Below are 219,118 nucleotides of genomic sequence, written 5' to 3'. Positions count from 1 at the left end.
TAGTGCAGCGCGTGCAGCGTGGCACCCGTGGGGCTGGGCACCCAGGCGGTGTTGGCACCGGCCTTGGGGTGGGCGATCTTCTGCTTGAGCATCTCGGCCATCAGGTCGGGCATGGCCCACATGCCCTTGCCGATCTGCGCCTTGCCGCGCAGGCCACAGGAGAGGCCCACGAGCACGTTGTTCTTCTCGTACGACTGGATCCAGGCGCTGGTCTTCATGTCGCCCTTGCGCACCATGGGGCCAGCGTGCATGGCGGTGTGCATCTCGTCGCCCGTGCGGTCGAGGAAGCCAGTATTGATGAACGCCACGCGGCTCGATGCAGCGGCGATGCAGGCCTTGAGGTTGACGGAGGTGCGACGCTCCTCGTCCATGATGCCCAGCTTGACGGTGCTGTCGGGCAGGCCCAGCAGCTTCTCGACGCGGCCGAACAGCTCGGCGGCAAAACCCACTTCGGCGGGGCCGTGCATCTTGGGCTTGACGATGTAGACGCTGCCCTTGCGGCTGTTGCGGATGCCGTTGGCGCCGTGGCCTTGCAGGTCGTGCAGGGCAATCGCCGTGGTCACCACCGCATCCATGATGCCTTCGGGGATTTCGCGCGCGACACCTTGCGCGTCGGTCCAGAGGATGGCCGGGTTCGTCATCAGGTGGCCCACATTGCGCAGGAACATCAGCGAGCGGCCATGCAGGCGCACTTCGCCGCCTTGGGGGCCCGTGTAGATGCGATCAGGGTTCAGCCCGCGCGTGAAGGTCTTGCCGCCCTTGGCGACCTGCTCGGTCAGCGTGGCCTGGATGATGCCCAGCCAGTTGCTGTAGCCCAGCACCTTGTCTTCGGCGTCCACGGCGGCCACGGAGTCTTCCAGGTCCAGGATGGTGGAGAGGGCTGCTTCGAGCACCAGGTCGCTCACGCCCGCGGCATCGGACTGGCCGATGGGCGTGCTGCGGTCGATCTGGATATCGAGGTGCAGGCCGTTGTGCTGCAGCAGCACCGACGACGGCGCGGCGGCATTGCCCTGGTAGCCCTTGAACTGCGACGCGTCCTTCAGGCTTGTGGTGCTGCCGTTGGCCAGTGAAACCACCAGCTGGCCGCCTTCCACCTTGTAGCCCGTCGAATCCTTGTGCGAGCCCGAGGCCAGGGGCGCTGTGTCGTCCAGCACCTGGCGCGCAAACGCAATCACCTTGGCGCCGCGCACGGGGTTGTAGCCCTTGCCTTTTTCGGCTCCGCCTTCTTCGCTGATGGCGTCCGTGCCATACAGCGCGTCATACAGGCTGCCCCAGCGCGCGTTGGCGGCGTTCAGCGCATAGCGTGCGTTCAGGATGGGCACCACCAGCTGCGGGCCGGCCTGGGTCGCCAGCTCGTCGTCCACGTTGGCGGTGGTGGCCTTCACGTCGGCAGGCTGGGGCACCAGGTAGCCGATCTTTTCCAGAAAGCTGCGGTAAGCCACCATGTCCTTGATGGGGCCGGGGTTGGCCTTGTGCCAGGTGTCCAGCTCGGTCTGCAGGCGGTCGCGCTCGGCCAGCAGGGCGATGTTGCGCGGGGCCAGGTCGGACACGATGGCGTCAAAACCTTTCCAGAAGGCGGCGGCGTCCACCCCCGTGCCGGGCAGCACCTTGTCTTCGACAAAGCGGTACAGGGAGGTGGCCACTTGCAGGCCGTGGACTTGGGTGCGTTCGGTCATGGGGTGCCTCAAGAAGAGTGGTGAAAACGGAGATCAATGAAAAACGGTGCCCGCAACAGCAAGCCATGGACAGACTGTATTGCAAATGTTTGCCCACATAAATACGCTGAAAATCTCTAAACCAGTGACTTTTACGCAAAACTGAGCGTGGTCCGTAGTCACCCTGAATGGTGCTTTGGCCCGTTACCCACTACGCTGCGCGCACAACAAACCCACCGGGAGACAAACCCATGCAGGCACCCCTGGACGCCAGCGCGCTCAACGCGGCCCACAAGAACAAGATCGTGAGCGCCGCCGATGCCGTGCAGCTCATCCACGACGGTGACACCGTGGCCACGGGCGGCTTCGTGGGCATCGGCTTTGCCGAGAGCATTGCGGTGGCGCTGGCCCAGCGCTGGGAAGCGACACAGACGCCGCGTGACCTCACGTTGGTCTACGCCGCAGGCCAGGGCGACGGCAAGCAGCGCGGCCTCAACCACCTGGGCCACGCGGGCCTGCTCAAACGCGTGATCGGCGGGCACTGGAGCCTGGTGCCCCGCATCCAGAAGCTGGCGGTGGACAACCAGATCGAGGCCTGGAACCTGCCGCAGGGCGTGATCACGCACCTGTTCCGCGACATCGCTGCGGGCAAGCCCGGCACGCTCACGCGCGTGGGCCTCGACACCTTTGTGGACCCGCGCCACGGCGGCGGCAAGCTCAATGCGCGCACCACCGAAGACCTGGTGCGCATCCTGCCCATCGACGGGCAAGACTATCTGTTCTACAAGGCCTTCCCGATCCACGTGGGCATCATCCGCGCGAGCACGGCCGACGCTGACGGCAACCTCACCATGGAGCGCGAGGCGCTCACGCTCGAAGCCCTGGCGATTGCCATGGCCGCGCGCAACTCGGGCGGCGTGGTCATCGCGCAGGTCGAGCGCATTGCCGAGCGCGGCACGCTCAACCCCCGGCAGGTCAAGGTGCCCGGCGTGCTGGTGGACGCCGTGGTGCTGGCCACCGAGCCCGCGCACCACCACCAGACCTTTGCCGAGCCCTACAGCGCTGCGTTTGCGGGCGAACTGCGTGTGCCCATGGACACGCTGGAGGCGATGCCGCTGACCGAGCGCAAGATCATCGCCCGCCGCGCGGCGCTGGAGCTGCGCCCGCACCAGGTGGTCAACCTGGGCATCGGCATGCCCGAGGGCGTGGCCAACGTGGCGGCCGAAGAGCGCATCATCGACCTGGTCACGCTCACAGCCGAGCCCGGCGTGATCGGCGGTATCCCCGCCGGCGGGCTGAACTTTGGCGCGGCGGTGAACCCGCAGGCCATCATCGACCAGCCCAACCAGTTCGACTTTTATGACGGCGGTGGCCTCGATATCGCCATCCTGGGCCTGGCGCAGGCCGACCAGCACGGCAACCTCAACTTGAGCAAGTTCGGGCCCCGCCTGGCGGGTGCGGGCGGCTTCATCAACATCAGCCAGAACGCCAAGACCGTGGTGTTTGTCGGCACCTTCACGGCGGGAGCATTGCAGGTCGAGACGGTGGACGGCCACCTGCACATCCTGCACGAAGGCGGCGCGCGCAAGCTGGTGCGCGAGGTCGAGCACCGCACCTTCAGCGGGGCCGAGGCGCTGCGGCGCGGCCAGCGCGTGCTGTATGTGACGGAGCGCTGCGTGTTCCGCCTGGTGCCCTCGGGCGAGGCGGATGGTGGCGGTGCGCTGGAGCTGATCGAGCTGGCCCCCGGCATCGACCTGCACCGCGACGTGCTGGCCCACATGGCGTTCACGCCGCGCATCAGCCCTGGCCTGCAGACCATGGACCTGCGCCTGTTCGAGCCCGGCCCGCTGGGCCTGCGCGAGCAACTGCTCAACCGCCCGCTGGTGCAGCGCTTTGAGCTGGACGCCGCGCGCCAGCTGCTGCACATCGACTTCTCGGGCCTGCAGATCAACACCGCCAGCACCATCGACGCCATCGAGCAGGAGGTGCGCCGCCTGCTCGCCCCGCTCGCCGCACAGGGCGAGCGCGTGGGCGTGATCGTGAACTACGACCACTTCACCATCGCTCCCGACCTGGCCGACGCCTACACCGCCATGGTCCACGGCCTCACGCGCGACCTTTACACCGAGGTCAAACGCTATGGCACCGTGGGGTTCCTCAAGTCGCGCCTGGTGTGACGTGCGGGGGTTGCTGGTTCACTATCATTTGTGTAGCTGCTCAGGCATGTTGTACTAGCGCATGCGGCCTGTTTGGCTTCAAAACCGATCACAGGCCATACCTGAGTCTGCCACCAGGCCCTTCGCCGCTTTATCTCCATAATCAGCGCCCATGGACAAACTGAAGGCCTTCGAATCGTTTGTGTCGGTGGCAACACGCGGTAGCCTCACCGCTGCGGCCAAGGCCGAGGGCGTGGCCCCGGCCATCATGGGCCGGCGGCTCGATGCGCTGGAAGAACACCTGGGCGTGAAGCTGCTGGTGCGCACCACGCGCCGCATCAGCCTCACGCATGAGGGCAGTGCGTTTCTGGAAGACTGCCAGCGCCTGCTGTCCGATGTGGCCAATGCCGAGGCCAGCGTGTCCGAAGGGGGCGTCAAGGCCACGGGCCATTTGCGCATCACCGCGCCCGCCGGTTTTGGCCGCCGCCATGTGGCGCCGCTGGTGCCACGTTTTCGCACCGCTCACCCGGACGTGACCATCTCGCTCAACCTCAGTGACCGCGTGGTGGACCTGGCGGGCGAGGGCTATGACTGCGCCGTGCGCGTGGGCGACCTGCCCGACTCGTCGCTGGTCAGCGTGCGCATCGCCGACAACCGCCGCCTGTGCGTGGCCACACCCGCCTACCTGCAGCGCCACGGCACGCCGCGCCACCCCAGCGAGCTGGTGCAGCACGACTGCCTCACGCTGTCGAGCGAGGCCTCGCAAACACGCGGCTGGGCGTTCCGCATGCCGGTCGAGGGCGGTGGCACCGAGGTCATCCACCTCAAGCCTGGCGGTCCGCTCGATTGCTCGGACGGGCAGGTGCTGCACGACTGGTGCCTGGCGGGCTACGGCATCGCCTGGCGCAGCACCTGGGAGGTCGAGGCCGAGATCGCCGCCGGCCGCCTGGTGGAGGTGCTGCACGATTTTGCGGCGCCGCCCAACGGCATCTATGTGGTGTTCCCGCAGCGCAAGCACATGCCGCTGCGGGTGCGGCTGTGGATCGAGCACCTCAAGCACCAGTACGCACAGCCCACGTTCTGGAAAGGCCCGCAGGCCGGCGGCTGACGGCCCCCGTGGCAGACTGCACACACTCCATGTCCACCGCGCCCACCCTCCTCGTCGCTGACGACCACCCGCTGTTCCGTGCGGCTGTGCTGCACGTGCTGCGCGAGCGGCTGCCCCAGTTCCGCACGCTCGAGGCCGCCAGCGCCGCCACGCTGGGCCAGGCGCTGCAGGACCACCCCGAGGTCGAGCTGGTGCTGCTGGACCTGAGCATGCCTGGCACACGCGGCTTCTCGGCCCTGCTGCATGTGCGCGGCGAATACCCCGAGCTGCCCGTGGTCATCATCTCGTCCAACGACCACCCCCGCGTCATCCGCCGTGCCCAGCAGTTTGGTGCGGCAGGCTTCATCCCCAAGTCCGCGCCCGCCGACGCCATGGGCGACGCCATCCAGGCCGTGCTGGACGGCGGCAGCTGGTTCCCGCCCATGGCGGCCGAGCGCTCCGAGGCCGATGCGGAGCTGGCCGCGCGGCTGGCGCAGCTCACGCCCCAGCAGTTCCGCGTGCTGCTCTGCCTGGCCGATGGGCTGCTCAACAAACAGATCGCGGCCGCGCTGGGGCTGGCCGAGAACACGGTGAAGGTGCATGTCACCGCCATTCTGAAAAAGCTGGAGTGCTACAGCCGCACGCAGGCGGCGGTGCTGGTGAAGAGCCTGGAGACAGAGTCCACTGCGTGAGCGGCCGGGCGTGTCTGCGCCAAGTGCGTGGCGCAGATCCGAATCGATGGCGTGCTACAGCGGAAGGAACGTGTACACGGAGTCGAACGGGTAGCTGCCGTTGGTGCGCTCCGAATGGACGTGCAAGCCGTCCTCCTTCAGCACGCCGTTCATCTTGAACGCGCCAAACGAGGCTTTGAGCCGTGCGCTGAACGCGTTGTCGCCAGGTTTGTAGGTGCCTTTGACGATGAAGGAGTCGCCAGTGCCAAAGCTCTCCATCGCAGCGCGGGCCTGGAAGCGGCCCCCGGTGCTTTGCCAGAAGATCTTTCCGTCGGCCGTGAAGCACAGGTAGGTCCAGCCCTTCTCCCGCTTCGTCTCGTACACGCCGTCAAAGCGCACGCCAGATGGGCACTGGACGGGGGCGCCGGGTTCCGGGGGGGTTAACGCAAGCGTTCGGGCTTCGCTGCCATCGGCGAGGTACAGCACATGGCCTTCTGGGTCGAAGATGTGTACGCCATGTTCCTGGGCCATGGCGCGCAGCTGCTGCAGCCGGTCGGTGTTGAACTCGCGCAGCTCGAACGCCATGGCGAGCACCGGCCCTGTGGGTGGGTTGTTGTCAAAGCCTTCGTACCAGATGGCGCTTTCGGCGCCGTCTGTCGGCCAGGCTTGCAATAGATGCTCAAAGAAGGCCGCGATGCGCGCAGTGGGGGCCTTTTTGCTGTCCTGCCATTTCTCCACAAAGTCTGCCGCCGCGTCTGCGCTTTTGGCACGCGGTGCATCCATCGCATACAGAATCGCTTCGCTCATCTTTCCGTCCTCCGCTTCGGTGTGGGGGGGGGGCCGCCCTGCAGTGTCTGCGTGGCGCGGGCGGCACCTCGGGTGTTTTGGTGGCAATGTACTTTACGAGAGCCTGCGCTGCTTCGGTCGGTGCAATGGTGTTTCCGCCTGCCTGTCTGCACGCGACAGGGTTTACTTTCTATTGCTTTCCCCCAGCCGCAGCAGTGTCTGGCTCATCAGCGCCCGCAACGCCGGGGAGCGCACTGGCTTGGCCAGAAAGCCCCAGCCGCGCTCGGCCGCCTGGCGGCGCAGGGTGGCGTCACGTTCGGCGGTGACCAGGATCACAGCGGGTGTCTGGCCCCAGCGCTGGCACAGCTGCGCGAACACTTCGGGGCCGTGGAGGCCCGCCCCCAGGTGAACGTCCAGCAGCACCAGCTGCGGTGCCTGGCCGGGCTGGGCGGCTGCCAGGGCCTCGGGTGCGCCAGCGGCCAGCGGCACCGTGCAGCCCCAGCGCTGCAGCAGGGCCTGCGTGGCAGCGCAGGTGGGGCCGTCGTCGTCAATGACCCAAGCGCTGCTGCCTTGCAGGGGTGCGTCGTCACTGGGCTGTAGTGTGGTGGCGGGGGGCGCAGCCTGCTGTGCGGCGGCGGGGTTGCCCAGCGGCACACACACCCAGAACACGCTGCCGCGCCCCAGTTGCGAGCGCAGGCCAATTTCGTGGCCCAGCAGGCGGCCCAGGCGTTCGACGATGGCCAGGCCCAGGCCTGCGCCCCGGTCGTCGGCGCGGCCTTCGTCCAGGCGGCGGAATTCTTCAAAGATCTCGCGTTGTAATGCCTCGGGGATGCCGGGGCCCTGGTCGTGCACCTCGATGCGCAGGTGGTCGCCCATCCTGCGGCAGCCCACCACAATGCGCCCGCGTCGGCTGTAGCGGATGGCGTTGGAGACAAAGTTCTGCAGGATGCGGCGCAGCAGGTTTTCATCGGTGCGCACTACGGCGCGTGTGGGCACGCAGCGCAGCTTTAACCCCTGGCTTTCGGCCAGCACGCCGAAGTTGTGGCCCAGCACCTGCAAGAGCGGGCCCAGCGCCACGTCGTGGATGTGCACGTCGAACTGGCCCGATTCCATGCGCGAGATGTCGAGCAGGCTGTTGAGGATGGCGTCCTGCGCGGTCAGGGCGCCGTCGATGCTGTCCACCGCGTGCCGTTCGGCATCGCCCGGCAGATGGCTGCGCAAGAGCGAGGTGAACATGCGCGCGGCGTTCAGGGGCTGCAGCAGGTCGTGCACAGCGGCGGCCACAAAGCGGGTTTTGGAGCGGTTGGCCTGCTCGGCCTCGCGCCGCGCAGCGTCCAGGTCGCGGGTGCGGTCGGCCACGCGTTGCTCCAGTGCGTCGGCCAGCGATCGCAGCTCGCGTGCGGCGTTCTTGTAGCTGGTGATGTCGGCGTAGCTGGTCACAAAACCGCCCTCGGGCAGCGGGTTGCCCCGGATCTCCAGCACCGTGCCGTCGTCCTTGGCGCTTTCGTGCAGGTGGGGGGTGCCGCTGCGCAGGTGCGCCAGGCGGCGTTCGATGGCTTCTTCCACCGGGCCCGGGCCCAGCAGGCCCCGGCGCGCGTTGTGGCGCATCAGGTCTTCAATGGGGCGGCCCACCTGCATCAGGTCGGCGGGGTAGCGGAACAGCTGCACATAGCGCGAGTTCCACGCCACCAGCTTCAGGTCGGCGTCGATGATGACCACGCCCTGGGGCAGGTGTTCCAGGCTGCGGGAGAGGCCCGTGTCCGTTTGTTGCGCGGCTTGCTGCGCGGCCTGCACGATGCCGTCCTGCGCGGTGCGCAGCTCCTGCGCGTGCTGTTGTAGCACGGTCTCCAGCTCCTGGCGGCTGCGCTGGCGCAGGCGGGCCAGGCGCTGGCGCTGCCGCACAAACAGCACCAGCAGCGACAGAGCCAGCCAGCCGCCGCCCCCGGCTGCGGCCGCCCAGCGGCTGTCGGCAATGCTGCTGTGGGTGGTGTGCACCAGGTGCAGTTGCCAGGGCGTGCCGGGGAGGGGCTGGGTCAGCCACAGCATGCGGCCGGGCGGGGCGGGCATGTCCGCGGACGGTTGCACGCGCACCAGCCGCCCGCCGTTGTCCAGGCGGTCGTCCACGCGCACGTCGAGCGGGCGCAGCGGCTGGTCGGAATATTGCCGCGTGGCGTTCAGCTCGCGGCGCTCCTCGTCGTCCAGCGGCTCCAGCAGGCGGTAGCGCCATGCGTCCTGGCTGGCGAGAAAGACCACGCCATGCGCGTCCGACGCGAGCACGATGTCGGGTGTCTGCAGCCATTCGCGCTCCAGCTCCTGCAGCGCAATCTTGATGGCCACCAGCCCCAGGATGTGGCCGCGGTCGTCACGGATGGCCTGCGACAGGAAGTAGCCCGGCTCGCCCGTGGTCACGCCAATGCCGTAGAAGCTGCCGCGCCCCTGGGCCAGCGCCTGCTGCACATAGGGGCGAAAGCTGTAGTCCACGCCCACGTTGCTGGTGGCCGTGCGCCAGTTGCTGGCGGCCACGGCCAGGCCGTCGCGATTGAGCAGGGTGAGGGTGGAGGACTGGCTGGCGCCGTTGGCCTGCTCCAGCTTGCGGTTGAGCTGCGCTACCTCGTCGGTGCTCAGGGTGCGGCGCAGGGCGTCCTGCAACTGCGCGTCCAGGGCCAGCACCTCGGGCAGGGTGCGGTAGCGGTCGATGCGCTGGGCCAGCGTCTGCCCGTACAGGGCCAGCTGGCGCTGCACGCTCTCGCTTTCGTCCAGCAAGGACCGGTGCCAGGCCCACTGGCCGGCCGCGAACATGCTGGCCACCGTGCCTGCTAGCAGGATGAGCAGCGTCCAGAACTGGCGAAGGCGGGGCGTGGGCATGGGAATCCAGCGAGGTGGTTGTGCGGCATCAAGGCCAATTGGGTGCGGGTGGGAGTGTGCTGCACCAGGCTGGGGACTAAGTAGTTACCCTGATTTGGTGCACGCTTTCTCCTATGAAGCCGCTCTCGACTAATACCAATAGGTTATCGGCTGAAACAAAGTGCAGCGGTACAAACGGCACCCTTGAAGCGCGCCGGAGGCACCCCGGTGGTGCAGACCCGTGACCCCAGGAGACCCGTTCCATGCACAACCATTCCGCTCCCGCAGCCTCGACCTTGAAGCTGCCTTTTTATCGGCAACTGTACTTCCAGGTGGTGTTCGCCATCGTGCTGGGCGTGCTGCTGGGCCATTTCGAGCCGTCCTACGGCGAGGCGCTCAAGCCGCTGGGTGACGCGTTCATCAAGCTGGTCAAGATGATCATCGCCCCGGTGATCTTTCTGACCATCGTGACCGGCATCGCGGGCATGTCGCAGCTCTCCACCGTGGGCCGCGTGTTCGGCAAGGCCATGGCGTACTTTCTGTTCTTCTCCACGCTGGCCCTGGTGGTGGGCCTGGTGGTGGCCAACGTGGTGCAGCCCGGCGCGGGCATGAACATCAACGTGGCCGACCTGGACCAGACGGCGGTGAAGGGCTACGTGGCGAAGTCGCACGAGATGACGCTCACGGGCTTTGCCATGGACATCATCCCCAAGACGCTGGTGAGCCCGTTTGTGGGCGACAACATCCTGCAGGTGCTGCTGGTGGCCGTGCTGTTCGGCATTGGCCTGGCCATGGTGGGTGAGGCAGGCCGCCCGGTGCTGAACTTTCTGGACGCGCTGACGACGCCTGTGTTCAAGGTGGTGGGCATCGTGATGAAGGCCGCGCCTCTGGGTGCGTTTGGTGCCATGGCGTTCACCATTGGCAAGTTTGGCCTGGGCTCGCTGGTCAACCTGGCGTGGCTGGTGGGCTCGTTCTATGTCACCTCGCTGCTGTTTGTGGTGGTGATCCTGGGCTTTGTGGCGCGCCTGTGTGGCTTCTCGGTGTTCAAGCTGATCCGCTACCTCAAGGCTGAGCTGATGCTGGTGCTGGGCACGTCTTCGTCGGAATCCGCCCTGCCGTCGCTGATGGAAAAGATGGAAAAGGCGGGTTGCAGCAAATCGGTGGTGGGTCTTGTGGTGCCCACGGGCTACTCGTTCAACCTGGACGGCACCAACATCTACATGACGCTGGCCGCGCTGTTCATCGCCCAGGCGACCAACACCGAGTTGACGCTTGGCCACCAAGTGGCGCTGCTGCTCGTCGCCATGCTGTCGTCCAAGGGCGCGGCGGGCGTGACGGGCGCGGGCTTCATCACCTTGGCCGCCACCCTGGCCGTGGTGCCCGAAGTGCCCGTGGCCGGCATGGCGTTGATTCTGGGCGTGGACCGTTTCATGAGCGAATGCCGCTCGCTGACCAACTTCATCGGCAACGCCGTGGCCACGGTGGTCGTCTCCCGCTGGGAGAACGCGCTGGACCAGGACCGCCTGGACGCGGCGATGAACGGCCATCCGCTGCCGCTTGCAGTGTCTGCGGCCTCGGCCCCCGTGGTGTCGGCGGATGTGCCTGTGGCGACGGTGGCGCGCACCGTGGCTTGATGGCGGGTACTTGCTGAATCAGCGCTGCCAGCGGCGCGGGCTTTCGGGCCCGCGCCGCTTCTTTTTGGAGCGGTCAGGCCCGCGCCATCGCGCACAATGGTGGCCCTGCCGGATGGCACTGCGAGCGCTTGGCGCGGCGCAGTGGCCTCGGGCGCTACAAGGAATCCGCACCATGACCCTCGAAGCTATCCTGGCCGCCTTTCACCTTCTGGCCATCCTGACCTTTGTGGTTTTTCTGTCCAGCCAGGCGGCGCTGTGCCGTATCGAGTGGCTCAACGCCGCCGTGGTCGAGCGCCTGGCCCGGCTGGATGTGATCTACGGTGTGGCCGGTGCGGTCATGATTGGGAGCGGCGTGGCCCGGTTGATCTGGGGCGTGAAGGGCGCTTCTTGGTACCTGTCGCAGCCCCTTTTTCACATCAAGATCACCCTGGTGCTGGCCATGGTCCTGCTGTCGTTTGTGCCCTCGGCCGCGTTCCGCCGCTGGCGCCAGAACCTGCGCAGCACCGGTGCGCTGCCGCCCGCCGCAGAGATCGCGCGGGTCCGCCGCCTGGTGATGATCCAGTCGCATGTGCTGCCCGTGGTGGCTGTGATTGCGGTGTTCTGGGCGCGCGGCTGGTAAGCGCAAATACCCCCCAATAAAAAAAGCCCGCCCGGCTTGATGCCGGCGGGCTTTTCTTTGTCTGAGCCGGTGGCGCTGCACCGGGTATGAACTTACTTCACTTCTTCAGGCAATCGCTCATGAAGGCCTTGCGCTCGTCGCCCTTGAGGGTCTTGGCCTTGGCATCGGCGTTGCAGGTTTTCATCTTGTCTTGCTGGGTGGCGGGTTTGTTGCTCAGACAGGTCTTCATGAAGGCTTTGCGCTCGTCGCCCTTCATGTCTCCAGCGTCCTTGTTGCAGGTCGCCATCTTCGATTGCTGTTTGGTAGGGGCCTTGGCGTCTTCGGCGGCGTGGGCACCAAAGCCCAGTGTCAGCGCCAGGCCGAGTGCAGTCAGGGAAAGAAGCTTTTTCATGGAATCTCCTGGTGTGAATGCGTTATGGGGGGTCCCGGTGGCATTGCACCATAGAACATGGCGTGCGACAACGCGCACAAGTCATGACAACCTTGTACGGGGCTTGGAGGCCGCTGCCGCGTGAAAGGCTTTCAGTGCCGTCTGGATTTGCCGGGGGTCGTGCGCCAGCCCGCCGAGGGCAAACACCACATCACCCCGTTGCTGCCAGCGTTTGAGTGTCTTGATGATCACGCCCAGCGCAGAGTCCTTGTGGCCGGGTCGCAACTTGACCAGGATCACGCCTTCGTAGTCGTCCAGGTGCACTCGTTCCATGGCTTCCCAGGGCACGGTGTGCGGGTCGTCCTGGCGCAGATCGGTGATGCCGGTGGCATCAATGACAATTGCAGGGTCTTGCTCCCGGTAGGCCTCCAGAGCGGACCGGCCCAGGGTTCCGCCCACACAGAAGGAGACGAACGCGGCACACAGAAAGAGGATCGTGAGCAGCCGGTCGTTCGATGCCAAAGCCCCATAGAGCGAGAACGCCAGGCATATCGCCATCAGCAGCACAAAAGGCACCTGAAACACCATAGTCCAGCGGCGCCGGTAGAGCAGGATGGGTTGGGGCGGCATGTGCAATCTCCCGTTGAAAGGGCACAGCGACTTATTGTGCCTTTGGCTGCGGGACGCTACCCCGGCGGTTCGTCTGGCGCCCCGCCGCTGGCGGGCCCGTAAAATCCGCCGATGCTCACAGCCAAAAATGAATTGCTCGCTGCGCTCGCGGCCGAGCTGGAAAACCTGTCCCCCGGCGCTGGCGCCAAGGCAGCCTTTGAATCTCCCAAGGTGGCGGCCCATGGCGACTTCGCCTGCACTGCGGCCATGCAGCTGGCCAAGCCGCTCAAGCTCAACCCGCGTGCACTGGGCGAGCAGCTCAAGGCCGCGCTCGAAGCCACGCCTGCTTTTCAACGCTGGGTGTCCGCCATTGAAATCGCAGGCCCGGGTTTTTTGAACATCCGCCTGCAACCTGCCGCCAAGCAACAAGTGGTGCGTGAGGTGCTGACAGCCGGTGAACGCTTCGGTTACCAAGCCAGCAACGGCCAGCAGGTGCTGGTCGAGTTCGTGTCGGCCAACCCCACGGGCCCGCTGCACGTGGGCCACGGCCGCCAGGCCGCGCTGGGCGATGCGATTTGCAATCTGTTCAGCACCCAGGGCTGGAAGGTGCACCGCGAGTTCTATTACAACGACGCGGGCGTGCAGATCGACACCCTGACCAAAAGCACGCAGCTGCGCGCCAAAGGCTTTAAGCCCGGCGACGAGTGCTGGCCCACCGACAGCGACAACCCGCTGGCCAAGAACTTCTACAACGGCGACTACATCGCCGACATTGCCGAGGCCTTCAAGGCCAAGGCCACCGTGAAGGCCGATGACCGCGAGTTCACCGCCAATGGCGACGTGGACGACTATGACAACATCCGCCAATTTGCGGTGGCCTACCTGCGCAATGAGCAGGACAAGGACCTGCAGGCCTTCAACCTCCAGTTCGACGAGTACTACCTGGAGTCCAGCCTGTACACCAGCGGCCGCGTCGAGGCCACGGTGAACAAGCTCATCGCCAACGGCAAGACCTACGAGCAGGACGGCGCGCTGTGGCTCAAGAGCACGGACTACGGCGACGACAAGGACCGCGTCATGCGCAAGCAGGACGGCACCTACACCTACTTCGTGCCCGACGTGGCCTACCACATTGCCAAGTGGGAGCGTGGCTTCACCAAGGTCGTCAACATCCAGGGCACAGACCACCACGGCACCATTGCACGCGTGCGCGCCGGCCTGCAGGCGGCCGATGTGGGCATCCCCAAGGGCTACCCCGACTACGTGCTGCACACCATGGTGCGCGTGGTCAAGGGCGGCGAAGAGGTCAAGATCAGCAAGCGCGCGGGCAGCTACGTCACGCTGCGCGACCTGATCGAATGGACCAGCAAGGACGCCGTGCGCTTCTTCCTGCTCTCGCGCAAGCCCGACACCGAATACACCTTCGACGTCGACCTGGCCGTGCAGCAGAACAACGACAACCCGGTGTACTACGTGCAGTACGCGCATGCGCGCATCTGCTCGGTGCTGACCGCCTGGGGCGGCGATGTGGCGTCCCTGCGCGACGCCGATCTGGCTCCGCTCGACGGCCCGCAGGCCCAGGCGCTGATGCTGCAGCTGGCCAAGTACCCGGCCATGCTGACGGCCGCCACCGAGGGCGAGGCGCCGCACGACGTCACCTTCTACCTGCGCGACCTGGCCGCCAGCTACCACAGCTATTACGATGCCGAGCGCATCCTCGTGGACGACGAGGCTGTGAAGAAGGCGCGCCTGGCGCTGGTCGCTGCCACCGCCCAGGTATTGCACAATGGCCTGGCGGTGCTGGGCGTGTCGGCCCCGGCCAGAATGTAAGCAGTTACTACCAATATGAAAAAGCAACAGACGGGCGGGACCATTGTCGGCTTCATCGTCGGGGTCATCGTGGGCCTGGGCGCGGCGCTGGCCGTGGCCGTGTACGTGACCAAGGTGCCGGTGCCGTTCCTGAACAAGGGCAACGGCCGAGGCGCAGACATGGACGCTGCGGAGTCCCAGAAGAACAAGAACTGGGACCCGAACTCGCCGCTGTATGGCAAGAACCCGGCCCGCCCTGCGGCGCCTCCGGTGGCCGCAGCTGCGTCAGCTCCTGCATCGGCACCGGCGCCTGAGGTGCGCGCCGCCGCATCGGCCGCCAAGCCTGCCGCGAGCAAGCCAGACGCGAAAGCCGAGGCCAAGGCAGAGAGCAAGCCGGGCGCAGACCCGCTGGGCGATCTGGCCGTGGCCAAGGCAGCCGCCAAGGGCAGCGTGGACCCGTTTGACTACTTTGTGCAGGCTGGTGCCTTCCGCACCCAGGCCGACGCCGACGCCCAGCGCGCCAAGCTGGCCATGCTGGGCTGGGAGGCCCGCGTGAGCGAGCGTGAGCAAAATGGCCGGGCGGTGTTCCGGGTGCGCATCGGCCCCTTCACCAAGCGGGACGATGCCGAGGTGCTCAAAGAGAAACTCGACGGCGCCGGGCTGGAATCGGCGCTCGTGCGCGTGCAGCGCTGAAGCGCTTGCAAAAGCGGCGCCACCGCCAGGGCTGAACTTTTTGTAAAGGGATGTCTCACATCCCGCATACCTGAACCAGGAGAGTCTTTGTCATGAAACGCCGTGAGTTTTCTTTGTCCGCCGCCTCGGCGGTTGCCGCTTCTGCCCTGACGCTGCCAGTGGCCAACCCCGCCATGGCGCAAGCCCGCCAGTTCAAGGAGGGCAAGGACTTCAAGCGGCTGGACAAGCCCGTCGCTCCCGATGCCCCCGCCGGCAAGGTCGATGTGATCGAGTTCTTCTGGTACAGCTGCCCCCACTGCAACGCCTTCGAGCCCACGCTGGACGCCTGGGTGAAGGCCGCGCCCAAGGACCTCTCCATCCGCCGCGTGCCCGTGGCGTTCAACGCCAGCTTCGTGCCCCAGCAAAAGCTGTTCTATACGCTTGAAGGCATGGGCAAGCTCGAAGCCCTGCATGCCAAGGTCTTCCGCGCCATCCACGTGGAAAAGGCCAAGCTCGCCAAGGACGACGAAATCCTGGCCTGGGTGACCCAGCAGGGCGTGGACGTGGCCAAGTTCAAGGAGGTCTACGGCTCCTTCAGCGTCGCCAACCAGGTGCGTCGCGCCTCGCAGCTGCAGGATTCGTACGGTGTCGAAGGCGTGCCATCCATGGGCGTGGCGGGCAAGTACTACACCGACGGCACGATGGCCGGCAGCATGCAGACCGTGCTGCAGGTGGTTGAATACCTGGCCGCCACGGCGCGCAAAGCCTGACGAGTGGCCGACCCTGTCGGCAAGCTGTCCCAAAGGCCCGCGGATGCGGGCTTTTTTTCGGGGTAGGTACCATCGGGTGGCTACAATCATTGCAAGATTCGTGCCCTATGACCCACCGCCTACTCCCCCTCCTTGTGCTCGCAGCCCTGACCGGCCTTGCGGGTATGGCACATGCCGAAAAGGCAGACCGTGCCAAGCCCATGAACATCGAGGCCGACGCCCTGCGGCACGATGAACTCAAGCAGACCAGCGTGTTCTCGGGCCGCGTGGTGATGACCAAGGGCACCATCGTGCTGCGCGGCGCGCGGCTGGATGTGCGCCAGGACGCCGACGGCTACCAGTACGGCGTGGTCACGGCCGAGGCAGGCAAACGGGCGTTCTTCCGCCAAAAGCGCGACACCGTGGCCGGAGCGCCGGATGAGTTCATCGAAGGCGAAAGCGAAGTCATCGAATACGACGGCAAGGCCGACAACGTGCGCTTCATCACCCGCGCCGAACTGCGCCGCTACCGTGGGTCGGTGCTGAACGATGAGATCACCGGCGCCGTGATCGTTTACAACAACCTCACCGACGTGTTCACCGTCGATGGCCAGAAGGCGCCTGCGTCTTCGGCTGCGGCCGGCGACGCCCCCACGTCTGGCGGCCGCGTGCGCGCCGTGCTGGCACCCAAGGACCCGCCGCCCGGTACGGCAGCCCCCGCCAAGGCGCCCGAGTCGCCCGCACCGGCGCTGCGCCCCAGCAACACCCTTGGCGGCGGCGCCAAGTGAGCGGGCCCGTGGTGAGTACTGGTCCCGAGACCCCGGCGACCCCTGCGAACAGCCGCCTGGGGCCCGATTCGCACTCGGGCAGCCGCCTGGAGGTGCAGCACCTGGCCAAGTCCTATGGCAGCCGCAAGGTCGTTAAGGACGTGTCCCTGGAGGTGCAAAAAGGCGAAGTCGTGGGCCTGCTGGGCCCTAATGGCGCGGGCAAGACCACATCGTTCTACATGATCGTGGGCCTGGTGCGCAGCGATGCGGGTGACATCCGCATCGACGGCCAGTCCGTGGCCCACATGCCCATCCATCGCCGGTCGCGCCTGGGGCTGTCGTACCTGCCGCAAGAAGCCTCCATCTTCCGCAAGCTCACCGTCGAAGAAAACGTGCGCGCCGTGCTGGAACTGCAGCGCGCCGATGACGGCCAGCCGCTGTCGCGCGATGCCATCGAAGAGCGCCTGACGGCCCTGCTGCAAGAGCTGCGCGTGGACCACCTGCGGGCTTCACCTGCACTGGCGCTGTCTGGCGGCGAGCGCCGCCGCGTCGAGATTGCGCGTGCCCTGGCCACCCAGCCGCGTTTCATCCTGCTGGACGAGCCCTTTGCGGGCATCGACCCCATCGCCGTGATCGAGATCCAGCGCATCATTGGCTTCTTGAAGGCGCGCGGCATCGGCGTGCTCATCACCGACCACAACGTGCGCGAGACCCTGGGCATTTGCGACCACGCCTTCATCATCAGCGACGGCCGTGTGCTGGCGCAGGGTACGCCGTCCGAGATCGTGGACAACGCCGAAGTACGCCGCGTGTACCTGGGCGAGCATTTCCGCATGTGATGAAGCCTGGACTGTCGCTGCGCGTCTCGCAGCACCTTGCATTGACCCCTCAGCTCCAGCAGTCCATCCGACTGCTGCAGTTGTCCACGCTCGAACTCTCGCAGGAAGTCGAGCAGATGCTCGACGAAAACCCGTTCCTCGAACGCAATGCGGACGAAGCCCCGCGCGAGGAATTTGGCCTGGAAGCCGCCGACACGCCCGCCCAGGCCGACGACTACAGCGCAGATGATGCTATGTTTTCAGGAGCTTCTGGCGCAAGCAGCACTAGCGCTGACAGCCAAAACGACACTGAAATCTCCGGGGGGGGCTCGGACGAGCCCGACTGGAGCGGCGACGGCACCGTCGAGATGGCGCCCAACGATGCCGAGTGGGGCGGCGACGCCCCGGCGCGCACCCGCAACGACGCCGAAGGCGACGAGGCCGATGCCACCGAGCTGGCCCGATCGCACGAGTCGCTGACGGCCTTTTTGCACCGCCAGGCGCTGTCGCTGCGCCTGTCCGAAGTGGACACGGCCGCGCTGCGTTTTCTCATCGAATCGCTGAACGACGACGGCTACCTCGAAGAGCCGCTGGAAGAGCTGGCCATCAGCCTCGCCGGGCCCGACGACCTAGAACAGATCGAAGAACTGGTGCACCGCTTCACGGTGGCCCAGCGCCTGCTGCAAAGCCTGGAGCCTGTGGGCGTGGGCGCGCGCAACCTGTCCGAATGCCTGACGCTGCAGCTCACGGCGCTGGCGGCCGACGAAGATAGCGACGCCGACCCCGAGACCGTGCAGACCGCTTTGCGCATCTGCCAGCAGCCGCTGGAGATGCTGGCCCGCCGCGACATCCGCCGCCTGACGCAGCTGTGCAGCGAAGGCGGCGTGGCTGGAGAAGAGCGCACCCGCGCTGCCATGGCACTCATCGCCCGCCTGGAACCACGCCCGGGCCGCAAGTTTGCCGACGTGGAGCGCAACATCATCGTGCCCGACGTCATCGTGCGCAAAGCTGGTCGCGCCAATGGCAGCGGCCAGCAGAACTTCATCGTGCAGCTCAACCCCGACGTGATGCCCCGCCTGCGCGTGCATGACATCTACGCAGGCGCCCTGCGCGGCCACAAGGGCGGCGAAGGCCACCAGGGCATGCAGCAGCGCCTGCAGGAGGCGCGCTGGTTCATCAAGAACATCCAGCAGCGCTTTGACACCATCCTGCGCGTCTCGCGCGCCATCGTCGAGCGGCAAAAGAACTTCTTCACCCACGGCGAGCTAGCCATGCGCCCGCTGGTGCTGCGCGACATTGCCGACGAACTGGGCCTGCACGAGTCCACCATCAGCCGCGTCACCACCGCCAAGTACATGGCCACGCCGATTGGCACCTACGAGCTGAAGTACTTCTTTGGCTCCGGCCTGGGTACCGAAACGGGCGGCAATGCATCGAGCACGGCGGTGCGCGCACTGATCAAGCAGTTCGTGTCGGCGGAGAACCCGGCCAAGCCGCTGTCCGACAGCCAGATCGCCGAGATGCTCAAGGAGCAGGGCATCGAATGCGCGCGCCGCACCGTGGCCAAGTACCGCGAGGCGCTCAAGATCGCGCCGGCGAATTTGCGCAAGGCGTTGTAGCCGCCTCGGCAGCTGGCGCACGGCGCGTCTGCGATGCCGTACCTTTTCTGTTGTTTCCGTATTACCTACCGCAGCCCACCATGGCCCGCATCGTCTTTGACCTTCCCGCGTACTTTGGCTTTGCCACCGAGCTGCAGATCTACATCAGCCACGTGAACCAGGGCGGGCATCTGGACAACGCGCAGCTGCTCACCCTGGTGTCCGAAGCACGCGTGCGTTTCTTCCAGTCGCTGGGCTACCCCGAGGCCGATGTGGGCGGCCTGTCCATCGTGGTCGGCGACATCGTGGCGCAGTACAAGTCCGAAGGTTTCCACGGCGAGACCATGCGGGTGGAGATGGCGCCGGCAGACTTCAATCGCTACGGCTTTGATCTCGTCTTCTGCATGACCGAAAAGGCCTCGGGCCGTGAAGTGGCGCGCGGCAAGATCGGCATCGTCTTCATCGGCAAGGCCAGCCGCAAGGTCGCCCCCATCCCGGACTCAATCCGCCAGCTGCTGCTGGCCCGCGCGGGGGAGCCCGGTTCCCCCGCAGTGCCCGAGCGCGTATCCTCCCCATCGACATGAACCAACTCCAACTTTTTCTCCCTTGCGCCGCGGGCGTCGAGGGCTTTCTGGCCGACGAGGTGCATGGCATCACGGGCCTTACGGGGCAAGACCTGCTGGTGGGCCGGGGTGGCGTGCTCTTGCGCGCCTCGTGGCGCCAGGCCATGCAGCTCAACCTGCACAGCCGCTTGGCCCAGCGCGTACTGGTGCAATTGGCCCACCGCCCGTACCGGTCTGAGAACGACCTCTACAACATGGCCAGCGATGTGGCCTGGGAGATCTGGTTCACCACGCGCCAGACCTTCAAGGTCGAAGTGACGGCCCAGCACAGCCCGCTGCAGAGCCTGAACTTTGCGGCCCTCAAGGTGAAAGACGCCGTGGCCGACCGCTTCCGCCACAAGAGCGGCGTGCGCCCCGATGTGAACACCCAGTGGCCCGACGTGCGCATCCACCTGCACCTGACCACCGACGAAGCCACGCTCTACATCGACACCTCGGGCGAGCCGTTGTTCAAGCGCGGCTGGCGCGAGGACAAGGGCGACGCGCCGCTCAAGGAAACCCTGGCTGCCGCCATGATCGCCGCCAGCGGGTGGGACCCGCACGGCGACAACCCCCAGCCCCTGTACGACCCTTGCTGCGGCAGCGGCACCATCGTGGTCGAGGCCGCGCAGATCGCCTGCCGCATCCCCGCAGGCATGCTGCGGCGCTTTGCGTTTGAAAAGCTGCTGCCGTTCCAGGCACATGTCTGGGGTGCTATCAAAAACGAAGCTGAAGGCGCAATATGTACTAGCGCTGTACCCATATTTGGCAGTGATGTGGCCTTCCGTATGGTTGATTTTGCGCAGCGCAACGCCGAGCGCGCGGGCGTGGCCCAGGCCGTGCAGCTGCGCGGGGGCGACGCCCTTCAGCGCATGCCGCCCTGCGACCAGCCCGGCGTGATGCTGCTCAATCCACCCTATGGCGAGCGCATTGCTGCAGCCGGTACCGCCGGCCGCAACGCCAGCGAGCGCGCCGCCGACCGCGCCCAGGGCCTGGCTGTGGGCCGCGAAGAGGCGCAGACCGAAGACGGCGGCGAGTTCTTCAGCCAGCTGGCCACGCACTGGAAGAAGAACTACAGCGGCTGGACGGCCTGGATGCTCACGCCCGACCTGAAACTGCCCGGCAAGATGCGCCTGAAGGAATCGCGCCGCGTGCCCATGTGGAACGGCCCCATCGAATGCCGCATGTTCCGCTTCGACATGATCAAGGGCGCCGTGCGCGACCGGGCCGCCAAGGCCGCCCCCAACGGCGGCCCGCGCCATGAAGGTTGAACTGCGCCTGCCCGCCGAGGCGCCAGCGAACGAGCCCGCGCGCCCCGTGGTGGTGGACACCAACGTCGCGCTCGACCTGCTGATCTTCAGCGACCCGCGCACCGCCCCCCTGCGCACGCTGCTGGCCCAGGGACGCCTGGCCTGGATCGCCACCCAAGTCATGCGCGACGAGCTAGAGCGTGTGCTGGCCTACCCGCACATCGTTGAGCGCATGAACTACTACCGCGTGGATGCCTCGCAGGTGCTGGCGGCGTTCGATGCGCAGGCGCGCCTGGTGGAGATCGCTGCCAAGGTGGCCTATGTGTGCAAGGACGCGGACGACCAGAAGTTCATCGACCTGGCGGCGGCGCACCGGGCGATCTTGCTGAGCAAGGACAAGGCGGTGATCTGTATGCGCAAGCGGCTGGTGAACCTGGGGGCGGATGTGGCGACGGAAGTCGTACTGGGTGTCGATGTGGTATGCGCATAAAATCTGCGCATATGCTCTGCTGGAGACACCGCCATGCTTCGTTTTGACAACGCCCCCAAGAAGTCCACCAACCTGTCGCTCAACAGCAAGGTGCTGGAAGCCGCACGCGATATGGGCATGAACATCTCCCAAACCGTGGACGAACTGCTCGCTGCCGAAGTCCAGCGCCGCTACTGGGAGCGCTGGAACGCCACCAACCAAGAGGCCATTGCAGCCTACAACGCGCGCATCGAGAGCGAAGGCCTGCCGCTGGCCCAGTACAGGAGCTTCTGAGCGATGGCGCGGTTTGACGTTTATCGGCACCCCGACGCCAAACAGCGTGTCACCACGCCCTTTCTGCTGGATGTGCAAAACGAGTACATCAGCGGTTTGCAGACACGCGTAGTGCTGCCGTTGCGCAGCGCCGAGCGTGTGGCGATTCCGCTCCGTGACCTCAATCCCGCGCTGGAGGTGGAAGGCGTTGCAGTCATTCTGGACGCGGCAGCCATCGGTGCTGTGCCCCTGTCCATGTTGAAGAGCCCCGTCGGTAATCTCCGCGCTCAGGCCGATCTGATCGTCAGCGCTCTGGACGCACTGTTCGGCGCCTATTGACGCTCAGTCGTTCAATCAGGCCAGCAAGTCATACGCGGCTCGCACCCGCTGCAAATCCCGCCCCAGCTTGCGATTCGTGGGCAGATGCCGCATCCACCCCATCCGCCGGACACTGGTGGCCAGCACCGCCCGCATCTCCGCGCTCCCCTGCGCCACCCACGCCGCCCAGCGCGCGCGCCCCTCGGTCAGCTTGCCGCTGGTGTGCAGGTAGATCGCGGTGGAGTGCGCGTAACACAGCGCATCGCGCACGTGGCACACCGCCAGGGGCAGCACGGCGGCGGGGTCGTCTTCAAAGTCGATGCAGGCCACCTCGCCATCAGGGCAGCGCACCAGGTTGCGCGCAAAGGCCTGGCTCAGGCAGGTGCCTTGGCGGTGCACATGGGCCAAGGTATCCAGCCCCTGCTGCCACAGGGCCAGCACGCTGGTGGTGTCGCCCGCCTGCACGGCGTGGTCGATCTCGTTGCCCAGCGAATGGATTTCTTCACCCGTGTGGCCCAGGTGGCGCATGGCGAAGCCATGGGTGGATGCGGCCAGCACCACAGGCACGCGGATGCCGCGCGCGGCCAGGTCGCGCAGGCGCTGCACTTCGGTGGCGATGGCCGCAGGGCCGCCGGGGTTGGGCACGGGGCGCAGGGCGTCCAGCCTCAGCAGGGCGGCCAGCACGGCCATGGCGCGGTAGCGGCCCGTGCCGTGGGGCGCGCCTGCGCGCTTGATCCAGATCTGTTCGTCGCCCAGCACATGGGCCATCACGTTGTGCGGCTGGGTGGCGAGTTGCTGCTGCAAAAAGGCGGCGTAGTCGGGGGCGACGGTGGTGCTGTCCATCGGCAAAGTCATACGGGGGCATCCCCAGCCACTGCGGCGGCGGTGCCGACGGCGGCGGCCTGCGCCAGCTCGACATGGTGGGGCACAGAGGGCTCCAGCGCAGGCTCGCTGGCCTGGAAGCTGTGGGCATTGGCCAGCGGCCAGTACAGGCGAAATACGTTGTGCTGCGCATCCAGCGGGCCCAGCAGCGCGCCAGGTTGCATGCGGGTAATCAGGTTGGACAGCAGGCGCACCTCGGTGTCGCTGATGCGGCGCACGATGTGGTGGGCCGTGATGTCCTTGGGGTGGCGCAGCCCGGCGGCCTGCACCAGCTCTTGCAGCGCGTGCAAGGTGCTGCGGTGGAACTGCGCCACGCGCGTGGCCTTGTCGGGCACCACCAGGGCCTGCTGGCGCAGCGGGTCTTGTGTGGTCACGCCGGTGGGGCAGTGGCCGGTGTGGCAGCTTTGCGCCTGGATGCAGCCCAGCGCCATCATGAAGCCGCGCCCCGCGTTGCACCAGTCGGCGCCCAGCGCCATCATGCGCGCGATGTCGAAAGCGCTGATGACCTTGCCCGCACAGCCGATGCGCACACGGTCGCGCAGGTTCACGCCCACCAACGTGTTGTGCACCAAGAGCAGGCCCTCTTGCAGCGGCGCGCCCACGTGGTCGCTGAACTCCACGGGCGCCGCCCCCGTGCCGCCCTCGGCGCCATCGACCACGATGAAGTCGGGCGTGATGCCCGTGACCAGCATGGCCTTGACGATGGCGAACCACTCCCAAGGGTGGCCCAGGCAGAACTTGAAGCCCGTGGGCTTGCCGCCCGAAAGCGTGCGCAGTTTGGCGATGAACTGCATCATCTCGACCGGCGTGCGGAAGGCGCTGTGGCTGGCGGGCGAAATGCAGGCCTCGCCCTCTTTCACGCCGCGTGCGGCCGCGATCTCGGCCGTGACCTTGGCGCCGGGCAGCACGCCGCCGTGGCCGGGCTTGGCGCCCTGGCTGAGCTTCAGCTCGATCATCTTGACCTGCGGGTCGTTGGCATTGGCCGCAAAACGTTCTTCGCTGAAGGTGCCGTCGGGGTTGCGGCAGCCAAAGTAGCCCGAGCCAATCTCCCAGATCAGGTCACCACCATGCACCCTGTGGTGCTGGCTGATGCTGCCCTCGCCCGTGTCGTGTGCAAAGCCGCCTTTCTTCGCGCCCTGGTTGAGCGCCAGGATGGCATTCGCCGACAGCGCGCCAAAGCTCATGGCCGAGATGTTGAAAACGCTGGCATGGTAGGGCTGGGTGCAGGGCGACACCGACTGCGAAGGCGCATCGGGGCTACCGCCGATCCACACGCGGAAGTCGTGCGACGGCAGCTGCGTGGGCGCGAGCGAGTGGTTCACCCATTCGTAGCCCTGCGCGCCTACGTCCAGGTGGGTGCCAAAGGGGCGGTTGTCCGGGTCGCCCTTGGCGCGCTGATACACCAGCGAGCGCTGCGCGCGCGAAAACGGTGCGGCCTCGCTGTCGCTCTCGATGAAATACTGGCGCACCTCGGGCCGCACATATTCGAGCATGAAGCGGATGTGGCCGATGACCGGGTAGTTGCGCAAAATGGCGTGGCGCGTCTGCTGCAGGTCGTACACGCCCAGGGCTACCAGCGCCGCAAACACCAGCACCACGGGCAGGCCCACGCCAAACGCCACCAGCGCAAACAGAGACAGCAGCAGCCCGAACACGCACAGCGCAAAGGCCGTGTAGCGCACCGGGTACAGGGAGTTCAGTTGGTGGATCATGGGGGTCCTGGCTCTGGGCGGTGGCGCGGGAGGGCTACACTGACCGCCTTTTTATCGGGTTGCCATGTTGCGCGCGGCTCTTTTTTCACGCCCTGGCCTTGCCTGGGCCGCCTTGCATCTGCCGCTGACGAGCGCCACAGCACAAGGCCAGCGCATCATAAAAGTAAAACATCGCTTTACTGCCCCCGCTTTCTCGCTTGACGACCGGAGCCTCCCATGACCGAACCCACATCGCCCACTCCCGCTCACGACGACCTCGACGCCTCCGCTGCGCCCGCTGCCGCACTGGGCCCCGACGAGCTGGAGGAGATGGACAACATCCTCGACGACCTGCGCGCGCGCGGCGAGGAAATCCCGCAGTGGGAGTTCTGCGACGGCTTCATGACCGCGCTGATCTGCAGCCGCCGCCCCATCGGCCCGGCCGAATACCTGCCCATGCTGCTGGGCGATGGTGCCGAACTGGATGTGGCCGAGGGCGAGCCGCTGCCCCTGCTGCCCGCGTTTGCCGACGCTGCCCAGCAAGCCCGCTTCATGGACCTGTGGATGCGCCGCTGGAACGAGATCGTGGCCCAGCTCGACACCGACGTGAAGACGCTGGACGACGACCGCACCTTCCAGCCCGAAGCCATGGACATGCGCGGCGCGGTGGCCAGCCTGACTGACGAACAGCGCGCCGAGATGGGCGACGACCAGGAGATTCCATCCTTCGGCCAAGTGTGGGCGCTGGGCTTCATGTTTGCGGTGGAAAACTGGCCTGAAGACTGGGCCGCCCCGCGCGACAAGGAAGCCGCCAAGTGGCTGGACGATGCGCTGGAGCGCATCGTGGCCCTGACCGAAGACGACACCGGCAAACCCGAAGTCTGCATGTACGACGAAGACGGCCCACCCAGCACCAGCCAGGCGCGCGTGGAAGCGTTTGGCGAAGCCATCTGGGCCGTGTACGACCTGCGCCAGCTATGGAAGAGCATGGGCCCGCGCGTGGAGACGGTGCGCAAGGCGCCCGAGCCCGGGCGCAACGACCCTTGCCACTGCGGCAGCGGCAAGAAGTACAAGAAGTGCCACGGGGCTTGAGGTGGTCAGGGGCTACTGATTTCGGTGCGATATTTAAGGCTGGTGGTGGCCTGGGTTCGTCGGGCGCCATGATGAAGCCAAGCTGCAAATCAGTGTCCAGCATGCAACCCCCATCCAACTCATCCTTTAGGCATTTGTTGAGCAGACGTCCCGGAACCCCTGACCTTGCATCGTCGCTCATGTCAAACGCTTGGCACCAATATCACTAGGTTCTATGGCTAACCGCAAGAAGCTAAACGAAGCGACGCAGTTCCGAAGTGGTTTATCGGAGTGCTCGCAGGTGTTGTATGTGCTTTGCACTCGCGAGAGACTTTGATCAAAAGGCTGGGCAGCTTGCGCATCTCGACCAAGATCGCTCAAACGATGCCCAGACCAATCTTGCTTGGCTTTGCCTGCCCCACCACGACGAATACGACAGCCGGACGAGTCAGAGCAAAGGCTACACGGAAGCCGAAGTTAAACGCTACCGTGACCTCTTGTACGCGGAGGTTGATCGGTGGAGACAGTCGCAACCGCACGTCGAATCGCCAGAATTGTTTCGTTTCAAGCAAAAGCTACTTGAATCCAACACTGGTCTCTTCTTCTTCGCTGCATATGCAGGCAGGCATCCTATGGCGCGCAAGCGTCTTTTGGATGAAGTGACTGATTCTGACTTCAAAGCTCAATTGGCTGACGCATGGGCTTTCATCGATAGTCAATCTGCGTCTGCCCCTCTGCTCACGCGGGAGCAGTTGATGGCTCAGTACATTGGAACAACCGAAGACGGTTCAAAGGATCTGATGATCCTCTTAGGACTTTCTGCTCAGGCAATCTCGGCTATGAGTGAAGAACACCGGAACAAAGCACTCTTTGCCTTACAGAGCGACACCATCAGATCGGCACTAATGCTGCTTCACAAGATTCGAACGGATCGCGCATCCAGTCACAAGGATGGTTTTTAAGCCTCTTGTCAAAGAGGATACAGTAGACTACCTGCCTTTCACCTTCCGCATTTCCTGACCGAGAGCTGCACTTGGGGTCTGCTACGCTGTCAGCCGCGACCCCAAAGCAGCCAAGGCGCAGCGCCATTCACCCCTGCGCCAGAAACTTCTTCAGATTCCCCGCCGCCGTGCTGCGCACCTTGCGCTTGAGCGAGGGCGACCAGCCCAGCAGCAGCCCCGGTGCGCCCAATGCCTGCCGCGCCCAGCGCCAGAAGTTGAAGCGGTCGCGGTGCGTGGCGATCAGCCCCTCGGGCGTGAAGGTGAAGGTGCCGTCGATGATGTTGTGCACCTTGCGCCCCGTGGCGCTGAAGAGGTAGTGCGCCTCCCAGTGGGCCTTGCCCCCCTGCGCATCGGCGTCGATGCCGCTGAACTCCAGCTTCCAGTGCTCGGCGGCGCCGGGCTTTTTTGTTGCAGTGCACAGCATGCGCCACATGCCGGCCACCTGCTCGCGGCCTTTCAGGGAAAAGGCTTCGTCGTCAAACGTGGCGTCGGGGGCGTAGCAGGCGGCCATGGTGGCGTGGTCCAGTTGCGCAAACGCGGTGTAGAAGCGTTGCAGGGTCTGGGCGTTGGGGTGCATGGGTTCTCCTCCTCAAGGGCGCCCATGCTACACCGGGGCCAGCGCGCTGCCTGCCCCCTGCGGGACCGACGCGGCGACGTGCTTTCAGCTGGTGCGCAGCCCGCCAATGCGCCGCCGCTGGGTGTCGTCCAGGGCGTCCAGCACCTGGATGCCGTGCGCATACCCTTGCTGCACGATCTGCTCGAACCGGTTCCACTGCAGCATGCCCACGCGGTCCATGGGCGGGTTGAAGTACAGGTCGGTGAGCTGCTGCGACTGGCGCTGCCGCGACATGCTGTACAGGATGGTGACCTGCATGAGGTAGCTGGCCAGCGATGGCAGCTTGTAGCGGCGCTGGGCGCGCGGCCGCAGCTTGTCGCGCAACAGGGCCCAGCTGCTGGGGATGTCGTCCAGCTCGATGCGGCGCGGTTTGCGGAAGTTCAGGTCCACGCCAATCACCGTGCCCACGCCGCGCATGCTGCTGCGCATCACGTCCACGGGAAAGTTGTTGAACGTACCGCCGTCGCACAGCAGGTCGCCCTCGTGCACCACCGGAGGCAGCGCGCCAGGAATGGAGATGCTGGCCAGCAGCGACTTCACCAGGCCGCCCCGGCGCACCACCTGTTCACTGGCGCGCGAGTAGTTGGTGGCCACGCAGTAGTAGTTCTTCCACAGGTCCTCGACCTGCGCCGGAAAGCCCACCAGCTGGCCCACTGCGTCGTGCAGGATGTGGCGCAGGCGGCGGCCCTTGATGAGCGACATCAGCGGCAGCAGGCTCCAGTCGCCCGTGGGGTTGGTGCGGAACGCCTCGCGGGCGTTGTCCATCACCGTGGTCAGGGGCTGGTCGGACGCCACATACGCGGCCATCACCGAGCCGATGCTGGTGCCGCCCACGCGGTCGATCTCCACGCCTTCTTCCTGCAGCGCGCGGTAGATGCCCAGGTGCGCAAACCCGCGCGCGCCGCCACCGGCCAGCACCAGGCCCACGGCGGTGCGGCTCTGGATGCGGGCCAGGCGCGCCATGTCGCGGTCGAGGGCAGGGCGCACGTGCACGTGGTCGGCCACGGGGCGGCGGTCCAGCCATTGCTGGGTGCCGCGCGGGCACTGGGTGCCTTCCGGGTGCAGCAGCACCAAAATCTCGGCGGCCTCGGCCAGGGGCGCGCGGCGCAGCAGGCAGTTTTCTTCAATCGGGTGGATGGCGGGCTCGGCCTGTGCGTCGGCCAGCAGCAGCAACTCGTCGCAGTGGCGGCTCACGCGGCGCGTCCAGGGCGTGGGCTCCGGGTCTGCCAGCAGCAGCACGAAGTCATTGCGCGCCTCGATCTCGTCGAGCAGCATGGCGATGCGCCGGTTGGCCGTGGCGTCGGCACCTTCACGCTGGGCAATGCCGGGTTCGTGCAATTCGGCATCCACGGTGGTCGAGTCCACCACCCGCACGCGGCCCACCGTGCCGAGGTGGCGCGCCAGGCGCTGGCCAAAGGCCTGCAGGTCCACGCCGCTGCTCACGGGCAGCAGGCCCATGGCCACAGGGCGCTCCTGCGCGGCCGTGTGGGCGGCGGTGCCTGACTGCAGGCGCTGGATGATCTGGCGTGTGAGGGCAATCGACACCTGGGCGCTGCTGGCCAGCAGGGTCTTGAACACGTCCTTGGTCAGGCGCACCAGCACCGAGTCGCGCACGGCGACCACGGTGGCGGCGCGGGGTGCGTCGGTGAACAGGCTGATCTCGCCAATCACCTGGCCCCGGCCCATGTCGGCGACGCGGCGCTGTGTGCCGCTGGGGCCGTCGTCACTGCGCACATACGCGCGCAGGCGGCCGCTGACGGTGAGGTACATCGATTCGCCGGGCTCGCCCTGGGTCATTAGCGTGCTGCCGCCAGGCACCTCCACCCATTCCAGCTGGGCGCGCAGCAGCTCCAGCGCTTCGGGCTCGATGCCTGGCAGAAAGTTGCGCAGGTGCTCGGTGAGCAGTTGGTTCTGGGTCGCGGTAAAGGGAGGCATGGTCACGCAATCGGCAAGGCACAGTGAAGGCGCTGCGAAAGGTGATGGCTGGCCAGCCACCGGTGCTGGCCAAGTGTTCCGCAGCGTGCGAAGCGGCGGATTCTAGGAACGCGAAGGCCCCTGTGCGCACTGCACGGAGCATGGCGCCTGCGCAGCGCGTGAACAAATGCACGGCAGGCCCTTTCGATTGCCCCTTCGGGCCGAATGGGACCGGGCCGTCAGCGCATGAAGCTGCGAAGTGCCTCGGCGGTTTCGCCGGGCAATTGTTCAGGAATGAAGTGCCCCGCCGGCACGGCCTGGCCCGTGACCACGCCTGCACACTGCGCCTGCCACAGCGCCAGCGGATCAAACAGCCGGTGCACAACACCGTGCGCGCCCCAGATCACCAGGGTGTCGCAGGCGATTTTCTCGCCGCGCGTGCGGCTGTCGCGGTCATGGTCCAGGTCGATGCCTGCGCTGGCGCGGTAGTCCTCGCAGGCGGTGTGGATGGCTTCGGGTGTGCAAAAGCAGCGCTCATAGTCGGCCAGGGCCTGGGGCTCGATGTGGGCCAGGCCTGCGCTGCCCCAGCCTCCCAGCTTGGCGTGCAGGTAGGCGCGCGCGTTGCCGCCGATCATGGTCTCGGGCAACGGCGCGGGCTGGATCAGGTGGAACCAGTGGTAGTAAGCGCGCGCAAACTCCATGTCGGTGCGTGCGTACATGTCGAGCGTGGGCGCGATGTCGATCACGCACAGCTTCCTCACGCGCGCGGCGTGGTCCAGCGCCAGGCGGTGGGCCACGCGGCCGCCCCGGTCATGGCCGCACAGGTAGAACCGGTCGTGGCCCAGCGTGGTCATCACCTCGGCCATGTCCTGCGCCTGGGTGCGTTTGCTGTAGTTGCTGTGGTCGGGCAGGCCGGGCGCGTGGGATGAGTCGCCATAGCCGCGCAGGTCCGGCAGCACCAGACAGTAGTCGCGCGCCAGCTGCTGCGCCACGCGGTGCCACAGCGCATGCGTTTGTGGAAAGCCGTGCAGCAACAGCAGCGGGGGCGCGCCCACGGTGCCGCCGGTGCGCACAAAGATCTCCGCGCCCGAGGTGGTGATGCGCTGGGTGGCAAAGCCGTCAAACCAGGAGGGTGTCGCTGTCATGGCCGTATGGTGTGGCAAGGGGCGGGGGAAGCCCTGTCTTGTGGACGACAGCAGCGCTGCCCATGCCGGGGCCTGGGACCTTGCCAGCGAGGTCAGGCAGGCAGCAAGCTCAGCAGCCGCTTCAGCGCGTACCGCAGCGTGGCGGTGCGGACGGCGGCGCGGTCCCCGGCGAAGTGCTGCATTTCGCTGTGGGTTTCGCCGCCCACGCACCAGGCAAACCACACGGTGCCCACCGGCTTAGCCTCGGTGCCGCCTGTGGGGCCCGCGACGCCCGTCACGGCCAGGCTGACCTGCGCGCGCGAGTGGGCAAGGGCGCCGTCGGCCATGGCACGCGCTACGGGCTCGCTCACCGCACCGTGCTGATCGATCAGGCCGGGGGGCACGCCCAGCATCTCGGCCTTGGCCTCGTTGGAGTAGGTCACAAAGCCGCGCTCAAACCACTGGCTGGAGCCCGACAGGTCGGTGCAGGCGGCGGCGATCATGCCGCCAGTGCAGCTCTCGGCAGTGGCCAGTAGGTGGCGGCGGGCCAGCAAACGCAGCGATATTTGCGTCAAATTGGCCTCAAGCGCTTGTAATTCTTGCGCTAGTAGCTCACTTTTTGATAGTGATGTGGGTGCCATCAGAACCTCCACAGTGCAATGACCAGCAAGGTACAGAAGGCTGCCACAAAGTCGTCCCACAAGATACCCCAGCCCCCGCGCCAGCCAAAGCCTTTGAACAGGCCGTCGGCCCAGCCCACCGGGCCGGGTTTGGCGGCATCAAAAAAGCGGAACAGCCCAAACGCCACCACCTGCCCCCACAGCCCCATGGGCATCGCCAGCCACAGCACCAGCCAGAAGGCCACCACCTCGTCCCATACGATGCTGCCGGGGTCGGCCACGCGCATGTGGCGTGCCGTGGTGGTGCAGGCCCACCAGCCCACCACGGTGCTGATCGCGATCAGCAGGCCCATCTGCCGCGGGTTCAGCCACTGCTGCAGCACCAGGTAGGCCAGCCAGGCCCACAGCGTGCCCACGGTGCCCGGTGCCTTGGGGGCCAGGCCGGCACCAAAGCCCAGCGCCATGAAGTGGGCCGGGTGGGACAGCATGAAGCGCACGCTGGGGCGCAGGGGGGCAAGGCTGGGCTGGGGCTCGGAAACGGTCATGGCGCGGAAGAAAAAGGGTCAGGCGCTGGCGGCGCTGGCGGCATTGGTGGCACTGCCGTCTGCCCCGGCGGGCAGGCGCACCAGCAGCACGGGCACGGGGGCGGTGCGGGCAATCTGCTCGGCATCGCTGCCCATCAGCACGCGGGCCAGGCCGCGGCGCCCGTGGGTGCCCAGCACGATCAGGTCGGCGCCCCAGGCCTGGGCGTGTTTCACCACCAGATCAGCCACCCGGGCGTCGAGGTTTTCGATCAGCACGGTGTCCACCGGCACGCCGCTTTGCGCCACGCGCTCCTGGGTGCGGTGCAGCAAGGCCTCGCCGGCCTGGCGCAGGCGGGGCAGCACTTCCTGGCTGTAAACCTCGGGCCGCTCAAAACCGCTGATGTGGGCCAACGGGTCCATCACGTTCAGCAGGCGAATGCGCCCGCCCGTGGCCTGGGCCAGGCCCGTGGCTTCGTTCACGGCGTGGTCGGCGGTGGGGCTGCCGTCAACGGCAACGAGGAGGTGTTGGTAACTCATGGCGGCGGGCTCCTGGGGGCTCGGTGGCGCCTTGGCGGGCGCTGCGACGGATTGTGACCGACCCGCTGTTGCGCGGGGCGTTCAGAGGGCCAGTCACCGTGTTTCCAAGGTCACTGGCGTTCGATCAGTTCCACGTCCTTGGGGTAACGGATGGTGTGCTCGGCGCTGAACTGCGCGGTGGCCCCTGCGGCCACTGGCTGCTGCCAGGCCACGGTGCCGGGCGTGCGGTTCCAGGCCGTGTCTGCCGGCTGGGGCTGGTAGCGCGATTCGACCTCGATCTTTTCATTGCGCGAGACCGGTGCGGCATGCAGCACCTGCAGCGTGACGGCCGTCTTGTGGCGGTTCTCCACGCTGTAGGCCCGGCGCGTCTTGCGCTCCACGCGCGAGCCGGTAAACCCGCTGCTGCCCGTCAGGTCCTGCACAGGCTCGGCCCGCACGGTGACCAGTTCATCGCGGCCAAACGACAGGCTGGTGCTGCCGGCCGGGGCGCCCGCGCTGGGCGCGCCAAAGTCGATGCGGCCGTTGCCCACAAAGGCGCCGTCGCGGTACAGGCCCGCTGCACCCGCAGGCCACACGCCGGGCGGCTGGGCAATCTGCGCGACCAGATAGGCCGCTTCTTCCATGGCGGGTGCCGTGCGCGTGATCAGCGTGGCGGGGGCGCTGTAGTTGCCCAGTGCAAGCGTCACGCGCTGGCCGCTGGAAGGCACGGTGATGCGCTGGGGCACGGCGAACTCGGTGGCAAACCCCTTGTCGAGGGCGCTGACGTCAAACGTGGGCATGGCCTCTTCGGCGGCATTGCGGGACCGGGACAGCGACGCAACGGTTGGTGCGGGCGCTGGTGCCATCGCCATGGCGGGTGCGGGCGAACCCTGGGGCGGGGGCGCCACGTTCAGCCACCAGGGGCGCGGCAGTTGTCCTTGTGTGGCGCGCCCGGGCTGGCCCGTCGACAAAGTCAGCTGCACGTTGCCCCAGTCTTCACCACTGTTCTGCGCCACCAAGGCCTGGCGCTCGATCAGCACCGTGGATTTGTTGGCATCGAGCGTCGCCCGGTAGCTGGGCTGCCAGCCGGGGCCGCGCACCTGGTAGGACAGGCGCAGTTCGGCCTCGCGCTCGGCGGCCAGGTTGATGGTGACCGACACCACCCGCGCACGCTGGCTGGCCACGCGGTCGCGCTCGGCCACCAGGGGTTTGAGGGCCAGTTCCAATGCCTCCTGCTTGCGCTGGAGCTGGTGCGCGCGTGCAGCGCTGTCCTGCCCGGACTTGCGCAGCACCTCGGCGGTGGCGGTGATCTGTGCGGGCGTTGGGGTGGCGGCACGGGGGGCGGTGCTGGCAGGCGCTGGCGCCTCCGATCCCGCGCCGGTTTGGGCCACGCTGCGCAGGTAGCCATCCACCAGCTGCAGGGCCGAGGCCTCGGCCTTCACCCCGGCGATCTGGTCCTCCAGCTCGCGGATGCGGCCGTCCAGCGGACTGGCGCAGCCTGCCGCCATATCGCGGTCTTCGGTGAGCACATTGAACTCGCCCACGCGCACGGCGGGGTCGGCGTTGATCTGCAGGCTTTGCACATCCAGCGATGCGGGCAGGCAGGCCAGCGTGAGGCTGCGGGCGCCAGCGGCCACCTTGGCCACACGCTCCACCGTGGCGCTGCCAGGGTAGATGGTGACGCGGGCGATGCGGGAGGTGTCTTGGGCTTGGGCAGGAAAGGTCGCCAGAAGAAACAGTGCCAGACTGGCCAACGCGGGGCGGGTCACGGCAGAGGGGATGGGCATGAGCGGCTCCTGAGATGCGCAGAGTGCACGGATGCTAGCAGCCGCACGTACTGCTGCCATTGGGGATGAGGCCTGTCTCTTGCCCGGCTGGCACGAGGGCGCGACGTCCCAAGGATTGCCCAACGTCCTGTAACCATTTTCTGCAGGGCAATCTGCCGTGTGATGTGCCTTGGCGTTTAAAAATGCCGGCGCGGGCGTGGAGCCCGCTCACTCCTTTCTAGCCTTTGTTGGAGACACCGCGTGCAGGATACCCAGGACAAGAGTGCCTTTGATTCCGCCATTCGAGCGCTGGAGTTCGAGATTGCCAACGCCGGCACCCACCTGACGATCGATGCCGCAGCGCGGCAGTCCTATGCGATGCAGATACAGGCCATGGCGAACGAACTGCGGGGCCAGGTGGCCAGCGGGCGCATGACATGGGCGCAAGCCGCGCAGCAGGCCCAAGAGGCGCGCAACGCGATCATGGAAGTCATCCGCGGGCGCAGCACCCCGGTAGGCCGCGCCATGGCGGAGCGACTCAAGCGGGAGGGCAAAACGCTCAATGAACTGATTGCACGCAAGACGCAGCAACTGCATGGCGTGTCCGCCGACTTCAACCGGCTGTCGGCTACGCAGAAGAATGCGGTGTACGCGGAGATCGTCAAGTCCGCAGGCACCTCCAATCCCCGGGTGACGGCCACCATGCGCAACCTTTCGCGCGCGGGGCGCGGTCTGCTGGTGGTGTCCATCGCTATCTCGGTGTACTCCGTCGCCAATGCCGAAGATAAAGCCAGTGCTGCGCGCCGCGAACTGGCGGTAACGGGCGCAGGCATTGGCGGTGGTATTGCAGGCGGTGCGGTGGCGGGCCTGGCATGTGGCCCGGGAGCTCCAGTGTGTGTCACTGTGGGAGCTTTTGTAGGCGGCGCTTTGGCTGCGTTTGGCGTGGACTTCTTCTGGTAGTGGGGGGCTTTTCACATGCAGATCGTGTCTCCCGCAGACCTCTCGGTGCTACGCGTCCGTACACCCGATGAAGACGCTCCACCCCAGTGCGAGATCCTGCGAAACGGCCGGGCGTCCGGATGCCTGGTGCCGGGCGCTGTGCTGGAGATGGCCGCTCAGTGGCAGTCGTTTTACCTGTTGTTCACCACCGACGACACGCCGTTTGAAGAGCTGCTGCACATCCACCTGCTGGACGCTGATTTGCGCTTGCTGGATTCCGCGACGCTGGGCGGCATCTACGCGACGGGATCGTTCTCGCCGCTCGAGTCGGCTGAGCTGGACACATTCCGCTTCCGGTTCATCGGCGACACTGACTGGAGCGTTCAGGTACTCCCCGAGCCGGGCTTTCGTATTCCGCTGTGGTCGGAGCCCACAGGCGTGAGCCGCCCTGTAGGTTTCACCCGGCATTTCATCGTGCGTGGGCAGCCGCAGCCTGAGCACACCTGACACGGCCTCTACAGCACCAAGGGCACCTCTGCCGCCAGAAAGTCATACACCGCCCTGATCTTGCGGCTGGTGCGTATCTCGCGGTGCACTGTCAGCCAGATGGGCAGATCAGGCAGCGGCAACTGGGGCAGCACCGCCACCACGTTCGGGTCGGTGCGGGCCATGTAGTTGCCCACAAAGCCGATGCCCAGCCCTGCGCGCACGGCCTCCCAGTAGGCCATGAGGTCGTCGGTGCGGAACGCGAAGTGCTGGCGTTCCACCGGGTAGCCCATGGCGGCAAAGCCTTGTTGGATGTCTTCGTGCCGGTCATTGCCCACCAGCTCGTGCTGCAGCAGGTCGGGCGGCTGGCGGGGTGTGCCCTTGCGGCGCAGGTAGTCGCGGTGGGCGTAGGCGCCCAGCGTCACGGCGCCGATGCGCTTGGCCACCAGGCTGGCCTGGTTGGGGCGCACCATGCGCAGCGCAATGTCGGCCTCGCGCCGCAGCAGGTTGGTGACCTGGTTGCTGGCTACCAGCTCCACCTGCACCTCGGGCAGCGCCTGGCGCATGCGCGCCAGCACGGGCGGCAGCAGCACACAGGCCACGGGCTGGCTGGCGGTGATGCGCACGGTGCCGGTCACGCCTTCCTCGGCGCCCGACACGCTGCGGGCCAGCTGGTGGGCACCCATCTCCATGGCACGGGCCGACTCGGCCAGCCGCAGCGCCGTGGCCGTGGGCAGCAGGCCACGCCCGGTGCGTTCGAACAGCACCACGCCCAGCTGCGACTCCAGCTCGGCAATGTGGCGGCCGATGGTGGGTTGGCTGGCGTTGAGTGCGCGTGCCGCGCCCAGCAGGCTGCCCTGGTCGAGCGCGGCCAGGAAGGACTGCACGAGGCTCCAGTCAAAGGTCTGGTTCATGGCGATAGCGTGCCTGCGAAAGGGCCACAGCGGGGTGGTTGATGGTATTCATATTTGCATTGCTGGTATGAATGCTTAGCCAATTGTGTAACGGTGCCTGCGTTTTCACAATCGCTCTATCCCTTATGAATGGAGCCCTGGCATGACCCCTCAACCCTTGCGTCCCACCGCTGGCGAACAGCCGCCTACCGTGTTGATCCTGGGCGCTCGCGGCCGCCTGGGCCTGGCTGCCACCCGTGCGTTTGCACAGGCAGGCTGGCAGGTGCTGGCCCAGGTGCGGCCCGGCGCGCAGCGCGCCACCTTGCCTGCCATCGCCGGGGTGTGGTGGATGCCGGTGGCGGTCGACGACACCGCCGCGCTGGCTGCTCAGGCGCAAGGGGCGCAGGTGGTGGTGCATGCGCTCAACCCCGCCTACACCCACAAGGCCTGGCGCGAAGAGGCCCCCGCATTGATGGAGGCGGCCATTGCCGTCAGCCGCCAGCTGCGCGCCACGCTGATGCTGCCGGGCAACGTCTACACCTTTGGCGAATCCATGCCGCCCGTGCTGCGCGAAGACACGCCCCAGGCCGCCACCGGTTTCAAGGGCCGCATGCGGGTGCAGCTGGAGCAGCGCCTGCAGGCCACCACGCAAGCGGGCGAGATGCGCGCCGTGGTGCTGCGCGCCGGGGACTTTTTTGGCAGCGGCACCGGCAGCTGGATCGACCAGGCCATCGCCAAGGACCTGCCCCGGGGCCGCATCACCTGGCCCGGCCCGCTGGACGTGGCCACGCCCTGGGCGTACCTGCCCGACCTGGCCCGCACGCTGGTGCGCGTGGCGCAGGAGCGGCACCGGCTGGCCGCCTTCGAGTGCCTGCACTTCGCGGGCCACCACGTCACCGCGCAGCAGTGGCTGCGCAGCTTCACGGCCATTGCGGCGGAGCTGGGCTGGCTGCCTGCAACCGGCGCGCTGCGGGTGGGGCAGTTGCCTTGGCTCTTGCTCCGCGTGATGGGGCTGGTGGCACCCACGTTCGCTGCGTTGGCGGACATGCGCTATCTGTGGCGCACGCCGCACCGGCTGGACAACACCCGCCTGCGCACCCTGATCGGCGACGAACCCCACACCCCGTTTGACCAGGCCGTGCGCCAGGCGCTCGCAGATTTGGGGCTCGTTGCCAGCCACCAGCCCCGTGCCGCGCTGGCCGGGTCCCACCCACTCTGACCCTTTGGAGCACTCCCATGAACCGTCGCAACTTCATCCGCCTGGCCGGTGGCGGCACCATCGCCGCTGCCACGGCAGGCTCGCTGGCTGCCTGTGGCGCACTGGGCTCGCACTATCCCGCCGAGGCGGTGGAGGCCTGGAACGGCCCGGTGGGCGAGACCGACTTGCGCCGCCGCGCCGTGGCTTACGCCATCACCGCGCCCAACCCGCACAACCTGCAGCCCTGGCTGGTGGACCTGCGCGAGCAGGGCGTGATCACCCTGCGCACCGACCGCGAGCGCGTGCTGCCCCACACCGATCCGCTGGGCCGCCAGATCCTCATCGGCCACGGCGCGTTTCTGGAACTGCTGGTAATGGCGCTGGCCCAGCAGGGCGTGGCCAGCCAGGTGCAGCTGTGGCCGCAGGGCGAGCTGCCCACGGCGCTGAAAGACTGGGACGAGCGCCCGGTGGCGCGCATCACGCTGCAGCCCGGCGGCCAGCCTGACCCGCTGTTTGCCCAGGTGCTGTTGCGCCGCACGCCCAAGACCGATTTCGACACCACCCGCCCGGTGGCGCCCGAACTGCTGGCCCGCCTGCTGGCCAGCGCCCCAGCCTCCGGGCAGACCGCATTGCGCGTGGGCGGCACCGTGGCGGCCGAGCAGTTGCCCGCATTGCGCACGCTGTGCTGGGAGTCTGCCCAGGTCGAGCTGCTCACGCCGCGCACCATGATGGAAAGCATCCACCTCACGCGCGTGGGCCCGGCGGAGATCCTGCAGCACCGTGACGGCATCTCGATCAACTCGCCCTTTGTGCGCGCCGTGGCCGCGCTGGGCCTGTTCGATCGCACCCAGCCCCCGGCCGAAGGCAGCGCCGCCTACAAAAGCGCGATGGGACGCTTTGAGGGTCACAGTCGCACGGCCATGGGGTTTGTGTGGATCACCAGCCCCAACACGCGCAGCGACCAGGTCCAGGCCGGGCGTGCCTATGTGCGCCTGCAGCTGCAGGCCACCGCGCTGGGCGTGGGCATGCACCCCATGAGCCAGGCCCTGCAGGAGTTTGCCGAGATGGCGCCGCACTACGAACGGGTGCACCAGCTGGTGCTGGGCCAGCCCGCGCCGCGCACGCCGCACGATGCCACGGTGCAGATGTTCTGCCGCATGGGCTACGCACCCGACCCGGCGCCCGCCACGCCGCGCAGGCCGCTCGCGAAATTTGTACAGGTGTGACCGCGTGCAAGAGCACTGCAAAACTTGCGCTGTATCAGCGATGCTCAGTGAGTGTTCTGCAGGACTGCCAACTTCATCCGCAGGAGCGTACGCACGCGAAGCCATGCAGCGGTGCTTGTGACAGCCTGCAGTCGACAAGAGCCCGTATCATCGCGGCGCCATGTCGCCTCCCGCCCAGCCTCTCCCATCCACCGCTTTCGCCACCACCCAGTCGTCGGGCGAGGATCGCTTTGAAGCCTGGCGCAGTGGGATCTCTGTGCTTTTCGATGTGGCTCCGCTGACGCAGAGCGCACCGCTGGAGGATTTTCAGGCGCGGGTCGAGGCCGTGCACTTAGGCCAGTTGCTGCTGGGTGATTTGCGGTTTGGGGCACAGCGCTTCGCGCGCAACCAGGCCCGTGCTGCGCAGGACGGACTGGACCACTACCTGGTGCAGTGGTACCGCGATGGGGGCTTCATCGGCCAGCACAGTGACCAGGACGATTTGCGTGTGCGCGCGGGTGATGTCGTGGTGTTTGACATGGCCCGAATCCAGCAAACCGTTGCCCAGGGGTCGCACGTGCTGTCGCTGATCGTGCCGCGCGCGCTGGGCGACGAGGCCTTCGCAGGCGGTGCCAATCCCCATGGCACGGTGCTTCGGTCAGACAGCATCTTTGGCGGTCTGTTGGCGGACCATCTCAACGCGCTGCACCGGCGCCTGCCCTCCATCGGCATGGACCAGGCTGACGACGTGGTGCGGGCCACTACGCACATGCTGGCGGCATGCATACGACCCAGCCAGCGCACGCTGGCAGAGGCCCGCGCAGAGGTGCATGCCGTCACGCTAGAGCGCATACAGCGCCACATTGGCCGACATCTGGGCGACCCGCTCGCTCCCGAGGCGCTGTGTCGCACCTTCGGTATTTCGCGCCACCGCCTCTATCAGCTGTTTGAGCCTCTGGGGGGCGTGGCGCGCTACGTGCAGCAGCGTCGCCTCCAGCGTGCATTCCAGATGTTGTCCAACCCGGCGTATCGGCATCTGCGCGTGTCTGACGTAGCCACCCGACTTGGTTTCACGAGCGAAGCGCACTTTAGCCGTACCTTCCGCCATACTTTTGGCCACACACCCAGCGACGTGCGGGCTGCGGCCGACTCCGCACGCAGCCATGGCCAGGCGCCGACCATGCCCAGTGCTGCGTCGGTCGAGTACGCGGACTGGTTGCTCGGTCTCTGACAGACTGCAGGCGACCTGCCGGGTCTGATCGTTCAGCAGCTCGGCACCTTGAGAAGCGCCGCGGCTCCTCTCCCATCGAATCTCTGAGGCGCCTCCGAGCGGGAGCGGGGCGACAACCATCTTCGCGAAGCGTTTCCTCCAGCTATTGAAGCAGGTGATGTGCTGACGGCCCAACGGCCCCGCAAACGCGCAGTCAAGCGCAAGGCAAACGCCAGGTCAATCTCCGGGTACGTCTTGCCCGCACCATCTCTGGCATGCGGCGTGGGCTTTTGGGCAGCTGCTGAAACAAGAGCCCGTGGGCTCCGACAACAACAGATTCAGGCGCCTATTTCCATGGCTTCGCGACGCTCTCGTTCCATCGCTGCGCTCCTGCAAGGCATAGCTCCCGCTTGGCGCATTGCATGGGCGGTGCTCGGCGTTGCTGCTTCGCCTCTCGTGCAGGCTGCTGCATTCACCGTGGGGGCGGGAGGCGCGGCGTACCACGGCACCATTGATCTGGCTTGCGACGACCTGGAAGTCAATGGCCCACTGGACGCATCGGGCGCCCTCTTCACGGGGGTGGGGCGGGTACGCATCAGCGCAGCAGGCTCCATAGCAGCCGCCGGCGCCCGTATCGAGCTGGGTGCCGGCTGGCATAACGCGGCGGGACCTGCCGGTTTCTCAGGCTCCGGCAGCACCGTAGCGGTGGTGGGGCGCTGTAGCACGGGCAGCACTGCAGACATCACCGGGAACACCACATTTGTCCATCTGAGTGCTGTGCAAGCCGGACAGACTCTGCGCTTTGCGGCGGGTAGCGAACAGCAGGTGGCCGGTACGTTGACGTTGAACGATGTGACGCTGCAAGGCCAGGGGGGGATGGCGTTCGTCACCCTGCTGCCTGGCGGCGTTCAGCAAATCGGCACGGTTGGTGTGGCGGACGTCGATGCCTCCCGTGGCCAGCGGCTGGCGGCTACCGGCCAGAACGGTTTGGTGGGCGGCAATGCACCTGGCTGGTTTGCGCTGGCTGCTCCTGCCGCTCCATCCGTTGTGGCAGTGCCCACGCTCAGTCAATGGTGTCTGCTGCTGCTGTCAGCGATGGCCGGACTGCTGGGTGGGCGCCGGTTGCGGGCGCAGCGCACCACGGCCATGCCGCCGTTCGATAGACAAGCGCACTGAGCGCCATCTCCCTGACCGATCTATGTTCAAGACGATCTCTTTCCTCTGCGCTTCTACGATTCTGGTGGCCAGTACGGCCTTCGCGCAAGTCACCCTGTCAGGCGCTGGCGGCGTAGTCATCCAGTCGTCCACCTCCGGGCAGACCATCTCCGCCTTCGATAACGACGGCAAGGTCAGGTTGCCCCAGCTCGCCGGGGCGGGCTTCGTGCGTGCTGATGCCCAAGGGGTTCTTTCTGTGGATGCGGCGGGGCCTGTGGGTCCGGCAGGTCCTCCGGGGCCTCAGGGACCCAAGGGCGATCCTGGTAGTACCGGTGCGACTGGTGCCCAGGGCTCCCCAGGTCCGCAGGGGCCGACCGGTCCGGCAGGTCCGCAAGGTGCTACCGGAGCCACAGGCCCTGCAGGGCCTGCGGGTACGGTGGCGGGTGTGTCTTTTCTGCGCCATGGCTGTTTCAAGGTTCAGGACCCGCTGTCGAACACGCTGGCGCCCGCCACCATCTTGAGTGGTACCGGCTACACGGTGAACCCCGCCTATGGCGGTGGCCAGACCCGCACCTATTTCATCTTCTTTGACCAGAGTCCTGGCGGCACCAACCTCACGGCGCTGCTGGACATACGCACCAGCACAGGCCGCAGCCTGGCGGCCACGTATAGCACCACTAGTTCGTTCATAGACCTGCTGGTGACGGTGGATGTGGGCAGCACGATCAACGCGGGTGAAGACCTCAGTTTCTGCTTTTCTGCCATGCGCTGAGCCACCGTTCCCTGCCAAGCCCACAGGCCCCGAATGTCCGGAGCTGCTGGGCTTGTTTCTTTCCTCAACCAGCAGTGGCCTCTTTTCGGAGCGCCGCTTCGGTGAGTTTTTTATGGCAATCCCGATGAATCACTTCCCTTTGCTTCCATACCGTTCCCTGTCCAGATTCCTGACTGTCGTCGCCGCGTCAGGTGCTCCATGTGCATGGGCCCAGGCGCAGCCCCCGGTGGGGACGATTACGTTCGCGGCTGCTCTGGCCGGCGCCGCACAACCAGTGCCCACCATGGCCCAGTGGGCCTTGGTGATCTTGTCGCTGTCGATGGTCCCGGTGGCATGGCGCGCAGCCCGTGGGCGTATGGGGTGTTGGGCATGGGCGGCTGGTCCTGGTTTTTTGACGGCAGTGATGCTGATGACATCTTGGAGTCGCGATGCGGACGCTGTGCCGGTGGAGGTCGATGTGGTCTTGGACAACCCGGCGGGCGGTAGTGCGGATATTCCTTACCACGCCGCATTGGACCTTGCGTTTGCCGACTTCATGCACCAATACGGTGTGCGCAACACCACAACCCAGTCGCTGCGCATCACGGGTATCACCCTGACACCCGCGCATAACGACCGCGACCCCCGCGACCCGCCGCGGTGCACGGTGGGGATGGTGTTGGCAGCAGGTGAACGCTGCTACCTGCTGGTATCCAAGCCCCACTGACCTGGATCGCACGCAGTTTGGTGCAGTGTGATTAGGCAACACGGGCTTCGCACCAAGCCAAGTTGCATTCGTGAATCTGCAAACCGGACCTGCATAACCGTCTTTGCAAATTAGGAGGGGCATTGGATCGTTGAGGTGAATCAACCTTCAGCCACAAACCACCGCGCTTTGCCGCCGCTTCACACGCCGTTCAGGTGGCGTTCATCGCAGTTTTCTACAGTTGCTGCATTGCAATAAATGGTGACTGGTGATGTGGAAGAAGGTTTTGGGGGGCGCCCTGGCGCTGGCAGGTGCGGCTTGGCTGATGGCACTGTGGGGGCCGCAGTCAGCGCCGCCTGCGTGGGGCGATGTCTGGTGGTGGCGCAACCAGCTGATCCTACTCACCGGCGTGTCGGCCTGGGCGCTGATGTCGTTGATCATGGTGCTGGCCGTGCGCCCCGCGTGGCTGGAGAAGCCGCTGGACGGCCTGGACAAGAGCTACCGCCTGCACAAGTGGGCGGGCATCGGGGCCATCGTGCTGGCGCTGCTGCACTATGGGCTGCAACTGTCGCGCAGCCTGCTGGCGGCCTGGGTGGGCCGTCCGGTGCGTGTGCCGCGGGCGGACTGGTGGCTCAACACCTTCCGCCACTTGGCTGAGGAGATGGGCGAGTGGGCGGTGTGGTTCCTGGCGGCCATGCTGGTCATCACGCTGTGGCAGCGCTTTCCGTACCACGTGTGGCGCTACTTGCACAAGCTGCTGGCCGGGGTGTACCTGGTGCTGGCGTTTCATGCCGTAGTGCTGACGCCGCCCGCCTGGTGGGCGCAGCCTGCGGGCGTGCTGGTGGGCCTGTGCACGCTGGTGGGGGTGTTGTGCGCCGTGCGTTCGCTGGCCGGAGCCATTGGGCGCAGCCGCCGCCATGCGGCCCGCGTGGTGAGTGTGGCACCCCAAGGGGCTGGGGTGCTGGAAGTGACCTGCCAGGTCAGCCCGGCCAGTGGCTGGCGGCATAAGGCTGGGCAGTTTGCGTTTGTCACGTTTGGCAAGGCCGAAGGCGCGCACCCATTCACCCTGCTCAATGCCGACCAGGGCAACGGTACGCTGCGCTTTGCCATCAAGGCGCTGGGCGACCACACGGGGCAATTGCCTTTGCAAGTGCAGCCGGGCCAGCGGGTGGACATCGAGGGGCCGTATGGCTGCTTCGACTTCCGCAGCGATAGCGCCCCTGAACAGGTGTGGGTGGCTGCGGGCATTGGCGCCACGCCGTTCATGGCCTGGCTGGAGTCGCTACAGTCCACGCCCGCGCTGGCACCCCGGGTGCACCTGCACTACTGCGTGCGCCATGCGGGCGAGGCCGTGTTTGCCGAGCGCATGGCCGCGCTGTGCGCGCGTCTGCCTAGCGTGACGCTGGAGATCCACTACAGCGACGATGCCGGGCCCGTGACACCCGCAGCGTTGCTCGCGGGCACCAGCCCGGCGGCGAGTGTGTGGTTCTGCGGACCGCAGGGTTTTGCCGAGGCGGTGCGCCAGGGCATGGAGCAGCTGGGGCGCTCGCCTGCGCGCTTTCACCAGGAGCTGTTCCAGATGCGCTGAGGCGGTTCTCCGCGCTGCAGCGCTACGTGGTGCCGGTGCGGTCCGTGGGTGCCAAGTACTCCCGCACCAGGGCCCGCGCGCGGTGCAGGCGGCTTTTGGCCGCCTCGCGCGTCACACCCAGCCGCTGCGCCATCTCCTCGATGGTCAGCTCCTCGAAGTCGCGCATCAGCAGGGACTCGCGGTACAGGGGCGGCAGCGAGTCGATGGCCAGGGCCAGGTCATGGCGCAGTTCGTGGTCGGGGCGGTGCGAGCAGGCGAGGTTGTCTTCCACCTGTGCCAGCGGCTCGCCCTTGAGCCAGGCCAGCATGGGCTGCATGCACAGCCGCTGCACGATGCGCACCACCCAGCCGCCAAACGCCGCCACCTCGCGCAGCGCGCCCACGCGGCGGTAGACGATGATGAGGGCCTCCTGCACCACGTCGTCCGTCGCGGTGGTGGCTGCGCAGTGGCGCAGCGCATAGCGGCGGATGTCAGGACGGGTGAGGCGCAGCAGCTGCTCCATCGCCACGGCATCGCCGCTGCGTGCGGCGGGCAGCAGCTGGGCCACGGTGAGGGGCGGGGACGTTGCTGTCATGGGGCGCCGCTCACTCGACCGGCTTGCGGCCCACCATGGCGCAGGCGGGGCAGTAGCCGAACGCCCCGCTCAGGATGCTGCCCACGCCCGAGGCGGCCAGCACCAGGCCCAGGGGCGATGCGGACATCCACCACAGGCCTGCAGCGATGAGGGCGATCCCACCGACAACGCGCAGCAGGCTTTCGGGGCGGGTGATGTTCTTGCGGTACAGCATGGTGAAAAGCTCCTTGGTGGGGTGACGAAGGTGCCAGCACAGGGCGCCTTCACCACCAAGAGCCGCTGTTTGCGCAAAAGGATTCATGGGTTGAAAAAATTTTTGCCGTCCACCACCCATCACCCGAAATGGTCGAACGAGGCATAGCGGTTCTCCACCACGTGCCCCAGTGCATCCACCAACTGCAGGCCGGGCTCGGCCAGCACCGTGCCAATGCGGGTGACGGGCGTGCCGCTGGTTTGCGACGCGGCAGCCACGGCATCGCGCCGCGCGGGTGGGGCGGTGAAGGCCAGTTCGTAGTCGTCACCGCCAGCCAACGTGCATTGGTGGAGCATTTTTGCGTCGAATACGCCAGATGCGCTAGTCGAATATGCCTTTTCTGCTACCAAATATGTAGTAACTGAGGTGTCGATGCGCGCACCCACGCCAGAGGCTTTCAGGATGTGCGACAAGTCGCCCAGCAGGCCATCGCTCACATCCATCGCGCTGCTGGCCACCCCGCGCAAGGCCAGGCCCAGGGCCACGCGCGGGGTGGGGCGCTCCAGCCGCTGGCGCGCGCGGGCCAGCACCTCGGTGGGCAGGGCAATGTGGCCGAGCAGTGCCTCCAGCGCCAGCCGGGCGTCGCCCAGCGTGCCGCTCACATAGATGTCGTCGCCGGGCCGCGCACCGCTGCGCAGCAGGGCCTGGCCGGTGGGCACCTCGCCAAACACCGTGATGCAAATGTTGAGCGGGCCCTGCGTGGTGTCGCCGCCCACCAGCTCGCAGCCGTGGGCATCGGCCAGCGCCAGCAGCCCGCGCGAAAAACCTGCGAGCCACGCTTCATTCACCCGGGGCAGCGACAGGGCCAGGGTGAATGCGAGCGGCTTGGCTCCACAGGCCGCCAAGTCCGACAGGTTCACAGCCAGCGCCTTGTGGCCCAGGGCTTCGGGGGCCACGTCGGCAAAAAAGTGGCGGCCCTCCACCAGCATGTCGCTGGAGATGGCCAGTTGCATGCCGGGCGCGGGTGCCAGCAGTGCGCAGTCGTCGCCCACACCCAGGGCCGCCTTGCGCACAGGGCGGGTGAAGTAACGGGCAATCAGGTCGAATTCACCCATGGCAGTGGTTGGTAATCCAGAAAAGGTCAAAAGGCGTCATGGGTATCCAGCACTGCTGGCTTGTGCAGAAAACCACGTCGCCCAGTGGTCGATGCAGGCCTGAATTTTGGGCAGCCTGTGCCTGCGCGTAAGGGTGATGGCGTGGATGGGCGTGGGCTGCAGGTCCACGCAGTGGGCCAACACGGGCGCCAGCTGGCCCTGGCGCACGAGGGGATCGGCCACCACGGTGACCAGTCGCGCAATGCCCAGGCCCTGCAACGCCAGCCGCGCGGTGATGGCCGTGCTGCCCGATCGCCAATGGCCTTCGGCCACCAGCACCTCGGGCACGCCATCGATCAAAAAGGGCCAGTGGTTCAGAAAGGTCACCGCGCTGTTGGTGATGAGCCGGTGCTGGCGCAGGTCACCCGGCTGCCGCGGCACCCCGTGGGCTTGCAGGTAGCCGGGCGTGGCGTACAACGCACGGGCCAGCGTGCCCAGCGGGCGCGCCACCACGGTATCGGTCAGTGGCGGGCCGGTGCGGATAGCGATGTCGATGCCGTCGCGCGCCATGTCGGCCATGCGGTCGTCCACCACCAGCTCCACGCGCAGCTGCGGGTGTTGCTGTTGCAGGCTGTCAAAGCTGGGGATCAGCAGGTATTCGGCCACCACCGAACTGGAGGCCACGCGCACCCAGCCGCTGGGCTGGCTGCTTTGCTGGGCGAACTCGCCTTCGAGCTCGTCGAGTGCACCGGTGATGCGGCGGCAGTAGTCCAGAAAGGTCTGCCCCTCGGCCGTGAGCGTGAGCCCGTGCGTGCTGCGGTGGACCAGCCGCGCACCGCAGGATTTCTCGATGCGCGCCAGCGCGCGCGAGACCTGGCTCACCGGGGCATCGCGCTCGCGCGCCACGGCCGACAGCGAGCCCAGGTCGGCCACGCGGGCAAACAGGTGCATGTCTTCAAAGCGGATGTCGCGCATCGGGCAATGGTAACGGGGGGGCTTGGGATGTCCTGCATCACTCCCTGCGGTCGGTGATAGCGCGGCCTCGGGCGGTCCGCTGCGTTGCTTTTTTTGCCAATAGCCCCGCTATTGGCTGCAAAAAGACGCCTTGCGCCTCCTCCCGATCCGCACTACCACCAACTCGCGAGGGTGATGCAGGGCATCCCTTGCACTCCGCGCAAAACGGTATTGCCCCGCAGGCCGTTTCCGCCGCGCCCTGTGCTGCCTACAGTGGCTCCACCCCGAAAGGAATGCCATGAGTCCGTATCTGCCTCCCGACTTGCACCCCGACGACTACCAGCGCCTGCGCGATGCCGCCAAGCGCCACGCTCTGCAGTTGCGCCAGGAGGCGATCCGCGAAGCCCATGCCTGGGTGGCCCGGGGGCTTGTGCGCCTGACCCGACGGGTTCTTCATGCAATGCGGATCCCATCCGCACCCTCCCACCCATCCACCCTGGAAGCGAATACGCCATGCCCACCGTTGTCCTGAAACTGACCCCGCTGCAAAACCCCGAGCGCTACGAGGCGCTGGCCCGTGCGCTCACGGACCTCACCGTCCAGCTATTGGGCAAACGCCGCGAGGTGACCGCCGTGGTCATCGACGACCTGCCTGCCGCGCGCTGGCACATCGGCGGTGCGCCCGTGGCGCAGCCCACGGCCTTGCTGGAGATCAGCATCACCGAAGGCACGAACACCGAGGAAGAGAAGGCCGCTTTCATCGCCGCCGCGTTTGCCGAGCTGCAGCGCCAGCTGGAGGGTGATGGCGCGCTCGCTGCGGCCAGCTACGTGGTGGTGCGGGAGCTGCCCGCCAGCGACTGGGGCTATGGCGGGCGCACGCAACATGCGCGCAGATTGGCGCTGGCTGCATGAGCTGGCGAGCGCGTGAGGCGACAAACGCCTAGTGCGCGGATCAGGCCGCTGCGCCGCGAAAGCGCTGTGCCGCCTGGCGGCTCACCTCGGCCAGCAGTTGCTCTTCACTTTGTCGCTGGCGCAGCCAGCGGGCATCGTTCTGCCCCGCCTCGACCTCGGTGCGCAGCATGTGCATGGCGCTCGACGCACCCTGCACGGCCGCATGGCCTGCGATCTTGTCCATGGTGCGCAGGATGTGCTCGCGCAGCGGCATGTGGTCGCCCGTGGCCGGGTCCACGTACACCGCGTCCATGCCAAACCGGCAGGCCTGGAAGCGGTTGTAGGTGTAGACCAGGTAGTCGTCCTCTTCGGGCATGAAGGGCTGGTCGGCCAGGAACCACGCGCCCAGCGACTGCACGTAGCCCGCCAAGGCCGCAGCACGCTCGATGGTCAGCGGCGTGTCGAACACTCGGATCTCGATGGTGCCGAACTCGGGCTTGGGGCGGATGTCCCAGTAGAAGTCCTTCATGCTCTTGACCACGCCGGTGCGGGTCATCTTGTTGAAGTAGGTGGTGAAGTCGTCCCAGGTCAGCGCCATCGGGGCGCGGCCCGACAAGGGGAACGCGAACACCGAGTTGAGCCGGGCCGAATCGAACGCCGTGTCCTGCCCCTGCACGTACGGGCTGGAGGCCGACAACGCAATGAAGTGCGGGATGTAGCGCGACATGCGGTGCAGCATCAGCAGCGCGGCATCGGCATCGGGGCAGCCAATGTGCACGTGCTGGCCGAAGATGGTGAACTGCTTGGACAGGTAGCCGTACAGCTCGGACAGCTCGCGAAAACGTGGCTTGTCGTAGATGCGGCGCTCATGCCACTGTTGGAACGGGTGCGTGCCGCCACCCACCACGGCGATGTTGAGCTTGTCGGCGCTCTTGACCAGCGCATCGCGGATGGGGGTGAGCTGGCCCAGCACCTCGCTGGCCGAGTGGCAGATGCCGGTGGAGATTTCGATCATGCTGTTCGTCATCTCGGGCACCACGCTGCCGGGCAGCGGGGTTTTCTTCATGAGGCGCAGCATGTCCTCGGCATAGGGCGCGAGGTCGTAGTCGTTGGTGTTGACCAGCTGCAGCTCCAGCTCGACGCCCAGCGTCAGCGGCTCGGAATGGTTGAAGGCTTCAAGACTCACGGCTGTTCTCTCCGTTGTTGCTGCTACGCGTCAGGGGCGCCCAGGGTTTGGAGCTTTCGCCCGCACGGTAAATGGCCACGGTGGCAATGACGGCGCCGAACACTTCCATCAGCAAGACGGCAGGCAGGGCCACGCCCGCGATCACATGGCCGGTGGACGGCGATGCGAGCACGAACTGCGAGGCAATCAGCAGGGCGATGGAGGACATGGGCGTCATCGCGCAGCCCACCCACAGGGCTTGCTTCCAGCTGGCGCCGCTGCCCACATTGCCCAGTGCCACGCCCAGCGCCTTGGCCAACAGGCGCACTGCAATCAGGGCCAGCACCACACCGGCCACGGGGGCGCTCCAGTCGGCCTGGGCCGCCACGGTGGAGACCAGCACAAACATCAGCATGGTGAGCAGCGACGAGGCATTGCCCAGCTGACGCGGCCAGGCCCAGGGGCGGGGGTTGAGCTGCTTGAGCATCATGCCGCCCAGCAAGGCGGCCAGGGGGGCGGAGCCGCCCATGTGCGCCGCCACCGCTGTGCCCGCTGCCACCAGCGCCAGGAACAGCATGGAGGTGTTTTCGCTCGTGGGGCTCATGAAGCGCAGCGCGAGGCGCAGTACCAGAGACAACGCGGCGGCGACCAGAATGGACACGCCCAGCACCACCACCACGGGCGAGATGGTTTCGAGCAGGGTGAGGCTCTGGCGGTTAATAAGTTCTGCCTTGGCACTGCCCAAAGTCAGCGCGTAGAGCGTGGAGAGTGTGGTGAGTACGATGGCGCGCTCCGTCACCGGGCCCGCTGCGCGGGTGTCGGCCACCACGCGGGTTAGCACTGCAGGCGATGCAGCCAGCGCCACCAGCGCCAGCGGGCCTGCCGCCTGGGGCGGCAGCTGCAACCACACCAGCACCCAGTACACGGCAAAGTAGGTCAGTACCGACTCGGCAATGCTCTGCACCAGCACCATGGGGTTGTGGCGGAACCAGCGCAGCGGAATGCGGCCGCCGCATTCAAACAGCACGATGGCCACGCCCAGCTCCAGCAGGAACAGGCCAATGCCTTGCAGCGGCCAGACCGCGCCGCTGAAGCCCGCCAGGCCCGCTGCCGTGCCGACGAGCGAATAACCCACCACCTTGGGCAGGCCCGTGTGGCGCTGGGTGAGATAACCCGCCATGGCCGCCACCGCCAGCAGCAGTGACCATTGCACCGTGGGCAGCCCGGCCGACGGGCGCAGCCACTGCGCCCAAAAGCTCAGGATTTCATTCATGTCATCAGACCTCTGCGTCAGACGGGCGGAGCCCGTCGCTGTGGAGACTCCGGCACAAGTGCCGTCCGCAGGCGGGACGGTGTGGGCCGGAGCGTTGGTGCCCCGAATTTACAGGCGGAAACACTCCGCCCTTGTAGGACAGAGGCGGCGGTTGGCGCGTCAACCCTGTGCCGGTGTGGGCACCGGGCGCTGTCGCTCGGGTACAAAAAAACTCAGGGGCGCGGTGCGCAGGCGGGCGCGGATGGCGGCATAGATGCGTGCGCGGTCCACACCGCTCACGTTCTGCGCGCGCAGTGCCAGGCTGAAGGCCAGGTAGAAGCTCACCGACACGTTCAACGCACCCAGGAAAGGCAGCGAGGCCATGGCCCACCAGAACGCTGGCATCTGCAGCACCTGCAGCCCCAGTGTGGCGCTGGCGGCCGCCATCTGCCCGGTGGACAGGGTGACGTGACGCACATCCAGCCCCAGCCCGAAGAACGCAGCAAACGCGGGTACCAGGCCGAGCATGAAGCCCAGCGAGATGTTGGCCGCAAAGCCCGACAGGTTCTCGCGCAGGAAGCGCGCCCAGCGCGCAGCGCGCTCGGCGCCCAGCAGCCCGGTGATGCGGGGGTTGTAGTGCAGGGCCGAGTCCATGCGGTGCAGCACAAACCAGTTCTCCGTCCAGCCCGCGATGATGCTGGACGCGAACAGCAGTACCCCGGTGAACGCGGCAAAGAACAGCGACGGCCCCAGCAGGTGCAGGGACTCGAACACATGCTCAGCCTGCTTCTCGCTGATGGCCGGGTGGCCGGTGGCCAGTGCAATCAACGCGGCCAGCCCCAGCACTGCCGGGAACACCACCAGTACGTTGCCCAGCACCGCGGCGACCTGCGAGCGCACCAGGTGCGTGATCTCGTCCACGAACGACTCGATGGCGTCGCCGGTGCCCAGCTCCTTGAGCTTGGCCGCCATGGCGGGCGCGGTCATGGCAGGTTGTTTGGTGGCCACCGTGAAGTGCAGCAACTGGATCAGCACAAAGCTCACGGCATAGTTGATGCCCGCCATGAAGCCGCCCCAAAAGGCCGAGAGCGCCAGCGCATACAGGCCAAACTTGATCAGGGTGGTGAAGGCCATCAGCGCCCCGCCCCCCGCCGCCTTGCGCAGCATGGAACGGTATTCGGCGCTGGTGCGGGTGATGTAGTGCTCGCCCGTTTCGGCGCTGCGCTCGGCCACCTTGGCTGCCAGCAACGAGGAGTTGGAGGCCAGCAGCGCGCGCAGGCTGCGCCGCTCCTGCCCCACCATCACCAGCTGTGCCATGAGCTGTGCCGCAGTGACAGCGGGCTGCGCGGACAGCAGGCAGTCGAGCAGCACGCGCACGCGCAAGATGCGCTCGCGAAGCTGGCGCAGGCGAAAGACCAGGCCCACCGAGATGCCGTTGTCCTCGAAGTGCGTGTACACCGTGGCGGCTGCGGCACGGCACGACTCCAGCCGCTCGCGCAGGCGCTGGGCGGTTTCGTTGAGCCGGTCGGGGGTGCGCAGGGCGTGCAGCACTTCCACGCGCAGGCTTTCCACATCGCGGATGAGCGCATGGAAGGGCTGTGCGTCGCGCGCGGATTCGCTCATGCGCAGCCGCAGTTCGGGTGCAAAACCGGTCGAGAGAATCTGCCCCGCACAATAGGTGATGGCATCGAGCAGCGCCCGGTGCCAGCGCGTGGCGCCGCCAGCGCGCTCGTCGGCGTTGTCCTGGGCCAGCAGCATCACCAGGCGATTCAGGGTGGCTTCATCCAGTGCGGCCAGCCATTGTGCGTCGAACGCACTGGGCAAGGCCAGCATGAACAGTTCGGACGCATCGATGGTCTCGGGGCTGCCGGGCAACAGCTTGGTGCGCAGGCGCTCGGCGATCTCGCTCACCAGGGCGGTGCGGGGCGCAAAGCCAAAGTCTGCGAGCAATGTGGTGATGTCCACCTGGTCTACCAGCGTCGCCCACCAGGCACGCAGCCGCACCTGAATATCAGGGCGCGCTGCAACCGCCTCCACGAACAGCTGCACCCGCCCCACAGCGGCAGGGACGGAATCCCGCTTGCCGCGCACCCAGTTCAGCAGGTAGATCAGCCACAGGTGGCGATGGGCCAGATCGGCGGTTGGCTCCAGTGCGGCCAGCAGGCCGGCGAGGTCTTTGGGCTCGGCGGAATTTTTCATGGTCGGACTGCTCTCAGCAGCAAAGCAGCTCCTCCAATGGGAAGCGGCCCCACGGAAGGATGAGCGTGGGGGCTGTGGGAATGGTTCTTCAATGCAGCACCCGGCCACTCAGGGGTTCGCCCGATGGGCCGTGGCTAATCGCCTCCAGCACAAACAGGGGCACGGGCGTGTCAAACGGCTCGCCGTCCTCGGCAACGCAATGGAAGGTGCCGTGCATGGTGCCGCTGGATGTACGCAGGCGGCAGCCGCTGGTGTACTGGAACGACTCCCCAGGCTTGAGCAGTGGCTGCTGCCCCACCACGCCCAGGCCCTTGACCTCTTCGGTGTGGCCGCGCGCGTCACTGATGATCCAGTGCCGCGAGATCAGCTGGCCGGGCGCATCGCCCGCATTGGTGATGGTGATGGTGTACGCGAAGCTGAACACCCCCGTGTCCGGCGCAGACTGCTCGGGCAGGTATTCGGGCAGAACTTCCACGTCAAACTGGTACTTTGGCATGGGCCGCATGGTAACCGTGCGGCCCTGGATGTGGGCCACCGCCGGGCGCCAAAAACCCCAGGGGTTCTGCGCTTTGCGACAATCGGGGGATGAGCCGCACATTCCGAATCGCCCCCTCCATCCTCTCTGCCGACTTTGCCCGCCTGGGCGAAGAAGTGCGCAACGTTATTGCCGCTGGCGCTGACTGGATCCATTTCGACGTGATGGACAACCATTACGTGCCCAACCTGACGTTTGGCCCCATGGTCTGCCAAGCCCTGAAGCCCCACGCCAAAACGCCTGCGGGCGCGGCCGTGCCGATTGACGTGCACCTGATGATCCAGCCGGTGGACGCCCTGGCCGCTGCGTTTGCCGACGCTGGGGCGGACTACATCAGCTTTCACCCCGATGCCTCGGGCCATGTGCACCGCAGCATCCAGGCCATCCGGTCCAAGGGTGTCAAACCCGGCCTGGTGTTCAACCCGGCTGAGCCTCTGGATGTGCTGGACTGGGTGATCGACGACATCGACCTCATCCTGATCATGAGCGTGAACCCTGGCTTTGGCGGCCAGAGCTTCATCGACTCGGCCCTGCGCAAGATCGAGGCCGTGCGCAAGCGCATCGACGCCTCGGGCAAGGACATCCGCCTGGAAGTGGACGGCGGCATCAAGACCGACAACATCCGCCGCGTGGCCGATGCCGGCGCCGATACGTTTGTGGCGGGCAGCGCCATCTTCGGCAAGCCCGACTACCAGGGCGTGATCAACGCCATGCGCGCGCAACTGGGCTGATCACGAGCCCAGGGAGTCTGCTTAGAGCGGCTAACAAAACTCAGCGAAGCGGTTCTGGCTAGGCGCTGTGTCGCAGGCAGTACGAGCAGTACGACAAGACACAGCAACGACGCCAGAAGAGTTTTGTTAGCCGCTCTTACTGCGGCAACACGGTGGTGGTGACGGACTCGCGCAGCACACCGCCTTCAGATACCGATCCGCTGGCGGGGCCCTGTACACGGCGCACGCACTCGGCCTGCTCGTCGGCATTCTGAAAGGCGGAGCAACGCTGCGTGGCGTTGTCAGCTGCCTGTGGCCCCGGGTTGCTGAGCTGGCCCTTGCGTGCTGCGTCCTGGGCGGCTCCCGCCTCGCGCAGGCAGGTGGCGAGCGAATCCTGGGTGTTGTTGGTCATGCATTTCTGACGCTCCTGCTCGTAGCGTGCGTGGGCATCTGCGGCGGGCGATGGCTGTGCCATGGCCAGGGTACTGGCGGTGAACAAAGCGCTGGCCAGTGCCAAAGACAGCGGTGCGGAGGGCAAAAAGCCGGGACGTTTCATGGGAAGGACTCCTTGTTGTGGTCATTGCCCGAAGGCGTGATCGCAGCGTAGCGCTCCACCCTGCAACGCCTTGTCGGACGGCGCGCAGCCTCCCTGTCCGCCTGGGGTGTGTTTTTCTGCGCCCCGCGTCAGCCCAGCCGCTGGAAGGTGAGCACGAATGCCACACCCCCCTCGGTGTTGCGGGCGTTGATGGTGCCGCCCATCTTGGCCATGTAGGTCTTGGCCACGAACAGCCCCTGGCCCCGGTGTTCGCCTTCGCCCAACGGGGTGGGGCTGCTGGGGTCGGACACACCCAGTTCAAAAATCCGCTCCAGCAGGTCTTCGGCAATCGTCGATCCCTGGTTGTGCAGCGTGGCACTGGCGGTGGATTCTGATGCTGTGAGCGTCAGTGTGATCGGGCTGCCTGCGGGGCGGTAGCGGTCGGCATTGCGCAAGATATGGGTCACCACGTCTTCGAGTGCAAACTCGTCGGCGCGCACGATCACCGGGCTTGAGTTGTTCGAACCCGGGGCATACACCACATCCAGAATGCCCGCAAAGTGTGCGTTGTTGGCCACGTTGCGCAAGAAGGCGTCCAGGTCCAGCCGCCCCTCGGGCACATCGGCGGCCTGCAGCGCCTCGGCGGGCGATGCCGTGCCGTAGAGCACGTGGATGGCTTGCTGCATGCGCTGCACGTAGCGGTGGCCGGGGTCTTGCGGGCCGTTCAGCGCCATCAGCGACTGCAGGGGCGACATGATCTCGTGCCCCACGGCGTGCCACATGTCGCGCTCTTGCTGGGCGCGCAGTTGTTCGCGTTGCAGGTCGTCCTTCACGCGCTGCAGTAGGTCAGCCAGGCCCCCGGCCAGAATGCCCAGCTCGTCCGAGCCTCGCAGGTCCGACACATCCAGGTCACCCAGCCGGGGCCCGGTGTGGCCGGGCTGCACGTTGTACGACACTGCGGCGGCTCGGCGGGTGAGGGCGGTCACGCGTCGGATCAGGCCCACCTCCACCACCAGCCACGCCAGCGCAATCGCGCCCAGCATGGCGCCCAGGTACCACGACAGGCGCGTGGCCACGGCGGCCAGGCCTTGCTCCACCCCGCGCAGATGGCCGGTGAAGTTCACCACGTAGTTGCCGGTCGGCGTGTCCAGAATGTCCAGGCCTGTGGGGGCCTCTGGTGGCGTAGCTGCCGGGCCCACGCCTGCTGCCTCCAGCGGCAGCCAGCGGATCAGCCGCAGCAGCCAGGGCGCTGAGGGCTCGGCCTGCACCTCGACGCCCTTGAGGGTGAGGGCACTGGCCTCGTCGCTGCCCATTTTGCGGATCTGCACCCGTTCGCCCGGCAGCAGGCTGCGCGAGAGGTCGCCCAGCGATGCGGCCAATTGCGCACCGGGCGCGTTGCTGTCAAACAGCGGCCTGGCGTCTTCGCCCGGCGCCAGCATCTCGACCCGCACACGCATTTGCCCCAGATCCTCGGGCGGCCAGACCAGGGGCTCGTCCTTGCGGAACAGCGCTTCGCGGAACAGCTCGACGGGCAGGCGGATCGAGTAGTGGGTGCGGCGCAGGCAGTCCGTCGCTGAAGCCTCGCCAGTGAGGGCGCCAGCAGAGGTGCCAGTGGAGGCTTGGTTGGTGGGCTTAGGCGGCAGATCGCGGCACTGGCCGTTTTGCCACAGCCAGCCGCGAAAGTCGCGCACGGGCCGTGCACGCGCGTCGAGCTGCGGCGCGCCGTTGTCCACAAATCCCGTCAGGCGCCCGCGCACGGCAGCGCTTCCCTGCGCGGGCATGGCCTCGTACGGCGCAATCCAGCGGTAGGTGGCGCCGCGCATGTCCAGGCTGATGCGCGCACGGTGCGCCTCGGCGGGCACCAGTGCGCCGCGCTCGCGGGGCGTCAGCTCGCCCGCATAAAAGCTGCCCACCAGGTAAATGAAGCCGCCCGCGTACGGGTTGTTGCCAATCGCCGCGCACACCGAAGCTCCGTCGGGGTATTGCACCGAGCAGCCCGCCATCTCCACCGCCTGCTGCGATTTTTGCGGGTCGTCAAAGTCGATGGCTGCGTAGGGCAGCAGCAGCGGTGCCAGCGGCGTCACGCCCTGGCCCAGGTGGCTGGCGTTGAGCAGTGCCAACTGGCCCGAGGGGTGGCGCAGCCGCGCCATGACCTCGGCCTGGCTGCGCACAAAGCCGTGCTGGTAGGCCTGCCAGGCACGCTCTTTTTCGTCCTTGAGCACCACCACGCTCAGCGCCACCGTGGCCAGGGCCAGCAGCACAAACACACTGCGCACCAGGATGCGCAGGCGGAATGCGGGCAGGCCCAGGCGGGGGATGTCGAGTGCAGGGCGGCGCAGCAGGCGTTTCATTTGCCAACCCACCGAAACCCGCGCATGGGCACGTTCTCTATTCCCTCAAACCCAGGATCGACTTCGCGCAGCGCCTCGCGGATGGTGCTCACATGCTTGCGCACGTTGTCGCGGTTACGGCCGCTTTTCACCACCTCGAACAGTTCGTCGTACGACACCACTTCGCCACTGCGCTGGTGCAGCGTGGCCAGGATGCGCTGGGCCGTCAGGGGCAGGTTGATGCGCTCGCCGCGCCAGGTGGGAGTGCGTTGCCACAGCGGGTCCAGCACCAGCGCGTCGCCCACGGGCGCAGGGGCGGCGCTGGCCGGGGCCTGTGCCTGCGTAGTGCGCAGGATGTCGAGAAAAGTCTCGATGAAATCGGCCTCTTCAAACGTGGTTTTCTGCAGGTAGTCCCACGCGTCCAGCGCCTTCATGATGCTACGGTAAATGGCCGCTGGCATGGCCGACACCACCAGCACCGGCGTGCCCTGGCGCAGCTTGTTGATGGCGTTGATGAGGGCCACGCCCGCATGGCGCTCGCGGCCCAGTTCGATGTCCAGCACCACCGCGTCGTAGTGCTCGCGGGCCAGCGCGGCCTCGGCCTCGTCTCGGGTGAACCACTGGTCGATGACGATGCCGCTCTTGGCGCTGCGTATCCACCCGGCCAACTGGTTGCTGGTGGGCAGGTCGTCTTCGATCACGGCAATGCGGGTCATGGGCGGGGCGGGCAGTAAGGGGTGGGCGGATTATCCCGGCGGCCCGCGCCGGGCGGTGTGAGTTTTTCTTCCGGGGCCGGAAGGTTTGTGCGGGCGGTGTGAGCGCATTGGGGGCTGCGCTGCATTGTTGCTTCCGGGGTGGATCCGAACAATCGGTTCTCAATGAGTCAGCCACTTTGGCCGCTCAGAACCGACAACAACACCGACCCAACCTGAGAGAGAAACACCATGAAAGCCACCTGGAACCGCATCGTGCAGACCCTGAAGGGCCGTCGCTCCACCCCTTTGCCCGAAGCGGGCACGGAACCCGTGCTGGACGCTGATCTGCAAGGCCCCACCCCCACAGCAACCCCCACGAGTGAACCCGCGTCGGCAGCCCCGTTGAACTGGGCCTACCTGCTGCCCACCGCCCGCACCGTGCGCTGGCTGGCCGCTGGTGCCGTGGTGGCTGCAGCGGGCCTGATTGTGTACCGCAACCCGCCCGTGCAACACCTGGCGCAAGGCGACCTGGGTGTGCGCCTGAACCAGTTCACCGGCGCGGTGAGCCTGTGGCGTGATGGCAGCGTGTGGGTGGTGCCCGGCCTGCACACGGTGCGCGTGTTCTCGCTGCGCGACCAAAGCTACCGCCCCGAAGCCATGCGCCAGGCCACGGGCAGCGCGCCGCTGCAGTCGGTGGAGGGCCTGTCGCTGGGGCTGGATCTGAGCGTGCGCTATGCGCTGGACCCCAACTCGCCCGCTGTGAAGGCTGGCAACCTGCCCGACAACGTGGGCGCCGACATCGTCGAGCCCGCTGTGCAAGGCCTGGTCTACAAGGTGTTTGCCCGCTACACGGTGCGTGAAATCTTCTCGTCCAAGCGTGCCGAGATCGCGCAGATCATCGAAACCGAGCTGCGCACCCGCCTGGCGGCCGATGGCGTCACGCTGCGCAGCCTGCAGATTGGCAAGGTGGATTTACCCGCCGAGTACCGCCGGGGCATGGACAGCCTGCTGGCCGAAGAGCTGGCCTCCGAAAAAATGCGCTACACGCTGGAGCTGAAAGACAAGCGCGTGAAGGAAACCGAGCTGGACGCCAACGCCGACAAGGTGCGCCGCGAAGTGGCCGCCGAAGCCGCCGCCCGCGAGCAGGTCATTGCCGCCAAGGCGCAGGAAGAGGCCATGAAGCATGTGCTGCCCTTCAAGCAGCGCCAGATCGAGCAGCGCCAGCTGGAGGCCGAAGCCGAGCGAGTGGCCCGTGTGAAGGCTGCCGAAGGCGCCGCCCAGGCCCGCCGCATCGAAGCCAGTGGCGAGGCCGACGCCCGCCAGAAACTGGCCGAAGCCGAGGCCTACCGCATGGACCGCGTGGGCAAGGTCAACGCCGAACAAATGGCCCGCGAAGGCGCGCTGGTGACCAAGCACCCGTTGCTCATCCAGAAGACGCTGGCCGACAAGCTCTCAGACAAGATCCAGGTCATCATCGCGCCCCCGCCCACCAATGGCGACTTCATCGGTGCCGCGCTGCTGGGCGGCAACCGCAACGCCCAGGCCGGTGCAGCCCAGGCTGCGGCCGTGGCCGACGAGGCCACCACCACCCAAGCTGTGGAGCAATGAACATGAACGCCACCCTCGCTACCTTGCTGGCCGCCGTCGCCAGCGCCGCAGTGACCGTGGCGGCCGAGGCCGCCCCCCAGCCATCGCCCAGCGCCCAGGGCAGTGCCATCGTGGTGCAAGACCAGGCCAGCCTGCGCGCAGCCCCGCGCGACGGCGCCCAGCAGCAGGCCAGCCTGTGGCAGGGCGAAGTGCTGGAAGTGCGCGGCGAGCGCCTCGACTACCTGCAGGTGTGGGACCACAAGCGCGAGCGCGGTGGCTTCATCCGCGCCAGCGATGTGCGCCGCGTGGCCCTGACCGAGGCCGAAGGCCCCGCGCTGCTGGCCGTCATGCGCTTTGTGCAAGACACGCCGGGCGCCGAGGCGCTGGGCATTGGCCTCACTGCCGCCTACCTGCAAGCCGCGCCCGCCAAGGCCCTGGCCGGTGTGGAGGGCGCGCAGGCCTTTGATGCGCTGGGCACTTTTGCCGACCGGCTGGCCCGCCGTGCCTCGGTGGCCGTGCCGGGCAAGGCGTCAGGCGCCACGCTGTCGGCGCACCTGGATGTGGCCAATGGCTACGGCGTGCGCTTTGCCACCTACGAGGTTGAAGGCCGTATGCAGGTCTGCTACGAGGGCGAGGCCTTTCGCCGCCTGCTGGCCATGCCCGTGGCCGATGCCGAGCAGCGCGCCCGCGCCGCCCTGGCCTTGACCCGCCCCGAGTGCATCAACCCCGATCTGCCTGCGCACGAGCGTGCCAAGGTCACCACCTGGCAGGCCGACGTGCTGGAGCGCGTGGACGTGGCCCACCTGCCCGGCTACCTGCGCAACCGCGTGCAAATGCGCCGCGCCAGCGTGTGGGGCGCCGCCGCCTTTCAGCAGGCGCGCAAGAATGCGAGTGACCCGGCGGTGGCCGCTGCCGCTGCCCGTGCATTGACGGAACTCAGCGGCGTGAGCAAGGCCGAACTGCCCGACGAAGACCTGGCCGCTTACAACGACGCCGCCATGCGCGTGAGTGCTGTGCGCTGGGCCTTGGTGCCCGCCGCAGCGCCCGTGCTTGCCACCGGCACCCGTCCCACATTGCTGACGGAGCCCGGCGCCCCTGGCGAAACCTGCGTGCTGCTGGTGGACGCGCAACACAGCGCCAAGGCCCCGCTGCTGCGCCGCTGCACCTACGGCGTGGTATGGGCCGCATCGGCCAGCACCAACCGCGAAGGCACGGCCGTGGCCCTGGCGGTGCAACCCATGGAAGGCTGGCGCGAGCTGTGGGTGCTGCGCAAAACGCAAGGCGGCTGGCTGGCCGATGTGTTGCCCCCCGCCGCCGCCACCCCCGAGACCGGCGTGGCCGAATGGGCGGGCTGGGTACCCGGCGGCCAGCAAATGCTGGTGGCCCGCGAAGCCCGGGGCCAGGGCCGCTACCGCAAGAGCTTTGAAGTGGTGCGGCTGGAGGGTCTGACCACGGAGCGCGTGACCGGCGATGTGGCCGCGCTGCCCCTGTTCCAACGCTGGCAAGACCCGGCATGGAAGCGGGAAACGCTGAGCTTGCGTTGAACGAAGCAAGCTAGGTCGGGGGAGGATTTGGCGGGGTCCGTAAACTTGGCCCCGTCTTTTTCACTGAATGCCTGTTTCATGCCCGCTGCCGTTACGTCTTCGCTGTCCACCTTGCTCACCCGTGTGGACGCCGCCATCATCGACCTGGACGGAACCATGGTGGACACCATGGGTGATTTCAACGAGGCCCTGAACCGCATGCTGCGTGAACTGGAGCTGCCGTCGATTGCAGCCCAGACGATTGAGCACATGGTGGGCAAGGGGTCGGAGCATCTGCTGAGATCAGTGCTACATCACGTTCTGGTGCAAGTCAATCATGCCTCCGTTGCTACGGAAATTGAAGCGCTCTACCCGTCGGTATGGGCCAGCTACCAGCGCCACTACCTCGCCATCAATGGCCAGTACGCGGGGGTGTATGACGGTGTGAAGGCGGGGCTGCAGGTTTTGCAAGCCCGGGGCCTGCGGCTGGCGTGCCTGACCAACAAGCCCCGGGGCTTTGCGCTGCCCCTGCTGCAGTCCAAGGACCTGGATGGGTATTTCGAGAAGGTCTTCGGTGGCGACTCGTTCGAGCGCAAAAAGCCAGACCCCTTGCCACTGCTCAAGACCTGCGAAGCCTTGGGCACCAACCCCGCGCGCACGCTCATGGTGGGCGACTCCAGCAACGATGCGCAGGCCGCGCGGGCGGCTGGGTGCCCGGTGGTGCTGGTCACCTACGGCTACAACCACGGCCAGCCCGTGCGGGCCGTGGATGCCGATGGTTTTGTGGATTCGCTGGCCCAGCTGACCTGAGCCTGCCGGTTCGGTCCGCGGGGCGCTGGCGTTCAGGCGGTCAGCTGGCGCGGCGCCACGTTGCGGTAGTCCAGACGCGACGCTGCGGGGGCACTGCTGCGCACTGGGGCGGGCGCGGAGCTGTTGTGGCGCGTGGCGTTGTCCGAAAGGCGGAACACCGCCACGGCATCCACCAGCTGGCCGGCCTGGGTTTTGAGGCTGTCGGCGGCTGCGGCGCTTTGTTCCACCAGGGCAGCGTTTTGCTGCGTGGCCTGGTCCATCTGCGTGATGGCTTCGCCGACTTGTGAGACGCCCTGGCTCTGTTCGCTGCTGGCGGCGCTGATCTCTCCCATGATGTCAGTCACGCGGCGGATGGCGCTGACCACCTCGGTCATGGTGGCGCCAGCCTTGTCCACCAGGGCCGTGCCACGCTCCACGCGTTCCACGCTGGTGCCAATCAGGCCCTTGATCTCCTTGGCGGCTTCGGCGCTGCGTTGCGCCAGGCTGCGTACTTCGCCCGCCACCACCGCAAAGCCGCGGCCCTGTTCGCCTGCGCGCGCAGCCTCCACGGCGGCGTTCAGCGCCAGGATGTTGGTCTGGAAGGCGATGCCGTCGATCACGCTGATGATGTCGGCGATCTTGCGGCTGCTGTCGTTGATGCCCTTCATGGTGTCCACCACCTCGGCCACCACGTCGCCGCCCTGCTGGGCGACGGTGGACGCGCTCATGGCCAGCTGGTTGGCGGTGCGGGCGTTGTCGGCGTTCTGGCGCACGGTGGAGCCCAGCTCTTCCATGGAGGCCGCGGTTTCTTCCAGTGCGCTGGCCTGCTGTTCGGTGCGGGCACTCAGGTCGTTGTTGCCAGATGCAATCTCGGCACTGGCCGTGGCCACGCCCTCGGCGCTATAGCGCACATTGCCGACGATGGTGGCCAGACGCGATTGCATGGTCGACAGCGCCTGCAGCAGCTGGCCGGTTTCATCGTTGCCACTGGCGGTGATGGGGTGGGTCAAGTCGCCATCGGCAATGCTTTCGGCGGCTTGCTGGCCTTGCTGCAAGGGGCGGACGATGGAGCGCGTGACGGTCAGGCCCATCAGCGCGCCCAGCGCAACAGCCACCAGCGTGCCCACACCCAGCAGCACCTGGCTGGCCTTGGCCAGGGTGGAGGTGTCGGCCTGGCTTTCGGCCAGCTGGGCGGCCATGGTCTTGCGCAGGTCGTCCAGGGACTGGAGGTATTTGTCGGCCAGCGGGCGCAGGTCCTTGTCCACCAGGGCGGGCACGTTGGGTTCGCCGCCGCGGTGCAGCTCTCGGATTTCGTTGAGCTTGTCGTTGTAGGCCTGACGGGCCGTGGCAATCGCAGCCAAAAGGCCCTTGGCCTTGTCGCCTTGCACCAGCGCCTCAATGCGCTTGACCTTGGCTTCCATGCCCTTGGCCGTCGCCTGCGTGTCGGCGGTGAGCTTGTCCATGTAGTCGCGGTCGATGGCCTTGAGGAACGCTTCGGTACGCACCCAGTTCAAGCGGATGTCCGACGCCCAGTCTTCCACCAGGGTCTGCTGCTCGATCTCCTGTGTGGCTACGCGCTCACTGGCACTTTGCAGGCTGGCGATGCGCCACATTCCGGTGGCGGCGATGAGGGCCGTGATGAGCAAGATGGCGCCGAAGGATGCGCTCAGGCGCAGGCCGACGGAAAGGTTGCTGAGTTTCATGGTGGTGTCTGGCGCGAAGGAGGGCAGGGATCACAAGGGGCGTTACAGACGGCTCGTTGCGGGGCGCGGGTAGCGCATAAAACTCGGTTCAGGCCGTGGCCTCGGGCGCTGCGGGTGCGCGCAGCGGGAGGCCGGTTGTCGCGTCGTCGGAAGTCTCAAAAAGATGGGAAATGGCTGTGGCACAAAGTAAGAGGCAGGCTACTCCCGGGTAGAGGGCACGTCTGTCGGACGCGCGACAACTGGGGCCGGGAGAGCGTGGGTGTTTGCCCTAGGGCAACCAGGGCTTTTTAGGACGGCGACTGGGCAGTCTTGCCCAGCAAGGCGTCTTTGAGCTTCCAATCCGCTGGCGCGTTGCCCAGCCAGATACCCAGCAACGCGTTGAAGAACTCGGGCTCCTTGAAAGGCTCACCCTGCGGCTTGCCCTTGACGGTGATGATGGTGCCGGTCCCGGGAATCCAGTCGATCTGGAACTGGTCGCCCGCCACCAGCTTCTTGTGGTCCGAGAAGATCTGGCTCATGCGCAGCACGCCCGGGATGAGCTTGGAGAACGCAGCGCGGTCCATGTTGTCCTCCATGCCCCGCGAGAACAGCTTGCCCAGTTCAGTGGAGTCGATGTCGCGCAGCATGGTGATGCTCATGCGCTTGGGGCCTTTCTGGGCCATGACGTCGGCAGGTGTGCCGGCTTTCTTCTCAAGATACAGCCCCGCCGTGTACACCTTGAAAACCGCCTTGTAGCGCACCCCGGCGCCATTGAGCTGCAGGGTGCTGCCGCTCACGCTGGCGGTTTCTTCGTATTTCACGTCGGCCACGGTCATGGGCTGGGCAACGGCGCTGGCTGCCAGCAGGCATGCACCGGCCATCACAGCCCATCGCGTCAGGAATTTCATGCGCAGCTCCTAAAAAAAGAACGGTCGTTCGTTTCAAATTGTTGCAGCGCTCCCTTCGGGCCGCAACAGGGTTTTCGAGCGGTTGTGCGATCTCGCTGTGAGGGCGGCCAAATCGGCCCGCCAAAAAAGCTTTGCTACACTTTGGCCCATGTTCATTCACCACGTGTTCATCACAGGTTGCAGCGACCGGGGAGCCTGGCCCTGGCGTCAGCCTGTCGCTTTGAACGCCTGATGGCACCTGGGCAATCGCCCCAGCGTGCACCCGTGGCCCCACCCCGATGCGGTGAGGCCGATTGAATGGACCGCAGCGCCCCGCTTTCATGCACAGGGACACGCGCTGCGACAGCTGGGAGCCCTCCCCGTGATCACAGAACTTGAATTCAAAAGCCTGGCCAGCGAAGGCTACAACCGCATTCCGCTCATGGCAGAGGCCTTTGCGGACCTGGAAACCCCGCTCTCGCTCTATTTGAAGCTGGCGCATACCAAAGACGGCGGCAAGCATAGCTTTCTGCTCGAATCGGTGGTGGGCGGCGAGCGCTTCGGGCGTTACAGCTTCATCGGCCTGCCTGCACGCACCTTGCTGCGCGCCAGCGGCTTTGGCGACCAAGCCAGGACCGAGGTGGTGACTGACGGCCAAGTGGTCGAGACCGCCCAAGGAAACCCGCTCGATTTCATCGAGACCTACCAAAAGCGTTTCAAGGTGGCCCTGCGCCCCGGTCTTCCACGTTTTTGCGGCGGTTTGGCGGGTTACTTTGGCTACGACGCGGTGCGCTACATCGAAAAGAAGCTGGAGACCACCTGCCCGCCCGACCCCCTGGGATGCCCCGACATCCTGCTGCTGCAGTGCGAGGAGCTGGCCGTCATCGACAACCTCTCGGGCAAGCTCTACCTCATCGTGTATGCCGACCCGGCCCAGCCCGAGGCGTATGCCAAGGCCAAGAAGCGCCTGCGCGACCTCAAGGAGCAGCTCAAGTATTCGGTAAGCGCGCCCGTGGTCAAGCCCACCGAAAGCCACCCCGCCCAGCGCGACTTTGCCAAGGCCGACTACCTGGCCGCCGTGGAGCGCGCCAAGGAGCTGATTGCCGCCGGTGACTTCATGCAGGTGCAGGTGGGCCAGCGCATCCACAAGCGCTACACTGAGTCGCCCCTGTCGCTGTACCGCGCCCTGCGTTCGCTGAACCCGTCGCCTTACATGTACTTCTACGACTTTGGCGACTTCCATGTGGTGGGCGCCAGCCCAGAGATCCTGGTGCGGCAGGAAAAGACCGACGAGGGCACCAAGGTCACCATCCGCCCCCTGGCAGGCACCCGCCCACGCGGCGCCACTCCCGAGAAGGACAAGGCCACCGAGGTTGAACTCATCAATGACCCCAAGGAACGTGCCGAGCACGTGATGCTGATCGACCTGGCGCGCAACGACATCGGCCGCATCGCCAAGACCGGCACCGTGAAGGTGACCGAGGCCTTTGCGGTGGAGCGCTACAGCCATGTGATGCACATCGTGAGCAACGTGGAAGGCATCCTGCACGACGGCATGACCAGCATGGACGTGCTCAAGGCCACCTTCCCCGCCGGCACACTCACCGGCGCGCCCAAGGTGCACGCCATGGAACTCATCGACCAGCTCGAACCCACCAAGCGCGGCCTGTACGGCGGCGCCTGTGGTTACCTGAGCTACGCGGGTGACATGGACGTGGCCATTGCCATTCGCACCGGCATCATCAAGAACGGCACGCTCTATGTGCAGGCGGCGGCCGGTGTGGTGGCCGACTCGGTGCCCGAGCTGGAGTGGAAAGAAACCGAGCACAAGGCCCGCGCACTGCTGCGTGCCGCAGAGCTGGTCGAGGAGGGACTGGAATGACGTCCTCTGAAACCAAGGCCATTGCCAAAGTGAAGGACTGCACCACCATGCAGGACGTGCGCCGCGAAGTGAACGCGCTGGACGACGTGCTGGTGCCCCTGCTGGTGGAGCGCGTGGGCTATATGACCCAGGCTGCGCGCATCAAGCAAGGTGTGGAACAGGTGCGCGACGAAGCCCGCATCGAAGTCATCGTGGCCCGCGTGCGCGAGCGTGCAACGGCCGAAGGCGGTGACGCCGACGTGATGGAAGTCATCTACCGCAGCCTCATGGAAGCCTGCATTGCCTATGAACACCGCGAGTTCGCCCGTCTGCGCGAGCCCGCCTTGGCCGGGAGCGCCGCATGATAAAACTCTTGATGGTCGACAACTACGACAGCTTCACCTACAACATTGTCCAGTACTTTGGTGAACTGGGTGCCGAGGTCGAGGTGTTCCGCAACGACGAGATCACCGTGGCCGAGATCGAGGCGCGCCTCAACGCGGGCCAGCTCGACCGCCTGGTGATTTCTCCCGGCCCTTGCTCGCCCGCCGAGGCAGGCATTTCGGTGGCTGCGATCCAGCACTTTGCAGGCAAGTTGCCTATTCTGGGCGTGTGCCTCGGTCACCAGAGCATTGGCGCAGCCTTCGGCGGCAACATCGTCCGCGCGCAGGAGCTGATGCACGGCAAGACCAGCGTCATCACCACCACCCAAAAGGGCGTGTTCGCGGGCTTGCCGGAGAAGTTCACGGTCAACCGCTACCACTCGCTGGCCATCGAGCGCGCCACCTGCCCAGACGTGCTGGAGGTGACGGCCTGGACGGACGACGGCGAAATCATGGGCGTGCGCCACAAGACGCTGCCCATCGAAGGCGTGCAGTTTCATCCTGAAAGTATCCTCACCGAACACGGCCATGCCATGCTCCAAAACTTTCTGGAGCAGCGCGCATGAACTTCATCGACGCCCACCAGCTGGTAATGTTCATCGCCGCCGGCTGGCTGCTGAACCTCACGCCGGGGCCCGATGTGCTCTACATCGTGACCAACGCACTCAAGTCCGGCACCCGTGCGGGCATCGTGGCGGGGCTGGGCATCACGGCCGGGTGCTTCGTGCACATCTTTGCGGCCGCCGTGGGCGTGGGTGCGCTGCTAGCCGCATCGGCCACCGCGTTCACCGTGCTCAAGTGGATCGGTGCGGCGTACCTGATGTGGATGGGCGTGCGCATGCTGCTGTCCAAGCCCCGGGCCGATGGGGGCAACAGTGCAGCGCTGATGGCAGCCCAGGCGGCCCCTGCGCAGCACACGCCGCTCTCCAAGGTGTTCCTCGGCGGCTTCTGGACCAATGTGCTCAACCCCAAGGTCGCCATCTTCTTCCTGGCCTTTGTGCCGCAGTTCATCGCGCCGGGTGCGGACAACAAGGCGCTGGCCTTTGTGCTGCTGGGCGTGCTGTTCAACCTCAACGCCATCCCCGTCAACACGGGCTGGGCGCTGGCCGCGTCGTGGATGGCGCGCCGCGCCGGGGTCATCCAGCGTGGCATGCACTGGCTGGACCGCGTAGCAGGCGCCATGTTCATCGGCTTCGGGCTCAAGCTGGCCTTCACGGACCAGCCCTCTGCATAAATACCAGGAGACATTCCATGCCCATTACCCCCCAGGAAGCGCTTCAGCGCACCATCGAGCACCGCGAAATCTTCCACGACGAGATGCTGCACCTGATGCGGCTCATCATGAACGGCGAGCTCTCGCCCGTCATGACGGCGGCCATCATCACCGGCCTGCGCGTGAAGAAGGAGACCATCGGCGAGATCACCGCCGCCGCGCAGGTGATGCGCGAGTTCAGCACCAAGGTGCACGTCAAGGACGCGACCCACATGGTGGACATCGTGGGCACGGGCGGCGACGGTGCCAACACCTTCAACATCTCCACCTGCTCGATGTTCGTGGCCGCTGCGGCGGGCGCCAAGGTCAGCAAACATGGCGGCCGCGGTGTGTCGAGCAAGAGCGGTAGCGCCGACGTGATGGAAGCCCTGGGCATCCACATCAACCTGAAGCCGGAGCAGATCGCCCAGTGCATTGCCGACGTCGGCATTGGCTTCATGTTCGCGCCCAACCACCACCCCGCCATGAAGAACGTGGCCCCGGTGCGCAAGGAACTGGGCGTGCGCACCCTCTTCAACATCCTGGGCCCACTGACCAACCCCGCAGGCGCTCCCAACATCCTGATGGGCGTGTTCCACCCCGACCTCGTCGGTATCCAGGTGCGCGCGCTGCAGCGCCTGGGCGCGGAACACGCGCTGGTGGTGTACGGCCGCGATGGCATGGACGAAGTGAGCCTGGGCGCCGCCACGCTGGTGGGCGAGCTGAAAAACGGCCAGATCACCGAGTACGAAATCCACCCCGAGGACTTCGGCCTGCCGATGGCGAGCAACCGCGCGCTCAAGGTCGAAACGCCCGAGCAGTCGCGCGAGATGCTGATCGGGGTGCTCAAGGGCGAGCCCGGCGCTGCGCAGGACATTGTTTGCCTGAACGCAGGCGTAGCCCTGTACGCCGCCAATGTGGCCGACTCCATCCAGGCCGGCATCGCCAAGGCACGTGCCGCGATTGCCTCGGGCGCCGCGCTGGCCAAGCTGGAGCAGGTGGTCACGCGCACGCACGCGCTGGCTACAGCGGTCTGATACGACGGCCTGACCTGGCCATGTGGCATGACCCTGGCACCTGGATTGCACTGGGCGTCTCTGCCCTGTTCATCGTGGCAGGGGTCGTGATGCACCGTGTGTTCACCCGCATTCTGAAACAGGGCTCCGCCGAGCCCACCGAAACCGACAAGGCAGCCCACCATGAGCAGTGACATCCTCAACAAGATCGTGGCCGTCAAGCACGAAGAAGTGGCCGCCGCCAAGAAGCGCCTGTCCTTTGACGCCATGCGCGCCGACGCCGAGAGCCGCGTGCTCACCCGCGACTTTGAAGGCGCACTGCGCGCCAAGATCGCCAAGGGCCAGGCAGCGGTGATTGCCGAGGTCAAGAAGGCCAGCCCCAGCAAGGGCGTGCTGCGTGCCAACTTCGAGCCCGCTGACATTGCCCAGAGCTACATGGAAGGCGATGGGAAGGTCAGCGCGGCCTGCCTGTCGGTGCTGACCGACCGCCAGTTCTTCCAGGGCCAGCCCGATTACCTCAAGCAGGCCCGCGCCAGCACTACGCTCCCCGTGCTGCGCAAGGACTTCATGGTGGACGCGTACCAGATCTACGAATCGCGCGCCATGGGCGCCGACGCTGTGCTGCTGATCGCAGCCTGCCTGGACGACGCCCAGATGGCCGACTTTGAAGCCATCGCCCGCAGCCTGGACATGGCGGTGCTGGTAGAGGTGCACGACCGCGCCGAGCTGGAGCGCGCGCTGAAGCTCAAGACCCCGCTGGTCGGCATCAACAACCGCAACCTGCGCACGTTCGAGGTCACGCTGGACACAACACTGGGCATGCTCAAGGATGTGCCCGCTGACCGCCTGCTGGTCACCGAGTCGGGCATCCTGAAGCCTGCCGACGTGAAGACCATGCGCGACGCGGGCGTGCACGCCTTCCTGGTGGGCGAGGCCTTCATGCGCGCCGACGACCCCGGCCTGGCGCTGGCCAAGCTGTTTGCTTGACAGCGAACAATTACTATCTTTTTGATAGCTGCTAGCGCATATATCACCTGCGCTTCCAGCCCCTTTCGCCATGAATCCCTCTGAAATGCCCGCCACGCAACTCCAGATGGCCCAGCCCGCCGACTGGCCGGTGGCCCCGGGCTGGCAGCCCTTGGTGGACGCGTTCTTTGCCGGCGCGCGTGGGCAGGCACTGCTCGCGTTTTTGCAGGCGCGGCTGCAGGCGGGGGCGGCGATTTTTCCGCCCCAGCCGCTGCGCGCGCTGGAGCTGACGCCGCCCGAGGAGGTGCGCGTGGTCATCCTCGGGCAGGACCCGTACCACGGCCGGGGCCAGGCCGAGGGGCTGGCGTTTTCTGTCGCGCCCGGCGTGCGCCTGCCGCCCTCGCTGCAGAACATCTTCAAGGAGATGCAGCGCGACCTGGGAGTGGCCTTCCCCCCCTTCCCGAACCCGGGCGGCAGCCTGGTCAAGTGGGCCAAAAACGGCGTGCTGCTGCTCAACACCTGCCTGACGGTCGAAGAGGGCCAGGCCGCCAGCCATGCAGGCAAAGGCTGGGAGGAGCTGACCGACACCGTCATCCGCCACGTGGCCGAGGGCCCGCGCCCGGTGGTGTTCATGCTCTGGGGCTCGCACGCCCAGTCCAAGCGGGCGTGGATTCCCGCCGACCGGGGGCACCTGGTGCTCACCTCCAACCACCCCTCGCCGCTGTCGGCGCTGCGCCCGCCGGTGCCCTTCATTGGCAACGGGCATTTTGGCAAGGCGCGGGATTTTCGCGCGCAGCACGGCTACTGAGCCGTTGCTGGGCGGTAGCCATGGGCCCTGCATGGGCCGTCCTTTCTGCTCTCAAAACCTCCGGGTGCGGGTCTGGGCGGGTAACTCGCCATAGCGCTCACGGTAGAACGCTGAAAAGCTGCTGGCGCTGGCAAACCCGCAATCCATGGCAATCTGCGCGATGGTGTCTGCACTGTCCTGCAGCAGGCGCTGGCGCGCGGTTGCCAGCCGCTGATCGCGCAGCCACTGCAGGGGGGACTGCCCGAACCGGTGCTGAAACGCATACTGCAGCGCCCGCACCGACAGGCAGCCCAGCTGGGCCAGTTCGCTGAGGGTGAAGCGCGCCCCAGGCTCGGCCAGCATGGCATCGCACACCTTGTCCACGGCCACGCGTTCGCGCAGGCTGCCGGGCCGGGGCGGGCGGATCTCTGCGGTCAGCCAGTCGGGCCGGAACAGCAGCACCAGCTGGCGGTAGACAAAATCCTGGAAGCCCAGCCGGTGCAACACCTCCGGCTGGTCCAGGTGCAGATGGATGGTGGCCCCGATGTGCCGCGCCAGGGCCTCCAGAGAAGGGCCCATCTGCGAGGTCAGGAAGCGAACCCGCCCCTGGTCCAGATCGACCGGACACCCCGCCTCCAGACCTCGCAGTGCGCGCGCCGCCATGTGCAGCCCTTGGGGGGCCAGCTGCAGCATGAGCACGTTCTGCCCCTTGCCAATGGCCTCCTGGGGGCCGGAGCCCGCAGGAATGAACACGCAGCGGGGCCCGGTCAACTCCAGCTTCTGGTTTTGCACCCGCAGCTCGTTGTGGCCTTGCAGCTTGAAGGACACGGAGGCGCGCGTGTTGTCGGCCACCGCCACACGCAGCGACGTGAACGAGGCGGCTATGGCTGATATGCCGGGCAGCACCACGGAGGCCGATTGGCCCGCAAAGGCTTTGTCCCGTGGCTGGGCATCGCAATCCTGGAGCTTGGGCCACAGGGGCAAGACCGACTCTCCAAACGCCGCAGGGGTGGAGAAGGTGGCGCAGCGGTCGTTGCCGAACAGCAAAGGGGACGGGGCGGACGTGGGGTTCAGAGCGTGGTACCGCTGAAGGCAGGAGGAGAGAAACCGGAGATGGCCGGGTGTGAGCCCTGGGGTCTGCAGGGAGTTCCCGAGTGGCGCAGTGTACAAGCAGCTCAAGCTGTCAATAGCTGTCAAAAAATCGCCTGGAGGTTACTTTTGCGTTAAACATGCAGACAACTGCGCGAATCGTGTAGACGGCGGCCGGGCTCCATCCGGACAATCCCGCCGAGTCGGGGGGGAGGTCTGCGGGCCCGGCGGCGCATGCCGCCGCCGGGGGGCTGTGGCGCGGTGCATCCAAGGTGTCTTGCCATCGACAAGAACACAGCAAAGGAAACGACATCGTGGAATGGTTCAAGAAGCTTCCGGTGGGGAGCAAGCTGATTGGCGGGTTTCTCGTCGTCGCCGCAGTGGGGGCGGTGATCGGGATCAACGGCATCCAGAAATCGTCCCAGATCAACGATCTGGCCCAGCTGATGTACGAGCGCGAGATCACCGGCATGCTGCATGCCACCGAGGCCAACATCAACCTCGTGGTTGCCGGGCGCGCCATGCGCAGTGCGCTGCTGGCAGTGTCGGAGCAGGAACGTGCCACCCAGTTGCGGGCTGCCGGAGAAAGCGTGTCGCAGGCGCAGAGCGAGCTGGAGCGATCCGCCCAGTACTTCGTCACCGACAGTGGCAAGGCCCTGGCGCGGGACGCGGGTGCGGCTTTGCGCGACTACGCCGCCGGGCTGGACCAGGTGGCGGCGCTGCTCAAGGAGGAGGAGCTGGCCAATGTGCGCGCCTCCACGGACAAGATGCGCGCGGTGCGCACTCTGGCCGACAAGGCCGACGACCTGCTGGGCAAGCTGGTCGAGCGCAAGCGCAGCGACGCCAAGGCGCTCAACGATGAAACGGACACTATCTACAGCCGCATCCGCGTGTTGCTGATTTCCTTGACGGCCGGCGGTGCGCTGGTGGGGCTCGCGATTGGTGTGGCCCTGACCCGCAGCCTCACACGCGCGCTGGGCGGCGAGCCGGCCGCCGTGGCGCAGGCCGCCAACGCCATCGCTGCCGGGGACCTGTCCCTGCCCATCGATACCTCGCGCGCCCGGACGGGCAGTGTGGTGGCCGCGATGCACGACATGCAGCGCGCGCTGCGCAGCGTGGTGGGCACGGTGCGCGAGGCCAGCGACAGCATTGCCACGGGCGCCGGGCAAATCTCGGTGGGCAATGCGGACCTGTCCCAGCGCACCGAGGAGCAGGCCAGCAACCTGGAGGAGACGGCGGCCTCGATGGAAGAGCTGACCAGCACCGTGCAAAGCAGTGCCGACGTCTCGCGCCAGGCGGCTGAGCTGGCACGCAGCGCCAGCGCGGCGGCCCACGATGGCGGCCGCGTGGTGGGGCAGGTGGTGGCCACGATGGCGGAGATCAACACGTCGTCCCAGCGCATCTCGGACATCATCGGCGTCATCGATGGCATTGCCTTCCAGACCAACATCCTGGCGCTGAACGCGGCGGTGGAGGCGGCGCGTGCGGGCGAACAGGGCCGTGGTTTTGCCGTGGTGGCGAGCGAGGTGCGCAGCCTGGCCCAGCGCAGCGCCGCAGCGGCCAAAGAGATCAAGGGCCTGATCGAGGACAGCGTGGGCCGGGTCGGGAAAGGCAGCCAGCTGGTGAACGACGCCGGCCAGGTGATGGACACCCTGGTGGCCCAGGTGCGCAGCGTGGCCGACCTGATTGGCGACATCACCACCGCCACGCAGGAGCAAACCGCAGGCATCAGCCAGATCAACGAAGCCGTGACCCAGCTGGACACGGTGACCCAGCAGAACGCCGCCCTGGTGGAAGAGGCGGCGGCAGCCGCCGACAGCCTGAACCACCAGGCCCAGCAACTGGTGCAGGCGGTGGCCGTGTTTCGCCTGGGGACGGAAGCACAGCGGCCTGCACCCGCCACCCGCCCTGCTGCCCCCGGCGCACTGCAGCGGCAGGCCCCGGCACTGCCCCCCGCCGCACAGAAGGCGGCGCAAAACGCGGCACCGGGCGCAGATGCCAGCTGGAAGCGGTTCTGATCCACCCTGTGCAGTGGCAGGGGCTGAACCCCACCGGGTGGCCCTTGCCAGGTAGATAGCCATGGACCGTGCCCCGTGTTGAAAAGAATTCCGGTGGATCAGGCCGCGCCCGGCATGTTTGTCCACGCACTGGATGCGTCGTGGATGGACCATCCGTTCTGGCGCAGCCGGTTTGTGCTGCAGAGCGAGGGCGACGTGCAGGCCCTGCGCAGCAGCGGCGTGGCGCATTGCTGGATCGACATTTCGCGCGGCGTGGATGTGGCGGCCGCGGCGGCACCCGCGCGTGAGGACGGTGTAGATATTCCGGTGGAGTCGTCAGCCGCCCCTGTCGCAGAGCCAGCATCGCGGCAGCACCGCGTGTCGGCCCCTGGCGATTCGGCAGCCCCGCCCCACCGCGCCGAGCGGCTGGCGCTGAATGCGCGCGAGGTGGTTCGGTCACTGTTCTGCCAGGCCCGTGCGGGGCAGGCGATCTCTCTGGACCACAGCCTGGCCATCGTGGATGAGTTGACGGCCATGGTGGCGACCCAGCCTGGGGCGCTGATCGGGCTGGTGCGCCTCAAGAGCAAGGACAACTACACCTTCGCGCATTCCGTGGCGGTGTGCACTTTGATGATCGCTTTGGCGCGCCAGCTGGGGTTGGCGCCCGATCAGGTGCACGAGGCAGGCATGTGTGGGCTGCTGCACGACGTGGGCAAGCTGCGGGTGCCAGGCCATATCCTCGACAAGCCGGGCAAGCTCACGCCCGAAGAGTTCCGGGTGATGCAGATGCATCCGCAGCACGGGGTGGAGATCCTGCGCCGTGGCGGCCAGGTGCCAGACTCCGTGATCGACGTCTGCCTGCACCACCATGAAAAGATGGACGGCAGCGGCTACCCGCATGGCCTGCCACAGGGGCAGATCAGCCTGCTGGCACGCATGGCGGCGGTCTGTGATGTGTATGACGCGGTGACTTCCGAGCGGGCCTACAAGAACGCCTGGGACCCGGCCCTGGCTCTGGCGCGCATGGCGCAGTGGGAGGGGCATTTCGACCCGTCGGTCCTGCACGCCTTCGTGCGGGTGGTGGGCATCTACCCCGTGGGGTCGCTGGTGCGCCTGGCGTCGGGCCGGCTCGCCGTGGTGGTGGAGCACAACCCCGAGACACTGACCGCGCCCCGGGTGCGCGTGTTCTTTTCACTGCGCTCCGGCTCGCACATCGAGCAGCGGGTGCTGGACCTGTCCCGCCCCGGCGAGGCGGACCACATCGTCGCACGGGAGGACCCGCACACCCACGGATTCACGCGGCTGGCCCACCTCTGGCAGCCGCAGTGACGGGCGTGGCCGAGCCCGGCAACTGTTCCTTGAGCAGCTCCAGAAACGCCTGCGCCGCCACCGGCAGGCTGCGCCCGGCCAGGGTCTGGATCTCGATGTCGCGCAGGTCCATGCCGGGGTCGCTGATGGGCAGGGCCACGATGGCGCCGTCGGCCACCAGGTGGCGCACGGCGATCTCGCTGGCCACGGACAGTCCGCCGCCCAGCTGCACAAAGTTGACCACCGTCTTGGCGTGGTTGCTGATGAGCACGGCTTCGAGCTGCAGGCCCTGGCGGCTGCAGACGATGTCGATCATCTGGCGCACCGTGGTTTCGGCCGGGGGCAGGGCCAGCGGGTAGGCGGCCATCTGCGCCAGGGTCACGCTGCCTGCGCTGGCCAGCGGGTGGCCGGGCGGCAGCAGGGCCAGCACCGGGGCGCTCTGGCGGTAGGCCACGTCGATGTCCTTGTGCGGCGCGCGGCTGAAGCACAAACCGATGTCGGCCGCACCGCTGCGCACGGCGTCCGGGACCTGGGCCGTGGGCAGGGCGATCACGCTGAACTGCACCCCGGCATAGGTGCGCTGGAACTCCACGCACAGGCGTGGCACCAGCTCGTTGGCAAATGCGTCGGACGTGGCCAGGCGCACCTGCCCGGCCCGCAGGCCCTGCAGCGCACCGATCTCGCCCAGCGCGCGCTCTGCGTCCAGCAGGGTGCGGCGTGCGTGCACGGCCAGGATCTCGCCCGCCGCCGTCAGCACCATGCCGCGCGGGTGGCGCTCGAACAGGGGCGTGCCCAGCTGCGCCTCCAGCCCTGCGATCTGGCGACTTAGCGCCGAGGCGGCCACATGCAGGCGGGCCGAGGCCTCGGTGAGCGAGCCGCTCTGCGCCACGGCCAGAAAGTAGCGCAGGGTGGTGTCTTGCAGCAGGTGGGGGCGCATGGGGGAAGGTGCAGAGGGAAGCCCGCAGTATGCGCCGGTTTGCCGTGGTGGCAAAGCAGCTTGCTGAAATGCTGGTGGTCAAGCAAGGCGCAGCTTCCTAAGATGGTTCCATCCTTTGTTGTGTCCGATTTCTTTGCGGGAGTGCTCTGTATGCGTCTACTTTCCTGGGGCCGTGGTGTCTGGGGCCTGGCCGGCCTGCTGGTGCTGGCGTCTGCCGCGCAGGCACAAGCCAACTGGCCGGACCGCCCTGTGCGGGTGATCGTGCCCTTCCCCGCCAGCGGTGCGACCGACCTGGTGGCCCGCACCGTTACCCAGCGCGTCGCGGCCGACCTGGGGCAGCAACTGGTGGTGGACAACAAGCCCGGCGCTGGCGGCACCCTGGGCACGGCCGAGGCGGCCAAGGCCGCACCCGACGGCTACACCCTGCTGCTGACCACGAGCAGCACACATGCCATCTCGCCCCACCTCATGCCCAAGCTGGCTTATGACCCGCGCAAGGACTTCACGCCGGTGGCCCATGTGGCCGACGCACCCAGCGTGCTGCTGGTCACCAACAGCCTGCCGGTCAAGACCGTGGGTGAACTGATTGCCTACGCCAAGGCCCACCCCGGCAAACTCAACTACGCCACCAGCGGCAATGGCACCATCGTGCACCTGAACACGGCCGCCTTCAGCGCCCAGGCGGGTGTGGAGATGACGCATATCCCCTACAAGGGCACGGCGCTGGCTATCCCTGATCTGATCGCCGGGCAGACGCATGTGCTGTTTGACTCTCTGCCCACCGGCATGCCCCACGCCAAGGCCGGACGCCTGCGCGCCATCGCAGTGACCAGCGAAAAGCGCAGCACCCTGGCGCCCGAGCTGCCCACGCTGGCTGAGTCCGGCCTGCCCGGCTATTCGTCGGTGACCTGGTTTGGCGTGTACCTGCCTGCCGGGGCATCCCCCGCGCTGGTGGAGAAGGTGCACAAGGCCTTTGCCAAGGCCGTGCAGGCGCCTGAAGTGGCCGAGAGCCTGGCCAAGCTGGGCGTGGAGCCCGCTGCGCCGCGCACGCCCGCGCAGTTCGCCAGCATGGTGCAGGCCGACAGCAACCGCTGGGCGGCGGTGATTCGCCAGCACAAAATAACCCTGGAGTGACATCCCCCTGAGCGGCTTTGCCGCTTCCCCCTTCTCTCGAATGGCGTTGCCATTCGGGAAGGGGGACGACGCCCTCGGTGCGGGGCGGCCCTTCCTCGGCGTCCCTCGCTTTGCGCCGCGCCGGTTTCATGCAGCCCGCCCTGTGCGGGGCAACAGAGTCAGAACGCTATGAATACCCCATCCCTCGACTGGTCCCTTCCCTACGCCTCCAACCGCAGCGCGGTCATGGGCCGCAACGTGGTTTCCACCTCGCAGCCGCTGGCGGCGCAGGCGGGTCTGCGCATGCTGCTGGCAGGGGGCAACGCGGTGGATGCTGCCATTGCCGCCGCCATGGCGCTCACGGTGGTGGAGCCCACGGGCTGCGGCCTGGGCAGCGATGGGTTTGCCATCGTGTGGGATGGCAAGGAGCTGCACGGCCTGAACGCCTCGGGCCGCTCGCCTGCGGCGTGGACGCCTGAATACTTCGAGAAGCTGGGTGGCATCCCCGAAACCGGCTGGAACGCCGTCACCGTGCCGGGCGCCGTGTCGGCCTGGGTAGCTTTGTCCAAGCGCCTGGGCAAGCTGCCGTTTGCGCAGCTGGCGCAGCCCGCCATCGACTACGCGCGCAACGGCTTTCCAGTGTCGCCCACCATCGCGCGGCTGTGGGCGCTGGGCGCGGCCAAGCTGGGCACGCAGCCCGGGTTTGCCGAGTGTTTCATGCCGAATGGTCGCGTGCCCCAGGCGGGCGAGATCTTTCGCAGCGAAGCCCATGCGCGCACGCTGGAGCTGATTGCCGAAACCGAGGGCGAGGCCTTCTACCGCGGCGTGATTGCCGAGCGCATTGCCGCCCATTCGCAGGCCAACGGCGGCGCCATGACGCTGGCCGACCTGGCCGCGCACCAGGCCGACTGGGTGGGCACCATCCAGCAGCGGTTTGGTGACTCGGTCATTCACGAGATCCCGCCCAACGGACAGGGCATTGCCGCGCTGATGGCGCTGGGCATGCTGGACGCGCATGGCATTGGCAAGCACCCGCTGGACGATGTGGAAACGGTGCACGCCAGCATCGAGGCCATGAAGCTCGCGTTTGCCGACCTGCACCAGTACAACGCCGACATCGACGCCATGCACGTCAAGCCCGATGCGCTGCTGCACCCCGACTACCTGCGCAGCCGCGCTGCGCTGATCGACACCACGCGTGCTGGCGACCCCGGCTACGGCGCTCCACGCCCCGGCGGCACGGTGTACCTGGCGGCGGCCGATGCGTCCGGCATGATGGTCTCGTTCATCCAGTCCAACTACATGGGCTTTGGCTCTGGGGTGGTGGTCCCGGGCACGGGCATCAGCCTGCAGAACCGGGGCCACGGCTTCAACCTGACTCCGGGCCACGCCAACCAGGTGGCGCCGCGCAAGCGCCCCTCGCACACCATCATCCCGGCCTTTGCCATGCATGCCGACGGCACGCCGCAGATGGCCTTTGGCGTGATGGGCGGCCCCATGCAAAGCCAGGGTCACACCCAGATGGCGCTGCGCGTGCTGCGCTACGGCCAGAACCCCCAGGCAGCGGCCGATGCGCCCCGCTGGCGCATCACCGGTGGCAAGGGCGTGGCGGTGGAGCCAGGCTTTGACCCCGCTGTGGTCGCCGCGCTGCGCGCGCGCGGGCACGAGGTGACGGTGGAAGAGGGCAACGGCGTGTTCGCCTTTGGTGGCGCCCAGCTGGTGCTCAAGAACGGCAACAGCTACATCGCAGGTTCGGACCCGCGCAAGGACGGGCACGCGGTGGCGTTCTGATCCATGCCGCAGGTAGCGGGATTTTTGCTATTGAATATGTAGCTGTTTGGGCATATTGCACTAGCGCTACCGGCTGTTTTGGTGCTTAACGTGTCTCGCGCACGGTCAGCCAGGCGCTGGCCGCGCCGCTGAGCACGATGGCCGTAATGCCTGCCATGGACCATGCATCGGGCACATGGCGGTACACCAGCCAGCCCGCCAGCATGGCAAACCCGATCTGCGAATACAGAAACGGCGCAATCGTCACGGGCGTGGTGCGTGCGTAGGCGTTGAGCAGCAGCATGTGGCCCACCGCACTCGACAGGCCCATGGTGAACATGCCTGCCCACATCCATGGGTCACTCACCGGCTGCCAGAAGAACGGCACGCCCAGCGACACCAGCGCGGTGGCGATCCAGCTGGTGTAGAGCTGCGTAGTAGCGGGGCTTTCCTGGCCCGCCATCTTGCTGCTCAGCACCTGGTAGCCCGTGCCCGCAGCCAGCATGCACAGCGGCCACAGCAGCGCCCAGGTGAAAGCCTCGCCTCCGGGCCGGATGATGGCGAGCGTGCCCGCCAGCCCGGCCACCACCAGCAGCCAGCGCAAGGCGCTCACGGGCTGGCGCAGCCACAATGCGGCCACCACCGTCACACACAGCGGCACCGTGGCCACGATGGCTGTGAATTCCGCCAGTGGCATGGCTGTGAGGCTGATGAAGCCGAACAGGCTGGTCATGGCGAACAGCGCGCCGCGCAAAGCCTGGAAGCGGGGCTGTGTGGTGCGCAGCGCCGAGCGCCCCGCGCGCTGCAGCACAAAGGCCGTGGTCAGCAGCGACTGGAACACGTAGCGCATCCACAGCGCCATGACGATGGGCACGCCCACGCTGACCAGCTTGCTCGCGGTGTCCAGCAGCGCAAAGAACGCGCAGGCCACCACGGCCAGCGCGATGCCTGCCAGCGCCGCACGCCGGCGGGCTGCAGGGCTGGTGGACAACGCAGGGCCGGGCAGGCTCACGGGGTGCTGCGTGCGCGTTCCAGCAGCATCGCGTCGCCGTAGCTGAAGAAGCGGTACTGCTGCGCAATCGCGTGCCGGTACAGGCCCATGATGTGGGCATAGCCCGCAAACGCGCTCACCAGCATCATCAGCGTGCTCTTGGGCAGGTGGAAGTTGGTGATCAGCACGTCCACCACCTGGAACGCAAAGCCCGGCGTGATGAAGATGTTGGTGTCGCCCGAGGCCTGACCGGTCTTTGCCCACGACTCCAGCGTGCGCACTGTGGTGGTGCCCACAGCCACCACGCGGCCGCCGCGCTGGCGGCAGCGCTCCAGCGCCGCGAGTGTGGCCAGCGGAATCTCGTACCACTCGCTGTGCATCTGGTGTTCGGCCAGGTTTTCGGTCTTGCAGGGCTGGAAGGTGCCTGCACCCACGTGGAGCGTGACGCTGGCGCGCTCGATGCCGCGCGCGGCCAGGTCGGCCAGCACGCCTTCGTCAAAGTGCAGCGCGGCCGTGGGCGCGGCCACGGCGCCGGGGTTGCGGGCAAACACGGTCTGGTAGCGCTGGCTGTCTTCGGCCTCGTCGGGGTCGTGGTCGCTGTTTTGGTGGCGCTCGATGTAGGGCGGCAGCGGCAGGTGGCCGTGGCGGTCCATCAGCTCCCAGGGCGACTCGCCCGCCGGGCCGTGCAGCGCAAAGCGGAACAGCGGACCGTCTTCAGTGGGCCAGCGGCCCAGCAGCTGCGCGTCAAAGCCGCCCGCCTGGCGGCCTCCGGCCATGTGCACCACGCTGCCAGGCAGGGGCTTCTTGCTGACCTTCATGTGGGCCACGACTTCATTACCTGGGTTGCCAGCCTCTGCGGGCAACACGCGTTCGATCAGCAGCTCCAGCTTGCCGCCGCTGGCCTTCTCGCCAAAGATGCGCGCCTTGACCACGCGCGTGTCGTTGAAGACCAGCAAATCGCCTTCGCGCAGCAGGCCGGGCAGCTCGCGAAAGATGCGGTCCACGGGCTCTCGTGTGGCGTCACCGGTCAGATGCCGGTCTGCACTTGCCCCCGAATCGCATCGCTGCGTTGCATTACTTGCCAATACGCTGGGTATTGGCTGCGCAATACGCCTTGCGCTGCGCTCCGATGGCTGCGCGCAGCCCTCGCCATCTGACCGGTGACGCCACACGATGGCGCGGCCATCGAGCAGGCGCGAGGCGCTGCGTTCGGGCGCGGGGTGCTGGGCAATGAGTTCGGGGGGCAGCGAGAAGTCGAAGTCGCTGAGGGTGAACACGCGGGGAGCGTGGGGCGCGCTGGCTGCGCCGGAGGAAAGATCGGTCATCGTGCTTGAGGGCCGAACGGGCCCGTGCCAAGGTAAAAATTGCGGAAGGCGCGATTGTCCCACGGGGCTGCAGGCCCTGCAGGCAGGGTGCTATGGCTGGATGTTGAATGCCACCGGTGCGGGCACGTTGCGCACCAGCCGTTGCACGTCATCGGCCTGGGCCAGGCTGGTGCCCGGGTGCAGCAGCGCGGCGGCGCCTGCGGCCACGCCCCAGCGCAGCGCCTCGGCAGGCGCATCGCCCCGGTCCAGCGCCCAGACCAGCGCGGCCAGAAAGCAGTCGCCCGCGCCGGTGGTGCCGGTGGTGGCGGGCACGTTGAGGGCGGGGGCTTGCCAAACGCCCTCCCGCGTGGCCAGCACCGCGCCTTGTTCGCCTATTGACAGGGCCACGGTGTCGGCCGCGCCGCTGCGCACCAGCGACTGGGCGGCCTTGCACCAGTCGGCGGCGTGCTCCAGCGGCTGCTGCAACAGGTCGCGCAGCTCGCGCAGGCTGGGTTTGACCAGCCCCACCCCGGCTTTCAATGCCGCCGCCAGCGGCGGGCCCGAGGTATCAACGGCTACCCGCACGCCCTGGCCGGACACGGCGGATACAGCGCGTACCAGCTGGGCATAGAAGTCGTCGGGCGTGCCGGGCGGCAGGCTACCGCTGGCAATGAGCCAGCGGGGTGGTGGGGCGTGGGTTGCCAGCGCATCCAGGCAGGCCTGCCACTCGCTGGCCTGCAGCGTGGGGCCAGGCAGCACAAACCGAAACTCCTGACCCGTGGTGGTCTCGACCACCGAGAAGTTCTCGCGCGTATCGCCCGCAATGCGCTGCAGCTGCGTGGGCACGCCCTCGTCGGCCAGCAGTTGTTGCACCTGGGCGCCCGCCGCGCCGCCCGCCAGTGCCCAGGCGCACACGTCCGCGCCCAGGCGGTGCAGCACCCGCGCCACATTGATGCCACCGCCGCCCGCAAACCGCCGCACCGGGCCGCAGCGCAGCTTGTGCGTGGGGGCCACGTGGTCGGTGGTGGTCGCCAGGTCGAGGGCGGGGTTGAGCGTCAGGGTGATCAGTGCGGGCATGGGCTACCAGACCTTGTCGGAGAAGCCGGACCACAGCTCGTCCAGGTCGGGAAAGCGCCACTTCTCGGGGTCTTCGCGTGCCACGATCTTCTCGTTGCAGTCCGGGGCAGCCAGGTTCACCACCTCGGGCGGAATGCGCAGGTCGGACTTGGTCGAGAAGAACACCTTGACGATGGGGGTGGTGAGCGCGGTGGGCGATTGTTCCGTCACGATCCCGATGCGGCCCGAGGTCAGCCGCACCAGCGAGCCCACGGGGTAGATGCCGATGCTTTTGACAAACGCCTGGAAGATACGCGCGTCGAAGTGGTCCTTGGTCCACTCGGCCATGCGGCGCAGCGATTCGGCCGGGTCCCATCCGCGCTTGTAGGGCCGGTCGGAGGTGATGGCGTCGTACACGTCGCAGATGGCGGTCATACGGGCGATCACGCTGATGCCTTCGCCCGCCAGTTTGTCGGGGTAGCCCGATCCGTCCACCTTTTCGTGGTGGTGCAGGCAGGCGTCCAGCACCGCATCGGGCACGTTGCCACCCTCCTTGAGCATGTGAAAGCCCTCCACCGGGTGGCTGCGCACCACGGTGAATTCCTGGTCGGTGAGCTTGCCGGGCTTGTTGAGCACGGCCAGCGGAATGGCCGCCTTGCCCAGGTCATGCAGCAGGCCCGCCATGCCGGCGAGCCGCTGCTGGTCTTCCTTGAGCTTCAGCTGCTTGGCCAGCGCCACCATGAGCGCACACACGGCCACCGAGTGCATGTAGGTGTAGTCGTCGGCCGTCTTGAGCCGCGCCAGGCTGATGAGCGCGCCGGGGTTGCGGGTGACGGAGTCCGAAATCTCCTCCACCAGGCTTTGGGCGCCCGCAGAGTCCACCGCCCGGCCCATGCGGGCCTCGTTGAACATGGACACTACGGCTTCTTTGGACTTCACGCAGATGGCGGCGGCCATCTTGAGTTCGCTGTGCATGTCGGCCGGTTTGCGGTCGCGCTTGGGGGGCGGAGGGGGCGACGGCAGCTTGACCTTGACTGGGGGCAGTTCTTCCAGGCGGCTGAAGTCGGTTTCGATCTGCGCATCCACCTCTTCGCGGGACATCGACGCGGTGCCCTCCGCCACGTCCAGTCCCTTATCGGTGTCAATCCAGATTTCCTGGATGGCCGTGGCCTGGATGCGGGCGAGGTCCTTGGGGTCCTTGAGCAGGAACTTGGCCCGCCAGAACGGGTGATCCATCCACGAGCCACAAAACTCGTGCAGGTACATGCCCAGGGTGAGGTGTTGGATGTGGATGCGCTTGAGCATGGCAGAAACCCGGGACTCGAAAACACGCCCTGGTCAGGCGTGAGCAATGGTAACCATGGTAGCCTTTTCGGGCTGCCATCTCCGCTCGTTTTCCCTAGCAAATTGCTCTCCATGCCCGCTGCCGCCCCAGCCCCCGCCAAAGCCCCCGCGCGTGCCGCCACCCCAGCAGCGCGGGGCCAGGGCGCGGCCTCGGTCGCGCAGAAGGCGTTGCAAAAGCTGGGCCTGCGCCGCGACATTGACCTGGCATTGCACCTGCCCCTGCGCTACGAGGACGAAACCCGCATCACCCCGCTGGCCAACGCGCGGGACGGGCAGACGGTGCAGATCGAGGCCACGGTCACGGCCTGCGAGGTGCAACTGCGCCCCCGCCGCCAGCTGCTGGTGCAGGTGGAGGACGATACCGGCAGTTGCGAGCTGCGCTTCTTCAGCTTTTACCCGTCGCACCAGAAGACCCTGGCCGTGGGAAACCGGCTGCGCATCCGGGGCGAGGTCAAGGGCGGCTTCTGGGGGCGGCAGATGCTGCACCCCGCGTTTCGCCTGGCCGGTGGGGAGCTGCCCGCCGCGCTCACGCCTGTGTACCCCACCACCGCCGGGCTGCCCCAGCCTTACCTGCGCCGCGCCGTGGTCAGTGCCCTGACCCGGGTGGACTTGTCAGACACGCTGCCGCCGGGTGCCGAGCCGCCCTGGGCGCGCTTTTATGGTCCAAATGGCCTGCACCGCGCATTCAGCTTGCGCGAGGCGCTCACTTTTTTACACCACCCCACACCCGATGTGGCGCTGTCGACGCTGGAGGACCACAGCCACCCCGCCTGGCAGCGCCTGAAGGCCGAAGAACTACTGGCCCAGCAGCTGTCCCAACAGCAGTCGCGGCGCGAACGCGACATGCTGCGCGCACCCGTGCTGCGGCCCCGGCCCAGCGCCCAGGGCGCCTTGCCCTTGCACGAACAGCTGATGGCCGTGCTGCCGTTCGACCTGACGGCCGCCCAGCGCCGGGTGGGGGAAGAGATTGCCGCAGATCTGGCCCGCCAGGTGCCCATGCACCGCCTGCTCCAGGGCGATGTGGGATCGGGCAAGACGGTGGTGTCGGCCCTGGCCGCCTGCCTGGCGATGGACGCGGGCTGGCAATGTGCGCTGATGGCACCCACCGAAATCCTGGCCGAGCAGCACTTTGCCAAGATGATCGGCTGGCTGGAGCCACTGCTGGCGCAGCACGGCCGTAAGGTGGCCTGGCTGGTGGGCGGGCAGAAAAAGAAGGACCGCACCGCCATGCTGGCCCTGGTGGCCAGCGGTGAGGCCGCGCTGGTGGTGGGCACGCACGCCGTGATCCAGGAGCAGGTGCAGTTCAAGAACCTGGCGCTGGCCATCATTGACGAGCAGCACCGCTTTGGCGTGGCGCAGCGGCTGGCGCTGCGGCAAAAGCTCGCCGCCCACGGCATGGAGCCGCACATGCTGATGATGAGTGCCACACCTATTCCACGCACCTTGGCGATGAGCTACTACGCCGACCTCGATGTGTCGGTGATCGACGAGCTGCCCCCGGGCCGCACCCCCATCGTCACCAAGCTGATCGCCGACAGCCGCAAGGACGAGGTGATCGAGCGCATCGGCGCGCAGGTCGAGGCCGGGCGGCAGGTGTACTGGGTCTGCCCGCTGATCGAAGAGAGCGAGGCGCTGGACCTCTCCAACGCCACCGCCACACACGCCGACCTGAGCGAGGCCCTGCCCGGCGTGATGGTCGGCCTGCTGCACTCGCGCATGCCCACGGCCGAGAAGAAGGCCGTGATGGCGCTGTTCACCAGCGGCCAGATGGGCGTGCTGGTCAGCACCACCGTGATTGAAGTGGGGGTGGATGTGCCCAACGCATCGCTCATGGTCATCGAGCATGCCGAGCGTTTTGGCCTCTCCCAGCTGCACCAGCTGCGCGGCCGGGTGGGGCGCGGCGCGGCGGCATCGGCCTGCGTGCTGCTGTACGCCACCAACGACAGCGGCCGCGTGGGCGAAACCGCCAAGGAGCGCCTGCGCGCCATGGCCGAGACCAACGACGGCTTCGAGATCGCCCGGCGCGACCTGGAAATCCGCGGCCCCGGCGAGTTTCTGGGCGCGCGCCAGTCGGGCGACGCGCTGCTCCGTTTTGCCGACCTGGCCACCGACACCCACCTGCTGGAATGGGCGCGCGAACTGGCGCCGCAGATGCTGGACCGGTATCCTGACCTGGCCGCCAAACACGTGGCGCGCTGGTTGGGTGGAAAATCGGACTATCTCAAGGCATGACACCATGACCCTCACCGAACTCAAGTACATCGTTGCGGTGGCCCGCGAGAAGCACTTCGGCCATGCAGCCGATGCCTGCTATGTATCGCAACCCACGCTCTCGGTGGCCATCAAGAAGCTGGAAGAAGAGCTGGACGTGAAGCTCTTCGAGCGCAGTGCGGGCGAGGTGACGGTGACGCCGCTGGGCGAAGACATCGTGCGCCAGGCGCAGAGCGTGCTGGAGCAGGCAGCGGCCATCAAGGAAATCGCCAAGCGTGGCAAGGACCCGCTGGCCGGGCCGCTCACACTGGGCGTGATCTACACCATCGGCCCCTATCTGCTGCCTGAGCTGGTGCGCCAGTCCATCACGCGCACGCCGCAAATGCCGCTGATGCTGCAGGAGAACTTCACCGTGAAGCTCCTGGAGATGCTGCGCACGGGTGAGATCGACTGCGCCATCCTTGCTGAGCCCTTCCCTGATACCGGTCTGGCCATGGCGCCGCTGTATGACGAGCCTTTCATGGCGGCCGTGCCCAGCACACACCCGCTGGCGGCCAAAAAGTCGGTCACGGCGGCCGAGTTGAAGAACGAAACCATGCTGCTGCTGGGCGCAGGTCACTGCTTTCGCGACCACGTGCTGGAGGTGTGCCCCGAGTTCGCGCGTTTTGCGAGCAACGCCGAGGGCATCCGCAAGTCGTTCGAGGGCTCGTCGCTGGAGACCATCAAACACATGGTGGCCGCAGGCATGGGCGTGACGCTGGTGCCCCGCCTGTCGGTGCCCCGCGATGCGCTGCTCACCGTGTCGCGCCGCCGCAAGAGCGACGAGACCTACATCCGCTACCTGCCCATCCGCGAGGAAGACGGCGGCCCGCCGCCCATGCGCCGCGTGGTGCTGGCCTGGCGCCGCAGCTTCACCCGGTATGAAGCCATTGCGGCCCTGCGCAATGCCATCTATGCGTGTGAACTGCCGGGCGTGACGCGACTGTCCTGACCGCGTCAGGACTCTGATTCGCGGCCGGGATCGGCGATACACTCGCGCCGCCCCTGCGCAGGTCCACCCGGCCTGGGCAGGCGATGCTCCCTCCACGGCACCCTCCGCCCATCGGCGGTCGGTGCCCTTGCCCCCACAAGAGGTTCCTATGAAGACGTTTTGGCTCACCGCAACGCTGGCCGCTGCCCTGTCGGCATGCTCCACCCCCGCCACTCCGCCTGCCACCCAGACACTGAAGAAGCCCGCACTCGACCGCATTGCGGCGGCGCCTGCGGCAGCAACGTCGGCGGACTTCCGCCAGTTCCTGGCGCTGGCCGCGCAGATGCAGCCGCAGCTGCAAACCGCCGTGTCGGCGTACCTGGCCCACAAGCCCCTGGCGGGCGATGACCTGGTCAACATCAGCCGCCTGCTGGGTCTGCACAACCGCCTGCGCAACCAGGCGGCGGTGATCGACGCTACCGCGAAGATGGTGGCCATTCCCACAGTGCGCGCCGACAAGGTGCCGCCGCACGAAGACAAACACATCATTGCGTTTGGCGCCCTGGTGGAAGGGATAGCCAAAGACTTTGGCCTGCAGTACCGCAACGTGGACAACCGCATCTTTGAAGTGAAGCTGCCCGGCAGCGGCCCTGAGGAGTTCGGCATCCTCACGCACGCCGACGTGGTGCCCGTGGTGGCCGACGAATGGGTGCTGGACGACGGCACCCGGCTCGACCCCTTCAAGCTGACCCGCGTGGGCGGCAACCTGTATGGCCGGGGCTCCATCGATGACAAAGGCTCCATCGCCACCGTGCTGTTCGCGATGAAAGCCGTGAAGGACAGCGGCCTGCCGCTGGCGCGCACCATCCGCCTGATGATCGAGACCACCGAGGAAACCGGCGGCGACGCGATGAAGTACTACCGCGCCAAGACCTCGCTGCCCGAGTACAACATCGTGCTCGACAGCAAGTACCCAGCCGTCGTGGCCGAAAAGGGATCGGGCGCACTGCGCGCGTCGTTCCCGCTGTCATCGTCTGCCAACTCGGGCGTTACGGCGATCACCGCCATGGCGGGCGCCGCATCGGCCAACGCCGTGCCGCAGACGGCCACCGCGCGGTTGCAGGGTGGCCATCTGCCCGATGTGGCTGCGCGGCTGAATGCGGCGAAGGGCGCCTTTGTCGCCAAGTACCGCCCGCAAGGCGGCGCATTCAGCATCGACGTGGCGCAGGACGGCGGTGCGGTGGTGGTGAAGGTGACGGGCGCATCGGCCCATGGCTCCCGCCCCGAAGAAGGCGTGAACCCCCTGCCGCGCCTGGCACTGTTCCTGACGGAGTCGGGCCTTGCGCTGGCACCCAATGGCTACGCGCAGGCCGTGCGCTACCTGACCGACCTGTATGGCACCGACTACCTGGGGCGCACGATGGGCTTGGCCTACAGCGATGAATTCATGGGCCCGCTCACGATGTCGCCCAACCTCATCCGCGAAAAGGATGGCAAGGTCGATGTGCTGGTGAACGTACGCATGCCCCGGGGCAACACGCCTGAGGAACTGGCCAAGGCCACCACCGAACGCATCAAGGCCTGGGGCGCCCAGGCCGGCGTGCCGGTGGAGGTGGACCACAACCAGGGCAACTGGATGGCGCGCGACCCGCAGGGCGCGTGGCTGGCCACGCTGCTGAACTCCTTCGGAGACACCACCGGTCTTGAAGCCAAGCCCGTGCCCACGGCCGGCAGCACCACCGCCAAGCTGATGCCTAACGCCATCAACTTCGGCCCTGCCATGCCTGGCAAGAAGTACACGGCCCACAACGCCAAGGAGTTCAAGGAAGTGGCGGACCTGGATGCCGACATGCAGATGTTCACCGAGATGCTGGTGCGCATCGGCAACTTGCCGAAGATGCAGTAAGCCAGCCGACGGGGGGGCGCCCGCGCTGGTTCTTGACCCTGGTACAAGGCATCGGCCTTTGCTGACACAGGGGCGCTGCGGCTTGCGCTACAGTGTTCGCGGACCCCGCACGGCGCGGGGTGTTTCATGTTTTCCGCACGGAAGGAATCTCCCCCATGGCCAAAGCTCCTGGCAAAGCCGCATCCGGCAAAACCTCTGCCCCCAGCATCAACATCGGCATCAGCGACAAAGACCGCGCTGCCATCGCCCAGGGCCTGTCGCGCCTGCTGGCCGATACCTACACGCTGTACCTCACCACCCACAACTTCCACTGGAACGTGACGGGCCCCATGTTCAACACGCTGCACACCATGTTCATGGCGCAGTACACAGAACTGTGGAACGCGGTGGACCCGATTGCCGAGCGCATCCGCTCGCTGGGCCATGTGGCCCCGGGCTCTTATGCCGAGTTTGGCAAGCTGGCCACCGTGCCTGACGCACCGGCCAAGCCGCCCAAGGCGATGGAAATGGTGCGCGTGCTGGTCGAGGGCCACGAGGCCGTGGCCCGCACCGCGCGCAGCCTGTTCCCCCTGGCCGACAAGGCCAGCGACGAGCCCACGGCCGACCTGCTGACGCAGCGCCTCACGGTGCATGAGCAGACGGCGTGGATGCTGCGCTCGTTGCTGGAAGAATAAAAAGGCCAGTTGCACCCGCCTGCGTTGCCCGAAGTCCGGCGTAGCCAGCGCGGGCGCAGGGGGCACCAGGGTGCAAAAGGGCGCCTTGTCCTACACGGCGCGGCACGGCCGCCTGCACATGATGCGTGTTTGGGCCATGTCCTCTCTTCGCTAGGTGGCATGGCGGCTCAACCCCCCTCTGATGTATGCGAATCCTGTACGTTGAAGACCATCCGGAGCTGCGCGAGACCATTGGCATGCTCATGGAAGGTGAAGGCCGGACGGTCACGCCCTGCGCCTCTGCCGAGGAGGCGATGGCCCTGGATGCTGGCGACCCCTTTGACGTGCTGGTGACCGATGTCAGCCTGCCCGGCCTCTCGGGCACGGACCTGGCCCGCCAGCTGCTGGCGGACGATCCGCAGCGCTGGGTGGTGCTGTGCTCCGGCTACGAACTGGGCAGCCATCCAACCCAATGGGGCCCGAATGTGCGCGTCTTGCTCAAGCCTTTCGAGCTGGAAGAGCTGGAGCAACTCCTGACTTCCATTCATACCGCGCTGGCTGCAGCCGCCGGTTAGGAGAGGCCAACAAAACTCTTCTGGCGTCGTTGCTGTGTCTTGTCGTACTGCTCGTACTGCCTGCGACACAGCGCCTGGCCAGAACCGCTTCGCTGAGTTTTGTTAGCCGCTCTAAGTCTGACGGGCGGCCACCGCTCGGGTTTCCTGCCTTCCTCTTTCCTTCTTCCCCATCGCGCCTCCCTGGACCCTGAAGGTCTGAGACGTGTGATGGGGCTGCGCTGCGTCAACTGCGGGGGCTGCGTGCGGGCGCGTGGCGTGGCAACGTCACCCGAAAGCTCGTCACATCGTTGTGTGACCGGGCCTCGATGGTTCCATGGTGGGCCCGCACGATCTGGTGCGCAATGAACAACCCCAGCCCCAGCCCCTGGTGGCGGCCCGGCTCGCGCTCACCGCCCCGGAACGGGTCAAACAGATGTGGCAGCAGCCCGGCGGGAATGGTGCCGCCGTTGGACACCGTGATGCTCACCTCCTCGGGGCGGGTGCCGTCCACCGCAATGCGCACCGGGTGGTCGACGCTGCCGTGGTGCAGGGCGTTGCCCACCAGGTTGGTGACCACCTGGCACAGGCGCTCGGCGTCCCAGGTGCCGGCCAGGTCCCCCGCGAGCGTGGAGTTGATGGGGCGCTCCGGGTGGCTGGTCGCCACCTCATCCAGCGTACGTTGCACCAGCGTTTGCATGTGGGCAGGGCCCAGTTGCAGGGCCAGCCCGCCCGCCTGGCGGATGCGGGTCACGTCCAGCAGGTCTTCGATCATGTGGCCCATGCGCTGGCTCGCGCCCAGCACCCGGTCGGCCATCAGTGCGGCCTTGTCGGGCGGCGGCTGGCGCTTGAGCACGGTGGCCGCCGCGACGATGGACTGCAGGGGGGTGCGCAGGTCGTGGCTCAGCACGGCCATGAACATTTCGTTGATGCGCAACGCCTCGGTGCGCGCGCGCAGCTCGTGCGCCAGTGCCTGCTTGCGCCGGTGCAGTTCAAAGAACACGCTCGCTTTGTTGGTGAGCATGTGCGGGTCGATGGGTTTGTACAGAAAGTCCACCGCACCGCTCTCGTACCCCCGGAACTGCCAGTTCTGCTCGCGCGATCCCGCCGTCATGAAGATGAGCGGAATGTGCCGGGTGCGTTCGCTGCCCCGGATCAGCTCCGCCAGTTCAAAGCCGTTCATCTCGGGCATCTGCACGTCCAGCAAGGCCAGGGCCACATCGTCGTGGGCCAGCAGCAGTTCCAGGGCCTCGGGGCCCGACTGGGCCTTGAGGATGTCCAGCCCGTCGCGCTGCAGCAGCGCCTCCAGGGCGATGAGGTTTTCCTCGACATCGTCAACGAGCAGGCATTTGGTGCGGTCGGTCTGGGGCATGGGCGGTGGGGAGGGTGGGTGGGGTTCTCAAAAAGGGACGCATGCGCCCGGATCAAAGCTGCTGGCGCTGGTGCAGGTCCGCCAGCAGCCTTGCAATGCCTTCAGGGGGCAGGATGTGGTCCACCGCCACGGCCGCGAGGGCCGCCTGCGGCATGGTGGGCATGCTGGCGCTGGCAGGGTCTTGCACGATGGTGAGGCCGCCCGCCGCCTGAATGGCTTGCAGTCCGTGCACGCCGTCTTCGTTGGCGCCCGACAGCAGAATGCCCACCAGCCGCGGGCCATAGTGGTCCGCCGCCGACTCGAACAGCACGTCGATGGCGGGGCGCGAAAAATGCAGGGGAGGGTCCACCGATAGCCCCACATGCGGGCCCTGGGGCCCAGCATCGACCAGCAGGTGGTAGTCCGGTGGCGCAAAGCTCACCGATCCTGGCGTGATGGCGTCCTTGTCCTGCGCCTCGCGCAGCGGCAGTGCGCAGCGGGGCTGAAAAATCTCCACCAGCAGGCTGCGCCGGTCCCGGGGCAGGTGCAGCACCACCAGCACCGCCGCCTGCAGCGTGGCGGGCAGCGCGGGCAGCAGCTCTAGCAAGGCGTCGATACCGCCCGAAGACCCGCCCACCACGATGGCGGCGTAGCCCCCGGGGGGCACTGGCCTGGGAGCGCGGTCGGCGCTGCTCACAGCCCGGCCTTCTTGCGGTAGATGCGGTCCTGCAGCACGAAGTCGTCGAACGCATCGGTGTGCGCCGAAAACCGCAGCGACTCCTTGGAGCCCAGGCCCAGAAAGCCCCGGTGGCACAGCGACTCGCGGAACAGCCCCAGGGCGCGGTCCTGCAGGTCGCGCTCGAAGTAGATAAGCACATTGCGGCAGGACACCAGATGGACTTCAGCAAACACGCTGTCGGTGGCCAGGCTGTGGTCGGAGAACACCATGTGCTCACGCAGCCCCTTGTCGAACACCACGCGGCCATAGGCAGCGGCGTAGTAGTCCGACAACGAGCTGCGGGCGCCGGAGCGCGCATGGTTCTCGGTGAAGGCAGGCACCCGGGACAGGTCGAACACACCCGCCTCGGCGGCGCGCAGCGCGTGCGGGTTGATGTCCGTGGCGTAGATCAGCGTGCGGTCCAGCAGGCCTTCTTCCTGCAGCAGGATGGCCAGCGAATACACCTCTTCTCCCGCGCTGCACCCGGCCACCCAGACCTTGAGCGACGGGTAGGTGCGCAGCAGTGGCACCACCTCCTGGCGCAGCGCCTGGAAGTAGCTGGGGTCGCGGAACATGTCGCTCACCTGCACGGTGAGGTATTCGAGCAGCGCAGGGAACACGGCGGGCTCGTGCAGCACGCGGTCCTGCAGCTGCGACAGCGTCTTGCAGTCAAACTGCACCAGCGCCGACGCCAGCCGCCGCTTGAGCGACGCCTGCGCGTAGCCCCGGAAGTCGTAGTGGTAGCGGTGGTAGATCGCATCGATCAGCAGGCGCTGCTCGATGTCTGCGGTGCGGGCCTTGCGGTGCGGCATGGCGGGGCCTACTTGGGCATCCACACGCGCACGAGGGACAGCAGCTTCTCCACGTCCAGCGGCTTGGCGATGTAGTCGTTGGCCCCGGCGGCCAGGCATTTTTCCTGGTCGTCCTTCATGGCCTTGGCGGTCAGCGCAATGATGGGCAGGCGGCGCCACTCGGGGCGGTTGCGGATCTCTCGCATGGCGGTGTAGCCGTCCATCTCCGGCATCATGATGTCCATCAGCACCAGGTCGATGGCAGGCTGGCCGCCGCTGCCGGCGCGCTCCAGCGCCTGCAGGGCCTCCAGGCCGTTGCGCGCAATGTCCACGCGGATGCCGGTGGGCTCCAGGATGCTGGAGAGCGCGAACACGTTGCGCACATCGTCCTCCACCACCAGCACGTTGCGGCCTTCCAGGGCGGTCTCGCGGTTGCGGGCCACCTGCAGCATCTGGCGGTGCTCGGCCGACAGCTCCGACTCCACCTGGTGCAGGAACAGCGTGACTTCATCCAGCAGCCGCTCGGGGGAGCGCGCGTCCTTGATGATGATGGACTTGGAGAACCGGCGCAGCTGCTGCTCCTCGTCGCGCGACAGGGCGCGGCCTGTGTACACGATGACGGGCGGGAAGGAGACGCCGTCCTGCTCCGTCATCTGCTGCAGCAGCTCGTAGCCGCTCAGGTCGGGCAGGTTCAGGTCCATCACCATGCAGTCAAACGTCGAGTTACGCAGGTGCGCGAGCGCCTCGGCCGCCGTGCCTGCGCCCACAATTTCCACGTCGTCGTTGGCCAGCAGGTGGCGCACGCTCTCGCGCTGGCGCTCGTCGTCTTCCACCACCAGCACGCGCCGCAGGTTCTGGGTGAACTTGGCTTCGAGCCGCTGCAAGGCATGCACCAGTTCGTCGCGCTTGACGGGTTTGAGGGCGTAGCCCACGGCCCCCCGGCCCAGGGCCTCTTGGGAGTAGTCGGCCACCGAAACCACGTGCACCGGGATGTGGCGCGTGGCCGGGTTGCGCTTGAGCTGGTCGAGCACGCCCAGGCCCGAAAAGTCGGGCAGGTTCACGTCCAGCACGATGGCGCTGGGCAGGCTGTGTATCGCATAGGCCAGGCCGTCGGCCGCGTTGTGGGCCAGGTGGCAGTCAAAGTCCATCTCCCGCGCCAGGTCGCTCAGGATCTGCGCAAAGCGCACGTCGTCCTCGATCACCAGGATGCTGCGCGCGCCCGCACGGCGCGGGGCTGCGGTCGCAACCGGGGCCGCCACGGGTGGCAACGCGGGGGCCGTAGGAATCGGTGCGACGACCGGTGCCGCCGCATGGGCTGGAGCAGGTGCCGCCAGCGGCGCTGCGGGGGCCGCTTCTGGCGACGGGGGCACCAGCTTCTGGGGCAGCACCAGGGTGAAGACGCTGCCTTCGCCCGGCGTGCTGTGCACGTGGATCGATCCGCCCAGCAGCTGCGCCAGGTCGCGCGAGATCGACAGGCCCAGGCCCGTGCCGCCGTATTTGCGGTGCGTGCTGCCATCGGCCTGGCGGAAGGCTTCGAAAATCAGCTCCTGCTGGTGCGCCGGGATGCCGATGCCCGTGTCCTTGACGGCGAATGACAGGGTGTCGTCCGGGTTGCGCGACACATGCAGCGCCACCGAGCCCTTCTCGGTGAACTTGAGCGCGTTGGACAGCAGGTTCTTCAGCACCTGTCCCAGGCGCTGCGGGTCGGTGTCCAGCGTGGCGGGGGCGTCGGGGGCAACGGTGGCGGTCAGCGTCAGGCCTTTCTCCTGAGCCAGCGGGCGCAGCGGGTCGATGAGGGTTTGCAGGGCCTTGGACAGCGTCACCGTTTCCACCGACACGGTGGCCTGGCCGGCCTCGATCTTGGACAGGTCGAGGATGTCGTTGATGAGGGCCAGCAGGTCGTTGCCTGCCGCGTAGATGGTCTGCGCGTACTTCACCTGCTCGGCGCTCAGGTTGCCCGGCTTGTTGTCGGACAGCAGCTTGGCCAGGATCAGGGTGGAGTTGAGCGGCGTGCGCAGCTCGTGGCTCATATTGGCCAGGAACTCGCTCTTGTACTGGCTGGCCAGCTCCAGCTCGCGGGCCTTGTCCGTCATGGCGCTTTGGGCGCGCAGAAGTTGTTCGCGCTGGTATTCCAGCTGCTGGGTCTGCGCCTCCAGGTGGGCGTTGGTCTGCTCCAGCTCGGTCTGCTGCACCTCCATCTGGGCCTGCGACTCTTGCAGGATGCGGCTTTGCTGCTCCAGCTCCTCGTTGCTCACGCGCAGTTCTTCTTGCTGGGTCTGCAGCTCTTCGGACTGGCGCTGGGTTTCTTCCAGCAAGGCTTCCAGGCGGTTGCGGTCAATGCCCGCACGAATTGCCACCGCCAGGATGCCCGAGGCACGTTCCATCAGGGTGCGCTCGGGCTCCGTCAGCGGGCGATGAAAGCCCAGCTCGATCACGGCAAAGACTTCGCCGTTCTCGATGGCGGGCGCCAGCAGCAGTTCGGTCGGTGCGGACTGGCCGGTGCTGGACGACACCATCAGGTGCCCAGCGGGCACATCGCGCACATGCAGCATCTGGCGCGAGCGCGCCACCTGGCCCACCAGGCCCTCGCCGGGCAGCAGGCGCTGCTCCAGCCGCTCGCGGGGCAGGGCGTAACCCCCAAACAGGGTGAGTGCGCCATTGCAGTCGGCCACGTAGCCTGCCCCCACGGCGGCGCGCAGGTACTGCGCCAGGTATTCGAGTGTGAGCTGGCCCAGGTCTTCCAGCCGGTGGTCGCCCTGGATGCGCTGGCTCAGCCCGTTGAGGCCGGCCGCCACCCACGACTGCTGGGCCTTGAGGCGGTATTCCCGCGCATTGGCAGCGGCCGACAGGCAGATGAGCACCAGCAGCACTAACGAGCCGCCCCAAGAGTAGTAGGTGGACATGGCCGCAGCCTCCACCCATTGCTTGCGGTCATTCTCCAGCTGCTGGTTCAGCAGCGTGGACAGGTCCGACGCCAGGTCGCGGATGCGGTCCATTATCACCCGCCCCGCATCACTGCGGGTCACGGCCACGGCGGCTTCCTGGCCCTTGGAGCGGCGCAGTTCAATGGTCTCGCCCAGCTCGCGCAGTTTTTCGTGGCGCAGGTCGTCGATCTGCAGCACCAGGCGCCGCTGCACGGCGCTGTCGTCCGTCAGTTCCTTGAGGCGCGCCATGTTGCGCTCCATGGCGCTCAGCGACAGGTTGTAGGGCTGCAGGTAGGTGTCGTCCCCCGTCAGCAGGTAGCCGCGCTGCCCGGTCTCGGCGTCCTTCAGCGAGGACACGAACAGGTTGAGGTGGCGCATGGTCACCGTGGTCTCGTCCATGGCTTCCACCGCTTGCGCGCGCACCTGGGCGGTGCGGAAGTTCACCAGCGCGATCAGCACGGTGGCGAGGGCAGCAATCACAAATCCCACCAGCATTCCGCGGGGAACAGCAAAACGCGTGGCGGCCTGGGAGGTCGATGTATGGGGCATGCGTTGGTGCCCCAAAAAGGGCGGGTGCGTTGGGGGAGGACCGGAGACTGTAACGGGTTTTACGCGCCAGTAGGGCGCTGTTACTCGGCCTGCGGGCCGCACCAGCAGTTGGCGGCGCTGCTGCTACATTCGGTGCGCCCGTGGGTTGCCACCCGCCGCAGCGCCTTGCTGCCGGGCCTGCTCTTTCTGCATCCGATCGTCCCGCCATGTCGCCGCAATCTGTCCCTGCCCGCAGCCGTTTTTCGCTCTATCTCGACCTGATCCGCTGGGACCGGCCTGCGGGCTGGCTGGTGTGCCTGTGGCCCACGCTGAGTGCGCTGTGGATTGCGGCAGACGGGTTTCCGGGCTGGCATTTGCTGGCGGTGTTTGTGCTGGGCACCATCCTCATGCGTAGCGCGGGCTGCTGTGTGAACGACGTGGCTGACCGCGACTTTGACAAGCACGTCAAGCGCACGGCGCAGCGCCCGGTGACCACCGGTGCGGTGTCGGTGAAGGAGGCGCTGGGCCTGGGCGCGGTGCTGGCGCTGGTGTCTTTTGGCCTGGTGCTCACCACCAACACCGCCGCCATCGCGTGGTCGGTACCCGCCGTGCTGGTGGCCATTGCCTACCCGTTCACCAAGCGCCTCATTTCCATGCCGCAAGCGGTGCTGGGCATTGCGTTCAACTTCGGCATCGTCATCGCGTTTGCCGCTGTGCAGGGCAGCGTGCCCGCGGTGGCGTGGTGGATGTGGCTGGGCAACATGTTCTGGGTGCTGGCCTACGACACCGAATATGCGATGGTGGACCGCGACGACGACCTGAAGATCGGCATCAAGACCTCGGCCATCACCCTGGGGCGGCTGGATGTGGCCGCCATCGTGGTGTTCTATCTGCTTTTCTTGGGAATTTGGGCGGTAGCGCTACAACCACATGCCCTCGGTGCTATTTTTTATGTAGCGCTTGCGGTGGCGTTGGCCCAGGCCGTGTGGCACTTCACGCTCATCCGCACCCGCACCCGCGAGGGCTGCTTCAAGGCGTTCCGCATCAACCACTGGCTGGGCGCCACGGTGTTTGCGGGCATTGCGGGCAGTTACCTCGTGCGCGCAATGCTCACCAATTGATAGCGGCCAGCGCTTGATCGACTAGCGCTGCCGCCCCAAAACATCAAGATCCGAACTCGTTGCCCAGTTCGTTGGCGCGTTTTTCGGCCGCGCGCATGGCGGCCTCGAACGCCTGCGATACGCCGCTGGCTTCCATCGACTGCAGGGCCGCGTAGGTGGTGCCGCCCTTGGACGTGACGCGTTCGCGCAGCACGGCGGGGGATTCGTCGGAACGGCGGGCCAGCTCCGAGGCGCCCACAAACGTGCCCACGGCCAGCTGGTGCGCCTGCGCTTCGGTCAGGCCCATGCCCGCGCCGGCGCGTGTCATGGCTTCGAGGAAGTAGAAAACATAGGCCGGGCCCGAGCCCGACAGGGCGGTGACCGCGTCGAGCTGGGTCTCGTTCTCCACCCACAGGAATTCGCCGGTGGACGCCATGATGGCCTCCACGCTCTGGCGCTCGGCCGCGGTCACGGCGGGGCGCGCGTAGATCGCGCTCATGCCCTTGCCCACCAGCGCAGGCGTGTTGGGCATGGTGCGCACGATGCGCTCGGTGGAGAGCCACTGGGCGATGCTGTCAGAGCGAATGCCCGCCGCCACGCTCAGGTGCAGGGCCTGCTGCGTGTGGGCCTTGGCCTGTGCCGCAGCGTCCTTGAAGGTCTGGGGCTTGACCGCCCAGACCACGATGCTGGCGCGCTGCAGTGCGGGGCCAGCCTCGGGTTGCGCGATGAGGCCGAAGTTCTTGAGCAGCGCCTCGCGCGTGGGGGCGTAGGGCTCGACCACCTCGATCTGGCTGGCCGGGTGGCCCTGGCGGATCAGCCCGCCAATGATGGCGCTGGCCATGTTGCCGCCGCCGATGAAGGCGATGGTGGGGAGTTGGGAATTTGCTGCGGCGGAAGCGGAGGAGGTCATGCTACGGTCAGGCGAGAAAGGGAGGCGCCATGGTAGCGCCGGAGACCTGTGATTGTCCGAATGGCCTGCGCAACTGGCGCGGCCCATGCCAGTGCTCCCGCGCAAGGGCCGCCCCGCCGCGCTGGGAGCGTCCCCCCGCCCGCAACGCGCAGCGATGCGAGAGCGGGGGGAAGGCGCCGAAGGCGACTCAGGGGGGCTACTCTGCAATAGTTTGGCGAACGGCGTGTTCCCAGTTCGCCATCAGCTCCTGTGCACGCGCGCTGCTGAGCGTGGGCACAAAGCGGCGGTCGGCGCGCCACAGCTGCGAGAGTTCATCCGTGCTGCGGTACACGCCGCTCGACAGCCCGGCCAGGTAGGCCGCGCCCAGCGCCGTGGTCTCGATGACCGCAGGCCGCACCACCGGGATGCCGAGCAGGTCGGCCTGGAACTGCATCAGCAGGTCGTTGATGCAGGCACCGCCGTCCACGCGCAGCTCGCTCACTGGGGCACCGCCCGCAGCCACGGCGTCGCGGCTCATGGCCAGCAGCAGGGCGGCGCTTTGGTAGGCAATGCTTTCGAGCGCCGCGCGCGCAATGTGGCCCAGTGTGGTGCCGCGCGTCAGGCCGGTGATGGTGCCGCGTGCGTCGGGCTTCCAGTAGGGGGCGCCCAGGCCGGTGAAGGCGGGCACCATCATCACGCCGCCCGAATCGGGCACGCTTTGGGCCAGCGACTCGACCTCGCCGCTGGTGGAGATGGCGCGCAGACCGTCGCGCAGCCACTGCACCACGGCGCCGCCCACAAAGACGCTGCCTTCCATGGCGAATTCAGGCTGGGTCGATGCCTGTGCCGCACTGGTGGTGAGCAGCCCGTTCTGCGAGGTCTGAAACGTGCCGCCCGTGTGCATGAGCATGAAGCAGCCGGTGCCATAGGTGTTCTTGGCCATACCGGCCGTGAAGCAGGCCTGGCCGAACAGCGCGCTTTGCTGGTCGCCCGCCACGCCGCCGATGCGGATGGGGTGGCCCAGCAGGTCGGCCGCCGTGTCGCCAAAGTGGGCGCTCGATGGCAGCACCTCGGGCATCAAGGCCTTGGGGATGCGCAGCAGCGCCAGCAGTTCGTCGTCCCACTGGTTGGTGTGCACATTGAACAGCATGGTGCGCGATGCGTTGCTCACGTCCGTCACATGCACCTGGCCGTGGGTGAGCTTCCACATCAGCCAGCTGTCCACCGTACCAAAGGCCAGCTCGCCGCGCTCGGCCGCTTCGCGTGCGCCGGGCACATGGTCCAGCAGCCACTGCAGCTTGGTGCCCGAGAAGTAGGCGTCCACCAGCAGGCCCGTCTTGGCCTGGATGGTGGCGGCGTGGCCTTGTTCGCGCAGCTGGGCGCAGGCGGGTTCGGCGCGCCGGTCTTGCCAGACGATGGCGTGGTGCACAGGCTGGCCCGTCTTGCGGTTCCACAGCACCGTGGTTTCGCGCTGGTTGGTTATGCCCACGGCCCGCACGGCGCTGGCGGTAATGCCCGCTTTGGCCAGCGCATCGCGTGCGGTGGCGAGCTGGGTGCGCCAGATCTCCTGCGGGTCGTGCTCCACCCAGCCGGGCTGGGGGTAGATCTGCGGCAGCTCCAGCTGCGCCTGGGCCACGATGTGGCCGCGTTCGTCAAACACGATGCTGCGGGAGCTGGAGGTGCCTTGGTCGAGGGCGAGCAGGTAGGTCATAAGGGCAAAGGATAGGTGAAGCTATGCAGCTACCGTGCAGATGACTTCAGCATCTTGCAGAAGGGCCGGGAAGGGCTCGGGCGGCGGTGCGTCGGTGAACAGGCGGTCGATCTGCGCCAGCGTGGCCAGCTGCACCATGGCCGGGCGGTTGAACTTGCTGAAGTCGGCCGCCAGCCAGACCTCGCGCGCGTGCTCGATGATGGTTTGCGCCACCTTCACCTCGCGGTAGTCGAAGTCGCGCAGCGACCCGTCCGGCTCAATGCCCGAAATGCCGATGAGCGCAATGTCCACCTTGAACTGGCGGATGAAGTCCACCGCCGCTTCGCCCACGATGCCCCGGTCACGGGCGCGCACCACGCCGCCGGCCACGATGACCTCGCACTCGGGGTTGCCGCTCAGGATCGCGGCCACGTTGAGGTTGTTGGTGATCACGCGCAGGCCCCGGTGGTGCAGCAGCGCCTTGGCAATGGCCTCGGTGGTGGTGCCGATGTTCAGGATCAGCGAGCAGTCGTTGGGCACCTGTTCGGCCACGGCGCGCGCAATGCGCGCTTTGCCTTCGGCATGCAGGTTTTCGCGCTGGGTGTGGGCCAGATTCTCCACCGTGGAGCTGGGCACGCGCACGCCGCCATGAAAGCGCGTGAGCAGTCCGGACTCCGCCAGGCGCTGCACATCGCGGCGCACCGTCTGCAGCGTGACCCCCAGGGTGTCGGCGAGTTGTTCCACCGTGGCGGACTTGCGCGCGCGCACTTCTTCGAGGAGCTGGAGTTGGCGGGGATTGGTGTTCACGGTGGGGTGTTGTGCGCAGTGGTTTGTCACCGAATCGTAACGAATCTGAAACATTTGCTTTGGTGCCCGGTGGCACGCTAAAGACTTTAAATCGAACAAAAACGAATTGATTAAGGGTAAACCTTGATTCGATTCGAACAAAAAGGAACAAAAATGAAAAAGATCGAAATTTGAGGGCTGCCGTGCGTGTGTGCAGCCCTTTCACACAGGCCTCAGGGCCGGAAGAGGATGCTTCATGCAGCTGGCGTTGGACAGCATCAGCAAAAAAGTCGGGGCGCAGACCTGGCTGTACGACATGAACCTGTCGCTGCAGCCCAATGCCGTGACGGTGTTGCTGGGGGCGACCCAGGCGGGCAAGACCAGCCTGATGCGCATCATGGCGGGGCTGGATGTGCCCACCCATGGGCGCGTGTTGGTGGATGGCAAGGACGTGACGGGCACCCCCGTGCGCGACCGCAATGTGGCCATGGTCTACCAGCAGTTCATCAATTACCCCTCGATGAAGGTGGCGGCCAACATCGCATCGCCCCTGAAGCTGCGCGGCGAAAAGAACATCGACGCCCGCGTGCGTGAAATCGCCAGCCGCCTGCACATCGATATGTTTCTGGACCGCTACCCGGCCGAGCTGTCGGGCGGGCAGCAGCAGCGCGTGGCCCTGGCCCGCGCCCTGGCCAAAGGTGCGCCGCTGATGCTGCTGGACGAACCCCTGGTGAACTTGGACTACAAGCTGCGTGAAGAACTGCGCGAGGAGCTGACCCAGCTGTTTGCTGCCGGTCAGTCCACCGTGGTCTACGCCACCACCGAGCCGGGCGAGGCCCTGCTGCTGGGCGGCTACACGGCGGTGCTGGACGAAGGCCAGCTGCTGCAGTACGGCCCCACGGCTGAGGTGTTCCATGCGCCCAATTCGCTGCGCGTGGCGCGCGCTTTCAGCGACCCGCCGATGAATCTGATTGCCGCCTCGGCAACCCCTGCCGGGGTGCGCTTGCAGGGCGGCCTGGAGCTGAGCGTGCCGCTGCCACAAGGCGTGGCGGCAGCCGCCGGCCTCACCGTGGGCGTGCGCGCCAGTGCGCTGCGGGTTGCGGCCCGCCCGGGCGACGTCAGCGTGGCGGGGGTGGTGGAGCTGGCCGAAATTTCGGGCTCCGATACCTTTGTGCACGCGGCCACACCCTGGGGTGACCTGGTGGCGCAGCTGACCGGCGTGCATTACTTTGAACTGGGCACGCCCATCACGCTGCACCTGGACCCCGCCCAGGCCTACGTGTTTGGTGCCGACGGCCGACTGGCCTGGGCGCCCGCCCGGCCTGCTACCGCACAAGGAGGGCGCTGACATGGCCCGCATCAGCCTGGACTTGGCGCATTCGTACAAGCCCAACCCGCAGCAGGACAGCGACTACGCGCTGCTGCCGCTCAAGATGGAGTTCGAGGACGGCGGCGCCTATGCGCTGCTCGGCCCCTCGGGCTGCGGCAAGACCACCATGCTCAACATCATGTCGGGCCTGCTTGTGCCCTCGCATGGCAAGGTGCTGTTCGACGGCCGCGACGTGACGCGCGCCAGCCCGCAGGAGCGCAACATTGCGCAGGTGTTCCAGTTCCCCGTGATCTACGACACCATGACGGTGGCCGAGAACCTGGCTTTTCCGCTGCGCAACCGCAAGGTGCCCGAGGACCAGATCAAGCAGCGTGTGGGCGTGATCGCCGAGATGCTGGAGATGAGCGGCCAGCTCAACCAGCGCGCAGCAGGCCTCGCGGCCGACGCCAAGCAAAAGATCTCGCTCGGACGGGGCCTTGTGCGCGCTGACGTGGCGGCGGTGCTGTTCGACGAGCCGCTCACGGTGATCGACCCGCACCTCAAGTGGCAGCTGCGGCGCAAGCTCAAGCAGATCCACCACGAACTCAAGCTCACGCTGATCTATGTGACCCACGACCAGGTGGAGGCGCTGACCTTTGCCGACCAGGTGGTGGTGATGACGCGCGGCAAGGCCGTGCAGGTCGGCTCGGCGGACGCCTTGTTCGAGCGGCCTGCGCACACCTTCGTGGGGCACTTCATTGGTTCGCCGGGCATGAACTTCCTGCCAGCGCACAGCGAGGGCGACAGCCTCACCGTGGCAGGCAACCGCCTGGCCAGCCCCGTGGACCGCACACTGCCCGCTGGCGCCCTGCAGGTCGGCATCCGGCCCGAATACCTGGCGCTGGCCCAGCCGCAACAGGCCGGAGCACTGCCCGGCACGGTGGTGCAGGTGCAGGACATCGGCACCTACCAGATGCTGACCGCCAAGGTGGGCGAGCACACCGTCAAGGCGCGTTTCACGCCCGAAACGCGCCTGCCATCGGCCGGTGACACGGCCTGGCTGCAGGTGCTGGGCGAGCACACCTGCTTCTACCAAAATGAGGAGCTCCTGGGATGAGCACAACGACCAAGCCCGTCAACCAGAAAGCCTGGTTCCTGATCCTGCCCGTGATCCTGTGCGTGGCCTTCTCGGCCATCCTGCCGCTGATGACGGTGGTGAACTACTCGGTGCAGGACATCATCAGCCCCGAGCGCCGCGTGTTTGTGGGTACCGAGTGGTTCGTGCAGGTGATGCGCGACGAGGAGCTGCACGCCGCGCTGCTGCGCCAGCTCACCTTCTCGCTGGCCGTGCTGGCGGTGGAGATTCCGCTGGGCATCCTGCTGGCGCTGTCCATGCCCGCGCAGGGCTGGAAGTCGTCCGCCGTGCTGGTGGTGGTGGCGCTGTCGCTGCTGATTCCGTGGAACGTGGTCGGCACCATCTGGCAGATCTATGGCCGTGCCGACATCGGCCTCATGGGCCGGCTGCTGCAGGAGATGGGCATCGAGTACAGCTACACCGGCAATGCCACGCAGGCCTGGCTCACGGTGCTGCTGATGGATGTGTGGCACTGGACGCCGCTGGTCGCGCTGCTGGCGTTCGCGGGGCTGCGGTCCATTCCGGATGCGTACTACCAGGCGGCCCGCATCGACGGCGCGAGCAAGTTCGCAGTGTTCCGCTACATCCAGCTGCCCAAGATGCGTGGTGTGCTGATGATTGCCGTGCTGCTGCGCTTCATGGACAGCTTCATGATCTACACCGAGCCCTTCGTGCTCACCGGTGGCGGGCCTGGCAATGCCACCACCTTCCTGAGCCAGTACCTCACGACCAAGGCCGTGGGCCAGTTCGACCTGGGCCCTGCCGCAGCGTTCTCGCTGATCTATTTCTTCATCATCCTGCTGCTGTGCTTCATCCTCTACAACTGGATGCAGCGCGTGGGCACCGCCAGCAACGAAGGAGCCGGCCATGAATGAAAAGCGCTTCCAGAAGCGGTCGATCTTTCTGGTGGTCTACCTGCTGTTCGCACTGTTGCCCATCTACTGGATGGTCAACATGAGCTTCAAGACGAACGAGGAGATCCTGTCGACCTTCACGTTCTTCCCCCAGCACTTCACCTGGGCCAACTACAAGACCATCTTCACGGACGAGTCCTGGTATTCGGGCTACATCAACAGCCTGATCTATGTGGGCATCAACACGGTGATCTCGCTCACGGTGGCGCTGCCTGCGGCCTATGCGTTCAGCCGCTACCAGTTTCTGGGCGACAAGCATGTGTTCTTCTGGCTGCTGACCAACCGCATGACGCCACCGGCCGTGTTTTTGCTGCCGTTCTTCCAGCTGTACACGACCGTGGGGCTCATGGACACGCACATCGCGGTGGCGCTGGCGCACCTGTTGTTCAACGTGCCGCTGGCGGTGTGGATTCTCGAAGGCTTCATGAGCGGCATCCCGCGCGAGATCGACGAGACGGCCTACATCGACGGCTACAGCTTTCCGCGCTTTTTCGTGACCATCTTCCTGCCATTGATCAAGGCGGGCGTGGGTGTGGCGGCGTTCTTCTGCTTCATGTTCAGCTGGGTGGAGCTGCTGCTGGCCCGCACGCTGACCAGCGTGAACGCCAAGCCCATCGTGGCCACCATGACGCGCACGGTGAGCGCGAGCGGCATGGACTGGGCGACGCTGGCTGCCGCCGGGGTACTGACCATCGTGCCCGGCGCCATCGTGATCTGGTTTGTGCGGCACTACATCGCGAAGGGTTTCGCGATGGGCCGGGTTTGATATGAGGGGAAGCCGACCTATGAACTACAACAACCCGCAGCAGAGCGCGCTCTGCTTCCCAAGCCAGCGGCAGCCGCGGAGCGGGCTTTGCCCGGCCGCGGGCTGCGTCCCCCTGGGGGGAAGCGCCGCAGGCGCTCAGGGGGGTGCCCATGTTTGACTGGATGGCCTGGACGTTGCCCGTGGCGGTGTTCTTCACGTGCATCGTGCTGATGCTGATTGGCATGACGGTGTGGGAGGTCAAGTCGCCCACGACGATGCGCAAGGGCTTCTTGCCGCTGGAAACCACGCGCGGTGACCGCCTCTTTATCGGCCTGCTGTCGGCGGCCTACGTGAACCTGATTTTTGTGGGCATCAGCGGCAAGCTGGTCCAGTGGTTCAGCCTGTCGGCTGAGCCTTCGGTGTGGATCAGCTTTGTGGCGTCGATGGCGCTCTTGGTGCTGATCCTGCGCAAGGGTTGAAGCAAAAACAGCCGGTAGCGCTAGAGGAATGTGCGCTGCTAGCTATTGATTTTATAGTGTCGAAGGCCTGGCCTGGTTCCCCCCCGGGTTGGTGCCGGTCTACCAATGGGGGTCTCAATCTGAGAGGAGACAGCAATGAAGATGCAGTTCAAGGCGATCGCTTTCGCCGCCGCGGCTCTGGCGATGGGGCAGGCTGCCTGGGCCGGCGAGGCCGAGGCCAAGAAGTGGATCGACAGCGAATTCCAGCCATCTACGCTGAGCAAAGACCAGCAGATGGCCGAGATGAAGTGGTTCATCGACGCAGCCAAAAAACTCCAGGCCAAGGGCGTGAAGGAAATTTCGGTCGTTTCCGAAACCATCACCACGCACGAGTACGAATCCAAGACGCTCGCCAAGGCGTTTGAGGAAATTACCGGCATCAAGGTCAAGCACGACCTGATCCAGGAAGGGGACGTGGTCGAGAAGCTGCAGACCTCCATGCAGTCGGGCAAGTCCATCTATGACGGCTGGATCTCGGACTCGGACCTGATCGGCACGCACTACCGCTACGGCAAGATCATGAACCTGACCGACTACATGGGCGGCGCAGGCAAGGAGTGGACCAACCCCGGCATCGACATCAAGGACTACATCGGCACCAAGTTCACCACGGCGCCCGATGGCAAGCTGTACCAGCTGCCCGACCAGCAGTTCGCCAACCTGTACTGGTTCCGCGCCGACCTGTTCGACCGCAAGGACCTGAAGGACAAGTTCAAGGCCAAGTACGGCTACGACCTGGGCGTGCCGCTGAACTGGTCGGCCTATGAAGACATCGCCGAGTTCTTCACCAACGATGTGAAGAACATCGACGGCAAGCCGATCTATGGTCACATGGACTACGGCAAGAAGGACCCATCCCTGGGCTGGCGCTTTACCGATGCCTGGCTTTCCATGGCAGGTTCTGCCGACATCGGCACGCCCAACGGCTTGCCGATCGACGAGTGGGGCATCCGCGTGGCCGACGACAAGTGCACCCCCGTGGGCGCCAGCGTGGCCCGTGGCGGTGCGACCAACTCGCCCGCCGCCGTCTACGCCCTCACCAAGTACGTGGACTGGATGAAGAAGTACGCGCCCAAGGAAGCCACGGGCATGACCTTCGGCGAAGCCGGCCCTGTGCCCGCCCAGGGCCAGATCGCCCAGCAGATCTTCTGGTACACCGCCTTCACGGCCGACATGACCAAGCCCGGCCTGCCCGTGGTGAACGCTGACGGCACGCCCAAGTGGCGCATGGCCCCCGGCCCCAACGGCCCGTACTGGAAGCAGGGCATGCAGAACGGCTACCAGGACGTGGGCAGCTGGACCTTCTTCAAGGACCACGATGCCAACAAGACGGCTGCCGCCTGGCTCTACGCCCAGTTCGTGACCGCGAAGACCACGTCGCTGAAGAAGACCATGGTGGGCCTGACCCCGATCCGCGAGTCGGACATCCAGTCCAAGGCCATGACCGACATGGCACCCAAGCTGGGTGGCCTGGTGGAGTTCTACCGCAGCCCCGCCCGCGTGGCATGGTCGCCCACCGGCACCAACGTGCCTGACTACCCCAAGCTGGCCCAGCTCTGGTGGAAGAACGTGGCCCAGGCTGTGACGGGTGAAAAGACGCCCCAGGGCGCCATGGACACGCTGGCTGACGAAATGGACCAGGTGATGGCCCGTCTGGAGCGCGCCGGCATGGCCCACTGCGCGCCCAAGCTGAACCCCAAGAGCGATCCTTCCAAGTGGCTGAGCGACAAGCAGGCACCTTGGGCCAAGCTCGCCAATGAGAAGCCCAAGGGCCAGACGATTGCCTACAACACACTGCTGCAGGCGTGGAAGGACGGCAAGACGCGCTGATCCGCAGATCAAGGGGTTCTTGTAACCACCATTGATCGGCAGCCAGGGCTCACAAGGTCTCTGGCTGCCTTTTTTGCTCCATACCGCCCCGGCCTCCATGAGGTTTGGGGCGGGTTCTCACCCCGGGAGTGTCAGGAATTCAAGGGTAAACCCTTGGTTTTTACTCCGCCCATGGACAATCACCCCATGACCATTGCCACCGCTCCCCTCCCCACACGGCGCGCCGACCTCCTGGCCCGCCTGGCCCAGCCGCACCAATACGACCTCGCCGTGATCGGCGGGGGCGCGACGGGCCTGGGGGTGGCGCTGGATGCTGCGGCACGCGGCTTCAGCGTGGTGCTGGTGGATTCCCACGATTTCGCCAAAGGGACGTCGTCCCGCGCCACGAAGCTGGTGCATGGCGGAGTCCGTTACCTGGCGCAGGGCAATATCGCCCTGGTGCGCGAGGCGCTGCACGAGCGCACCACGCTGCTGCACAACGCCCCCCATCTGGCGCAGCCGCTGCCTTTCGTGATGCCGTCGTACCGTTTCTGGGAAACCCCCTTTTACGGCGTCGGACTGATGATGTACGACGCGCTGGCGGGCAAGGCAGGCCTGGGCTCCACCCAGTTCCTGGGGCGCGAGAGCACCCTGCGTTGCCTGCCCACTGCCCGGACCGAGGGCCTGAAAGGCGGGGTCAAATACTGGGACGGCCAGTTTGACGATGCGCGCCTGGCTCTGGCGCTGGCGCGCACGGCGGCCAGCCTGGGCGCCTTGGTGGTCAATTACTGTCCGGCCAAGTCGCTGGTCCACGAGGCCGGCAAGGTCGTGGGCTTTGTCTGCGAGGATGCGGACAGCGGTCAGCAGTTCACCGTACGCGCCCGGTCGGTGGTCAACGCCACGGGCGTGTGGGTGGACACCCTGCGTCAGATGGACGGCGAAGCCATGGGGCGGCCCGTCAAGCCCATGGTGGCGCCCAGCCAGGGCGTGCACATTGTGGTGGACCGGGAGTTCTTGCCGTCCGACCACGCCTTGATGGTGCCCAAGACGGCCGATGGCCGCGTGCTGTTTGCCGTGCCCTGGCTGGGCAAACTCATTCTGGGCACCACCGACAGCCCGCGCCAGGACGTGGTGCGGGAGCCCGAGCCCTTCCGGGAGGAGGTGCGGTTCATCCTGGAGGAATCTGCCCGCTACCTGACCCGCGCGCCCCGCGTCGAGGACATCCGCAGCATCTGGGTGGGCTTGCGCCCGCTGGTCAAGCCGCAAGACGACGACGGCGACAACACCAAGAAGATCAGCCGGGAGCACACGGTGCTGGCGAGCCGCAGCGGCCTGATCACCGTGACCGGCGGAAAGTGGACCACCTACCGGGCCATGGCCGAAGATGTGTTGCAAAAATGCTTCACCACGGGTCTGCTGCCCGAAAAGCCTGCCGGTGTGACGAACCAGTTGCCGCTGGTGGGCACGCCACGGGAGCCGGTCCAGCACCGGATCAGCGACGCCCAGGGGTTGCACTCCTACGGCAGCGAAGCGGCCGAGGTGCGGGCGATGCCAGGCGCACAAACAGATTTGGGCGGCGGCCTGACCGAGGCCATGGTGCGCTTTGCGGCCCGGTTTGAATATGCCTGCACGGTGGAGGATGTGCTGGCGCGCCGCTCGCGCCTGCTGTTCCTGGATGCCCGCAAGGCCATGGAGTTGGCGCCCGTCGTCGCCCGCATCCTGAGCGAGGAGCTGGGCTCCGACCCGCAACTGGACGCCTTCCTGGCGCTGGCGCCACAGTATCTGCATGTGCCTGCATAACACGGGCTTGACTTCCCGAAAGTGTTTTGCAATAATCGAGGGCTTCGCGTTTCTTACGTGAAGTTTCTGCCCAGCGGGAAGTGCTGCAAATGGTTTGCGGTGCGGACGACGGGCCCAAGACTGACTGGCTGATTTGCAGCCCTTGAGAAGTTCTCTGGGGCTGTTGTCTTCTGGTGCAAGTTGGGAATATTGAAATGATCCAGACAGAATCTCGGTTAGAGGTTGCCGACAATACCGGCGCCAAGTCCGTCCTTTGCATCAAGGTGCTGGGTGGCTCGAAGCGTCGCTATGCAAGCGTTGGCGACATCATCAAGGTGAGCATCAAAGAAGCCGCTCCACGTGGCCGCGTCAAAAAAGGCGAGGTTTACAGCGCAGTGGTGGTTCGCACGGCGAAGGGTATTCGTCGCGGCGACGGTTCGCTCGTCAAATTCGACGGCAATGCTGCAGTGTTGCTGAATGCAAAGTTGGAGCCTATCGGCACCCGCATCTTTGGACCCGTGACGCGTGAACTGCGTACCGAGAAGTTCATGAAGATCGTGTCCCTGGCTCCTGAAGTTCTCTAAGGACGCGCCATGAACAAGATTCGCAAGGGCGACGAAGTCATCGTGCTGACCGGCCGTGACAAGGGCAAGCGTGGCACCGTCACGCTGCGCAAGGATGACTCCCACCTCGTCATCGACGGCATCAACCTGGTCAAGAAGCACGCCAAGCCGAACCCCATGAAGGGTACGACCGGCGGCATCATCGAAAAGGCCATGCCGATTCACCAGTCCAACGTGGCCATCTTCAATGCCGCTACTGGCAAGGCTGATCGCGTGGGCATCAAGGTGCAGGCTGACGGCACACGCGTTCGCGTGTTCAAGTCCAGCGGCGCTGAAATCAAGGCGGCCTAAGGGGTAAACATGGCACGACTCCAAGACATTTACCGCGACAAGATCGCTCCCGAACTGACCAAGCAGTTCGGTTACACCTCGCCGATGCAGGTTCCCCGTCTGACCAAGATCACCCTGAACATGGGCGTGAGCGAAGCAGTCTCGGACAAGAAGGTGATGGACAACGCCGTGGCCGACCTGACCAAGATTGCCGGTCAGAAGCCTGTGGTGACCAAGGCCAAGAAGGCTATCGCCGGTTTCAAGATCCGCGAAGGCCAGGCCATCGGTTGCATGGTCACGCTGCGTGGCGTGCAGATGTATGAGTTCCTGGACCGTTTCGTGACCGTGGCTCTGCCCCGCGTTCGTGACTTCCGTGGTATCTCCGGTCGCGCTTTCGACGGCCGTGGCAACTACAACATCGGCGTCAAAGAACAGATCATCTTCCCTGAAATTGAGTACGACAAGGTTGACGCTTTGCGCGGTCTCAATATCAGCATCACCACGACGGCCAAGTCTGACGAAGAAGCCAAGGCGCTTCTCGCTGGTTTCCGTTTCCCGTTCAAGAACTGAGGCGAAGCATGGCTAAAGTAGCTTTGATCCAGCGCGAACTGAAGCGCGAAAAACTGGCAGCCAAGTACGCAACCAAGTATGCGGAACTGAAGGCAATCGCTGGCGATGCCAAGCGCAGCGACGAAGAGCGTGATGCAGCCCGTCTGGGCCTGCAAAAGCTCCCCCGCAATGCCAACCCCACGCGTCAGCGCAACCGTTGCGAAATCACCGGTCGTCCACGCGGCACCTTCCGTCAATTCGGTCTGGCTCGCGCCAAGATCCGCGAACTGGCTTTCAATGGCGACATCCCCGGTGTCACCAAGGCCAGCTGGTAAGCAGGCAGGAGAGATTAAACATGAGCATGAGTGATCCCATCGCTGACTTGCTGACCCGCATCCGTAATGCACAGATGGTCTCCAAGGCCACGGTTCTGGTGCCTTCTTCCAAAGTGAAGATCGCCATCGCCCAAGTGCTGAAGGACGAAGGTTATATCGACGGCTTCCAGGTCAAGACCGAAGCTGGCAAGTCCGAACTCGAAATTGCCCTGAAGTACTACGCAGGCCGTCCCGTGATTGAGCGCATCGAGCGCGTCAGCCGCCCTGGTCTGCGTGTCTACAAAGGCCGTGATTCCATTCCACAAGTCATGAACGGTCTGGGTGTGGCAATTGTCACGACGCCCAAGGGCGTGATGACCGATCGCAAGGCGCGCGCTACCGGTGTCGGTGGCGAAGTGCTCTGCTACGTGGCCTAACCCGCGGCATTGAGGAGAAACTGAAATGTCCCGAGTAGGAAAAATGCCCGTGACCATCCCCGCAGGTGTGGATGTGTCCGTGAAAAGCGACCAGATCTCCGTCAAGGGTTCTGGCGGCACCCTGTCGCTGGCGCAAAACGCGCTGGTGAAGGTGTCCAGCAATGATGGCAAGCTCAGCTTTGAGCCTGCCAATGATTCCCGCGAAGCCAACGCCATGAGCGGCACGATTCGCCAGTTGGTCAACAACATGGTGGTTGGTGTCAGCAAGGGCTTTGAAAAGAAGCTGAGCCTGGTGGGTGTGGGTTACAAGGCTGCTGCAGCCGGTTCCAAGCTCAATCTGGCCGTCGGTTATTCGCACCCGGTCAACATCGAGATGCCCGCTGGTATCACGGTTGCCACCCCTACGCCCACGGAAGTGGTGATCAAGGGTGCTGATCGTCAACGCGTCGGTCAGATCGCTGCTGAGATCCGTGCTGTTCGTCCACCCGAGCCCTACAAGGGCAAGGGCATCCGCTATGCGGACGAAAAGATCACGATCAAAGAGACCAAGAAGAAATAAGGAGCTGCAACATGTTGACCAAGAAAGAGCAGCGTCTTCGTCGTTCGCGTCAGACCCGCATCCGCATTGCACAGCAAGGCGTGGCGCGTCTCACCGTGAACCGTACGAACCTCCATATCTACGCCAGTGTGATTTCCGGCGACGGCAGCAAGGTGCTGGCAAGCGCTTCGACGGCAGAAGCCGACGTGCGCAAGTCGCTCGGCGGTTCGGGCAAGGGTGGCAACGCCGCTGCAGCCCAGGTCATCGGCAAGCGTATCGCTGAAAAGGCGAAGGCTGCAGGTGTCGAGAAGGTTGCATTTGATCGCGCAGGCTTTGCCTACCACGGTCGCGTCAAGGCTCTGGCCGACGCAGCCCGTGAAGCCGGCCTGCAGTTCTAAGCGGAGCGGAATACAAAATGGCTAAATTTCAACCCAAAGTGCAAGACGAAGGTCGTGACGACGGTCTGCGCGAAAAAATGATCGCGGTCAACCGCGTGACCAAAGTCGTGAAGGGTGGCCGTATCCTCGGTTTCGCTGCACTGACGGTGGTTGGCGACGGTGATGGCCGCGTGGGCATGGGCAAGGGCAAGTCCAAGGAAGTGCCTGCTGCTGTGCAAAAGGCGATGGAAGAAGCTCGCCGCAACATGGTCAAGGTGTCCCTGAAGAACGGCACCATCTATCACAACGTGACCGGCCACCACGGCGCGGCTGTCGTGATGATGGCTCCCGCTCCCAAGGGTACCGGTATCATCGCCGGCGGCCCGATGCGCGCAGTCTTTGAAGTGCTGGGTGTGACCGACATCGTGGCCAAGAGCCATGGTTCGTCCAATCCCTACAACATGGTCCGTGCTACCTTTGATGCGCTCGTCAATTCGACGACTCCGTCGAACGTTGCAGCCAAGCGCGGCAAGACAGTCGAAGACATCTTCGCCTGAACCGGAGCCTGAATATGACAACGCAACAAACCGTCAAGATTCAACTGGTGCGCAGCCCGATTGGCACCAAGGAATCGCACCGCGCCACCGTTCGTGGCCTGGGCCTGCGCAAGCTGAACAGCGTCAGCGAATTGAAGGATTCGCCCGAAGTTCGCGGCATGATTAACAAGATCAGCTACCTGGTCAAAATCGTCTGAGAGATAGATCATGGAACTCAATAGCATCAAGCCCGCAGACGGCGCCAAGCATGCCAAGCGCCGCGTAGGCCGTGGTATCGGCTCCGGCCTGGGCAAGACCGCTGGCCGTGGTCACAAGGGCCAAAAGTCCCGCTCCGGTGGCTACCACAAGGTGGGCTTCGAAGGCGGTCAAATGCCTCTGCAACGTCGCTTGCCCAAGCGTGGCTTCAAGTCGCACCTGCTCAAGTTCAATGCGGAAGTCACGCTGACAGCCCTGGACCAGCTGGGTCTGGCTGAAGTGGACGTTCTGGCACTGAAGCAAGCTGGTCTGGTTGGCGAGCTGGCCAAGGTGGTCAAGGTCATCAAGAGCGGTTCCCTGACCAAGGCAGTCAAGCTGTCTGGCGTGGGCGCTACGGCAGGTGCCAAGGCAGCCATCGAAGCTGCTGGCGGCAGCGTCGCCTGAGTGTGGCACTGAAGGAAGGTATCTGTGGCTACTAGCGCGGCTCAAATTGCAAAGACCGGAAAATTCGGCGACCTGCGTCGGCGTCTGGTTTTTCTGTTGCTGGCGCTGGTCGTGTACCGCATCGGGGCGCATATCCCCGTGCCGGGCATCGATCCAGCCCAACTTCAGCAGCTGTTCAGTGGCCAGCAGGGCGGCATCCTGAACCTGTTCAACATGTTCTCGGGTGGTGCGCTGTCGCGTTTCACGGTGTTTGCTCTGGGGATCATGCCGTACATCTCGGCATCGATCATCATGCAGCTGATGACGTACGTGCTGCCCGCCTTCGAGCAGTTGAAGAAGGAAGGCGAAGCCGGCCGCCGGAAGATCACGCAGTACACCCGCTATGGGACCCTGGGCTTGGCCCTGTTCCAATCGCTGGGTATTGCAGTAGCCCTTGAAAGCTCTGCAGGTCTGGTACTGAGCCCCGGTTTTGGCTTCCGCCTGACGGCAGTGGTCAGCCTCACAGCAGGAACGATGTTCCTGATGTGGCTGGGTGAGCAGATCACGGAGCGTGGTCTGGGCAACGGGATCTCGATCCTGATCTTCGGCGGCATCGCTGCCGGTCTGCCCAGCTCGATCGGTGGTCTTCTGGAATTGGTGCGCACCGGTGCAATGAGCATCCTCGCAGCGATCTTCATCGTCATCGTGGTGGGTCTCGTGACTTACTTCGTGGTGTTTGTGGAGCGTGGACAGCGCAAGATCCTGGTGAATTACGCACGACGACAAGTCGGCAACAAGGTGTATGGCGGCCAGTCGTCGCACTTGCCTTTGAAGCTGAACATGGCGGGTGTGATTCCTCCGATCTTCGCATCGTCGATCATCCTGCTGCCTGCAACCGTGGTGAACTGGTTCAGCGCTGGCGAATCGATGCGTTGGCTCAAGGACATCTCGGGTGCACTGACGCCAGGTCAGCCGATCTATGTGATGTTCTACGCTGCGGCGATCGTCTTCTTCTGCTTCTTCTACACGGCTTTGGTGTTCAACAGCCGCGAGACAGCAGATAACCTGAAAAAGAGCGGCGCGTTCATTCCGGGCATTCGTCCAGGTGAGCAAACTGCACGCTACATCGACAAGATCCTGGTTCGCCTGACGTTGGCGGGCGCGGTGTACATCACTTTTGTGTGTCTGCTGCCCGAGTTCCTGATCCTGAAGTACAACGTTCCGTTTTACTTTGGCGGAACCTCGCTGCTGATCATCGTGGTGGTGACCATGGACTTCATGGCCCAGGTTCAGAACTACATGATGTCGCAACAGTACGAATCGCTGCTCAAGAAGGCGAACTTCAAGGGCGGTGCAGGCGGTTGATGGCACCAAGGCGGCGCGCGGCGCTGTCTGCAAAGAGTTGGATATCGGTTGAATTGGCGCCCCACGATTTTCGCGGGCACAAATTGTGTTCCGTGCGAAGCAGCCGGGACGGATGGAAAAGTTTTAGGAGAATGCAATGAGAGTTTCGGCTTCGGTCAAAAAAATCTGCCGCAACTGCAAGATCATCCGCCGCAAGGGTGTGGTGCGTGTGATCTGCACGGATCTGCGTCACAAGCAGCGCCAAGGTTGATTGGAAAGTATTAGAGGACGCATATGGCACGTATCGCTGGCATTAACATTCCGCCGCATAAGCACGCGGAAATCGGTTTGACCGCCATTTTTGGCATCGGTCGCACCCGCGCTCGCAAGATCTGCGAAGCAACTGGTATCGCTTACTCCAAGAAGATCAAGGATCTGACGGACAGCGATCTGGAAAAAATTCGCGAGCAAATCGAGCAGTTCACCATTGAAGGTGACCTGCGCCGCGAAACCACGATGAACATCAAGCGTTTGATGGACATCGGCTGCTATCGTGGCTTCCGCCATCGCCGCGGTCTGCCAATGCGTGGTCAGCGCACTCGTACCAATGCACGCACTCGCAAGGGTCCGCGCAAGGGTGCTGCTGCACTGAAGAAATAAAGATTGAAAGATCATCATGGCTAAGTCTCCTGCCAATAACGCAGCTCAGCGCGTCCGCAAGAAGGTCCGGAAGAACGTTTCGGACGGCATTGCCCACGTGCACGCCTCGTTCAACAACACCATCATCACGATCACCGATCGCCAGGGCAACGCTCTGTCGTGGGCTTCGTCCGGTGGCCAAGGTTTCAAGGGCTCGCGCAAGTCCACCCCCTTCGCAGCCCAGGTGGCTTCCGAAGTGGCCGGCCGCGCTGCCATCGATCAAGGTATCAAGAACCTTGATGTGGAAATCAAGGGCCCAGGTCCTGGTCGTGAGTCGTCGGTGCGCGCACTGGGCGCACTGGGCATCCGCATCACATCGATCTCCGATGTGACCCCGGTGCCTCACAACGGCTGCCGCCCTCAAAAGCGCCGTCGTATCTAATTTCTCTCTAAGCCCACCGCCGCCTGTGAACGCGCAAGCGCCTCAGGCGGCTCCCGCAATGGTTTGCGGCAGATGACACAAAGGAAGCTCAAGTGGCACGTTACCTCGGCCCCAAGGCCAAACTCTCCCGCCGTGAAGGCACCGACCTGTTCCTGAAGAGCGCACGTCGCTCCATCGCGGACAAATCCAAGTTCGACTCCAAGCCCGGCCAACATGGCCGCACTTCGGGCGCCCGCACCTCTGACTACGGTCTGCAACTGCGTGAAAAGCAGAAGGTCAAGCGTATGTACGGCGTGCTGGAAAAGCAGTTCCGCCGCTACTTTGAAGCTGCTGACGGCAAGAAGGGCAACACCGGCGCCAACCTGCTGTTCCTGCTGGAATCGCGTCTGGACAACGTCGTGTACCGCATGGGTTTCGGCTCCACCCGCGCTGAAGCGCGCCAGCTGGTGTCCCACAAGGCCATCACGGTGAACGGCAAGTCGGTGAACATCGCTTCGTACCTGGTGAAGGTCGGCGACGTGGTGGCTGTCCGCGAAAAGTCCAAGAAGCAAGCCCGCGTGGTCGAGGCTCTGCAACTGGCAGCCCAAGTGGGCATGCCTGCCTGGGTGGAAGTGAACGCCGACAAGGCCGAAGGCGTGTTCAAGAAGGTGCCCGACCGCGACGAGTTCGGCGCTGACATCAACGAATCGCTGATCGTTGAGTTGTACTCGCGTTAATCCGTAGAGTACGGAAGTATTTCAAGCAAACCGTCCCTGAACCGCGAGGCATCGCGGTTTAGGTGCTTCACCAGCCTTACCGGTGTAACGAGCTGGGGGTATTGAGAGGAAGTCTGAATGCAAACCAATTTGCTGAAACCCAAGGCGATCAATGTCGAGCAGCTTGGCCATAACCGTGCCAAGGTCGCACTGGAGCCGTTCGAGCGTGGGTACGGCCACACGCTGGGCAATGCCATCCGGCGCGTCCTGCTCTCGTCCATGGTGGGTTACGCAGCGACGGAAGTCACGATTGCAGGCGTTCTGCACGAGTATTCGTCCATCGACGGCGTTCAAGAGGACGTGGTCAACATTCTGTTGAACCTCAAGGGCGTGGTGTTCAAGCTCCACAACCGTGACGAAGTGACACTGAGCCTGCGCAAAGACGGCGAAGGGGTGGTCACTGCCCGTGATATCCAGACCCCTCACGACGTGGAAATCGTCAACCCGGATCACGTGATCGCCAACCTGTCTGCCGGCGGTAAGCTGGACATGCAGATCAAGGTGGAGAAGGGTCGCGGCTACGTGCCCGGTAACCTGCGCCGCTACGCCGACGAATCGACCAAGTCGATTGGCCGCATTGTGCTGGACGCTTCGTTCTCCCCCGTGAAGCGCGTGAGCTACACCGTGGAAAGCGCCCGTGTGGAGCAGCGTACCGACCTGGACAAGCTGGTGGTCGAGATCGAAACCAACGGCGCGATCACTGCCGAAGATGCTGTGCGCGCATCGGCCAAGATTCTGGTGGAGCAGCTGGCGGTATTCGCACAGCTCGAAGGCGGCGAACTGGCTGCGTTCGATGCACCTGCAGGCCCACGTGGCAACGCGACGTTCGATCCGATCCTGCTGCGTCCCGTGGACGAGCTGGAACTGACCGTGCGTTCTGCCAACTGCTTGAAGGCGGAGAACATCTATTACATCGGTGACCTGATCCAGCGCACCGAGAACGAGCTGCTCAAGACGCCTAACCTGGGCCGCAAGTCGCTCAACGAAATCAAGGAAGTGCTGGCATCGCGCGGCCTCACCTTGGGCATGAAGCTTGAGAACTGGCCTCCAGCAGGTCTGGACAAGCGTTAAGCCAAAGCTATAATCGAAGGCTGCCCAAAGTTTGGGCGCCCGGTTTGATGTCCCCCGCAAGGGGGACTTTTCGTTCCCCACGGGGAACAGTGCCTCGGACAGTACCTGATCCGGCTGCCCGATTTAATTACATAGACAGTAGAAAGAAAGCACCATGCGCCACGGACACGGCCTTCGCAAACTCAACCGCACCAGCTCGCACCGCCTCGCGATGCTGCAGAACATGATGAACTCGCTCATCGAGCACGAAGTCATCAAGACCACCGTTCCCAAGGCCAAGGAACTGCGCCGCGTGATCGAGCCCATGATCACTCTGGCCAAGGAAGACTCCGTGGCCAACCGCCGCCTGGCTTTCAACCGTCTGCGCGACCGTGACAGCGTGACCAAGCTGTTCAACGACCTGGGCCCCCGTTTCAAGGTGCGTCCTGGTGGCTACACCCGCATCCTGAAGATGGGCTTCCGCGTGGGCGACAATGCGCCTATGGCCCTGGTCGAACTGGTCGACCGTGCTGCAGAAACCGAAAATAATTCGGCAGCAGCTGAATAATAGGGTATAATTTACTTCTTACCGCGCGATGGAGCAGTCTGGTAGCTCGTTGGGCTCATAACCCAAAGGTCGGAGGTTCAAATCCTTCTCGCGCAACCAAAACATAGCAATCCTTGCTAAAGCAAACCGCCCACTACCCAGTGGGCGTTTTTGTTTGTGCGCCCGATGGTTGACGCGCTAGGCGCTGCCGAGGGTGGATTGCCTTCGCGGTCTCCTGTTCAGACTGCTGTGGAGGTGCCCGACTACCGCGACGTTTCCGACGGGCTCAATGGGCAAAAAGATCCGCCTTCGCGGCTTTGGTGATGGCCACCACACAAGGGTGGGTGATGCGCCTTTCGACGGAGATGGCAAAGAACTCCTCCACCAGTTCGGAGGAGCGCCCGATGACTTCCACGCCAAACTGGGCCGTGGTCTCCTCGTCCAGTACGGAGGGGGAGGTGAAGATGCCCCGGCCTTCACGTCCAAACGCATTCATTAACGCACTGTCGTCGAACTCACCGACCAGGCGGGGCTGCAGTTGGTGCTTGTTCAGCCAATGGTCGAGCTGCTGGCGCACGGACGACATGGGGCCTTGAATGAGCATGGGCGCGCCATGCAGGCACTGTGGGAAGGGTCCCTCCAGCTGGGCCCTCAAGGCGGGGGCGCACAGAAAACTCATGCTGCTGGTGCCCAGCGGGTGGTTGAAGGCCTTGACGCCGATCTTGTTGGACACCGGCTCATCGGCCAGCACCAGGTCCAGCCGGTGCAGGCTCAACTGCGCAATCAGTTCGGGAAACTTGCCCTCATGGCAGGTCATGTGCACGCGCTGCGGCATGCCCAGCGCAGGCTCCAGCAGGTGGTAGGCGACGGATTTGGCAATCGAGTCGGCCACGCCCACCCGGAACTCCAGGGGCTTCTCCTGCCCCCGCGCCAGCCTGATGGATTTTTCCAGCTCGTCCCCCAGCGCAAAGATCTGCTCAGCATAGCCCAGTGCCACGCGGCCCTCGCTGGTCAGCTCCAGGCCGCGCCCCCGCTTGCGGAACAGGTCGTGGCCCAGCCATTCTTCCAGCTGCTTGATCTGGCCAGACAGCGTTTGCGGGGTGGTGTTCAGCTGCTCACCCGCCCGCATCACGCCGCCTGCCTTGGCCACCGTCCAGAAGTAACGCAAGTGCTTGAAATTCATGAAGACCTCAAAGCTTCGAAAAAATCGAAGAACAAAACACGATAAAACGAATATACGCGAAGTATGAAACTCCCTACATTGACGTTTGGCAGCTTCCGTGGCGATCTGCGCTGCGGCCTGGAGCTGCCTGTGTTCACAAGGAGTAGCAACGATGCGTATCACGACCCGAGGACAGCTGGCGGTATCCGCCATGACCGACCTGGCCCTGCGCCAGAAGATGCGGCCCGTGCCCTTGTCCACCATCAGCGCGCGGCAGGGCATTTCCCTTTCGTACCTGGAGCAGCTGTTCAGCGCGCTGCGCCGTGCCGGTCTCGTGGACAGCACCCGTGGGCCAGGCGGCGGCTACACGCTGGCGCGGCGGTCCGAGCAGGTGTCGGTGGCCGAAATCATCCTGGCGGTGGAGAACCTCAAGAACGACGAGCTGCAGAACCTCGGCGCCGGCCAGGCTGCGCAGGTCAAATCCATGACGGGCGAGCTGTGGACCAGCTTCAACTCCCGCGTGATGGAATACCTGCAGTCGGTGACGCTGCAGGACTTGGTGGACCAGGCCCTGAAGCAGGGCACGGTGGTGGAGGAAAAGGCCCCAGCTGCCCGGACCAAGCTGCCCCTGGCGCCCAAGCCCCGTCCACTGATGGCGCGGGTCAATGTGCCCAACTCGGTGTTTGCCTTGGGGAGCATGCCGATCCTGCAGCGCCGCTGAGGCGAACGGACCCTGCGGTGGTGCAAGGCGTCGGGTGCGGCGCCAAGCTCACCGAGGCTGGCGCAGCGGCAGGCTGCCTGGCTGTCGATGGCTACGCTACAACTGGTGTGCGAGCTGCTTGATCCCTCGGATCAGCATCTCGACCGAGATCGCGACCAGGATCAGGCCCATCAGGCGTTCAAACGCCATCACCACGCGTTCGCCCACCAGGCGCTGGATGCGTTCGGCCAGCAAGAGCACCACGGCGCACACCGCCATGGTGACGCACAGCGCGCCCACCCATTCCCAGCGGCGCTCCGGAGCCTGTGCCACCAGCAGCATGACGGTGGCCAGTGCCGAAGGGCCTGCCAGCGCTGGGATGGCCAGCGGCACAATCAGCGGCTCGCCCGGCAGCTCCGCCTGCGGACCGTCTGCCGACGGAAAGATCATGCGCAGTGCGATCAAAAACAGCACCACGGCGCCGGCAATCTGCAGCGACAGGTCGCTCAGGTTCATCACCCGCAGAAACTCCGCCCCGAAGAACAGGAACACCAGCAGCAAGGCAAACGCAATCAGCACCTCCCGCAGGATCACCCGCGCCCGGCGCTCGGGCGCCACGCCCCGCAGGGCATTGGCAAAGATGGGGATGTTGCCCAGCGGATCGGTGATCAGCAGGAGCAGGATGGTGGCCGAGGCGAAGGTGTAGCTCACGTTGCGTACACCGCGTCCAGCGAGCGAAAGCCCTTGATCTCGATCGGATTGCCGCTGGGGTCGTGGAAGAACATCGTCCACTGCTCGCCGGGCTGGCCTTCAAAGCGCACCTGCGGCTCCAGCACGAAGGCGGTGCCGGCGGCCTTCAACCGCGCGGCCAGTGCATGCCAGTCGGGCAGTTCCAAAATGGCGCCGAAGTGCGGCATGGGGACCAGGTGGTCCCCCACATGCCCGGTGCGGGCGCTGGCAAACGGTGTGCCCAGGTGCAACGAGATCTGATGGCCAAAAAAATCGAAGTCCACCCAGGTGTCGGTGCTTCGGCCTTCCTGGCAGCCCAGCACGCCGCCGTAAAAGCGGCGGGCGGCGTCCAGGTCGGTGACGTGAAAGGCGAGGTGAAAGAGGCTGCGCATCCCGCGGAGGATAGCAGCCAGGGGCCACGCCGTGGCGTGGCCGGGAGGTCGCTCAGGCGACCGACGGATCGGCGGCCATGTTGTCAAACTTCTTGAAGTACTGGCGCGCCATGGCCACCAACTGGGCGTCTGTCGGATGGTCGGCGGCCACCGAGTCCACCACCACACCGGCCACGGCCGCATGGTGCTTGGCGGCCCAGTCGCGGAACTGATTGCGCACCAGGCCCGGGCCGGCCAGCAGCACCTCGCGGGTGTGGCTCAGGGCCTGGGCCACTTCGGCAAAAAACGGCGCGAGGTCCTCGGCCTTGCCTTGGTGCTTGTGGTGGCTGCGGGACTTGATGCGCTGGGCTTCGGCGTGCTCGCGGTCGAACATCACCACATGGGCTTCGGATTGGTCCATCCAGACAACGGCGTGAAAAGTGCTCATGAATCGGCTTTCTTGAAGTGATGACAAAAACGGGAAGGAAGAGGGGCGGAGCGGGCGAACCTGCTCACGCAGCATGCGGGTGTTGCTCGGCCTTTTCCTGGCAATGCACGCAGCGCGCTGCCTCGGGTTGGGCATGCAGGCGGGCGGCGGTGATGTGGGCGCCGCAGTCTGTGCACTCGCCATATGTGCCCGCTTCGATGCGGGCGAGGGCGGCTTCGACAGCGGCCAAGTGCGCGGTTTCGCGTTCGCCCAGGGCAAATTCCAGTTCGCGCTCGGTGGCCACCTGGGCGCGTGGGTCTTCCGGTTGCCCAAAGTGTTCAGCGGCCACTTCGGCGCGACCGATGACGCCGCCGCGCTGTGCGGCCAACTGGGCCAGCAACTCGGACTGCTGGTTCAGCAACTGCTGGCGAAATGGGGCGGCTTGGGTCTTGTCCATGCGGGGTCTCCTCGGGGTGATCGGATACCTGCATGGTGCGCCTGTGCGCGGCGCGGTGGGTTGACCAAGGTCAAGGGATGGCGCGCGGTGTCACTGCCCGGTGACACCGCTGCGGGGAGGGCTCAGCGCTTGGGCGGGCGCGCCAGCATTTCGGCGGTGTTGGTCTTGCGGTCCGTGTTCACGCGCTGCACATGGGGGCGCTCGGCCATGCGGGCCAGGTAGTCGCGCACGGGCAGGTCGGCCAGATAGTCCTTGCCGTAGATGATCTTGGTGGCGGAGCTGACCAGCGGCAAGTGCACGATGGCCGCGCAGTCGGCCATGGTGAAGGTGTCGCCGCCCACGTAGGGGCTGAACTTGGCCAGCTGGCCGAAGGCGGCAATGTTCTTCTGCAGCTGTACTCCCACCTTTTCCTTGGCGGTGTCGCTCACGGTGCCGCCAAAGAACGCTTGCGGATACAGGTTGCGTGCCACCAGCTCCAGGTGCAACTCCAGAAAGGTGATCAGCTCGCGCACCTTGGCGGCCTGGTACGGGTCGGCAGGGATCAGCGGGTGCTCGGGGTGGGCGGCTTCAATGTAGTCGGCCATCACCGCGGACTCACACAGCGGTCCCTGCGGCGTGCGCAGGTAGGGCACCTTGCCCAGCGGGCTGGCGCTGCGGTCGGTCTCGCCCACCCAGGCCAGTTCTTCGGTGAACGGCAGGCCCTTTTCGAGCAGGGCCAGCTTGACCTTGTTGTAGTAGTTGCTGGCCGAAAAGCCGCAGAGTGTGAGCATGACGTGTCTCCTTGTTTGTGGTGTGGGCAGGCGCACATCCTAGGTGGGCGTTTGGCGCGAAGCGGTCACGCAGATGACCCGCGCGCCGGTCGGTGTGAGCTGCGCACCTACAATGGCGCCTCCATGTCCTTGCCGTCCCTGCAAACCCTTCGCAGCCTTCGCTGGCTCGCCCGCCTGGTGCTGGCGTGGTTTGTGTTGTCGATCGGCGTGGCTGTGGCGTCGCCGCTGGTGCATCCGCAGGCCATGGAGCTGATTTGCTCGGGCTCGGGCGCCATCAAGGTGCTGGTCAAGACCGACGACGGCGCCAAGGAACTGTCCAGCCACACCCTGGACTGCCCGTTGTGCGCGCATGTGGGCGCTCCCCCTCCCGCATCCCAGGCCCAGCTGCCTGTGGTTCACCCCCTGGCGCATGCCCTGCGCCCCATCCCTGCCGCGCACATTGCAGCGCGCACTGCCGCGCCGCTGCCGCCGCGCGGGCCCCCATCGCTCTCCTGAAATCGCTATTGATTCGATAGCTGCTTGCGCATGATTCACCTGCGCTTGCGGCCTATTTGGCTTGATTTTCAGGAGTTTCCATGCGCAAAAGCCGCATGGCGCTGGCCGCGGCCAGTGCCTTTCCCATCGTCCTGGGCATCACATGTGCCGGGGCTTCTTCCGCATTCGCCCAGACCGCTGACAGCAATGGCACCAGCACTACCAGCCATGCCCCGGTCAAGGAGCTGGGCGTGGTCACCATCAGCGGTGGCCAGCCCACCTCGCTGCCCACGCAGATCCCCACCACCATCGAGGGCGTGACGCGCGAGCAGATTGAGCATTCGATCAACGCCACCGACAGCGAAGACGCCCTCAAGTACCTGCCCAGCCTGCTGGTGCGCAAGCGCTACATCGGCGACTACAACCACGCCGTGCTGTCCACCCGCGCATCGGGCACGGGCAACCCGGCGCGGTCCATGGTGTTTGCCGATGGCATCTTGCTGAGCAACTACCTGGGCAACGGCCCCACCAACGCGCCGCGCTGGATGCTGGTCACGCCCGAAGAAGTCGAGCGCGTGGACGTGCTCTACGGTCCGTTCTCCGCAGCGTACGCGGGCAACTCGGTGGGCGCGGTGGTGGACTACGTCACGCGCATGCCGACGAAGTTTGAGGCGCACGGGCAGGTCAGCACCCAGCACCAGCCGTTTGACCTGTACAACACCAGCGGCACCTACGGGGGCAAGCTGGTCAGCGCCTCGGTGGGCAACAAAAACGGCGACTGGTCCTGGTTCCTGAACTTCAACAAGACCGACAGCGAAGGCCAGCCGCTCACCTTCCCCACGCGTCTCGTGTCCGCCGGCACCGTGGGCAGTGCGGGCACACCCGTGACGGGCGCCGTACTGGACAACAACCGCAGCAACCAGCCCTGGTATCTGCTGGGCACCGCCACGCAGTACCACACGCAGCAAGACCACATCAAGGCCAAGATCGCCTACGACTTCTCGCCCACGGTGCGGGCCGCCTACACTTTTGGCTGGTGGCACAACGAATCTGAAGGCCGCCCCACCAGCTACCTGCGCGACGCCAATGGCAATGCGGTCTACAGCGGCACGGTCAACATCAACGGCCGCTCGTTTGCCCTCACGCCCACCGACTTCAACGTTTCCAACGAAGACCTCACGCATTTCATGCACGGCCTGTCGGTCAAGAGCCGCACTCAAGGCACGTTCGACTGGGAGGTGGCCGCCAGCCTGTACGACTACCAGACCGACACCCTGCGCGCCGCCACCGTGGCACTGCCCGCGGCGCTGAACGGCGGGGCAGGGCGCATTGTCAACAGCAAGGGCACGGGCTGGAACACCCTGGCCGCCAAGGGCACCTGGCGGCCTGATGGGGTGTTGGGCGCACACATCGTGGACTTTGGCCTGCAGCGCGACAGCTACCAGCTGCGCACCGTGGAGAACACCACGACCAACTGGATCAACGGTGCCGCAGGTGCCCGCAACCAGGCCTTCAATGGCGACACGCAACTGCTGGGCCTGTGGGCGCAAGATACCTGGAAGATCGCGCCAAAGTGGAAGGCCGTGCTGGGTGCCCGCGCCGAGCGCTGGAGTGCCAGCAACGGCCAGACCGGTAACGCCACCACCACGGTGAGCCACCCCGAGCGCAACGAGACCTACGTCTCGCCCAAGGCGGCCGTGGCCTACCAGGCCAGCGACCTTTGGGTGCTCAAGGCATCGACAGGCCGCGCCGTACGCATGCCCACGGTGTCTGAGCTGTACCAGGGCGGCATCAGCGGCAGCGGCACGCTCATCAACAACGACCCCAACCTGCGCCCCGAAAAGAGCTGGACCACCGAGCTGACGGCCGAGCGGGACTTGGGCAACGGTTTGCTGCGCCTGACCGCGTTTTTTGAGCGCACCAAGGACGCGCTGTACTCGCAGACCAACGTGCTCGTCACGCCCAACGTGACCAATGTGCAGAACGTGGACGCGATTCGTACCAAGGGCCTGGAGCTGTCGTACCAGGCTGCCAACGTCTTTGCGCGCGGGCTGGAGCTGGGCAGCAGCCTGACCTGGACGGATTCCAAGATCACGCGCAACGACAAGTTCCCCACCAGCGTAGGGAAGTGGCAGCCACGCATCCCCGAATGGCGCGCCACCGCCGTGGCCACCTACCGGCCGGACGACAAATGGTCGTACACCCTGGGCGCGCGCTACAGCGGCAAGCAATACAGCACGCTCGACAACAGCGACCCCAACGGTTTTGCCTACCAGGGCGCGAGCCGCTACTTCACCACCGATGTGCGCGTGCGCTACCAGATCACCAAAGCGGTCAGCGCCGCCGTGGGCATCGACAACCTGAACAACTACCAGTTCTGGAACTTCCACCCCTACCCACAGCGCAGCTACATGGCTGAGTTGAAGGTCTCCCTCTGAAAGGAATACTTCCCATGTTGTTGAATACTATGAAAAAGATAGCTGCTGCCGCATGTTTGACTAGCGCTACCGCCCTGTTTGGCACTGCATCGGCCCATGTGGTGCTCGAATACCAGGTCGCTCCGGCCGGCGCCAGCTACAAGGCCGCGTTCAAGGTGGGCCACGGCTGCGGCGCATCGCCCACGCGGCAGGTGGTGGTGGACATCCCCGCAGGCATGCGCGGCGCGCGCCCCATGCCCAAGCCGGGCTGGACGCTCGACGTGCAGCGCGACAAGGTGGCCCAGCCGTACACCAGCCATGGCCGCAGCATCACCGAAGACGTGGTGCGCGTGACCTGGACGGCCAAGACCGCAGACGACATGCTGCAGAGCGCCCACTACGACGAGTTCGTGCTGGTCGCCACCGCCCCCGAGCAAGCAGGCACCGTGTACTGGCCTGTGCGCCAGGTCTGCGCCGAAGGCCGCAACGACTGGGTGGATGTGCCCCAGGCGGGCCAGAAGCTGTCAGACCTCAAGTCCCCTGCGGCAGCGCTGGAGATTCTGCCCAGCGGTGGCGCGGCTGCCCACAATCATTGACAGTCGGGCCCAGCCCCTCATCCCCCTCTATCCCTCTTTTATTTGAGCCAACCGAAAGACATTCACCATGAAAACACTGCTTCACACCGCCGCTATCGTTGCTGCACTGCTCAGCGCCCCTGCATGGGCGCAGACCGCCGCCGTCAAGGTCGAAGGCGCCTGGGCCCGCGCCAGCGTGCAGGGCCAGAAGGCCACGGGCGCGTTCATGCGCCTCACGGCCAAGGACGGCGCACGCCTGGTGCGCGCCGAGTCGCCCGCGGCCGGCCTGGCCGAAGTGCACGAGATGAAGATGGAAGGCGACATCATGAAGATGCGCGCCGTGCCCGCGCTGGACCTGCCGGCGGGCAAGACGGTGGAGCTCAAGCCCGGCGGCTACCACGTCATGCTGCTGGACCTGAAGGCGCCGCTGGCCAAGGACAGCACGGTGCCGCTCACCCTGGTGTTCCAGGACGCCAAGGGCGTGGAAAGCACGCTGAACCTGACGGTGCCCGTGGGCACCTCCGCACCCGGCGGCGCCACGGCGGGCAGCATGATGGATGGGCACAAACACTGAGATCCGCGCGGCCGCAGCGCCTTCGCGGGCGCAACGCATTGGAGTAAGCTGTGCCTCCTCAAGAACCTGGAGCAGGTTCCAACGACCCACCTCTCGCGGAGCGGCCATGAGCGACACATCCAACAACTTCGGTTTCGGCAAATTCGTCCCCGGTTTTGACTTTCTGCAAAGCCTGGCCAAGGGGGCGTCCAGCAGCATTCCGCAGTTGCCCAACCTCTCCAACTGGGTGGCCCCCACCATCAGCGTGGAAGAGCTGGAAAAGCGCATTGAAGAGCTGAAGGCCGTGCAGTTCTGGTTGGAGCAGAACTCCCGCGCGCTGGCCGCCACCATCCAGGCGCTGGAGGTGCAGAAGATGACCCTGGCCACGCTCAAGGGCATGAACTTCAGCATGGGCGATGTGGCCAACGCCTTCAAGCTCAAGACCGCCGACACGGTGATGAGTGGCGTGCAAAAGGCCGCCGACACCGTGACCGGCGCCGCCGAGGCCGTGGCTGGCGCGGCGGCCCGCGTCACGGGCCGCGCCGCCGCTGAAGAAGACACCCCGGACGAGGCCGACGCCGAGCCTGCAACGGCTGCCAAGGCCAAGCCCAAAGCCAAGGGCAAGACTGCGGCTGCGGCCGAGCCCGCCGTGGTGGACCCGATGCAGTGGTGGGGGGCGCTCACCAGCCAGTTCCAGCAGATCGCGGCCAACGCCATGAAGGACGCGGCCAAGCAAACCGCCATCGACACCACCAAGAACATGGCTACCGGCCTGGCCAAGGAAGCCCTCAAGACAGCCACCGGCATGGCCAGCCAGTTTGCGGCCAAGGGCATGCAGACCATGCAGGGCGGCGCCAAGCGCGCGGCGGCATCATCCGCAGGCGCCGCAAAAAAGACTGCTGCGGCCAAGAAACCCGCAGCCCGCAAGACCACCACGAAGCCCGCCGCCAAGAAGGCCGGCAGCACCCGCAGCCCGGCTGCCCGCAAGCGAGCGGGCTGACGCCCACGCGGGCGGGCGCGGCAGCACGCAGGCGGCGCCACGTTGGCCTACCTCCCGCCCTGGCACGGAGACCCTCACCATGAAACTCTTTCCCACCGGCCACGCCACCCACCCCCAGTGGCGCATGGCCGCTGCGCTGGTGCTGGCGCAGCTGCGCGCCCAGATGGCGCTGCCCGACTACGCATCGGCTCCCACCCTGGGCCTGCTCTACATCACCGACCACTACGCCAACGAAGCCCAGGCGCTGCTCGACTACCTGAGCGCCGAGCTGCCGGAAGTGACTGACTGGAGCGGCACCGTGGGTGTGGGCGTGTCGGCCAACAATGCCGAATACTTTGATGAGCCCGCGCTGTCGGTCATGCTGCTGGATGTGCCGGCCGACCAGTACCGCGTGTTCTCGGGCGTGGCGCCGCTGCCTGCCCATGCGCCGCACGCCAGCACGGGCTTTGTGGCCCACACCGCGCTGGTGCATGCCGACGGCCACACGCCGGACCTGACCGAACTGCTGGCCGAGATGGCTGCGCGGACTGACACGGGCTATCTGTTTGGCGGCCTCAGTGCCAGCCGCACGGCCAGCGTGCAGTTTGCGGTTGGGGGCGACGGCAACATGGCCGGGCAAGGCGGTGCCAGCGGGGTGTTTGACGGCGGCCTCTCGGGGGTGGCGTTTGGCGCGGGCGTGTCGCTGGTGTCGCGGGTTACGCAGGGCTGCCAGCCCGTGGGCGCGCTGCACACCATCACGGCCGCGCAGGACAACGTGGTGCTCGCGCTCGACGGCGAGCCCGCGCTCGATGTGCTGCTCGACACGCTGCAGGTCTCGCTCGACGGGGGCGACCCGCAGCCCGCGCTGCGCAAGGTGCGCGCCACGCTGGCAGGCCTGGTCAACGCCGGCGAACAACCGCAGGGGCAGCGCCGCACGGGCCACTTTGGCGCCGACACGCGCGTGCGCCATATCCTGGGGCTGGATGGTTCTCGCCGGGGCGTGGCGCTGGCAGACCATGTGGAGCCCGGCATGCACCTGGCGTTCTGCCAGCGCAACGTGGCGGCCGCACGGGCAGACCTCATGCGCATCTGCGCCGAGATCCGCGAGGAACTATCGCCGGAGGAGCTGGAGCCCGCGCCCATGGTGGCGTCCGGCGCGCCAGGGGAACTGGCCGCTGCGCCGGGCGTTGCCGGACATGCTGGAGCGCAACCCCAGACGGGGCGGCGCATTTGCGGCGCGATCTATGTGAGCTGCTCGGGCCGGGGCGGGCCGCATTTTGGCGGGCCCAGCGCCGAGCTGCAGATCGTGCGCCATGCGCTGGGCGATGTGCCACTGGCCGGCTTTTTTGCGGGCGGCGAGATCGCCCACCACCATCTGTACGGCTACACCGGTGTGTTGACCGTGTTTGTGGACGGCGAGCCCTTGCCGTCCTGAGGTAGACGAGGGGAGGGGGCTGGCTGGCGCAGCAGCCCCCGCCATCGTCAACGCCGGTCAGCCCGCGCCGTTCTCGTCGGACTCCGCTTTTTCTTCTGGCGTCAGCCGCGTGGCCAGGATCTTGTCGATGGTCTTGCCATCCATGTCCACCACTTCCAGCTTCCAGTCCTCCCACTGCACGGTGTCGGTCACCTTGGGCAGGCGGCCGGTCAGCAGCATGATCATGCCGCTGAGCGTGTGGTAGCGGCCGCGTTCTTCTTCGGGCACGGCATCCAGGTTCAGGCGGTCTTTCAGCTCGGGCACGGGGATGTGGCCGTCCAGCAGCCAGCTGCCATCCTCACGTTGCAGCGCCCACGAGGTCTCGGGGTCGCGCGGCTGAAACTCGCCGGTGATGGCCTCGATCAGGTCCTGCAGCGTGACGATGCCCTGCACCTCGCCGTATTCGTCGATCACAAACGCCATGTGCACGTCCGACAGGCGGAAGTTGTCCAGCAGCTCCATGCCCGTGATGGTCTCGGGCACATACAGCGCCGTCTGCAGCGGCTGGTCGGCCAGGCCGCCGCGCGCCTTGTCGCGCAGCGTGCGGGACAGCCACTGGCGCGCGTTGATCACGCCCAGGATGTTGTCCATGCCACCGCGCACCACCGGGAAGCGTGCGTGGTCGGACTCTTCGATGCATTTGAGGTTGTCTTCAAACGGAGCATCGATGTCCAGGCACACCACATCACCACGCGGCACCATCAGCGAGCCGATCTGGCGGTCGTCCAGGCGGAACACGTTGCGCACCATGGTGTGCTCGTGCGACTCGATCACACCGGCTGTGGTGCCTTCGACCAGCATGGCGTGGATCTCTTCTTCGGTCACCGGGCTGCCGCTGGTTTCCTTCACGCCCAGCAGGCGCAGCAGGGTGCGCGTGGACGTGGACAGCAGCAGCACAAACGGCTTGGTGGCCAGTGCCAGAAAGTTGATGGGCCGCGCCACTAGGCGCGCAAAGGTCTCGGGGTACGACTGGCCGATGCGCTTGGGCACCAGCTCGCCCACCACGATGGAGAAGTAGGTGATCAGCACCACCACCAGCCCGGTGGCCGCGTAGCCACCGTAGGGCAGCGGCACGCCCAGGCGCTCCAGCCACGATGCCAGCGGCGCTGCCAGGGCGGCTTCGCCCACGATACCGTTCAGCACGCCAATGGACGTGATGCCAATCTGGATGGTGGAGAGGAAACGCGTGGGGTCTTCGCCCAGCTTCACGGCAGCGGCGGCACCGCTATCGCCCTCATCAATCAGCTTTTGCAACCGCACCTTGCGGGCCGTGACCAGAGCGATCTCTGACATGGCAAACAGGCCGTTGAGGAAGATGAGGGCGAACAGTATTGCTATTTCCATACAAAGGGCGCCTTGCGCGCCCTTGGGAGTTGAGAAGCGACCCATTGTAAGGACAGGGGCCCAGTGGCCCCGCGCAGGTTCCTAACCACCCTCTGTGGGCAAGCCGGTCTCGTCCCATTCAGGCAGCCCCCCGCGCAGCCAGTACACCGACTGGAAGCCCCTGGTGATGGCCACCTTGGCGGCCTTGTAGGACTTCCAGCACTCGGCGCCATTGCACGCAAAAATCACCGGCTTGGCCTTGTCCAGCCCTGGCAGCTTGTCCAGCGCCTGGAAGTCGTCCTGCGCCGCATTGAAGGCCACGTCCTTCAGGCTCTTTTCCACGTAGGCCGCAAACACGGCGCCCCGGATGCGCTTGGTCTTGAATTCCTTTTCGGTGCGCGTGTCCACAAGCGTGGCGCCTTGTGCCAGCAGGGTCTGCGCTTCGCGCGCGGTGATGCGGTTCACCCCAGGCAGGCTGGTGGGGGTGAACAGCCCCAGCTCGGCCACGCGGCGGTATTCCACCGCCTCCGGGCGCACCGAGACCAGCGGCAGGCCGCTGGCCGAGGACGATGTGCTGAACCACTGGGCCAGCTTGCTGCGTGCATCCGCTGGCAGGTCTTTCTTGACCACGATGGAGAACCCGCCCGGAACGGGCTGCGACGTGGCCAGCACCCGCGCGATGCCGGGGTGCGCAGCCGACCATTCCGCCCAGTCGTCCTCGCGCACCACGGTGGCATCGGCCGTGCCCAGGGTCAGGGCCGTGAGGCCCGCCTGGGGGAATTTTTCGTACTGCACGGCCCGCAGGTCCTGGAACGACAGCCCCGCTTCGTTCAGCATACCGCGCGCCATGTAGGTGTAGACCGAGTCCTGCTGGGGCAGGTACAGCCGCCGGCCTTTCATGGCGGGCACGGCTGCGATGGGCTGCAGCCCGACCAGCAGGTACTTGTCCGATTTGTGCGTGGCGCCCACCAGTTCGTAGCCACGTTGCAGTGCAGATGCCGCCACTTGCGCCGGCGCAATGAAGATGTCATAGCCCGCGCTGCGGGTGGCTCGCATCACGTCGGCGAGGTCGTCGCTGGTGGTCAGCGCCACAGGCTGGCCCGCCGCCTTCGACAGGCCCGACTCGGCCGAGGTGCGCAGGATGGAATGTGCCGCCTTGCGGGCCGTGGGCTCCACGACCACGATGGCCGTCAGCTGGGCCAGCGCGGTGCTGCAACCCAGCCCCCAGAGCAGGAGCAGCCCGAGTGGTCGCCAGGATCGTTTTCTGATGATGTTCATAGCGCTTTTCCTCTCCCCACAACAAAGCGCGAATATGCCCACGGCCTCCGCACCTGCGTACGAATGTTTCCGATGTTTTGTTCTTGTTACTTCTGCTAACGAAGCCGCACGTGCGGTGTGAGGGGCTGCCGCACAGAATGCGGGCTGGCCCGATGCCCTGCGCTTGCGAGGGGAATCGGGGGCGAAAGGTTTTGTTCACCCCACTCTTTGGAGACGTTCGCATGAAAGATTCGATGACCCTGCCGCGCCGCCACATGCTGGCCGGAAGTGCTGCCGCCTTGAGCGCGCTGGGCCTGGCCGGATGGACGGGCAGTGCGCGGGCCCAGCAGGCCGCAGCGTCTGCGGCCAAGCCGCTGCCCGCCTATGCGGGGTGGAAGTCGCCGGATGCGCTGATCGTGCACAGCAGCAGCACCCTGGAAACGCGGCGCTCCGCGTTCGGCACCAGCGTCATCACGCCGTCCAACCAGCTGTACGTGCGCAACAACCTGCCCGCGCCCGATGCCGCCATCCTGGACAACCGCGACGCGTGGACGGTGTCCATCGAAGGGGTCAAAAGCCCGCGCAGCCTGACCCTGGCCGAGCTCAGGACGCTGGGCGTGGAAACCGTGGCCACCGTGTTGCAGTGCTCGGGCAACGGCCGGGGCTTTTTCCCCAGCAAGCCCAGTGGCACCCCCTGGTCGGTGGGTGCTGCAGGCTGTGTGGTCTGGAGCGGTGTGCCGCTGCGCAACGTGGTGGCGGCCCTCGGCGGCCTGGCCGATGGCGCGGCCTACCTGACCGGCACAGGCGGCGAGAAGCTGCCCGAGGGGGTGGACCCGCTGTCGGTGCTGGTGGAGCGCTCGGTGCCCGTGAAGGCGCTGGACGACGCCCTGCTGGCCTGGGAAATGAATGGCGAGCCGCTGTCGCTCGCACACGGCGGCCCGCTGCGGCTGGTGGTGCCCGGCTACCAGGGCGTGAACAACATCAAGTACGTCAAGCGCGTGGCGTTCACCACCGAACAATCGCAGGCGCGCATCATGTCGCACGGCTACCGCATGTCGCCGCCCGGCTCCAAGGCCAGCCCCGAGCAGCCCTCGGTGTGGGAGATGGGCGTGAAATCCTGGATCAACGGCCCGCTGCCCGACAAGGGCGCCATCAAGCCCGGCCAGGTGCAGGTGCATGGCGTGGCCTTTGGCGGCGCGCGCGGCATCAAAGGCGTGGAGGTGTCGGCCGATGGCGGCAAGACCTGGCAGGCGGCCAAGCTCATCGGCCCCGACCTGGGCCCCTTTGCCTGGCGGCAGTTTGCGCTACCCCTGCGCCTGGAGGCGGGCACCCATGTGCTGGCCAGCCGCGCCACCGACACGGCAGGCAATGTGCAGGCTGAGCAGCGCGAGGAAAACCTGGGCGGTTACAACAACGCCAGCTGGCGCGACCACGCTGTCACCGTGACCGTGGCCTGAGATGGGTGGGAACAACCGAGCGCGCCGCCTTGCAGCGGCGCTGTGGGCCGCTGGCGCCTGTGCGTCGGCTGCGGCCGCCGACCCGGCCGAACTGGCGCGCGGCAAGGAGCTGTTCACCAAGATCCAGCCCGCCTGCGCCGTGTGCCACACGCTGCAGGCTGCGGGTGCTGAAGGTCAGGTCGGACCGGTGCTGGATGAGTTGAAGCCCGACGCGGGCCGCGTGTTGCGCGCGCTCAAGGCGGGCATCGGTGTAATGCCCTCGTATGCCGAGCGCATGAGCGAGAAGGACATGTTGGCCGTGGCGCAGTTTGTGGCGCACGCCACGGGCGCGGCCAAGTAGGCGCAGCCTCTCGCGGCGGTTGCAGCAGCCTTGCCTCGCTGCAACCGCGCGCTGCTTCAGGCTGCCGTGCGCGACGGCACCAGCGCCGCCCCGGCTGCGCGCCCCTGCAAGCCCTGGAACGCAAAGTCCACCTCGGGCACGCGGCCGCTCACGATGTCGGCCAACGCCTTGCCCGAGCCGCAGGCATGCGTCCAGCCCAGTGTGCCGTGGCCGGTGTTGAGGAACAGGTTGCCCACCTTCGTCTTGCCGATCAGCGGTACGTTGCTGGGCGTGGCGGGGCGCAGGCCGCTCCAGAACTGCGCCTGGGTCGCGTCGCCCGCGCCGGGGAAGAGCTGCTCCACACGCCGCACGATGGCCTCGCAGCGCACCTGGTTCAGGTGGCGGTCATAGCCGTTCAGCTCGGCCGTGCCTGCAATGCGCAGACGGTCGCCGCCGCGTTCGCTGGTGTAGCGCGAGAACACGAGCTTGAACTCGTCGTCCGTCAGGCTCACCTGGTGTGCCTTGCTGGCGTCCTTGACCGGCATGGTCACCGAGTAGCCCTTGGCCGGGTAGATGGGCAGCTGGATGCCCAGCGGCTGCGCCAGCAGCGGGCTGAACGAGCCCATGGCCAGCACAAACGCATCGCCGCGCACGCGCTCGAAGCGGCCTTCGGCATTGGTCACTTCCACGTGGTCGATGCGGCCGCCTGCCTCGCGCAGCGCGGTGATGTGGTGGCCCATGCGGAACTGCACGCCCGCCGCCTCGCACAGCTTGGCCAGCTCGCGCGTGAACTGGTTGGCGTCGCCGGATTCGTCCTCGGCCGTGTAGGTGGCGCCCGCGAGTTGTGGGCGTATGTGGGCCAGGGCAGGCTCGATGCGCACGGCCTCGTCGGCGCTGATGACCTGGCGCTCGCAGCCCAGCGCGCGCATCTGCTCGGCCGGGGCCAGCGCGCCGTCGAATTCTTTTGGGTTGGTATAGAAGTGCAGGATGCCTTGTGTGCGCTGGTCGTACTGGATGCCGGTGGCCGCGCGCAGCTGCTGCAGCGTGTCGCGGCTGTAGGTGCCCAGGCGCACGATCTGTTCGATGTTGTGGCGCGTGCGTGCGGGCGTGCAGTTGCGCAGGAAGGACAGGCCCCACAGCCATTGCCGCATGTCGGCGCGCAGGCGGAACAGCAGGGGTGCATCCTCTTTGCCCAGCCACTGCAGCACCTTGAGCGGCGCGCTGGGGTTGGCCCAGGGTTCGGCGTGGCTCACCGAGATCTGACCGCCGTTGGCAAAGCTGGTCTCTGCACCGGGCGCACCCTGGCGGTCGATGACGGTCACCTCGTGGCCGAGTTGCGAAAGGAAATAAGCCGAAGTCACGCCGAGCAAGCCGGCGCCCAAAACGATCACGCGCATGATTTTCAAAGCCTTTCTGGGCTCTGGCGCTAGAACAACATGCGCTGGCAGCTATGAATTCAATAGCGTGCAGCTGGCGCATGAATGCCCTAGCTGCCGCTCCCCCTGTCCTTGGTACCTGAGAGATTCACCGCCACCCACCCGGGCTGCGGCTTGCTCCTTCGGTGCGCTTCGCGTTGCGCGAGGCGGCTCTCCAGACGGCTTTGATGAATGGTGCAGTACGGGACCTGAGCGTGTATGGGAGTTTGCGCCTTCGGTGCAGCGGCGGCCTGTGGCTGCCGTGCTCTCCTGCGAGGCCGATTCTAGGGGCCAAGCCTGCGCGCGAGATCGACTCCGGCTGCTAATGGGGCGCAATCGTTGCTGATGCAGCGGCGCGGGGCCGCTGGTGAAGGTGCCGATAATCCGCCGACCCCTTGTCCCACTGAGAGTTTTGCCATGCCCCCCGCCACTTTGGACCCTGTCGCCAGCGCCGCCATCATCACCCGGGCCCGGGAGGGGCGCACCCCCCGCCCGCTGGACTTTCCCGCAGGGCTTCGCCCACGCGATGCCGCCGAGGCCTACGCGGTGCAGGACGCCGTGGTGCGTGCGCGCGGGGAGATCGCAGGCTGGAAGGTCGGCGCCGCGTCGCCCCAGGCGCAACCCGCGCGGGCCGCTCTCGCGCGCGATTCGGTGTGGGTGGCCGCAGCGGGTGAGGCGGTTGCTCTGTCTGCCGCGGGTTTTGCCGTGATGGGCGTGGAGGCGGAGCTGGTGTACGAACTGGGGGCTGACCTGCCCGCCCGCGCCACCCCCTACAGCGCCGCCGAGGTGTTGGCGGCGGTGGTGTCGGTGCGCGCCGCCATTGAGGTGTGCGACACGCGCTTTGCTGCCTGGGCGCAACAGGGCGAGTGGAGCCGCCTGGCCGACCAGGCCTGCCACGGGGCGTTGATCGTGGGGGCTGGGGTGACCGATGTCGCTGCCGTGCAGCCCCTGGCGCAAGCGGTGACCTTGTCGGTGAACGGGGCCGTGGCCGTGCAACATGCCACCTGGGGCAACCCGGCGGGCGACCCGCTGCGCCTGCTGGTGTGGCTCGCCAACGAAGGCGCGCGCAGCCTGGGCGGACTGCGCGCGGGGCACTGGGTCACCACCGGGTCATGCACCGGCACCGTGCTGGTGGCGCCGGGGGCCGAGGTGGTGGCCGACTTTCCAGGGCTGGGGCAGGCGGTGTTGCACCTGCCATAAAGGCACAGGGCCTGGCGCCCTGGCTAGCCAGCGGAGCGTCGATCAACGATCAGTTGCGGCGCGGGTTGTCCGGCTGGTGGTCGCGGCGGTTGGGCACGCCGTCGCCGTCACGGTCGCGGTCATTGCGGTTGGCAATGCCGTCGCCATCGCGGTCCCAGCCGCCCCGGTGCAGTTCCCAGCGCCCGTCGCGCTGCTCCCACTGGGGTGTGCGATAGCGGTAGCCTGGCCGCACCTTTTCAAAGTGGCCTGCCACCCACACATGGCGGTGGCCCCGCCAGTCCCAGTAGCCAGGCACCCACACCTGTCCCTTGCGGGCGTGCGGAACGGCTTCGCGGCGGGGTGGCGGGGGTGCCGGGATGACGATGCCCTGCTGTGGGCCCGACTGCACGATGACAGTGGCTTGCGTGGCGGCCTGGGCCGGTGTGATGGCCCCTGTCAGCGCCGTCAGCGCTGTCACGGACAGGGCCGCTGCAGTGAAGGTGTTGCGCAAGAAAGTGGCGTGGGTCATGGTGAACTCCTTGTCGTGTCTGGCCGACCGCAGGCACTGCCTGCGTCGGGCCGGGTGTTGCGTCTGTGGCCTCATCGTGGCCGGTGGGTGGTGGCGCGTCTGTCAGTCGGACTGCCCATTGCCTGTCGGCGCGCGCAGCGGTCCCACCGGGGTGGATCAGCGGCGGTAGGGGTTGTCCGGGCGCTGGTCGTAGCGGTTGGGCACGCCGTCTCCGTCACGGTCCCGGTCGCGGCGGTTGGGGATGCCATCGCCATCACGGTCCCAGCCGCCGGGCTGCATGTTCCAGCGGCCGCCGTGTTCCACCCAGCGGGGCTCGCGGTAGTGGTAGCCGGGGCGGGCCTTCACCCAGTAGCCCTGCATCCACACATGGCGGTGGCCACGCCATTCCCAGTGGCCGGGCACCCACACCATGCCGCGGCGCGGGTGCGGCGCCACCTCGTAGCGGGGTGGGGGCGGCGCCTGGTACTGCACGCGCACCGGGGCGGGTTGCTGGTAGACGGGCGTACCTGCCTGGATGACAACGGTGGCGCTGGTCTGCGCCTGCGCCGCGCTCGCGGCGCCCAGCGACAGCAGGGCGATGGACACAGCGGCAAGTGCTTTGCGGGCCATAAGGTTCTCCTCAGATGTGATTCCTTGCGGAACCGGAGACTTCATGGTGCGCACGCTGCGTCAAGCCGGTGTAGGTCAATTGCGAAGCTTTGTGAAGTTGTGTTGCCGACTTCGGAGGCAAACGGTTGCCGTGTGATTTTTGTCACGCCTGCTCAGGCATCCGGCGTCGGCGTCTCCCATCTATCCGCCCGCGATGGCTTGCTTCAGCGCCACCACACCAGCGTCGCAATCACCAGCAACGCGCACCACGCCGGGTGTCTGCCATGCGTGGCAAAGAACACCAGCATGCCACTGGCCAGGGTGGCAATGCCCACGGCGTCGGCGGCCCAGGCGCCCAGGGCCGCGTCCCAAGGTGCGGTGCCCAGGCGCCAGAGCAGGGCGCTCAGTGCCCAGCACAGTACCGAGGCCACATGCCAGGTGCCCCACAGAATGCGCAGGTGCGGGGTGTGCAGCAACTGCTGCGCCGTGCCAACCTCCGCGCGCCCCGCCGTCTGGCGGCCCTGCGTGCGCAGCCTGCGGAACAGCAGAAGTTCTCCCAGCACCGAATTTGCCACCCCCACCAGGGTCAGCCCGGCGGCTGCCAGGGTCAGCGCGGTGTTCGCGGTGTTTGTCATGGGTGAACGGCCAGTGCCTTGTGGGCGCGGGTGTGCACCCGGGCACCCAGCTGCGTCAGCAGGTGCATCAGCCCCATCCACATGCGCTCGAACGCGGGCATCTCGCCGGGGATCTGGGCGAGGTGCTGCCCCAACACGCGCTGGTGCTGGCTGGGGGTGATGGGCGGCGGTGTCTTGGTGCCAAAGTCAAACACCGGCTGGGTGAAGGGCTCGATCTGCCAGGCCTGCATCTCGGCCAGCGCGGGGGCGAGTTCAGTGGTGTAGGCCTGCACGGTCAGGTCCTTGTGCAAGAGCCCCAGCGCCTGGTAGGCCTGCAGCACCTGTGCATTGCGCGTGGGGTCGGTAGGGGCGCGCAGCAGGGCAGACCATGCCTGCACCACCTGCGCACGGAATGCGCTGGGCAGGGCGCGCGTGCAGCCAAAGTCCAGCACACCCACCGTGCCATCGGGCGCGAACAGAAAGTTGCCCGGGTGCGGGTCGGCATGTACCCGCCCCAGCACAAAGATGCAGTGCATGAACCAGTCCCACAGGTGCTGCCCGGCCTGGTCGCGCAGTGCCTGCGGTGGCTGTGTGGCCAGCCAAGCTTGCAACGGCAGCCCGGGCACAAACTGCTGCGTGAGCACCTGGGCGCGCGTGTGCGAGAGGATGGGCTGCGCCATCACCACGCCCGGCTGCGCGGCATGCTGGGCAAACCATTGCAGCTGTTCGGCCTCCTGCAGGTAGTCCACTTCGCGCAGCAGGGTGGCCTCGATCTCGGTCATCACGCTGTCCAGCACGGCATCGGTGGGCAGCGGCATGTCGGTGTGGGCCAGGGCGCGCAGCGCGGCGCGCATCAGCTGCATGTCGCTGGCGATGGTGGCGGCAATGCCGGGGTACTGCACCTTCACGGCCACCATGCCGTGGCCTGCGAGCTGCGCGCGGTGCACCTGGCCCAGGCTGGCGGCGGCAAACGCGGTGGGCTCGAACTGCTCGAACAGCGCCTCGGGCTCTTGTCCGAAGGCCTGGCGGAACACGCGTCCCACCAGCGCGCGGTTGAGCGGCGGGGCCTGGTGGTGGGCGCGTGCCAGTTCGCTGCGCACGCCGTCGGGCAGCAGGCCCGGGTGCATGCTGAGTAGCTGCGACACCTTGAGCGCCGAGCCCCGCAGCTGCCCCAGCGCGCCAAACAGGATGCGGCCCAGCGCGGCCTCGTGCTCGGCCTGCGCCTGGGCCGAGCGCTTGCGCGTGCGGTGTCCCAGCTCGGCCATGCCGATGCGCGCAGCCGCGAGCCCCGTGATGGCGCTGCGCGCCAGCTTGCCGGTGCGGGGTGCGTTTGCGTCAGTTTGGGCCATGGTCTGCCAGGCGCTGCGCCGTGCCGCGTGCAATCACGCGGTGGATCGGCGTGATCACCGCCATGTACGCATGGCCCAGCGTGTTGTGGATGTGCACCACCGTGCTCAGCACCACGCGGGGCGCGGTGCCGGGGGCGGCGGGCTGTTTGCAGATGGACACCTGCACGTCCAGGTGCTTGTCGTCCTGGCCCATCACCACCTCGGTGTCGCTCAGGTGTCGAATGCGGAAGATGCCCACGCGGTCGCCCACGCGGTAGCTGCGCGCGTCGTGCAGGGATCGGCCACTGGCGGGCGGGTGGCCGTCATCCAGCTGGCCCAGGTCCTTCAGGCCCACCAGGCGCACGGCCTTGTTGCGCACGAACATGAGGGCGCGTGTCCACGCCGGGGTGCGGGCCGCCACGTCCAGCCACGACTGCAGGGCTGAGCGCGCGGGGTGCCGGTCGGCCACTTCGTAGGCATCAAAAAAATCGGCCCCGGGCAGCGTGGCGTGGATGGCCGTGCCGGGCGGCACCTGGGTTGCGCGCGCGGTGGTGGGGGCGGCGAGGGCAGAGGACGCATTCATGGGGCGCTCTTTCTTTTGCGGGGCGTGGCGGGGCGCGGGGCGGTGGGGGCCTCCGTGAGGCCGGTGGCCGCCCGGGGTTTGCGGGGTGCACGCGCAGGCTGCGCAGTTTTGGGGGCGAGGCCTTCGGCCGCTGCCTTACCGGCAGGGGGCTGCGATGTCCGTGCTGCGGGCGCGCTGGCCATGGCCTGCTGGGCCATGTGCAGCATGCCCATCAGGCCGCTGCCGTGTTGCACCATGCGGGCCATCTGGCTGCGCAGCACAAAGCCGCCCAGTTGCAGCACACGGTTGACCAGCCCGCCGCGCAGCGCCTGCACCAGCACGCCCAGCGACAGGTCCACCAGTTGTGTGGTGTCGGCAAATTCGTCGGAGGTGTCGGCCAGCCAGTAGCTCACCACGCCTGCGAGGTAGTCGGTGTAAAGGCTGCCTGCCAGGCCCTTGAAGTCGCAGGGCTCGATCTCGTCGCTGGCCTCGGCCGCCTCCAGAAAGCTTGCCACCGCCTCGCGCAGGCTCTGGCGCGCAGCCAGCGGCTCGGCCAGCATCGACAGCGGCGAGCGCCGCGCCAGACCGCGCACCTGGGCCACGAACTCGCGGTCGGCCAGCAGGCGCTCCAGCACGGCATCGGTCAGGCGCTGCAGCTTTTCTTGCAGAGCGTAGCCCGCAAAGCCCGGTGTCTGCAGCGTGTCGGCCAGCGCCTGGTGGGCCACATCGTCCAGGTAGCCCAGCACGATGCGGTCCTTGGTGGGGAAGTATTTGTAGATCGTGGCGTCGCCAATGCCGGCGGCGCGGGCGATGTCTTTCATCGTCGTGCCGTCAAAGCCCTGGCGGGTCATGAGGTCCACCGCGCTGGCCACGATCTGGCGGCGCGTGGCGTCTTGCTGCTGGCGGGTGGTTTTCATTTGACTATTCTTAAATTGATTGATTTTTCAATTTAAAGAATAGTTATTTCTGTTTATGGCGTCAAGCCACCTCTTGGCAGGCGCAAGCAGGGGTTTTGAAGCGTTTTTAACCTCAAGTGCATGTATTTCATGCGCTGATAGCTATCAAAAAGATAGTAAATGGAGGCTGGTTCATGGCGCTGCGGCCAGTCCCTGCACCTGTGAGGCGGCCGCTGCGCTCAACCAAGGGCAGGAGTTGGCTGGCAGCGACGGCCGTCGATTGCGGGTAACTGCGAAATCGGCGTGAGGCTTACCGCCGCATGCTTGCAAACGCCTCGAACTCCCAGCTGCGCATCGCCAGCAGCAGGGTGTAGCCCTCGCGCTCGCGGTCGGGCAGCTTCTGGTCGGCCAGGTGCTGCTGGGCAAAGTCCTGCGCCACGCGCTGCATGCGCTCCATGAAGGCGGGCGCCAGGCCGCGGCTGATGTTGCCGTGCACCAGCAGCACGCCTTCGCCCGGGCCATCAAAGCCGCCTGCAAAGTAGTCCAGCAGCGCGTGGTCGCGGAAGTAGTTCATTACGGGCCCATGTGGGCGCCAGCGGAAGGTCTTGGCCAGCTTGAGGCGGTAGCGGTTGAGCGGCCGCAGCTCGATGATGCCGATGCGGTCCAGCTGCGCCAGGTACTTGATGCCCTCGGCCTCCGTCAGACGGTAGTAGCCCGTCACCTGCTCCAGCGTCCACTGGCTCAGCACACAGATCGCCATCAGCAGCAGCTTCTTGTCGGCCACCACGGCCTTTTCCTGCTCGTGGGTCAGCTCTTTCAGCAAGGGCTGCTCATCGGCCACGCGCCTTGCCAGATCGGCAAAGTCCAGCGCCAGCGCGCGGCAAATGGCGTCGATGCGCGACAGCGGCATGTCACCTTTGGCCAGCATGCGCTTGACGCTGGACTCGGCCATGCCGAGCGCCTGCGCCAGATCGGCATAGGTCATCTGCGCGGTCTTGAGTTCTTTTTTGAGGGCGGTGACGAGGTCGGCGGTCGTGCTCATGGTGAGGGGGCTCCTGGGTATCAATTATCAATACCCGAAGGTGCGTGGGTAGCCCCTTGCGCGACTTTTTGAGGCCACCGATGGCGCCGCTGCCCACACTGCGCGGCATCGTTCACTTTCTACGGTGTGTGTGATGTCTTCTTCCTCTGTGACTCCCCTGCGTGCGCGCGGCCTGGCAACGCTGTCGCGACTGTCGGGTGCCGAAACCGGCCTGCTGCTGGGCGCGGCCGCGCTGCTCGCCCTGGCGCTGTTCGGCCCGGTGCTGCCTGCCAGTGCGCACCAGCATGACTTTGCCGACCAGCGCACGCTGTGGGGTATTCCCTGCGCGCTGGATGTGTTGAGCAACCTGGCCTTTGCCTTGGCGGGTGCATGGGGCTGGTGGGGGCTGCGCCGTGTGCCGCCGGCCGCGCTGGACGCCATCTCCCGTGCGCTGGCTGCCCTGTTCTTTGGCGGGCTGCTGTGCACCGCCGCAGGCTCGGCGCTGTACCACTGGCAGCCGCAGGACGCGGGCCTGCTGTGGGACCGCCTGGGCATGGTGCTGCCTTTTGCGGGGCTGCTTGGGCTGGCGGCGGCCAGCCGGGTGAGCGCGCGGGCGGGCGTGGCCGCTGCAAGTGCCGTGCTGCTGGCGGGGCCACTGGCCGTGTGGGCCTGGGTGCGCACCGGCAACCTGCTGCCGTGGGCCGTGGTGCAACTGGGCGGTCTGCTAGTGGTGCTGGCGCTGGCATGCCTGCCACGCCGCGTCGGCGGACTGGCGCTGCACCTAGGCATGGTGGTGGTGCTGTACGCCCTGGCCAAGCTGCTGGAGGCGGCAGACCATTCGGTGTTCGAGGCCACAGGCGGATGGGTGTCGGGCCACAGCCTCAAGCATGTGCTGGCGGCGGGCGCCGCCTGGCCCGTGATGACGGCATTGGGATCGCTGGTGGCTTTGCGCCACAGTGACGCGGCGGTGATGCCGCGGGTCATGCCGTCCGGGCAGAATGGCGCCCACGCCGTGGGTGTCGCCCGCAGATCCGGCGCATGAAGCGCAGGTCCGGAAAATTCCAACAAGCCAACCCATCGGAAACGAGGAGAAACGCATGAGCCCCGACACCGCCTCCACCAGCGTGGCCCCCGCACCCACGCACGAGGACCCGAACCAGTTTGCCCTGCTGCGCCAGCGGCGGTTTGCCCCCTTTTTCTGGACGCAGTTCTCCGGCGCGGCCAACGACAACCTCTTCAAGTTCGCCTTCACGGTGATGGTGACCTATCAGCTCAGTGTGGACTGGCTGCCGCCCGCGATGGCGGGGCTGGTGATTGGCGCGTTGTTCATCCTGCCGTTCCTGCTGTTCTCGGCCACATCGGGCCAGCTGACCGACAAGTACGACAAGACGAAGATGATCCGCTTCGTGAAGAACCTGGAGATCGCCATCATGCTGGTGGCGGCCGTGGGCTTCATCGCGGGCAACATCCCCATCCTGCTGCTGTGCACCTTCTTGATGGGCGTGCACTCCACGCTGTTTGGCCCGGTCAAGTTTGCGTACATGCCCCAGGTGCTCAACGAGCGTGAGCTGACGGGCGGCAACGGCATGGTCGAGATGGGCACGTTTGTGGCCATCTTGCTGGGGAATGTGGCCGGTGGGTTGCTGGTGGCGTTGCCCGGCATCGGTCACACCACCGTGGCCGTGGCCTGTGTGGTGGCGGCCCTGGCGGGACGCGCGGTGGCGCAGTTCATTCCCTCGGTGCCTGCCACCGACCCGGGCCTCACCATCAACTGGAACCCCTTCACCGAAACCTGGCGCAACCTCAAGCTGGCGCACGAGAACATCGTGGTGTTCCGCTCGCTCCTGGGCATCAGCTGGATGTGGTTCTTTGGCGCGGTGTTTCTGAGCCAGTTCCCCAGCCTGGCCAAGAACGTGCTGCATGGCAACGAGCAGGTGGCGTCGCTGCTGCTGGTGGTGTTCTCCATCGGCATTGGTGTGGGCTCGCTGCTGTGCGAGGTGCTGTCGCGCCGCCATGTCGAGATCGGCCTGGTGCCGCTGGGCGCCATCGGCATGAGCGTGTTCTCCATCGACCTGTATTTCGCGTCGCGCAGCCTGCCACCGTCCGAGATCATGGGCCTGGCCGCCTTCATGGCCCAGGGCGCCCACTGGCGCGTCATGCTGGACCTGGCGCTGCTCAGCCTGTTTGCGGGCCTGTACAGCGTGCCCATGTACGCGCTGATCCAGATGCGCAGCCAGCCCACGCACCGAGCCCGCATCATCGCGGCCAACAACATCCTCAACGCGCTGTTCATGATCGGCAGCTCGCTCATTGCCGGTGCCTTGCTGGGCGCGGGCTTCACGGTGCCGCAGATCTTCCTGTTCACCGGCCTGGCCAACGCCGTGGTGGCGTTCTACATCTTCATGCTGGTGCCCGAGTACCTGCTGCGCTTCATCGCGTGGGTGTCGTCGCGGTTCGTGTACCGCTTCAAGGTGCAGGGCGATGAAAACCTGCCGTCCACCGGCGCCGCCATCCTGGCCTGCAACCACGTGAGCTTTGTGGACGCCGTGCTGCTCATGGCCGCCAGCCCGCGCCCCATCTACTTTGTGATGGACCACCGCATCTTCCGCGTGCCCGTGCTGGGCTGGCTGTTCCGCCTGGCCAAGGCGATCCCGATTGCGCCGTACAAGGAAGACCCGAAGACCTACGAAGCCGCCTTTGACCGCGCTGCCCAGGTGTTGCGTGAGGGTGATTTGCTCGCCATCTTCCCCGAGGGCGGCATCACCAAGGACGGACAGCTGCAGGAGTTCAAGGGCGGCATCATGAAGATCATCGAACGGGCGAAGGCCGAGGGTGTCGAGGCCCCGGTGATCCCCATGGCGCTGACCAACCTGTGGGGCTCGTACTTCAGCCGCATCGAAAAGGGCGGCGCCATGGTGCGGCCGTTCCGCCGGGGCTTCTACAGCCGCGTGGGGCTGAATGTGGGCTCCGCCGTCGCGCCGACCGAGGTGCAGCCCAACCTGCTGCGCGAGCGGGTGCAAAAGCTGCTGACGGCCTGACCGAGGGGCGTGCAAGCCGCCCCTGGCTGGGCGGGCTCAGTCCGCCCGGATCTGTGCGCGCTGGGCAATGGCACGCATGCGTGGCAACTCGTCTTCGATCTGCGCCAGCGCGGCATCGCCCGTGGCGTAAGACGGCTCCAGCCCTGCGGCGATGAGCTTGCTGCGGATCTCGGCGTCCGCCATCGTCTCGGCCAGTGCCTTGTGCAGCTTGGCCTTGGCCTCGGCGGGCAGGCCACGCGGCGCGACCACGGCCAGCCAGGAATCGGCCGAGAAGCCGGTAAAGCCACTTTCTGCCACGGTGGGCACGTCGGGCAGCTGCGTGGCCCGCGTGGCGCCCGTCACCGCAATGGCCTTGATCTTGCCTGCCTTGAGCTGTGGCAGCGCTGCCGCCACGGTGTCGATGGTGAAGGGAATCTGCCCGCCCATCAGGTCGGCCATGGCAGGGGCGCTGCCCCGGTAGGGCACATGCATCAGCTTGATGCCGGCGGCCGACCAAGTCAGCTCGGCGGCAAAGTGCCCCGTGGTGCCGTTGCCGAACGAGCCGTAGGAGAACTTGTCGGGCGTGCGCTGCACGGCGGCGATCAGCTGCCGGAGGTTGTTGACTGGCACATCGCGGTGGGCCAGCAGAATTAGGGGCACTCGCGCGACCAGGCCAACGGGCTCGTAGCTTTTGACGGGGTCGTAAGGCAGCTTGGCGTTCAGCGCGGGGTTCACGGTGAAGGTGGAGCCGGAGCTGATCAGCAGCGTGTAGCCATCGGCAGGCGCATTGGCTACATAGGCTGCACCCACTACCGTACCCGCGCCCGCCTTGTTCTCCACCACGATGGGCTGGCCGAGCCGGTCGCCCAGCTTCTTGCTGATGGTGCGGCCCACGATGTCCACGGCGCCCCCAGGCGGGAAGGGCACAACAAGTTGCACGGGCTTGGCGGGGTACCCGTCGGCGTGCGCCAGCCACAAGGGGCCCATTCCCAGCCCTGCAAGGGCCACCCCCAAGAGGATCACGCTACGCCGACTGACAAGCTGCAAGCATTTCATGGGGGCTCCTTGGATCGAGGGAACGGGCGGGCCCCTTGCCTTGGCGGTCAGGGGCCCTTTGAACAGGTGCTCAGATCAACGACAGCCCGGCCAGCTGTGCCAGCCGTCGCTGCTCGCTGGACGCATCAGCCGTTGCGAAAAAGAAAGCTGTAAGCGTTCAACGCCGGCACCCCTCCCAGGTGCGCATACAGCACGCGGGAGCCTTCGGGGAATTCGCCCTTGCGCACCATGTCGATCATCCCGTGCATGGACTTGCCTTCATACACCGGGTCGGTCAGCATGCCTTCCTGGCGTGCGCACAGGCGGATGGCTTCGAGCGTGCCCTCGTTGGGCAGGCCGTACTCGGGGCCGCCGTAGCGGGTGTCCAGCACCACGTCTTCGGCCGTGATCTCCTGTCCCAGCTCGACGAGCTTGGCGGTGTTCTGGGCAATGCGCAGGATCTGCGCGTGCGTCTTCTCGGGCTTGGCCGAGGCGTCGATGCCGATCACCTTGCGCGCGCGGCCGTCGGCCGCAAAGCCCACCACCATGCCCGCCTGCGTGCTGCCCGTGACCGAGCACACGACGATGTAGTCGAACTGAAAGCCCAGCTCCTTTTCCTGCTGGCGCACTTCTTCGGCAAAGCCCACAAAGCCCAGGCCGCCGTACGGGTGCTCGGAGCAACCGGCGGGAATGGGGAAGGGCTTGCCGCCCGCCTTCTTCACATCGTCCATGGCCTGCTCCCAGCTGGGACGGATGCCGATGTCGAAGCCCGCTGCGTCCAGGCGCACGTCGGCGCCCATGATGCGGCTCATCTCGATGTTGCCCACGCGGTCGTACACCGCGTCGGAGTAGTTCACCCAGTTCTCCTGCACCAGCACGCACTTCATGCCCAGGTGCGCGGCCACGGCGGCCACCTGGCGCGTCTGGTTGGACTGGATACCGCCAATCGACACCAGCGTGTCGTAGCCGCCTGCAATCGCCTCGGGAATCAGGTATTCGAGCTTGCGCGTCTTGTTGCCGCCAAAGGCCAGGCCCGAGTTGCAGTCCTCGCGTTTGGCATACAAGTGCACCTTGCCGCCCAGATGCGCCGACAGGCGGTTGAGGGGCGTGATGGGAGAGGGGCCGAAGGTGAGCGGGTGGCGGGCAAATTTCTGCAGGTTCATGGCGGTGTTCCGGTCGGTGAAGAGGAGTCGCAAGCACGGGGCTTGCAGTGCCTTCATCGTAGAAAAACACGCGCATCAAGTGGTTGCAAAAATTGTCAAAATTTCGGCGTTTAAGTTTTCTGAAAGAGAATGAGAGCTGAAAGTATTTCTTCAGATTGTTTATGTGCGCAACAAAAGTTCGTGCCAAGAATGCACCACAGGCCGATGTCTCTGCCGAGCTGGACCGCACCGACAAAGCCATCCTGCGGCAGCTGCAACGAGATGCGTCGCTGTCCAACGTCGCGCTGGCCGAAAAGGTGCATCTGAGCCCGCCCGCCTGCCTGCGCCGCGTGGAGCGCCTGCGGCGCCTGGGGCTCATCGACAAGGTGGTGGCGCTGCTCAACCCCCAGGCCGTGGGGGCGGGCATGCTGGTGATGATTGGCGTGGTGCTGGACCGCTCCACGCCCGAGTCGTTCGCCGAGTTTGAAAAGGCGGCCGCCAAGGTGTCCGGCTGCATGGAATGCCACGTAGTCACCGGCGAATTCGACTACTTCATGCTGGTGCGCACGCGCGACAACGACAGCTTCAACCGCCTGCACGCAGAGCAGTTGCTCTATCTGCCGGGCGTGCGGCAGGTGCGCTCGTTCATGGTGCTGCGCAACGTGCTCTCGACCACCGAGCTGCCACTGGCGGTGTAGCCGTCTGCCTCTATTCGGTCACTGGTCACTGCGCGCCGCGCAGCCGCCCCATCATGGCCGCCCAGGCCGGGCCGCCAAACACATTGACCACCAGCCCCGCCATCAAGAGCCCGGCGCCCGCAAAGTGCACGGGCAGCAACTGCTCGCCAAACACCACCCAGCCGGTGGTCAGGCCCACCACAGGCACCAGCAGCGTGAAGGGCGCCACACGGTTCACGGGGTAACGCGACATGAGGTAGGTCCACAGCCCGAAGCCCAGCAGCGTCGATATCCATGCGATGTAAGCGACGGCGGTCATGGATTGGAAGGACAGGTGCTGCACGGCCGCCCACACCGTGGCAGGCCCGTCCAGCCACAGCGAAAGCGCCACAAACGGCAGTGGCGCCACCACGCTGGACCAGACGATGAAGGCAAACTGGTTCATCGGCCCATACCGCCCCACAGCGCGGGTGACGATATTGCCGCAGCCCCACATGGCGGCTGCCGCCACCGTGAGCGCAAACCCTGCCAGGGGCATGGAGGCGCCATGCGCGCTGCCGATCAGCACCAGCCCGCAGCCCGCCAGCGCCAGGCCTGCCACCTGGTTGCCCTGCCATTTTTCGCGCAGCCACCACGCGGCCAGCAGCAGGGTGAAGAACGACTGCGACTGCAGCACCAGCGACGCCAGCCCCGAGGGCATGCCGATGTGGATGGCAGTGAACAGCAGCGCAAACTGGCCCACGGCCATGGTCATGCCGTACAGCAGGTACAGCCGCAGCGGCACCTTGGGCGGCTTGACAAACAGGAGCGCCGGGAAGGCCGCGAGCAGATAGCGCAGCGCCCCCAGCAGCAGGGGCGGCACCCCGGCCACCCCCACTTTGATGACAGCGAAGTTGAGGCCCCAGACCACGATGACAAGCAGGGCCAGGGCGAGGTCGCGGGGGCGCAGGGAATTGTTCATGCCCTGCATTCTCTGGGATCGGGGAGGCCGCTAGCCGATCGTTTCAGGACTGGCAAGGTGCAAAAACGGACCAGACCGTGAAGAAGTTCAGAGGGCGTTATGTAGACTCGACCGCGAAGCTCAGCCCCGCATTCGCTTGCAGGCGCGCGATGAGCCGGTCGCCCATCGCCGGGGCGGTGGTCCAGATGCCGCCAGGCGTTTCCGTGGCTTCCTGCAGCAGGCACACCGCCGCCTCGGTGATCATCTTGGAGGTGGAGCCGTAGCCAGGGTCGCGGTCGCCCTTCACACCCACGCGCAGGGTATGGCCTGCGTCATCGGTGCCCAAAAACAGCACGTCGTAGAAGCCGTTCTCGCGCTCCTCGCGCGAAGGGCCTTCGCCCGGCTTGGGGCCTTTGTCCGAGCCCAGCGACTTGTCGCCCGCCACCGCGTTGGCGATGGCCTCGCCCTTTTCGCCGGGGCCGGTGATGAGCATTTCGTCGTAGACAAAGTCGGTGCCGTAGGCGTGCTGCAGTAGGAAGTTGGAGCGGTGTACGTTGCGCGTGTTGATGGCGGCCATCACGAAAGGTGCGACCCACACCCCATCGCCCAATGCTTCGTCCACCATGGGCTTGTTGCCCGAGGGCTGGCGTGGGCCTTCAAAACCGGGGGTCAGCGAGAAGGGGTTTTTCAGCAGGTCCAGCACGCCGGGCTGGCTGGCGGCTGCGGCCATGGTGGCCTTGAGGCTCGCGGCCGTGCCGCCCGAGAAGGTGCCCTTCATCTTGCGCACCCGGCCGCGCACGCGCGGGGCCGGGTGGCCGAAGCGGTGGCGGAATTCCTTTTGCAGCAGGAACACGCCCAGGTCGAACGGGATCGAGTCGAACCCGCACGAGAACACGATGCGCGCGCCGCTGGCTTTGGCGGCGGCTTCATGCGCGTCGATCATCTGGCGCATCCAGGCGGGCTCGCCGCACAGGTCCACATAGTCCACCCCGGCCTTGGCGCAGGCGGCCACCAGTTCGTTGCCATACAACTGGTAGGGGCCCACGGTGGTAAGCACCAGGCGCGTGGTGTCCATCAGCGCCTGCAGGCTGGCGGGGTCGCTGGTGTCGGTCACGACCAGCGGGGTGTCGGCCGGGGCGCCCACTTCGTCGCGCACGGCGGCGAGTTTGTCGGCATTGCGGCCTCCCATGGCCCAGCGCAGGCCGCTGCCTGCGGGGTAGCGTTGCAGCAGGTACTCGACCACCAGGCGGCCAGTGAAGCCGGTGGCGCCGTGGACGACGAGGTCAAAAGGTTTGGTCATGGTGGGGGCTCCGTCCGTCAAAAGTGCAAGGTCCGGGGGCAGGCAGAAGCTGCCTTGCCCGAAGAGGCAGCCATTCTCTGTGGCCGTGCCTGCTGCCTCTGTCGCGCAGGTGCATGGCGAGGGCCGCGTAGGGCCTGAACAACGGCTTGTCCCCAATTTTCTGAGAAAAAGTATCGCTAAACGATACCAATTGGCCTGCCGGTGGCCACTGTTACGGTTCAATGCAGACACGCAAGTTACGTCTGGGCACCATTCGTTCCGTGTTCAACCAACGCCCTTCGGGCACCACAGCAATGTCTTCTTCTCCCATCGTTGTTCAGCGTGACACCAAGGCCTGGCAGCTGCAGGTGTGGGTCTCGTTCGGCATCGCGGTTTTTCTGTGCGCCGTGGGCCTGGCATGGCTGCCGGGCGAGCAACTGGAGCAGGCGTTCATGGTGATGGGCTATGTGTTCTGCCTCTCTGCCGCGTTTGTGCTGGCCAAGTTTGTGCGGGACAACGCAAGCGCCTCGCGCCGTGGCGGTGGCGACACCCCCATGTGGAAGCTGGTGGTGTGGGGTGGCTTTGCGGTGGCCATGGGCCTCACAGGCTGGGGCCTGCTGAGCATGGACATCAACGTGACCTACAAGGCGTTTCTGGGCGTGAGCTGGCTGTACCTCATCACCACCGCCTTCACGTTGGCCAAGATGCTGCGCGACCGCCATGAGGCCGACCTGCTCGAAGCCCGCCTGCAAGGCCGCCGCGAAGCGGCCCAGGCTGCCGCCCAGAGCGGCAGCATGAACTGATCGCACCCGGTGTGCGCGGGCGGCAAACCGCCGCCCTTCTGGATGAATTTCTTTCTGGTTCTTTCTGGTCTTTCGACCCGGTCTGTTCCGCACTTTGGGGGTGTGGGCGGGCCGTACCCTGAGGAGTGAATGATGATGAATACCGTGTTTTCTTCGTGGGGCTCTGCGGCACGCCTGCCCCGCGCCCTGCTGGCGGCCGGTGTGGTGTGTGCGGCCCTGGTGGTTGCCAACCCAGCCCGGGCGCAGAGCGAGGCTTCTGCCGCGCTGTCGATGTTGCCGGTGGCCTCGGTGGTGGGCACAGCGTCGGTGGCCTCGGCGGCCGCCGGTGCGGTGGTGACGGTGCCGGCGGCGCTGTCGGTGGGCGGCGCGGTGCTGACGGTGCGGGCGGTGGAGGCCTCGGCCGTGGGCACGGTGTATTTGCTGGAGCGCGCCTCGGACGGCGCCCAGGTCAGTGTGGAGGTGGTCGGCCGCGGTGTGGCGGGCTCGGCCTATGCCGTGGGCACCGTGGTCACCTGCAGCGTGATCGGCACGGGCGTGATCCTGTCGGCGGCGGGCGAGGCCATTGCCTTTGTGCCCAATGCCATCGGTCGCGCCTTGTTGTACAACGAACGTCTTTGAGGAGCGGCACGATGGTGAAAACCCTGAACCTTGGTCGCGACCCCACGCAGCGCATCCCTGCCGTGGTGGGCATGGTGTTCTTCGCTGGGGCCGCGCTGCTGGCAGCCACCCCGGCCCATGCGGGCCGCTCGTGCGAATCGCGCAAGCCTGTGCCGCCGCAGGTGATCGAGCGCGGCATGAAGCTGGCCGAGCAGACCTCGGCCGCGCTCGATGCCGAGCACGCCAAGTCGGGCGTGCAGGTGGTGGCCCTGGCCCGTGCGGGACAGGACCTCTCCAAATACGGCCTGCGCTACTCACACTTTGGCTGGGCCTACAAGACGACCGAAGGCCCGTGGCGCGTGGCGCACAAGCTCAACGAATGTGGCACGGCCGTGGGCCACCTGTACCGCCAGGGCCTGGGCGAGTTCTTTCTGGACGACCTGTGGCGCTACGAGGCCGTGTATGCCGTGCCCACGCCCGAGGTGCAGCAGCGCCTGCTGGCCGTGCTGCAGGACAAGGGCCGCACCAAGACGCTGCAGCACCTGCCCTACAGCATGGTCAGCTACGCGTGGGGCCGCAAATACCAGCAGTCCAACCAGTGGGCGCTGGAGACCCTGGCGATGGCCATGGAGCCCGCCACCGTGCGCTCGCGCGACCAGGCGCAGGCCTGGCTGCAGTTCAAGGGGTATGAGCCCACGACTCTCAGGCTGGGGCCGCTCACGCGCATGGGCGGGCGGGTCGGGTCGGCCAACATTGCGTTTGACGACCATCCGAACGAAAAGCGGTTCTCGGACCGCATCGAGACCGTGACCGTTGACTCGGTGCTGGCCTGGATGCAGCGCACCCAGCTGGCAGCCGCACCGGTGGTGCTGGCGATCAAAAATTGAATCAAAATGCCAACAGGCGCAATCAATACATGCGCTGGCAGCTATAAAAAGAAGAGCATTCGCCGGTGCGCTACCGCGCGCACCCAACCCGGCGCACAGCGCCACCGAGGAGAAGAACATGAGCAAGTCCTTGAGACTGTCCGAAAAATGGTTCCGCCGTGGCCTGTGGCTGGTGGCGCTGGTGTTTGCCAGCTTCCTCATCGGGCTGGGCGGCACCATCGTGGGCGATCTGCCCAAGGTCGAGACCCCGCTGCGGGTGGACGACTTTCTGGACAAAGTCGCAGCCGACAAGCTGCGTGCCGAGGTCAAAACGGCGCGCCAGGCCGAGCAGGACGCGCAGACCGCGCTGGAGCAGGCCCAGCTGCAGCGCAGCAAGGTGCGCAGCGAGGTGCAGGCTGAGCGGGAGAGCTTCAACAACTGGCTGTCCACGCGCAGCGCCACGCAGCGCGCCGACCAGGACCCCGAGGTGATCGCGCGCACCCAGGCGCTCGATGCCCTCAAGCTGGTGGAGCGCAAGGCCCAGCAGGCGGTGGAGACGCAGCAGCAGGCCGCACTCGATGCCCGGCAGGCGGCAGCCGCCCGGCAGGAGCAGCTCAACCAGATGGAGTCTGACGGCTATGTGAAGCTCGCGGCCGAGCGCCGCAAGGTCGAGCTGCGCGTGTTCCTGTACCGCCTGGCCCTCACGCTGCCGCTGCTGGCCGCCGCCGGCTGGCTGTTCGTCAAGAAGCGCAAGAGCACCTACTGGCCGTTTGTGTGGGGCTTCATCTTCTTTGCGCTGTTTGCCTTCTTTGTGGAGCTGGTGCCCTACCTGCCCAGCTACGGCGGCTACGTGCGCTACGTGGTGGGCATTGCCGTGACGGCCGTGGTGGGGCGCTACGCCATCCAGGCGCTCAACCGCTACCTGGAGCGCCAGAAGCTGGCCGAGGCCCTGCCCGACCAGGAGCGCCGCAAGGAGCTGAGCTATGACGTGGCCCTGGCCCGCCTGGCCAAGAGCGTGTGCCCCGGCTGCGAGCGGCCCGTGGACCTGAAGAACGAGAAGATCGACTTTTGCCCGCACTGCGGCATCGGCCTGTTCGACCACTGCGGCCACTGCAACACCCGCAAGAGCGCGTTTGCACGGTTTTGCCACGCCTGCGGCACCGGGGCGGGTGTGAAGCTGGCGCAGGAGTAGGACAGACCGTGTAGCGGTCTGGGCGGGGCTTGACCTAGCCCACCATCACCCGGTTGCGCCCCTCGGCCTTTGCGCGGTACAGGGCCGTGTCGGCGGCCAGCAGCAGGGTGTCCATGTCGGCCTCTGCGCCCAGTGTGGCGCTGTGCACCAGGCCGATGCTGACGGTGGCCCGCTGGGGGCCGCCCAGCGTCGCGTCCAGCGCCTGCCGTTCCACGGCGCTGCGCACCCGTTCGGCAATGGCCTGGGCCTCGGTGGGGGACACGCCGGGCAGCACGGCGGCAAACTCTTCGCCCCCCATGCGGCCCAGCACGTCGTCGGCGCGCAGTGCGCGCGCCATGGTCTGCGCAATGCTGACCAGCAGTCGGTCGCCCGCGCCGTGTCCGTGCTGGTCGTTCACCTGCTTGAAGTGGTCCACGTCCACCATCATCACCGCCAGCCCGGTGGATTCACGCTGGTAGCGCTCCAGCAGGCGATCGCCCTGTTTGAGCAGTGCGCGGCGGGCCAGCACGCCCGTCAGGTCGTCGTGGCGCACGGCATGGTGCAGGCGGCGCAGGGCCTCGGCGCGTGCCGCGCTGGCACAGGCCACGGCCAGGGGCCCCAGGGCCAGCAGCGTGACGCCCACGCGCAGCGAGAACACATCGCCCGCGTGGGCCGGCGTGAAATTGAGCACACCCGTGGCCACGCCCGCCATGGTCCACAGGCACACCACCAGCGACAGCAGGCTGGAGGTGAAGGCGCTATAGCTCAGCGCACACCACAGCAACCCGGGCACGACAAAAGCCAGCATGCCGGGCCCGCCGATGAGCGTGCGGATGCCCTCGGCCAGTACCAGCGAACTCACAGGTGCGACGCGCCAGAACAGGGGGGTGTCCTGGGTGTGCGATGGGGGATCTGCCGCGCGCGGCGCAGCCAGCACCACGGGCACGATGAGCATGTAGTTCATCAGCTCGGTGCTGAACCACAGCGACAGCAGATCCGTCCACGGGGAGTCGAAATACACCGGTGCCGCGCCGCAGCCTGCCAGCGCACCCACCGCGCTGGCCGCCAGTGCTGCCAGCAGCAGGTACAGCGCCGCCACGGTGCGCTGCAGCCGCAGGATGCGCTCGTCCAGCCCCCGCAGCACCAGCCAACCGGCGGTGGCGCCCAGCAGGTTGGCGGCATTGAGCCACAGGGCCATGCTCCAGGCACTGCCGGTGACCAGGTCGGCCGCCACATACCCCACGGCGGCCGCCACCCAGGCGGGCGGCCGCGCCAGATGCGGGTAGCGCACCAGCAGCCCCAGCAGCAGTGCATTGGCCGGCCAGAACGCCGACAAAAAGCCGATGGGCCGCGCAAAGATGCCCACCAGGCAGGCGGCAAAGATCAGCAGCGCCAGGCCTGCCCAGGCCACAGGCGGGGGGACGGTCCGGGCAGGGGCAAAAAGGCGGGGCAGGGTGGGCGGCATGTGGGCAGCGGATGCGTGCGAGGGGGCGTGTGGGGGAGTGCAGGGGCGTGTGGGCCCCGATTGTCCCCGGTGTCAGGGCATGCCCAGCAGCAGGGCCACCAATTCGCCGGTGCTGGTGGCGCCCAGCTTGCGCATGATCCGCCCCCGGTGGGCTTCCACCGTGCGGTGGCTGATGTTCAGGTGGCGTGCAATCTGTTTGCTGGTGGCGCCGGTCACGATGTGCTGCGCCACCTCGCGCTCGCGCACCGTGAGCGGCGTACTGACCACACGGCGGTGCGAGATGTCTTCAAACATCCACACTGCCCGCGCAAAGGGTTGGGCGCGGTCCAGCGCGCGGCCCACCACATGGCACCAGAACAGGGTGCCGTCGCGGCGGCGCATGACGCGCTCGTCGCTGTAGCTGCCGGTGTCCATCATGGCGGGCAGGCCCAGGTTGCCGGTGTGGGTGAATTCGTCCAGCGACGGATACAGCGGCGCCAGCGGCTGGTCCAGCAGCTCGGCCTGTTCATAGCCAAACATGCGGGCAAAGGCTTCGTTGCAGATCTCGATGTGGCGCTCGCGCGTGACGCACATGCCCACGGGGGCGAGGTTGAAGGCCAGTTCCAGCGCTTCATTCAAAGGGGCTTGGTGGGCGGCAGGCATGGGGCGTGATTGTGCGGCAGGCGGGCTCAGGCCCGGCGCCCTGCGGCCACCACCACGCGGTTGCGGCCTGCATGTTTGGCGTCGTACAGCGCCTGGTCGGCCCCGGCCAGCCATTCGGCCCAGCTGCCGTCGCCAGAGGTCACGCAGACCATGCCGATGCTCATGGTCACAGAGATGCCCTCCCCGGCCTCGGTGAGTCGGATGTTCTGCACCGCGCGGCACAGGCGCTGGGCCACGGCCGCTGCGTGCTCGGCCGTGGCGTCGGGCAGGTACACCAGAAACTCTTCACCGCCCCAGCGGGCCAGCAGATCCGACCCCCGCAACTCGCCGCCCAGGGCCTCGGCCGCCGCGCGCAGCACGCGGTCGCCCGCTGCATGGCCAAAGCGGTCGTTGATGTGCTTGAAATGGTCGAGGTCCAGCTGTGCAATGGCGCTGCCCACCGGCAGCTGCGCCGGCAGCATGGACATGAGCCAGCGGCGGTTGCCGATGCCGGTGAGCGTGTCGGTCTGGGCCACCTTTTGCAGCCGCACCTCGGCCCGCTCGTTGGACAAGGACGACACCATGAGTGCAACGCCGAAGTGGCAGAACATCTGTGCGTAGAACGCCCGGGCAAAACCGACAGGGCTGGTGGCGTGCGTGGCGATGAGAAACAGCTGCAGTGCAAACAGCCCGGCGCTGGTCAGCAACAGCCCGGCCAGCAACCCGCGCGAGGGCAGGGGCTCGGTGTGGCGGTCGCGCCAGATCTCAGAGGCGGCCGCCGCCAGCGCCAGCGCGGCCGTCAGGTGGAAGGCGCCCGCGCGCAGCAGGTTGTCGAGCGGAAACTGCGTGGCAATGCCCAGCGCCAGCCAGCCGCCCGGCACTGCCACCAGCAGCGGCAGGGGCACCCGCCGGCGCCCGCTCAGGGTCCGCACACTGGCCCAGAACAGCGCATAGCCCAGCGTGCCCAGCAGCAGGCTGGTGTGCGTCCACAGCCACTGGGGCAGCACTTGGTACTCGCCCTGGCCCGCCAGCTCGGCGCCGACGGCCAAAAGCAGGTAGGCCGCCGCCAGCGGTCGCAGGCCCTGCGGACGGCATGAATGCCGGCTGACATGAAAGATGCTCAGCGCGCCGGCCACCAGGGCGGTCTTGTAGAGCAAGAGGACGGTGGGGAGGTCAAGCTGTAAACCCATGGCGCTGCGTGGCGGTGGTGTGGTGGCAGTGGGGCGGATCAGATCGGGAGTGCCCAGTCCCTGTATGGTGACCGAAAGCAGTGACAGGTGACGGATGCTAGATGCCGGCGCGGCGCAGGGGGGAATCCAAGGGCGGTCGTCAGCGCTGGCGCCACCGCTTCTTCCACTGCAGCTGGATCACCCGCGCCACGCGCCAGGCCCACGAGGCGCGGGCACGTTCCAGCACGGCATGCTTGAGCTGCATCCAGTGCGCGTGGGTCCAGGCAAACCAGCGCAATTGCATGAGCGCAGGCTGCGTGAGGGTGAACAGCCGCGCCACCACCGCCGTGCCCACCACCTTGGCCAGCACGATGACGAGCATGCCCAGCACCACATGCCCGCGCCCGATGGCCCAGAGCGCCAGCAGCTTGATCGGCAGCAGCAAGGCCGTAGGCAACGCAAACAAGGCCACCGCAGCCCAGGGCGGCAGGGAGCGCACCCAGCCTTCGATCCAGCGCAGGCCGGGCCAGCGGCCGATGCGCGCCAGCAGGCGCTGCAGAGGCTCCCAGCCCCATTCCTCGAACAGGATCAGCAGCGCCAGCAGGCCGCTGCCCAGGCCCGTGAGGGCCCGCAGAGGCCAGTGCAGCAGATGGCGCAGGGGTTTTGGAATGATTTTGGCCCGATGCGCTAGTGGATCATGCCTGGCGTGCTATGTAAAAAATAGCAATCTGGTGGAGGGCGAATCTGCCGCTCACACGCCGCGCGCCCGGTCGGCCTTGAACTGTGCGCGGAACTGGGCGAAGGTGCCGGCCTCCAGCGACTCGCGCACCTCGCGCATCAGGTTCAGGTAGTAGTGCAGGTTGTGCACGGTGGTGAGCATGGGGCCCAGCATCTCGCCGCAGCGGTCCAGGTGGTGCAGGTAGGCACGTGAGAAGCCTTCGCGCCCGCCGTCGTCCCACGACACGCCGGAGCTGCCGGCGCAGGCGTAGCAGGTGCAGCTGGTGTCCATGGGTTGGTGGTCGGCCTTGTGGCGGGCGTTGCGGATCTTCAGGTCGCCAAAGCGTGTGAACATGGTGCCGTTGCGCGCGTTGCGGGTGGGCATCACGCAGTCGAACATGTCTACGCCGTTGGCCACGCCCTGCACCAGGTCCTCGGGCGTGCCCACGCCCATCAGATAGCGCGGCTTGTGCGCGGGCAGGCGGTGCGGCGTGTGGGCCATGATGTCCAGCATCTCGTCCTTGGGCTCGCCCACGCTCACGCCGCCCACGGCATAGCCGGGGAAGTCCATCTCGACCAGGCGCTCCAGCGACTCCTGGCGCAGGTTCTTGTACATGCCGCCCTGCACGATGCCGAAGAGCGCGTTGGGGTTGTTTAGCCGGTGGAACTCGTCCTGGCTGCGTTTGGCCCAGCGCAAGCTCATTTCCATGCTCTTGCGCGCCTCGGCCTCGGTGGTCTTGTGGCCCTTGGTCTCGTACGGTGTGCACTCGTCGAGCTGCATCACGATGTCGGAGTTGAGCGTGGTCTGGATCTGCATGCTCACCTCGGGCGACATGAAGAGCTTGTCGCCGTTGACGGGGCTGGCAAAGGTCACGCCTTCTTCGGTGATCTTGCGCATGGCGCCTAGGCTCCAGACCTGGAAGCCGCCCGAGTCGGTGAGGATGGGCTTGTCCCACTTTTCAAAGCCGTGCAAGCCGCCAAAGCTCTGCATCACGTCGAGCCCTGGGCGCATCCACAGGTGGAAGGTGTTGCCCAGGATGATTTGCGCGCCCATGTCGTGCAGGCTGCGCGGCATCACGCCCTTGACGGTGCCATAGGTGCCCACAGGCATGAAGATGGGGGTCTGCACCACGCCATGGTTGAGCGTGAGCTGGCCACGGCGTGCGTGGCTGGATGGGTCGGTTTTGAGGAGTTCGAACTGCAGCATGATGGGCCGCATTGTCCCAGACAGGCTGAAAGCGCCCTGCCTGACATGGCGCAAGGGCATAGGCTGGCGCTGGACGATGGCGTGGCTACACTGGTCTGCACTGACTCACTCAAGGAGAACACCATGCTCAAGATCCTCATCGCAGTGGATGGCTCTGAACTCTCCCTGGACGGCGTGCACCACGCGCTGACCCTGGTGCGCCAGGGCCTGCAGGCCACCATGGTGCTGGCCAATGTGCAGGAGCCCGCCACGCTGTACGAGCTGGTCACCACGCGCGACCCCGACCTGATCGCCGCCGCCAGCCTGGAGGCGGGCGAGCACCTGATGGCCCCGGCGCGCGCGCTGCTCGATGCCGCCGGGGTGGCCTACGAGACCGATGTGGGCGTGGGCGATGTGGCGCACACGCTGGTGGACATGATCGAGCGCTCGGGCTGCGACATGGTCATCATCGGCGCCAAAGGCCAGGGCGCCATCACCAGTGCGCTGCTGGGTTCCGTGTCGCACGAGGTGGCGCACGCCAGCCCCGTGCCGGTGACCATCGTCAAACATGCTGAGGTGCTGGAGGGCGCGGACAGCGACATTGCCGAAGACGCCGAGGTCTGAGGCCCCGAAGCGTTTCGGCCCCCCAAAACGACCAGGGCCGCTGTGCGCGGCCCTGAGGGGGAACGGGATGAAAAGGCGTCGGGCTCAGACCGCCTTGCGGAACGGCTCGGCCGCCGGGCGCTGCAGCTTGCCATGGGGCAGGGTGGCCAGGCGCGAGAACATGCGGCGCACATACCCGCGCACCCACAGGCATTTGTTGAGTTCATCCACGGGCAGCGGACCCGACACCACCACGATGTCGTTGGCCACGTCCTGCGCCCCGGCCGCGCGCAGGCGGCGGCGCGTGTTGTTGGCCCACGACTGGATGCGCGTGGGGCTGCCATGCTGGTGCACCTCGCCCGTGTGCTTGTCGAACGCAATGGCCACGGTGTCGGTCTTGAGCTTGAAGCGGCGTTCACCCGTGACGGCGCTGGGCGCCTCGCGCATGTCATACAGGTAGTAGCTGCCTGCCTTGAGCTGGTATTGCATGTCCATGGGTGTGTTCCTCTTTGTCGGCATTGTCGAGGGGCACGCTGCAGGCAATGGCAGGTAAAACGGTGGGAAAGGGGCTCTTTTTGAACGCCTCTCACTGGGGGCCACGCCGGTTTCTGTGCGCGTGCCATTGTGGCCGCGCGTCGGCGTCATCCGGAGAAACTTGAGGACGATGTCGTAACGAGTTGTGTGCGGGGAAGTTTGGCGTGTCTGGCCCAAGGCTGCGCCCGGCCGTTCTATTGGGAGAGGCGTACGCAACTGGCACTGCCTAGGCTAGTGCAGCCAAGCAAGGGCCGCCCCGCAGCGAGGGCTGCGTCCCCCTTCCCGAATGGCGCAGCCATTCGAGAGAAGGGGGAAGGCGCGCAGCGCCTCAGGGGGATGTCTCTGCTAAAAATCCACCAGACTCAACCCCACGCTGAACACCGTGCGCTTGCGGTTGTAGTCGATCATGCTGTCGCCATAGCCGCTGAACAGCGAGGTGTGCAGGCGCAGGTTGCTCTTGCTGCCAAACAGGCCGGTACCCAGGGCCTGCAGCCACTCCACGCGCACCGAGCCCCGGTCGCTGCTGGCCAGCGTGTGGCGCACGGTGGCGCCCAGGGTGTTGTCCTTGTTCACGTTCCACAGCAGCGACAGCTCGCCCCGGCCGATGTAGTCGCTGATGCCCGGGTTGTCGTCGCTGCCCGCGCTTTCGGGGATGCGCTTCCAAATGCGGGCGTTCACGCTGAAGCGGTTGTCCAGCTCGATGCCGGTCATGAGGTACGCGCGGTTCCAGCTGCGCGACAGGGGTTTGCTCTGGCCGTTGGACTGGTGCACCAAGCCGATGCCGCTGTAGCGCCACTTCCAGCCAAACGGCAGTTGCGCCGTGGTGGGGTACACGTACATCAGCTCGGGCTCGTGGTCGGTAGCGCGGAAGGGGCGCGAGATCTCGGGCGTGAACAGCTGCCAGTACGACTGCTGCGTGTAGCCAAACCACAGCGAGTCCTTGAGCGTGGGGTGGCCCTGGGTCAGCATGCCCTGGGCAATCTTGGTGCGCACGGACAGCTGGATGCGGTTTTCAGTGCGGCGGTACGGCGTGGAGTCGGTGGCCGAGTTGCCGTCGGCATCCGATGTGGGCTGGCGGTTCACGCTGCTAGATGCCACCACCGACACCGTGATCGGGCGGTAGCCGCGGAAGCTGAACGTGCCGCAGTCCGTGCCCGTCTCCAGCTCCCAGAAGCGGGAGAGGTCGCTGTACTGTGGGTCGCGGCAGCCTTCGGTGCGCGCCACGTCGATGATGCGCGTGGCGGGCAGCGTGGCGTCCACCGGGGGCGGCACGGCCGACGAAGACGTTGCGCCGCTGGCGTTGGCTGATGCCGCGGGGGCTTGCCACGCCTGCCCACCCGCAGGAGCCGCCTGCGCCTGCTCGGCCGCCCAGGCATCAAAGCAGGCCAGGCGCGCCTGGTTGTCGCTGGACAGGGCGGTGCAGCGGCGCAGGGCGGCGTCGGTCCCCGCCGCAGCGCTAGTGGCTGGGGTTGATTGCGCCAGCGCCGCGCCGGCCGGGGCCAGGGCGGCCGCCAGCAGCAGGGCCAGAGAGCGGTGCCGATGGGGCGCAGCGGGCACGTGCGTTATGGCACTCATTGCCAGGCCGCCTGTTTGCGCAGCACAAACGGTGCCGACGGCGTGGTGGGGGTGGGGTGGGCGTTGTTCCATGTTCCGCGTATTTCCTTGCCGCAACTTCCATCGACCACCTGGCCTGTCCAGGTGGCGCTGATGTTGGTGCCGTTGATCGATTCTTCCAGGGTCAGATCGCCGCCATCGACGTCACCACTGACCTGGGCCGTGGTGCCGCCGCGCACCACGGTGCCACGCACGCTCTGTGCCAGCTCGGGGTGCGGGCCCAGTTGCAGCGTGGCCGTGGTGGGCTGGTCTCCCGGCGCAGGGGCCTGCAGCTCGGCGCGCCATTGGCCCTGCAGGTGTTGGTGGTCCATGTCTGCCGCCGTTGGGCATGCCGCGGTGGATTGTGGGCCTCTTTGGCCGATGGCGCTTGTAGGACAAGCGCTGATAGCTATCAAAAGCGCAGCAATGGTCCAGGCGCTGCGGCCACGAGGCAGGGCCGAGCATGGATGGGGATACGTGCTGGGGTGTTTTGCCATGGTGCGTGTGCGCTCTCAGGCGGTGGGCGCCGGGTTGGCGGCCGCAGCGGCGTTGGCCGCCGTGGTAGCCTGGGCTTTGGCCGCAAACTCGGCACGCAGGGCCTTGAGCTTTTCGCGCGGGTCTTCGCGGGCGGTGGTTTTGTCCAGGCCCATTTCGGCAATGAAGCGGCTCGGTTGTGCGGCTACCATTTCGCGCCCTTTTTTGCGGCGCTTGGTCCAGCTCACGGCCAATGTGCGCTGGGCGCGGGTGATGCCCACGTACATCAGGCGGCGCTCTTCCTGCAGGCGCTGCAGCACGTCGTCGGTCACCTTCTGCTGGCGGCCTTCGTCGTCATCGAGCTTGAAGGGCAGCATGCCTTCGGTCACGCCCACCAGCACCACGTGGGGCCACTCCAGCCCCTTGCTGGCGTGCAGGGTGGAGAGCGTGACCATGTCCTGCTCCTGCTCGCGCTCGCTGATGGTGGACAGCAGTGCAATGGTCTGCGACACCTCCAGCAGGCTCTTGGTCTCCTTGGCCACCACGGCGCCAGCGGTGTCGTCGATCTGCCCGCCAGCGCGCTGGGCCATCCAGTCGCAGAACTCCATCACGTTGCTCCAGCGGGCGGCCGCCACTTTTTCGCTGTCTTCGTTGTCGTACAGGTGCTGCTCGTAGCCAATTTCCTTGAGCCATTCGTTCAAAAAGGCGCGTGCCTCTTCGGCGCCATGGGTGCGGCGGGCGCTGTACTCCAGGTAATTGATGTAGCGGCCAAACTCGTGCAGGCCGTCCATGGCGCGCTTGGGCACAGCGGCAGGCAGCATGCCGTTGAACAGCGCGCCGAACATGCTTTGCTTGTGCTGGGTGGCAAAGGCCCCCAGTGATGCCAGCGTGGTGTGGCCGATGCCACGCTTGGGCGTGGTGATGGCGCGCAAAAACGCCGGGTCGTCGTCGTTGTTGATCCAGAGGCGGAACCAGGCGCACAGGTCCTTGATTTCCGCCCGGTCAAAAAAGCTGGTGCCGCCCGAGACCTTGTAGGGGATGTTGGCCTTGCGCAGCGCCTTTTCAAACGGCTTGGCCTGGTGGTTGGCGCGGTACAGGATGGCGAAGCTCTTCCAGTCCGGCGGCGGGTTGCTGGCGGCGCGCAGGCTCTGGATGCGGGCTACGGCGCGCTCGGCTTCGTGCTCCTCGTTGTCGGCATCGACCACGCGCACCGGTTCGCCCTCGCCCAATTCGCTGAACAGCGTCTTGGGAAACAGCTTGGGGTTGGGGCCGATCACGTTGTTGGCGGCGCGCAGGATGGCGCTGGTGGAGCGGTAGTTCTGCTCCAGCTTGATGACCTTGAGGTGGGGGTAGTCCACCGGCAACTTCTTGAGGTTGTCCAGCGTGGCGCCACGCCAGCCGTAGATGGACTGGTCATCGTCGCCCACGGCGGTGAAGTGCCCCTTTTCGCCCACCAGCAGCTTGAGCAGTTCGTACTGCGTGGCATTGGTGTCCTGGTACTCGTCCACCAGCACATGGCCCAGGGCTGCCTGCCACTTGGCACGCACTTCGGGGAAGTCGCGCAGCAAGCGCAGCGGCATGCCGATCAGGTCGTCAAAGTCCACGCTCTGGTAGGCCGCCAGGCGCTCTTCATAGCGCGCCATCAGCGTGGCGATGATGCGTTCGTTGTCGTCCGCCGCCTGAGCCAGCGCCTGCTCCGAGGTCAGGCCCATGTTCTTCCACTTGCTGATCACCCACTGCCATTGGCGCGCCGTGGCCATGTCGGTGGTGCCGCCCGAGGCTTCCTTCAGGATGCCCGTCACATCGTCGGCGTCCAGGATGCTGAACTGGGGCTTGAGGCCCAGCACATGCCCGTCCTCACGCACCATGCGCACGCCCAGCGCGTGGAAGGTGCAGATCAGCACATCCTTGGCCCGCTTGCCAATCAGGTGCCCGGCGCGTTCGCGCATTTCAGACGCCGCCTTGTTCGTGAAGGTGATGGCCGCGATGCGCTTGGGGTCCATCCCTTTTTCGATCATGTGGGCGATCTTCATGGTGATCACCCGCGTCTTGCCCGAGCCAGCCCCTGCCAGGACGAGGCAGGCCCCGTCGGTGTAGTGAACAGCCTGGAGCTGGGCGAGATTGAGACCGGCAGACATGGAGAAGAGGAAACGTGCAGAAAGAGGCGAAGGGGGAACGGGACAGGCGCGTGGCGGTGGGCGCCACGGGCGTGGGGTGCACGCCGAGGGACAGTGCAGCGCAAGGGCGCAATGATACCGGCGTACCCCCCGGCATGCCCTGGTCGCCCACGCGCGACCGGTGCCTGACGGTCGGCTGACAGGGGCGCCCCGCAGCCCATGGGGCAGGCCCTGTGCTCCGGGAAACCCCGCTAGGGGCTTTGTTTTCACAATTTGATACTGGTTGGCGAGTCCCTCCCCCACCGGGAGGGGAGTGTTGTGAACCGAGCACCGCCATGAACCCTGTGATCCCGCCTTCCATCGCTCTGACCGCCGCCACGCCCCCAGCGGGCCGCCTTAGGTTGGCCCTGCCTGCATGGACCGCCTGTGCCGCACTGGCGGCTGCCGGTGTGCTGGCGGGCGCGGCGCTGCTGCCACGGGTGGCGCACGCGCAGGTGGGGGGCAACGCCCCCGTGCGCATCGGTGTGGTGGGGCCTTTCACCGGGCCGTCGGCCGACTTTGGCGTGCCCATGCTCAATGGCATCAAGCTGGCGGTGGACGAGATCAATGCCGTGGGCGGTTACCTGGGCCGCCCGCTGGAGCTGGTCGTCAAGGACGACAGGGCCGACCCCGACCAGGGCCGCAAGGTGTCGCAGGAGCTGCTTAATGAGAAAGTGGTCGCCACCATTGGCTTTTGCAACACCGGCGTGGCGCTCAAGGCCATCGACCTGTTCCAGGACGCCAAGAGCCCGCTCATCGTGCCCTGCTCCACGGGCACGGCCGTCACGGCCAAATACCCCGCGCCCGACAGCTACATCTTCCGCGTGCAGGCCCGCGACGCGATCCAGGCGCCCTTCCTGGTGGACGACATCGTCAAACGCGGCTGGGACAAGGTCGCCATCTTTGCCGACAAGACCGGCTATGGCGAAGGCGGCTACAACGACGTGGTGGCCGCACTGGCGGCCAAGAACCTCAAACCCGTGCATGTGGCGCGCTTTGACCTGGGGGTGAAGGACCTGACGGCCGAGCTGACGGCGGCGCGCAACGCGGGCGCCAACGTGGTCTACAGCTACACCGTGGGGCCGGAGAACGCCACCATTGCCAACGGCAAGAAGGCGCTTGGCTGGAAGGTGCCGCAGGTGGGGCCATGGCCGCTGTCCTTCCCGTTTTTCCTCGAAGGCGCCAAGGACGCGGCCGAGGGCGCGCTCATGGTGCAGACCTTCATCGCCGAGCCCAGCAACGAGCGCCGGGCATCGTTCCTGTCGAGCTACACCCGCAAGTACCAAGGCAAGGTGGCCGTGCCCATGGCAGCAGCCAACGCCTACGACGCCACCTATCTGCTGATGTATTCGTTCCTCGGCATCCGCGACGGCAACCTGAACGGCAAGGCCATCAAGGAGTCGCTGGAGGGCAAGATGAAGACCTACTACGGCGTGGTCACCACCTACGACAAGCCCTTCAGCGCGCAGGACAAGGACGCGATCACGCGCAACATGCTGGTCATGGGCATGGTCAAGAACGGTGCCATCACCTTTGCCTACCCCGAGGATGCCAAGCGCAACCTCATCATCCAGCGCAAGCAATAACAAAAAGCGGGTGCCTGCGCTCGCCACCCGCGAGCCCACCCACCTGACTTTGCGCTGACCACCTAGTGGGCTGCAGGCCCTGGCCGCAGGCGCAACAAGGACAATCGGGCCGTGCTGTCCGTCCTGCTCATCACCTTTCCCTTCTTTGCGCTTGTGCTCTGCGGCTACCTTGCCGCACGGCGCGGCGTGCTGCCGCAGCCGGCCATCCCGGGGCTCAACGCCTTCGTGCTGTACTTTGCGCTGCCCTGCATGCTGTACCGCTTTGGCGCCAGCACGCCCATAGGGCAACTGCTGGACCCGGCCGTGGCGGGCGTCTATGTGCTGTGTGCGCTCGTGATGGTGGGGGCCACGGTGGCGCTCACGCGCAACGCGCGCATCGGCTGGAACGATGCCGCCTTTGGGGCGCTCGTTGCGGCCTTCCCCAACACCGGCTTCATGGGCGTGCCGCTGCTGGTGGCTCTCCTGGGCGCGCAGAGTGCGGGCCCGGCCATCGTCACCATCGTGGTGGACATGGTCATTACCAGCTCGCTGTGCATTGCGCTGTCGCGCCTGGACGGTGCAGGCACCCACGGCGTGGGCGTGGCGCTGAAGAACGCCTTCAGGGGCATGGCCACCAACCCCATGCCCTGGTCGATTGCCCTGGGAGCGCTGGCGTCGGCGCTGCAGTTCAAGCTGCCCGGCCCGGTGGACAAGACCATCGCCATGCTGGCCGACGCGGCCTCGCCCGTCGCGCTGTTCACCATTGGCGCGGTGCTGGCCCGTTCGCAGATGAACCAGCACGAACAGGTGCCCGCGCGCGACTACGTGCCGGTGGCGCTGGCCAAGCTGCTGGTGCACCCGCTGCTGGTGTGGGGCGCAGGTACCGCGGCCATGGCACTGGGGGTGCCGCTCACGCCGTTTGCGCTCACGGTGATGGTGCTGCTGGCGGCCTTGCCCAGCGCCAGCAACGTGTCGCTGCTGGCCGAGAAGTTTGGCGCCAACAACGGGCGGGTGGCGCGCATCATCCTGGTGTCCACCGCGCTGGCGTTCTTGAGCTTCTCTGCCGCCGTCGCGCTGCTGACCTGAGCCGCCAGGCCGCTGCGGTGCGGCGGTGTCAGGCCGCCGGGGGTGTCTTGCGCCCTACCAGATACTGCACTCCCAGCATGCCGTAGAACTCCGAGTGCGGCTCTTCGGCCGCCAGGTGAAAGACATCGCCCGCCTGGTACACGCGTTCTGACGTAGCCGTGGCGATGCGGATATCGCCCGACAGGATCAGCGCCTTGGCCTCGAACGGGTGCGTGTGGTCGCCCAGCATGCCGCCGGCCTCGCGGGTCACGGTGACGGCGGGCTCGAAGCCCTCGCGGGCCAGTTCGTCTGCAAATTGTTCGGGGGTCATGGGGTCTCCTGCTGCGGTACGGGGGCAGTGTAGGTGCGGGCTCAAAGCCAGGGTGGGGGCTCGGACTCTCAAAAATGATAGCTGCCAGCGCATGATGCACTAGCGATACCGCCGGATTTGCTTTCATTTTCATGCGGGGATCGCGCGTGGGCGTCGCCCAGGCAATGTGGCCGTGCCGCTGCCATGCCGCCGCCTTGGCCTGCCTGTCGTTGCCTTCCTGAGATGGCTGCCTTGAGAAAACGATACGAAAAAACATTCGACACGGCATGCTTTTTGCGCCGACGATGCCACGTGGTCAATCCATGCCCACGAACGGACAACAACAGGAGATTCACTATGAGGAAGAGGAATATTGCGCTGTGGGCACTCACGCCCGTGGCCGTTGCGCTGGTGCTGTCGGGTTGCGGCAGCGGCTCGGACAACGACCTGGCCGTGGACAACAATGCCCAGAGCTGCTCGGTGGTGTCCAGCTCCGGATCGGCTGTGGTGGTGGGCTCTGGCGTGGCGGGCGACCCGGCCGCGCCCGAGGCGGCATCGGGCTACCGCCTGGGCTACAAGGCCAAGCAATCGAGCAAATACATGGTGGTGGCCAACACCCCGCTGGCCACCAAGGCCGGCTGTGACGTGCTCAAGGCCGGCGGCACGGCGGTGGACGCTGCCGTGGCCGTGCAGGCCGTGCTGGGCCTGGTGGAGCCGCAGTCCAGCACTCTGGCGGGCAGCGCCTTCATGATGTATTACGACGCCAACACCAAAAAGGTCGTGGCGTACGACGGCCGCGAGACCGCCCCTGCTGCCGCCAACGGCTACTACCTGGTGCGCCAGGACCAGGGCGATGCCTCGTCCCCCGCGCCCGTGCCCAGCGCCCGGCGCAGCGGCCGCTCCATTGGCGTGCCCGGCGTGATGCGCATGCTGGACATGGCCCACAAGGAACACGGCAAGCTGGGTTGGGACAAGCTGTTCGACGAAGGCATCCAGCTGGCCACCAACGGCTACCGCATTCCGGGCCGCATGGGCGACGCCATCAAGGGCAACGCCGCCAGCCTGGCGCTGGACGCGAATGCGGTCGCCGCCTTCTTCAATGCCGACGGCACACCCAAGGCCACCGGCACCGTGACGACCAACCTGCCGTATGCACAGACGCTGCGCACGCTGGCCAGCGGCGGCGCCAACGCCCTGTACTCCGGCCCTCTGGCCGAAGCGATCGTGGCCAAGGCGGCCCAGTCGGTGGGTGACGATGCGGCCAAGACGCCCATCACCCCCAGCCTGATGACGGTGAACGACCTCAAGAACTACCAGGCCAAGAAGCGCGAACCGGTGTGCACCACCTACCGCGCAAGCTACTACGTCTGCACCATGTCGCCACCGTCGTCGGGCGGTATTGCCATTGCGCAGGCGCTGGGCATTCTGGAGAACTTCGACCTTTCCAAATACGGCCCCACCAACCCGACCAACGAAGGCGGCGTACCGAGCGTGATGGGCGTGCACCTGGTGTCCGAGGCAGAGCGCCTGGCTTATGCCGACCGCGACAAGTACGTGGCCGACACCGACTTCATCCCGCTGCCCGGCAAGGGCGTGTCCACCATGCTGGACAAGGCCTACCTCAAGCAGCGCGCGGCACTGATCCAGCCGGACGGCAAGTCGCTGGGAACGGCGTCGGCAGGGGCGCTGGGCGATGTGCCTCTGGGCGTGGACAAGACGGTGGAGCGCGGCACGACGCACTTCTCCATCGTGGACGCCTACGGCAACGTGGTGTCGATGACCTCCACGGTCGAGTCCAGCATGGGCTCGTTCCACATGGTGGGCGGCTTCCTGCTGACCAACCAGCTCACCGACTTCTCGGCCCAGCCGGCTGACGGCGCCGGTGTGCCCATTGCCAACCGCGTGGCGCCCGGCAAGCGCCCCCGCAGCACCATGGCGCCCACGCTGGTGTTCAAGGGCACGGAGCCGGGTGATTTCGTGATGGCCACGGGCTCGCCCGGCGGCGGCACCATCATCCAGTACGTGCTCAAGACCGTGGTCGGCGCGGTGGACTGGAACCTCGATGCCCAGCAAGCCACGTCGCTGGTGAACTTTGGCGCCACCAACAGCCCCACCACCAACGTGGACGGCGCCAACACGGCGCTGGACCTCACCGGGCTGATCGACGGCCTCAAGGCCAAGGGCCACACGGTGAACAACGCCGCGCAGTCGAGCGGCGTGTCCACCATCATGCGGGTCAACCGCAACGGCCAGACCCGACTGGAAGGCGGGGTGGACCCCCGCCGTGAAGGCATCGTGCTGGGTGACGGCGCGCTGTAACCGGCGAACCACGCTCTGACGAGACGGGGGCTGCGTTGAAAAGCGCAGCCCCCGTTGCTTTGTATTGAGGCCGCTGTGTGGGCCTGCCGGGCGGACTTAGATGGCTAGTGGGTCCACGTCCACCAGCCAGCGGATCAACCCCTTGTGCTCCGGCTGGCTGCGCGTGGCTTGCAATATCGGCTGCCATGCGGCCAGAAAGCGCTGCAGGGTGGCGCGGCTGCTGCTCTCCATCAGCATCTGGGCGCGCTCCACATTGGCAACGCGCTGGATCGTGAGCGGCACTGGCGGGAACAGGATCACCGTGCCGTCGGGCAAACCGGGCAACTGCGCGGCGTGGGCGGCGGCGGTGGCCGCGGTCAGAAAGCCCTGCGCCACCTCCTGCGTGCGCGCATCGGCCCGCACCAGCGCCTGGTACGAGAACGGGGGCATGGCCGCCTCTTCGCGCTCCTTGAGCTGCTGGGCGGCGAAGGCCTCGTAGTCGTGCTTGCGCAGCGCCTCGAACACGGCGTGCTGGGGGTGAAAGCTCTGCACCCACATTTCGGGCTGCGTGCCGTGCACCGCTTGGGCGGCCATGTAGACAGCGTCGCGCCCGGCGCGGCCTGCAGCCTGCATCAGCAGGGCAAACAGCCGCTCGGCGGCGCGGAAGTCGCTGCTGAAGAGTGCGCCATCGGGCTGCACCGCAGCCACCAGCGTGATGCGCCGGAAATCGTGCCCCTTAGCGATCATCTGCGTGCCCACCAGCACATCCACCTCGCCCGAATGCACCTGTGCCAGCTGCGCCTCCAGCGCGCCCTTGGCCTTGGTGGTGTCAGCGTCGATGCGGGCGATGCGGGCGGGCGTGCGGTCGGGCCGCAGCACCTCCCGCAGCAGCGTGCCCAGCTGCTCCTCCAGCTGCTCGGTGCCCTTGCCCATGGGGTGGATGTCGGGGCTGCCGCAGGTCGGGCAGTGAAACGGCACGCGCACCGTGTAGCCGCAGTGGTGGCAGCGCAGGGTGCGGTCGGTCTTGTGGAACACCTGGTGCGCGCTGCAGTGCGGGCAGTCGCTCTTCCAGCCGCAGTCCACGCAGTGCAGCACGGGCGCGTAGCCCCGGCGGTTCAGCAGGATCATGCTCTGCTCGCCGCGCGCCACGCGTTCGGTGATGGCCTGCAGCAGCGGCGCGCTGAACACGGTGCGGCGGGGCTGCTGGTTCATGTCCACCCGGCGCACGCGGGCCAGGGCTCCGGCGCCGATGCGGCTGGGCATGTGCAGGCGCACGTAGCGGCCGCCCTCGGGGTCCTCGGCCGTGGGCGGGCGGCTGGCGTGCCAGCTCTCCAGCGACGGGGTGGCCGAGCCCAGGATCACCTTCGCGCCCTGCTCGCGTCCGCGCCAGATGGCCAGGTCGCGGGCGGAGTAGCGCGCGCCTTCTTGCTGCTTGTAGCTGGGGTCGTGCTCCTCATCGACCACGATGAGCCTCAGCCCCGGCAGGCTGGCGAACACCGCCATGCGCGTGCCCAGCACGATGCGTGCGCTGCCGCCATGGGCGGCCAGCCAGCTGGCCAGGCGTTGCGGGTTCGTCATGCCGCTGTGCAGCGACACCACGGCGCCGGGGCCGAAGCGCGGCGCAAAGCGGCCTGCAAACCGCTCCTCCAGCTGGGGCGTGAGGTTGATCTCGGGCACCATCACCAGCGCCTGGGCGGTGGGGTCGGCCTCCAGCATCTCCTGCACGCAGCGCAGGTACACCTCGGTCTTGCCGCTGCCCGTGCTGCCAAACAGCAGGAAGGGTCCTTTTTCTGCAGAAATTCGGGCCCTGGCGCTTTCCTGCTCTGCGGTGAGTGCTATGTTTTCAATAGTGCCTGAGGCGTCTCCAGCGCCCTTGGCCGGGCGCCGCAGCCGCCGCGCCAACTGCTCGGGGCGCAGGTCGCGCAACTGGGGGGGCAGGGCGGCCAGCGCCACCTCGCCCAAGGCGCGCTGGTAGTAGCGCGCCGCAAACCCCACCAGTCGGCGCCACGGCGCATCCAGGGGCGCCACACCCTCCAGCACGCCGGCGATGGGGCGCAGGGTGGCGCCATCGGGCAGCTCGCCAGGGGCCTCGTCGGCATCCCACACCACGCCCAGCACCTCGCGCGTGCCCAGGGGCACACGCACCAGCGTTCCGGGTGAGAGCGGGCGCTCACTGGCGTAGCTCAGCAGGTCGCCGACCCCGCTGTGCGAGGGCGTTTGCAGGGCAACGTGGACGATGTGGGTGGGCATAGACACGGGCTATGGGGTGGCTGGCGAGCTTAGTGCGCGTTGTGGATGTGATCTGGAGCTTTGGCGGCTAAGTGCTTGATTTACCGAGGGTGTGTGAGTAATCCCGGATTTCTGTGGATAACTTTGTTGACATCCCGCCTGAACCCCCGCCCAAGCCGCATGAATACTGGCTGCGAACAGATTGCCCGGAAATGCGGCACTCCAAAAAAATCCTTATGAATCAATCATCTGAAGAAATTTGGCCTCGATTTTTGTGCTAAGCCCATTCGGCGTCTCGATGTTGCGCTGCATCACGTTTTGTGTGCATAAGTCGGACAGCATGGGTTCGTCAAGAGGACAGGCAGCCCCCTTTTTGTGCTAGTGCCGTCATCAGATGTTCATGCATTTCTTCGGTTTGGGCTGCAAGTGGTTGATTTGACAGGGTATTTGTAAGAAATTCAGAATTCCTGTGGATAACTTTGTTGATATCCCTTGGGTTTGCCCCGCAAGTCCTTGTCAAATCGTGCTTTGGTTGGATTGCCTGTCAAAAGAGCAGGGGATTTAAATCCTTATGAATCAACGACTTAGTGCGTTGGCAAGGTTTTTTGGCAAGTTGCAGTCTGCCGTCGTGCCGGGCGTGAGGATGCTCCATATTTGTGCATAAGTGCGCTGGCCGAGCCCCTGGATCTGCGACGAAATGCCCGGGGATTGTCGCAGGGCCCGGAGTCTCTGGCGTCCTGGGTGTCACAGCGCTCCATGTCGCTTTGCTTCAAGACGGCGCAGCGGCTTGTGGCGACGATGCCGCCATGGCTACTTACTCTTCTTCCCCCATGACAGAGGCGCCCACCACGGAGCGCGACGGTTTTGTGCTGGCCCGGCTGGACGAGGTGGTGCAAGCGGCGCGCACGGACAGCCTGTGGTTCATGACCTTCGGCCTGGCGTGCTGCGCGGTCGAGATGATGCACGCCGCCATGGCGCGCTACGACCTGGACCGCTTCGGCATCATCCCGCGCTCCAGCCCGCGCCACAGCGACCTGATGATCGTTGCCGGCACCCTCACCAACAAGATGGCGCCCGCTATCCGCAAGGTCTACGACCAGATGCCCGAGCCGCGCTATGTGATCTCCATGGGCTCGTGCGCCAACGGCGGTGGCTACTACCACTACAGCTACTCGGTGGTGCGGGGTTGCGACCGCATCGTGCCGGTGGATGTGTATGTGCCCGGCTGCCCGCCCACAGCCGAGGCGCTGCTCTACGGCATCCTGCAGTTGCAGGCCAAGATCAAGCGGCCCCGGGTGATCCAGCGTTAAAAAGCAGCTGGATTAACTGCGCCGCAGCAGCCAGTCCGCATCGTCGCCCGGCCGCTGGGTGTGGGCCTTGAGTGCGGCAGGGGGCCTCTCGAACAGGGCACGCGCCTCGCGGCTGAAATGCGCCTGATCGGCGTAGCCGTGGCGCAGTGCGGCATCAAGGGCCCCGGCGTTGCCGTCGCGCATGGCCAGCAGCGCATGTTCGGCGCGCAGCATGCGTTCGATCTCTCCCGGCCGCAGGCCCGTTAGCTGCCGGGTGCGGCGCTGCAGGTGCCGGAGCGTCCAGTCCAGCGTGGAGGCCAGGGCCTGGCGTGCGCCGCGCTGCCATGCCTGGTGCAGCACCTGCAGCCAGGCGGCGTGCCGGTCGGCCACGGCCGCCCAGCGCGGGGCCAGAAAGTCCACGCACAGCGCCTGGCGCGCCCCATGGTCTGGCGCCGCGTGGACGGCCGCCAGGAAGGGGTGCCACTCCTCGGGCAGCCAGGTCACCGCGTCCGTGATGCGGTCGGTCAGCGGCGCCAGGTCCTGACCGGTCAGCAGCCCCAGCGCGCCGGGCTGGAACGCCAGGCAGAACGAATCGCCATCGCGGGACGAGACCGAGTGGTACGGATGGCGGTGGGCGCCCGAGAGTGTGATGGCCGGTAGGGCCGCTGCCGTGGTCGCGCCCGCACATTCCACGAGCCGGGCCGTGCCCCGCGTGAGCCAAATGATGCCGGGATAGGGGCTGGGCGGCACGCGTGTGTCCGCCGGGGTGTGGGGCGGCTGGCGGCCCAGGTCGCGCCAGAAAAAGGCGCGCACGCAGTCCGCGAGCGCGCCGGGTGGGGCTTGCAGGGCCGAGGCGGGCAGCGCCTGCGGGCCGGTGGGTGGCTCCGCTGGCGGCGGTGCGGGATGTTCCATTGCCATCACCTGGTCCCTGCCGGGTGCGCCGCGCGGTCTGGAGCACTCGCCCGGGCGATCAGCCCTGGCGCTGCGCGCGCGAGTGGCTATGCACCGCCTCCACCAGCGCCGCCACATGCTCGGGCGGGGTGAACTGGCTGATGCCGTGGCCCAGGTTGAAGATGTGCGTGGGGCCGGTGGTGCTGCGGTCGGTGTGGGGCTTGCCAAAGCTGTCGAGCACGGCATGCACTTGGGTGACGATCTGCGCAGGCGGCGCAAACAGCACGTTGGGGTCGATGTTGCCCTGCAGTGCCTTGCCGGGGCCGCCCACCTGCCCGCCGACGATGGCGCGCGCCTTGCCCAGGTTGGCCGTCCAGTCCAGGCCCAGCACCTCGCAGTCGATGTCCTTCATGTCTTCGAGCCAGATGCCGCCGCCCTTGGTGAAGACGATGCGCGGCACGTCGGTGCCATCCACGCCGGTGCGTTTGAGCTGGGCCAGCACACGCTTGGTGTAGGCCAGGCTGAATTCCTGGAAGGCACCATCGGCCAGCACGCCGCCCCAGCTGTCAAAAATCATCACGGCCTGGGCACCCGCGTCGATCTGGGCGTTGAGGTAGGCGGCCACGCTGTCGGCATTCACGGCCAGGATGCGGTGCATCAGGTCGGGGCGGCTGTACATCAGTGTCTTGACGAGGCGGTAGTCGTCCGATCCCTTGCCTTCGACCATGTAGCAGGCCAGGGTCCAGGGGCTGCCCGAGAAACCGATCAGTGGCACGCGGCCGTTCAAGGCCTTGCGGATGCTGGTGACCGCATCGAACACGTAGCGCAGCTTGTCCATGTCGGGCACGGCCAGCCCGGCCACGGCGGCTTCGTCGCGCACCACCTTGGCAAAGCGCGGGCCTTCCCCCTCGGCAAACGACAGGCCCAGGCCCATGGCGTCGGGCACGGTGAGGATGTCGCTGAACAGGATGGCCGCGTCGAGCGGAAAACGCTCCAGCGGCTGCAAGGTCACTTCGGTGGCGTACTGGACATTGGTGGCCAGGCCCATGAAGCTGCCCGCCTGGGCACGCGTGGCCTTGTACTCCGGCAGATAGCGCCCCGCCTGGCGCATGAGCCACAGGGGCGTGTAGTCGGTGGCCTGGCGGCGGCAGGCACGCAGGAAGGTGTCGTTGGCAAGGGGGGCGAAGGTCATCCTGCGATTGTCGCAGGCCGACCGCCGGTGTCGCTATCCGATGCGGCTGCGGAAATTGACGCGCATCAAGCCGGAACCACGGTGGGTCGGCTCAAGGGTGCCTACCGCTCCGCGATGTAGTGCGACATCCGCACCACCTCGCCCGGCGCCAAGAACGCCCGTACTTCCGTCTCCAGCGCCTGGTCGGCCATGGTCGCGCGGGCGCGCTGGTGCAGGTAGTCGGCCCAGGACTCGACGATGAAGCGCTCCACATAGCGCGAGGGTTCGCCCAGGTCCTTGTACACGCGCCAGAAGGTGGCGCCGTCACGGCGGCGTGGGGCCTTCATGCGGCTGATGGTGTCGAGGAAGGCGGCGTCGGTGCCGGGGGCGATGCGGTAGCCCACCTCCACGGCCACGGGGCCTGCTTCGGGCAGGGGCTCGGCTTCGATGAACAGTTCATCCCAGGGCGTGGCCTGGGTCACCTCGTGCAGCGCACCCATGCGCAGCGGCATGGGGCGGGCCAGCAGCAGGCCCACGCCCATCAACGCGGCGGCGACGCAGAGCGTGGGCGTGAGGCCCAGGATGTCCGACGCCGCGCCCCAGAAGGCCGAGCCCATCGCAAACGCACCCAGCGCCGCCACCATGTGCATGGCCACGGCGCGCGAGCGCACCCACTGCGGCGCGCTGGCCTGGGTGGCGGTGTTGAAGGTGGACATGGCCGACATCCACGCCGCGCCCGCAAACAGCATGGCGATGTAGACCACCCAGGTAATGTGGGTGAGTGCCGCCACCAGCATGGCGATGCCAAACACGACGCCGCCCGTGCCCACGATGACCTCCATGCCAAAGCGTGCGCGCAGCCGCCCCAGCACCAGGCCCACGCCCACGGCGCCCGTGCCCAGGCAGCCCATCAGCAAACCGAAACCCGGCGCCCCCGTGCCCAGGCGCTGCGCAATCACCGGCAGCAGCGCCCACAGGGCCGAGCCCGCGGCGCTGAAGGCCATCACGCGCACCAGTTGCGCCAGGATCATGCGCGAGTGCCAGGCAAAGCGCAGCCCGCTCAGGGTGCCGCCCCAAAGGCGCTCGGCGGGCAGCTTGGAAGGCGGGTGCGCCTTGGGCGGCCAGCGGCGGATGGACTCCCACATCACCAGCGTGGTGGTGACGGTGATGGCAAACACCCAGCCTGCGCCCAGCTGCGCAAACACCAGGCCCGCCAGCGTGGGCCCCACCGCGCGCGCCGCGTTGTAGGCAATGCTCACGGCGGTGATGGCCTGGGGCCATTCGTCACGCGGCACGGGGTCGATGACCGACGAGTTCCACGCGGGCGTGAGCACCGCCGTGCAGCAGCCGCACACAAACACCAGGAACAGCACCGAGGCCGACCCGCCCCAGCCGCCCAGCACCAGCAGCGTGAGCAGTGCACTGGCCCCCGCCTGCGCCAGCAAAGCGCCTGAGATCAGGCGCCGCCGGTCGGTGGTGTCGGCCAGCACACCGGCGGGCAGGGCCAGCAGGAACATGGGCATGAACACGGCGGTCTGCACCAGCGCGGCCAGAAAGGACGAGCCCGTCAGCTCCACCATGAGCCAGGCCGCCGCCATGGTCTGCATGCCACTGCCCACAAAAAAGATGCCGCCACAAATCCACAGGCCCCGGAACGCGGGTTGGCGCAGGGGGCTCCACAAAGAGGTCGAGTGCTGGGACATGGAGGGTGGCGTTGGGTGTGCGTGGGTCGTTGTGGGACAAGGGGAGCGCGTGCGTGCCGTGGGCGGGTGGCTCAGGGCGGGTTTGAGGATATCGCCGGTTCCCCGTTTTGGGGCAACGCCATGCTGCAAACCCCCTCAATCCACATGCCGTCCACCGCGCAGTCGGTAGGTGCGCGGTACATCGGTGCGGGTGGCGACCAGCGCTTCGGCACGCCGCTGCATGTCGGCCAGGGCCTGGTCTAGCCCAGCTACCGCCTCGGCACCCAGCCCGGCCAGCAGCTCCTGGTTGAGCGCCTTGACCTGGGGAAACAGCTCGTCGTGCACGGCCTGGCCCGCCGTAGTGAGCGACAGCCGGGCCTGGCGCCGGTCGCCAGGCATGGCGTCGCGGGTGATGAGTTTCTTGGTCAGCAGCGAGGTGATGGCGCGCGAGGTGCGGGCCCGGTCCAGCCCCAGGCGCTGGGCCAACTCGGCCGGGGGCATGCCGGGGTGCTGCGCCAGCATCATCAGCAGCCCCCACTCGCGGCGGGTGATGCCGTAGCCGCCTTCGCACAGCCGCACCACCAAACTGCCTGCCACCGCGATCAGGCGGTTGAGGCGGTACATCAGCAGGTCGTTGGCGGCCTGCGGGTGGGCCAGCCGGTGGCCGGGCGCGGCGGGTGGTTTGGGGGCCGGGGCAGGCATCAGGGTATTTCCGGGCAATGATTGATTAGATCAATTGATTGTGTGGCCAATACAGTCCGGCCATCCACCCCCCTGCGCGGCTGCGCAGGCCCCGCCATCGCCCCTGGAGATTTCGACCATGCGCAAACCCTTTGCTTTTGTGCTGACCGCCGCACTCGCCCTGTGCGCCACCCCGGCCCAGGCGCAGGACACCCCGCTGCGCATCGTGGTGGGCTACGCCCCTGGCGGTGCGACCGACCGCGTGGCCCGCATCGTGGCCGACAAGCTGGGCACCAAGCTTGGCACGCCCGTCATCGTGGAGAACAAGACCGGCGCGGGCGGCCGCCTGTCGGCCCAGGCTGTCAAAGCCGCGCCCGCCAACCAGCCCACGCTGCTGCTGGCCAACCCCGCCGTGATGCTGGTGGCGCCGCTGGTGTTCCCCGATGCGGGTTACGACCCCGAGCGCGATTTCCGCCCCGTGAGCCACGTCAACAGCTACGAATTTGGCGTGGCCGTGGGCAGCGCCGTGCCGGTCAAGGAGCTGCCGCACCTGATGGCCTGGCTCAAGGCCAACCCGGACAAGGCCAACTTTGGCGTGCCCGCCACGGGCAGCCTGCCGCACTTTTTTGGCCTGATGGTGGGCGACGCCGCCAAGGTGCGCGCCGAGGTGGTGGGCTACCGGGGCTCGGCCCCCCTGCTCAACGACCTGCTGGGCGGCCAGGTGCCCGTGGCGTTCGATACGTTTGACACCCTGCTGCCCCAGCACGAAGCCGGCAAGATCCGCATCCTGGCTGTGTCTAGCGCCAAGCGCAGCGCGCTGGCGCCCCAGATTCCTACGTTCAAGGAAGCCGGCATGGACCTGGCCGCCACCGGCTGGAACACCTTCTTTGCGCCCATGAGCATGCCCAAGGCGCAGGCCGAGCGCTTGGCCAGCCTGATCCATGAGGTGATGAAGGACCCCGACACCCAGCGCAAGTTTGCGACCGCCAAGATGGAGCCCGTGGTGGCGACCATGGCGCAGACCGAAGTCATGCTCAAGGCCTATCGCGCGCAATGGGCGCCGGTCGTGCAGCGTTCGGGCTTCAAACCTTGATAGGAAGCACCCCCTGAGCGGCTGCGCCGCTTCCCCCTCAAGGGGGACGGCGGCCTCGCTGCGGGGCGGCCCTTGCTAGCCGCCCCTCGCATGGGCCGTGCCAGTTGCGCAGGTCGCAGCCCACGTTCAGTGACATTGGATCTCAGAGATGAAAACGCACTCCCGCCCCAACATCATCTTCATCGTCGCCGACGACCTCGGCTATGCCGACCTGGGCTGCTATGGCGGCCGCGAAGCGGCCTTTGGCCCCGTGTCGCCGGTGCTCGACCAATTGGCCGCCAACGGACTCAAGCTCACGCAGGGCTATTCCAATTCGCCCGTCTGCTCGCCCACACGTTTTGCGCTGATGACGGCGCGTTACCAGTACCGCCTGCGCGGCGCGGCCGAGGAGCCCATCAACAGCAAAAGCCGGGGCAGCACCACCCTGGGCCTGCCGCCCGAGCACCCCACGCTGCCGTCGCTGCTGCGCGCAGCGGGCTACCGCACGGCGCTGATGGGCAAGTGGCACCTGGGCTACCCGCCCGCGTTCGGGCCGCTGCGCTCGGGTTACGAAGAGTTCTTTGGACCCATGTCGGGCGGGGTGGACTACTTCACCCACTGCAGTTCCAATGGCGCCCACGACCTGTACCTGGGCGAGGAAGAAAAGCAGCAGGACGGCTACCTCACCGACCTCATCACCGACCACGCGCTCGACTATGTGCAGCGCATGGCGCCGGGCGCGCAGGCCGGCACGCCGTTCTTCTTGAGCCTGCACTACACCGCGCCCCACTGGCCCTGGGAGACGCGCGACGACGAGGCGCTGGCGCAGGAGGTGAAGACGAACCTGTTCCACCTGCACGGCGGCAACATCGAGACTTACCGCCGCATGATCCACCACATGGACGAGGGCATTGGCCGCATCATGGCGCTGCTGGAGGCAAAGGGCCTGGCGCGCGACACGCTGGTGGTGTTCACCAGCGACAACGGCGGCGAGCGCTTCTCGGACAACTGGCCGCTGGTGGGCGGCAAGATGGACCTGACCGAAGGCGGCATCCGCGTGCCCTGGATCGCCCACTGGCCTGCGGTGATTGCGCCGGGCGGCGTGAGCGCGCAGACCTGCATGACCATGGACTGGTCGGCCACCATGCTCGACGCCGCAGGCGCCGCCGCACATGCGGACTACCCGCTGGACGGCCGCTCGCTGATGCCGCTGCTGCGCGATGCCAGCCTGCACGACGAGCCCCCGCTGTTCTGGCGCATGAACCACCGCGGCCAGCGCGCCATGCGCCAGGGCGACTGGAAGTACCTGCGGGTGGACGGCAACGACTACCTGTTCAACCTGGCCGACGACGAACGCGAGCGCGCCAACCGTGCGCCCGTGGAGCCCGAACGCCTGCAGGCCATGCGCGCCGCGTGGGAGGCGTGGAACGCATCCATGCCCGCCATCCCTGACGACGCCACGGTGAGCCTGGGGTATTCGGTCAAGGACATGCCGCAGCGTTGAGCCTGGCGGGCAGGCATCCGTAGGGAGTGTTTGGGCGGGCTTGCCCTGTTGCCTGCCCAGCCCGCTTGCCGGTAGATTGGGCACCATGCCCGCCGTCGCCCCCGCGCCTTCGTCCCCCGCTGCTCTGCGCCAGTGGACCACCGACGTGGTGGCGCCCCCCGCGCGCCTGGACTACTGGGTGGGTGCGATCTGCGAGGCGTTTCTGGAGATGGACTGCAGCTCCCGCGAGGCACCGCTGTTTGGCGGCGAGCTGCAAAGCCTGCCGGTGGAGACGCTCTCTATCAACCGCGTGCGGGCCTCTACCCAGGACGTGTTTCGCACGCCCGCCGGCATTGCGCGCAGCCGCCAGCTGCCCTTCTACCTGATCGGCCAGGCCGAGACCGCGTGGCATGTGCGCCAGGACGGCCATGTGGCCCACCTGCGGCCGGGCGATGTGGTGCTGCTGGATTCGGCCCGGCCGTACGAACTGCACTTCCCAGAAGGCGTGCACTGTGTGTCGCTGCAGCTGCCGCGCGCCTGGGTGGGGCAGTGGCTGCAGCAGGCCGAGGCACCCGGGCCGCGTGTGGCCTGGCGCGACCAGGGCTGGGGCCAGAGCCTGGGGGCGCTCGCCGTGCAGCTGGCGCGTGATCCGGCCTCGGCGCGGGCCCTTCCCCCCGCGTTGCTGTCCGACCACCTGGGCGCGCTGCTGTGCGCGGCGCTGGAGCCGCCCCAGCCACCCACCCCCACGGCAGCAGGCAGCCTGCATGCCCACCTGTGCGCGCTGCTGCGGGCACGTATCGACCAGCCCAGCCTCTCGGCCCCGGCGCTGGCGCAGGAGGCGGGTGTGTCGCTGCGCACCCTGCACCGGGCGTTTGCGGCGCAGGGCCACACCTTTGCGGGCACCCTGCGCGAACTGCGCCTGGCGCGTGCGGCCGATCTGCTGCGCCGCCACCAGCTTGCCCATGTGGCCGTGGGCGAGATCGGGCGGCGCTGCGGCTTTGCCGACCCCTCGCATTTCGCACGCGCCTTTCAGCGCGCCATGGGCGTGTCGCCCGCGCAGTGGCGGCGCGGCGGCTGATTCCAATCCGTCTCCCCATCCTCCGTGTCGTCGTGGCTTCGCCTTGCCGTGCTGCACGGCGGTGGAGCTTTTGGCACACCCAGCACAGCCCGCTGGCGCGCACGGGCCATTCCGCGCCGCACGGTGTTTCTAAGGTAACGGCTGGGCGGATAGCCCGGTCCTGCAACACAACCCCAAGGAGACACACACATGCCGGATACCTATGTCCTGGTCCATGGCGCCTGGCACACCGGTGCCGAGATGGAAGCCACCGCCACGCACCTGCGGGCGCGCGGCCACACGGTGCACTGCCCCACGCTCGCGGGCAACAACCCTGGCGACGATCGCGCGGCCACGGGCCTGGCCGATGCGGTGGATTCGCTGGCGGCCTTCATTGAGGGCCAGGGCCTGAGCGATGTGCGCCTGGTGGGCCACAGCTACGGCGGCATGGTCATCAGCCACATGCCTGCGCGCCTGCCCGGGCGCATCCGCCGCCTGGTGTACTGGAACGCCTTTGTGCCGCAGCCGGGCGAGTGCCTGAACGATCTGGTGCCGCCGCACTACCGCGCGCTGTTCGACCAGGTCGCGGCCAGCAACGGCAACGCCGTGATGCTGCCGTACCCCATCTGGCGCGAGGCCTTCATCAACGACGCCGACGAGGCCCTGGCGCAAAGCACCTATGCGCTGCTCAACCCCCACCCCTACCGCACTTTCACCGAACCCGCGCAGCTGCCCGTGCCGCTGGCCACGCTGGAGGTGGGCAAGAGCTACCTGAACGCGCAGCAAGACACCGCGCTGCCCCACAGCCTGCCCTGGCACCCGCGCCTGTCGGAGCGGCTGGGCCTGTTCCGCCTGGTGGAGTGCGCGGGCAGCCACGAGCTGTGCTTTTCCGACCCGGCATCGGCGGCGCTGCACATCGAGCGGGCCGGGCGCGACTGACGGACCCTGCGCAGGGAGTATTCATCGGTTTTTGAGTGTTTTTGGCACCAAGCGCTAGATGAATATGCGTCGGCAGCTATCAATTCAATAGCGTTCCGCCCTGGCCCGCCTCCAGCAGCCGCGTGAGCAGCGGGTGCATCACCTTGCGCGCGCTGTAGATCAAGTGAAACTGCTCCTGCACATCGGGCGCGGTGCCCACCTGCACCAGCCCGTGGGTCTGGGCCAGGTGCTCGCCCAGCGAGACCGGCGCGGGCATCACGCCCATGCCGGTGGCGGCAAAGGTGCTCAAGAGGGCGCTGTCTTCAAACTCCCCGGCAATGTGCGGGCGGATGCGCTCGCGCTCCAGCCAATGGTCAATGCGCGCGCGCATGGCGGCGTGGTCGGTGGGCAGCAGCACGGGCACCACGGCCAGGCTGTGCGGAAAGTGGTTGGCCGCCGCCTCGGCCCACAGCGGCGGCGCGTACCAGGCAATCGCACTCGTGCCCAGCAGCTGGCTGGTGGTGCGCAAAGCGGGGTTGGGCGGCGCGGCGCGGTCGGCCAGCACGGCGTCCAGCTTGTGCAGCGCCAGCTCGCCCAAGAGGGGCTGGAACTCGCCCTCGTGGCACAGCAGGCGCAGATGGGGCTCGTCCAGCACGGGGGTCAGCAGCCGGTGCACGGCCAGCTTGGCAATGCCGTCGGAGATGCCCAGGTTCAGCCGCAGCGTCTGGCCTGTGGCGGCCTCGCGCACGCGCACGGGCAGCAGCTCGCCCAGCGCAAAGATGTGGTCGGCCTCGTGCAGCGCGGCCACGCCCGCGTCGGTCAGCACCAGGTTGCGGCCCTCGGTGCGCAGCAGGCTCACGCCCAGCGACTTTTCCAGCTCGCGCACCTGGGCGCTAATGGTCTGCACGGCCATGTCCAGCCGCTCGGCGGCGCGGGCAATGCCGCCCTCCTTGGCCACCACCCAGAAGTAGAAAAGATGGCGGTAGTTGAAGCTCTGGCTCATGGGGTTTTCCGAGGGGAGAAGTCGAGGGAAGGTGTTTGGTTCGTAAAAACCGAACCAATACTACTGTGATCACAGGTTTTAAAGAAGTATCCCGGCCCCTACAGTGCGGGGCTTGGGCACCCGGCTGGTCTGGGCGTATGAGGGCATCTCTGGAGAAACTCGATGGAAACAATCGGAACGTGGTGGATGTGGGCGGGATTTGCCGTCTTCGTGGTCATCGCCATTGGCGTGGACCTGCTGGTCATGGAGCGCCAGGGCGCGCACAAGGTCACCATGGGCGAGGCCGCGCGCTGGAGCCTGTTGTGGTTCTCACTGGCCTTTGTGTTCGTGGCCATTCTGTGGTGGTACCTGGACAGCAGCCAGGGGCGCGAGGTCGCCAACACGGTGTCCATGCAGTTCATCACCGGCTATCTGGTGGAGAAGAGCCTGTCGGTGGACAACATCTTCGTCTTCCTGATGCTGTTCAGCTACTTTGCCGTGCCACCGCAGTACCAGAAGCGCGCGCTCATCATCGGCATCATCGGCGCCATCGTGCTGCGCACGCTGCTCATACTGGCAGGCGCGTGGCTGCTGGCCACCTTCCACTGGCTGCTGTATGTGTTCGGTGCGTTCCTGGTCGTCACGGGCGTGAAGATGTGGTTTGCCGCCGGGCAGGAACCTGACATCGCCACCAACCCGGTGCTCAAGTTCCTGAAAAAGCGCATCCGCATCACCGACCAGTTCGACGGTGAAAAGCTCTCCACCATGATCAATGGCGTCAAGCACTACACGCCGCTGTTCGTGGTGCTGATCCTGATCGGCACGACCGACATCATCTTTGCGGTGGACAGCATCCCGGCCATCTTCGCGATCACCAGTGACCCGTTCATCGTGCTCACGGCCAACATCTTTGCCATCCTGGGCCTGCGTGCGCTGTACTTCCTACTGGCAGACCTGGCCGACCGCTTCCACCTGCTGGCCTACGGCCTGGCGCTGGTCCTGGTCTTCATCGGCGGCAAGATGTTGCTCATCGACTTTGTGAAGATTCCGATTGGCTATGCCTTGCTGGTCACGGCCACGCTGATCGCCGGGTCGATCTTCCTGTCGCTGCGCAATTCGGGCGAGGCGGCCAAGGGCGCCCCACCCGCACTGCCCCCCAAGGCCTGATCGCTGCCGAACCGGGAGACCCGAGCCATGGATCTGATCGAATCGGTGATGCTGTGCATGTTGCTGGGCCTGGTGGGTGCCACCGCAATGGCCTACCGCGCGGAGAACGAGCCGCGCGACGTGCGCCTGCTGGTGGGCCTCACCACCTTGTGGGGCGCTGGCACCGCGGTAGCGTTCGTCGCATGATGCAGCCGCTGTGTCGCCTGCGCCGCTGGCTGCGGGCCCTGGAGCCCCGGGCCCGGCAGCTGCTGGACCGCAGCTGGCTGGCGCAGTTCCAGCCCTGGCTGGAGCAGCGCGCGCTGTTCCGCTTTCAGCGCCAGCCGCTGGCGCGCGGGGTGGCGGCGGGCATGTTCTGCGGCCTGATCCCCGGGCCGCTGCAGATCCCGGGCACGCTGCTGGTGTGCGCCTGGCTGCGCGGCAACGTGGTGGCCGGGGGCGTGGCCACCTTCTATACCAACCCGCTCACCACCGTGCCGCTGTATGTGATGGCCTTCTACCTCGGGGCGCTGGTGATGCCCGGCGCGCAGACCCTGCCCGCCTGGAGCAGCGTGGAGCCGGGCGGAGAGTTCACGGTGCAAGCCCTGGGCACCTGGATGCAGGCACTGGGCACGCCGCTTTTGATCGGCCTGCCCACGCTGGGCCTGCTGCTGGCGGTGCTGGGTTATGTGACGGTGCAGCTGCTGTGGCTCGCACCCGCCTTGCACCGCAAGCGAAGGCTGGCGCGCAGCCGCTGAGGGGGGTCAGTCGAGTTTTACGCCCACCTTGGTGATGACGCGCCCCCACTTCTCCCGCTCGGTGCGTGCAAAGCTGCCCATCTGGGCAGCGGTGCCGGGCATGGGCTCCACACCCAGGGCCTGCAGGCGCGCCTTGGTGCGCGTGTCGGCCAGGGCGGTCTGCAGTGCCTTGCTGAAGTTCGCCACCACATCGGCCGGCGCGCCGGTGGGCACCACCAGGCCTTGCCACGCAAAACCTTCAAACCCTTGCAGGCCCTGCTCGGAAATCGTGGGCACATCGGGCATGGTCGCCACGCGCTGGGGGCTGGCGACGCCAATGGCGCGCACCTTGTTGCCCGCGAGGAACGGGTACACCGTGGCGCTGTCGATCCACATCGCGGACACCTGGCCGCCGATCACATCCTGGATGGCCGGGGCCGCACCGCGGTACGGCACGTGAGTGAGCTTGAGACCGCTCTGCTCGCGGAACAGCTCGCCCACCAGGTGGTGCGGGCTGCCGGGGCCGGCGGACGCCCAGTTCACCCCATCGGGCATGCCCTTGGCCCAGGCCATGAACTCCTTGAGGTTCTTGGCCGGCACGCTGTTGGACACCACCAGGAACATCGGAAAGCGCACCAGCAGGCCCACGGGCTGGAAGTCCTTCTCGGCGTTGTAGCTCAGCTTGCTGAACAAAAACGGGTTGGCCGCCAGCGTGGCGAAGTCGGCCGAGAACATCAGGTTGCCGTAGTCCTTGTTGCGCGCGCTGTACTCGGCGGCAATGTTGGTGCCCGCGCCGGGCTTGTTGTTGATGATGATGGTGCGGCCCAGCGTGGCCGACATCGACTCGGCAATGGTGCGCGCCACGATGTCCGAGCCGCCGCCTGCGGCGTAGCCCACCACCCATTCGAGCGGCTTGGAGTCCTGGGCGTGGGCCAGGGGCAAGGTGGTGGCCAGGGCCAGGCCCGCGAGGGTGGCGAGGAAATGTTTGCGCTGCATGGTGGTGTTGTCTCCGTTTTGGTCAAGGTTCAAGGCGAGTCGGGCCCTGCACCGTCTGCGCGGTGCTGAAGCCGTGGGGATGAAAAGGGGTTGCGGCTAGGCTGCCACCGCGTGGGTGGGCACCACTGGCGTGATGGCCGGGGTGGTGCGCCGGTCGGCCGTGGGCACGGCGCTACCGCGCGCCAGTTGCAGCGCGTGCTGCAGCGTGGCTTGGTCGCCGATGTGGTTGGCTAGCAGCAGCACCAGGCGTGCGTTCATGGCGTGGCTTTCGGGCGTGGACAGGCCCTGGTGCGCCGCAATCAGCGCTTCATAGAAGTCGTCGCAGGCCTGCAGGTTCGGTTGGGTGTTCAGCATGGGCATGTTCCTTGTCGTCTTCCTGGTCAGACGGCTGCGGCCGTGGCACGGGCCAGTGCGCTGCGCACCGCCACTTCGGTGGGTGTGCGCCAGCGTGCGCACACATGCTGGTCGGGCCGCACCAGGTACACGGTGCGCGGCAGCGCATCCAGCCGCTGGGCGGCCAGCGCCTGGTGGTCGATCACGTCGATGCCGATCTGCAGCACCTTCACACCGGGCAGTTCATGGGCCCATGCCGGGGCCGGGCCAAACACCAGCAGCGTGAAGTCAGGCCCCAGCTCGCGCAGCAGCCAGGTGGGCTGGCCCTGTTTCGTCAACGGTGCGTCCAGCAGCACGGCACCGGGCACCTGGGTGCCTGCGAAGTGATCGGTATCCGGCGTGTTCAGGGGCGACTGGTTCAGCGTGGCGGGCACCGACAGGCGCCCGCTGTTGACGATGCGCCTTGCAAACGCATGTTCGCGCGCCAGATGCAGTGCCGCGTCGCGGAACAGGCGGCTCACCTCGCTCTTGGGCGTGATGAAGTCGGTGGCGCGGGTGGAGTTGCACAGGTTCTCGTCGGCGGCGTATTCGCGCTCTGGCCCATAGGTGGCTACCAGCGCGGGACTGGCGCGGCCTTGGAGCACCCAGTCCAGCTTCCAGGCCAGGTTCTCGGAGTCCTGCACGCCGCTGTTGGCGCCCCGTGCGCCGAAGGGCGACACACCGTGCGCGCTGTCGCCCGCGAAGATGACGCGGCCGTGCACGAACTGGTCCATGCGCAGGCAGGCAAAGGTATAGACGCTGGCCCAGTCCAGCTCAAAGTGCGCATCGGCACCCAGCAGCGCCTGCACGCGCGGGATGATGTTCTCAGGCTTCTTTTCTTCTTCGGGGTCGGCGTCCCAGCCCAGCTGGAAGTCGATGCGCCACACGTTGTCGGGCTGTCGGTGCAGCAGCACGCTCTGGTTGGGATGGAAGGGCGGGTCGAACCAGAACCAGCGCTCGGTGGGGAAGTCCGCCTCATCCGCCAGCTTCACGTCGGCGATCAGGAAGCGGTCCTGAAAAATGCGCCCCTTGCTCTCCAGCCCCAGCATCTGCCGCGTGGGCGAGCGCGCGCCATCGCAGGCCACCAGCCATTGCGCGTCGATCTGGTAAGCGCCCTCGGGCGTGTCGATGCTCAGCAGTGCGCCGTCTGCGCGGCTTTGCACGGCCGTCACCTTGTTGTGCCAGCGGATGTCGATGCCCGGCAGCTGCAGCGCACGCTCCACCAGGTAGGCCTCGGCGTAGTACTGCTGCAGGTTGATGAAGGCGGGGCGCTCGTGGCCTTCTTCGGGCAGCAGGTTGAATTCATAGAGCTGCTCGTCTTTGAGGAACACCTTGCCCAGGTTCCACGACACCCCCTTGTCCACCATGCGCTGGCCCACGCCCAGGCGGTCCCAGATTTCGAGAGTGCGCTTGGCAAAGCAGATGGCGCGTGAGCCAATGGAGAGCTTGTGGTCATTGTCCAGCACCACCACACGTTGCCCGCGCTGGGCCAGGTCGATGGCGAGTGACAGGCCCACGGGACCTGCGCCGATGACCACGACGGGGTGCTGCGCAGGCGTCGTGCGGTCCTGGTCAGGCGAGCGCACATATCCAAAATCGAGAGCCTGCACCTCGGCGCCGCTGGCGTGGAAGGCTTCGGCGGGAATGTCTCTGGGGTTCATGTTTTTGTCTCCTCCAACCTCGGCAGCTCAGCCTTCTAACGCCTTCCACATCTGGATGTCGCGCTCGGCGGTCCAGATGCGTGGGTCGGGGTACTGCGTGGCCTCGTCGTAGGCACGGGTCACGTCAAACGGCATGCAGTGGTTGAAGATCACCCAGTGGCCGTACTTGGGCTGCAGCTTGGCAAACGTGGCCTCGTACACCTTGCGCAGGTCTTCACCCTTTGACGCACTTGCCTTCACGCTCTCGTACAGGTCGCTGATGAAGGCGCGTGTGCCCGCCAGGCCTGCCTGCACCTGCTCGGGCGTCTGCAGCGCGGCGCCCCGGCCGGGCACCAGCTTTTCGGGCTTCAGGGCCGCAATGTTGTCCAGCGTCTGGGGCCAGTCCTGGAAGTACGCATCGCCCGCATACGGCGTGGCGTCGAACTCCACCAGGTCGCCGCTGAACAGGATCTTTTCTTGCGGGAGCCAGGCCACCGTGTCGCCCTTGGTGTGGCCCCGGCCCAGCTGCAGGATCTGCACCTCCAGCTTGCCCAGCCACAGGGTCATCTTTTGGTTGAAGGTCATCGTGGGCCAGGTCAGGCCGTCGGGCACGCTCTCCACGTTCTGGAACAGGCGCGGAAAGCGGCCGATCTCGCTGTCCTTGTCGAACTGGCCGCGCTCCACGATCAGGTCGCGCGTGTCCTCGCTGGCAATGATGTGCTCGGCACCGTAAGCGCTGGCACCCAGCACGCGCACTGCGTGGTAGTGGGAAAGCAGCACGTATTGGATGGGCTTGTCCGTCACCTCGCGGATGCGGCGGATCACGTCCTGCGCCATCACGGGCGTGGCCTGGGTGTCGATCACCATCACCGCGTCGTCGCCAATGATGATGCCGGTGTTGGGGTCGCCCTCGGCCGTGTAGGCATAGGCGTGGTCGGAGAGCTTGTCGAAGCTCACCTTCTTCACTTCGAGGTCAGCGGCGGAGGCAAAGGTTTTGACGGTGCTCATGGTGGTGATTTGTTAATGGTGAATGCGTTTATCTAAACGGAATGCGTTGATGTTAGGCAAGAAATTTGTTTATGTCTAACGCATTTGTTTAGGTGTAAACCCGAGGGGTGAGTGAATGCTGCGCTGCATGGACAATCGCCCCATGCCCACCACGACCCCCGATCTGCCCCCCGCCGACGACGAAGACACGCCCCGCAGCCCGCGCGGCATCCAGAGCGTGGAGGTGGGCGGCCAGCTGCTGAAGGTGCTGGCCCGCACCGGTCGGCGCATGGCGCTCAAGGACCTGGCCCGCGCAGCGGACATGACGGCCGCCAAGGCCCACCCCTACCTGGTGAGCTTTGGCAAGCTGGGCCTGATCGAGCAGGACGCCGTGAGCGGCCACTACGGCCTGGGCCCCTTGGCCATGCAGCTGGGCCTGATCAGCCTGCAGCAGGTGGACCCAGTGCGCCTGGCCATTGCCGAGCTGCCCGCGCTGGCCCAGCGCATCGGCTACACCGTGTCGGCCTCGGTCTGGGGCGACAACGGCCCCACCATCATTCGTGTGGAAGAAGGCCCCACCGCCGTGTATGTGGCCATGCGCCACGGCACCACGGCCTCGGTGCGGCACACGGCCACGGGCAAGGTGTTTGCAGCCTTCGGCCCGCGCGAGCGCGCTGCCGCCGCGCTGGCGGCCGAAGGGTTTGCGGGTGCGCTGGATGAGCCCGCCTTTGCGGCCGAACTGGAGGCTGTGCGCCAGCACCAGATCAGCGAGGTAACGGACCAGCTCCTGCCCGGCATCAGCGCGCTGGCCACGCCGGTGTTCGATGGGTTTGGGCAGCTGGTGCTGTGCATCGCTGTGATTGGCCCCAGCGCCACGTTGCAGACTGGGCCCGCTAGCCCGGCAGCGCAGCACCTGCGGGAGGCGGCGCGGAGCTTGTCGCAGCGCCTGGGCGCGCCGGTCGGCCCTGTGTAGGCCGTTGGGCGATCAGCCCGCTGCGCGCCCCAGCGCCTGGTCGATGTCCCACAGGATGTCATCCAGGTCTTCAATCCCCACCGACAGCCGCACCATGTCCGCGCTCACCCCCGCGCGGGCCAGCTCTTCTTCATTGAGCTGCCGGTGCGTGGTCGATGCAGGGTGGATCACCAGCGTCTTCGCGTCGCCGATGTTGGCGAGGTGGCTCAAAAACTCGCAGGCGTCGATGAACTTCTCGCCCGCTGCTGCGCCTCCCTTCACGCCAAACGTGAGGATGCCCGAGGCGCCCGGCGTGCCGTCCACCGCGCGGAACTGTTTTTGCGCCAGGTCGAAATACGGCGAATCCGTCAGACCCGGATAGTGGACCCACGCCACCTGCGGGTGGCTTTGCAAAAACTTCGCTACGGCCAGCGCATTGCGGCAGTGCTCGCGCATGCGCAGGTGCAGCGTCTCGGCGCCCTGCAGCAGCTGCCACGCGTTCATGGGCGACAGCACGCCGCCGAAGGTGCGGTTGACCTCCATGCGCGCCTTCATGGTGTAGCCGAAGTCGCCAAAGGTCTCGTAGAACTTCACGCCGTGGTAGGCGCGGCTGGGCTCCACCATCTCGGGGAATTTGCCGTTGTCCCACGGGAACTTGCCGCCTTCCACCACCACACCACCCATGGTCGTACCGTGGCCGCCGATGTACTTGGTGGCGCTGTGCACCACGATGTCGGCGCCCAGTGCCAGCGGGTTGCACAGGTAGGGGCTGGCCACGGTGTTGTCGATGATGAGCGGCACATCGTATGCATGCGCCATGTCGGCAATCGCTGCGATGTCGAGCACGTTGACCAGCGGGTTGCCGATGGTCTCGCCATACACGGCGCGGGTGTTGGGGCGCATGGCGCGCGCAAAGTTCTGGGGGTCGGCCGGGTCGACAAAGGTGGTCTCGATGCCCAGGCGGCCAAAGCCCACGCCCAGCTGCCCCACCGTACCGCCGTAGAGCGTGCTGGCCGCCACGATGTGGTCACCGGCCTTCAAAATAGCCAGCAGCGCTGCCATCTGCGCGGCCATGCCGCTGGCGCACGCGAGCGCGGCGCGGCCGTTTTCAAGGCTCGCGATGCGCTCTTCAAAAACAGCCACCGTGGGGTTGCTGATGCGGCTGTAGACGTTGCCGAAGGTCTGCAGGTTGAACAGGCTGCTCGCGTGCTCGGCGTTGTCGAACACAAAGCTGGTCGTCTGGTGGATGGGCGTGGCGCGCGCGCCGGTCACGGGGTCGGGCTGGGCGCCGGCGTGGATGGCGCGGGTGCCAAAGCCGAAGTGGCGGTCGGCGCCGTTGGATGTGGGCTCTGTCATGGCGGTGGCGCAGCCCGCAGTGCTGCGCAGGGGGTTGGGTGAAGGAATTTGAATGAAATAGGCCGCAAGCGCTAGTGCAATATGCGCTGGCAGCTATCAATTTGCTAGTAAGGCAACTGCCGCAGCCGCTTGGCGCTGATCACGCGCGTGTTCACGCCCATCCAGCCCAGGCCACCAAACAGCCGCGCGTGTTCGATCTTCACGCAGCGGTTTTGAATGACTTGCAGGCCCGCCGCCTCGGCGCGCAGGCCGGCGGCCTCGTTGAACACGCCCAGCTGCAGCCACAGGCACTGTGCGCCGATGGCGACGGCTTCGTCGGCCAGTGGCGGGATGTCCTCACTCTTGCGAAAGCAGTCCACCATGTCGATCTTCTGGCCTTGCGCTGCCAGCGCTGCGGCCGCATCGGTCACGCTGGCGTAGGCCGTCTCGCCCAAAATCTGCCCGCCCTCCCGCGCCACCAGCGGGTTGACCGGCACGATGCGGTAGCCATGCGCCTGCATGTACTTGGCGGCAAAGTAGCTGGGGCGGTGCCATTGCGGCGAAAGGCCCACCACCGCAATGGTGCGGCAGGCGGTGAGCAGGTGGCGCAGGGTGCTGATGGTGTCGGGGGTGTGGAGCATGCAAACAGTGTACGCATGCCCCGGGTTCGCGGCGGAGGGTCAGGCTGGCGACTTGTACTTGATGCTGCACCCGTACGGCGCCGTCGTCGCTGCCGAGATGGGCTTGCCTGCCAACGCCTCGGCCAACCCCACCTTCACATAGTTGGTGGCCTTCTCGATGTCTGCCGGGCGGGCCGAGGGAATGCTGTCGATACCCCCCGCGTAGATCAGTTGGCCCTGCGGGTTGACGATGTACAGGTGGGGCGTGGTGCGCGCGCCGTAGCTCTTGCCCACGGTGCCTTCCTCGTCCATCAGCACAGCAGTGGGGGCGGCCTTGCGCTCCTGCTTCCAGGCCATCAGCTTGGCGGGCTCCAGGTAGTCGCTCGCGGCTTTTTCGGTGGAGTTGATGGACAGCCACACCACGCCTTTGCTGGTGGCATCTTTCTGTGTGGCGGGCATGTTGCCGCTGTCGTAGTGTTTGCGGACCAAGAGCCTGTTTCAAGTCTTTTGGGAGATCGCATTGGAGTGCAATCGGGATGAGTGGATGCTCCGGGTGCGCCGCATGGGCTCATGCCCATGCAAGCAGCCGGGGCGTCCAATCGCCCGATTTCACTCCAACCCTTCGGGCAAGTGCCTTGCCGGGCGGTCTGCGGCGTTGCGGCGCTTGCCAATAGCCGAGCTATTGGCCGCGCACCGCGCCTTGCACCCCATCCCGGCAAGGCGCTTGTGCGACTCCAAAAAGACTTGAAACAGGCTCTAGGGGGCAGCCGGGGTTGGTCCATTCCAGCACCACGTGTTTGCCCTTGAAGTCCGACAGGCGCACGGTTTTGCCCGACGTGTCCTTGAGCGTGAAGTCGGGCGCGGGCTGGCCCACGGTGGCGGCGGCCTGGGCGCCCAGGGCGACGAGGGCGGCGGTGGCGATCAACGTACGGCGAAGCAGCTTCATGGCGGGGTCTCCTGAAGGGTTGGCGGGTGGTCGAAAGCGGAAAGGTGGGCTGGCAGCGATCTACAGCTGGGCGATGGTGGCGCGCACCTCGTCCACGCTGAGCACCTCGGTCAGCACCACCGGTGGTTTGCCAGGGCGGTAGAACACGTACACCGGCACGCCGCTGCGGCCCAGCGACGCCAGGGCGGCGGTGATGGCGGGGTCGCGTCGCGTCCAGTCGGCGCGCAACAGGGCCACGTTCTTGGTTTGCAGGTCGGCGACCACGTTGGCATCCGCCAGCGTGGTCTTCTTGTTGTACTGGCAGGTCACGCACCAGGCGGCGGTGAAGTCCACAAACACGGGGCGGCCACCGGCCACGATCTGCTCGGCCGCGCCGGGTGCCCAGGGCTGCCAGCCGGTGGCGGAGACCTGCGAGGACGACGTGGCCGCCTGCGCGGCAGGCATGTTGGTGACGTGCGGCGCAAAGGCCCAGACCAGCAAGGCCATGGCCGCGATGGACACCGTGGCCATCCACACCCGCGCCCGCCCGGCCAGCGACAGGGCCCACACCACCAGCGACAGGCCCACCAGCAGGATCAGCAGCGCACCCGCGCCGTCGATGCCGCTTTGCTGGCCCAGCACCCACACCAGCCAGACCACGGTGGCCAGCATGGGGAAGGCCATCAGCTTGCGGAAGGTGTCCATCCACGCGCCGGGGCGTGGCAGGGCGCGCGCCACGGCGGGCACAAAGCTGGCCGCCAGATACGGCAGAGCCAGCCCCAGCCCCAGCGCCGCAAACACGGCCAGCGCCTGGGGCGCTGGCAGCGTGGCCGTTAGCCCCATGGACGCGCCCATGAATGGCGCCGTGCACGGCGACGCCACGGCCACGGCCAGCACGCCGGTGAGGAAGCTGTCGGCCACCGGGTGGCGCGCCTGCAGGCTGGCCACGGAGGACGGCAGGAAATGCCCGAACTCGAACACGCCCGCCAGGTTGAGCGCGATCAGCGTGAACAGCGCCGCCAGCGACGCCACCACGGCGGGCGACTGCAATTGGAAGCCCCAGCCCACCGCCTCACCCGCCGCGCGCAGGCCCAGCATGAGCGCGCCGAGGGCGATGAACGACAGCACCACACCCGCCGTGTACGCGATGCCGCTGATGCGGTGCGCGCGCCGGTCCTGCGCGTGCTGGGTAAAGCCGACCACTTTGATCGCGAGCACCGGGAACACGCAGGGCATGAGGTTGAGGATGAGCCCGCCGAGCAATGCGCCCAGCAGCGCGGCGGTGAGGGTGAGGGACGAGGCGCCAGAGCCTGTGGTCGGCGTTGCCGCGCCGCCTGCCTGTGCCGCATTGGCCTTGAGTGCGGCCTCCAGCGCGGGCGACACCGCAGCCACCGACGCACCCTGCGGCCAGGTGCCCAGCACCTTCAGCTCGGCGCGGTAGCCGGTGCGGGCGTCGGGGCCGGTGCCATGGCCCGGGGCCGCCTGCTCGGCCAGCACCACGGGCATCAGGCTGGGGCTGGCGCTGCGCTGGGCCGACAGGGGAATCTGCGCGGTCCACACGCTGCCGTTCCAGGCCTGCTTCCACTGCGCGGCGTTGTCGATGACTTCGGCGGTTTCGGGGAACAGGTCCAGCGTCTTGCCGCGCAGCGCCACGGGCAGGCCCTGCACGCTGACGTTGAGCAGATTGCCGTCCGCGATCTGCGCCTGGCTGTCGGGAACGACGCCGTTGGTGCCCGCCAGCACGGGCTGGGGCAGGGCCTTGGCGGCGGCCTCGAAAGCCGCGCCGTTGAGCGCGGTGGTGCTCTGGATGGGCAACTGCAGCGTGAACTCGCCTTCCTCAGGGATGCACTCCTTGCGGCACACCAGCCACGAGGCGCGCAGCTTGATCGTCGCGTCCTTGGCCAGCGGACCGGGCGCAAACGTGCTGGCCACCGTCACGGGCACGGGCAGCAGCACCGTGCCTTCGTAGCCATAGTTGGCCAGCGTGCCGATGGGGATCTTCTTGGGCAGGGGCCAGGCGATCTCGCCCGCGTCCAGCCCGGCGGGCAGCGTCCAGGCCAGGTCGGTGGGCAGGCCGGAGTCGCCGGGGTTCTTCCAGTAGGTGTGCCACTCGGGCTGGTGGGTGATCTGCAGGCCCAGCCACAGCGGCTGGCCGGGTGCCACGCCCTGGGGCGCATGGGCCAGCAGCTCGGCCCGCACATAGGGCGTGGTGACCACGCTGGTGCCCTGGCCGGTTGTTTTGGTGCCCAATTGGGCGATAGCGCTAGTCCATAAAGCGCTGGCAGCTATAAAAAAGAGAGTGGCTGCAAGGCGGTGGAACAGGCGTGAAGGCATGGTGCAGTGTGGGAGCGGGCGGGGCGGGATTGGTTCCGGCGCCCTGCGCTCTGCCTGCGGGGCGATGGGACTGGCTGGTGGGAGATTCGCCCAGAACCTCCCGCCAGCCAGCCGCTTATTGTGTCGCCAGGCTCAAATCCGCACGCGGGGTCCACTTTTCGGGCTGCTTGCCCGATTTGGGCGCGGCCACGAACAGCCGTTCCACCGGCAGCTTTTGCGCCACCAGGTACGCGCGGATCGCCTGGCCGCGCTGCGTGGCCAGCTCGGCGGCCATGGCCTCGGTGGCGGGTTGGTGGGCCAGCAGCAGGGCTTCCATCTCGGGCACCGTGAGGTCCTTGGCCAGGCCGACCAGGTTGCGCGGCTTGGGGATGTCGGCGCGGCGGTACACCTCCTTGAGCAGGGCGGGGTACTCGGCGGCCGAAACGGGGGCGGTATCCGCCGGGTTGGCGCGGCGTTTTTCGGCCAGCACCAGCTGCTGCAGGTGCTCGCGCTGCAGGCCTTCGCGTTCGTCCGGCAGGCTAGCCGTGCCGGTCACGGTGATCTTGAGCGCGGGCCGATCGGCCAGGGCCTTGGCCACCTTGTCCAGGCTCTGCTGCGCCTCGGGCGTCAGGGTGGCGCTGCCGGGGGCAAAGGGCACATGGTTCATCTCCTCGCCCCCGCCAAAGGCGCTGGCCAGCAGGCTGAAGGGCGAGGTCAGCGCCTTGCCGATGAGGTTGATGATGATCTTGAAGATCACCGGGCCGATGCGGAACTGCGGGTCGTTGAGCGAGCCGCTGATGGGCAGGTCCAGGTCAATCACGCCCTGACGGTCGGCCAGCAGGGCCACGGCCAGCTTCACGGGCAGGCTGTTGGGCGCGCCCTCCACAGGTTCGCCAAAGGTCAGCTGGTTCAGCACCAGCCGGTTGCTGGCGGTGAGCTGGCCATTGGGCAGCACCTTGTAGTTCACGTCCATGCTGAGCTTGCCGCGCTCGATGCCGTGGCCCGCGTACTTGACGGAATAGGGCGTGAGCGGGGGCAGCTCCAGATCGCGCACCTTGCCGGTGATGTCGAGCGCCAGGGGTTTGGCCAGCGGGTTGAGCTTGCCGGTGACTTCCAGCGACGCCGAGCCTTCGGCGCGGCCGCGCAGCTCCAGGTCCGCCAGCGCAGGCTCTCCACCCGAGGCTTCGGACGAGAACGCGCTGAGCTTGCCGGTCAGCTCCGAGAGGTCGGCCGAGTAGTTGGGCTTGATGAAAAAGTCCGAGAACAGCACCTTGCCGTTGACCAGGCTCACGGGCCCAAAGACCACCACGGGGGCCAGCGGGTCGGCCTGGGCCACTGCGGCCGTGGGGGTGGCCGCTGGCGCAGCCGATGCGGCTGTGGCGGGAGCCGGTGCGGTGGGTGCCGCTGTGCTGGCCGCAGCGCTGGCTGCGTTGGCCGCCTGGGCCTCGGCCGGGGTCTTGGCAATGTCGCTCAGGTTGATGCGGCCGGCCTCGTTGATCGTGATGCGTGCAAAGAAGTCGACCAGGCTGGTTTCCTTGACCTCCACGCGCGGCGCGGTGCCGGGGGCGGTGGCCACGGCCAGTCCGCGCAGGTTCAGGCTCTTCCAGGCCAGCAGTTCCTCGCCCACCTGGGCCTCGGTCTTGGGGGTGAAGGCGGCCGTGCTGTTGGCCCGCAGGTCTTCCACCACCGCATCGCCGCTCAGGCGCAGGCTGACTCCCTTGTCCGTCTGCGCCAGCGCCACCTGGCCCCGGTAGCCCACATCGGCGCGCAGCAGCTCCACCGACAGCTGGCTGGCGAGGTAGCCGTCCAGTGCGTGCACCGGCAGGCGCGTGGCGTCGAGCTTGCCCTGGGTGGCCAGCGGTTGCAGGGCCAGCGTGCCCTGGTAGTCGATCGTGCCGGGCACGGCCTTGTTGCCGCCCTTGCCCGGCGCGGCGGCGCGGGCGGTGAGCGTGAAGGCCTCGGGCTTGCTGCCGTCGCTGGCCAGGTTGCGTGCGGTGATGCCCAGGGCCGTCACGTCCAGCGCCACGGGGCGCGGCTGGGCGTTGTCGGCCAGGGAAACCGTGCCGCCCTGCACCGAGAAGTCGGCTACGCGCAGCTTCCAGGGCGCGGTGTTGCTGGCGGGGGCGGGGTCTGCAGTTGCGGTGGCGCTGCCTTGCGCGGCGGGGGCGGCCTTCTCCGATTTCAGCCAGCGTTCAAACATCCAGCGGCCATCTGCACCGCGCTCCACCGCCAGTTGCGGCTGGGTGATGGCCAGGCGCTCCAGCGTGGCGGTGCGTGCGTCCAGGGGCACTTCGGCGCCCGCAATCTCCAGCTTGCCCAGGCTGGCCAAGGTGGTCTTGCCTTGCTTGACGGCCAGTTGCTCCAGCGCCAGGGGGCCCGCCTTGAGGGCGACACCCGTGGCACCTGCCTGTGCGGCTGCGCCCGTGGGGGCTTGCCAGGTCACACCCACATCACCGCTGAGCTGGCCGGTCACCGTGGGCTCCAGCGCCTGGGCCAAGTAGGGCGCGGCCAGTTGCAGGGCTAGGGCGTTCAGGGTGGTGTTGACCTGGGCCTTCTGGTCCGTGGCTTCGCCGGTGAAGCTGAGCGTGCTGCCCTGCAGGTTGAGCCCGCCCTTGAAGGTGAACGGCTTGGCATTCTCTTTGGCAAACGGCAGGGCGATGTCTGCGGCCTCCAGCGCAAATTCGGTGGCCTGCAGGGCGGCGGCGGGGCGAGTGGTGGCGTCGGCCCAGCGCAGGGTGCCGCCGCGCACGGCGGCCGTGGCGACTTCGACCGCCCAGGCGGGGGCGGCTGTTTTGGCCTTGGCTTTGCCTGTGGAAGCGGGGGACGCTGGGGCGGAGGCTGTTCTGGCGCTGGCCAGCGGCGAAGATGCCGCATCGGCAGATGCGGGCACTGCAGGTGCGGTGGTCTTGTCTTTGGCGGGCGTTGCGGGCTGCGCAGGCGCCGCCAGTTGCGCCAGGTTGATCTGGCCCGCTGCATCGCGTGTGGCCGTGACCACCGGCGCCGTCAGCTCCACATGCTGCAGGCGCACGATCTGCTCCAGCGGGCGTACATCGGCCATGTCGATCTTCAGGCGCTCGTAGCTCAGCAGGTCGGCCCCTTGGCGGTCGGCCATGCGCACGCCGCTGGCTTGCACGGTGCCGCTCAGCTTCACGGCCATGCGCGGGTGCTGCTCGAAGGCCACCTTCACATCCGCATCCAGCGTGGCGCTTTGCACCTTCACGGGCAGGTTGGCGGGCAGGTAGCCCAGGTAGGGCGCCAGGTTCAGCCCATCCAACCGGATCTGCGCGTCGGCTTTGCCGGTCTGCGCAAACGGCGTGCCCTCGGCGGACGAGTCAAACCGGCTGCCGTCCAGCGTGAACGCTAGGTGGGGCTCCACCTTCACTTCGCGCTGCGAGGGCAGGGTGCTGATGAAGGGTACTTTCAGCGTCAGCGCGCGCACCTCGTGGGTCTCGCTGATGGTGTTGTCGATGAAGTCGATGCTGCCGCCCGTGAGTGCCAGGTTGTACAGCGCCAGGCGCGCGGGGCCTTGGTCGGGCTCGGGGTCGTTCTTGGGTGCGGTGACCTTGGCGATGATGTCGTCCACGTCGTAGCGGCCGTCGCCCAGGTGGGTGATGCGCAGCACCGGGTTGTCGATGGTGAAGGCGTCCACCACGGGCGCCAGGCGAAACAGCGATTGAAGCTCGCCATCGGCATAGATGCGGCCAATGGTCAGCTGCGGGGGCGCACCATTGGCGCCTGCCACCGCCACGTCACGCAGCGCAAATTCGAGGCTCCAGGGCTGGAAGTCGATGCCGCCAATGGTCACGGCGCGGCCCAGTTGCTCGGACGCAATGCGCTCCAGCGGGCCCTTGACCAGCGGCGGGATGGCGAGCCAAGTGACCAGCCAAAGAGCGATCAAGCCCGCCAGCGCGCGGACGGCGGGGCGGAACCAGCGGTGCTGGCGCAGGGTGGCAAACGAGACGGAGCGCAGGGAGATCGGCATGGCGGCAGGCAAGGGTAGGCGCCGCAGCCCCCGGGGGAGGCCCGGTCATCGCTACCCGGATGCCGGGCGGCTGCTGCGCGCGGGCGCTATTGTCCCCGTTGTCCGCCTGCCTGCGTAAGCCAATGCAACGGGCGGCTGCGGTGGCTCAAGATTGTTGACAGTAGGGCCGGGCGCTTGTCACTGGGCAAAGCCTAGTACCACCCGCCGGGTCGTTGCGCTCTTTTTCTCGATTTTGGTCACCACGATCCCGCCGATCTCCGAGGTGTTGGCCACATGCGTGCCTCCACAGGGCTGCAGGTCGATCAGCGGCGCGCCGCCTTCGCCCCCGATGCGGATGGTGCGGATGCGCCCCGTGCCCCGGGGCGGCTGCACGCTCATGCTCTTGACCAGGGCGGGGTTGGCGTCCAGTTCTTCGTCGCTGATCGAGGCCACGGTGAGCGGGTGGGCAGCGGCCACCAGGGTGGCGATGGCGGCGGTGAGCTGCTCCTTGTCCAGCGGGTCGGTCATTGCAAAGTCCAGCCGCGCGTAGTCGGGCGTGATCGAGCAGCCGTTGACCAGCTGCGGCACCACATGGCACAGCAGGTGGCTGGTGGTGTGCAGGCGCATCATGCGGTGGCGGCGCTCCCAGTCGATGCGGGCGGTGACAGTCGTACCGGGCGTGAGCTGCGCCACGCGGTCTTCTTGCCCGGGGGCAGGGACGTGGACGATGTCGCTGGTGGGGTTGCCATCGGCATCTTTGCCCTTGCGGGTGTCGGCAATGGTGATCTGCGTGCCGTCTGCCAGCACCAGCGCGCCGCTGTCACCGGCCTGGCCGCCGCCCAGGGGGTAGAACACGGTCTGGTCCAGCACGATGCCAGCATCGGTGACGGCGGTGATGTGGGCGCTGCATTCGCGCAGGTAGGCGTCTTGGCGGAAGAGGTCTTGGGTCATGGTGGCATGTTAGCGGCGGCGCTGGCCGTTTCCCAGGCATCAACAGCGCCGCTACCATGCACACATGACTTCTGCCGCATTGACTCCCTTGCCCTCCCGCTTCTGGGCCGACTTGTCCACCCGTGATTTCGCGGCGCTAAAGGCCAGCGGGCGGGTTGAAGAGGTGGTGGCCGTGCTGCCTGTGGCGGCTGTCGAGCAGCATGGGCCTCACCTGCCGCTGTCGGTGGATGCGACGCTGCTGCAGGGTGTGATCGATGCCGCGCTGCCGCAGCTGCCCGCCGAGTTGCCCGTGCTGTTTTTGCCGCCGCAGAACGTGGGCCTGAGCCCGGAGCACATCCGCTTTCCCGGCACGCTCACGCTGTCGCCCGCCACGGTGATTGCGCTGTGGACCGAGATCGGCGAGTGCGTGGCCCGCGCGGGCATCCAGAAGCTGCTGCTGTTCAACGGCCACGGCGGACAGGTGAGCGTGATGGACATCGTGGCGCGCGAGCTGCGCACGCGCTGCGACCTCATCGTCTACAGCGCCAGCTGGTTCAGCCTGCCGCTGCCCGATGCGGTGGCGGGCCAGTTCAGCGCCCAGGAGCACCGCTTTGGCATCCATGCGGGCGACATCGAGACATCGATGATGCTGCACCTGGCGCCCGCCACCGTGCAGATGGCACACGCGCAAAACTTCCGCTCCACCTCGCAGGACCGGTCGGAGCGCTATGCCATCCTGGGCAACGGCAAAAGCGCCAAGCTGGGCTGGCAGATGCAGGACTACCACCCGGCGGGTGCCGTGGGTGACGCGGCCGCAGCCACGGCCGACAAGGGGCGGGCGGTGGTGGACGCTGCAGCGCAGCAACTGGTGGCGCTGCTGCAGGAGCTGCATGCGCTGCCGCTGTCTACCCTGGCGGATGGCCCCCACTTGCGCTGAATCGGTTTGCTATATTTTTGATAGCTTCCGGCGCATGATCCACTAGCGCAAGCGGCCTGAAAGGCTCAGAAAACCGAAATATCGGTGCTCAGGCGTGCGTCACCCACTGCGCGTGCTCCAGCTCGTTCAGGTGCGGTAGCGTGTTGAAGGTCTGCAGCATCAACCGCTTGGGCGAGATGGAGAACTCCGTCACCGCGCTGTTGCGGATGCGCATGTTCAGCGCAATGGTCACCTCGGGCGCCGTGCCCAGCACCTCGCCCACGGCGGTCGAGATGGGGCCGCCGCTGCTCACCAGCAGCACGTTCTGGCCCGCATGGTGGTGGCGCACATGGTCCAGTGCGCTGCGCACACCGGCCGAAAACTCGTTCCAGCTGGGCATGCCCTGGGGGCTGATGACACCCGCCATCCACTGCGCCAGCGCGTCGCACAGGATGCGGAAGTGCGCGCGGTAGCGCTCGGGCGTGTCGGCCGGGCCCAGGGGCTGGGGGTGGATGGCGGCGATCAGTGCGTGGCTGTCGTATTCGTTGAGGCCTGGCAACTGCAGCACCTCGGGGGTGGTCTGCAGGCCCTCGGCGATGCCTTCCAGCGTTTGCGTGTGGCGGCGCAGCGTGCCGGTGATGACGGCATCAAACCCCAAGCCGCGTGCGCGCCAGTGTTCGCCCAGGCGCACTGCCTGCTGGCGGCCCAGAGCGCTGAGCTGGTCGTAATCTTCCGCGCCAAACGAGGCCTGGCCGTGGCGCACGAGGTAGAGGGTTCCCATGCGGCGGATTGTGATCAGAACCCGCCGCAGGCGTTTGTCGCAAAAGCGACCAATGCTATTAAATGTGTAGCTTTTTCGGTTGAAGCTGCAAGGGCTTCAGCCCGCCAGAACGCTGCCGAACATGGGCGCATCCACGTTGCCGCCCGTCAACGCCAGGCCCACGTGCAAACCCTGTAGCTGGTCGCGTTCCTGCAGCGCCGCCGCCAGCGCCGCCGCACCTGCGCCTTCGGCCACGTTGTGGGTGTCGGTGAACAGGGCACGCATGGCGGCGGCCACCTCGGCGTCGCTCACCTGCACGATGTGGTCGATGTGGGGCGCCATCACGGCCAGGGCCTCGGCATCGGCCACGCGGCAGGCCATGCCGTCGGCGAGCTGGGTGGTGACCGGTGCTTCGACCACATGGCCGGCGGCCAGCGAATCGGCATAGGTGGTGGCATGGCTGCTGACCACGCCGACCACGCGCACGGGGTGCTGCAGCGCAAGCTTGGCTGCGATGGCCGAGCACGCGCCCGAACCCTGGCCGATGGGCACGTACACCACGTCGAGCTGGGGCACGGCGCGCAAAAACTCCCACCAGTAGGTGCTCACGCCGCGCAGCAGGTCGGGGTGGAAGCTGGGCACCATGTGGGCGCCGCGCTGGGCCGCCAATTGAATGGCGTGTTCACGCGCTTCCTGAAAGTCGTCGCCGTGTTCGATGAGCGTGACGCCCAGCGCGCGCATGGCAGCGTTCTTCTCCACCGAGTTGCCGCGCGGCACGACGATGGTGCAGGCCACGCCGTGGCGGCGTGCGGCCCAGCCCATGCTCTGGCCGTGGTTGCCGCGTGTGGCGCTGATGACCTCAGAGGGCAGCGCGCCGCGCTGGGCGAGCTGGTCGAAGTAGGTCAGGCCGCCCCGGATCTTGAACGCGCCCACGGGCGTGTGGTTCTCGTGCTTGAGCCAGCAGTCGGTGCCCAGGCGCTGGCTGAGCAGGCCCCAGCGGTACTGGGGCGTGGCGGCGAAGTCGCGGTACACCACCTCGGCAGCGGCTTCGATGTCGGCCAGGGTGGGCAGCAGGGCGGTGGGGTCGAGGCGGGTGTTCATGCGGCGGCTTTCTTTTCAGTCAACAGTTTGAGGGCCAGCAGACCGAGCACGGTGCCCATGAAATAGCGCTGGGCGCGCATCCAGGCAGCGTTGCGGTTGAGGAATAGCGCCACGCGCGCGGCGCCCAGCACAAGCAAGGCGTTGACGGCGGCGCTGGTGCTGATCTGTACCGCGCCCAGCGTCAAGCTTTGTTGCAGCAACTGGCCGCGCTCGGGGTGCAGAAACTGGGGGAAGAACGACAGGTAGAACATGGCCACCTTGGGGTTCAACAGGTTGGTCATGAACCCCATGAGGAACAGGGTGCGCGGGCTGTCGTGCGGCAGGTTGCGCGCTTCAAAAGGCGCGGCGCCACCGGGTTTGACGGCCTGCCAGGCCATCCACAGCAAGTAGGCGGCGCCGGCGTAGCGGATGGCGTCAAACGCCAGCGGCACGGCCGCCAGCAGCGCGGTGAGGCCCAGCGCCGCCGCCAGCAGGTGCACGACAAAACCCAGCACCACGCCGGTCAGCGAGATGAGCCCGGCGCTCGGCCCCTGGGTGAGGCTGCGCGAGACGCAATACACCATGTTGGGGCCCGGCGTGAGCACCAGCACGAGCGCGGCGAGCGCGAAGAGCAGCAATTCCTGCAACGAAAACAGCATGGCGGTTTACTCCTGAGAGGTGACTGAAGTGAGGGTGACGGGGCCCCGTGGCGTGCGGAGCTGGGCAGAGAGGCTCGGCGCGGTGCCCGGCGTGACGAGGACGGAGGCGGCGACACCCACGGCGGTGCACGCGGCCTGCAATGTGGCGGCTTGCGGGTGCTGCAGTGCAAGCTGCTCCAGCTGCACGCCGCTGGCGGGCAGGCTGTCGCAGGGGTGCGCCGCGCCCCACTGGATGAGCGTGGGCAGGCAGCCGTCCATCAGGCGCAATCCGTCATCGCGCACGGTAATCTGCCACTGCAGCAGGCCATGGGGCGTGGGGCGGCTGGCGGTGATGACGGCGCCGCGATCCATGTCCAGCGCCGACAACGCGGTGCACGCGGCCGCCACGTCGGGCACGCTCGCCACCCAGTGGATGAGTTGGGGGCCGTGTTGTGCCACCTGGGCCTGCAAATTGGCGTCATCCATGTCAAACCAACGTCTTGCGCTAGTGGGTATTGCCTTGGGTGCTCCTGGGTTGATAGCAATGATCTCCAGGTAGGCGCGTGGATGCGCCGGGCTGGAGACGTTGAAGATGCGGTTGTGGGTGCCCATCAGCGGGTGTTCGCCGCCCGCCGTGGGGGTGATGCCCAGCGTGCGTTCGCACCAGGCCACACCACTGGCCAGGTCGGCTGCCAGCACGACAAGGTGGTCCACGCAGGGGGCGTGTTGGGTGGTGGACGCGGTCACAGCAGTACCTCGCCAGCCATGCAGGTGACCGAGCTGCCGCCCACCCAGATCGTGTCGCCGTCCTGCTGCACGTACACCCGCCCGGCTCGGCCCAGGCAGGTGCCCTGGGCGGCCACATACTGCGTGGGGGCCAGCCCGGCGCCGATGAGCCACTGGGCCAGCGCGGCGTTGAGGCTGCCAGTCACGGGGTCTTCGGCCAGGCCGTTGTTGCCGGGGAAGAAGGCGCGCACTTCAAAGGCGATGCCTTCGGCGTCGGTGCTGCCGATGACGCCGACTTTTCCACGCGGGCCCACGACGCCCACGTCCAGCTGGCCCAGGATGCTGGCGTCGGGCTTCAGCGCCAGCACCTGCTCGCTGCTGCGCAGCATCACCCCGCGCCAGTTGGGGCCGTTGTCGCACCAGGCGTGGTGCAGGATGTCGCTGCGTGCCACGCCCAGGCCCCGGGCAATCAGCGCCACGTCCTCTTCGGCCAGCGGGCCGCTCTTGATGAGGGGCGGCGCAGCGAAGGCCAGGCGCTCGCCATCCTGGCGCAGCGTGACCAGGCCCACGCCACATTCCTGCACCACCTGGCCCGCGACCTGGGGCTGCCCACCAGCCTTCAGCCAGGCATGGCAGCTGCCCAGTGTGGGGTGGCCTGCAAAAGGCAGTTCGCGCCCGGGGCAGAAGATGCGCACGCGGTAGTCGGCTCCGGCGGCGCGGCCTTCCGGGGTGGGGGGCAGCAGGAAGGTGGCTTCGGACAGGTTGGTCCAGTTGGTGAAGTCCTGCATGGCTTCGGTGCTGAGGCCGGAACCGTCCAGCACCACGGCCAGGGGGTTGCCACGGTAGGGCGTGGCGGTGAACACATCGACTTGCTGGAAGGGGCGTTGGTGCATGGGGCAGGTCCTTGAGAGCAAAAAAAGCAGTGAAGCAGGGTGGGCCGGGCACGCCGGGGGCTCACCGGGGTGTGGCCCGGTGTACAAACAGGTGGTAGTGGCTCGGTGCCCTGGCGGGGCCGAGGGGGCAATCAGCCGCTGGGGCGTGGTGCAGTGCGGTGCGGGGTCATAGCAGCACCGTGCCTTCGATGCAGGTGACGGCACGGCCGCCCACCCACAGCTGGTGGTCATCGTCCTGGCGGATGTGCACGCGGCCCGCGCGGCCCAGGCATTCGCCCTGGGCCACCAGGTAGCTGCGGGGGGCCAGGCCATCGGCAATCAGCCATTCGGCCAGGCTCGCGTTGAGGGTGCCCGTCACCGGGTCTTCAGGGTTGCCCATGGGGGCGGCAAACGCGCGCACCACCACGCCGGGCTGGGTGGTGTTGCTGGCGGCAGGGCCCACATGGATCACGCCCACGTCCTGGCCCAGGTCCTTCAGGCGGGCGTGGTCGGGGTGCAGGCCCAGCACCGTGTCGGCGCTGTCGAGCAGCAGGCCCAGCCACACGGGGCCGTTGTCCAGCATCTGCGCGCCCAGAATCTGCTGCGGGCGCAGGCCCAGGGCACTGGCGATCAGCGGCACCAGCGCCGGGCTGGGGGCGCTGCGCTTGAGCGGGGGCGCTGCAAACGCCAAGGTGTCGCCGCTCAGGGCAATGCGCACCAAGCCCAGCGCGCATTCCTGGATCACCATGCCGTCCTGCTGGGGGCGGTGGCCCGCCTGCAGCCAGGCCTGGCAGGTGCCCAGCGTGGGGTGGCCCGCAAACGGCAGCTCGCCATTGGGGCTGAAGATGCGCAGGCGGTAGTCGGCCCCGGCCGCGCGCCCGGCGTCGGTGGGCGGCATCAGAAAGGTGGTTTCCGACAGGTTGGTCCAGGCCGCAAAGCGGCGCATGTCGCTGTCGCTCAGGCCGTCGGCATCCAGCACCACGGCCACGGGGTTGCCGTAGCCGGGGCGGTCGCTGAACACGTCGATCTGCTTGAAGGGGCGCTGGTGCATGGTGAGGCTCACGCAAGGGGCTGATCCAACACGCCCCGGGCGCCGGGGCGGGTGCTGACCGTGTTGTACCACCGCTCCAGATGGGGGTGTGCGGGGCGATCTTGCGGCAGGCCCCACCAGCGGTGGATCTCGCAGCCCACCGGGATGTCGGCCATGGTGAAACGCTCCCCCGCCATGAAGGGCTGGCGCGCCAGGTGGGCATCGAGCATCGCCATCAGCGGCTCGGTCAGTGCGACCGATGCGGCGATGAGCGCTTCGTTGCGCTGTGCGGCGGGGGTACGGATCCACTGGAGGAAGGCGTCGCGCCCGGCCGGGTTCAGCGTGGTCTGCTGCCAGTCCATCCACTGCTCGGCCACAAAGCGCGTGGGCAGGTCTTCGGGGTACAGATTACCCAGCGAGTGCCTTGCGCACAGGTAGCGCACGATGGCGTTGGACTCCCACAGGGTCACGCCCGTGTCCTCGTCCTCGATCAGCGGCACCAGGCCATTGGGGTTGAGGCCCAGGTAGCGTGCCTCGCGCACGATGCCGTACTGGCCGCCCGCATCGGTGCGTTGCACCGACGGGAGGCCCAGCTCCTGGACGGCCCACACGACCTTGCGCACGTTGATCGACGACAGGCGACCCCAGAGCCTCAGCATGGTGAATCAGCCCTTGCTCTCGCGGATGGCAGCCGCCAGCGCCGCGATGCCGGTGGCGATCTGCTCGACGGTGGAGGTCACGAACGACAGGCGCAGGGTGCGGTGGTCGGCGTTGTCGGCATAGAAGGCAGCGCCGGGCACAAAGGCCACATTGCGTTCCACGGCCTTGGGCAGCAGTTCAATGGCGCTCATGCCTTCGGGCAGGCGCACCCACAGGAACATGCCGCCGTCGGGGCGGTTCCAGTGCACGTCCAGGCCATGCATTTCCTTGTCGAGTGCGGCCAGCATGGCCTCGCACTGCTGCTTGTACAGCGCGCGGATGATGGGCACGTGGCGGTCCAGGAATTCGTCCTTCATCACTTCGGCCACCAGTCGCTGGTTGTAGCCGGGTGTGTGCAGGTCGGCCGCCTGCTTGGCCTGCAGCAGCTTGGGGTACACGGCCTTGGGCGCCACGATGTAGCCCAGGCGGAGTCCGGGGGCCAGCACCTTGGAGAATGAGCCCATGTAGATGCAGCCCTCGGGGTTGCGGGCTGTGAGCGGGGCCGGTGGCGGTGCGTCGAACCACAGGTCGCCATAGGGGTTGTCTTCCACCAGGGGCAGGTTCAGCTCGGCGGCGGCGGCCACCAACTCTGCGCGGCGCGCATCGCTCATGGTGCGGCCTGTGGGGTTCTGGAAGTTGGGCAGCACGTACAGGAATCGCGCCTTGTCCGCGCCCGTACCCACCTTGGCACGCAGGTCGTCGATCAGCACGCCTTCATCATCGCTGGCCACGGACACCACGTTGGGCTCCATGGGTGCGAAGGCCTGCAGGGCGCCCAGGTAGGTGGGCGTTTCCACCAGAACGCGGCTGTTTTCGTCGATGAGGATCTTGGCGATGAGGTCCAGCGCCTGCTGCGAGCCGGTGGTGATGAGGATCTGGTCGGCATCCACGTCCCAGGGCAGGAAGTCGGCAATCGCCTGGCGCAGCGGGCCATAGCCTTCGCTGGCGGCGTACTGCAGGGCGCCGGGGCCGTCATTGACCAGCACGGCGGCAGAAGCGGCGGCAAACGCGGACACCGGAAAGGTCTTGGGCGACGGCAGGCCGCCCGCCAGGCTGATGATGCCGGGCTTCTCGGTAACCTTCAGGATTTCGCGGATGACCGAGGGGTTCATGCGCTCGGCACGGCGTGCCAGGGTCCAGGTACTCTGGGTGGGAAGGTCGTTCAGTTTCACTCTCGTCTCCAGCAGGCGGCTTCCAGGGCCGCTACGGTTGCAAAGTTGTCGTCAAAAAATGGGGGTGCAGCAGCCTCTGCAGATGCTGTTTCAGTCCACGATGAACAGGGTGGCACCCTGGGGCGAAGTGGACCGGTGCGGTTCTGCATTGTCCGCCACCTGGTAAGTCATGCCGGGTGTCAGGGTGTACTGGCGGCCGTCGGCAAGTTCGGTGTGCAGCTCGCCGCTCAGGCACAAGAGTACATGGCCCTTGGTGCACCAGTGGTCCGATACGTAGCCGGGTGTGTACTCCACCATGCGCACGCGCACCTCGCCGAATGTCTGGGTGCGCCAGAAGGCCTGGCCCGCTTCGGCGCTTTTTTCCTCGCGCGGAATGCTGGCCCAGTCGGTGGTGGCAAAGGGAATGTTCTGCAAATGCATGGTTTCAGTCCTTGATCGACACCACGGCCTCGATCTCGACCGCGAAGCCGCGCGGCAGAGAGCCGACACCCACGGCCGAGCGCGCGTGCCGCCCCACATCACCAAACACCTCCACCAGCAGGTCGGAGCAGCCGTTGATGACCTCGGTGTGCTGCATGAAGTCGGGCACCGCATTCACCATGCCCAGCAGCTTGACCACGCGGCGCACGCGCGACAAGTCTCCGAGGGCTGCCTGCATCGTGGCAATCAGGTGCAGGCCTACGTCGCGGGCGTGCTGGCGAGCCTCGTCCGTGCTGATCTCGCGGCCCACCTTGGGTACCACTGCCATGTCGTTGCGCAGGGGCGATCCCTTGCCCGACAGGTACAGCGTGTGGCCGTCCAGCACATAGGCATCGAAGTTGCCGCGTGGGGTGGACACGGTGGGCAGCACCAGGCCCAGCTGTTGCAGTCGCTGCTCCGGGGTGATGGCACTCATGCGGGGGCTCCTTGTTGTTGAATGGGCATCCGTTTGCCCACGAAGACGGTGGCGATCACGGCCACGGCAAACACCAGGGTGACGGTATCAAGGTGTTCACCCAGCAGCGGCACGGCAAACAGCAGGCTCAAAAAGGGCTGGATGAGCTGGATCTGGCTGACCCGCACGGCCCCCAGCGCCAGTGCGCGGTACCACGCAAAGAAGCCGATCCACATCGAGAACAGCGCCACGTACAGGAAGCCCGCCCAGCTCATCGCGCCAATGCTCGAGGGCATGGCGGGCGCAAACCACCAGGCCACGGGCAGCGTGAGTGGCAGGCTGCACACCAGCACCCAGCAGATGACCTGCTCGGCCCCCAGCCGGGGCGTGAGGCGGGCGCCGCCGATGTAGCCCAAAGCGCCCGTGGTCATGGCAATCAGCAGGTAGACGTTGGCCGCCCCCAGGTACAGCCCGCCCGCACGCCACACCATGAAGCCCAGCACCAGCCCGCTGCCCAGCACTGCACAGGCCCAGAAGCCTGCCGAGGGCCGCTGCCGGTACCACAGTGCACCCAGCAGGGCGGTGGACAGCGGCAGCAGGGCCGTGACCACGGCGCCGTGGGTGCTGGGCACATGGCGCAATGCCAGCGCCAGGAACAGCGGGAAGCCGACGATCACGCCGAACGCTGTGATGCCCAGCAGCGGCCACTCGGCGCGCACCGGCAGGTTCAGGCGCCCCTGACCGCGTTGCCACAGCAGGTAGCCGATGGACAGCAGCCCCGCCACGGCGGCACGCCCGAACGTGACGAACCAGGGGGACAACTGGGGCGCATCGGTGGAGCCCACGGCCAGCCGCGTCATGGGCAAGGTGGCCGCAAACAGCGTGATGCCGACCAGGCCCCAGAGCAGGGCTTCTTTTTCCTGTGTGCGGTTCATAGAGTGAGCATCCAGTACGCCGTAAGCACCAGCACGAGTGCCAGCGCGCGGTTGAACCACAGCAGCCGGGTGCCCTGCGCCAGCCACTGGCGCAGCAGCGAACCCACCAGCGCATAGACAAAGTTGCTGGTGAAGGCAAACACCATCATCACGCCGCAGATGATGGCCAGGCGCTCCCCGGGGTTGGAGGCAGGCTGCCCGGCGGCGTTGACCACCCAGCCCGCGCTGAGCGTGAGGGCCAGCATCCAGGCCTTGATGTTGACGAACTGCAGGCCCACGCCCTGCCAGAAGGTCACGGTTAGGCGTGAAGTGTCGATGGCCGTCATCTGGCCGGCGCGGCTGAGCTTGAACGCCAGCCACAGCATGTAGGCCACGCCCAGCAGCGTGACCGCCCAGCGCAAGGCGGGCACGCCGGTGATGAGGGCTCCCAGGCCCAGGCCGCTGCCCAGCATGAGCAGCGTCCAGCCCGCTGGGACGGCGAGGCAGAAGCGCAGCGCGCGTTTGAGGCCCAGGTTGGCCGCGAGCGCGGTGGACAGGGTGGTGTTGGGCCCCGGCGAAAAGCTCATGGCGGTGCAAAACAGCAGCAGGGCGGTGAGTTCGGCGACGCTCATGGGGAATGGCAGGGGGTTCTTGTCGGATGTGTGGGTTCAATGTAATCTTGCAAACCAATACATGACCAGTACAGTCATTCAGCGCAGTATTGAATCTGTATTGGTTGCGAAGACAGTACACCACCCGGGGCCTTGCCATGCTGATGAAATCCTCCACCCAGTCGCTCACCGAGCAGTTGTCGGCCCGGATCTCGGAGCGCATCCGCAACCGCCTGCTGGCGCCCGGCGCGCGCCTGCCGTCGGTGCGCCAGTGCGCGCAGCAAAACGGGGTGAGCCCGTCTACCGTGGTGGCGGCCTATGACCAGCTGCTGGCGCAGGGGCTGGTGGAGGCGCGCAAGAACCGGGGATTTTTTGTGCGCGAAAGTGGCCGCGCGGCCCATGCTGCCGACGACCAGGACGCCCACCCCGTGGACCCCGGGCTGGAGAGTGCGGCCGCTAACTGGAGCACGGCGCACTGGTTTGCGGCGCGTGCGGCGGGGCGCGCGGGCCCGGGCGTGTCGCCCGTCAACGCCACGGCGCTGATCCGGGGCATGTTCCACAAGATCAGCGACAAGCCCCAGCCCGGCATGGGGGTCTTTCCGCCCGACTGGCTGGAGTCCACCTTCATGCCGGCTGCCGTGCGCAAGGTCACCAACTCACGCGCCCTGCAAGACTTCTCGCTGCAATACGGTGAGCCGCTGGGCGATGCAGGCTTGAGGCGCGTGTTGGCCAAGAAGCTGTCTACGCTCAATGTGCACACGGTGCCCGAGAACATCATCACCACCGTGGGGGCCACCCATGCGCTCGACATCGTGAGCCGCACCTTGCTGCGCCCGGGCGATCCGGTGATGGTGGAGGAGCCCGGCTGGGCGGTGGAGTTTGCGCGCCTGGCCGCCCTGGGCATGCACATCTTGCCCGTGCCGCGCCGCGCCGATGGCCCGGATCTGGAGGTGATGGCGCGCTACTGCGAGGTGCACAAGCCCAAGCTCTACGTGAGCGTGAGCGTGTTCCATAACCCCACAGGCTATTGCCTCACGCCGGGCAGCGCCCACCGCGTGCTGCAGCTGGCCAACCAGCACAACTTCCATGTGGTGGAGGACGACACCTACAGCCATATTGCGCCCGAGCACGCCACGCGCCTCACTGCGCTGGATGGCCTGCAGCGCACCATCTACGTGAGCGGCTTCGCCAAGATCCTCGCGCCCAACTGGCGCATCGGCTTCATGGCCGCACCGCCCGCGCTGGTGGAGCAGTTGCTCGACACCAAGCTGCTGGCCACTTTGACCACACCCGCGCTGCTGGAAAAAGCCCTGGCCTTGTGCATCGAGCAGGGCCAGCTGCGCCGCCACGCCGAACGCATTCGCACCCGGCTGGATGCGGCGCGCGCGCGCAGCGTGAAGCTGGCGCTGGGGGCGGGCTGCACCTTTGCGGCCGAGCCGGTGGGCTTGTTTGGCTGGGTGGAGACCGGGGTGGACACCGATGCGCTGTCCCAGCGCATGCTGGACGAGGGCTACCTGCTGGCGCCCGGTGCGCTGTTCCATGCGGAGCGCAAACCCAGCACCCTCATGCGTATCAACTTCGCGACGACGCAGGAGGCGGCGTTCTGGAAGACCTTTGCACGGGTGCGCGACGAGCAGGCCCGGTGAGTCGCCGAGAGCGGCCCCGTCGTGTGAAGCGGGCGTCTCATTGGGTCAACGGGAGGCACCCTCCTTGGCGCAGTCTCGCAGGCGCACAGTTGCTCGGCAGGGCTTATTTTCTTTCCACTTCCAGATCAGACAACACCCGTAGCAGCGCGCGATTGACCTCTTCGAGGTCCATCTCGAAGGTCTCGCACAGCTGGCGGATGGCGCTGGCGTCGTCCGTTTCCAGCGCGCAGGCCATCTGCAGGCCGCCGGTGTAGGGGCCGGTGCGCAGCACGGTGGCGTCGTAGATGCGTTCGGACAGGGGCAGGCGCTTGAGGATGGTGCCGAGGGGCTCGCCCAGCAGCTCATCGAGCTGGGAGAGCAGGCCGCACAGGTAGATCTCGCGGCGCAGGTCGTTCTCGATGCCTGCATCCAGCAGCCGTGCCGTGAGCTGGGCGCGCATCACCATGGCTTCGCGCACGGGCTGCATGTTGGCGTCGGTGCTGGCATGGGGCAGCTGGTCGGAAAGCCAGCGCTTGATGGAGCTGTAGCCCATCATCACCAGACCCCGGCGCAGCGAATCGATGCCCGTGCGCAGGCCGAGGGCGGCTGAGTTGGTGTACACCATGAAGCGGTAGGCGAGCAGCGGGTCCTCGCCCATGATGTCTTCAAACGTCTCCAGCGACTGCTCGTCGTCGATGGCCTTCATGAGCTTGAAGATCACCGCGTGTGACGGCTGCTGCGGGTGGTGGCGCAGGCTGTAGAGCACGTCCTCGGTCGGCCAGCCGGCCAGGGCCATCGCGTTGCCCTGGTCCAGGCAGTGTTCCATGAGGGCCCGGCTGGCAATGTTTTCGTACATCTGGCCAGCCAGCACCGGGCTGGGAGCCCGCTTGGCCGCCGGTGGGGGCGCAGCGGCTGCGGCGCTGCCCGGGCGGGGTGGTGTGGTCTGCAATGCGGCCACGGCGTCTTCGGGGCGCAGTGTCAGCAGGCTGTTGTCAAAGCAGCGGGCTATTTCGGGTTCGGGCAACTTGTCCATGTCGCCACGCCACACCAGGCGCAGCCCGCGCTGGTGCGCGGCCTTCACGCGGTCATAAATGGCCGAGTCCGACAGCCACTCGCCGCGCACCTCGATCCATGGCGCGGCACGCGGAGCGTTTTCGAGCAGGTCGCACAGCAGCTGGCGGGTCCGCGCCGAGATCAGCAGCGGCGGCGAGCTGGCCGACCACAGCTCCTGTAGCGTGCGCAGCAGGTGGCCGCCATCGACGGTGGCCGAGGCCTCGTTGTGGGCGTACAGCTGGATGCCTGCGAGTTTGCGGGCTCGGTTCCACAGAGGGCGGTAGCCCAGGATCAGGCTACCTAGGACGGATTGGACCATGTGCTCTCAGGCAAAAAACGGGGCCGGCCAGCACGCGCGGGATGGGAGTCGCCGCGTACACCAGCCGGTGCTGCCGCCTGGAGGCACCGGGTACGCCGGACGCCACGCCCGAACACCCCTGCCGCGCAGGCTGCTAGCCAATAAAGTTGAACAGCGACAACTTCTGAACCTGCGCGTAGGACTTGAGTGCAGCCTCATACCCCACCTGCTGGTTCTGGAAGTCGGAAATGCCCTTGATCATATCGAGATCCTCTGCCCGCGAACGGTCGCCTTCCAGCTGGATGGAACGCTTGTCCTGGTCGCCGGTGATGCGGTCTGCGCGGTTGAGCAGCTCGCCAGCGTAGCTGCGCATGTTGTGTACGCGTTCCAGTCCGATGTCGATGTTGGCCAGGGCCTGTCCCACGGCCTGGATCGCACCGTTGTTGTTGGGAGCGTTGCGAATGCCATTGATGGCGCTGTCCAGCGTGCTGAACATGCTCGCGCTGGGTTGCAGGGTGACGGTATCCCCGTTGGCCGGGTTGCCCTTGATGTCGAAGGAAAGCCCCGGAATACCGGGAACTGAAATGGTGACCGGCTTGTCGGTCGGGTAGTCTGGCACCACCACCGGGGCGGAGACAGCACCTGTGGTGGTGTTGGTGATGGTGTACGTCGCGGTGCTGGTGCCCGTGGTGGCGCCGGGACCGACGGCGCTGAAGGTGATGGTGTAGTTGTCACCCGTCACCAACGCTTTGTTGGTGGGCGTGATGGCGGTCGTGGTGAGTTGTCGGCCTACCGGAATGCTGCTGACCCCGGCGGTGTAAACACCGTCACGGTTGGGGTCGAACATGAAGGCAGAATCGCCGTCGAGTGCTCCGGGAACCGTCACGCCGTTGCTCGCCGTCTGACCCGGCAAGCCCTGGAAGATGTAGTCGGGCGAGCTGCTCAGAGGCCCCAGGAACGGCGCCAGCGCGCTGCCCAAGGCACTCAGCAAGGGAATGCCGTTGGTGTCTTTTCGGTTGGCCACTTCGACCAGTTGTTCCCGCAAACCCTGGAGCTGGTTGGCCACTGTGGCCCGGTCGTTGGGGGTCATGCTGGCGTCGCCCGCACTGACCACCAGCTCCCGAAAGTTCTGGATCAGATTCACTGCGTCGCCCAAGGAGGATTCGCCTTGCGCAATGGCATTGCGCTGGGTTTCCAATGCACGCTGCTCGGTCTGGATGCGCGACAGGCGGTTGAGGGCTCGCTCAGCCTGGGCTGCCGACACCGGGTCGTCACTGGCGCGCACCACGCGTTTGCCCGAGGTCAGGTTTTCCTGCAGCGTGGTCAGGCTCGTCTGGCGCGCGCCCAGGTTGCGCAGCGCGTTGTCATACATGTTGGCCGTGCCGACGCGGTAGATGTTTGTGCTCATGTCGAACTCCTCACGCTAGGGGCTCCGTTCATCGGCCCAGGCCCTGGATCAGCGAATCAAAAATGTTCTGCGCAATCTGGATCATCTTGGCCGAGGCCTGGTAGGCCTGCTGGTATTGGATCAGCTTGGCGGCCTCTTCGTCCAGGTTCACCCCCGACACCGCCGTACGGTCGCGCTCCAGGTTGGCGGCGATGGTGGAGGACAGCTGTTCTGCAAACTTGGCGCTCTGGGTGCGCGTGCCCACCTGGGCGATGGCACTGGCGTAGCCGTCGCTCAGGGTCGATTCGTCGAACATCTTGACGTCGCGCAGCCCCATCAGGGCATTGGCGTTGCCTGCATTGCGCGTGTAGGCGTCGCCGTACTGCGGGTCCAGGGCATTGCCGATCACGACGGTGTCGCCGGTCTTGGGGGTGCCTTGCAGCGTGATCTCCCATCCGTTGATGGAGATGGGTTGCCCCGAGGTGTAGGCCTGCGCGGTGGCCAGCGACGTAGGGGGCGCGGTCCCGCGGTCGAGCACGTCGTAGGTGGTGGGTGGGCCGGCATTGAACTGCAGCTGGATGCCCCCCAGGATGGGCGGGACAGCTGTCGGGTTGGCGTTTGTCGGCAGTACCAGCCCCGGTGGGTTGGGCAGGCCTGTGGCCTTGAGGTTGCCCAGCTGCATGGTGCCGCCGTTGGCCGTGCCCATGGCCGCGTTGATGGGGTTGGCGGCGGCCAGGTCGCGTGGCGAATACACCAGCGCCTGGATATTGTTGGCAGCCGTGCTGAACGGCTTGAACAGCATGCGCTCGCCGGGGTTGCCGGGCGTGGTGAGGTTGAAGTTGAGCCCGTCGATCTGCAGCGTGGCCAGGTTGGCGGCGTCGGTGAACGGGGTCGATTTGCCGTCGGACAGACGCACCACCTGGCCGGCCGTGCCGGTGGTAAAGCGGATCTCGTAGTCCGAGGCTTCAAACTGCGTGGGACCCGTGAACGACACCGTGCCCACGCCTGCGCCGTTGGTATAGCCCGGCATGCTGGTGGGCAAGGCGAACAGGTCCTTGCCTGGCACGCCGTCCAGCGTCAGGCCCAGGTTCTGCTGGTCGTTCATCGTCATGCCGATGGCCAGCGCCATGCGGCCCAGCAGATTGCGCCCTTCGCTCAGGTCCGTGTTCTGAAAGCGCAGCAGTCCCGAGACGGTGCCACCACCCAGCACGTTCTCGTCGAGTTCAACGGGGGTGGCGCCAGGGCGGTTGAAAAACAGCTTGGACTGGCCGCTGCCAGGGAACGCGGTTGCATCTCCCAGCGACAGGCTGGTGGCCGTGCTGCCCAGCACCAAGGGCTGGCTCCCCGCAACGAACAAACCTACGGTGCCGTCATCTGCCGGGATCTGGGTGGTCTGCACGTACTGGTTAATGTCGCGGATGATCTGGTCGCGTTGGTCCAGCAGGTCGTTGGGGCTCTGGCCATTGCCGGTGGCACGGGCGATTTGCTCATTGATCGCCGCCATCTGCGTGGCCAGGCTGTTGATGGCGGTCACGCTGCTCTGCAGCTGTTCCTTGACGGTGTATTCGATCTCGTTGATCCGGTCGCTGGCGGTGCGCATGCGTGCGGCCGTTTCGTCCAGCCGCGTGAGAACCACCGTGCGTGCCGTGATGTCGGTGGGGCTGCTGACCACGTCAGAGAACGCGTTCATCATGTCGTTGATGGCGGCACCCAGGCCCTGGGTGCCGCCGCTGAACACTTCCTGCAACTGGCTCAGGCGCTGGGCGCGGATGGCGTCGGCCGCCTGGGTCGATCCAGCCGCGGCCGACTGGCGCGTGAGCAGCTCGCTCTGGTTGCGCAAGATGGTCTGCACATCCACGCCCTGGCCGATGTAGCCACCACCCGTGAACTGGCCCTGGACAGTCTGCAGCACCACTGTCTGGCGCGAATAGCCGGGTGTATTGACGTTGGCAATGTTGTGGCCTGCCGTCTGCAAGGCCACCTGGTTGGCCAGCAGGGCGCGGGCGCCGACGTTGAGCAGACTCATGACTTACCTCGGTTCTTCTCGTCCATCACGCCTGGGCGCGCTGTACACGCAGCGCGCTGTTGATAGCGCCGCTGAGCTTCTTGGCGTACTCCGGGTCGGTGGCGTAACCGGCCTTTTGCAGCTCGGCCGCGTAGGCCACGGCAGAGCCCGTCTTGGCGGTGGCCTGGGCTTTTTCGTAGCGCGGGTTGTCGGTGATGAGCTTGGCGTAGTCGCGGAACGAGTCCTCGTACGAGTCGTACGCGCGGAACTTGGCTACCACCTTGCGCGGAGTGCCGTTGATGTATTCGGTGGTCGTGATCTCGGCCACCTTGCCGGTCCAGCCCTTGCCGGCCTTGATGCCGAACAGGTTGAACGAGTTGCCGCCGTTGGCAGTCTTGATCTCGCTCTTGCCCCAGCCGGTTTCATGCCCTGCCTGACCCAGCATGAAGCTGGCGGGAATGCCGCTTTCCTGCGCCACGCGCTCGGCGGTGCCGCTGAGGTGCTGCACAAAGCCTTCCCGGCCCTTGGGCACCGGCAGGGTGGTATCGACGGACGAGGTGTTGGCGGAAGCCGCCGACCGGTTCTGTGCCTGCGGCAGGCTGAGCGTGGACGGTACCGAGAAGTTGGTGTCTGCACCGCCCATCTGGCGCGAAAGCTGGCGGGCGATGGCTTCTGATAGACCGCCCTGCAGGCCCGACATGTTGACCGACAACTGCTGGTCCAGCATGTCCTGGCCCAGGTTGGCCTGCTCGCCTTCCATGAGGCCGGACTTCATCGTGGCGTCGCGCATGCTCTTGATGAGTTCGCGCATGAACAGCGATTCAAACTGCTTGGCCGCCTCGCGCGTGACCTGTGCGCTGTTGGCGGTGCCCGCTTCGTACTTGAGGGAGTTGAGCGAGCGGATATCGACCGCCAGCGCGTTCGACGGGCTGGTGGTGCTGGACGAGGGCAGGGTCAGGGCCATGGTCGCTCCCGGTGGATGGCGCGCGCAGCGGCAGCAGGGCGGGCCATGTCAGATCACCTCCAGCTCGGCGTTGAGCGCGCCGGCGGCCTTGATGGCCTGCAGGATGGCCAGCAGGTCTCCGGGCGTGGCGCCCAGCGTGTTGAGGGCCTTGACCACGTCGGCCAGCTGCGGCGACGCGGGCATCTGGATCACGTTGCCCGGTTCCTGGTTGATGGTGATGTCGCTCTTTTGCGTGACCACCGTCTGCCCTTGCGAGAGCGGGTTGGGCTGGCTGATGACGGGTGTGCTGCTGATGGTGATCGACAGGTTGCCGTGGGCGATGGCGCATGGCCCCAGCGTGACCGCCTGGTTGAGCACCACCGAGCCCGTGCGGGCGTTGATGACGACCTTGGCCGAGGGGGTGGAGGTTTCGAGCGGCAGCTCCTCCAAGTCGGCAATGAAGCCCACGCGGGCGCCGGGGTCGATGGGCGCGCGCACCTGCACCGTGCGGCCGTCCAGCGCGGTGGCCAGGCCGTTGCCCAGCTTGGCGTTGATCACCTGCGCCACGCGGCGGGCAGTCTGGAAGTCCGAGGCGTTCAGGCCCAGGTTGATGGTGTCGCCTTCGTTCAGGGGGGTGGGCACGGCCCGCTCCACCTGCGCACCCAGCGGGATGCGGCCGGCGCTCAGGTGGTTGATCTGCACCTTACTGCCACCGGACGATGCGCCTGCACCGCCCACCACCATGTTGCCCTGGGCCAGCGCATAGATCTCGCCGTCCGCTCCACGCAGCGGTGTGACGATGAGTGTGCCGCCCTTGAGCGACTTGGCGTTGCCCATGGACGAAACGTTCACGTCGATTTGCTGGCCGGGCTGGGCAAAGGCGGGCAACTGCGCCGTGACGATCACCGCCGCCACGTTCTTGAGCTGCAGCTGCGACGCCGTGCCGGGGGGCAGGCTGATGCCCATCTGCTGCAGGTAGTTGGACATGGCCTGCGTGGTGTAGGGCATCTGCGTGGTCTGGTCGCCCGTGCCGTCCAGCCCCACGACCAGGCCGTAGCCCGTCAGCTGGTTGCTGCGTACGCCCTGCACCGCCGCCACTTCCTTGATGCGCAAGGCCTGTGCAGGCGTTGCCAGACCTGCGGCCGCCAGGGCCAGCAGCAGCCACAGCGCGCGCACCGTGCGGGTCAGGGGGGAGTGGGACGAGGCTTTCATGGCATCCATTGTGGTGGGCCATGGCCAGAACTAAAACCCAAAAAGAAGCGGGTTCACCGGCTTATTGGCTGGGTCCTTAGCCGCGTTGGTAAGGGGGCGCAGGCACGGCCTGTGAGCGGTCTGGCGAGCAGTTTTTGAAAAAAACGGGCTCTCTTCCGTTTCGGGTGGAACACTACAGTTCAAATAAATCCATTGACACCCCCTGAACAGGAGCCCTCCCGATGCAAGAAGCGTTGTTCTGCCAAGCGTTGGGGCTGGCCGCGCCCTGGGCTGTGGAGCGTGTTGCACTGGACGTCGAGCGCAGCCGCATCGACCTGTACGTGGTCTGGCAATCCGGCAGTGCAGCCTGTCCCGTTTGCGCCGCAGCTGACCAGAGACTGCATGACCACCGCCAGCGTAGCTGGCGGCATCTGGATTTCTTTCAGTTTGAAGCCTACGTGCACTGCGCTCTGCCTCGGGTGTCGTGCAGCGCCTGCGGCTCTACGAGCCAGCTGAGTGTTCCCTGGGCGCGAGAGGGCAGCCGCTTCACGCTCATGTTCGAGGCGCTGGCTCTGACGCTGGCCCGTGAGATGCCGGTGGCCGCGTGTGCGCGCATCCTGCGCTGCGCGGACAACGCCTTGTGGCGCCAGATCGATGCCCATGTTGGCTTGGCGCGCGCCAAGGAGAGCTACGCGGGTGTGGCGGTCATTGGTATCGATGAGACCAGTTGCGCCAAAGGCCATAGCTATATCACCCTGGTGCACGATCTAGAGCGAGCGCGACTGATCTACGCCACATCCGGCAAGGATGCCAGCACGGTTCAGAGATTTACCGAGGACTTCAAGAGCCACCAAGGCAAGGCCGAAGCCATCCAAGTGGTGTGCATGGACATGTCCAAGGCCTTCATCGCAGGAGCTGGCCAGCACTTGCCCCAAGCGGCCATTGCCTTTGATGGATTCCATGTGGTGCAACTGGCCAACCGGGCCGTGGACGCAGTGCGGCGGGATGAGGCCCGGGGCGAGCGCTGGCTCAAGAAGACGCGTTGGTGCTGGCTCAAGGACAAAGCCAAGTGGACGGACAAAGAGCAGGCAAAGATGGATTGGCTGCCCCGCACCCGATTGAAGACCGCCAGGGCGTGGCGGATGAAGGAGGCGCTGCGGGACATCTACCGCAGTGCGCTCGCTCAGACTCAGGCTGCACAAAGCGAGCTGGCAATCAAAAAGTGGCTGCGATGGGCACAGCGCAGCCGCTTGCGGCCCTTCACTGATCTGGCCAAGACCATCCAGCAGCACTGGGCGGGAATACTCCAGGCGTTTGATGCCTCTCACCTGCACACCGGCTATGTGGAGGCGGTGAACTCACTGCTGCAAGCAGCCAAGGCCAAGGCGCGTGGTTATGGCACCACCGATCACTTCATCGCCATGGCGTTCCTGATCGCGGGAAAGCTCACTCACCTGCCGGGCTGTCCTTTGCAAAAAGCAAGGGCCTGACCATGGCTCTGGTGGGGAATGTGGCTTTCCACCCGAAATGGAAGAGAGCCAAAAAACGGCTTGAGGCGCTAGTGCAATATGCGCCAATAGCTATCAAATTCGTAGTGAATCGAGCAGCCCCCATCCTTCCGTCAGATACCGGAAGGACTGGAGGTATGGGCGCACTGGGCGCACTCAGGGCGCCCGGGCGGGTCAGAACGGCGTGACGGTGTTGAAGAACCGGCCCAGCCAGCCCATGGCCTGGGCTTCGTTCTGTGCGCCGCGTCCGCGCGATTCGACGCGCACGTTGGCCACCTGGGTCGAGTTCACGATGCTGCCGGGCTGCAGCGCGCGCGGGTCCACCGTGCCCGAAAAACGCAGCACATCCACGTTCTGGTTCACGCCGATCTGCTTCTCGCCAGTGATGACCAGGTGCCCGTTGGGCAGCACATCCACCACCGTGGCGGTGATGGAGCCGGTGAAGGTGTTGGCGCTTTCGGTGCCGCCCTTGCCGGAGAACGCATTGCCCGAATTCGCGCCTACGCCCAGCTTGTCGGTGAAGGTCTTGCTGGTGAAGGGCAGGGCCGTCACGCCAGCAGAGACTTCGGAGGTGCGGTCCACGGTGGACGACGACTTCTGGCTGGCCGTCACGTTTTCCACGATCTGGATGGTCACGTTGTCGCCCACCAGGCGCGCGCGACGGTCCTCAAACGCGGGGCGGTAGCTGGCGTTGTGGAACAGTCCACCCGTCACCGGGGGCGGGGTGCGCGGTGCAGCGGCCAGCGGGGGCGGGGTGGTGGGCAGGATGTCCACCGGAGGGGGGGGCGACAGGGTGGCACAACCAGCGCACAGCAGTGCTGCGCCCAGGGCGGGAACGCCCGCGCGCAGCGAGCCAAGTGCCTGCAGCAGGCG

The 219,118-nt window shown here is 66.6% G+C and carries 212 protein-coding genes, 1 tRNA gene, 2 pseudogenes and 1 riboswitch (2 of these 216 running past the window's edge); of the genes and pseudogenes, 109 read left to right on the top strand and 106 right to left on the bottom strand.

Annotated features, from left to right (window positions below):
* Positions 1-1,676 carry the 5' portion of a malate synthase G gene (locus tag ACOYR4_RS21480; RefSeq protein ID WP_422847989.1) on the bottom strand. 535 nt of this gene lie to the left of the window's left edge, so the window shows 1,676 of its 2,211 coding nt (coding positions 1-1,676); it begins with the start codon at positions 1,674-1,676; its stop codon lies off the left edge, out of view.
* Positions 1,677-1,906: 230 nt separating this feature from the next.
* Here ACOYR4_RS21480 and ACOYR4_RS21475 point away from each other — a divergent pair, with 230 nt between their 5' ends.
* From ACOYR4_RS21475 to ACOYR4_RS21465, 3 genes are all read left to right on the top strand, one after another.
* A complete protein-coding gene (locus ACOYR4_RS21475; RefSeq protein WP_422847988.1) occupies positions 1,907-3,832 on the top strand; it encodes an acyl CoA:acetate/3-ketoacid CoA transferase in 1,926 nt (641 codons plus the stop codon).
* Positions 3,833-3,983: 151 nt separating this feature from the next.
* Positions 3,984-4,919 (top strand): LysR family transcriptional regulator, encoded by a 936-nt coding sequence (locus ACOYR4_RS21470; RefSeq protein ID WP_209820451.1) that lies wholly within the window; start codon positions 3,984-3,986, stop codon positions 4,917-4,919.
* Between the two features lie 29 nt (positions 4,920-4,948).
* On the top strand, positions 4,949-5,590 hold the full coding sequence (locus ACOYR4_RS21465) for a LuxR C-terminal-related transcriptional regulator (protein WP_209820452.1): 642 nt from the start codon (positions 4,949-4,951) through the stop codon (positions 5,588-5,590).
* A 54-nt stretch (positions 5,591-5,644) separates the two neighbouring features.
* Here ACOYR4_RS21465 and ACOYR4_RS21460 read toward each other — a convergent pair whose 3' ends face one another.
* Both ACOYR4_RS21460 and ACOYR4_RS21455 read right to left on the bottom strand, forming a co-directional pair.
* Positions 5,645-6,376, bottom strand: a complete 732-nt coding sequence (locus ACOYR4_RS21460) for a hypothetical protein (RefSeq protein WP_422847987.1) — start codon at positions 6,374-6,376, stop codon at positions 5,645-5,647.
* A 162-nt stretch (positions 6,377-6,538) separates the two neighbouring features.
* Positions 6,539-9,220 (bottom strand): PAS-domain containing protein, encoded by a 2,682-nt coding sequence (locus ACOYR4_RS21455; protein ID WP_422847986.1) that lies wholly within the window; start codon positions 9,218-9,220, stop codon positions 6,539-6,541.
* Positions 9,221-9,462: 242 nt separating this feature from the next.
* Between ACOYR4_RS21455 and ACOYR4_RS21450 the strand changes: the two genes are divergently transcribed.
* Positions 9,463-10,833, top strand: coding sequence for a dicarboxylate/amino acid:cation symporter (locus tag ACOYR4_RS21450; protein ID WP_343735729.1), 1,371 nt, complete (start codon positions 9,463-9,465; stop codon positions 10,831-10,833).
* Positions 10,834-11,005: 172 nt separating this feature from the next.
* Positions 11,006-11,452, top strand: a complete 447-nt coding sequence (locus ACOYR4_RS21445; protein WP_422847985.1) for a DUF2214 family protein — start codon at positions 11,006-11,008, stop codon at positions 11,450-11,452.
* Positions 11,453-11,549: 97 nt separating this feature from the next.
* Here ACOYR4_RS21445 and ACOYR4_RS21440 read toward each other — a convergent pair whose 3' ends face one another.
* Both ACOYR4_RS21440 and ACOYR4_RS21435 read right to left on the bottom strand, forming a co-directional pair.
* Positions 11,550-11,843 (bottom strand): PsiF family protein, encoded by a 294-nt coding sequence (locus ACOYR4_RS21440; protein ID WP_056065216.1) that lies wholly within the window; start codon positions 11,841-11,843, stop codon positions 11,550-11,552.
* A gap of 81 nt (positions 11,844-11,924) precedes the next feature.
* A complete protein-coding gene (locus ACOYR4_RS21435; protein ID WP_422847984.1) occupies positions 11,925-12,452 on the bottom strand; it encodes a hypothetical protein in 528 nt (175 codons plus the stop codon).
* A 111-nt stretch (positions 12,453-12,563) separates the two neighbouring features.
* Here ACOYR4_RS21435 and argS point away from each other — a divergent pair, with 111 nt between their 5' ends.
* From argS to ACOYR4_RS21380, 11 genes are all read left to right on the top strand, one after another.
* The gene (argS, locus tag ACOYR4_RS21430; RefSeq protein ID WP_422847983.1) at positions 12,564-14,261 is read left to right on the top strand and encodes an arginine--tRNA ligase; all 1,698 of its coding nucleotides are present in this window, start codon (positions 12,564-12,566) and stop codon (positions 14,259-14,261) included.
* A 15-nt stretch (positions 14,262-14,276) separates the two neighbouring features.
* Positions 14,277-14,933: an SPOR domain-containing protein gene (locus ACOYR4_RS21425; RefSeq protein WP_015016095.1), complete on the top strand. Its 657-nt coding sequence runs from the start codon at positions 14,277-14,279 to the stop codon at positions 14,931-14,933.
* Between the two features lie 92 nt (positions 14,934-15,025).
* Positions 15,026-15,682: a thiol:disulfide interchange protein DsbA/DsbL gene (locus tag ACOYR4_RS21420; RefSeq protein WP_110961734.1), complete on the top strand. Its 657-nt coding sequence runs from the start codon at positions 15,026-15,028 to the stop codon at positions 15,680-15,682.
* Between the two features lie 107 nt (positions 15,683-15,789).
* Positions 15,790-16,449 carry a lipopolysaccharide transport periplasmic protein LptA gene (lptA, locus tag ACOYR4_RS21415; protein ID WP_110961735.1) on the top strand — a complete coding sequence of 220 codons (660 nt, stop codon included), beginning with the start codon at positions 15,790-15,792 and terminating at the stop codon, positions 16,447-16,449.
* Between the two features lie 56 nt (positions 16,450-16,505).
* Positions 16,506-17,267, top strand: coding sequence for an LPS export ABC transporter ATP-binding protein (gene lptB, locus ACOYR4_RS21410; RefSeq protein WP_085944708.1), 762 nt, complete (start codon positions 16,506-16,508; stop codon positions 17,265-17,267).
* The gene (locus ACOYR4_RS21405) at positions 17,267-18,865 is read left to right on the top strand and encodes an RNA polymerase factor sigma-54 (protein WP_422847982.1); all 1,599 of its coding nucleotides are present in this window, start codon (positions 17,267-17,269) and stop codon (positions 18,863-18,865) included. The genes lptB and ACOYR4_RS21405 overlap by 1 nt, the downstream gene beginning before the upstream one ends.
* 80 nt (positions 18,866-18,945) lie before the next feature.
* Complete coding sequence (locus ACOYR4_RS21400) at positions 18,946-19,428, top strand: acyl-CoA thioesterase (RefSeq protein WP_422847981.1); 483 nt, start codon at positions 18,946-18,948, stop codon at positions 19,426-19,428.
* A complete protein-coding gene (locus ACOYR4_RS21395) occupies positions 19,425-20,717 on the top strand; it encodes a THUMP domain-containing class I SAM-dependent RNA methyltransferase (protein WP_422847980.1) in 1,293 nt (430 codons plus the stop codon). The genes ACOYR4_RS21400 and ACOYR4_RS21395 overlap by 4 nt, the downstream gene beginning before the upstream one ends.
* Positions 20,707-21,186 carry a putative toxin-antitoxin system toxin component, PIN family gene (locus ACOYR4_RS21390; protein ID WP_422847979.1) on the top strand — a complete coding sequence of 160 codons (480 nt, stop codon included), beginning with the start codon at positions 20,707-20,709 and terminating at the stop codon, positions 21,184-21,186. The genes ACOYR4_RS21395 and ACOYR4_RS21390 overlap by 11 nt, the downstream gene beginning before the upstream one ends.
* A 33-nt stretch (positions 21,187-21,219) precedes the next feature.
* A complete protein-coding gene (locus ACOYR4_RS21385; RefSeq protein ID WP_116748177.1) occupies positions 21,220-21,459 on the top strand; it encodes a type II toxin-antitoxin system CcdA family antitoxin in 240 nt (79 codons plus the stop codon).
* Between the two features lie 3 nt (positions 21,460-21,462).
* Positions 21,463-21,777: a CcdB family protein gene (locus ACOYR4_RS21380; RefSeq protein ID WP_060986242.1), complete on the top strand. Its 315-nt coding sequence runs from the start codon at positions 21,463-21,465 to the stop codon at positions 21,775-21,777.
* A gap of 15 nt (positions 21,778-21,792) precedes the next feature.
* Here the strand turns inward: ACOYR4_RS21380 and ACOYR4_RS21375 are convergent, their stop codons facing one another.
* The gene (locus ACOYR4_RS21375; RefSeq protein WP_422847978.1) at positions 21,793-22,599 is read right to left on the bottom strand and encodes a hypothetical protein; all 807 of its coding nucleotides are present in this window, start codon (positions 22,597-22,599) and stop codon (positions 21,793-21,795) included.
* A gap of 8 nt (positions 22,600-22,607) precedes the next feature.
* Positions 22,608-24,350, bottom strand: a complete 1,743-nt coding sequence (locus ACOYR4_RS21370) for an FMN-binding glutamate synthase family protein (protein WP_422847977.1) — start codon at positions 24,348-24,350, stop codon at positions 22,608-22,610.
* A gap of 216 nt (positions 24,351-24,566) precedes the next feature.
* Here ACOYR4_RS21370 and ACOYR4_RS21365 point away from each other — a divergent pair, with 216 nt between their 5' ends.
* Together ACOYR4_RS21365 and ACOYR4_RS21360 are read left to right on the top strand one after the other, a co-directional pair.
* Positions 24,567-25,421, top strand: coding sequence for a UPF0149 family protein (locus ACOYR4_RS21365; protein WP_309828380.1), 855 nt, complete (start codon positions 24,567-24,569; stop codon positions 25,419-25,421).
* Positions 25,422-25,708: 287 nt separating this feature from the next.
* Complete coding sequence (locus ACOYR4_RS21360; RefSeq protein WP_422847976.1) at positions 25,709-26,362, top strand: hypothetical protein; 654 nt, start codon at positions 25,709-25,711, stop codon at positions 26,360-26,362.
* Positions 26,363-26,489: 127 nt separating this feature from the next.
* Here the strand turns inward: ACOYR4_RS21360 and ACOYR4_RS21355 are convergent, their stop codons facing one another.
* From ACOYR4_RS21355 to ACOYR4_RS21325, 7 genes are all read right to left on the bottom strand, one after another.
* On the bottom strand, positions 26,490-26,978 hold the full coding sequence (locus ACOYR4_RS21355) for a nuclear transport factor 2 family protein (protein ID WP_422847975.1): 489 nt from the start codon (positions 26,976-26,978) through the stop codon (positions 26,490-26,492).
* 84 nt (positions 26,979-27,062) lie between these two features.
* Positions 27,063-28,952, bottom strand: coding sequence for a patatin-like phospholipase family protein (locus ACOYR4_RS21350; protein WP_422847974.1), 1,890 nt, complete (start codon positions 28,950-28,952; stop codon positions 27,063-27,065).
* Positions 28,953-29,170: 218 nt separating this feature from the next.
* Entirely contained in the window at positions 29,171-30,076 is a 906-nt protein-coding gene (locus tag ACOYR4_RS21345) for an alpha/beta fold hydrolase (protein WP_422847973.1), read from the bottom strand.
* Positions 30,077-30,168: 92 nt separating this feature from the next.
* Entirely contained in the window at positions 30,169-30,696 is a 528-nt protein-coding gene (locus ACOYR4_RS21340) for a CinA family protein (protein WP_422847972.1), read from the bottom strand.
* Complete coding sequence (locus ACOYR4_RS21335) at positions 30,696-31,220, bottom strand: phosphatidylglycerophosphatase A (protein WP_422847971.1); 525 nt, start codon at positions 31,218-31,220, stop codon at positions 30,696-30,698. The genes ACOYR4_RS21340 and ACOYR4_RS21335 overlap by 1 nt, the downstream gene beginning before the upstream one ends.
* An 18-nt stretch (positions 31,221-31,238) precedes the next feature.
* Positions 31,239-31,736, bottom strand: a complete 498-nt coding sequence (locus ACOYR4_RS21330) for a universal stress protein (protein ID WP_422847970.1) — start codon at positions 31,734-31,736, stop codon at positions 31,239-31,241.
* 110 nt (positions 31,737-31,846) lie between these two features.
* Positions 31,847-33,502: a DUF4139 domain-containing protein gene (locus tag ACOYR4_RS21325; RefSeq protein ID WP_422847969.1), complete on the bottom strand. Its 1,656-nt coding sequence runs from the start codon at positions 33,500-33,502 to the stop codon at positions 31,847-31,849.
* A gap of 240 nt (positions 33,503-33,742) precedes the next feature.
* On the opposite strand from ACOYR4_RS21325, the gene ACOYR4_RS21320 reads away from it, so the two are divergent.
* Both ACOYR4_RS21320 and ACOYR4_RS21315 read left to right on the top strand, forming a co-directional pair.
* Positions 33,743-34,441 carry a hypothetical protein gene (locus ACOYR4_RS21320; protein ID WP_422847968.1) on the top strand — a complete coding sequence of 233 codons (699 nt, stop codon included), beginning with the start codon at positions 33,743-33,745 and terminating at the stop codon, positions 34,439-34,441.
* 15 nt (positions 34,442-34,456) lie between these two features.
* On the top strand, positions 34,457-34,927 hold the full coding sequence (locus ACOYR4_RS21315; protein WP_422847967.1) for a hypothetical protein: 471 nt from the start codon (positions 34,457-34,459) through the stop codon (positions 34,925-34,927).
* Positions 34,928-34,935: 8 nt separating this feature from the next.
* Here the strand turns inward: ACOYR4_RS21315 and ACOYR4_RS21310 are convergent, their stop codons facing one another.
* A complete protein-coding gene (locus ACOYR4_RS21310) occupies positions 34,936-35,820 on the bottom strand; it encodes a LysR family transcriptional regulator (RefSeq protein WP_422847966.1) in 885 nt (294 codons plus the stop codon).
* A 142-nt stretch (positions 35,821-35,962) separates the two neighbouring features.
* Here ACOYR4_RS21310 and ACOYR4_RS21305 point away from each other — a divergent pair, with 142 nt between their 5' ends.
* The 7 genes from ACOYR4_RS21305 (at position 35,963) to ACOYR4_RS21275 (ending at position 43,612) form a co-directional block, all read left to right on the top strand.
* Complete coding sequence (locus tag ACOYR4_RS21305) at positions 35,963-37,018, top strand: NAD-dependent epimerase/dehydratase family protein (protein WP_422847965.1); 1,056 nt, start codon at positions 35,963-35,965, stop codon at positions 37,016-37,018.
* Between the two features lie 17 nt (positions 37,019-37,035).
* Complete coding sequence (locus ACOYR4_RS21300) at positions 37,036-38,223, top strand: Acg family FMN-binding oxidoreductase (protein WP_295943802.1); 1,188 nt, start codon at positions 37,036-37,038, stop codon at positions 38,221-38,223.
* A gap of 160 nt (positions 38,224-38,383) precedes the next feature.
* Entirely contained in the window at positions 38,384-39,433 is a 1,050-nt protein-coding gene (locus ACOYR4_RS21295) for a helix-turn-helix domain-containing protein (RefSeq protein ID WP_422847964.1), read from the top strand.
* A 333-nt stretch (positions 39,434-39,766) separates the two neighbouring features.
* A complete protein-coding gene (locus ACOYR4_RS21290; RefSeq protein ID WP_422847963.1) occupies positions 39,767-40,588 on the top strand; it encodes an IPTL-CTERM sorting domain-containing protein in 822 nt (273 codons plus the stop codon).
* A 22-nt stretch (positions 40,589-40,610) separates the two neighbouring features.
* The gene (locus ACOYR4_RS21285) at positions 40,611-41,339 is read left to right on the top strand and encodes a collagen-like triple helix repeat-containing protein (RefSeq protein WP_291444388.1); all 729 of its coding nucleotides are present in this window, start codon (positions 40,611-40,613) and stop codon (positions 41,337-41,339) included.
* Positions 41,278-42,045 (top strand): midcut-by-XrtH protein, encoded by a 768-nt coding sequence (locus ACOYR4_RS21280; protein ID WP_422847962.1) that lies wholly within the window; start codon positions 41,278-41,280, stop codon positions 42,043-42,045. Before ACOYR4_RS21285 ends, ACOYR4_RS21280 begins: the two co-directional genes overlap by 62 nt.
* Positions 42,046-42,295: 250 nt before the next feature.
* Complete coding sequence (locus ACOYR4_RS21275) at positions 42,296-43,612, top strand: ferredoxin reductase family protein (protein WP_422847961.1); 1,317 nt, start codon at positions 42,296-42,298, stop codon at positions 43,610-43,612.
* 22 nt (positions 43,613-43,634) lie between these two features.
* Here the strand turns inward: ACOYR4_RS21275 and ACOYR4_RS21270 are convergent, their stop codons facing one another.
* From ACOYR4_RS21270 to ACOYR4_RS21255, 4 genes are all read right to left on the bottom strand, one after another.
* Positions 43,635-44,186: an RNA polymerase sigma factor gene (locus ACOYR4_RS21270; RefSeq protein ID WP_422847960.1), complete on the bottom strand. Its 552-nt coding sequence runs from the start codon at positions 44,184-44,186 to the stop codon at positions 43,635-43,637.
* Positions 44,187-44,196: 10 nt separating this feature from the next.
* Positions 44,197-44,400, bottom strand: coding sequence for a YgaP family membrane protein (locus ACOYR4_RS21265; protein WP_015016070.1), 204 nt, complete (start codon positions 44,398-44,400; stop codon positions 44,197-44,199).
* 119 nt (positions 44,401-44,519) lie between these two features.
* Positions 44,520-45,494 carry a thiamine-phosphate kinase gene (gene thiL, locus ACOYR4_RS21260; protein WP_422847959.1) on the bottom strand — a complete coding sequence of 325 codons (975 nt, stop codon included), beginning with the start codon at positions 45,492-45,494 and terminating at the stop codon, positions 44,520-44,522.
* 36 nt (positions 45,495-45,530) lie between these two features.
* The gene (locus tag ACOYR4_RS21255; RefSeq protein ID WP_422847958.1) at positions 45,531-46,448 is read right to left on the bottom strand and encodes a LysR family transcriptional regulator; all 918 of its coding nucleotides are present in this window, start codon (positions 46,446-46,448) and stop codon (positions 45,531-45,533) included.
* Between the two features lie 277 nt (positions 46,449-46,725).
* On the opposite strand from ACOYR4_RS21255, the gene ACOYR4_RS21250 reads away from it, so the two are divergent.
* The gene (locus tag ACOYR4_RS21250) at positions 46,726-46,959 is read left to right on the top strand and encodes a hypothetical protein (RefSeq protein ID WP_422847957.1); all 234 of its coding nucleotides are present in this window, start codon (positions 46,726-46,728) and stop codon (positions 46,957-46,959) included.
* Complete coding sequence (locus ACOYR4_RS21245; protein WP_422847956.1) at positions 46,941-47,339, top strand: tautomerase family protein; 399 nt, start codon at positions 46,941-46,943, stop codon at positions 47,337-47,339. The genes ACOYR4_RS21250 and ACOYR4_RS21245 overlap by 19 nt, the downstream gene beginning before the upstream one ends.
* 40 nt (positions 47,340-47,379) lie before the next feature.
* On the opposite strand, the gene ACOYR4_RS21240 is transcribed toward ACOYR4_RS21245, so the two are convergent.
* From ACOYR4_RS21240 to apaG, 4 genes are all read right to left on the bottom strand, one after another.
* The gene (locus ACOYR4_RS21240; protein ID WP_274111585.1) at positions 47,380-48,504 is read right to left on the bottom strand and encodes a YbdK family carboxylate-amine ligase; all 1,125 of its coding nucleotides are present in this window, start codon (positions 48,502-48,504) and stop codon (positions 47,380-47,382) included.
* Positions 48,494-49,756: a cation:proton antiporter gene (locus ACOYR4_RS21235; RefSeq protein ID WP_422847955.1), complete on the bottom strand. Its 1,263-nt coding sequence runs from the start codon at positions 49,754-49,756 to the stop codon at positions 48,494-48,496. The genes ACOYR4_RS21240 and ACOYR4_RS21235 overlap by 11 nt, the downstream gene beginning before the upstream one ends.
* A gap of 159 nt (positions 49,757-49,915) precedes the next feature.
* Positions 49,916-51,934, bottom strand: a complete 2,019-nt coding sequence (locus ACOYR4_RS21230; RefSeq protein ID WP_422847954.1) for a site-specific recombinase — start codon at positions 51,932-51,934, stop codon at positions 49,916-49,918.
* A gap of 88 nt (positions 51,935-52,022) precedes the next feature.
* Positions 52,023-52,430: a Co2+/Mg2+ efflux protein ApaG gene (gene apaG, locus ACOYR4_RS21225; RefSeq protein ID WP_015016065.1), complete on the bottom strand. Its 408-nt coding sequence runs from the start codon at positions 52,428-52,430 to the stop codon at positions 52,023-52,025.
* Positions 52,431-52,519: 89 nt separating this feature from the next.
* On the opposite strand from apaG, the gene rpe reads away from it, so the two are divergent.
* Positions 52,520-53,200, top strand: coding sequence for a ribulose-phosphate 3-epimerase (gene rpe / locus ACOYR4_RS21220; RefSeq protein WP_295942999.1), 681 nt, complete (start codon positions 52,520-52,522; stop codon positions 53,198-53,200).
* A gap of 136 nt (positions 53,201-53,336) precedes the next feature.
* Here the strand turns inward: rpe and ACOYR4_RS21215 are convergent, their stop codons facing one another.
* From ACOYR4_RS21215 to ACOYR4_RS21205, 3 genes are all read right to left on the bottom strand, one after another.
* A complete protein-coding gene (locus tag ACOYR4_RS21215; RefSeq protein ID WP_295943000.1) occupies positions 53,337-53,735 on the bottom strand; it encodes a hypothetical protein in 399 nt (132 codons plus the stop codon).
* Between the two features lie 128 nt (positions 53,736-53,863).
* The gene (locus ACOYR4_RS21210) at positions 53,864-56,065 is read right to left on the bottom strand and encodes a sensor histidine kinase (protein ID WP_422847953.1); all 2,202 of its coding nucleotides are present in this window, start codon (positions 56,063-56,065) and stop codon (positions 53,864-53,866) included.
* Positions 56,062-56,760 (bottom strand): response regulator transcription factor, encoded by a 699-nt coding sequence (locus ACOYR4_RS21205; RefSeq protein WP_209820489.1) that lies wholly within the window; start codon positions 56,758-56,760, stop codon positions 56,062-56,064. Before ACOYR4_RS21205 ends, ACOYR4_RS21210 begins: the two co-directional genes overlap by 4 nt.
* 228 nt (positions 56,761-56,988) lie before the next feature.
* On the opposite strand from ACOYR4_RS21205, the gene ACOYR4_RS21200 reads away from it, so the two are divergent.
* From ACOYR4_RS21200 to gph, 3 genes are all read left to right on the top strand, one after another.
* On the top strand, positions 56,989-58,347 hold the full coding sequence (locus tag ACOYR4_RS21200; RefSeq protein ID WP_422847952.1) for an SPFH domain-containing protein: 1,359 nt from the start codon (positions 56,989-56,991) through the stop codon (positions 58,345-58,347).
* Positions 58,348-58,349: 2 nt separating this feature from the next.
* A complete protein-coding gene (locus ACOYR4_RS21195; RefSeq protein WP_422847951.1) occupies positions 58,350-59,870 on the top strand; it encodes a hypothetical protein in 1,521 nt (506 codons plus the stop codon).
* 78 nt (positions 59,871-59,948) lie between these two features.
* Positions 59,949-60,659: a phosphoglycolate phosphatase gene (gene gph, locus ACOYR4_RS21190; protein WP_422847950.1), complete on the top strand. Its 711-nt coding sequence runs from the start codon at positions 59,949-59,951 to the stop codon at positions 60,657-60,659.
* Positions 60,660-60,691: 32 nt separating this feature from the next.
* Here the strand turns inward: gph and ACOYR4_RS21185 are convergent, their stop codons facing one another.
* A complete protein-coding gene (locus ACOYR4_RS21185; protein ID WP_422847949.1) occupies positions 60,692-62,341 on the bottom strand; it encodes a methyl-accepting chemotaxis protein in 1,650 nt (549 codons plus the stop codon).
* A 287-nt stretch (positions 62,342-62,628) separates the two neighbouring features.
* Positions 62,629-63,228: a chalcone isomerase family protein gene (locus ACOYR4_RS21180; RefSeq protein ID WP_060986298.1), complete on the bottom strand. Its 600-nt coding sequence runs from the start codon at positions 63,226-63,228 to the stop codon at positions 62,629-62,631.
* Between the two features lie 361 nt (positions 63,229-63,589).
* On the opposite strand from ACOYR4_RS21180, the gene trpE reads away from it, so the two are divergent.
* The 8 genes from trpE (at position 63,590) to ACOYR4_RS21140 (ending at position 69,493) form a co-directional block, all read left to right on the top strand.
* A complete protein-coding gene (trpE, locus tag ACOYR4_RS21175) occupies positions 63,590-65,089 on the top strand; it encodes an anthranilate synthase component I (protein ID WP_422847948.1) in 1,500 nt (499 codons plus the stop codon).
* Positions 65,086-65,433, top strand: coding sequence for a chorismate mutase (locus ACOYR4_RS21170; protein WP_422847947.1), 348 nt, complete (start codon positions 65,086-65,088; stop codon positions 65,431-65,433). The genes trpE and ACOYR4_RS21170 overlap by 4 nt, the downstream gene beginning before the upstream one ends.
* Complete coding sequence (locus ACOYR4_RS21165; RefSeq protein WP_422847946.1) at positions 65,430-66,017, top strand: aminodeoxychorismate/anthranilate synthase component II; 588 nt, start codon at positions 65,430-65,432, stop codon at positions 66,015-66,017. Before ACOYR4_RS21170 ends, ACOYR4_RS21165 begins: the two co-directional genes overlap by 4 nt.
* Positions 66,014-66,685 carry a LysE family translocator gene (locus ACOYR4_RS21160; RefSeq protein ID WP_422847945.1) on the top strand — a complete coding sequence of 224 codons (672 nt, stop codon included), beginning with the start codon at positions 66,014-66,016 and terminating at the stop codon, positions 66,683-66,685. The genes ACOYR4_RS21165 and ACOYR4_RS21160 overlap by 4 nt, the downstream gene beginning before the upstream one ends.
* Positions 66,686-66,702: 17 nt before the next feature.
* Positions 66,703-67,740, top strand: coding sequence for an anthranilate phosphoribosyltransferase (trpD, locus tag ACOYR4_RS21155; RefSeq protein ID WP_422847944.1), 1,038 nt, complete (start codon positions 66,703-66,705; stop codon positions 67,738-67,740).
* Between the two features lie 20 nt (positions 67,741-67,760).
* On the top strand, positions 67,761-67,913 hold the full coding sequence (locus ACOYR4_RS21150) for a hypothetical protein (protein WP_015016050.1): 153 nt from the start codon (positions 67,761-67,763) through the stop codon (positions 67,911-67,913).
* Positions 67,903-68,706 (top strand): indole-3-glycerol phosphate synthase TrpC, encoded by an 804-nt coding sequence (gene trpC / locus ACOYR4_RS21145; RefSeq protein ID WP_422847943.1) that lies wholly within the window; start codon positions 67,903-67,905, stop codon positions 68,704-68,706. The genes ACOYR4_RS21150 and trpC overlap by 11 nt, the downstream gene beginning before the upstream one ends.
* Before the next feature lie 70 nt (positions 68,707-68,776).
* Positions 68,777-69,493, top strand: coding sequence for a uracil-DNA glycosylase (locus tag ACOYR4_RS21140; protein WP_422847942.1), 717 nt, complete (start codon positions 68,777-68,779; stop codon positions 69,491-69,493).
* A 51-nt stretch (positions 69,494-69,544) separates the two neighbouring features.
* Here the strand turns inward: ACOYR4_RS21140 and ACOYR4_RS21135 are convergent, their stop codons facing one another.
* Positions 69,545-70,519 (bottom strand): helix-turn-helix domain-containing protein, encoded by a 975-nt coding sequence (locus tag ACOYR4_RS21135; RefSeq protein WP_422847941.1) that lies wholly within the window; start codon positions 70,517-70,519, stop codon positions 69,545-69,547.
* Positions 70,520-70,875: 356 nt separating this feature from the next.
* Between ACOYR4_RS21135 and ACOYR4_RS21130 the strand changes: the two genes are divergently transcribed.
* Positions 70,876-72,579, top strand: coding sequence for a methyl-accepting chemotaxis protein (locus tag ACOYR4_RS21130; RefSeq protein ID WP_422847940.1), 1,704 nt, complete (start codon positions 70,876-70,878; stop codon positions 72,577-72,579).
* A 75-nt stretch (positions 72,580-72,654) separates the two neighbouring features.
* A complete protein-coding gene (locus tag ACOYR4_RS21125) occupies positions 72,655-73,887 on the top strand; it encodes an HD-GYP domain-containing protein (RefSeq protein ID WP_422847939.1) in 1,233 nt (410 codons plus the stop codon).
* On the opposite strand, the gene ACOYR4_RS21120 is transcribed toward ACOYR4_RS21125, so the two are convergent.
* On the bottom strand, positions 73,853-74,803 hold the full coding sequence (locus ACOYR4_RS21120; RefSeq protein WP_422847938.1) for a LysR family transcriptional regulator: 951 nt from the start codon (positions 74,801-74,803) through the stop codon (positions 73,853-73,855). The two genes, ACOYR4_RS21125 and ACOYR4_RS21120, sit on opposite strands and share 35 nt — an antisense overlap.
* 150 nt (positions 74,804-74,953) lie before the next feature.
* Here ACOYR4_RS21120 and ACOYR4_RS21115 point away from each other — a divergent pair, with 150 nt between their 5' ends.
* Both ACOYR4_RS21115 and ACOYR4_RS21110 read left to right on the top strand, forming a co-directional pair.
* The gene (locus ACOYR4_RS21115; RefSeq protein WP_422847937.1) at positions 74,954-75,937 is read left to right on the top strand and encodes a Bug family tripartite tricarboxylate transporter substrate binding protein; all 984 of its coding nucleotides are present in this window, start codon (positions 74,954-74,956) and stop codon (positions 75,935-75,937) included.
* A gap of 168 nt (positions 75,938-76,105) precedes the next feature.
* Positions 76,106-77,707, top strand: a complete 1,602-nt coding sequence (locus ACOYR4_RS21110) for a gamma-glutamyltransferase family protein (protein ID WP_422847936.1) — start codon at positions 76,106-76,108, stop codon at positions 77,705-77,707.
* Between the two features lie 85 nt (positions 77,708-77,792).
* Here the strand turns inward: ACOYR4_RS21110 and ACOYR4_RS21105 are convergent, their stop codons facing one another.
* The 4 genes from ACOYR4_RS21105 to ACOYR4_RS21090 form a co-directional block, all read right to left on the bottom strand.
* Entirely contained in the window at positions 77,793-78,698 is a 906-nt protein-coding gene (locus ACOYR4_RS21105; RefSeq protein ID WP_422847935.1) for a DMT family transporter, read from the bottom strand.
* A complete protein-coding gene (gene queA / locus ACOYR4_RS21100; protein ID WP_422847934.1) occupies positions 78,695-80,002 on the bottom strand; it encodes a tRNA preQ1(34) S-adenosylmethionine ribosyltransferase-isomerase QueA in 1,308 nt (435 codons plus the stop codon). The genes ACOYR4_RS21105 and queA overlap by 4 nt, the downstream gene beginning before the upstream one ends.
* A gap of 90 nt (positions 80,003-80,092) precedes the next feature.
* Positions 80,093-81,058, bottom strand: coding sequence for a 1-phosphofructokinase family hexose kinase (locus tag ACOYR4_RS21095; RefSeq protein ID WP_422847933.1), 966 nt, complete (start codon positions 81,056-81,058; stop codon positions 80,093-80,095).
* A 3-nt stretch (positions 81,059-81,061) separates the two neighbouring features.
* Positions 81,062-82,342: an HD-GYP domain-containing protein gene (locus tag ACOYR4_RS21090; protein ID WP_110961784.1), complete on the bottom strand. Its 1,281-nt coding sequence runs from the start codon at positions 82,340-82,342 to the stop codon at positions 81,062-81,064.
* A gap of 111 nt (positions 82,343-82,453) precedes the next feature.
* On the opposite strand from ACOYR4_RS21090, the gene recG reads away from it, so the two are divergent.
* From recG to ACOYR4_RS21065, 5 genes are all read left to right on the top strand, one after another.
* On the top strand, positions 82,454-84,613 hold the full coding sequence (gene recG, locus ACOYR4_RS21085; RefSeq protein WP_422847932.1) for an ATP-dependent DNA helicase RecG: 2,160 nt from the start codon (positions 82,454-82,456) through the stop codon (positions 84,611-84,613).
* A 4-nt stretch (positions 84,614-84,617) separates the two neighbouring features.
* Positions 84,618-85,583: a LysR substrate-binding domain-containing protein gene (locus ACOYR4_RS21080; protein ID WP_274111536.1), complete on the top strand. Its 966-nt coding sequence runs from the start codon at positions 84,618-84,620 to the stop codon at positions 85,581-85,583.
* A gap of 148 nt (positions 85,584-85,731) precedes the next feature.
* Complete coding sequence (locus ACOYR4_RS21075) at positions 85,732-87,468, top strand: dipeptidase (RefSeq protein WP_422847931.1); 1,737 nt, start codon at positions 85,732-85,734, stop codon at positions 87,466-87,468.
* A gap of 155 nt (positions 87,469-87,623) precedes the next feature.
* Entirely contained in the window at positions 87,624-88,142 is a 519-nt protein-coding gene (locus ACOYR4_RS21070; RefSeq protein WP_422847930.1) for a Dps family protein, read from the top strand.
* A 185-nt stretch (positions 88,143-88,327) separates the two neighbouring features.
* Positions 88,328-88,696: a response regulator gene (locus ACOYR4_RS21065; RefSeq protein ID WP_422847929.1), complete on the top strand. Its 369-nt coding sequence runs from the start codon at positions 88,328-88,330 to the stop codon at positions 88,694-88,696.
* 223 nt (positions 88,697-88,919) lie between these two features.
* Here ACOYR4_RS21065 and ACOYR4_RS21060 read toward each other — a convergent pair whose 3' ends face one another.
* Genes ACOYR4_RS21060 through ACOYR4_RS21045 form a run of 4 tightly spaced genes read right to left on the bottom strand, consistent with a single transcriptional unit; the run spans position 88,920 to position 95,005 of the window.
* Positions 88,920-90,044, bottom strand: coding sequence for a hybrid sensor histidine kinase/response regulator (locus ACOYR4_RS21060; RefSeq protein ID WP_422847928.1), 1,125 nt, complete (start codon positions 90,042-90,044; stop codon positions 88,920-88,922).
* Positions 90,045-90,096: 52 nt separating this feature from the next.
* Positions 90,097-90,720, bottom strand: coding sequence for a chemotaxis protein CheB (locus ACOYR4_RS21055; protein WP_422847927.1), 624 nt, complete (start codon positions 90,718-90,720; stop codon positions 90,097-90,099).
* Positions 90,717-91,553, bottom strand: a complete 837-nt coding sequence (locus ACOYR4_RS21050) for a CheR family methyltransferase (protein WP_422847926.1) — start codon at positions 91,551-91,553, stop codon at positions 90,717-90,719. Before ACOYR4_RS21050 ends, ACOYR4_RS21055 begins: the two co-directional genes overlap by 4 nt.
* A gap of 8 nt (positions 91,554-91,561) precedes the next feature.
* A complete protein-coding gene (locus tag ACOYR4_RS21045) occupies positions 91,562-95,005 on the bottom strand; it encodes a response regulator (RefSeq protein ID WP_422847925.1) in 3,444 nt (1,147 codons plus the stop codon).
* Between the two features lie 206 nt (positions 95,006-95,211).
* Between ACOYR4_RS21045 and ubiA the strand changes: the two genes are divergently transcribed.
* The gene (gene ubiA / locus ACOYR4_RS21040; protein WP_422847924.1) at positions 95,212-96,105 is read left to right on the top strand and encodes a 4-hydroxybenzoate octaprenyltransferase; all 894 of its coding nucleotides are present in this window, start codon (positions 95,212-95,214) and stop codon (positions 96,103-96,105) included.
* A gap of 43 nt (positions 96,106-96,148) precedes the next feature.
* On the opposite strand, the gene proC is transcribed toward ubiA, so the two are convergent.
* The 3 genes from proC to ACOYR4_RS21025 all read right to left on the bottom strand — a co-directional run bounded on the left by proC (position 96,149) and on the right by ACOYR4_RS21025 (position 99,470).
* A complete protein-coding gene (gene proC, locus ACOYR4_RS21035; protein ID WP_422847923.1) occupies positions 96,149-96,994 on the bottom strand; it encodes a pyrroline-5-carboxylate reductase in 846 nt (281 codons plus the stop codon).
* Positions 96,995-97,190: 196 nt separating this feature from the next.
* Positions 97,191-98,684, bottom strand: a complete 1,494-nt coding sequence (gene glpK, locus ACOYR4_RS21030; RefSeq protein WP_422847922.1) for a glycerol kinase GlpK — start codon at positions 98,682-98,684, stop codon at positions 97,191-97,193.
* 21 nt (positions 98,685-98,705) lie between these two features.
* Positions 98,706-99,470: a DeoR/GlpR family DNA-binding transcription regulator gene (locus ACOYR4_RS21025; RefSeq protein WP_056065359.1), complete on the bottom strand. Its 765-nt coding sequence runs from the start codon at positions 99,468-99,470 to the stop codon at positions 98,706-98,708.
* A gap of 235 nt (positions 99,471-99,705) precedes the next feature.
* Between ACOYR4_RS21025 and ACOYR4_RS21020 the strand changes: the two genes are divergently transcribed.
* From ACOYR4_RS21020 to ACOYR4_RS20900, 25 genes are all read left to right on the top strand, one after another.
* Positions 99,706-100,797 carry an ABC transporter ATP-binding protein gene (locus tag ACOYR4_RS21020; protein WP_015016026.1) on the top strand — a complete coding sequence of 364 codons (1,092 nt, stop codon included), beginning with the start codon at positions 99,706-99,708 and terminating at the stop codon, positions 100,795-100,797.
* A 1-nt stretch (position 100,798) separates the two neighbouring features.
* On the top strand, positions 100,799-101,875 hold the full coding sequence (locus tag ACOYR4_RS21015; RefSeq protein ID WP_422847921.1) for an ABC transporter ATP-binding protein: 1,077 nt from the start codon (positions 100,799-100,801) through the stop codon (positions 101,873-101,875).
* Positions 101,872-102,768, top strand: coding sequence for a carbohydrate ABC transporter permease (locus tag ACOYR4_RS21010; protein ID WP_110961794.1), 897 nt, complete (start codon positions 101,872-101,874; stop codon positions 102,766-102,768). The genes ACOYR4_RS21015 and ACOYR4_RS21010 overlap by 4 nt, the downstream gene beginning before the upstream one ends.
* The gene (locus tag ACOYR4_RS21005; protein WP_015016023.1) at positions 102,761-103,573 is read left to right on the top strand and encodes a carbohydrate ABC transporter permease; all 813 of its coding nucleotides are present in this window, start codon (positions 102,761-102,763) and stop codon (positions 103,571-103,573) included. Before ACOYR4_RS21010 ends, ACOYR4_RS21005 begins: the two co-directional genes overlap by 8 nt.
* Before the next feature lie 149 nt (positions 103,574-103,722).
* On the top strand, positions 103,723-104,031 hold the full coding sequence (locus ACOYR4_RS21000) for a DUF2160 domain-containing protein (RefSeq protein WP_422847920.1): 309 nt from the start codon (positions 103,723-103,725) through the stop codon (positions 104,029-104,031).
* A 135-nt stretch (positions 104,032-104,166) separates the two neighbouring features.
* On the top strand, positions 104,167-105,900 hold the full coding sequence (locus ACOYR4_RS20995; protein ID WP_015016021.1) for an ABC transporter substrate-binding protein: 1,734 nt from the start codon (positions 104,167-104,169) through the stop codon (positions 105,898-105,900).
* Positions 105,901-106,086: 186 nt separating this feature from the next.
* On the top strand, positions 106,087-107,679 hold the full coding sequence (locus ACOYR4_RS20990) for an FAD-dependent oxidoreductase (protein ID WP_422847919.1): 1,593 nt from the start codon (positions 106,087-106,089) through the stop codon (positions 107,677-107,679).
* 194 nt (positions 107,680-107,873) lie between these two features.
* Positions 107,874-108,242, top strand: coding sequence for a 50S ribosomal protein L14 (rplN, locus tag ACOYR4_RS20985; RefSeq protein WP_007861702.1), 369 nt, complete (start codon positions 107,874-107,876; stop codon positions 108,240-108,242).
* A gap of 9 nt (positions 108,243-108,251) precedes the next feature.
* On the top strand, positions 108,252-108,572 hold the full coding sequence (gene rplX, locus ACOYR4_RS20980; protein WP_060987447.1) for a 50S ribosomal protein L24: 321 nt from the start codon (positions 108,252-108,254) through the stop codon (positions 108,570-108,572).
* Positions 108,573-108,581: 9 nt separating this feature from the next.
* Complete coding sequence (gene rplE, locus ACOYR4_RS20975; protein WP_015016018.1) at positions 108,582-109,121, top strand: 50S ribosomal protein L5; 540 nt, start codon at positions 108,582-108,584, stop codon at positions 109,119-109,121.
* An 8-nt stretch (positions 109,122-109,129) separates the two neighbouring features.
* On the top strand, positions 109,130-109,435 hold the full coding sequence (gene rpsN / locus ACOYR4_RS20970) for a 30S ribosomal protein S14 (protein WP_015016017.1): 306 nt from the start codon (positions 109,130-109,132) through the stop codon (positions 109,433-109,435).
* A 20-nt stretch (positions 109,436-109,455) separates the two neighbouring features.
* Positions 109,456-109,851 carry a 30S ribosomal protein S8 gene (gene rpsH, locus ACOYR4_RS20965; RefSeq protein ID WP_005793636.1) on the top strand — a complete coding sequence of 132 codons (396 nt, stop codon included), beginning with the start codon at positions 109,456-109,458 and terminating at the stop codon, positions 109,849-109,851.
* A gap of 25 nt (positions 109,852-109,876) precedes the next feature.
* Positions 109,877-110,410 (top strand): 50S ribosomal protein L6, encoded by a 534-nt coding sequence (gene rplF / locus ACOYR4_RS20960; protein ID WP_015016016.1) that lies wholly within the window; start codon positions 109,877-109,879, stop codon positions 110,408-110,410.
* Positions 110,411-110,421: 11 nt separating this feature from the next.
* Positions 110,422-110,787, top strand: coding sequence for a 50S ribosomal protein L18 (rplR, locus tag ACOYR4_RS20955; RefSeq protein WP_015016015.1), 366 nt, complete (start codon positions 110,422-110,424; stop codon positions 110,785-110,787).
* A 17-nt stretch (positions 110,788-110,804) separates the two neighbouring features.
* A complete protein-coding gene (rpsE, locus tag ACOYR4_RS20950) occupies positions 110,805-111,323 on the top strand; it encodes a 30S ribosomal protein S5 (RefSeq protein ID WP_015016014.1) in 519 nt (172 codons plus the stop codon).
* A gap of 14 nt (positions 111,324-111,337) precedes the next feature.
* Positions 111,338-111,520 (top strand): 50S ribosomal protein L30, encoded by a 183-nt coding sequence (gene rpmD / locus ACOYR4_RS20945; protein WP_005793644.1) that lies wholly within the window; start codon positions 111,338-111,340, stop codon positions 111,518-111,520.
* A gap of 10 nt (positions 111,521-111,530) precedes the next feature.
* A complete protein-coding gene (gene rplO, locus ACOYR4_RS20940; protein ID WP_015016013.1) occupies positions 111,531-111,962 on the top strand; it encodes a 50S ribosomal protein L15 in 432 nt (143 codons plus the stop codon).
* Between the two features lie 24 nt (positions 111,963-111,986).
* On the top strand, positions 111,987-113,306 hold the full coding sequence (secY, locus tag ACOYR4_RS20935) for a preprotein translocase subunit SecY (RefSeq protein WP_015016012.1): 1,320 nt from the start codon (positions 111,987-111,989) through the stop codon (positions 113,304-113,306).
* Between the two features lie 136 nt (positions 113,307-113,442).
* The gene (gene rpmJ, locus ACOYR4_RS20930; RefSeq protein WP_005793651.1) at positions 113,443-113,556 is read left to right on the top strand and encodes a 50S ribosomal protein L36; all 114 of its coding nucleotides are present in this window, start codon (positions 113,443-113,445) and stop codon (positions 113,554-113,556) included.
* 23 nt (positions 113,557-113,579) lie between these two features.
* Entirely contained in the window at positions 113,580-113,945 is a 366-nt protein-coding gene (rpsM, locus tag ACOYR4_RS20925; RefSeq protein WP_060987448.1) for a 30S ribosomal protein S13, read from the top strand.
* A gap of 16 nt (positions 113,946-113,961) precedes the next feature.
* Positions 113,962-114,366: a 30S ribosomal protein S11 gene (gene rpsK, locus ACOYR4_RS20920; protein WP_005793662.1), complete on the top strand. Its 405-nt coding sequence runs from the start codon at positions 113,962-113,964 to the stop codon at positions 114,364-114,366.
* A 92-nt stretch (positions 114,367-114,458) separates the two neighbouring features.
* Positions 114,459-115,082, top strand: a complete 624-nt coding sequence (rpsD, locus tag ACOYR4_RS20915) for a 30S ribosomal protein S4 (RefSeq protein WP_015016011.1) — start codon at positions 114,459-114,461, stop codon at positions 115,080-115,082.
* Positions 115,083-115,199: 117 nt separating this feature from the next.
* Positions 115,200-116,192 carry a DNA-directed RNA polymerase subunit alpha gene (locus tag ACOYR4_RS20910; protein ID WP_005793666.1) on the top strand — a complete coding sequence of 331 codons (993 nt, stop codon included), beginning with the start codon at positions 115,200-115,202 and terminating at the stop codon, positions 116,190-116,192.
* 154 nt (positions 116,193-116,346) lie between these two features.
* A complete protein-coding gene (gene rplQ / locus ACOYR4_RS20905; protein WP_008906513.1) occupies positions 116,347-116,739 on the top strand; it encodes a 50S ribosomal protein L17 in 393 nt (130 codons plus the stop codon).
* A gap of 22 nt (positions 116,740-116,761) precedes the next feature.
* Positions 116,762-116,838: transfer RNA gene (locus ACOYR4_RS20900), tRNA-Met, on the top strand.
* Between the two features lie 166 nt (positions 116,839-117,004).
* Here ACOYR4_RS20900 and nhaR read toward each other — a convergent pair.
* Positions 117,005-117,901, bottom strand: a complete 897-nt coding sequence (gene nhaR, locus ACOYR4_RS20895) for a transcriptional activator NhaR (protein ID WP_110961795.1) — start codon at positions 117,899-117,901, stop codon at positions 117,005-117,007.
* Positions 117,902-118,052: 151 nt separating this feature from the next.
* Here nhaR and ACOYR4_RS20890 point away from each other — a divergent pair, with 151 nt between their 5' ends.
* Complete coding sequence (locus tag ACOYR4_RS20890; RefSeq protein ID WP_422847918.1) at positions 118,053-118,601, top strand: Rrf2 family transcriptional regulator; 549 nt, start codon at positions 118,053-118,055, stop codon at positions 118,599-118,601.
* Between the two features lie 96 nt (positions 118,602-118,697).
* Here ACOYR4_RS20890 and ACOYR4_RS20885 read toward each other — a convergent pair whose 3' ends face one another.
* The 5 genes from ACOYR4_RS20885 to ACOYR4_RS20865 all read right to left on the bottom strand — a co-directional run bounded on the left by ACOYR4_RS20885 (position 118,698) and on the right by ACOYR4_RS20865 (position 121,334).
* The gene (locus tag ACOYR4_RS20885) at positions 118,698-119,291 is read right to left on the bottom strand and encodes a MarC family protein (protein WP_015016008.1); all 594 of its coding nucleotides are present in this window, start codon (positions 119,289-119,291) and stop codon (positions 118,698-118,700) included.
* Positions 119,288-119,701, bottom strand: a complete 414-nt coding sequence (locus ACOYR4_RS20880) for a VOC family protein (protein WP_110961797.1) — start codon at positions 119,699-119,701, stop codon at positions 119,288-119,290. The genes ACOYR4_RS20885 and ACOYR4_RS20880 overlap by 4 nt, the downstream gene beginning before the upstream one ends.
* A gap of 52 nt (positions 119,702-119,753) precedes the next feature.
* Positions 119,754-120,128 (bottom strand): hypothetical protein, encoded by a 375-nt coding sequence (locus ACOYR4_RS20875; RefSeq protein WP_060987451.1) that lies wholly within the window; start codon positions 120,126-120,128, stop codon positions 119,754-119,756.
* A 64-nt stretch (positions 120,129-120,192) separates the two neighbouring features.
* Positions 120,193-120,564: a TraR/DksA family transcriptional regulator gene (locus ACOYR4_RS20870; protein ID WP_422847917.1), complete on the bottom strand. Its 372-nt coding sequence runs from the start codon at positions 120,562-120,564 to the stop codon at positions 120,193-120,195.
* 122 nt (positions 120,565-120,686) lie between these two features.
* A complete protein-coding gene (locus ACOYR4_RS20865; RefSeq protein WP_422847916.1) occupies positions 120,687-121,334 on the bottom strand; it encodes a glutathione S-transferase in 648 nt (215 codons plus the stop codon).
* 123 nt (positions 121,335-121,457) lie between these two features.
* On the opposite strand from ACOYR4_RS20865, the gene ACOYR4_RS20860 reads away from it, so the two are divergent.
* The 6 genes from ACOYR4_RS20860 (at position 121,458) to ACOYR4_RS20835 (ending at position 127,767) form a co-directional block, all read left to right on the top strand.
* On the top strand, positions 121,458-121,829 hold the full coding sequence (locus ACOYR4_RS20860) for a DUF2946 family protein (RefSeq protein ID WP_209820522.1): 372 nt from the start codon (positions 121,458-121,460) through the stop codon (positions 121,827-121,829).
* A gap of 80 nt (positions 121,830-121,909) precedes the next feature.
* Positions 121,910-124,246, top strand: a complete 2,337-nt coding sequence (locus ACOYR4_RS20855) for a TonB-dependent receptor (RefSeq protein WP_422847915.1) — start codon at positions 121,910-121,912, stop codon at positions 124,244-124,246.
* Positions 124,247-124,260: 14 nt separating this feature from the next.
* The gene (locus tag ACOYR4_RS20850) at positions 124,261-124,821 is read left to right on the top strand and encodes a YcnI family protein (RefSeq protein ID WP_422847914.1); all 561 of its coding nucleotides are present in this window, start codon (positions 124,261-124,263) and stop codon (positions 124,819-124,821) included.
* A 67-nt stretch (positions 124,822-124,888) separates the two neighbouring features.
* Positions 124,889-125,374, top strand: a complete 486-nt coding sequence (locus ACOYR4_RS20845) for a copper chaperone PCu(A)C (RefSeq protein WP_309828535.1) — start codon at positions 124,889-124,891, stop codon at positions 125,372-125,374.
* 106 nt (positions 125,375-125,480) lie between these two features.
* On the top strand, positions 125,481-126,353 hold the full coding sequence (locus tag ACOYR4_RS20840; protein WP_422847913.1) for a PhaM family polyhydroxyalkanoate granule multifunctional regulatory protein: 873 nt from the start codon (positions 125,481-125,483) through the stop codon (positions 126,351-126,353).
* A 79-nt stretch (positions 126,354-126,432) separates the two neighbouring features.
* Positions 126,433-127,767, top strand: coding sequence for an FIST signal transduction protein (locus tag ACOYR4_RS20835; RefSeq protein ID WP_422847912.1), 1,335 nt, complete (start codon positions 126,433-126,435; stop codon positions 127,765-127,767).
* Positions 127,768-127,824: 57 nt separating this feature from the next.
* Here the strand turns inward: ACOYR4_RS20835 and ACOYR4_RS20830 are convergent, their stop codons facing one another.
* Together ACOYR4_RS20830 and ACOYR4_RS20825 are read right to left on the bottom strand one after the other, a co-directional pair.
* A complete protein-coding gene (locus ACOYR4_RS20830) occupies positions 127,825-129,150 on the bottom strand; it encodes a hemolysin family protein (RefSeq protein WP_015015997.1) in 1,326 nt (441 codons plus the stop codon).
* A gap of 81 nt (positions 129,151-129,231) precedes the next feature.
* On the bottom strand, positions 129,232-130,407 hold the full coding sequence (locus ACOYR4_RS20825) for a rhodanese-like domain-containing protein (protein WP_422847911.1): 1,176 nt from the start codon (positions 130,405-130,407) through the stop codon (positions 129,232-129,234).
* A gap of 221 nt (positions 130,408-130,628) precedes the next feature.
* Between ACOYR4_RS20825 and ACOYR4_RS20820 the strand changes: the two genes are divergently transcribed.
* Both ACOYR4_RS20820 and ACOYR4_RS20815 read left to right on the top strand, forming a co-directional pair.
* Positions 130,629-131,843, top strand: coding sequence for a sulfite oxidase (locus ACOYR4_RS20820; protein WP_422847910.1), 1,215 nt, complete (start codon positions 130,629-130,631; stop codon positions 131,841-131,843).
* A gap of 1 nt (position 131,844) precedes the next feature.
* A complete protein-coding gene (locus tag ACOYR4_RS20815; RefSeq protein ID WP_422847909.1) occupies positions 131,845-132,183 on the top strand; it encodes a c-type cytochrome in 339 nt (112 codons plus the stop codon).
* A 56-nt stretch (positions 132,184-132,239) separates the two neighbouring features.
* On the opposite strand, the gene ACOYR4_RS20810 is transcribed toward ACOYR4_RS20815, so the two are convergent.
* The gene (locus tag ACOYR4_RS20810; RefSeq protein WP_422847908.1) at positions 132,240-133,559 is read right to left on the bottom strand and encodes a D-amino acid dehydrogenase; all 1,320 of its coding nucleotides are present in this window, start codon (positions 133,557-133,559) and stop codon (positions 132,240-132,242) included.
* Positions 133,560-133,654: 95 nt separating this feature from the next.
* A riboswitch (glycine riboswitch) is annotated at positions 133,655-133,766 on the bottom strand.
* Positions 133,767-133,994: 228 nt separating this feature from the next.
* On the opposite strand from ACOYR4_RS20810, the gene ACOYR4_RS20805 reads away from it, so the two are divergent.
* Positions 133,995-134,777, top strand: coding sequence for a 2-keto-4-pentenoate hydratase (locus ACOYR4_RS20805; RefSeq protein WP_209820532.1), 783 nt, complete (start codon positions 133,995-133,997; stop codon positions 134,775-134,777).
* A 49-nt stretch (positions 134,778-134,826) separates the two neighbouring features.
* Here ACOYR4_RS20805 and ACOYR4_RS20800 read toward each other — a convergent pair whose 3' ends face one another.
* The 7 genes from ACOYR4_RS20800 to ACOYR4_RS20770 form a co-directional block, all read right to left on the bottom strand.
* Positions 134,827-135,285 carry a thrombospondin type 3 repeat-containing protein gene (locus ACOYR4_RS20800; protein WP_209820533.1) on the bottom strand — a complete coding sequence of 153 codons (459 nt, stop codon included), beginning with the start codon at positions 135,283-135,285 and terminating at the stop codon, positions 134,827-134,829.
* Between the two features lie 156 nt (positions 135,286-135,441).
* The gene (locus tag ACOYR4_RS20795) at positions 135,442-135,894 is read right to left on the bottom strand and encodes a YXWGXW repeat-containing protein (protein WP_015015990.1); all 453 of its coding nucleotides are present in this window, start codon (positions 135,892-135,894) and stop codon (positions 135,442-135,444) included.
* Between the two features lie 203 nt (positions 135,895-136,097).
* Entirely contained in the window at positions 136,098-136,508 is a 411-nt protein-coding gene (locus ACOYR4_RS20790) for a hypothetical protein (protein ID WP_422847907.1), read from the bottom strand.
* Positions 136,505-137,836: an ABC1 kinase family protein gene (locus ACOYR4_RS20785; RefSeq protein ID WP_422847906.1), complete on the bottom strand. Its 1,332-nt coding sequence runs from the start codon at positions 137,834-137,836 to the stop codon at positions 136,505-136,507. Before ACOYR4_RS20785 ends, ACOYR4_RS20790 begins: the two co-directional genes overlap by 4 nt.
* A complete protein-coding gene (locus tag ACOYR4_RS20780) occupies positions 137,823-138,398 on the bottom strand; it encodes a DUF2867 domain-containing protein (protein ID WP_422847905.1) in 576 nt (191 codons plus the stop codon). The genes ACOYR4_RS20785 and ACOYR4_RS20780 overlap by 14 nt, the downstream gene beginning before the upstream one ends.
* A complete protein-coding gene (locus ACOYR4_RS20775; protein WP_422847904.1) occupies positions 138,395-139,294 on the bottom strand; it encodes a TetR family transcriptional regulator in 900 nt (299 codons plus the stop codon). Before ACOYR4_RS20775 ends, ACOYR4_RS20780 begins: the two co-directional genes overlap by 4 nt.
* A gap of 289 nt (positions 139,295-139,583) precedes the next feature.
* Positions 139,584-140,315 (bottom strand): helix-turn-helix domain-containing protein, encoded by a 732-nt coding sequence (locus tag ACOYR4_RS20770; protein ID WP_209820538.1) that lies wholly within the window; start codon positions 140,313-140,315, stop codon positions 139,584-139,586.
* A gap of 133 nt (positions 140,316-140,448) precedes the next feature.
* Between ACOYR4_RS20770 and ACOYR4_RS20765 the strand changes: the two genes are divergently transcribed.
* Together ACOYR4_RS20765 and ACOYR4_RS20760 are read left to right on the top strand one after the other, a co-directional pair.
* Complete coding sequence (locus ACOYR4_RS20765) at positions 140,449-141,336, top strand: hypothetical protein (protein WP_422847903.1); 888 nt, start codon at positions 140,449-140,451, stop codon at positions 141,334-141,336.
* Between the two features lie 55 nt (positions 141,337-141,391).
* On the top strand, positions 141,392-143,332 hold the full coding sequence (locus ACOYR4_RS20760) for an MFS transporter (protein ID WP_422847902.1): 1,941 nt from the start codon (positions 141,392-141,394) through the stop codon (positions 143,330-143,332).
* A gap of 36 nt (positions 143,333-143,368) precedes the next feature.
* Here the strand turns inward: ACOYR4_RS20760 and ACOYR4_RS20755 are convergent, their stop codons facing one another.
* A complete protein-coding gene (locus ACOYR4_RS20755; protein ID WP_422849694.1) occupies positions 143,369-144,298 on the bottom strand; it encodes a Bug family tripartite tricarboxylate transporter substrate binding protein in 930 nt (309 codons plus the stop codon).
* Positions 144,299-144,492: 194 nt separating this feature from the next.
* Positions 144,493-145,509, bottom strand: coding sequence for a 1-aminocyclopropane-1-carboxylate deaminase (locus tag ACOYR4_RS20750; protein ID WP_015015981.1), 1,017 nt, complete (start codon positions 145,507-145,509; stop codon positions 144,493-144,495).
* 161 nt (positions 145,510-145,670) lie between these two features.
* On the opposite strand from ACOYR4_RS20750, the gene ACOYR4_RS20745 reads away from it, so the two are divergent.
* A complete protein-coding gene (locus ACOYR4_RS20745; RefSeq protein ID WP_056648055.1) occupies positions 145,671-146,186 on the top strand; it encodes an Lrp/AsnC family transcriptional regulator in 516 nt (171 codons plus the stop codon).
* A 25-nt stretch (positions 146,187-146,211) separates the two neighbouring features.
* Here the strand turns inward: ACOYR4_RS20745 and ACOYR4_RS20740 are convergent, their stop codons facing one another.
* Together ACOYR4_RS20740 and ACOYR4_RS20735 are read right to left on the bottom strand one after the other, a co-directional pair.
* Positions 146,212-147,114, bottom strand: a complete 903-nt coding sequence (locus ACOYR4_RS20740) for an EamA family transporter (protein WP_422849693.1) — start codon at positions 147,112-147,114, stop codon at positions 146,212-146,214.
* A gap of 109 nt (positions 147,115-147,223) precedes the next feature.
* Positions 147,224-148,405, bottom strand: a complete 1,182-nt coding sequence (locus ACOYR4_RS20735; protein ID WP_422847901.1) for a saccharopine dehydrogenase family protein — start codon at positions 148,403-148,405, stop codon at positions 147,224-147,226.
* 293 nt (positions 148,406-148,698) lie between these two features.
* Here ACOYR4_RS20735 and ACOYR4_RS20730 point away from each other — a divergent pair, with 293 nt between their 5' ends.
* From ACOYR4_RS20730 to ACOYR4_RS20715, 4 genes are all read left to right on the top strand, one after another.
* The gene (locus tag ACOYR4_RS20730; RefSeq protein ID WP_422847900.1) at positions 148,699-149,187 is read left to right on the top strand and encodes a YiaA/YiaB family inner membrane protein; all 489 of its coding nucleotides are present in this window, start codon (positions 148,699-148,701) and stop codon (positions 149,185-149,187) included.
* A gap of 132 nt (positions 149,188-149,319) precedes the next feature.
* Positions 149,320-149,805, top strand: coding sequence for a hypothetical protein (locus ACOYR4_RS20725; RefSeq protein WP_422847899.1), 486 nt, complete (start codon positions 149,320-149,322; stop codon positions 149,803-149,805).
* A 71-nt stretch (positions 149,806-149,876) separates the two neighbouring features.
* Positions 149,877-150,671 carry a DUF2145 domain-containing protein gene (locus ACOYR4_RS20720; RefSeq protein WP_203422460.1) on the top strand — a complete coding sequence of 265 codons (795 nt, stop codon included), beginning with the start codon at positions 149,877-149,879 and terminating at the stop codon, positions 150,669-150,671.
* Positions 150,672-150,789: 118 nt separating this feature from the next.
* Positions 150,790-151,842 (top strand): serine endopeptidase, encoded by a 1,053-nt coding sequence (locus tag ACOYR4_RS20715; protein WP_422847898.1) that lies wholly within the window; start codon positions 150,790-150,792, stop codon positions 151,840-151,842.
* A gap of 34 nt (positions 151,843-151,876) precedes the next feature.
* Here the strand turns inward: ACOYR4_RS20715 and ACOYR4_RS20710 are convergent, their stop codons facing one another.
* From ACOYR4_RS20710 to tgt, 5 genes are all read right to left on the bottom strand, one after another.
* Entirely contained in the window at positions 151,877-153,232 is a 1,356-nt protein-coding gene (locus ACOYR4_RS20710; RefSeq protein WP_422847897.1) for a diguanylate cyclase, read from the bottom strand.
* Positions 153,233-153,358: 126 nt separating this feature from the next.
* The gene (locus ACOYR4_RS20705; RefSeq protein ID WP_121941150.1) at positions 153,359-153,928 is read right to left on the bottom strand and encodes a PAS and helix-turn-helix domain-containing protein; all 570 of its coding nucleotides are present in this window, start codon (positions 153,926-153,928) and stop codon (positions 153,359-153,361) included.
* Positions 153,929-153,954: 26 nt separating this feature from the next.
* Entirely contained in the window at positions 153,955-155,097 is a 1,143-nt protein-coding gene (locus ACOYR4_RS20700) for a diguanylate cyclase (protein ID WP_422847896.1), read from the bottom strand.
* A 139-nt stretch (positions 155,098-155,236) separates the two neighbouring features.
* Positions 155,237-155,575, bottom strand: a complete 339-nt coding sequence (locus tag ACOYR4_RS20695) for a hypothetical protein (protein ID WP_422847895.1) — start codon at positions 155,573-155,575, stop codon at positions 155,237-155,239.
* A gap of 252 nt (positions 155,576-155,827) precedes the next feature.
* Positions 155,828-157,000 (bottom strand): tRNA guanosine(34) transglycosylase Tgt, encoded by a 1,173-nt coding sequence (gene tgt / locus ACOYR4_RS20690; RefSeq protein WP_422847894.1) that lies wholly within the window; start codon positions 156,998-157,000, stop codon positions 155,828-155,830.
* 123 nt (positions 157,001-157,123) lie between these two features.
* On the opposite strand from tgt, the gene ACOYR4_RS20685 reads away from it, so the two are divergent.
* Complete coding sequence (locus ACOYR4_RS20685) at positions 157,124-157,603, top strand: universal stress protein (protein WP_422847893.1); 480 nt, start codon at positions 157,124-157,126, stop codon at positions 157,601-157,603.
* An 84-nt stretch (positions 157,604-157,687) separates the two neighbouring features.
* On the opposite strand, the gene ACOYR4_RS20680 is transcribed toward ACOYR4_RS20685, so the two are convergent.
* The 4 genes from ACOYR4_RS20680 to ACOYR4_RS20665 all read right to left on the bottom strand — a co-directional run bounded on the left by ACOYR4_RS20680 (position 157,688) and on the right by ACOYR4_RS20665 (position 162,321).
* Positions 157,688-158,077, bottom strand: a complete 390-nt coding sequence (locus ACOYR4_RS20680) for a hypothetical protein (protein ID WP_422847892.1) — start codon at positions 158,075-158,077, stop codon at positions 157,688-157,690.
* Between the two features lie 384 nt (positions 158,078-158,461).
* Complete coding sequence (locus tag ACOYR4_RS20675) at positions 158,462-159,691, bottom strand: phospholipase A (protein ID WP_422847891.1); 1,230 nt, start codon at positions 159,689-159,691, stop codon at positions 158,462-158,464.
* Positions 159,688-160,041, bottom strand: a complete 354-nt coding sequence (locus ACOYR4_RS20670) for a hypothetical protein (protein ID WP_238990895.1) — start codon at positions 160,039-160,041, stop codon at positions 159,688-159,690. The genes ACOYR4_RS20675 and ACOYR4_RS20670 overlap by 4 nt, the downstream gene beginning before the upstream one ends.
* A 180-nt stretch (positions 160,042-160,221) precedes the next feature.
* Complete coding sequence (locus ACOYR4_RS20665; RefSeq protein ID WP_422847890.1) at positions 160,222-162,321, bottom strand: ATP-dependent helicase; 2,100 nt, start codon at positions 162,319-162,321, stop codon at positions 160,222-160,224.
* A gap of 314 nt (positions 162,322-162,635) precedes the next feature.
* Here ACOYR4_RS20665 and ACOYR4_RS20660 point away from each other — a divergent pair, with 314 nt between their 5' ends.
* Positions 162,636-163,925, top strand: a complete 1,290-nt coding sequence (locus ACOYR4_RS20660; RefSeq protein ID WP_343735636.1) for an ABC transporter substrate-binding protein — start codon at positions 162,636-162,638, stop codon at positions 163,923-163,925.
* Between the two features lie 111 nt (positions 163,926-164,036).
* Complete coding sequence (locus ACOYR4_RS20655) at positions 164,037-164,990, top strand: AEC family transporter (protein WP_110961831.1); 954 nt, start codon at positions 164,037-164,039, stop codon at positions 164,988-164,990.
* A 28-nt stretch (positions 164,991-165,018) separates the two neighbouring features.
* Here the strand turns inward: ACOYR4_RS20655 and ACOYR4_RS20650 are convergent, their stop codons facing one another.
* A complete protein-coding gene (locus ACOYR4_RS20650) occupies positions 165,019-165,300 on the bottom strand; it encodes a cupin domain-containing protein (protein WP_422847889.1) in 282 nt (93 codons plus the stop codon).
* 336 nt (positions 165,301-165,636) lie between these two features.
* On the opposite strand from ACOYR4_RS20650, the gene ACOYR4_RS20645 reads away from it, so the two are divergent.
* Complete coding sequence (locus ACOYR4_RS20645) at positions 165,637-167,598, top strand: gamma-glutamyltransferase family protein (RefSeq protein WP_110961833.1); 1,962 nt, start codon at positions 165,637-165,639, stop codon at positions 167,596-167,598.
* 96 nt (positions 167,599-167,694) lie between these two features.
* On the opposite strand, the gene priA is transcribed toward ACOYR4_RS20645, so the two are convergent.
* Positions 167,695-169,827 (bottom strand): replication restart helicase PriA, encoded by a 2,133-nt coding sequence (gene priA, locus ACOYR4_RS20640; protein ID WP_422849692.1) that lies wholly within the window; start codon positions 169,825-169,827, stop codon positions 167,695-167,697.
* Positions 169,828-170,636: 809 nt separating this feature from the next.
* On the opposite strand from priA, the gene ACOYR4_RS20635 reads away from it, so the two are divergent.
* The gene (locus tag ACOYR4_RS20635; RefSeq protein ID WP_209820560.1) at positions 170,637-171,116 is read left to right on the top strand and encodes a NuoB/complex I 20 kDa subunit family protein; all 480 of its coding nucleotides are present in this window, start codon (positions 170,637-170,639) and stop codon (positions 171,114-171,116) included.
* A gap of 12 nt (positions 171,117-171,128) precedes the next feature.
* Here ACOYR4_RS20635 and ACOYR4_RS20630 read toward each other — a convergent pair whose 3' ends face one another.
* From ACOYR4_RS20630 to ACOYR4_RS20615, 4 genes are all read right to left on the bottom strand, one after another.
* Positions 171,129-172,007 carry a helix-turn-helix domain-containing protein gene (locus ACOYR4_RS20630; RefSeq protein ID WP_422847888.1) on the bottom strand — a complete coding sequence of 293 codons (879 nt, stop codon included), beginning with the start codon at positions 172,005-172,007 and terminating at the stop codon, positions 171,129-171,131.
* A 58-nt stretch (positions 172,008-172,065) separates the two neighbouring features.
* A complete protein-coding gene (hemE, locus tag ACOYR4_RS20625; RefSeq protein WP_422847887.1) occupies positions 172,066-173,178 on the bottom strand; it encodes a uroporphyrinogen decarboxylase in 1,113 nt (370 codons plus the stop codon).
* Positions 173,179-173,279: 101 nt separating this feature from the next.
* Positions 173,280-174,860, bottom strand: a complete 1,581-nt coding sequence (locus ACOYR4_RS20620) for an MFS transporter (RefSeq protein ID WP_209820563.1) — start codon at positions 174,858-174,860, stop codon at positions 173,280-173,282.
* A gap of 135 nt (positions 174,861-174,995) precedes the next feature.
* Complete coding sequence (locus tag ACOYR4_RS20615; RefSeq protein ID WP_422847886.1) at positions 174,996-175,541, bottom strand: MarR family transcriptional regulator; 546 nt, start codon at positions 175,539-175,541, stop codon at positions 174,996-174,998.
* A 118-nt stretch (positions 175,542-175,659) separates the two neighbouring features.
* Between ACOYR4_RS20615 and ACOYR4_RS20610 the strand changes: the two genes are divergently transcribed.
* From ACOYR4_RS20610 to ACOYR4_RS20595, 4 genes are all read left to right on the top strand, one after another.
* Positions 175,660-176,613 (top strand): Bug family tripartite tricarboxylate transporter substrate binding protein, encoded by a 954-nt coding sequence (locus ACOYR4_RS20610; RefSeq protein ID WP_422847885.1) that lies wholly within the window; start codon positions 175,660-175,662, stop codon positions 176,611-176,613.
* Positions 176,614-176,761: 148 nt separating this feature from the next.
* A complete protein-coding gene (locus ACOYR4_RS20605) occupies positions 176,762-178,096 on the top strand; it encodes a sulfatase family protein (protein ID WP_422847884.1) in 1,335 nt (444 codons plus the stop codon).
* Positions 178,097-178,181: 85 nt separating this feature from the next.
* Complete coding sequence (locus ACOYR4_RS20600) at positions 178,182-179,153, top strand: helix-turn-helix domain-containing protein (RefSeq protein WP_422847883.1); 972 nt, start codon at positions 178,182-178,184, stop codon at positions 179,151-179,153.
* A gap of 189 nt (positions 179,154-179,342) precedes the next feature.
* Entirely contained in the window at positions 179,343-180,071 is a 729-nt protein-coding gene (locus ACOYR4_RS20595) for an alpha/beta fold hydrolase (protein ID WP_422847882.1), read from the top strand.
* A 79-nt stretch (positions 180,072-180,150) separates the two neighbouring features.
* Here ACOYR4_RS20595 and ACOYR4_RS20590 read toward each other — a convergent pair whose 3' ends face one another.
* On the bottom strand, positions 180,151-181,053 hold the full coding sequence (locus tag ACOYR4_RS20590) for a LysR family transcriptional regulator (protein WP_422847881.1): 903 nt from the start codon (positions 181,051-181,053) through the stop codon (positions 180,151-180,153).
* Positions 181,054-181,215: 162 nt separating this feature from the next.
* Here ACOYR4_RS20590 and ACOYR4_RS20585 point away from each other — a divergent pair, with 162 nt between their 5' ends.
* From ACOYR4_RS20585 to ACOYR4_RS20575, 3 genes are read left to right on the top strand one after another with little or no spacing between them, the layout of a single operon-like run.
* On the top strand, positions 181,216-182,199 hold the full coding sequence (locus tag ACOYR4_RS20585) for a TerC family protein (RefSeq protein WP_060987433.1): 984 nt from the start codon (positions 181,216-181,218) through the stop codon (positions 182,197-182,199).
* Positions 182,200-182,226: 27 nt separating this feature from the next.
* Positions 182,227-182,385, top strand: coding sequence for a hypothetical protein (locus tag ACOYR4_RS20580; protein ID WP_167514376.1), 159 nt, complete (start codon positions 182,227-182,229; stop codon positions 182,383-182,385).
* Complete coding sequence (locus tag ACOYR4_RS20575) at positions 182,382-182,933, top strand: DUF2062 domain-containing protein (RefSeq protein ID WP_422847880.1); 552 nt, start codon at positions 182,382-182,384, stop codon at positions 182,931-182,933. Before ACOYR4_RS20580 ends, ACOYR4_RS20575 begins: the two co-directional genes overlap by 4 nt.
* A gap of 6 nt (positions 182,934-182,939) precedes the next feature.
* Here ACOYR4_RS20575 and ACOYR4_RS20570 read toward each other — a convergent pair whose 3' ends face one another.
* The 4 genes from ACOYR4_RS20570 to ACOYR4_RS20555 form a co-directional block, all read right to left on the bottom strand.
* Entirely contained in the window at positions 182,940-183,908 is a 969-nt protein-coding gene (locus tag ACOYR4_RS20570) for a Bug family tripartite tricarboxylate transporter substrate binding protein (RefSeq protein WP_422847879.1), read from the bottom strand.
* A 96-nt stretch (positions 183,909-184,004) separates the two neighbouring features.
* Positions 184,005-184,262 carry a DUF2783 domain-containing protein gene (locus tag ACOYR4_RS20565; protein ID WP_015015947.1) on the bottom strand — a complete coding sequence of 86 codons (258 nt, stop codon included), beginning with the start codon at positions 184,260-184,262 and terminating at the stop codon, positions 184,005-184,007.
* Between the two features lie 26 nt (positions 184,263-184,288).
* The gene (locus tag ACOYR4_RS20560) at positions 184,289-185,941 is read right to left on the bottom strand and encodes an FAD-dependent oxidoreductase (protein WP_422847878.1); all 1,653 of its coding nucleotides are present in this window, start codon (positions 185,939-185,941) and stop codon (positions 184,289-184,291) included.
* A 27-nt stretch (positions 185,942-185,968) separates the two neighbouring features.
* A complete protein-coding gene (locus ACOYR4_RS20555; protein WP_422847877.1) occupies positions 185,969-186,928 on the bottom strand; it encodes an MBL fold metallo-hydrolase in 960 nt (319 codons plus the stop codon).
* Between the two features lie 142 nt (positions 186,929-187,070).
* Here ACOYR4_RS20555 and ACOYR4_RS20550 point away from each other — a divergent pair, with 142 nt between their 5' ends.
* Entirely contained in the window at positions 187,071-187,880 is an 810-nt protein-coding gene (locus ACOYR4_RS20550) for an IclR family transcriptional regulator (RefSeq protein ID WP_043565733.1), read from the top strand.
* 12 nt (positions 187,881-187,892) lie between these two features.
* Here the strand turns inward: ACOYR4_RS20550 and ACOYR4_RS20545 are convergent, their stop codons facing one another.
* The 7 genes and pseudogenes from ACOYR4_RS20545 to ACOYR4_RS20515 form a co-directional block, all read right to left on the bottom strand.
* Positions 187,893-189,215, bottom strand: a complete 1,323-nt coding sequence (locus ACOYR4_RS20545) for an O-acetylhomoserine aminocarboxypropyltransferase/cysteine synthase family protein (RefSeq protein ID WP_422847876.1) — start codon at positions 189,213-189,215, stop codon at positions 187,893-187,895.
* Between the two features lie 104 nt (positions 189,216-189,319).
* On the bottom strand, positions 189,320-189,835 hold the full coding sequence (locus ACOYR4_RS20540) for a CoA-binding protein (RefSeq protein WP_422847875.1): 516 nt from the start codon (positions 189,833-189,835) through the stop codon (positions 189,320-189,322).
* A 39-nt stretch (positions 189,836-189,874) separates the two neighbouring features.
* A pseudogene (locus ACOYR4_RS20535) lies at positions 189,875-190,300 on the bottom strand (thioredoxin family protein); the annotation flags it as partial.
* Between the two features lie 272 nt (positions 190,301-190,572).
* Positions 190,573-190,760, bottom strand: a pseudogene (locus ACOYR4_RS20530) (redoxin domain-containing protein); the annotation flags it as partial.
* 60 nt (positions 190,761-190,820) lie between these two features.
* The gene (locus ACOYR4_RS20525) at positions 190,821-193,073 is read right to left on the bottom strand and encodes a protein-disulfide reductase DsbD family protein (protein ID WP_422847874.1); all 2,253 of its coding nucleotides are present in this window, start codon (positions 193,071-193,073) and stop codon (positions 190,821-190,823) included.
* Between the two features lie 115 nt (positions 193,074-193,188).
* On the bottom strand, positions 193,189-197,034 hold the full coding sequence (locus ACOYR4_RS20520) for a DUF748 domain-containing protein (protein ID WP_422847873.1): 3,846 nt from the start codon (positions 197,032-197,034) through the stop codon (positions 193,189-193,191).
* 177 nt (positions 197,035-197,211) lie between these two features.
* Positions 197,212-197,964, bottom strand: coding sequence for an alanyl-tRNA editing protein (locus tag ACOYR4_RS20515; protein WP_343735614.1), 753 nt, complete (start codon positions 197,962-197,964; stop codon positions 197,212-197,214).
* 64 nt (positions 197,965-198,028) lie between these two features.
* Between ACOYR4_RS20515 and ACOYR4_RS20510 the strand changes: the two genes are divergently transcribed.
* Complete coding sequence (locus ACOYR4_RS20510) at positions 198,029-198,880, top strand: creatininase family protein (RefSeq protein ID WP_343735613.1); 852 nt, start codon at positions 198,029-198,031, stop codon at positions 198,878-198,880.
* Positions 198,881-198,968: 88 nt separating this feature from the next.
* Here the strand turns inward: ACOYR4_RS20510 and ACOYR4_RS20505 are convergent, their stop codons facing one another.
* The 12 genes from ACOYR4_RS20505 to ACOYR4_RS20450 all read right to left on the bottom strand — a co-directional run bounded on the left by ACOYR4_RS20505 (position 198,969) and on the right by ACOYR4_RS20450 (position 208,256).
* Positions 198,969-199,640 (bottom strand): histidine phosphatase family protein, encoded by a 672-nt coding sequence (locus ACOYR4_RS20505; RefSeq protein ID WP_099729160.1) that lies wholly within the window; start codon positions 199,638-199,640, stop codon positions 198,969-198,971.
* 96 nt (positions 199,641-199,736) lie between these two features.
* Positions 199,737-200,720 (bottom strand): threonine dehydratase, encoded by a 984-nt coding sequence (locus ACOYR4_RS20500; protein WP_343735612.1) that lies wholly within the window; start codon positions 200,718-200,720, stop codon positions 199,737-199,739.
* A complete protein-coding gene (locus ACOYR4_RS20495; RefSeq protein WP_110961846.1) occupies positions 200,717-201,358 on the bottom strand; it encodes a LysE family translocator in 642 nt (213 codons plus the stop codon). Before ACOYR4_RS20495 ends, ACOYR4_RS20500 begins: the two co-directional genes overlap by 4 nt.
* Before the next feature lie 6 nt (positions 201,359-201,364).
* Positions 201,365-202,084, bottom strand: a complete 720-nt coding sequence (locus ACOYR4_RS20490) for a VOC family protein (protein ID WP_422847872.1) — start codon at positions 202,082-202,084, stop codon at positions 201,365-201,367.
* Positions 202,081-202,956, bottom strand: coding sequence for a PhzF family phenazine biosynthesis protein (locus tag ACOYR4_RS20485; protein ID WP_422847871.1), 876 nt, complete (start codon positions 202,954-202,956; stop codon positions 202,081-202,083). Before ACOYR4_RS20485 ends, ACOYR4_RS20490 begins: the two co-directional genes overlap by 4 nt.
* 166 nt (positions 202,957-203,122) lie before the next feature.
* Positions 203,123-203,986, bottom strand: coding sequence for a PhzF family phenazine biosynthesis protein (locus ACOYR4_RS20480; RefSeq protein WP_422847870.1), 864 nt, complete (start codon positions 203,984-203,986; stop codon positions 203,123-203,125).
* An 8-nt stretch (positions 203,987-203,994) separates the two neighbouring features.
* The gene (locus ACOYR4_RS20475; protein WP_343735609.1) at positions 203,995-204,624 is read right to left on the bottom strand and encodes a glutathione S-transferase; all 630 of its coding nucleotides are present in this window, start codon (positions 204,622-204,624) and stop codon (positions 203,995-203,997) included.
* A 6-nt stretch (positions 204,625-204,630) separates the two neighbouring features.
* On the bottom strand, positions 204,631-205,836 hold the full coding sequence (locus tag ACOYR4_RS20470; protein WP_422847869.1) for a PLP-dependent aminotransferase family protein: 1,206 nt from the start codon (positions 205,834-205,836) through the stop codon (positions 204,631-204,633).
* A gap of 90 nt (positions 205,837-205,926) precedes the next feature.
* Positions 205,927-206,256: a DHCW motif cupin fold protein gene (locus ACOYR4_RS20465; RefSeq protein WP_422847868.1), complete on the bottom strand. Its 330-nt coding sequence runs from the start codon at positions 206,254-206,256 to the stop codon at positions 205,927-205,929.
* 4 nt (positions 206,257-206,260) lie between these two features.
* Positions 206,261-206,731 (bottom strand): RidA family protein, encoded by a 471-nt coding sequence (locus tag ACOYR4_RS20460; protein WP_422847867.1) that lies wholly within the window; start codon positions 206,729-206,731, stop codon positions 206,261-206,263.
* Complete coding sequence (locus ACOYR4_RS20455) at positions 206,728-207,645, bottom strand: DMT family transporter (RefSeq protein ID WP_422847866.1); 918 nt, start codon at positions 207,643-207,645, stop codon at positions 206,728-206,730. Before ACOYR4_RS20455 ends, ACOYR4_RS20460 begins: the two co-directional genes overlap by 4 nt.
* Complete coding sequence (locus ACOYR4_RS20450; RefSeq protein WP_422847865.1) at positions 207,642-208,256, bottom strand: LysE family translocator; 615 nt, start codon at positions 208,254-208,256, stop codon at positions 207,642-207,644. The genes ACOYR4_RS20455 and ACOYR4_RS20450 overlap by 4 nt, the downstream gene beginning before the upstream one ends.
* Positions 208,257-208,393: 137 nt before the next feature.
* Between ACOYR4_RS20450 and ACOYR4_RS20445 the strand changes: the two genes are divergently transcribed.
* On the top strand, positions 208,394-209,881 hold the full coding sequence (locus ACOYR4_RS20445; RefSeq protein ID WP_309828685.1) for a PLP-dependent aminotransferase family protein: 1,488 nt from the start codon (positions 208,394-208,396) through the stop codon (positions 209,879-209,881).
* Between the two features lie 103 nt (positions 209,882-209,984).
* Here the strand turns inward: ACOYR4_RS20445 and ACOYR4_RS20440 are convergent, their stop codons facing one another.
* The 5 genes from ACOYR4_RS20440 to ACOYR4_RS20420 all read right to left on the bottom strand — a co-directional run bounded on the left by ACOYR4_RS20440 (position 209,985) and on the right by ACOYR4_RS20420 (position 216,758).
* Entirely contained in the window at positions 209,985-211,232 is a 1,248-nt protein-coding gene (locus ACOYR4_RS20440) for an HDOD domain-containing protein (RefSeq protein WP_422847864.1), read from the bottom strand.
* Between the two features lie 133 nt (positions 211,233-211,365).
* Positions 211,366-212,619 carry a flagellar hook-associated protein FlgL gene (flgL, locus tag ACOYR4_RS20435; protein WP_260668669.1) on the bottom strand — a complete coding sequence of 418 codons (1,254 nt, stop codon included), beginning with the start codon at positions 212,617-212,619 and terminating at the stop codon, positions 211,366-211,368.
* A 28-nt stretch (positions 212,620-212,647) separates the two neighbouring features.
* Positions 212,648-214,624, bottom strand: coding sequence for a flagellar hook-associated protein FlgK (flgK, locus tag ACOYR4_RS20430; RefSeq protein ID WP_422847863.1), 1,977 nt, complete (start codon positions 214,622-214,624; stop codon positions 212,648-212,650).
* Between the two features lie 25 nt (positions 214,625-214,649).
* The gene (gene flgJ, locus ACOYR4_RS20425) at positions 214,650-215,567 is read right to left on the bottom strand and encodes a flagellar assembly peptidoglycan hydrolase FlgJ (protein WP_209820600.1); all 918 of its coding nucleotides are present in this window, start codon (positions 215,565-215,567) and stop codon (positions 214,650-214,652) included.
* Positions 215,568-215,615: 48 nt separating this feature from the next.
* Positions 215,616-216,758 (bottom strand): flagellar basal body P-ring protein FlgI, encoded by a 1,143-nt coding sequence (locus ACOYR4_RS20420; RefSeq protein ID WP_422847862.1) that lies wholly within the window; start codon positions 216,756-216,758, stop codon positions 215,616-215,618.
* Positions 216,759-216,979: 221 nt separating this feature from the next.
* Between ACOYR4_RS20420 and ACOYR4_RS20415 the strand changes: the two genes are divergently transcribed.
* A complete protein-coding gene (locus ACOYR4_RS20415) occupies positions 216,980-218,227 on the top strand; it encodes an ISL3 family transposase (RefSeq protein ID WP_422847186.1) in 1,248 nt (415 codons plus the stop codon).
* Between the two features lie 192 nt (positions 218,228-218,419).
* On the opposite strand, the gene ACOYR4_RS20410 is transcribed toward ACOYR4_RS20415, so the two are convergent.
* Positions 218,420-219,118: the 3' portion of a flagellar basal body L-ring protein FlgH gene (locus ACOYR4_RS20410; protein WP_238990898.1), read on the bottom strand. 24 nt of this gene lie beyond the right edge of the window; the window shows 699 of its 723 coding nt (coding positions 25-723); its start codon lies off the right edge, out of view — the gene reads right to left on this strand; the stop codon is at positions 218,420-218,422.

The organism is Acidovorax sp. M14 (assembly GCF_049331375.1).
Taxonomy (GTDB): Bacteria; Pseudomonadota; Gammaproteobacteria; order Burkholderiales; family Burkholderiaceae_C; genus Acidovorax.
Note: the sequence above shows the minus strand (reverse complement) of the source record. Positions and strands in the feature narration are given on the sequence as shown.

Excerpts from the sequence above, each read along its gene's own strand:
- ACOYR4_RS21475 (WP_422847988.1), top strand. The coding sequence starts at position 1,907 with ATGCAGGCACCCCTGGACGCCAGCGCGCTCAACGCGGCCCACAAGAAC.
- ACOYR4_RS21470 (WP_209820451.1), top strand. The coding sequence starts at position 3,984 with ATGGACAAACTGAAGGCCTTCGAATCGTTTGTGTCGGTGGCAACACGC.
- ACOYR4_RS21465 (WP_209820452.1), top strand. The coding sequence starts at position 4,949 with ATGTCCACCGCGCCCACCCTCCTCGTCGCTGACGACCACCCGCTGTTC.
- ACOYR4_RS21460 (WP_422847987.1), bottom strand. The coding sequence starts at position 6,376 with ATGAGCGAAGCGATTCTGTATGCGATGGATGCACCGCGTGCCAAAAGC.
- ACOYR4_RS21455 (WP_422847986.1), bottom strand. The coding sequence starts at position 9,220 with ATGCCCACGCCCCGCCTTCGCCAGTTCTGGACGCTGCTCATCCTGCTA.
- ACOYR4_RS21450 (WP_343735729.1), top strand. The coding sequence starts at position 9,463 with ATGCACAACCATTCCGCTCCCGCAGCCTCGACCTTGAAGCTGCCTTTT.
- ACOYR4_RS21445 (WP_422847985.1), top strand. The coding sequence starts at position 11,006 with ATGACCCTCGAAGCTATCCTGGCCGCCTTTCACCTTCTGGCCATCCTG.
- ACOYR4_RS21440 (WP_056065216.1), bottom strand. The coding sequence starts at position 11,843 with ATGAAAAAGCTTCTTTCCCTGACTGCACTCGGCCTGGCGCTGACACTG.
- ACOYR4_RS21435 (WP_422847984.1), bottom strand. The coding sequence starts at position 12,452 with ATGCCGCCCCAACCCATCCTGCTCTACCGGCGCCGCTGGACTATGGTG.
- argS (WP_422847983.1), top strand. The coding sequence starts at position 12,564 with ATGCTCACAGCCAAAAATGAATTGCTCGCTGCGCTCGCGGCCGAGCTG.
- ACOYR4_RS21425 (WP_015016095.1), top strand. The coding sequence starts at position 14,277 with ATGAAAAAGCAACAGACGGGCGGGACCATTGTCGGCTTCATCGTCGGG.
- ACOYR4_RS21420 (WP_110961734.1), top strand. The coding sequence starts at position 15,026 with ATGAAACGCCGTGAGTTTTCTTTGTCCGCCGCCTCGGCGGTTGCCGCT.
- lptA (WP_110961735.1), top strand. The coding sequence starts at position 15,790 with ATGACCCACCGCCTACTCCCCCTCCTTGTGCTCGCAGCCCTGACCGGC.
- ACOYR4_RS21405 (WP_422847982.1), top strand. The coding sequence starts at position 17,267 with ATGAAGCCTGGACTGTCGCTGCGCGTCTCGCAGCACCTTGCATTGACC.
- ACOYR4_RS21400 (WP_422847981.1), top strand. The coding sequence starts at position 18,946 with ATGGCCCGCATCGTCTTTGACCTTCCCGCGTACTTTGGCTTTGCCACC.
- ACOYR4_RS21395 (WP_422847980.1), top strand. The coding sequence starts at position 19,425 with ATGAACCAACTCCAACTTTTTCTCCCTTGCGCCGCGGGCGTCGAGGGC.
- ACOYR4_RS21390 (WP_422847979.1), top strand. The coding sequence starts at position 20,707 with ATGAAGGTTGAACTGCGCCTGCCCGCCGAGGCGCCAGCGAACGAGCCC.
- ACOYR4_RS21385 (WP_116748177.1), top strand. The coding sequence starts at position 21,220 with ATGCTTCGTTTTGACAACGCCCCCAAGAAGTCCACCAACCTGTCGCTC.
- ACOYR4_RS21380 (WP_060986242.1), top strand. The coding sequence starts at position 21,463 with ATGGCGCGGTTTGACGTTTATCGGCACCCCGACGCCAAACAGCGTGTC.
- ACOYR4_RS21375 (WP_422847978.1), bottom strand. The coding sequence starts at position 22,599 with ATGGACAGCACCACCGTCGCCCCCGACTACGCCGCCTTTTTGCAGCAG.
- ACOYR4_RS21370 (WP_422847977.1), bottom strand. The coding sequence starts at position 24,350 with ATGATCCACCAACTGAACTCCCTGTACCCGGTGCGCTACACGGCCTTT.
- ACOYR4_RS21365 (WP_309828380.1), top strand. The coding sequence starts at position 24,567 with ATGACCGAACCCACATCGCCCACTCCCGCTCACGACGACCTCGACGCC.
- ACOYR4_RS21360 (WP_422847976.1), top strand. The coding sequence starts at position 25,709 with ATGTGCTTTGCACTCGCGAGAGACTTTGATCAAAAGGCTGGGCAGCTT.
- ACOYR4_RS21355 (WP_422847975.1), bottom strand. The coding sequence starts at position 26,978 with ATGCACCCCAACGCCCAGACCCTGCAACGCTTCTACACCGCGTTTGCG.
- ACOYR4_RS21350 (WP_422847974.1), bottom strand. The coding sequence starts at position 28,952 with ATGCCTCCCTTTACCGCGACCCAGAACCAACTGCTCACCGAGCACCTG.
- ACOYR4_RS21345 (WP_422847973.1), bottom strand. The coding sequence starts at position 30,076 with ATGACAGCGACACCCTCCTGGTTTGACGGCTTTGCCACCCAGCGCATC.
- ACOYR4_RS21340 (WP_422847972.1), bottom strand. The coding sequence starts at position 30,696 with ATGGCACCCACATCACTATCAAAAAGTGAGCTACTAGCGCAAGAATTA.
- ACOYR4_RS21335 (WP_422847971.1), bottom strand. The coding sequence starts at position 31,220 with ATGACCGTTTCCGAGCCCCAGCCCAGCCTTGCCCCCCTGCGCCCCAGC.
- ACOYR4_RS21330 (WP_422847970.1), bottom strand. The coding sequence starts at position 31,736 with ATGAGTTACCAACACCTCCTCGTTGCCGTTGACGGCAGCCCCACCGCC.
- ACOYR4_RS21325 (WP_422847969.1), bottom strand. The coding sequence starts at position 33,502 with ATGCCCATCCCCTCTGCCGTGACCCGCCCCGCGTTGGCCAGTCTGGCA.
- ACOYR4_RS21315 (WP_422847967.1), top strand. The coding sequence starts at position 34,457 with ATGCAGATCGTGTCTCCCGCAGACCTCTCGGTGCTACGCGTCCGTACA.
- ACOYR4_RS21310 (WP_422847966.1), bottom strand. The coding sequence starts at position 35,820 with ATGAACCAGACCTTTGACTGGAGCCTCGTGCAGTCCTTCCTGGCCGCG.
- ACOYR4_RS21305 (WP_422847965.1), top strand. The coding sequence starts at position 35,963 with ATGACCCCTCAACCCTTGCGTCCCACCGCTGGCGAACAGCCGCCTACC.
- ACOYR4_RS21300 (WP_295943802.1), top strand. The coding sequence starts at position 37,036 with ATGAACCGTCGCAACTTCATCCGCCTGGCCGGTGGCGGCACCATCGCC.
- ACOYR4_RS21295 (WP_422847964.1), top strand. The coding sequence starts at position 38,384 with ATGTCGCCTCCCGCCCAGCCTCTCCCATCCACCGCTTTCGCCACCACC.
- ACOYR4_RS21290 (WP_422847963.1), top strand. The coding sequence starts at position 39,767 with ATGGCTTCGCGACGCTCTCGTTCCATCGCTGCGCTCCTGCAAGGCATA.
- ACOYR4_RS21285 (WP_291444388.1), top strand. The coding sequence starts at position 40,611 with ATGTTCAAGACGATCTCTTTCCTCTGCGCTTCTACGATTCTGGTGGCC.
- ACOYR4_RS21280 (WP_422847962.1), top strand. The coding sequence starts at position 41,278 with ATGTGGGCAGCACGATCAACGCGGGTGAAGACCTCAGTTTCTGCTTTT.
- ACOYR4_RS21275 (WP_422847961.1), top strand. The coding sequence starts at position 42,296 with ATGTGGAAGAAGGTTTTGGGGGGCGCCCTGGCGCTGGCAGGTGCGGCT.
- ACOYR4_RS21270 (WP_422847960.1), bottom strand. The coding sequence starts at position 44,186 with ATGACAGCAACGTCCCCGCCCCTCACCGTGGCCCAGCTGCTGCCCGCC.
- ACOYR4_RS21265 (WP_015016070.1), bottom strand. The coding sequence starts at position 44,400 with ATGCTGTACCGCAAGAACATCACCCGCCCCGAAAGCCTGCTGCGCGTT.
- thiL (WP_422847959.1), bottom strand. The coding sequence starts at position 45,494 with ATGGGTGAATTCGACCTGATTGCCCGTTACTTCACCCGCCCTGTGCGC.
- ACOYR4_RS21255 (WP_422847958.1), bottom strand. The coding sequence starts at position 46,448 with ATGCGCGACATCCGCTTTGAAGACATGCACCTGTTTGCCCGCGTGGCC.
- ACOYR4_RS21250 (WP_422847957.1), top strand. The coding sequence starts at position 46,726 with ATGAGTCCGTATCTGCCTCCCGACTTGCACCCCGACGACTACCAGCGC.
- ACOYR4_RS21245 (WP_422847956.1), top strand. The coding sequence starts at position 46,941 with ATGCCCACCGTTGTCCTGAAACTGACCCCGCTGCAAAACCCCGAGCGC.
- ACOYR4_RS21235 (WP_422847955.1), bottom strand. The coding sequence starts at position 49,756 with ATGAATGAAATCCTGAGCTTTTGGGCGCAGTGGCTGCGCCCGTCGGCC.
- ACOYR4_RS21230 (WP_422847954.1), bottom strand. The coding sequence starts at position 51,934 with ATGAAAAATTCCGCCGAGCCCAAAGACCTCGCCGGCCTGCTGGCCGCA.
- apaG (WP_015016065.1), bottom strand. The coding sequence starts at position 52,430 with ATGCCAAAGTACCAGTTTGACGTGGAAGTTCTGCCCGAATACCTGCCC.
- rpe (WP_295942999.1), top strand. The coding sequence starts at position 52,520 with ATGAGCCGCACATTCCGAATCGCCCCCTCCATCCTCTCTGCCGACTTT.
- ACOYR4_RS21215 (WP_295943000.1), bottom strand. The coding sequence starts at position 53,735 with ATGAAACGTCCCGGCTTTTTGCCCTCCGCACCGCTGTCTTTGGCACTG.
- ACOYR4_RS21210 (WP_422847953.1), bottom strand. The coding sequence starts at position 56,065 with ATGAAACGCCTGCTGCGCCGCCCTGCACTCGACATCCCCCGCCTGGGC.
- ACOYR4_RS21205 (WP_209820489.1), bottom strand. The coding sequence starts at position 56,760 with ATGACCCGCATTGCCGTGATCGAAGACGACCTGCCCACCAGCAACCAG.
- ACOYR4_RS21200 (WP_422847952.1), top strand. The coding sequence starts at position 56,989 with ATGAAAGCCACCTGGAACCGCATCGTGCAGACCCTGAAGGGCCGTCGC.
- ACOYR4_RS21195 (WP_422847951.1), top strand. The coding sequence starts at position 58,350 with ATGAACGCCACCCTCGCTACCTTGCTGGCCGCCGTCGCCAGCGCCGCA.
- gph (WP_422847950.1), top strand. The coding sequence starts at position 59,949 with ATGCCCGCTGCCGTTACGTCTTCGCTGTCCACCTTGCTCACCCGTGTG.
- ACOYR4_RS21185 (WP_422847949.1), bottom strand. The coding sequence starts at position 62,341 with ATGAAACTCAGCAACCTTTCCGTCGGCCTGCGCCTGAGCGCATCCTTC.
- ACOYR4_RS21180 (WP_060986298.1), bottom strand. The coding sequence starts at position 63,228 with ATGAAATTCCTGACGCGATGGGCTGTGATGGCCGGTGCATGCCTGCTG.
- ACOYR4_RS21170 (WP_422847947.1), top strand. The coding sequence starts at position 65,086 with ATGACGTCCTCTGAAACCAAGGCCATTGCCAAAGTGAAGGACTGCACC.
- ACOYR4_RS21165 (WP_422847946.1), top strand. The coding sequence starts at position 65,430 with ATGATAAAACTCTTGATGGTCGACAACTACGACAGCTTCACCTACAAC.
- ACOYR4_RS21160 (WP_422847945.1), top strand. The coding sequence starts at position 66,014 with ATGAACTTCATCGACGCCCACCAGCTGGTAATGTTCATCGCCGCCGGC.
- trpD (WP_422847944.1), top strand. The coding sequence starts at position 66,703 with ATGCCCATTACCCCCCAGGAAGCGCTTCAGCGCACCATCGAGCACCGC.
- ACOYR4_RS21150 (WP_015016050.1), top strand. The coding sequence starts at position 67,761 with ATGTGGCATGACCCTGGCACCTGGATTGCACTGGGCGTCTCTGCCCTG.
- trpC (WP_422847943.1), top strand. The coding sequence starts at position 67,903 with ATGAGCAGTGACATCCTCAACAAGATCGTGGCCGTCAAGCACGAAGAA.
- ACOYR4_RS21140 (WP_422847942.1), top strand. The coding sequence starts at position 68,777 with ATGAATCCCTCTGAAATGCCCGCCACGCAACTCCAGATGGCCCAGCCC.
- ACOYR4_RS21120 (WP_422847938.1), bottom strand. The coding sequence starts at position 74,803 with ATGCGCCCCCACCTGCTGCAAGACACCACCCTGCGCTACTTTCTGGCC.
- ACOYR4_RS21115 (WP_422847937.1), top strand. The coding sequence starts at position 74,954 with ATGCGTCTACTTTCCTGGGGCCGTGGTGTCTGGGGCCTGGCCGGCCTG.
- ACOYR4_RS21110 (WP_422847936.1), top strand. The coding sequence starts at position 76,106 with ATGAATACCCCATCCCTCGACTGGTCCCTTCCCTACGCCTCCAACCGC.
- queA (WP_422847934.1), bottom strand. The coding sequence starts at position 80,002 with ATGACCGATCTTTCCTCCGGCGCAGCCAGCGCGCCCCACGCTCCCCGC.
- ACOYR4_RS21095 (WP_422847933.1), bottom strand. The coding sequence starts at position 81,058 with ATGCCCGCACTGATCACCCTGACGCTCAACCCCGCCCTCGACCTGGCG.
- ACOYR4_RS21090 (WP_110961784.1), bottom strand. The coding sequence starts at position 82,342 with ATGCTCAAGCGCATCCACATCCAACACCTCACCCTGGGCATGTACCTG.
- recG (WP_422847932.1), top strand. The coding sequence starts at position 82,454 with ATGCCCGCTGCCGCCCCAGCCCCCGCCAAAGCCCCCGCGCGTGCCGCC.
- ACOYR4_RS21080 (WP_274111536.1), top strand. The coding sequence starts at position 84,618 with ATGACCCTCACCGAACTCAAGTACATCGTTGCGGTGGCCCGCGAGAAG.
- ACOYR4_RS21075 (WP_422847931.1), top strand. The coding sequence starts at position 85,732 with ATGAAGACGTTTTGGCTCACCGCAACGCTGGCCGCTGCCCTGTCGGCA.
- ACOYR4_RS21070 (WP_422847930.1), top strand. The coding sequence starts at position 87,624 with ATGGCCAAAGCTCCTGGCAAAGCCGCATCCGGCAAAACCTCTGCCCCC.
- ACOYR4_RS21065 (WP_422847929.1), top strand. The coding sequence starts at position 88,328 with ATGCGAATCCTGTACGTTGAAGACCATCCGGAGCTGCGCGAGACCATT.
- ACOYR4_RS21060 (WP_422847928.1), bottom strand. The coding sequence starts at position 90,044 with ATGCCCCAGACCGACCGCACCAAATGCCTGCTCGTTGACGATGTCGAG.
- ACOYR4_RS21050 (WP_422847926.1), bottom strand. The coding sequence starts at position 91,553 with ATGCCGCACCGCAAGGCCCGCACCGCAGACATCGAGCAGCGCCTGCTG.
- ACOYR4_RS21045 (WP_422847925.1), bottom strand. The coding sequence starts at position 95,005 with ATGCCCCATACATCGACCTCCCAGGCCGCCACGCGTTTTGCTGTTCCC.
- ubiA (WP_422847924.1), top strand. The coding sequence starts at position 95,212 with ATGTCGCCGCAATCTGTCCCTGCCCGCAGCCGTTTTTCGCTCTATCTC.
- proC (WP_422847923.1), bottom strand. The coding sequence starts at position 96,994 with ATGACCTCCTCCGCTTCCGCCGCAGCAAATTCCCAACTCCCCACCATC.
- glpK (WP_422847922.1), bottom strand. The coding sequence starts at position 98,684 with ATGACCTACCTGCTCGCCCTCGACCAAGGCACCTCCAGCTCCCGCAGC.
- ACOYR4_RS21020 (WP_015016026.1), top strand. The coding sequence starts at position 99,706 with ATGCAGCTGGCGTTGGACAGCATCAGCAAAAAAGTCGGGGCGCAGACC.
- ACOYR4_RS21015 (WP_422847921.1), top strand. The coding sequence starts at position 100,799 with ATGGCCCGCATCAGCCTGGACTTGGCGCATTCGTACAAGCCCAACCCG.
- ACOYR4_RS21010 (WP_110961794.1), top strand. The coding sequence starts at position 101,872 with ATGAGCACAACGACCAAGCCCGTCAACCAGAAAGCCTGGTTCCTGATC.
- ACOYR4_RS21005 (WP_015016023.1), top strand. The coding sequence starts at position 102,761 with ATGAATGAAAAGCGCTTCCAGAAGCGGTCGATCTTTCTGGTGGTCTAC.
- ACOYR4_RS21000 (WP_422847920.1), top strand. The coding sequence starts at position 103,723 with ATGTTTGACTGGATGGCCTGGACGTTGCCCGTGGCGGTGTTCTTCACG.
- ACOYR4_RS20995 (WP_015016021.1), top strand. The coding sequence starts at position 104,167 with ATGAAGATGCAGTTCAAGGCGATCGCTTTCGCCGCCGCGGCTCTGGCG.
- ACOYR4_RS20990 (WP_422847919.1), top strand. The coding sequence starts at position 106,087 with ATGACCATTGCCACCGCTCCCCTCCCCACACGGCGCGCCGACCTCCTG.
- rplN (WP_007861702.1), top strand. The coding sequence starts at position 107,874 with ATGATCCAGACAGAATCTCGGTTAGAGGTTGCCGACAATACCGGCGCC.
- rplX (WP_060987447.1), top strand. The coding sequence starts at position 108,252 with ATGAACAAGATTCGCAAGGGCGACGAAGTCATCGTGCTGACCGGCCGT.
- rplE (WP_015016018.1), top strand. The coding sequence starts at position 108,582 with ATGGCACGACTCCAAGACATTTACCGCGACAAGATCGCTCCCGAACTG.
- rpsN (WP_015016017.1), top strand. The coding sequence starts at position 109,130 with ATGGCTAAAGTAGCTTTGATCCAGCGCGAACTGAAGCGCGAAAAACTG.
- rpsH (WP_005793636.1), top strand. The coding sequence starts at position 109,456 with ATGAGCATGAGTGATCCCATCGCTGACTTGCTGACCCGCATCCGTAAT.
- rplF (WP_015016016.1), top strand. The coding sequence starts at position 109,877 with ATGTCCCGAGTAGGAAAAATGCCCGTGACCATCCCCGCAGGTGTGGAT.
- rplR (WP_015016015.1), top strand. The coding sequence starts at position 110,422 with ATGTTGACCAAGAAAGAGCAGCGTCTTCGTCGTTCGCGTCAGACCCGC.
- rpsE (WP_015016014.1), top strand. The coding sequence starts at position 110,805 with ATGGCTAAATTTCAACCCAAAGTGCAAGACGAAGGTCGTGACGACGGT.
- rpmD (WP_005793644.1), top strand. The coding sequence starts at position 111,338 with ATGACAACGCAACAAACCGTCAAGATTCAACTGGTGCGCAGCCCGATT.
- rplO (WP_015016013.1), top strand. The coding sequence starts at position 111,531 with ATGGAACTCAATAGCATCAAGCCCGCAGACGGCGCCAAGCATGCCAAG.
- rpmJ (WP_005793651.1), top strand. The coding sequence starts at position 113,443 with ATGAGAGTTTCGGCTTCGGTCAAAAAAATCTGCCGCAACTGCAAGATC.
- rpsM (WP_060987448.1), top strand. The coding sequence starts at position 113,580 with ATGGCACGTATCGCTGGCATTAACATTCCGCCGCATAAGCACGCGGAA.
- rpsK (WP_005793662.1), top strand. The coding sequence starts at position 113,962 with ATGGCTAAGTCTCCTGCCAATAACGCAGCTCAGCGCGTCCGCAAGAAG.
- ACOYR4_RS20910 (WP_005793666.1), top strand. The coding sequence starts at position 115,200 with ATGCAAACCAATTTGCTGAAACCCAAGGCGATCAATGTCGAGCAGCTT.
- rplQ (WP_008906513.1), top strand. The coding sequence starts at position 116,347 with ATGCGCCACGGACACGGCCTTCGCAAACTCAACCGCACCAGCTCGCAC.
- nhaR (WP_110961795.1), bottom strand. The coding sequence starts at position 117,901 with ATGAATTTCAAGCACTTGCGTTACTTCTGGACGGTGGCCAAGGCAGGC.
- ACOYR4_RS20890 (WP_422847918.1), top strand. The coding sequence starts at position 118,053 with ATGCGTATCACGACCCGAGGACAGCTGGCGGTATCCGCCATGACCGAC.
- ACOYR4_RS20880 (WP_110961797.1), bottom strand. The coding sequence starts at position 119,701 with ATGCGCAGCCTCTTTCACCTCGCCTTTCACGTCACCGACCTGGACGCC.
- ACOYR4_RS20875 (WP_060987451.1), bottom strand. The coding sequence starts at position 120,128 with ATGAGCACTTTTCACGCCGTTGTCTGGATGGACCAATCCGAAGCCCAT.
- ACOYR4_RS20870 (WP_422847917.1), bottom strand. The coding sequence starts at position 120,564 with ATGGACAAGACCCAAGCCGCCCCATTTCGCCAGCAGTTGCTGAACCAG.
- ACOYR4_RS20865 (WP_422847916.1), bottom strand. The coding sequence starts at position 121,334 with ATGCTCACACTCTGCGGCTTTTCGGCCAGCAACTACTACAACAAGGTC.
- ACOYR4_RS20860 (WP_209820522.1), top strand. The coding sequence starts at position 121,458 with ATGTCCTTGCCGTCCCTGCAAACCCTTCGCAGCCTTCGCTGGCTCGCC.
- ACOYR4_RS20855 (WP_422847915.1), top strand. The coding sequence starts at position 121,910 with ATGCGCAAAAGCCGCATGGCGCTGGCCGCGGCCAGTGCCTTTCCCATC.
- ACOYR4_RS20850 (WP_422847914.1), top strand. The coding sequence starts at position 124,261 with ATGTTGTTGAATACTATGAAAAAGATAGCTGCTGCCGCATGTTTGACT.
- ACOYR4_RS20845 (WP_309828535.1), top strand. The coding sequence starts at position 124,889 with ATGAAAACACTGCTTCACACCGCCGCTATCGTTGCTGCACTGCTCAGC.
- ACOYR4_RS20840 (WP_422847913.1), top strand. The coding sequence starts at position 125,481 with ATGAGCGACACATCCAACAACTTCGGTTTCGGCAAATTCGTCCCCGGT.
- ACOYR4_RS20835 (WP_422847912.1), top strand. The coding sequence starts at position 126,433 with ATGAAACTCTTTCCCACCGGCCACGCCACCCACCCCCAGTGGCGCATG.
- ACOYR4_RS20830 (WP_015015997.1), bottom strand. The coding sequence starts at position 129,150 with ATGGAAATAGCAATACTGTTCGCCCTCATCTTCCTCAACGGCCTGTTT.
- ACOYR4_RS20825 (WP_422847911.1), bottom strand. The coding sequence starts at position 130,407 with ATGAACATCATCAGAAAACGATCCTGGCGACCACTCGGGCTGCTCCTG.
- ACOYR4_RS20820 (WP_422847910.1), top strand. The coding sequence starts at position 130,629 with ATGAAAGATTCGATGACCCTGCCGCGCCGCCACATGCTGGCCGGAAGT.
- ACOYR4_RS20815 (WP_422847909.1), top strand. The coding sequence starts at position 131,845 with ATGGGTGGGAACAACCGAGCGCGCCGCCTTGCAGCGGCGCTGTGGGCC.
- ACOYR4_RS20810 (WP_422847908.1), bottom strand. The coding sequence starts at position 133,559 with ATGCGCGTGATCGTTTTGGGCGCCGGCTTGCTCGGCGTGACTTCGGCT.
- ACOYR4_RS20805 (WP_209820532.1), top strand. The coding sequence starts at position 133,995 with ATGCCCCCCGCCACTTTGGACCCTGTCGCCAGCGCCGCCATCATCACC.
- ACOYR4_RS20800 (WP_209820533.1), bottom strand. The coding sequence starts at position 135,285 with ATGACCCACGCCACTTTCTTGCGCAACACCTTCACTGCAGCGGCCCTG.
- ACOYR4_RS20795 (WP_015015990.1), bottom strand. The coding sequence starts at position 135,894 with ATGGCCCGCAAAGCACTTGCCGCTGTGTCCATCGCCCTGCTGTCGCTG.
- ACOYR4_RS20790 (WP_422847907.1), bottom strand. The coding sequence starts at position 136,508 with ATGACAAACACCGCGAACACCGCGCTGACCCTGGCAGCCGCCGGGCTG.
- ACOYR4_RS20785 (WP_422847906.1), bottom strand. The coding sequence starts at position 137,836 with ATGGCCCAAACTGACGCAAACGCACCCCGCACCGGCAAGCTGGCGCGC.
- ACOYR4_RS20780 (WP_422847905.1), bottom strand. The coding sequence starts at position 138,398 with ATGAATGCGTCCTCTGCCCTCGCCGCCCCCACCACCGCGCGCGCAACC.
- ACOYR4_RS20775 (WP_422847904.1), bottom strand. The coding sequence starts at position 139,294 with ATGAAAACCACCCGCCAGCAGCAAGACGCCACGCGCCGCCAGATCGTG.
- ACOYR4_RS20770 (WP_209820538.1), bottom strand. The coding sequence starts at position 140,315 with ATGAGCACGACCGCCGACCTCGTCACCGCCCTCAAAAAAGAACTCAAG.
- ACOYR4_RS20765 (WP_422847903.1), top strand. The coding sequence starts at position 140,449 with ATGTCTTCTTCCTCTGTGACTCCCCTGCGTGCGCGCGGCCTGGCAACG.
- ACOYR4_RS20760 (WP_422847902.1), top strand. The coding sequence starts at position 141,392 with ATGAGCCCCGACACCGCCTCCACCAGCGTGGCCCCCGCACCCACGCAC.
- ACOYR4_RS20755 (WP_422849694.1), bottom strand. The coding sequence starts at position 144,298 with ATGGGCCCCTTGTGGCTGGCGCACGCCGACGGGTACCCCGCCAAGCCC.
- ACOYR4_RS20750 (WP_015015981.1), bottom strand. The coding sequence starts at position 145,509 with ATGAACCTGCAGAAATTTGCCCGCCACCCGCTCACCTTCGGCCCCTCT.
- ACOYR4_RS20745 (WP_056648055.1), top strand. The coding sequence starts at position 145,671 with ATGTGCGCAACAAAAGTTCGTGCCAAGAATGCACCACAGGCCGATGTC.
- ACOYR4_RS20735 (WP_422847901.1), bottom strand. The coding sequence starts at position 148,405 with ATGACCAAACCTTTTGACCTCGTCGTCCACGGCGCCACCGGCTTCACT.
- ACOYR4_RS20730 (WP_422847900.1), top strand. The coding sequence starts at position 148,699 with ATGTCTTCTTCTCCCATCGTTGTTCAGCGTGACACCAAGGCCTGGCAG.
- ACOYR4_RS20725 (WP_422847899.1), top strand. The coding sequence starts at position 149,320 with ATGATGAATACCGTGTTTTCTTCGTGGGGCTCTGCGGCACGCCTGCCC.
- ACOYR4_RS20720 (WP_203422460.1), top strand. The coding sequence starts at position 149,877 with ATGGTGTTCTTCGCTGGGGCCGCGCTGCTGGCAGCCACCCCGGCCCAT.
- ACOYR4_RS20715 (WP_422847898.1), top strand. The coding sequence starts at position 150,790 with ATGAGCAAGTCCTTGAGACTGTCCGAAAAATGGTTCCGCCGTGGCCTG.
- ACOYR4_RS20705 (WP_121941150.1), bottom strand. The coding sequence starts at position 153,928 with ATGCCTGCCGCCCACCAAGCCCCTTTGAATGAAGCGCTGGAACTGGCC.
- ACOYR4_RS20700 (WP_422847896.1), bottom strand. The coding sequence starts at position 155,097 with ATGGGTTTACAGCTTGACCTCCCCACCGTCCTCTTGCTCTACAAGACC.
- tgt (WP_422847894.1), bottom strand. The coding sequence starts at position 157,000 with ATGCTGCAGTTCGAACTCCTCAAAACCGACCCATCCAGCCACGCACGC.
- ACOYR4_RS20685 (WP_422847893.1), top strand. The coding sequence starts at position 157,124 with ATGCTCAAGATCCTCATCGCAGTGGATGGCTCTGAACTCTCCCTGGAC.
- ACOYR4_RS20680 (WP_422847892.1), bottom strand. The coding sequence starts at position 158,077 with ATGGACATGCAATACCAGCTCAAGGCAGGCAGCTACTACCTGTATGAC.
- ACOYR4_RS20675 (WP_422847891.1), bottom strand. The coding sequence starts at position 159,691 with ATGAGTGCCATAACGCACGTGCCCGCTGCGCCCCATCGGCACCGCTCT.
- ACOYR4_RS20670 (WP_238990895.1), bottom strand. The coding sequence starts at position 160,041 with ATGGACCACCAACACCTGCAGGGCCAATGGCGCGCCGAGCTGCAGGCC.
- ACOYR4_RS20665 (WP_422847890.1), bottom strand. The coding sequence starts at position 162,321 with ATGTCTGCCGGTCTCAATCTCGCCCAGCTCCAGGCTGTTCACTACACC.
- ACOYR4_RS20660 (WP_343735636.1), top strand. The coding sequence starts at position 162,636 with ATGAACCCTGTGATCCCGCCTTCCATCGCTCTGACCGCCGCCACGCCC.
- ACOYR4_RS20650 (WP_422847889.1), bottom strand. The coding sequence starts at position 165,300 with ATGACCCCCGAACAATTTGCAGACGAACTGGCCCGCGAGGGCTTCGAG.
- ACOYR4_RS20645 (WP_110961833.1), top strand. The coding sequence starts at position 165,637 with ATGAGGAAGAGGAATATTGCGCTGTGGGCACTCACGCCCGTGGCCGTT.
- priA (WP_422849692.1), bottom strand. The coding sequence starts at position 169,827 with ATGCCCACCCACATCGTCCACGTTGCCCTGCAAACGCCCTCGCACAGC.
- ACOYR4_RS20635 (WP_209820560.1), top strand. The coding sequence starts at position 170,637 with ATGACAGAGGCGCCCACCACGGAGCGCGACGGTTTTGTGCTGGCCCGG.
- ACOYR4_RS20630 (WP_422847888.1), bottom strand. The coding sequence starts at position 172,007 with ATGGAACATCCCGCACCGCCGCCAGCGGAGCCACCCACCGGCCCGCAG.
- hemE (WP_422847887.1), bottom strand. The coding sequence starts at position 173,178 with ATGACCTTCGCCCCCCTTGCCAACGACACCTTCCTGCGTGCCTGCCGC.
- ACOYR4_RS20620 (WP_209820563.1), bottom strand. The coding sequence starts at position 174,860 with ATGTCCCAGCACTCGACCTCTTTGTGGAGCCCCCTGCGCCAACCCGCG.
- ACOYR4_RS20615 (WP_422847886.1), bottom strand. The coding sequence starts at position 175,541 with ATGCCTGCCCCGGCCCCCAAACCACCCGCCGCGCCCGGCCACCGGCTG.
- ACOYR4_RS20610 (WP_422847885.1), top strand. The coding sequence starts at position 175,660 with ATGCGCAAACCCTTTGCTTTTGTGCTGACCGCCGCACTCGCCCTGTGC.
- ACOYR4_RS20605 (WP_422847884.1), top strand. The coding sequence starts at position 176,762 with ATGAAAACGCACTCCCGCCCCAACATCATCTTCATCGTCGCCGACGAC.
- ACOYR4_RS20600 (WP_422847883.1), top strand. The coding sequence starts at position 178,182 with ATGCCCGCCGTCGCCCCCGCGCCTTCGTCCCCCGCTGCTCTGCGCCAG.
- ACOYR4_RS20595 (WP_422847882.1), top strand. The coding sequence starts at position 179,343 with ATGCCGGATACCTATGTCCTGGTCCATGGCGCCTGGCACACCGGTGCC.
- ACOYR4_RS20590 (WP_422847881.1), bottom strand. The coding sequence starts at position 181,053 with ATGAGCCAGAGCTTCAACTACCGCCATCTTTTCTACTTCTGGGTGGTG.
- ACOYR4_RS20585 (WP_060987433.1), top strand. The coding sequence starts at position 181,216 with ATGGAAACAATCGGAACGTGGTGGATGTGGGCGGGATTTGCCGTCTTC.
- ACOYR4_RS20580 (WP_167514376.1), top strand. The coding sequence starts at position 182,227 with ATGGATCTGATCGAATCGGTGATGCTGTGCATGTTGCTGGGCCTGGTG.
- ACOYR4_RS20575 (WP_422847880.1), top strand. The coding sequence starts at position 182,382 with ATGATGCAGCCGCTGTGTCGCCTGCGCCGCTGGCTGCGGGCCCTGGAG.
- ACOYR4_RS20570 (WP_422847879.1), bottom strand. The coding sequence starts at position 183,908 with ATGCAGCGCAAACATTTCCTCGCCACCCTCGCGGGCCTGGCCCTGGCC.
- ACOYR4_RS20565 (WP_015015947.1), bottom strand. The coding sequence starts at position 184,262 with ATGCTGAACACCCAACCGAACCTGCAGGCCTGCGACGACTTCTATGAA.
- ACOYR4_RS20560 (WP_422847878.1), bottom strand. The coding sequence starts at position 185,941 with ATGAACCCCAGAGACATTCCCGCCGAAGCCTTCCACGCCAGCGGCGCC.
- ACOYR4_RS20555 (WP_422847877.1), bottom strand. The coding sequence starts at position 186,928 with ATGAGCACCGTCAAAACCTTTGCCTCCGCCGCTGACCTCGAAGTGAAG.
- ACOYR4_RS20550 (WP_043565733.1), top strand. The coding sequence starts at position 187,071 with ATGCCCACCACGACCCCCGATCTGCCCCCCGCCGACGACGAAGACACG.
- ACOYR4_RS20545 (WP_422847876.1), bottom strand. The coding sequence starts at position 189,215 with ATGACAGAGCCCACATCCAACGGCGCCGACCGCCACTTCGGCTTTGGC.
- ACOYR4_RS20540 (WP_422847875.1), bottom strand. The coding sequence starts at position 189,835 with ATGCTCCACACCCCCGACACCATCAGCACCCTGCGCCACCTGCTCACC.
- ACOYR4_RS20525 (WP_422847874.1), bottom strand. The coding sequence starts at position 193,073 with ATGCCTTCACGCCTGTTCCACCGCCTTGCAGCCACTCTCTTTTTTATA.
- ACOYR4_RS20520 (WP_422847873.1), bottom strand. The coding sequence starts at position 197,034 with ATGCCGATCTCCCTGCGCTCCGTCTCGTTTGCCACCCTGCGCCAGCAC.
- ACOYR4_RS20515 (WP_343735614.1), bottom strand. The coding sequence starts at position 197,964 with ATGACCCAAGACCTCTTCCGCCAAGACGCCTACCTGCGCGAATGCAGC.
- ACOYR4_RS20510 (WP_343735613.1), top strand. The coding sequence starts at position 198,029 with ATGACTTCTGCCGCATTGACTCCCTTGCCCTCCCGCTTCTGGGCCGAC.
- ACOYR4_RS20505 (WP_099729160.1), bottom strand. The coding sequence starts at position 199,640 with ATGGGAACCCTCTACCTCGTGCGCCACGGCCAGGCCTCGTTTGGCGCG.
- ACOYR4_RS20500 (WP_343735612.1), bottom strand. The coding sequence starts at position 200,720 with ATGAACACCCGCCTCGACCCCACCGCCCTGCTGCCCACCCTGGCCGAC.
- ACOYR4_RS20495 (WP_110961846.1), bottom strand. The coding sequence starts at position 201,358 with ATGCTGTTTTCGTTGCAGGAATTGCTGCTCTTCGCGCTCGCCGCGCTC.
- ACOYR4_RS20485 (WP_422847871.1), bottom strand. The coding sequence starts at position 202,956 with ATGCACCAACGCCCCTTCCAGCAAGTCGATGTGTTCACCGCCACGCCC.
- ACOYR4_RS20480 (WP_422847870.1), bottom strand. The coding sequence starts at position 203,986 with ATGCACCAGCGCCCCTTCAAGCAGATCGACGTGTTCAGCGACCGCCCC.
- ACOYR4_RS20475 (WP_343735609.1), bottom strand. The coding sequence starts at position 204,624 with ATGCTGAGGCTCTGGGGTCGCCTGTCGTCGATCAACGTGCGCAAGGTC.
- ACOYR4_RS20465 (WP_422847868.1), bottom strand. The coding sequence starts at position 206,256 with ATGCATTTGCAGAACATTCCCTTTGCCACCACCGACTGGGCCAGCATT.
- ACOYR4_RS20460 (WP_422847867.1), bottom strand. The coding sequence starts at position 206,731 with ATGAGTGCCATCACCCCGGAGCAGCGACTGCAACAGCTGGGCCTGGTG.
- ACOYR4_RS20455 (WP_422847866.1), bottom strand. The coding sequence starts at position 207,645 with ATGAACCGCACACAGGAAAAAGAAGCCCTGCTCTGGGGCCTGGTCGGC.
- ACOYR4_RS20450 (WP_422847865.1), bottom strand. The coding sequence starts at position 208,256 with ATGAGCGTCGCCGAACTCACCGCCCTGCTGCTGTTTTGCACCGCCATG.
- ACOYR4_RS20445 (WP_309828685.1), top strand. The coding sequence starts at position 208,394 with ATGCTGATGAAATCCTCCACCCAGTCGCTCACCGAGCAGTTGTCGGCC.
- ACOYR4_RS20440 (WP_422847864.1), bottom strand. The coding sequence starts at position 211,232 with ATGGTCCAATCCGTCCTAGGTAGCCTGATCCTGGGCTACCGCCCTCTG.
- flgL (WP_260668669.1), bottom strand. The coding sequence starts at position 212,619 with ATGAGCACAAACATCTACCGCGTCGGCACGGCCAACATGTATGACAAC.
- flgK (WP_422847863.1), bottom strand. The coding sequence starts at position 214,624 with ATGAGTCTGCTCAACGTCGGCGCCCGCGCCCTGCTGGCCAACCAGGTG.
- flgJ (WP_209820600.1), bottom strand. The coding sequence starts at position 215,567 with ATGGCCCTGACCCTGCCCTCGTCCAGCACCACCAGCCCGTCGAACGCG.
- ACOYR4_RS20420 (WP_422847862.1), bottom strand. The coding sequence starts at position 216,758 with ATGAAAGCCTCGTCCCACTCCCCCCTGACCCGCACGGTGCGCGCGCTG.
- ACOYR4_RS20415 (WP_422847186.1), top strand. The coding sequence starts at position 216,980 with ATGCAAGAAGCGTTGTTCTGCCAAGCGTTGGGGCTGGCCGCGCCCTGG.